The sequence below is a fragment of the Sporosarcina sp. Y352 genome, from assembly GCF_056786535.1.
In genome coordinates this window covers 115,343-346,028 of sequence record NZ_JBXCJE010000003.1, presented here as the reverse complement: position 1 = coordinate 346,028, position 230,686 = coordinate 115,343, and the positions used below count along the sequence as shown (strand labels likewise).

Genomic DNA, 230,686 nt, shown 5'->3' with positions numbered 1-230,686 from the left:
ACAACGATAACGCCATTCGTCATTGAAAAGTTCAATGCTTCAGAAAGTAAAGCTGGACTTACTTCGAGTATTTTTGTTCTGGGTATACTTATATCCCGTCTGTTTATTGGGAAATATCTTGAAATTATTGGTCGAAAAAAACTTTTTTATTTTGGTATATTAATGACCTTTTTTGCAACACTGCTTTACTTCCCAGTAGATAACTTAAATGTCTTAATTGTAATCCGTTTTGTTCATGGTGCATTCATGGGGATAGCGCTTGCAGTTATGCAAACAACTGTTATGGACCTTATACCAGACGAACGACGGGGAGAAGGGATTAGTTTTTATTCATTAAATTTTATCCTAGGAACAGCAAGCGGTCCCTTTCTTGGTGTGTACCTTAGTCAAATAGCGAATATACAGACGATTTTTATCGTTAGTATAATAATGACTGGCATTAGTGTTGTATTATCCAGTTTTACTACACTCCCAAAAGCAAGTATCACGAACGTACAGCTCGAAGAAATGAAAGGTTTTCATTTTAAGGATTTCGTTGAAGTAAAAGCTCTTCCAATTGCGGTCTTAATGGGTATCTTGGCTTTAACTTACTCTGGTATTCTCTCATTTTTAGCGTTATATTCCATGGAAATCAATTTAATGACTTCAGCAAGCTTCTTTTTCATTGTTTATTCTGTTATCGTTCTTATTACTCGACCCATCACTGGCAGTATACTAGATAAAAGAGGAGACAATGTTGTCATGTACCCAGCTATTATTCTCTATTCAGCTGGTTTATTTGTTTTGAGTCAAGCGGAACACGGCTTTACATTACTAATTGGAGGAGTATTAATAGGGCTCGGATTTGGGAATTTGCAATCCTCTTTACAAGCGGTCGCAATAAAAAAGACCCCTCGTTATCGAGTAGGACTTGCGGTTTCAACCTTCTTTATCGGTCATGATATTGGGGTAGGTATTGGGCCCTTTCTTCTTGGATATCTCCTTCCGATCATCGGTTATCGAAATTTATATTTAACTTTAGCAGTTATTGTTTTTGCTTGTGTGTTTTTATACTATGTGATGCATGGGAATAAGAGTGCATTCAATAAACAAATATCCTCGCAAGTATAATTGGTTAGGCTATGGGCTGGAAGAGAATGAGAAAAAGCGCACTATTTTTCGTTCCCTCGACAAGTGTTAGATGTGTTATAAAACAAAGGTTCTAAATATTATAAAAATGGTTTGCGCACGCTTCGGCTATATGTTAATATATTAATAAGATACCGAGGTATGGTTAATAGAACCGATATACGATAACTATTAATAAAAATAGAGAAATATTATTCTATTATTATTAATATGTATATTTATGGTGGGAAAGGGGATTTATTTCTATAATATTAACCAATTAATTACAGTGAAACAGCCTTGCAATATTTGCAATATCTTATTCGATTATACAGTTTAGAAGGGAGCGAGTGAAAATGGTAGTTAAAATTGAGATGCCAAAATTAAGTCTTACTATGTCAGAGGGAACTGTTTTACATTGGATGAAGAAGGTCGGCGATCACGTAAAAAAGGGAGATGCAATTGTTGAGGTAAGCTCAGACAAGGAAGTTTGTGAATTAGATTCGCCAGAAGACGGGATATTACTCGATGTTACTGCCATTGAAGGGGAGTCTGTGGCATGCCATGAGGCGCTAGCATACATCGGTCAACCAGGTGAAAAAATCCTGGCTATAAATAACTCCTCAGAAGTAGGAGCTAATGAACCTAACAATGTAGAAACCTCAAGGGATACAAATCAGTCTTCAACAAATCAAGCATCTTCGACTTCGGAAAAAGTTAAGATAAGTCCAGTTGCACGTAAAATGGCAGCTGAAGCAGGTTTAGATATTCAATTAATTGTGGGAACAGGACCGAATGGAAGAATCTCTAAAGAAGATGTAGAAAAAGCGATAAACGAAAGAAGCAGCGAATCAGATAAGGCGGCAACATTAGAGCCGGTTTCAAGTACAACAGTAAAGGAAAAGGATCTTGTAACAAATACGGAAATAATTCCAGTTAACGGAATTCGGAAAGTGATCGCAAATCGAATGCAGGAAAGTCTTCAAAATAGTGCACAATTAACTCACCATCTGAAGGTAGATATTACTGAACTGTTATCTTTGAAAAAGAAAATGGCAAAGCAGGTAGAAAAGAAGCATAATAGCAAGTTTACATTGACTGATTTTATCGCTCGAGCGGTTATTCTCTCTTTGCAGGAGCATAAACAAATGAATAGTGCTCTCATTGATAATCAAATTCACATTCACAATAATGTCCATTTAGGTATTGCAGTGGATGTGGAAAACGGGCTGGTAGTTTCGGTTGTTAATCATGCAGACTCAAAATCGCTAGTAGAACTCTCTCATTCTATAAAGGAATATTCGCAGTTAGCAAAAACAAAACAATTAAAGTCTGATCAAATGAAGGGCTCTACCTTTACAATTAGTAATCTTGGAAGTTATGGAATAGAATATTTCACGCCAATTCTAAATTCACCTGAAACTGGAATTTTGGGTATAGGGACTGCACAAGAAACCCCTGTATTTATCGGTGAACAAGTACAAAAACGAATTCTTTTACCTTTAAGTCTTACATTTAATCACCAAGTAGTGGATGGGGCTCCAGCCGCCCAATTCCTACAAACCCTTAAGAGTTATTTAGAAGAGCCTATTAATTTATGTTTATAGGGAGGAAAGAAATGAATACAGTTGTAGTGATTGGTGGGGGACCTGCGGGGTATGTAGCTGCAATTACGGCAGCACAACAAGGCAGTAAAGTGATTCTTATTGAAAGCCAGGAACTTGGAGGTACTTGCTTAAATGAGGGGTGTATGCCAACCAAAGCACTACTCGAAAGTGCTACTAGGTTTGAACAAATCAAGAATGCTCATTTGTTTGGAATTAATATAAAAGCAGATGCAGCCGAAATAAATTGGCCTGTCGTTCAACACTATAAAAATAGTGTTACAGAAAAGCTGGTACAAGGAATTAGTTACTTAATGAAAAAGAATAAGATTGAGGTTATTAATGGTGAGGCTTCATTTCTGGATAGCCGAGCAATTTCAGTGCGAAATAAAAATGGATTACAGAAAATCCTCTTTGATAAAGTTATCATTGCTACAGGATCTGAAACCGTTACTCTTCCTTTTGCTACATTTGATGAATGGGTGATTGATAGCCGCCAAGCTTTGACTCTTCCTGAAATACCGTCCTCACTTTTAATCGTTGGGGGTGGTGTAATAGGCTGTGAATTTGCCAGTATTTACGCTCGTCTAGGAACAAAAGTAACAATAGTAGAAATGGAAAATCAACTTCTTCCAGGTGAAGACCGCGATATTGTTTCTATTTTAGAAAGCAGCTTGAAAAAGTCAGGTGTTTCTATTTATTGTTCTTCAAAATTGAAGCAATTGGATAAGAGCAACAACCAGGCTATCATTGAGACTAATAATGGTTTGATTGAACTAGAGCCTTCTCAAGTTTTAATAGCCGTTGGTCGAAAACCAAGGGTGACTGGTTTGAATCTAAATAATATTGGGTTAGATTTGGATGAACAACAAGGGATCAAAGTAAATGAATTTATGCAAACCAACATTCCATGGATTTACGCGTGTGGGGATGTAATTGGGGGAGTGCAATTAGCACATGTAGGGTTTCATGAGGGGAAGATTGCAGCGTTGCATGCTTGTGGGGATAATGAAAGCGTTAACTATCGCGCAGTTCCTCGTTGCGTCTATACTTCTCCTGAGATTGCTAGTGTGGGTTTAAATGAAAAGCAGGCAAGAGATAAATATGGTGATATTAGAATTGGTCAATTCTCATTTTCGGCAAATGGGAAAGCTTTAATAATTGGAGAACAAATAGGGAAAGTGAAAGTGTTAGTAGAACCCCAATTTAATGAAATTATTGGGGTCACTATCATAGGTCCACACGCAACGGAACTAATAGGGCAGGGAACTATTATGATGCAGGCAGAGATGACTATTGAATCCATGGAAAGCTTTATAGCAGCTCATCCAACATTATCAGAAGCAATTCATGAGGCCTTGCTGAGTGCACTGGGACAGCCTGTACATTCATAACTAATTTTCTCATGGTTAAGATATCACACAAATTGCAGGAGAAGTCCAAGAGTTCTTGGACTATGAAATTGTAGCTAAGTCATCTATTTTTTAATCACCATTCAATTTTCTTTATGTAGGGAAGTAGTTACCTCCTATTTATTAACTTATAAAAATAAAGTTGAAATCAACTCAAAACAATTGAAGCTGTGATTGGAAATAGTAAAAGTATAGTGTACTTACAAGAGAGTCGGTGGTAGGTGTAAACCGATAGACACGTATTTTGAACTCGTCCATGAGCTACTCCCTGAACCTTTTAGTAGGGGATGTCGGAATCCACCGTTATAGGGATAGACAGTTTTTTCTGTCATTAAGTGGAACAATGGATAATCATCTGTTCAATTAGAGTGGTACCGCGAGAACAATCTCGTCTCTATGAAGTAATTCATTAGAGGCGGGATTTTTTACGTCCAAATCGAGCTTTCACAATGATGAAAAGGGGTTTTGAAAATGGAACGGAAAATTTGGGTATTTGACACAACCTTAAGAGATGGGGAACAAGTGCCAGGCGCTAAGTTAAATCTATATGAAAAAGTAGAAATTGCTCAACAACTCAAGAAACTTGGTGTGGACATTATTGAAGCGGGGTTCCCAGCCTCTTCACAAGGGGATTTTGAAGCAGTAAAAGCAGTTGCACAAAAAGTGGGTAACACAAGTGATATTATGATTACAGCGCTTGCACGTGCCGTTAAAGAAGATATTGATTCAGTATACAACTCAGTAAAATATGCAGAAAACCCTATGATTCACATGGTACTTGGAACGTCTGACATTCATGTTGAGAAAAAATTCAGCAAATCAAAACAACAAATTCTACAAACTGGTGTGGATGCAGTGAAATATGCAAAAACTTTAATGCCACAAGTGCAATATTCAACTGAAGATGCATCTCGTTCAGACTTTGAATATTTATGGGAAACGATTGAAGCCGTCATGAAAGCTGGTGCAACAATGATCAACGTACCGGACACTGTAGGTTTTGCGGAACCCGAAGAATTCGGTCAGATGATTTACAAACTAAATGACCGCATGAAAAACTTTAATCCAGACGTGCTACTAAGCATACACTGCCATAATGACCTTGGCATGGCCACAGCAAACACACTAGCTGCAATTAAAAACGGTGCAGACAAAATGGAATGTACAATTAACGGTATTGGTGAGCGTGCGGGTAACGCAGCACTTGAAGAAGTTGTTATGGCATTGAAAACTCGTGCATCTGTTTATAACGCGATTACAAATATTAATACAAAAGAAATTATGAACACTTCACGCCTTGTATCAAGCTTCATGGGGCTGGACGTGCAAGTGAATAAAGCAATCACAGGGGACAATGCATTTGCCCATTCTTCAGGAATTCACCAAGATGGTCTATTAAAATCTCGTGATGCATACGAAATAGTTCATCCTGAAGATGTCGGCCTAGATGATATGGAGCTAGTATTAACGGCGCGATCTGGTCGTCATGCGGTGAAAAATGCTTTGCAAACTCTAGGCTTCCACGACTTTGCTGAGGAAGAATTTGAAGCGATTTTCGAAAGTTTCTTAGCATTAGCTGACTCGAAAAAAGAAGTATACAATCACGATTTATATGTAATTGTGGAAGCATGTTATGAGCACTCAGAGAAAAATCATCCAAATGCGCAAAACTACTCAGCACAGTTTTATGATTTAGATGATTTGCAAGTTGTTAGCAACGCTACATTCCCATCTGCAAGTGTGAAAGTACACAAAGGAGAAGAAACGTTTAAATCAAGTGCAGTTGGATCTGGTCCAATTGATGCGCTATATTCAGCAATCGCAAATATTACAGATATTCCTGTGAAATTAGTAGAATATAATATTAATTCAGTTTCTCGTGGTCAAGAAGCCTTAGGGAAAGTCAAAATCGTAGTGGAGCATAAAGGGGAAAAATACACTGCTAAAGCTGTAGATACAGATATTTTAAAAGCAAGTGCATATGCATATATTAATGTCATCAATAGCATAATCGTAACACAAATTACTGCAGAACAAGATATTGAAAAATATACATTACAAGAAAATAATTACTAAAGTTTGTGAGTACTTTTTACGGGTACTAATTGACGCTAAACCGTGGGGCTGTCCCAAAAGTCATCAAGAATGACTTTTGGTCAGCCCTTTTTCTTTATATAAAACCTATAAGTTACTAATTGAAGCAGACATTAGTGGAATGAAAGTTTTTTCTACCAGCATTAAAATAGAACAAGTCGAATGACTGGCTTCAGATAGCTTTTTGCCGGAAATGAGAGTAGAATTCAAGCATTTTCCCTCTCACTCTTTTCTTAATGAATAATTCCTTTTCTAATTAATTCAGCGACCGCATGTACACGATTTTGCACTCCTAGTTTTTTGACAGCAGATTGGACGTATTGTTGGATTGTAAGTTCACTTATTCCCAATACACTCGCCATTTCTTTTGTCGTTTCTCCCCAAGAAATTCTTCTCATTACTTCCAATTCCCGTCTGCTTAAAAGTTGCGACGGCTGACGATTAGCTGTGTGCATAAATACTTTTCCAATTGATTTTCCAAAAAGCGTGAAATTGGATAGCATTTCTTTATCTATATTCGCCATTTGTTTAAACTCAGTTGTACAAATATATCCGAGGACAACGGAATCGACACATATTGGAGTAATAGCAATCGAATCATTTTTTGCAGTGACCATGTATTTACTATTTGTTTGCTTGAAAAAATCAATTCCGAAAGAGTACTTGGCCTTTCGTTCATGAATGGCCGAGTGAATAATTGGCAACGACCTGACATCATCTCTCATATCACGAATGTGTATTAATCCATTAGGAGTAATCGCAAGTATTCCCTCTGCTAAATACCCCAAAGGAGAATAGCGAAATAAATAGGAATTCAATACGGGAAAGAGTTCCATATACGACTTAAGAATAGTATACAATTGTTCTTCATGACTAGTAAGATCATCTAGTATTTGAATTTGATGTTTAAGAGTTTGAGAAAAAGTCATCCAGTCACTCCTTTTTAGGGATATGCTACTCATAAAATTGGGAATATTATAATTATACAGAATAACGTACTATAAAGATAGGAGGGAAAAGCTATAAAATTGGAAACTTTCGCAGTAATTAATATTATTTGACCAAACATTATTCTAATTTTAAGGGGATGAATCAAATGGAAAAAGTATTAGATCCAGTACAAGAAAGAATGATGAAAATTTTATCTGAACCAAAAAAAATGCTCATTAATGGTGAATGGGTAGCTTCCGCATCAGGTAAGACATTTGAATCCATTAATCCTGCAAATGGTCAAGTAATCGCAACAGTATACGAAGCTGGTGAAGAAGATGTGGATAAGGCCGTAGCCGCAGCAAAGGCAGCTTTTAAAGGTCCATGGTCACAGGTCTCTCCTGCTGAACGTTCCCGGTTAATTAATAAGCTTGCGGATTTAATCGAAGAACATCAAGATGAATTAACTTATCTTGAGACAATCGATTTTGGAAGTGTTGAAAGTCTCTCTCGTTATGGCTGGGTATTAGGAGCTGCGGACCATTTCCGCTATTATGCGGGCTGGGCAACCAAAATAAATGGTGAAACGATGACGTTAACAACAGGTGGGAATAAACACGCATACAGCATCAGACAGCCAATTGGCGTTTGTGGTCAAATAACCTCGTGGAATTTCCCAATACTGGGAGCATCTTGGAAATTAGCTCCTGCGTTAGCAGCTGGGAATACGTCGGTCTTAAAACCATCCCAATTCACCTCATTAAGTACATTGTATTTAGGTGAACTAATTAAAGAAGCCGGCTTCCCTGACGGAGTTGTCAATATTGTTACTGGCCCTGGAAGTGTAACGGGTGAAGCAATTACCAGCCACCCTGATGTCGAAAAAGTTGCCTTTACTGGTTCAACTTCTGTCGGTAAAGGGATTTTGCGCAAATCAGCTGATACCTTGAAGAAAGTTACATTAGAATTGGGAGGCAAATCACCACATATCATTTTTGCAGATGCAAATATTGAAAAAGCGGTTCAAAGTGCGTTTCTAGGTTTTACGATGAATCAAGGCCAGGTCTGCGCTGCTGGTTCTCGCGTTTATGTGGAAAGGTCTGTATACCAAGAAGTAACCGATAAATTAGTGGAAATGGCGAAGAACTTAAAAGTTGGCGATCCGTTTGATCCATCTTCAGAAATGGGGCCACTCGTTTCCAAAGAACAATACGAGCGGGTAACGAGTTATATTGAAATCGCAAAACAAGAAGGCGGAAAAATTTTGGTTGGCGGTAAAGCTCCAGCTGATAGCAGTCTCGCTAATGGTTATTACCTAGAGCCAACCATTATTGCAGAGTTGGATGAAAACTGCCGAGCTGTGAAAGAGGAAATCTTTGGTCCGGTTCTATGTATTCTTTCATTTGACGACGTCGATGAAGTCATCGAGCGTGGCAATTTAACAGAGTACGGACTGGTTGCAGGCGTCCATACTAGAGATATCAATAAAGCTCATAAAGTGATCAATGCACTTGATGCTGGTACAGTTTGGGTAAACGGCTACTATAATAGTAACTCGGCGATTCCTCTAGCTGGCTTTAAGCAAAGCGGAATTGGTGCTGAAATGGGTTACCCAGGAATTGAAATCTATACGAAGGCAAAGAGTGTCGTCATTGATTTAGATTGATATTTGTGGATGAGTAGAACAAGTAGAGAAGCAATTTTCTCTACTTGTTTTTATTTTGCGCTTGTAGTGAGGTGGAGTCTGGAGAGGGCCGGCGGCATAATCCCGAACTGACGGACAGAAAGGGGGTATAATCCTCTATTGAAATGGATGAGTTTGCGAGACATAACAAATTCGAATCAACATTACCAATATTTACAGCAGCTCGCTGTCCCTGTCGAACTTTTTTGAAAACATGTTCGGCTTTAAGCCAGGGCGTCGCTTTTGGGTCGTGGTGGCTGCGGTTGCTGCAATGTTCCTGATGCTCGGCGGCATTGTCGACCATCTCGGTATGGCAATGACTTTCCAAGGCGTCGCTTTAATGAGTTGGGCGTCGATTCTAGTAACAGATGCACTGATTCTTAAGAAATGGCTTAAAATCGGGCCAGGCTATTACGAATCAAGACAGAAAAATTTGTATAAATGGAATCCGGTCGGTGTTGTAGCGTTGACCGTGCCTACTGTGCTGGGGACGATTGCGGCGCTCGGCTATATGGGCACATTCCTCCAAATTACGGCAGCGTTTTTCGCAGCATTTTTGGCGGCTATTCTGACCGTCATCCTGGGGATAGCGACAAAAGGCCGTTATTATATGAAGAGAGAAGCGCATGATATTCCGAAAGAGGGTTGGATTGCCTGAGAAAACATAATGAGTTCCATCAATGAATTGCCGCACCTGTTAGCTTAGCGCTCCGCGGTGCGGTTTTTTGTTTATGACCATTTTCTTAAATATTGGTTTTTTTACTATTTATTCAAGTTTTTCGGTAAAACCATATAAGGTATATGCAAAAGGGACAAGTGAGCATGGAAATCGGTATAATTCTATTTCCCGCGTGATTTTATAATACAAAATTCTTTTTGTGTGCTGTTATCGATTTCAACTTTTCCATTCTCTTGATTTAGGAAGTGCTGAATACCATGTAAAAGTTAAAGTTTTTGATGGATATGCATCCCGTAGGCCAAGTGCATTGGCTACATAACAAGCCTCTATTCAATCACACCCCAAAATCAACTCCGTAAATGTTTGAAATACCGTTCATCATACCCAAGTCGTTCCGATGCTTCATTTCCTGCCTCCATGACTTTTTTTGCAATTTGATTGATTTTATGGTCTGTCATTCGTTGGATGGGACCGACTACAGCAACGGCACTCACAATCTGGCCAGTATAGTCACGGATTGGGGCTGCAACTGATCTCGTTCCCTCGGTTAGCTCCTCTGTACTGACTGCAAATCCCTGCTGGCGAATCGTTTCAAGCTCATTTCGTAATTGAGCGGGATTCGTAAGTGTATTATTCATATGGGCAACCAGTCCTTCTTCAATCACTTTTTCTACAATGTTGGATTCACTAAAAGCAAGTAGGACCTTACCTGAACTTGTACAATAGGACGGATTTCTTCTGCCAAGATGAGTCAAGATGCGAACAGGATGATTGCACTCTTCCTTATGAATATAAATCGTTTCAAGTTCATCTAATATGGCTAAATGCGCTGTTTCACCCGTATCATTAACTAATTTGGACAGAACAGGTGTGGCCTCCTTATGAATCTCTAAATCATTTGTGATAATTCCACCTAAGGTGAGAACGGATAACCCTAAACGGTAAACATTGGTCTTCTCGTCTTTTGTTACGAAACCTTCACTTGCTAGCGTTGAAAGTAGTCTACTTACGGTACTTTTACCTAAACCTAAGGATTTGGAAAGCTCGTTAACTCTCTTCGTAGGTTCAAAGGTTGAAAAACTTTTGAGTATACGTAGTGCATTTCTGACGGAAGTTAGAATTTGTGGACTTCCTTTATTTTCTGGCATGACTTTTTTACCCTCCAATATTTTTGTTCCGTATAAAGGAACAGTATAATTCATAATTATATCAGCGAAAGATGCTTGATGTATACATATACTCTAAGTAAATTATATCATCGATCGGTTATATTTTTTTGTTGTATTCGTTCCGCATAGAGGAACGACGATGTTTATATATTTTGATATTACCTCTATAGTTAGGTCAAGTTGATAAATAGTTCTGATTTTGAACGTTTATTAACTATACATTTATGGAAAAATAAAGATGGATTTATCATGCAAACAACAGAAACAAAGGTGATAGTAAGTCCAATCGATTGTTTCCGCTATATTAATGGAAAGTATTTGCAATCAGTCAATGGTAAAACATTTGAAAATATTAACCCGGCAACTGAAGAGGTGTTAGGAATTGTTGCAGAAGGCGGAAAAGAAGAAGTAGATCATGCAGTCGGTATCGCAAGAAGGGCACTTAAAGGCGATTGGGGAAACATGCCATTAAGTCAGCGCTCCGCTATCATTCGTAAAATAGGCGATTTGATCTTAGAAAGAAAAGAGGAATTAGCAATACTCGAGTCCTTGGATACAGGAAAGCCATTATGGCTTTCGAAAAAAGTGGATATTGAACGTGCAGCGTACAATTTCCATTTCTTTGCTAACTATATGACAACAGTAGGAACGGAGGCATACCAACAAGATAATATAGCCTTGCATTTCGCGATACGTCGACCAGTTGGTGTCGTTGGATTAATTAACCCATGGAATCTTCCGCTGCTACTAATGACGTGGAAGCTTGCTCCAGCTCTTGCGGCAGGTATAATACAGTTGTTATGAAACCATCGGAAATAACGCCGATGACAGCAACGGTATTAGCACAAATTTGTACGGATGCTGGTGTACCAGATGGCGTCGTAAATATGGTACATGGTAAAGGTGAAACTGGGGCAGCTATCACATCACATGAAGATGTTGATGCTATCGCGTTTACTGGTGAAACAACTACGGGTACTGCCATTATGGAAGCCGTAGCGCCAACCATCAAGAAATTATCTTTCGAACTAGGTGGGAAAAACCCAAATATTATTTTTGCAGATGCAGATCTAGATGATGTAATCGATACAACGTTGCGATCTAGTATTATTAATCAAGGAGAGGTTTGCTTATGCGGTTCAAGAATTTATATTGAGCGACCTATTTACGATGAATTCATAGAGGAATTTGTAGCAAGAACCAAGGAATTAAAAGTAGGCGATCCATTTGATCCAGATACAAAAGTTGGGGCATTGGTTAGTGAAGAACATTTTGAAAAAGTAGTAAGCTATTTAGAAATTGCCAAGGAAGAGGGGGGCACATTCTTAACTGGTGGGAAAACTCCTGAAGGATTGGAAAAAGGGTTTTTCGTAGAGCCAACAATCATTTCAGGGTTAGGAAAAAATTCACGATGTGTCCGTGAGGAAATTTTTGGCCCAGTCGTAACGGTAATCCCATTTGATACCGAAGAAGAAGTATTGGAGCAAGTGAATGATACACCCTATGGACTAAGTGCTAGTGTTTGGACCTCTGATATTAAACGTGCTACCCGAGTATCGACACAAATTGAAGTTGGTATGGTCTGGATTAACACTTGGTTCTTACGTGATCTACGTACACCATTCGGTGGTATGAAACAGAGCGGTTTAGGGCGTGAGGGTGGCGCGCATAGCTTTGACTTCTACTCTGAATTAACAAATATTACAATCAAACAGTAAGAGTAAGCGTTAATGAAGACAGAATATCTACCCAATACAAAAAGCATTGTGGAACATGGAGCTGCATACAATTTTTGAAAAAATGAGAAAACATTTAATTATACGACCAGTTGACGGAATTGTACCGGAGACTGGTCGTTTAGTTTCAATTTTTAGACCTTTGCCAAAGATATAATGTTTACCAACAGGTAGTTTTAGACGGTGTAGCTCACGTTTTGATACTATGGCATCTAACTTGTACACTTAAAGGAACTAGAGAAAAATAATCTACTAGTAAAAGCTTTATAGTTAACAAAAAGCAATAGGAAAAGGTGCGATAACTTCAAGGCCTCACCAATTCCTTTGCCGAGGGGAAAAATAAAAATGACTATCCAATTGTATCTAGATTGGATAGTCATTTTTTGTTTAAATGAAACCATTTACAAGTGTTTCATGTCAAAAATGTATCGTTAGCATTCCAATGGGTCAGTCGCCCGATGTAAGCCATTTTTCTTTGAAATCGATTGCAGGGAGTGGGGGGCTGAAGTAATAGCCTTGAGCGTAATCACAGCCAATCTCATTTAAGAATTGATATTCTTCTTGTCCTTCTACACCTTCAGCTATGACTTTCAAATCGAGTTCTTTTGCTACGGCTATAATCGTTTTTACAATGGCTTTGCTCTCATCGTCTCGATTCATTCCAATAACAAATGATTTATCGATTTTCAATGAATCCAGTGGATATTTATTCAAATAGCCGAGTGATGAGTATCCTGTTCCAAAGTCATCCATTGATAGACTTATACCAAGTTCTTTTAAGGCACCTAACTTTTCACTCATCGCCTCTGCATACATCGCAATACTTTCAGTAATCTCTAACACGATATAGGTCGCATCAAGTGCATTGTTCTCAATTGTGGTTTTCACCTTCTCTAGAAAATTTGGATCGATTAATTGTCTGACAGATACATTAATACCTACTCTTAATGGCTTATATGCTTCCTCTTGCCAACGAGCACTTTGTTCAATTGCTGTATTCAGTACCCAGTGGCCTATTGGAATAATCATTCCTGTTTCTTCCGCAATTGAAATAAATTCATCCGGTGTAACTTGTCCAAGTGTTTTGTTATTCCAGCGTATAAGAGATTCCATTCCCATGATTTCATTTGTTTTCAGATTCATAATAGGCTGGTAATAAAGTTCGAATTCTTCATTTTCTAAAGCGGTTCTTAATTGTTTTTCAATCATCATTTTTCTGTAAAAATCATGATGCATTTCCGATGTAAACAATTGATAGTTATTTTTCCCTCTATCTTTCACATAGTACATTGCGGTATCTGCATGTTTTATTAATGTATTAGCGTCATCCCCATCATTTGGAAAGAGGCTAATTCCAATGCTTGGAGTAATATGGTAATTGCTACCGTCGATTAAAAAGCTGTTTCTGAATTCTCCCAATAATTCCTTGGCAAAGTCTTCACTATCTTTCGCCTTATAATGAGGAAGTAAAATGGTGAATTCATCGCCACCAATACGATAAAACCCTGCAGAATTATGTTTTTTCTTGATTAAGTTTTCAATACGTCTTGATACTTCTATTAATAAGAGATCACCGACGTCATGTCCAAGTGTGTCATTGATGTATTTAAATCGATCTAAATCGAGAAACATTATTGCATTCTGACTTGTCTCGGTTTTAGCTTTTTCTAAAAGGTTAGTTAAGTTCTCATTAAACATTCTTCGATTCGGTAATCCTGTTAAAGCATCATGATTTGCTTGGAGCTTGATCGTATCCTCATATTTTATTCGTTCCGTAATGTCTGTAGATACAGCAAGTAGCACTGAACTATCATTGGTATCTATTGGTATTTTAACAGTTTGTAACCAGATGGTATCTCCTGAATTGGCAGTTACGGCTTCTTCTCTAATGAAGAGTTTTTCCGAATGTTTGTGCATATTCTTTTCTTGATTGACGTTTTGTTTCACTACACGTGTATCATGATGTATGTCATAGTCTGTTTTCCCAATCATATCTTGAATTCTCATGCCCATTAACTGTGCATATGATTGATTCACAAGTGTATATCGATCACTTTCGTCGAGAGCATAAATATAGTTTGGGTTTAAATCTATGACTTGGAATAGAAACTTCTTTTGATCAGATAGCTTCTTATTCATATTGTTTACTAATTCAAGATACATTCGGCTCGTAAGAATTAATAAGGAAATAGCAAAGACCAAGATCGCAATCGAACTTGGGTACAATCTTGTCGAAGGGAACATATTTAAAATGCCTATTGCGTATGCAATTGACGTAAAGATATTAAAATAAACTAAAAATGAACGCACGCTCTTATCTTGAACATGTAAACTAATCAAAAAACAGGTAATCATACTAACTATAAAAAGAAGAACATTTGCATTGTAAAACCATGACAGCTCTCCGTAAACAGGGAAGTAAAATATATTAGAACCAAATTTTAAAAGCTCTAATTCACTAATCCCTTTAACACTCCATCCGCTTATGTAAACTAGAAAGGATAAGCCATAGAATAATAAGACGGTAATACGATTTACAAAAAAACGCCACTTTTTTTTCAAGTCATCTGATAGCATCTCTTGAACAATTGTATACCCAACATAGAAAAGCGTAGGCGTTATCATGATAGAGCCAAATCGAAAGAGTTTGAAAAAGAATTCAATAGTCTCTTTTTTGAACAAATCATACGAATATAAGAATGCAACATCTAATTGCCAGAATGAGGCTAAGAGGAGAAATATAAAAATGATTTTTGATAGATTATTATTTTTGAATAAAACAAGTATCGTAATTCCAATACATAAGGGGATACAAGTTAACAAAATTAAAAAAAGAAAAAACATATAATGAGCCTCCTATGCATGTGTCAATAATAGACAAGCATTATTCCCGCTACTCCCATGGGTAGTTATACATACGGACTCTACAGCTTGATATCTAGTTTGATAAACAATCGGTACGTCTTCAAATCCATTCCCAGTTGTTTTAATTGTAGGGGGGATAAATCCATATTCCATTGAAAGCAGCGATGAAATGATTTGCATTGCTCCCATTGCACCAAATGTATGTCCAATCATACCTTTTATTGAAGTGATTGGAACGTCCGTACCAAAGGTTTCCTTAAGGATAAATCGTTCTATCTGATCATTGGTTTTTATACCAAGTGCCTGACTGTTCACATAACTTGGTTTAGTATTTCCAACGGCTTCTTGAAAAACTTCTAGCATATGTCTACCAGTTACATCTGAGCTTAATAGTTTTTGTCCTTCATTTCTTGAAATGACACGTTCAATTTTACCGTATATTTTTTGTCCGCGCGCTTGTGCAGATTGTCTCCGCTCTAGAACGATGACACCTGCCCCTTCGGCTAAAACAAAACCGCGATGTTTCGTTGAAAATGGGACTCCAGCTTGATCAATAGTCGGCTCAGTCGAGAGGGATCTTATCTTTTTAAAGCCATTGATCGTCCATTGGCCTAAAGGTGCATCTGTTCCTCCTACTATACAAGCATCTACAGTCCCGTTCTCAAGTAGGAGTTTTCCCATCAAAACTGCGTCAATACTGGCAGTACATCCTGTTGTTAATGTGAAGGTAGGTCCGCGCGTTCCTAACGCTTCAGCAACAGAAACAGAAAGAGTATGTGTATCAACAATTGAAACCCCATGAATAGGGAAGGTTTTCAAATCAAAACCCGCAGTAGCGTATTGTTCAATTTCAAGAATTGCGCCAGCAGCTGTACCTAAAATTACTGCAACACGCTGTGGCTTAAAATAATCTGAATTCGCCATTTTAGAAGCATCCATTGCAGCAGCAATTGCCATTCTTACAGAACGCGGATATCGTTTATGGTTTTTCCCATTTATCTCTAGAAAACTGTCCTCTATTAAACCCGCAACGATAATAGTATGAGGCTGATTATCATTTTTTAAAATGCTCTGTGTACAGATACCTTTATCTAATACCTTTAAAAAGCTGTTTTTATCATAAACACCAGGAGCTTTAATGCCATACCCTGTTATTACGATATCGTCCAAGTAAATCACCTACAAATTTCGACTTTATTTCATTATATACGACAAAATAAGGTGAAGTCTATTTTCTCGGGTCTAGAGACCTGTTATAATAATTCGAATATTTCTTCATTAAATTGTAACATGCACATTGGATATTTACGTATTATTTGCGTGATATATATTTTAAGAGTCGATTGTTCCCACTAAGAATGATGTGGGCTTTTTTTGTTTAATAAAACCTGAAGGAGTGCTGAAATAAAATGAAATAGAAACAAAAAAGTTTTCGTTTTCTGTTTCAGTGGGTTGCATAAAATACGATTGATGATGGGAAATATTGAATGCTTTTTTTATAATACGAGTAGGTCTGTTTTGAGGATATATTCAAAATATTCATTCTGGTTTTGGGTAGGTTTTTACAAGAATCGAAAGTGCTATTCTACTAAAGGGTCAAGTAAGTTAAATAAGACCCTTTCCATCTGTTTAATTGTGAGCCAGCTCATGTTATAATGAGGAACTTAGGATAATTATAACTTTTACTCATAATTGAACGGATGCCAAAAAAGCCTCCGCTAAGCAATAAAATATGGAGGTATTAGAGAATGATTAAACGATGGACGATCGGCAAAATAAATGAGTTTGTTGAGAAAAATTCGGATAGTAAGTTGTTAACGACAGAATATCATGGTTTTTCTCAAAAGTTACTATTTAAATGTGCATGTGGTAGCAACTTTGAAAAAACATTTACGAAATTTAATAATAATAACCAACGTAAATGTGACGTATGCCAACCGCCAAAAGCGTCACGCGACGAATAGCGAATAAACGAAGTGCTGATTTCTATTATAGAGAAATCAGCACTTCGTTTATTTTATAGTAGCAAGGGTTAGTAAATGAAATATCATAGAATGTTGGATGTAGTTAAATTAGAATGCCATTCACAATCAGGATATAAAAATCTGTTAACCAACGAAGCGAATTATTTAATAAAAAAGTTCTAGGCTATAAACACTTACATTTAATAAGGCACCCTGAATTTAAGTACAATGCTTTAACAAGTTGCATAGGATACATTGATAAACTGTGAAGGGATTGAAAAAATGTACTATGTACCTTGTGTTTATCAATATCCTTATTATGTTAATGTGCCCATGTATAGTTATGGAAGACAGGTCTATGGTGATGGACGTATTTCGTTAACAGATTATGGACCAGAACAGTTTGTCGTAAATATCAATGAAGCAACGAAGCAAAACAATACGTATCGTACTGCTTTGTGGACAGGAACACATTTACAGGTGACTTTAATGAGCCTCAATGTTGGCGAAGATATCGGTTTGGAGATGCATCCTGACGTTGATCAATTCCTACGTATTGAACAGGGCCAGGGGATTGTTCAAATGGGCAAGAGTAGAGATAATTTAAACTTTGAAAGAAATGTCTATGATGATTCTGCAATAATGTTACCTGCTGGAACATGGCATAATCTAACCAATACAGGTAATATTCCGCTTAAATTATACTCGATATATGCCCCTCCTAACCATCCATCTGGCACTGTCCATGTTACCAAAGCAGATGCATTAGCTTCGGAAGAAGGCAACGGTCATGGTGAGGGAAATACAGTGATTTCTGGGAGAACCCCAGATGAATGGATACAGCACACAAAGTTTTTGGTAAATGAAGGATTAGAGGATGTTAAAAGAGGAATAAATGCTACACACATTCTTCAAGAATTTATTCTGATGGGGGTTCTTGTAGGTAAAGGATATTCTCCTGAAAAAGCTTATGAGACAGTGGAAGACTGGGAGCGGACAGGGGTATCTAAACTTCTTCAACAAAGCAAAAATATGTAGAAATAGACTGAATGCATATAAATAGATGGAAGTGTTTCTGAATTTTTAATAAATACAATAGTCATGCATAATTCAAGTTACGATGCATATAATAAAGTTGAACCATTTCCTTTGAATAAGATTTATTCAGAGGAAGAGCTATAGGTTATCAGTGGGTTCTTATGACAATCTATAGTTAGAAAAAGGGTGACGATTAGGCGCCGTGAAAAATTGAATCACTATCCGGACTTAGGGTGCCGGAAGTTCGCTAGCAACTTAAAACCTAATCATTATATTCAAGAAAAAGGGAGGAAGTATTTATACTTTCCTCTCTTTTTTGATTGAAAATGATTAATTGACATGGTTAATGATACATACCTTCCATATTTAGCGGGATAGTTTATTGGAGAGAGCGGAAACTGGGGAAGTCTTATTTACTTATTTATCCCAATTTGTTGAACGAGCTGTTCGACAGTGGTATGACTTTACCTAAAAGAATATTGGATGCAAAGACATCTAGGATAAAAATAGGTTACTCGGATGATTAAAATGATTGTGTATCCATCAAACTGTAATGTAAAGAAGGAATCTTTCAGAGAGAAATGGGACAAGTGTTATTAAAGCGTAACATTGTGCGTTAGAAGCCGAATTCATTTTTTTACATTCCAAAGTTAGGAGTTATATAAAATGACAATAACTAATTTGAAGAAGTTAGAGGAAATCAGACAGGCACTCAATTCAAAGTTTTTCGAACGAGAGAAAGAAGTTGAGGGGATTCTTGTCGCTCTGCTCTCTAGACAGCATATGCTTATGATTGGACCTGCCGGGACTGCGAAATCCGCATTGTCGTTTGAGTTAGCAAAAATCGTTAAAGGAACAGAATACTTCCAGTGGTTGCTGACGAGATTCAGTACACCGGAAGAATTGTTTGGTCCTTTGTCGTTAAAAGACCTTGAACAAGGCGTTTACAAGAGGAATACAGCAACTAAAATGCCGGAAGCCAATTTAGTTTTTCTTGACGAACTATTCAAAGCAAACTCGGCAATCTTGAATAGTTTGCTGACGCTTATCAACGAACGCCTCTTCTATAATAATGGAACGCCAGTAAAGGTTCCTTTAATGTCAGTTATTGGAGCTTCAAATGAATATCCTGAAGAGGGAGAAGGGCTGGAAGCTCTTTTCGACAGGTTTCTACTTCGATTCGAGCTAGATTACATTGCCAATGAAACGAATTTTGTTTCTATGATGAAGGGGAACGGGCAAAATCAGGTCATGCCCTCCTTGACGATGGAAGAATTGATTCAACTTCAGTTTCTTACGGATATGGTTACGATACCGGATGAAGTGTATGAAACACTTTCGGAAATTCGAAATAATTTGCGTGACGAGGGGATACGCCCTTCTGACAGGCGGTTTAAGCAATCGCTATCGGTTCTTCAAGCGAAGGCGTTGATAAACCAAAGGCAAATAGTAAGGATAGATGATATTGTGATCCTTGAAAATGCCCTTTGGGAAACGGTGGATCAAAAAGATACCGTGTCTACCATTATTCGCAACCATTCACAAGATATACTTACTCAGGCCCTCCATTCCATACAAAATGAAGCAAATGAAGTATTCTGCGCCATACTGCAGGATCATTCAGCGGAAGCTGGAATGGAAGCAACTCAAAAAATGAAAGCTTTAGTGGCTGATTTGAAGAACCTACAAAGTCACAATCAAAGTCGGAAAGCTGATATCGACCTCTTACTTGATAAAGTGACCTCGATGGAACATGAAATCCTAGATAGTGTTTTAGAGCCGTGGTATTTCGATCCTCAAAATGATAAGAGAGGGCCTACTGGCACCTTTTTTAATATGTGATAAGGAGTGTTCTCTGTGAAGGGGCGTAAAAGTCACAATGATAATCGTTCAGTCTTGAATACAGACGCATTCGATAAAAGACGCTTCAAAGAAATTTTTGACTTGTCTCTGGGTCTTCAAAAGGTAAGAAATGAAGGTGCGTTGCCAATGTTCGAACCGCTACTTGCTGATATTTGGGCTTCCTTATATAAGATGAAACCTGAAATTTTGGCAGGGGACGTAGATGGTGTTCTCAAGGTGAATAAAACAATCATGGAAAGAATTATGGTGGATGAATCCTTTGTACACTACCGAAGTTTCACCCGATTGGATGATTTGTTGTCAGCTATCGGTACGGTGAAATTCGGAGAGCAGACGAATCAGTGGCTGGCTGTCCAAAAAGAGGAAGATGAGGATTTTCAAAAACTGATGCAGGAAGCTCACGTAATGCAGAGGCAACTTCAAAAACAGAATTGGCAAGCAGATATAAAAAGTGGAAGTCGGGAATCAGAAGAGAGTTTTTCAGAAGTGATGACTAATCTTAATGAAAAACTTCAGCAGATGCTTAAAAAAAACAATCATAGCTTTTCACATGCATTGGCTCAAGCCATGCAAGAAACAAGACAAGTGAAAGACAGTCTGAAATCGTTGCTTGGCGGCTGCAGTGCAGGGAGTGGTGATGCAGAATTAAAAAAGGTTCCTTTGCGCGACCAACTAGCATTAGCTGAAAAAATGACTTCTGATAAAAAGATGAAAGAAATAGCGCAGTGGGCAGGTAGATTCAAACAGATAGCTCGTAAAAAGCAGAAAAGCATACATAGGGAGTCTGTGGGAAGAAGGGGAGTTACGTTAGGTAATGAAATCGAGAAGTTACTCCCGATGGAATTTTGCTTATACATGCATCCAATATCGAAGAACGATTTTCTCCGTCGCTTAGTGGAAGGTGAGACCATGCAATATGAACAGAAAGGGCGTGAGGTATTGGAGAAGGGCCCAATCGTACTTTGTCTAGATCAGTCAGGCAGTATGTACAAACTGGATGCACAATCCAAAGGTTTTATATTAACCCTCATGTCCATTGCGAGAAAGCAGCGAAGGGATTTTTGCTTGATATTATTCTCTACTCGTACAGAAATCCATAAATATGAAAAAGGAAAAATTAAAGGGTCTGATTTGGTTGGTTTGGCTCGAATCTTTTTGGGTGGAGGAACGAATTTTGCACTTCCGCTTGATCTAGCAATGAATGTAATCAACGAAAGTCGGTTTAAACAAGCCGATATCGTTTTTGTTACGGATGGTGAAGACACTTTAAGTGATTCATATCTACTAGCATTCAACAAAAAGAAAAAAGAAAAGAATTTCAACGTGCTTTCGCTAGTGCTAGGAAGCAGTATAAAAATAGTGGAACAATTTTCAGACAAGGTTGTTCGAGTTGATGATTTTGATGAAGCAGGTAGTTTTACTGCCTTTGAAATATGAACTAGTAGAGTTCATGTATGTCGACATCTACCCGTCTAAACGAAGCAGAATATCTACAAATCGATGTAAATGCAGAAATTCATCAGTACATTGGTAAAGAGTTGCAAGGTAAATCGTAGAATATATTGGACAATCAAGGGTTCCGTCATAATGACGTGATCCTTTTTTGGCGTTTTAAACCGAATGTCCAGAATTAAATTCATGTTAAGAGATTGTAAATTATCTAGATTATACCTGGAATATACTATTTGGAATGCTATATTTATGTTGTTGGAAACCGTTATTTAGTAACAGCTTGGAGGATAAGTTATTACTCAACAACTGATAAAGGAAACTTGTCCTAATAGAAGCTAGAAAGAAAGCATATGACCTCTACATAGAAATAAAAGACTAACAATAAGGAGCTAACGATGAAAAAAACTAACCCAAACAGGGGATTCAAATCACTTTTGGAAATATTCTTAGTTTCAACACGACTTGGTTTGACCTCTTTCGGTGGACCAACCGCTCATTTAGGGTATTTTCATGAAGAATACGTACGAAGAAGAAAATGGATGGATGAAAAGAGTTATGCGGATTTAGTTGCTTTAGCTCAGTTCTTACCTGGTCCGGCCAGTAGCCAAGTAGGAATCGGGATAGGCGTGATGCGAGCAGGAATACTTGGTGGAATTATATCTTTTATTGGATTTACACTCCCTTCAGTTATAGTACTTATACTTTTTGCTTTACTGCTCACTGGATTTGATGTAGGAAATGCCGGATGGATTCATGGGTTAAAAATTGTGGCAGTAGCGGTAGTTGCACATGCCATTATAGGTATGGCGAAAAATTTGACGCCTGATTTAAAAAGAAAAGCCATTGCTCTATTTGCACTAATCGGTACACTTCTTTGGCAAACAGCTTTTACTCAAGTAGGTGTGATTTTACTAGCTGCACTCTTTGGATTCATTTTGTTTAAACAACATGATGAAATTGAAGAAGGTAGTTCGAAATTTCCAATCGCTAAAAGTATTTCGGTGATTTGTCTACTGTTGTTTTTCGCATTGTTATTTCTTTTACCAGTTATCAGAGAAGTAACTGGATCATTCTGGGTGGCTATGTTCGATAGTTTTTATCGATCGGGTGCTTTAGTTTTCGGTGGCGGTCATGTCGTTTTGCCTTTATTGGAACAAGAACTTGTTCCAACTGGCTGGATAAGCGAAGAAGCATTTTTAGCAGGCTATGGTGCAACACAAGCGGTACCCGGTCCGCTATTTACATTTGCAGCTTATTTAGGAACCGTTATGAAAGGTTGGCAGGGTGGTTTGGTTGCGACGTTTGCAGTATTCCTACCTGCTTTCCTTCTGATTTTAGGTGCATTACCATTTTGGGATAGCTTAAGAAGTAATCCTAAAATTAAAGGCGCAATAATGGGCGTAAATGCTGCAGTTATAGGGATACTAATCTCTGCTTTTTATTTCCCGATATGGACAAGTTCAATCTTAGCACCAATCGATTTTGCTTTAGCTGCAATTTTGTTCAGTATGCTTGCCTTTTGGAAGCTTCCACCTTGGATCATTGTAGTTACTGGAGCAATCGGAGGTTCATTATTAGCTTTAATATAATATGCGGGTTCATAAACAAAAAAAGCAAAATAAAGTTCCAGTTTCTAAATTAAAAAATAACAATAAAGAGAATCGTCTGTTAACTAATTGCTTAGTTAAACGGACGATTTTTTTGCTGTTTGATTATGTGCATCTCCGATAATGCTCCAAAATAGCAATCGATATAACTTGTCATATAGGACAAACGTCCATGCATATCTTAAAAGGATGTTTATGAAGGGGAGAGTGGTTGTACCCGTGGTGAAGTATAAAAATAATTGGATTCCAACAAAAACACTTGAGGAAATGTCAGGGACAAATTATGATGTCCTCATTGTGGGGAGTGGCCCCGGTGGTGGAGCAACCTTACAAAGGCTTTGTGAACTGTGGAAAAATAAAGGGGCAAAAAAAATTGGGATTCTTGAAATGGGAGATAAGTTATTTCATTCCCATTCTTTAAACATTCCCACGCAAAACGTTAATACTGCCAGAGATGTACTTCTTCCTGATAATTCAACAGTTATAGGTGAGCGTTTGCCTCAATTTCCGGGAGCGAGAATGGTATATGCACTTGGGGGAAGGTCATTATTTTGGAACGCGGCGACTCCTCGGCCAATTCAAGAAGAGCTCAATAAATGGCCGATTAACACTAGGGAATTGAATGCATATTTAGGGATGGCCGAGAAATTAATGCATGTTACAACCGATTATGCGAAAGGTTCATCGATGCAAAATACGCTTTTAAAGAGGCTCCATGCGGGTGGAATACTTGAAGCCAATGATATGCCAGTTGCTTTTGACATGACACCTTCCAGGCAAGGAGAAGTCCATTCAAACCCTTGGTTCAGCTCTATCAATGCATTAGCTTCAGCCCTTTTTGATCGACCCTATGATCTCGCTGTAAATGCCTTTGTCTCTCAAGTAATTGTTGAAAATGGTAAAACAAGTGGAGTAGAAGTGTTTTCCCAGGATAAGAAAGCTCATATTATTCGGGCAAAGAATGTTGTCGTATCTGCAAGTACTTTAGAGACTCCACGTTTATTGCTTAATTCTGGAATTCAGGGACCTGCTATTGGTCGATATTTAACAGGGCATGTGTCCATCATCGCGATTGGAACAATAAGTCGGAGTAAGTTTTCTGATAAACTCGGAAATTTATCTATTTTGAAATTTGAAACAAGCGAGTCCCCATATCAAATTCAAATATTGGGTCCAGATCAATATTTTTCGTACCAGCAATTCGAAGACAAAGTGCTAAAAGATACTCTTGGGATCGCATACGCTGCCTTTGGAAAAGTTGAGCCTCGGGCTGAGAATAGAGTGTACATTGATCCGTCTGCAAAGGATGAATTTGGTGTACCATTACAACAAGTTCAATATTCATTAAGTAAAAAAGACCTTCAAGTAGCTGAACAAGTCAAACAAGGAATTATCCGATCTGCTGCTGCGATGGGCGTTACTTTAGATACTTCAACTCTAACTCTTCGTCCGCCAGGGAGTGACATGCACGAGGCTTCCACTTGCAGAATGGGTGAGGATCCAAATACTTCAGCTACAAATCGCCACGGTCAAATACATGGTGTGAAAGGTTTATTTGTAGCTGACAACAGTGTTCTTCCTTCACTGACCGCAGCTGGCCCTGTCCTCCCTAATGTAGCTTTAGCTATAAGGCTAGCGGATCATATTGTTCGTCAATCAAGTTAAATAAGTTATTAATCTTAAAAAGGGAGTATGTCTACAAGACAGCTCCCTTTAATTTTTGTTTCAAGACATTTGATTAAGATTAATCACTGATAACGAAATTATTTATTGTTGTTATTTTTAATATTAGCTAGTCTAATGAAGTTTACATCACGTTCATTAATTCTTCTCTGAACTTCATCGTTACCTGAATAAGTGAATAAGCCATTACCTGCTTTAGTTCCGAGATTCCCACTTTGAACTTTTTCTTCAACAAATAGTGGGACTTTCTCTTCTTTGGATAGAACTGGTGCCAGGTTCTCTACTACGCTCTTCCAAATATCTAGTCCACCAAAATCTGCAGTTTCTAATGGTCCAATGAATGCCCATCTGAATCCAGGCCCAGCGGTGATAGCTAAGTCAATATCTTCTGCGTCCGCAATACCGTTGTCTAAAAGAAAGAATGCTTCACGGACTAATGCAGCTTGTAGACGATTGGCAATTAGGCCGGGAATATCTTTTTTCAAGACAATCGGTTTCTTACCGATATTTTTCAAAACTTCTACTGTGCGATCAATGATATCTTGTGAAGTTTCTGGACCTTTTACGACTTCTACAAGTGGAACTAAATGTGCTGGATTGAAGAAGTGAGTAATGATTAGACGGTCTGTCTTTTGAACGCCTTCTGATAGTTGCTGAATGGAAAACGTAGATGTATTGGATGCAATAATCGTATCGTCTTCTATGACTTCCTCTAACTGCTTAAATAAGTCGAATTTAATGGTTAGATTTTCAGATACTGCTTCAGTGACAAATCGCGTTCCGCTAACCGCCTCTTTTAAATCAGTAGATGTAGATATTCGTTTTAATGTATTTTCTTTCACAGATGCTGTAATCGAATTTTCTTGGATTAACATGTCCAAGTTATCAGAGATTCGTGTCATTGCAGTTTCCAAAAACTCGTCGGAAATATCATACATATATACATTGTAGCCTGCTTGTGCGTATAACTGAGCAATTCCATGACCCATTGTACCTGCGCCTAACACAGTGACTTTCTCTGCCATAATAAAAACCTCCCTCGATTAATCATTCATTTCATTACTTCCGGAAGGCTCTTTGTAAAGTCAACAAAGCCGCCTTAATTAAGATGAAAACGCCTATTGTAAAAGTTCGTGTATCATTGAAGTTAGCAGACTAACTAATGAGAGGAAGTTTTAAAATGGCACACCAAAAGAATATCATACAAAAACGGAAGTTTAAATAGCTCTTGAATACAGAATGGTATTCGCATTGAGAAATCACTAGAAGCTTGGAGCATACTAATCAAGAATCAGGTCTGGTCACCTGGCGCTGTGGTTAGATATTAAAAGCAACAAAATGTTTGGGAAGACAAGCCTATGGTGTCCACTAATACCCTTTATAACTGGGATTATGATTGGTACTCAGTAGGCCATTGCAAGTAAACGGCTAATCTGCAGACGTAATAGTTTAAATGAAAACTGGAATTCGAATTAGTCGGCTGGCCTTTCTCCAACGGCATTTCCAGTGTTTTCTATTGTCATGATTGGTCGAACAGTAATATCTCCACTTACAAGAATTTGGCAAGATAAACGCAAACAATCATCAAATAAATGTTCATCAATTCCTTTATCCGCAAAGGCCTTCTTTTCCTTTTTGGTTATCTCTAAGTAATCACCTTCCAAAATCTCTACTCTGCAAGTCGTACATACAGCTTTGCCTCCGCACCGATGTAGGATATTTATTCCGTTATCTTCTAGCGCTAATACTAACTTTCTCCCTATTTCGACTTCAAAAGTTCTATGACCAAAAACAGTTACATTAGGCATTTTGTACCTCCTCAATTAAAAAGAAAATGATAAATTTAAAATGGTCTATACTATAGTTATTCTCTAACTACACCTTCTTAAGACATGAAATAAAAGATCTTATATCGAAACGATGAAACAAGTGTTAAAAGAGTTTAGGACTTTGATTACAAGAAGTACTTTTATAACCCCAAAAGCTAAATCCTGATAGAGGTCTTGTATGGTTGACGCTATTCACAGGGGAATGTTATGTTGTATAGAATAAATATCTTTATGTGAATATATTTGTTTGTTCATATGAAGGGAAAAAGATATCGATTATATGCCTGCAAAAATGGTAAACAGAGATGACGAAATAATTGAACAAACTATGCGAGATAAAGTAAGTGTTGTACAATAACAGGTATCATATGAATCGAATGGTTAATATAATGAGGTATGTTACTTACAGATCAATTCACACTAAAATCCAAATTTAAATAAAAGGAATGATTTTATGCTACATGCGAAACTGGAATCGAAAGTTATTGATGTCCTAAAAGAAAAAATTCAATTGATTGAAACAGATGAAGGTGCTATCTACTTAGTAGGACCTATTAAACTGCCTGTGAATATTTTTGGAGAAACGGTTGTTTTTCAATGGTATTGCTGGCTTAATCGATGCCAAGTTACGGAAAATTATCAAGAAATCATTGACCAACTGTCGTCTGCCAATTTGGCGGAGTTTCAGCAGTCAAGTGTGCTTGTATACGGGGATTTTGAAGAAGCGGATGATGCGCTGATTAGGATGCATTCAATTTGTCATACGGGAGATATATTTGGTAGTAAAAGATGCGATTGCGGTTATCAGTTGAAGCAGTCAATGAAGAATATTGTGGATCATGGGACAGGTGCATTGTTTTATTTGGCGAACCATGAAGGCCGTGGAATTGGTTTATTCAGCAAAGCGATGGCATATGTACTTCAGGAGAATGGTTACGATACAGTGGAAGCAAACGAAAGCCTTGGATTTGTCGATGATTCTAGAAATTACGAGGATGCAATTCGCGTTCTAAAGAAACTCCGATCAAAACCTGTAAAGCTTATGACGAATAATCCAAAGAAAATGGAAGCACTGCAAAATGCCGGTCTTCCTATATCTGGACGAGAACCATTATGGGGCGATAAATCAGAGTTCAATGAGAAGTATTTGCAGACAAAGATTCGACGTTCTGGGCATATGGAGGAAGAAGGGACATCTACACATGACTAACCATGAAATATACATGAATTTGGCCCTGGAGAATGCACGTGCGATGAAAGGGCAAACTGATCCGAATCCACTTGTCGGTTCGGTCATTATCAATGGAAATCGAATAGTTGGTATCGGTACACATTTGAAGGCTGGTGAACCGCATGCTGAAATCCATGCTATCCGTATGGCTGGCGAGAAGGCAAAAGGTGGAACGATTTATGTCACCCTTGAGCCGTGCTCGCATTACGGGCGGACAGGCCCTTGTGCAATAGCGATCGTTGAAGCGGGAATTAAGAAAGTAGTCATTGCCACGCTAGATCCGAATCCAGTTGTTGCCGGCAACGGTGTAAAGATTTTGGAAGATGCAGGAATTGAAGTGGTTGTGGGTGTATTGGAAGAGAAGTCTCGAAAGATGAATGAAGTATTTAACAAATTCATCGTCGAACAAAAGCCATTCATAACGATGAAAGCTGGAAGCACATTAGATGGAAAAATTGCTACGCATACAGCCGACAGCAAGTGGATTACATCACCTGAAGCGAGAAACGATGTACATGTATTGCGAAATGAAAATATGGCAATTTTAGTTGGTGTAAATACCGTAATCGAGGATGATCCCGAATTGACGACGAGGATTCCGAATGGAAGGAATCCGATTCGAATCATTTTAGACTCCTCGCTGCGTATTCCATTAGATTCAAAGGTTATTACAGATGGGCAGGCGGAAACTTGGATTTTCACTGCAAATAAGTATAATCAAGATGCCAAGAAAAGTCTGGAAGAACAAGGAGTTTCGATTTATCCCACTTCAGGAATCAAGCAGGTAGACCCGAATGATGTCGTTCGGATTCTTGGTGAAAAGCTTGTTTCTTCTGTACTAATCGAGGGGGGAGGTTCAATTCACGCTGCTTTCCTGGAAAACCAGCTCGTCGACAAAGTGGAGATATATATCGCACCCAAACTAGTTGGAGGTGCCAATGCACCTACATTCCTTGAAGGAACAGGAATTGAACTAATGCGTGATGCTGTCGATTTGGAAAACCTTCACATTACTCAAATTGGTAAAGACTTCAAGTTCACTGGCTATCCGAAATATACTAATAGACAAACTGAGGGAGTTTAATATGAAATTCGGTTTTGATATTGATGATACATTGATCAATCTTAGAGAACATGCTTTTCAAATATACAATAAAAAGTTAAATCGGAATGTGAATGTAGATCTCTTTCATGCACTGGAAAAGGTTGAAATTCACGAGCTTTTTGACATGACAGCTGAACAAGGCGGCGAGATGTGGAGCAGTTCGCTAGATGAAATCTATTATACATCGTGCCCGCCGTATCCTGATGCAGTGGAAACATTGCAAAGGCTGGCTAAAGAAGGACATGACATCTATTATATAACGGCGAGGCCGAAAGAACATGGCGAGCGTACAATGGAATGGATGATTGAAAATAAGTTTCCGGTTCAAAAAGATAGATTTTATTATGGAATGAATGATGAAGACAAGGTTCATATAATTAAAGATTTAGAACTTGACTATTATTTCGATGACAAGCCTGCAGTTCTAGAGACATTGAGAGATCGGCCCCTAAACGTATTCGCGAAGAGCCAACCCTACAATACGCATTTAGATATTCAGCGAATCGTGAACTGGTCTGAACTATTCGATTTACTAATTGAAGAATAAAAGCAGATGCACGACACTGTTGGTACAGCACACTACAATCCCATAGGATAATGCAAAAGCTCAGCCGTATTCACAAAAGGTTGAGCTTGTTTGTATTTCTAATGAAGTTGTTATTAGCCTATAGTACCTTTCATTATTAGGGATTAAATCTATAACCTGTAGAGTGGTCTCTTCGAATAAATTTAATCACAGTATATTCATCCTGAAACTTACAAATTGCTAGTATAATCGAAGAGATAGAGGGAAAAGGGATTAAATGCATGAAAAGTGAAATGAGTCAGTTGTTTGAGGAACAGAGAAATGTTCATGTACTCTATTCATATTATGATATGGAAAATTACCTGAAACAGCTTTTGAGCATTATTCAAGAATGAGGGATTTCGCAGTACTCGTGTGTGATTTATTAGAGAGTAACTTATTGGAATAAAAAAAAAGTGAAATTCTTTAAACCTAGTCTTGCTATTAGGAAGGAGTTATGACTGTTTTAAGAATAAAGATGGTCGCTCTAAAGCATGAATTCGGTTGTAGAGTAACTACAAAGAGTGTAGATTGAATGCTAATTGAAACAAAGTAATGATTTGAGATTTTGAGATTAATTGTTAAGCAACAAGGGAGGGGAATACCATGAAAGCATTGTCTGAACATTTACCTGAATCCGTTCTTACGCAAATACTAGAAACTGCATTTCAATGGTTTGTTGTGGTTGATAAAGACTCTAGGATTATGTATATCAACGAAGATTATTGTGAATTCTTAGAGGTTGAGCGAGAAGATGCAATCGGTAAACCTGTAGACGAAGTAATTGAAAATACTCAAATGCATGAAGTTATCAAAACAGGTATAGAGCATATCGCTTCGCCTCACTTCATTAAAGGAACCTATATGTTAGCAAACAGAGTGCCATTGACTGTAGACGGTGAAATTGTAGGAGCTTTCGGAAGTGTGATATTTAGGGACCTCAATGAATGGCGTAATCTAAGTTCTCGTGTGAAAAGTACAATTGAAAAAATTCATTTCGGAGCTATTGCTACTTCCGGTTCAGCTTATCGGTTAAATGAAATTCAAGGATCTTCTCAAGTAATCAGATCCATTAAGGAAACTATTCAAATGATTGCTCCTAGTAATCTTCCTATACTCATCCAAGGCGAAAGTGGAACGGGAAAGGAGTCTTTTGCTCATAGTATCCATCAGCTATCTGATCGGTCAGAAAAGCCATTAATAAAGATTAGTTGCGCGGCAATCCCCCCCGAGTTATTGGAAGTAGAACTATTCGGTAACTCTGATTTAAATGCTGAACAATCCACTCAACTTGAAAAGGGTGGGCGATTCCATTTAGCAGATGGGGGAACTTTATTTTTGGATGACATAGGAGACATGTCACTTCCGGTGCAGGCAAAATTATTAAGTGTTTTAAATGATGGCGAAATAGGTTCACATGAGTTACATAAAACGAGGAAAGTAAATGTTAGGATAATTGCAGCTACAAATAAGCCTTTGAAAGCTTTGATTGAGTCTGGAAAGTTTCGGGAAGATCTTTATTACCGAATACAGGCGATTACGCTTGAAGTTCCCCCGTTACGTGAAAGAATGGAGGACTTTCTTGATATAACAAATTACTTATTCCATGAAGCTCTACTTAAAGCAGGAAAAAGAAATCTATTGATTGCCACGAAAACAATGGATTATTTGCAAGCCTACCATTGGCCTGGAAATGTTCGTGAACTGCAAAATGTTATTCAAGCAGCAGTCTATTTGACGAATGGAGAGACGATTGAACCAAATGCATTGCCACAACAAGTAAAAATGGAACGAATTTTCAATGCAAATAATTTTGAGACATTAGCTGAATTAATAGAGAAAGTAGAGAGGGATATTTTATTTGAAACATTGCAACATCATCCAAATAAACGAGATGCAGCCAACGTTTTGGGATTAAGTAAAAGTACATTCTATGAAAAAGTTAAAAAATATAACTTATGACCTATATTCCGGTTAATCGGAATGTTGTCCGGATTTACGGACTTCGAAAAGAGCGAAGTGTATGTAGTGTACTGAATTATCTGAACGTATTCCGGATATCTGGAATACGTTTGTTGAATTGATTAGAATGCCCGTAATATAAGGGTTTGCAAGCGTATTTATTATCTGTTTAAATGAATGAAAGCGTTTTAATCTTCACCGTTCATACAAATTTGTGAGGAGGAAATTACATGAAACAAATTTATGCTTCTGCAGAAGAAGCTGTTCAGCAAATTCAAGATGGAGCAACGGTCATGGTGGGGGGGTTTGGTCTAGTTGGTATTCCAGAGAAATTAATTCTTGCTCTTGCTAAGAGTGGAGTTAAAGATTTGACGGTTATTTCGAATAACTGTGGAGTGGACGATTGGGGACTAGGGATTCTCTTGAAAAATAAACAAATTAAGAAAATGATAGGATCATACGTTGGTGAAAATAAGGAATTTGAACGCCAAGTTCTATCAGGGGAAATTGAGGTTGAATTGACGCCTCAAGGAACGCTAGCAGAAAAAATACGTGCAGGTGGAGCTGGGATTCCGGCGTTTTTCACACCTGCTGGCGTAGGTACTTCGGTTGCTGAGGGCAAAGAAATTCGTTTATATGACGGCAAAGAGTATGTATTAGAAGAAGCATTAAAAGCAGACTTCGCGTTGATTCGCGCTGCTAAAGCAGATACATTTGGAAACTTAATTTATAACAAGACTGCTCAAAACTTTAATCCGATGATGGCTGCTGCCGGAAATTTCACAATTGCAGAAGTAGAAGAAATTGTAGAAAGCGGTGATTTAGATCCGGATATGATTCATACACCTAGTATTTACGTGAAAGGATTACTTCAAGCAAACCAAGAAAAACGGATTGAACGTTTAACGATACGTTCTTACTAATGAAAGGGGACTGAAGTTCATGAGTCAAATCAATATGAGAGAGCGAATTGCAATGCGTGCTGAAAAAGAATTAAAAGACGGCGATTATGTGAACCTCGGTATAGGTATGCCAACACTTGTTGCGAACTTTATTTCAGAGAATAAAACTGTCGTCCTTCAATCTGAAAATGGACTTTTGGGGATTGGTCCATACCCCACGGAAGATCAAGTCGATGCAGATTTAATAAATGCTGGGAAAGAAACCGTAACAAGTATTCCGGGGGCGGCATTTTTTACAAGTGCTGAATCGTTTGCCATGATTCGCGGTGGTCACGTTGATGTTGCTATTTTAGGAGCTATGGAAGTATCTGAAAAAGGTGATCTCGCTAACTGGATGATTCCTGGAAAGATGATTAAAGGGATGGGCGGCGCAATGGATCTTGTACATGGCGCAAAAAAAATCATTGTGATTATGGATCATACTGCGAAAGACGGAACGGCAAAGATTAAAAAAATGTGTGAACTACCTCTTACAGGAAAAGGAGTAGTAAACCTAATCATTACCGAGCGTGCACTAATTGAAGTGACTTCAGGTGGATTGGAACTAAAAGAAGTTTTTGAAGGGTTTACTGTCCAAGACGTCATTGACACTACAGAAGTTAACCTAATTATGAAAAATGTAAAAGTAGACGTTCAAATAAATTAAAAAATCGTCTTAATACAAATTTTGGGGGGAAATGTTCATGGGAGTATTAGGTATGATTGGTCTTATCGGAGGATTGGGACTACTAATCTTATTAACGATGAAAGGGGTAAACATTTTAATTGCTGGACCCGTTTCAGCATTGTTTGTTGCGTTAATGAGTGGCATGTCGTTATTCCCACAGCTTGCTGGTGAAGGGGAGGCAAACTTCGTCACGAGCTATATGACAGGTTTTACTGGATTTATCATGTCATGGTATTTAATGTTCCTGTTAGGTGCTGTGTTTGGTAAAGTTATGGAAGACAGTGGGGCTGCAGATGCTGTCGCTAAATGGTTTGTAGAAAAGTTAGGTATGAAATTTGCAGTTTTAGCAATCGTAGCTGCGTGTGCAATCCTAACATACGGTGGTGTAAGTTTGTTCGTAGTTGCTTTCTCGGTATATCCAATGGCTATCTCATTGTTCAAACAAGCAAATTTACCTAGAAGATTCATCCCGGCAACACTTGCACTAGGATCTGTTACTTTCACAATGACGTCTGCTGGTTCTCCAGAAATTCAAAACTGGATTCCCATTGAGTTTTTAGGTACGACTCCTTATGCTGGATGGGAAGTTAGTATAATTGTTGCTGTTTTCATGGCTGTGTTTGGTTATTGGTGGTTAAAACGAATGATTACCAAAGCGGTGAATAAAGGCGAACTATTTGTAGATAGGGAATCTGATCCGACATTCGATACAACTCGCGCATTACCCAATCCGTTCATGTCAATGATTCCACTACTAATTGTATTGTTAATTTCCTATGTATTCCACAATTCTCTTGAGCAATCTGCACTAATAGTCGCTCTCCTCGGAGGAATAATAGCTACCTTCTTTGTAGGTAGAAAATTTTCAAGCAATTTCGGTGCGGCAGTTTCTGCAGGTACACTCGGGGCAATGGTCGCAATAGGTAATACTGCTGCTGTTGTTGGTTTCGGAGGAGTGGCAAGGAATGTGCCTGCTTTCCAAAACGCTGTAGATGCAATGACCAATATTCCAGGATCGCCTTTAATTGGCGCGGCAATCGCAGTATCTGTTATTGCAGGAATGACAGGTTCATCATCAGGTGGTCAAGCAATTGCGCTGCCGCTACTGGCTCCGCATTATCTGGATATGGGTGTAAATGCAGAAGCATTGCACAGAGTTGTCGCAATCTCATCCGGTGCTCTCGATTCACTTCCGCATAACGGTTACGTTGTAACGACTATCCAGTCAATTGCTGGTGAGACGCACAAAGCCGCGTACGGGGCAGTAGGTGCAGTAACTGTAATTGTTCCGGCAATCGGTGTTGTTATAGCCATTATATTATTTTCATTTGGATTTGGGATTTAATGGTTATTAGATGTTTACTAGAGACTATATTAATGAGGGGGAATTAATATGCAGAATGGAAAAGTGCTTTTAATAACCGGTGCCGCACAGGGAATTGGCTTTGAAATTGCGAAAGAGTTTTCAAAAGCTGGTGCCACGGTCGTTCTTACGGATATAAATGAAGATAAAGTTAAAGACGCAGCTTTATCACTTGGAAATGGAGTAGTTGGGTTAAAGTGTGATGTGACGATAGAAGAAGATTTAAAGCTAGCAATTGATCGTACAATCACCCAGTTTGGGCGCATAGATATATTAATCAATAATGCAGGTATGCAACACGTCGCGATGTTAGAGGATTTCCCAACAGAGAAATTTGAACAACTGATTAAGATAATGCTGACTGCGCCGTTTATGGCTATCAAACTAGTATTGCCGCATATGCGAAAACAAAAATTCGGAAGAATCTTCAACATGGCTTCCATCAATGGATTGGTTGGATTTGCAGGGAAAGCTGCTTATAATTCCGCGAAGCATGGTGTTATTGGCTTGACAAAAGTGGCGGCATTGGAAACAGCAGAAGATGGAATTACTGTTAATGCAATTTGTCCGGGATATGCAGATACCCCTTTAGTGCGCAATCAGCTTCAAGACTTAGCGAGTATGAGAAATGTTCCCTTTGAGTCTGTACTTGAAGAAGTAATTTATCCATTGGTTCCACAAAAACGTCTTCTCGATGTGAAAGAAATTGCAGAACTGGTTTTATTCTTATCAGGTGAAGGCGCGAAAGGAATAACTGGGCAAGCGGTAGTACTTGATGGAGGGTATACGGTTCAATGAATAAATGGGTTGTAAACTAAAATAAGCGTGTTTCTAACTATTCTATGATTAAAAGAAAGAACGGCTGCTATCTAACTTGATAACTTAATCAATATTGACATTTAAGTGGTTTATATTTATAGTGATACTACAAATTAAACTAGTCAATTTCCGTTAAGGGGAGTAGCTAATACAGTAAAGTCGTCAACACAGGACTGAATCCTCGGCTTTATTGGCAACAATCGTTGTTTGCGAGACCTTACCATTTATTTGGTGAGGTCTTTTATTTTTTAGAGGCGCTTTAACCAAGTATTGGTTATGGCGTTTCTTTTTATTTTCATGAGCACTATGAGCCTCCCACGACTGAGGTCACGGGTGTTCTTGGCTTAATCATAAAGTATCAGGCTAAGGATATCCTACAAATAGTGATATTACACTTTCGAACTCTAGAGCTTAGCCCTGGTCATTCTATGAACCTCCCACGACTGAAGTCACGGGTTTCAGGGTTAGTGCTATCGCACATTGACCACTTGAGGCTGGGAACACACAGCCGCTATACCGTTAGCGAATGCTTTCGGCACTACTTTTCTTAGGATGTTTGCTGCACCATTAACATCCGCATTTATTAAAAAATTATTTTTAGTACGGTAAATACCGCGTTTTAATCTTTTCCCACTGAATATTCGTTTGACATTATTCCCCGATTTGTAGGTCGGAATAATGTCTTCATCTACAAAACTTGCCTGAGATGTGTAGCTTTCTTCAATTACAATTACTGAAATGCCCTCAGCATTCGCTTTGTAACTGATTAATTCTATTAGCAGTGAGTGTGGCACTTGGACAAAGTTTTGATTATTTCTTTTTCCTAATTCTATTTTTTGTTTCCACCCCACATTCTTGCCAATAACAATTGCATCGATGTTTCTTTCCACGGCTATTTTCACGATATTGAAACTAACTTTATGGAAAAAGTCTTTGATTTGTCGATGTCTTGCGGAATCTAATTTTACTAACTTTTTGGAATGGAAGTTTCCTTCTCTTGGTTTTTGTCCGTTACGAAGAGCAGCGTAGTAATATGCACGCATTTTGTTGTACCACTGATTGATGGATTTTACTTTACCGCCTTTAAATAGGACTGGGACGTGCTCTGTATTAAACACTAGCGCTGCAATGTTATCAAGACCTAAATCGATACTCATGCATCGTTCCATTTTGACAGATAATTATTTTTTCATCTCGATTAAAAACACTAATTCAACAGTAAAACAATTGTGCTTGGGTATGATTCTCACTTGTTGAAACTTACCGTTGAAATTTGCTAACTTACCAATATTTATTTTTCTTTTAGTTTTTGGGAAGCTTAGATATTTACCGTCTTTAATTTTGCAAATTTGATTCGATAAAGTTGATTCTTTTCTGCTTCCTCTTGGGAGGTAACCAGGAATAGAAGGTCTTCCTTGATATTTCCCTGTATTCTTTTTGAAGTCTTTCAAACTTGCGAAAAAACTAGTCCAATTTTGCACGACATTTCTAAGAACCTGTTGATTTATCTGACCTGGTAATGAATAATAGTCTTTTTGTTTAATTGTTTTAAATAAACAATCCAGAAAATTGTAACCTAAGAAGGACTTTTCTTTTGAAGGCAGCTCAAATAGATTTACCTTTATTTCTTTTTGTTCGTCTCTTGGTTTCATTTGTTCTTTTTCTAATCTTTTTAGATAAGCTTTTTGTTGATTGACATTCATTTTATTGATGTTATCAAGAATTACTTTTATTACTTCTTGTTGTAAAGGTTGTAATACACCTTCATTGTTTAAAGTAGTAAAAACTTGCCTGATAAAGAAGTTTGTCGTGTTATATAGGTTATTACTATTTAGACAAAGTTCATCGAAATAAGTATACATTTTATGGCCATTTTTAATGTTGATTTGAAAAGTTCGATATTCCTTGTTCGGCTCCATAGTTTGTCACCTGCCTTATTTAAGAATATTCTACCAAATAGAATGCATGTTCGTCTAGTGATGTCCCTTTAGAACAAAAAAAGAAAGCCAATTCATCCCACGACTGAAGTCACGGGTGTTCTTGGCTTAATCATAAAATTATTGGAGGTTAATATTTGACTACTTATCAAGAGCTTGTAAATACGGTCATCATTAACGAGAAAAATCAACTGGTTCGATACGATAAATCTTTAGAACACATCGGAACAGGAAGAAGTGCATTTGTATTCAGGATCAAATCATCAAATATATCAATTAAAGTGTTCTTTCCAATATTTATACACATCGCAAAAGAAGAAGCTGAAATTTATAAAGTGCTTCAAGATACTCCTTATTTCCCTTCGATTTATGAGACTGGATTAAATTATCTGGTCATGGACTATATTGATGGTTATACACTTTTTGAATGTTTAACACATGGAAAAGTTATAACAACCGCGCATATCGATGAAATTGATCACGCACTATCCTTGGCTTCGAATTTGGGCTTAAATCCATCTGACATTCACTTGCGCAATATTTTCATCACTTCAAATAACGAGATAAAGCTCATTGATGTGGCACGTTATAGGCAAAAGAAAGATTGTCAGCAGTGGAATAACCTGAAAAAAGCTTACCCTCAATTTTATCGCAAATGTTTCATTAGCAAGAAAATTCCTAGCTCGATCTTGAATGTCATTGCTTTCCTATATAAGAAACGATTCATCCCGTTTTTTCAACAATGAAGATCAATTCTTACCTAGCACTGGGATTAGGTGTTTGGTAGGGAAAATCGCATTACTTCACAGAGGTGCATAACACTATTTTCGTCCTGATTATCCGTGGGACAAATAACGTTTCTACAAAACACTTCGGAAATTAATGTTAAATTATAAAACGCTATGATATAGTGAGAAATGATGAAAGAAGGTGAGCGTATTGAGAAAGAAATACGGAAGACTCAGGAAAAAAGAAAACCTAATCGTCTTCCCGGGAACTTTTGAAAAGCTAGTTGAAAAAGGGCATGTTGCCGTTGAGACAGAGGACTACGAACAAGCGGTTGAAGCATTTGATCAGGCAATTGTTTATGAACCTGATAATCCGGAATTTCTAGGACCTTACGCTGTTGCCCTTTACGAAACAAAAGAATTTCGGCGAGCTAAGGAAATTGCGGCAAGGCTACTTCATAGTGGAACTGCAGATTACGTCGATGCTATGGAACTGTATTTGACAATCAGTATTCAGCTAGAGGAATATGATGAAGTCGAAATGACCATTGATGCGCTGCTTGATGAAGGAATTGTTCCGCCAAATATGCTCAACAAATTCAATTACCTAAGGGAATTGAATGCTCGTTTGTCAGAACGCTATGCACTTGATGAGCCGGGTTTTAAAATGGAATCCTTCGAATTCGACGAATTCATGAAGATGGATGCTATGACACAACAGTATGCACTTGCTTCACTTGAAGGTAGTGATTTATCAGACCTTGCTCCTTTACTGAAGGAAATAGCTGTACAGGACGACGTTGCACCACTAGCCATTACCTTCGCTTTGACACTGTTGCATCAAACAGGGGACGATGAAGAACTTGTAATCAGTAAATTTGGTTGGAAAAAGCAAGTTGTTCCTGCTAATATGACTTTGCCTGGACAAGATGCAATGACGAAAGAAGTCCTTGAAAAGATAGAACGGCAACTCTTTCAAGATCCATCCAGATTGGAAATGGCGCAGGGGCTCATCGAGAAATTCGCAATTACTGCATTCCCTTTTGGATGGGGGAATAATAATTCGGAAGACGTTGCGACAGCTTATGTAAACTACATAGAAAGCCTCTTTTCGGGTGAGCAGTTGCCTGAGACAGAACTGAACTTACTTATCCAGCAGATTGACAACGATTCGGACCTTTAGCAAAGTACGAAATCTGTTGAAAGATGAAGAGACTATGATATACTGAAATGGTTGTCAATGGAGTATATACGTATCAAAACATATTGGCCAAAACGATTCGGAGGTAATTAATTATGTCAGTTAAATGGGAAAAACAAGAAGGAAACAAAGGGACTCTTACAGTAGAAGTACCTGCAGAGGTAGTAACAGCAGGTCTTGATAAAGCATTTAAAAAAGTTGTGAAAACAGTACAAGCACCAGGATTCCGTAAAGGGAAAATGCCACGTCAAATGTTTGAAAAAATGTATGGTGTAGAATCACTTTACAATGAAGCACTTGATTTCATTCTTCCAGAAGCATATTCTAATGCACTTGACGAAGCGGGCGTTGAACCAATCGACCGTCCTGAAATCGATATCGAACAAATGGAAAAAGGGAAAGAGCTTATTTTCAAAGCAGTTATTGCATTGAAGCCTGAAGTTAAACTTGGCGACTACAAGGGTCTTGAAGTAACACGTCAGGATACTGAAGTTACTGATGAGGAAATCGAAGAACAACTAAAAGAACGTCAACAAGCTTTCGCAGAACTAGCTTTGAAAGAAGATGGCACTGTTGAAAACGGTGATACAGTGAAAATTGACTTTGAAGGTTCAGTTGATGGAGAACTTTTCGATGGTGGTAAAGGCGAGCAATACGATCTTGAAATCGGTTCAGGTTCATTTATCCCTGGATTTGAAGAGCAATTGATTGGCATGAAAACAGACGAAGAAAAAGATGTTGAAGTAGATTTCCCTGAAGAATATCATGCGGCAGAACTTGCGGGTAAAGCAGCTATTTTCAAAGTGAAACTTCATGAAATCAAATCTAAAGAAATTCCTGCATTAGATGACGAACTTGCAAAAGAAATAGACGAAGAAGTTGAAAGTCTTGACGCATTGCGTGCGAAGTTGAAAGAAACAACTTTGGCAGAGAAAAAAACTGCTTCCGAAACAGCACTTCGTGATGATCTTGTAGAAGCAGCAGCACGAAATATGGAAGTTGACATCCCAGAAGTGATGGTTGAATCTGAAGTTGAACGTATGATGGAAGAATTTGGACAACGTCTACAATCACAAGGAATGAATCTTGAGCTTTACTTCCAGTTCTCTGGACAAGATGAAGAAGCGCTTCGTACTCAAATGCAAGAAGACGCACAAAATCGTGTCCGTGTTTCTTTAGTACTTGAAGCAATTGGTAAAGCTGAAAGCATTGAAGTTGCAGAAGAAGATATTAATGCTGAACTCGAAAAAATGTCTGAGCAGTTCGGCATGGATATCGAGCAAATTAAAACAACGCTTGGTGGAACTAAAGTTCTTGAAAACGATCTTCGTTTCAACAAAACAGTTGAATTCTTGGTAGAAAACGCAAAGATTACTGAATAATAAAGTGAATTAAGGACAAGGTACGGAAGACCGTACCTTGTTTTTCATAGAAAGACATAATAAAATGTGTAAAGCGATGAATTCTAATTAGTTGATAAAAACCTGGGAATCTTGTAAGATTGTCACTTAAATAGGGGTGAGATTAGTGTTCAAATTTAACGATGAAAAAGATAACTTAAACTGTTCTTTTTGCGGGAAATCCCAGGAGCAGGTTCGTAAGCTAGTCGCAGGTCAAGGCGTCTATATTTGTGATGAATGTGTTGAACTTTGTGCTGAAATTGTAGAAGAGGAAGTCGGTCTTGAAGAAGGATTTGAACTTAAAGACGTTCCGAAACCAAAAGAAATACAAAGTATCCTCGATGAATACCTGATTGGACAGGATCGCGCGAAAAAATCACTTTCGGTAGCTGTCTATAACCACTATAAACGTGTTAACTCGAACAGTAAGATTGATGATGTCGAGTTATCGAAATCTAATATTGTACTCATCGGACCAACGGGTAGTGGTAAAACATTACTCGCTCAAACCCTTGCAAGAATCCTTGACGTACCTTTTGCTATTGCAGATGCTACATCATTGACTGAAGCAGGATATGTCGGGGAAGATGTAGAAAATATTTTGCTGAAGTTAATTCAGGCAGCAGATTATGATGTTGATCGTGCGGAAAAAGGAATCATCTATATTGATGAAATCGATAAAGTCGCTCGTAAATCTGAAAATGCATCTATAACACGTGATGTTTCAGGTGAAGGTGTTCAACAAGCACTACTTAAAATTCTTGAAGGAACTGTAGCGAGTGTTCCGCCACAAGGTGGACGTAAACATCCTCATCAAGAATTCATTCAAATCGATACAACGAATATCCTCTTTATTGTCGGTGGAGCATTCGATGGAATCGAAGAAATCATCAAACGTCGTATCGGTCAAAAAGTAATTGGATTCGGTGCTGAACCCAACACAATTATTGAAGAGGAATCGTATCTTGCTAAACTGATACCTGAAGATCTTCAGCGTTTCGGTCTAATTCCAGAATTTGTTGGTCGTTTGCCTGTTCTTGCAAGTCTTGAACAGTTGAGTGAAGATACGCTTTATCAGATATTGACTCTTCCGAAAAATGCAATCGTAAAACAATATCAAAAAATGTTCGAACTGGATGATGTTGCACTTCGTTTCGAGGATGATGCCTTGCTTGAAATTGCAAAAGAGGCCATTACACGAAAAACAGGTGCCCGTGGTCTGCGTTCAATCATTGAAAATATCATGCTCGATGTAATGTATGAACTGCCTTCACTTGAAGAAGTGAAAGAGTGCATCATTACTAAAGAATCCGTGTTGGGACAATCAAATCCGATTCTCTTAACGGAAGATGGTACCCGGGTTATTCTGGATAATGAGAAAGACTCGGCGTAACGCCTGAAGGATGCAGCTGACTCCGACGAAGCGCGTGAATATGCGCTTATCGGATGTCAGCTTTTTTTCAATGTTTTACTGAACATAAAGTAGGATATACATAATTATCGGAGGTGACTACCCTATGTCGACAGATAAATTAAATAACATACCGCTTTTACCGCTTCGAGGGTTGCTTGTTTACCCTACGATGATTTTACATATTGATGTTGGAAGAGAACGCTCCGTATTCGCAATTGAACATGCAATTGCCAAAGACAATCTAATCTTCCTTGCGACACAAAAAGATATTAGCATTGAAAATCCAGAGCCCGAAGATTTATATAAGATAGGTACATTGGCGTCGGTAAAATCGCTGACTCAGTTACCAAATGGAACATATCGCATACTGATTGAGGGTATTGAACGTGCAGAATGGTCTAACTATGAAGAAGCAGACCTTTATCCTGTTGTTGAAGTAATCGGGTTCCCGGATGATGAGACAATAGATGCGGAATCAGAAGCATTAATGAGAACCCTGCTTACATATTTTGAGAAGTATTCGAAAATTTCGAAAAAAGTAACGGAAGAAACATATGATTCTGTAGCATCAATTATTGAACCGGGAAGACTTGCAGATACGGTTGCCTCTCATTTGCCACTCAAGCTTGCGGCAAAACAGGAAGTTCTAGAAACGACAAATATCAATAAACGTCTAGAATGGCTTACGAGCAGGCTATATAACGAGCAGGAAGTGCTCAATCTTGAAAAGAAAATAAATGAACGTGTAAGGGAAGCAATGGAACGGACGCAAAAAGAATTCTATCTACGCGAACAGATGAAGGCTATCCAGACTGAACTTGGCGATAAAGATGGAAAAGGGCTGGAAGTTGCAGACTTAACAAGTCGTATTGAAAAAGCCGGTATGACAGAAGTGGTCAAAGAAGCGGCATTGCGTGAACTGGATAGATACGAAAAGATTCCTTCTGCTGCAGCTGAAAGTGGTATTATACGGAATTATATTGAGTGGCTTGTAACATTGCCTTGGACTGATGCTTCAAAAGATCAGCTTGATATTAACCGATCTGAAGAAATCCTTAATCGTGATCATGATGGTCTTGAAAATGTAAAAGAACGTATACTGGAATATTTGGCGGTACGTCAGTTGACCAATTCATTAAGAGGTCCAATTCTTTGTCTTGAAGGTCCACCAGGAGTTGGGAAAACATCTCTTGCCAGATCCATAGCTGAATCTCTTGGTAGAAAATTTGTTCGTATTTCACTTGGTGGAGTACGTGACGAATCAGAAATAAGAGGACATAGGCGGACATATGTAGGTGCTATGCCGGGACGGATTATCCAGGCAATGAAAAAGTCCGGAAAGATTAATCCGGTGTTCCTGCTAGATGAAATCGATAAAATGTCGAATGATTTCCGTGGTGATCCATCTTCTGCTATGTTGGAAGTACTTGATCCGGAACAGAATGACAAATTCAGTGATCATTATATTGAAGAACCTTATAACTTATCAAATGTGCTATTCATTGCGACAGCGAACGATTTAAGTGCGATTCCAGGACCACTCCGAGACCGTATGGAAATTATCTCAATTGCAGGTTATACTGAAATTGAGAAACGTTCGATTGCTAAAAATCATCTAATTCCAAAGCAGTTAAAAGAACACGGATTGACCAAATCCCAAGTTCGCATCAGTGATCCGGCAATCCAGGACATTGTGAGATACTATACGCGTGAAGCGGGTGTGCGTGGACTAGAGCGTCAAATTGCAGGCATTTGCCGTAAAGCAGCGAAATTGATAGTTACAGGTGAGAAAAAAAGCATCACGGTTAGCCCAAAAACGCTTGAATCACTCATAGGTAAAAAGAAACACAGGTATGGTCAGGCGGAAACGGTCAATCAAATCGGCGTTGCGACAGGGCTTGCTTATACCCAAGTTGGAGGAGATACTTTGCAGATTGAGGTTTCTTTATCCCCCGGAGCAGGGAAGTTAATCTTGACGGGTAAACTTGGGGACGTAATGAAAGAATCTGCACAAACTGCACTGTCTTATGTACGTTCAAAAACAGTGGAGTTCGGAATTGATCCGGAATTTCACAAAAAATGTGATATTCATATCCATGTTCCTGAAGGGGCCATTCCAAAAGACGGTCCATCTGCTGGTGTGACCATTGCAACAGCGTTAGTTTCCGCATTGACAAAACGTCCAGTTCGCCGTGAAGTTGGCATGACTGGTGAAATAACATTACGAGGCAGAGTGTTGCCAATTGGTGGATTAAAAGAAAAAACATTAAGTGCCCATCGAGCTGGCTTGACAACAATTATCTTGCCAATTGAAAATGAGCGCGACATCGAAGATATTCCGGAAAGCGTCCGGAAGGAAATGACATTCAAGCTCGTTTCTGACGCAGAAGAGGTCCTCGAAATTGCATTGGAGGAGACTTCCAAATGAAAGTCCATAACGTAGAAATGATTATGAGTGCCGTACGACCAGATCAATACCCGTCAGAAGGATATCCAGAATTTGCGCTAGCAGGACGTTCCAATGTCGGGAAATCTTCTTTTATCAACAAGATGATTGGAAGAAAGAGTCTTGCTCGAACTTCTTCGAAACCGGGTAAGACACAAACATTAAACTTTTATAAAATTGAAGAGCAACTATTTTTTGTCGATGTCCCGGGATATGGCTATGCAAAAGTATCAAAGTCATCTCGTGAAACATGGGGGAAATTTATTCAACAATATATGACAGAACGGGAACCTCTCCGTGCTGTTGTCCTAATTGTTGATTTGCGTCACGCGCCAAGTGCCGAAGATTGTAATATGTATGATTTCCTCGTGGATAACAATATGCCAGCAATCATCATTGCGACGAAGGCGGACAAGATACCAAAAGGGAAATGGGAAAAACATAAAAAAGTAGTTCGTGAAACACTTGCTATGCGTCCATATGATGCTTTGATTGTCTTTTCATCTGAAAAGGGAATTGGCATGGAAGAAGCATGGAAAGAAATTGAGAGTAGAATGTAATTATATAAATAGTAATCTGGAGACGAGTTGAAATCGTTTTCCGGATTATTTATTTTGTACGAATAGGTATGCTTCGGATTATGAGTGGCATTGTACAAAGGATATGTATATTGCACATTGATTGCTTGTCATTTCAAAGGCTGTTAGTATTAGTTTGTAATCATTATAAATAGGTTCATTAAACCGCTGGTATTCATACGTTGTTCACAATTTTAAACAGAAAAAGGGACAACCGTATGGTATAATAGAAAGCGTGAAATAGAACGTGAAAGGTGTGAACACCTGATGCATACAATCATAATTGGTGTCAATCACCGGACAGCACCTGTTGAAATAAGGGAAAAGCTATCTTTTATTGAAGCAGAACTGCCACAGGCGATGCAAACACTGCAACAGCAAAAGAGTATATTAGAAAATATAATTATATCCACATGTAACCGTACTGAAATATACGCAGTTGTCGATCAGTTACATACAGGTCGTTATTATGTGAAGAATTTCCTGGCTGAATGGTTCGATATTCCACTTGAAACATTCTCGTCGCACCTGGTCATCATGGAAAATGACGGGGCAGTTGAGCATTTAATGCGTGTTTCGGCAGGCATAGATTCCATGGTTCTTGGCGAGACACAAATATTAGGCCAAGTACGGGATAGTTTCCTCATGGGCCAAACAACGGGAACGACGGGTACTGTTTTCAATGAACTATTTAAGCAAGCAGTTACACTTGCTAAAAAAGCGCATACTGACACCGCAATTGGTGATAATGCAGTGTCGGTATCCTATGCAGCTGTAGAACTTGGTAAGAAAATTTTTGGCACATTGGATCAGAAGCATGTAGCCATTCTTGGTGCAGGTGAGATGGGCGAACTCGCTTTAAAGAACTTGCATGGTAGTGGTGCAAGCAAAGTGACAGTTGTCAATAGAACACTTTCAAAAGCAGAACTACTTGCCGATAAATTCGGTGGAGTTGCAAAATCGATGGCAGAGCTTCAATGCACCTTACTTGAAGCGGATGTACTGATTAGTTCAACTGGCGCAAGTGACTTCGTAATCGACTTGGAACTCATGCAATTAGTAGTACGGTTGCGTAAAGGAAGACCGATATTTATGGTTGATATTGCTGTTCCGCGCGATTTAGATCCGCGTATCGGTGATCTACCGAATGTCTTTCTTTATGATATCGATGATTTACAAGGTATTGTCGAGGCGAATCTTGCAGAAAGAAAGCATGCAGCTGAGGAAATCGGTTTAATGATTGAACGAGAAATTGTCGTTTTCAAAGAATGGGTTGCTACACTTGGAGTTGTCCCTGTCATTTCGGCACTTCGTCAAAAAGCACATATTATTCAAACAGAAACGATGGCGAGCATTGAAAACAAGATGCCCAATTTGACGGAACGCGAAAAGAAAGTGTTGAACAAACATACGAAATCGATTGTCAATCAGTTATTGAAAGATCCAATTTTACAGGTGAAAGAATTATCTATGGATCCGAAATCGAACGAAAAGTTAGAGCTATTCCAGCAAATTTTCGGTATCGGTGAGGATGTAGTGAAGGAGAAAGAAATGCTTGCAAGACAAGCAGTAGAACGGTTAAAAGTCAGAGCGGAAAGAAATGCGATGGCACAACCGAATTTGACATTTTGAGCATTTGTCAAAGGGGCGTTTCCGCATCAGTGTGATACACTATAGATGCGGAAACGCCCTTATTGGTTCGGAAAGGCAGAGAAGTGATCATGGCAGATATGATGATGACGAGGCTGCATGAAGTAATGGTTGTCCTTTACGCGGTTAGCCTCGTTTTTTATTTTATAGATTATTTAAATAAGGATACCTTTGCACATCGATGCGCTTTTTGGATTTTATCCGTTGTCTATTTTCTGCAAAGTTTTTTCCTAGTGATGTATATTATCGAAATGAAAAGATTTCCGGTACTGACTCTCTTTGAAGGCATCTTTTTTTACGCATGGCTTTTGATTACATTATCGATTGTCCTGCACCTATTTTACAAAGTGAGTCACGCTGTGTTTTTCTTGAATGTCATCGGTTTTATATTCATGACGATTCATACGTTTGCACCTGTACAAATTGAACAATCAGCGATAGGGGAAGCACTCATTTCTGAACTTCTTATTATCCATATAACCTTTGCAATTTTATCGTATGCCGCATTTGCAATGTCTTTTGTTTTTTCGATTCTCTATCTCCTTGTCTATAAGGTTTTAAAAGAAAAGAAATGGACGAAACAATTTGGCAGGCTACCGTCCCTTCATCAAGCAGAGATAGGAATGAAAGCCGCTCTTTACACGGGAATACCAATTCTTTTTGTTAGCCTAGTTCTAGGCATGCAGTGGGCGACTGTTGCCCTAGACACGTGGTCCGTATTCGATATAAAAATATTGGGTTCATTTTTCTTGCTTGCCATTTATGGTTCTGTATTATTCTTGAAGCGGAGTGGCAAGCTTACAGGAAATGACTTCGCGTGGGCAAATGTATTTGCGTTTCTCTTTGTTATTATTAATTTTTTCCTAGCGAGCAAATTATCTGAATTCCATTCCTGGATTTAAATATTGATCCCTTAATGGATTTTAATAGTGAATTATTCATTTGAAAGGTTGGTTTTATGAAAATGAGAAAAATAATTGTAGGTTCAAGAAGAAGTAAACTTGCTTTAACACAGACAAACTGGTTCATTGAACAAATGAGAGCAGCTGGTGCACCATTTGAGTTTGAAGTGAAAGAAATCGTTACGAAAGGCGATCAAATCCTTGACGTCATGTTGTCTAAAGTCGGTGGGAAAGGTCTTTTCGTCAAAGAAATTGAGCAAGCATTGTATGATAAAGAAATCGATTTTGCAGTACATAGTATGAAAGACATGCCGGCAGTTTTACCGGAAGGACTTGTTATCGGCTGTATCCCTCCGCGAGAAGATGCACGTGATGCCTTCATTTCAAAAAATCATGTGAAATTCATGGACTTGCCGGTAGGAGCGATTGTTGGAACATCTAGTTTACGTAGAAGTTCACAGTTGCTTTTACTACGTCCCGACCTGGATATTCAATGGATTCGTGGCAATATCGACACACGTTTGAAAAAAATGGTTGACGGCGAATACGACGCGATTCTTCTAGCAGCCGCTGGAATGAAACGGATGGGGTGGAGTGAAGATATCACCACGGAATATATGTCTGTTGAGGATTGTATTCCTGCAGTAGGGCAGGGAGCACTTGCAATTGAATGCCGTATTGATGATGAAGAACTACTAGCCGAACTTGCCAAACTAACTGATGAGAAAACGTGGAAAGAAGTAGAAGCAGAGCGTACTTTCCTTACTGAAATGGATGGCTCATGCCAAGTTCCGATTGCAGGTTTTGCGCAATACAATGGCAGTGAGGTTGAACTGACTGGTTATATTGCTTCTCCCGACGCTATACAAGTATTCAAAAGTACATTTACGAGTAAAGATCCTATTGAAGCTGGCAAGGAAGTTGCAAAAACTTTACGTGCTGAAGGAGCTTCTGAGGTGATTGAGAAAGTGAAGGCGGATATGGATGCGTAACGGTAAACCACTGTTAGCTGAAACAGTCGTCTTCACAGGAACGCCGAAATCAGAAGATGTATTCGAACTGGTGAAGCTCTATGGAGGTACGCCAGTTTCATTGCCGCTCATTCAAGTGGCAGAGTTGGTGGAACAGACAGATGAGCTCCGTTTGAATGCATGTCCGACTTACGACTGGTTGATATTCACCAGTCAAAGTGCGGTTACGGCTTTTGGAGCCAAGCTCATTCGACACAATTTTTCACCAGAAGCAATTCCAGCTAAAATAGCGGCTGTCGGTATCCGTACTGCTGATGCACTCAGGAAAATTGGCTTTACGGTCGATTTCATCCCAACGGTTTTCAGTGCGGATACATTCGTTAAGGAATTTAATCCTGTTGAAACAGATATTCGACGCATCTTATTTCTCCGTGGATCGATTGCTGGAGTGACCATCAAAGAAGAATTGCCTTTTGAAGTGGATGAATGGACTGTTTATACAACAGAGCGTGCAAATGATTCCATTGATTCACTTGTTGCTTTGTTGCAGAAAAAACAGCAATTGAACGTGTTGTTCGCAAGTCCTTCGGCAGTGGCAGTTTTTGCGGAAGAAGTTGTGCCGCGTACAGGCTGGAATGGCTATACAATCGGCGCTATCGGTCATGTGACGGAGAGTGCGCTAGTAGAAGTTGGCGCACCTGTCCATGTTAGGCCAGATACATACACACTTAAAGATCTCGTTGAGAAATTGGCGGGGCGAAAGGAAGGGTAATTATGGATACATTACAATTCAGACGCAACAGACGTCTTCGTGCATCGAGCACATTACGGTCAATGGTAAAGGAAACTGTTCTGAAGAAAGAGGATTTCATTTATCCGATTTTTGTTATCGACGGTGAGGATATCAATAATCCGATTGCTTCAATGCCGGGTGTTTTCCAGAAATCACTTGACCACTTTGCAATTGAACTCGATGAAGTCGTCTCACTAGGTATTCCTTCAATTATTTTGTTCGGTATCCCAGCAACGAAAGACGATGTGGGCTCAGAAGCTTATTCCGCTGAAGGAATTGTTCAAAAAGCAATCCGTCTTGCGAAAGAACGTTATCCTGACCTTGTCGTTATCGCAGATACGTGTCTTTGCGAGTTTACTGACCATGGTCACTGTGGTGTGGTTGAAGGAGAGAAAGTATTGAACGATCCTTCTCTAGATTTATTGGCGCGGACAGCTGTAAGCCAAGCAGAAGCTGGTGCTGATATTATCGCCCCCTCAAATATGATGGACGGTTTTGTTGTGGCAATACGCCGAGGGCTTGACGCAGCTGGTTTTTCAGAAATACCGATCATGTCCTATGCGGTGAAATATTCTTCCGCTTATTACGGTCCGTTCCGTGATGCAGCAGATTCTACACCGCAGTTTGGTGACCGTAAAACGTATCAAATGGATCCCGCAAATCGAATGGAAGCATTACGTGAAGCGGAATCAGATGTATTGGAAGGTGCCGATTTCCTCATTGTCAAACCGGCATTGTCTTATCTTGATATCGTACGCGACGTAAAAAACACCTTTTTATTGCCAATTGTGGCTTACAATGTAAGTGGCGAGTACGCAATGGTAAAGGCTGCTGCTCAAAATGGCTGGATTGACGAAAAACAGATTGTTTTAGAAACGTTAACGAGTATGAAGCGTGCAGGTGCGGATATTATTATGACGTACCATGCGAAAGATGCTGCGCGCTGGCTGGAGGAGAAATAAATGGGTAGAAATTATGAGAAGTCAAAACAAGCATTTGAAGAAGCAGTAAATCTAATGCCGGGCGGAGTTAACTCACCTGTCCGTGCTTTCAAATCCGTCAATATGGATCCTATTTTCATGGAAAGTGGAAAAGGCGCAATCATTACGGATATCGATGGCAATGACTACATTGACTATGTCTTGTCTTGGGGTCCTCTTATTCATGGTCACTCTGACAGTGACGTCGTCGATGGTATCAAGCGTGTAGCGGAAACTGGAGCTAGCTTCGGTGCCCCAACATTAGCCGAGAATGAGCTTGCGAAACTAGTTATCGAGCGCGTTCCATCTATCGAGATGATTCGTATGGTTTCATCAGGTACAGAGGCCACAATGAGTGCATTGCGTTTAGCGCGTGGCTACACAGGACGTAATAAAATTTTGAAATTCGAAGGTTGCTACCATGGCCACGCCGATTCACTGCTCATTAAAGCGGGTTCAGGTGTTGCGACACTGGGTCTTCCAGATAGCCCAGGCGTTCCAGAGTCGGTTGCTAAAAACACGATTACTGTGCCATATAATGATCTTGAAAGCATTAAAGTCGCGATTGCAGAATTCGGCGACGATCTAGCTGCAATCATTGTGGAACCCGTCGCAGGTAATATGGGCGTTGTTCCTCCTGAACCAGGCTTCCTTGAAGGATTGCGTGAACTGACTGAACAAAACGGCACACTTCTTATATTCGATGAAGTCATGACAGGCTTCCGTGTCGGTTACAATTGTGCACAAGGGTATTTCGGTGTTACACCTGATATCACATGTCTTGGAAAAGTAATTGGCGGTGGGTTACCTGTAGGTGCGTATGGTGGAAAACGTGAAATTCTAGAAAATATGGCTCCCGCGGGGACGATTTACCAAGCAGGCACTTTATCAGGAAATCCGCTTGCAATGACTGCCGGTATTGAAACGTTGAAAAAACTGACACCCGAATCATATGATCATTTCATGAAACTAGGCGATCAGCTGGAGGCCGGTTTCCGTGCCGCAGCAGAAAAATACAATATTCCACACACAGTGAACCGTGCTGGATCAATGATTGGCTTTTTCTTCACAAATGAAAAAGTGTCTGACTATGACAAAGCGAAAACATCCGATCTTGCATTATTCGCTGATTATTATCGCTTAATGGCGGAAGAAGGCATCTTCCTACCGCCATCCCAGTTTGAAGGCATGTTCCTATCGACTGCCCATACCGAAGAGCATATCGCGAAAACGGTTGAAGCATTCCATACTGTATTTGCCAAACTGAAGCAATAAGAAGTATTTTATTTTACTACGTCTGATGATTAACTAAAATAACCAGTAAATAACTTGATCAAACACTAGGTACTACTTGTATCTGTACTTTTGGTTCGCTTTGAATTGAACTAGTTCTATACGCTTATCGAGAGGTCTAAGTAAGTAGGGGATGCGACAAAGTCGCATCCCCTACTTACTTTTTCGGTAATCATATGGAGTTTGTTCATCCGTCGCTCTCCAAAGATACAGAAACAAGAAGTGCCGAAGCTTTTTGGGACGAAAGAATAGCTTGCTTCTCACATGGAGAGAAGCGGCCAAAGATACAATTTTGGCCGCTCATGCCCTCTACTATCAAGTGTCACTTTTTATAGTGCAAAGTAGAGAATACAATGTACAAGGTGCTAGAGTGCCCGAAATTGCATCTTCGGGCACTTACAAACTCTATAGAATGCCATCTATTCTTTTTTTTAGAGCAACTGCATTTTTCGCTTGAATATTGTAGGGACGCGACAGGCGTTTAATCACAACAAGATAACCGAAAAGGGTATGGCTAGAAGTGACGGAGTCACTTCTAGCCATACTTGCCCCTCGGTAAAAGTGTCGTGATTAATTCGCCGAAAGCGGGCCGGAAATAGTCCGGTGAAAATGGTGGTTTTCAAGCCCTTCTTTCCAGTGTTTTATAAATTAAATAAAAATCCCCTGACTTGTTAAATGGTCAGGGGATTTTTCGTTCACTCAATATATTCTTCTATCAAGACGCTGTCGCGCATACAATTGTTTGTGAAGGAATAGAAGGAGGGAACGTATATGGAGATAAAACAGTGGCCAATGCAGGAAGACTTTTACTTCCCTGAACATGCGGGCATACCTACAGGGGGTCAATCTGTCACAGTAACTCCAAGATATACCGAAGAAAGAACGGAAGATGCAGTCCGGTTGACAGGCATTTACCACATTGCGGCGAATGTTGAATTTGATGATGGGGTCCTGCGTTCAGCAGAACTCGATGATTCGTATATTCTCATTGATGATGTTGAGTTGGATGGCAAAGAGGGTTACTTTGAATACGCAGTCCCACTCAATATTGATTTACCTCCCGAAACAGAGAGCACGTTGAACGTAGTAACGACCCAAGCGACGGGCAAATCTGACGGACAAGGTACTTACGGTATTGTCTGGCATGTGGAGTGTTCGTACACAAAAGCGGTCGCGCAAGTGGAGGAGCCTGAAGTGGAAGTAAATGTAGTAGTGGCAACTCCGATCGCAACAATAGAAAGCACTTCATTCACAGAGGCGGACGAAGTGCTCTCATTCATTATGGAACTAACAGATGGGATATCGACGACTGTATTCCGTTCAAATGATGTTTTTGTAAAGAGCGAAAGCTAATCCACAGAGAAGACACAACAGTAGAAAATCACCGGTTGTTGGAACGAGTAATAATCGTATCAATTGAAAAACACAAAGTGGGATAATAATTCCTTTGCAGTAAAATCGGGTTTTCCGAAGCCAAGGCGGTAGAAGATAAGGGTTATATGACCTTCGCATAACACAATCCTTTCGTAATTTACTTGACGTTTCATAAGCAGTTCCGTTACAATTATGATAATTGTATAGAGATGCGATGATTGGGATAGTACGTGAATTGATTGGACTAAAGAGAGGGTTCCGGTGGTGAAAGGGCCTGTCGATTATTTGCTGAATGTAACCCGTGAGCAGTTTCCGTGAATTAGCTGTTTTCAGCATGAAAATCAGCAACATTAGGTTTTTAGCATGAAAACAGCTAACAGTAGCGGAAGCCGGTTTGAAGCCGTTATCGAAGTTTGAGGTGCACTGTACTTTTGTGTGCACGAATAAAGGTGGTACCGCGAACAGCTCCTTCGTCCTTTAAGGCGATAGGAGTTTTTTTGTGTCCAGTTTTATGCACCAACTACTTTTCTTTTTAAAAATAAGGAGGAACCAACATGACAAATGAAAACACGTCGATGCCGACGAAATACGATCCGAAGACCATTGAAGCAGGTCGCCATGACTGGTGGCTAAAAGGTAAATATTTTGAAGCACAACCTAAGAGCGATAAAAAACCTTACACAATCGTTATTCCACCGCCGAATGTTACAGGTAAGCTACACCTTGGCCACGCATGGGATACAACGCTACAAGACATATTGACACGCATGAAGCGGATGCAAGGTTATGATGCTCTATGGCTTCCGGGAATGGACCATGCTGGCATTGCAACACAAGCACGCGTTGAAGCAAAACTTCGTGAAGAGGGAACGACACGCTATGATTTAGGGCGTGAGAAATTTCTTGAAGAAACATGGAAATGGAAAGACGAATATGCAGGACATATCCGTGAACAATGGGCAAAACTTGGTTTGGGGCTTGATTATACACGTGAACGATTTACCTTGGATGAAGGACTTTCGAAAGCGGTACAGGAAGTTTTCGTTAAACTCTACAACAAAGGGTTAATTTACCGCGGTGAATATATTATAAACTGGGATCCCGCTACGAAAACGGCTATATCTGATATCGAAGTCATCCACAAAGACATTCAGGGTGCTTTCTATCATATGCGTTACCCATTGGCAGACGGAACGGGCAGTATAGAAATTGCAACAACTCGACCTGAAACAATGCTTGGAGATACTGCGGTTGCAGTTCATCCTGAAGATGAGCGTTATAAACATTTAATCGGTAAAACGGTTAAACTGCCGATTGTCGGTCGCGAAATTCCAATTATTGCAGATGATTACGTGGATATGGAATTCGGAAGTGGCGCGGTTAAAATTACACCTGCACATGACCCGAATGACTTTGAAATCGGTAACCGACACAATCTCCCACGTGTTCTTGTGATGCATGAAGATGGTTCGATGAATAAGCTTGCCGGCAAATATGAAGGAATGGATCGCTTCGAATGTCGTAAAGAAATCGTCAAAGACTTGCAGGAGATGGGTGTTCTATTTAACATTGAAGAACATAATCATTCTGTCGGTCATTCCGAGCGTAGTGGTGCAGTCGTTGAACCGTATTTATCGACACAATGGTTCGTTAAAATGCAGCCACTTTCTGATGAAGCGATCAAGCTACAAGATACGGAAGGCAAAGTAAACTTTGTACCGGACCGTTTCGAAAAAACGTATTTAACATGGATGGAAAATGTCCATGACTGGTGTATTTCCCGTCAATTATGGTGGGGTCACCGCATTCCAGCTTGGTACCACAACGAAACTGGCGAAATATATGTCGGTCAAGAAGCGCCGGCTGACAGTGAAAACTGGAGTCAGGACAATGATGTACTCGATACATGGTTCTCATCTGCGCTTTGGCCGTTCTCAACAATGGGCTGGCCGGATCTCGACAACGAAGAATTTAAACGTTATTACCCAACAGATGCACTTGTAACAGGCTACGACATCATTTTCTTCTGGGTATCACGGATGATTTTCCAAGGAATCGAGTTCACAGAACAGCGACCATTTAAAGATGTCTTAATTCACGGGCTCGTTCGGGCTGAAGATGGCCGTAAAATGTCTAAATCTCTTGGCAACGGCGTTGACCCGATGGATGTTATCGACAAATACGGTGCGGATGCACTGCGCTACTTCTTATCAACAGGTTCTTCACCAGGACAGGATCTACGCTACTCAACTGAAAAAGTTGAATCCGTCTGGAACTTTGCCAATAAAATTTGGAATGCATCCCGTTTCGCACTCATGAATATGGATGGCATGACATACGATGAAATTGATTTAACGGGTGAAAAATCTGTAGCGGACGCATGGATTTTAACACGGTTGAATGAAACAATCGACCAAGTGACGAAGTTAGCAGACCGCTATGAGTTCGGTGAAGTCGGCCGCGCACTCTATAACTTCATCTGGGATGATTTCTGTGACTGGTACATCGAAATGGCGAAACTGCCATTATACGGTGAAGACGAAACAGCGAAGAAAATGACGCGCTCGATTCTTGCCTATGTGCTCGATAACACGATGCGTTTGTTACATCCGTTCATGCCTTTCATCACAGAAGAAATTTGGCAGAACCTACCCCATGAAGGTGAATCAATTACAATCGCCGCATGGCCGGTTGCGGATGAAGCTCTAACTGATAAAGTGCGTGCAACGGATATGAAACTGTTGATGGACATTATCCGTGCTGTACGTAATATCCGTGCAGAAGTAAACACGCCACTCAGCAAAAAGGTTCCACTCTATATTTCAGCTAAAGACGATGCAACTGTAGCCGTGTTAGAAGCAAACCGTAGCTACATCGAACGCTTCTGTAACCCTGAGACATTGACAATCGGAAACGGCATCACAGCGCCAGGTAAATCGATGTCAGCGGTAGTAACAGGAGCAGAACTGTTCTTGCCACTTGAAGGGTTGCTCAACATCGACGAAGAACTTGCGCGTCTAACAAAAGAGCTTGCGAAATGGCAAAGCGAAGTAAAACGCGTCCAAGGCAAACTCTCCAACGAACGTTTCATGTCCAAAGCGCCTGAAGCGGTTGTTGAGGAAGAGAGAGCTAAAGAAAGTGACTATCTAGAAAAATACGCGGCAGTTGAACGTCGTATGCAGGAATTGAAGGAAATCTGATTAAATAAAAAACACCACGTTGTGATTTTGCAATGAGGTGTTTTTGGGCTGTGAGTAGATTGTTAACTCATTTTTAGTAGATTAAAGAATTCTTCAATTCACAATTAATTAAAGTACAACTTTTCCAATTGAATATGAATATGGTAATATAGAATCAAGAATATATTGAATAGTAGTAGTTTTGTATAGAGTGTAGGAGGAATGAACCTATATTATCATTCTTTTAAAAATGGAGGCAGCCATGAAAAAATATATGCATAATGAAAAAGGGCTGACACTGGTGGAAATACTTGCGGCGCTTGTTATTCTTGGTATTGTGTTCATTGGATTTATGAGTGTCTTTCCCCAAATGACATTGTTTAATGAGAAAACGGAGAAGAAACTTGAAACAATGAATTTGGCGAAAAAGGAACTTGTTGAATTACAGATGACTACCAATAAGTTATTGGATATATCACCCTCCCTTCAGAATGGTCTATACAAGAGATATATTTATTATCAAGATGACTACCAATTTGAGGTTGACTATTTTGAGACTCCGGATTTGTTAAAGGATACAAGAGTTAATGATTCAAAAGCATTATATAAAATCCATATAAAAGTGAAGGATAAGAATGAAATCAAGGGCGGTCCTGTCATTAGTGAGATATACGGTTATCTGAAAAAATAATTGGTTACAATGAATCGAGGGATTCGAATTGAAGAAAATTGGTGAGAGAGGAATCACACTCGTTGAATTATTAGCAACAATAGTTCTGGCCTTTATAGTAATGATTTTGATTTGGAATACAATCTTAATTAGTTTGAAATATAATTTAGCGGAAACCAAAAAACTGCGTTTGCAGCAAGAGGCAAATTATATTATTACCGAAATTCAACGGATACATAGACAATGTGATAGGTATGAATTAACAATTTCGGAAAATGAAGTATCCATGAAAAACTGTGTAGGTGAAAATGCAATCCCAAACGAAATTGTAAGTAATATTTATCATTACATAGCGTTGCCTGAATATAAAGGAGATGTGGTTGAGGCGAAGCTATATGATTCTAGCATTGACTTAAAACTTACTGTCCAAGACATTCAAAAACAGAAACTAAAAGTTGAGGTACAAACAACGATTTCCCGTTATGTGAACACTAAATGAAAAAAGGGGAATATATATGAAAACCCATAAAAATGAACAAGGTTACGCACTGGTAATTGTTCTGCTTTTAGTTGTAATCATCATGATCATGAGTACCGTCTTTATGCGGGGGACAATTAGTAATATGAAACAAGAGCAGATAGTAGATAAAGGTAATCTTGCTATTGTCGTTGCTGAGATGGGGATGGATTACTACCTTCAAAAAATCTGGAATGCTGAAAGAGTAGTTTTTGAAAAGATAAAGAAAGAGACAGAACCTAAATTGAATTCATATATTGTGTGTTCAAAAACACCAGAGTGTAAACAACTAAAGTCGATTAGTGAGATAAATAGTGAGGCGAAATTAAAGTATATAATCGATGTAGGTAATGAAATTTCAAGTATTAAAAATAATGCTACCAAAAGAGACGATATTGATATAAATGATAAATCAATCACTTATGAGCTTATGGAATTGAAAATCAAAAATGAAGTCGAAAACAAAAATAACAAAACAAAAGTTGATATTAATTTGCAAATTAGAGGGACATCCTCCTCAGAAATAAAAAAATATTTGATAGCAAATGCCATTTTAACTCTTGATGACTTTATTCTACAAGACCAATCTACTCCTAAAGGGCAGATAAAAAATTCGAAAGAAATATATGACTATTTTTTGAACGAAAAAGATTTTACAAAGAATATTATTCCTTGTAATCCAAAGGGTAAATGTATAACTGGTAATTATTATACTAATGGGTTAATTAATACAAAAAATCCTAATCAGCTTATCGGTCTAATTTGGATTCATGATGGAATGTTGAATGCCGGAATCAATATGAACAATATGGATTCTATACTAATTGTGAAATCTTTGGAAGTAGAAAATAATATGAATAATTTAGATGGAAAATTAATTTTAATAGGGGGAAATGACAAGTCTGGTAATATTGTCAGTACAATTGAGATAGGATTTAAATCAAGGGGCAAGGTATGTATAAATATTGATGGTTATCCAAGGGGCGATATCGAAAAAATTAAATTTAATGACATTAATAGAGATAAAGTTTTATTTTATTCAAGTGCAACCAACCCAGTTTGGCCTACAAATGCAACGGTTAGTCAAAGGCGTTCAGGTTCCCTTGCGAATTTTGTGAATACATGCAGCGGACTGAATATTAAGGAGAGTTCTCCTGCAAATGATCCTTATATTACCCCATACTTTTTCGGGAGTTCGGCTGATGTGAATTACTAATTGAACTAAATAAATGTGCCTGTATAGCACACTATTCAGTAAAAAGTAGCCAATCGAAAAAACTCGAAGTCGGTCCAAATCTCATTTATGCATGAATAAATTAAAGGTACCAGGTTATGAAGCGATTTTGAATTGTTTCATAATCTGTGGTACCTTTTTACTACCTGTACCTCTTCGCTAGCTATACACTAGAAATCGACTCCCCGATATATTTCATCAATTCCCTAGCCACCGAAAAATCATGCGTCACATACAACGACCTCGCCCCGACAGGATCCTCAATCTCATTCAACATCCATCTACCATCTGGCAACAACAAAAAATCAATCCCTACATAATCACTTTTTATGGCGGTTGCAATCGTTACCGCATCTTTTTCCTGCCAACTGGATAGTGTATATTTTTCAACTGAACCACCAAGCGTATAGTTCGATTTAAATGATTCGTTTCCAGTCCGCTTTACAGCACCGACCACTTCTTTGCCAATCATAAATACCCGTACATCTCGCGCTCCGGATTCGATAAATGGTTGTACAATTAGTTTACGGTAAGGGAACTGACGGAAAAACGATTCGGCATCAGCTTCTGACGTACAAAGAAATACTTCATTACCTCCATGTCCATCAACCGTTTTCAACACACATGGATACGTACCGATTTCATTAATATATCGAATCCTTAACGTTGGGACTGAAGGTATTCCGAGCAGAGTAGCTAGTTCAAATGTCTGTAATTTATCGTTCGCAATTCGGTTCACTGCTGCGCGGTTGAACAACCGGAAACCTGCTGCTTCGAACTTTGTGGCCAGCTCGGTATTACGATCTCGAAAAAGGATGAATTTTGCATCGGCATCAGGTTGTTCATCTCCGATTAGTAAGAGAAGTTCGATTCCGATTTTTTTCGACTCATTCATTAAATCATCAATGAACGCATGGTTCCTAACCGATTCGGCCTCTGTGTAATACACATAGCCCTTCATGCAAGCTTCCTCAATATGTACGCAATCATCGCATCTGCAACATTAATACCTGTGACGTTGTAGATATTACGTATGTGGGCGGCCGCATTCACTTCACAGACCAGCGGCTCTTCGTTGTCACCGAACAATAGGTCAACACCTGCAAACTCCGCTCCGACTGCGTGGGCAGCTTGTAACGCTAACGTTTTTTGTTGGTCTGTTAGCTCGATGACTGTTGCAACACCGCCGTTTGTAATATTCGCCCGGAAATCAGTTTCGGAATGGCGGTACATGGCTGCGACAATCTCACCGCCAACAATATTCACGCGAATATCTCGTCCTCTGCTGTTTGCGATGAACTGCTGAAATATATAGTCGATGCCACGCAATTCATCTGTCTTGTCATAAAACTGCTCCTCCGTTTCAATCAAATACACCTTCATGCCAAATGAACCATGGCCTTCTTTAATAATCATCGGTAAGCCAAGCGTTTTCAACACTTGTTCATAGTAACCTGAATCTATGATTGTGAAATTTGGATATACTTTTGGTGCAATAATCGTCACTGGCATTGGAACACCTTGTTTCGATAGTTTAAGGTATTGTTTCGCTTTGTTATCGCACGTTTCAATAACGTCCGGATCATTAAAAACAGGAATCCCAGCGTATTTGAGAAACGTTGCGAGCAGAATATCTTTATCCAAAAAAACAACAAAATCCGGCCGATTGGCCAGATTTGTATCTAAATTCATCATCACTTCATAATTCTTCTTAATTTCAGTACTTACACCCGCGCGTTTAGCCGCTTCTTTCAGCAGTTCGGCCTGATCTATAAATTTTTCACTTGTCAAACTACCATTATAAATTACCCAACAACTTAACATTATGTACCTCCGGAAATGATATACTTTTTCTATCTAGATTCTAACATACGGAGGGATAGTTTTGATTCCAAAGATGAATGTATATAAAAATCGATGGGCAATTGACAGCGAAGATTCTATTAAACCTGGATTAATGGCGATGCAAGATGCGCTTGCAAAAATGGGGAATCCAGAAAAACAATTACAAATCATTCATGTAGCGGGTACGAATGGCAAGGGTTCGACGATTGCTTTTATGGAAGCAATTTTAAGGGAACATGGTTTGTCGGTGGGTGTGTTTTCATCGCCTGCGATTATCGATCTACATGATCAAATACGAATGAATGGTAAATCGATTTCTGAAGAAGAACTGGATATATCATTTCGCGCAATGAAAAAAGCGGGATTAAGCGGACTTTTGACTGACTTTGAATTACTTACTGTCGCTGCATTTGTCACATTTAGTCGATTATCACCTGATTATATTCTGCTAGAAACGGGGATGGGGGGCTTACTAGACAGTACGAATGTTGTGACGCCACGTGTTTCTGTCATTACATCTATTGCGCTCGATCATACTGCATTTCTAGGGGTGACTCTTGCGGAAGTAGCAAGCCATAAAGGCGGCATTATTAAAGAAGGTGTTCCAGTTGTACTAGGGCCTTTGCCTGATGAAGCGTTAAACGTAGTACAAGATATCTCGAAAAAGGTAGGAAGTCCTTCATTCTATTATGGAAAACAGTTTGCGATGGATCAAGATAAATTTAGTGGGATCAATAGATTTCAATTGGCTGGGCGGAAGATGAAAGGAGCACATCAAGGCGTCAATGCGGCAGTTGCGATTGAATCACTGTTAGTTGCGGGTATTTCACTTACGGAGAAATTGGTGGCTAAAGCGGTTGCTACAGCTCAACTTGCATACAGGTTTCAAGAAGTGGCGCCTGGTGTATTCATGGATGGTGCGCATAACCCAGCTGCCGCAAAAGTTCTAGCGGATACGATTCGCTCTGAATTTCCGGGAGAAAAAGTAGATTTTGTCATCGGAATGCTAAAAGGCAAAGATATCGAGAAAACGCTTGATGAGCTAATTCCTGTGGCGGCCTCTTTCACATTCCTGACTTACCCCCATCCGCAGGCGGCAACCGGTGAAGAGTTAATGGAATATTGCCATCACAAAGTTAAAAAGGTGACAAATAGCTATAGTGATACTATAATACCATTATCGAGAAACAGTGAGAAGCTAATAGTCACAGGGTCGCTTTATTTGATAACAAGCCTAATGAACTAGTTTTTGAATTTGACATTGCATTCAACTTGGACGGTAGTGACGAATGTGAAAAAATGTTAATAATTTAATTTGATTCTTTCTTTTCTAACTAATTGACTGTAGGGGTGTGTACTGTAATGAAGGTTATTAATAGTTCCACCATACGTTATTTCATTCTTTGGTTAGTTATCGTTCCACCGGGCTTGGTCTATATTTTATGGAATTACCCGCTAAACCAGGTAGATTGGTCAATTGTAGCAACGTTCACTGTCCTGGGATTTTTCACGGTATATTATCCGGTTTTGAGAAATGGTACCCCTGTATTCCTAGTTATGTGGGTGACGGTGCCTGCGTTCTTAATGTATGGACTCTTTGTCGAAATAATCCTTATGCAAATTTCAATCATAGCAATTATCCTTACATTACCTAGTAAATTGCCTTTGATGCAGCGTTTTTATTTTAATTCGGTTCTCTTTTTTATTTTATCGATCATTGCGTCCTCGGTGTTTCACTTCTTTGGTGGGAAGATAGGTTCTGTTGAGTTTTGGCCAATTATTTTGGCTGTCTTCGTCTATCAATTAGTACACACAATCGTTAACGATATCTTGCTTAAAATATTTGCGACATACAAAAGAATTAATTCACCGTTCTTTTCAAAAGATATATGGTTCAATTACGCTTTAATTCTGGTCATACTTCCATTGTCGCTTACGTTATATTATTTATTGCAGTTGGTCGGAATGGGTGCATTCGTCCTACTGGCAGTACCCTTTTTCTTTATAACGCTCGTGATTCGTCTTTATAGTAATTCCGAAAAAGTCAACAGTAATTTACAACAAGTGGGAGATATCGGTCACGGATTATCGGACTTAGTAACGGAAAAAGACGTCATTGACCAGTTCGTTAGGAAAGTTTCTGACATGTTTGATGCGGATCAGGTGTATCTTTTTGATAATAAAGAAGGTTGGCTTGAACTGATCCGTTCCTACGAAAATAATAAGTTTGTTTCGATTGATTTTGAACTATTATCCTCGGGACAAGGGATTGCTGGGTCGGTTCTCCAGCGTAACAAGGCTGTTATCTATTCGCAGCGGAAGGAATGGGAAACAATTTCGAAAGACTATGTTCCTGATGATATGCAAAGTGTTCTCTGTGTCCCTATTTCACGGAATCAGGTAATTGAAGCTGTATTACTATTATCTTCAGAGAAAAAATCTTCATTTAATGAATATCAACTAAATATTCTCGACTTACTCTGTTCTTATTTTACTGTTTCAGTGGAGAAAGTACGGTATTTGCAAGAAGCGCTCTCAAAGAGTGAACGTTGTGCGCTCACCAAGCTTTATAATTACAGATATTTAGAAGATAGGTTAGGCTATGAAATGGACAGGTTAAATGGACAGGAAATAGATGACCTTTCAGTAGTTATGCTCGATATCGATCACTTTAAAAAAGTGAATGATACGTATGGACATCAGAGCGGTAATGACATTCTAACGATGTTGGCCAGAAAACTAGAGGACTCGCTACCCGCAGGTGGGACTGTAGGACGCTACGGGGGAGAGGAATTCGTTTTCATTTTACCTGGCATGAAGAAAGCGGAAGCGGTCGAATTCGCAGAAAATCTGCGTACTGCAATTGGTGGCTATGAATTTACGATTATCCAGGACTTAGCCGAAGATAAGAAGCCAATGAACGTCAATATCACATCCAGTATCGGTGTTTCCTCTGCCCCAGTAGATACAGACGACGCAATGACGCTGTTACGAAATGCTGACCGCGCACTTTATTTGGGGGCGAAGCATGCAGGTCGTAATCGAGTTGCGGAATATGTGAAATGAGTAGATTGAGGAGGATTAAGCAGAATGACGATAACAAAAAAGCATTATTCTATAATATTTATTCTTTGGTTAATCGTTGTTCCATTAGGCTTTTTCCTTGCACGCAATTTTTTTGATTCAAATGAAGTCAACTGGTTGAATCTGTTGATATTATTCGTACTATTAGTAATAACAATGATGGTACCTTTGAAGTTGAATAAAATGTCAGTTTCATTGGAGCGGTGGATTACATTCACTGTTTTTTTCCAATACGGTGTATTTGCGGAATTATTATTTACGCAAATCGCGATGATTCTACTACTTTTCACTAGAAAGTCAGATTTACCTCCTATTTATCGATTTCTCGTGAATTCGTTGATCTTTACACCTGTTTCATTATTAAGCGCAACGATTTTTCATTATGCGGGAGGCATAATTGGTTCGCTGGATTTCATGATTATTTGTTTCTTGGGGCTTTTATATGCTGTGAGTTATTCAGTTTTGAATAGCATAATTATGCAAGTGTATTTAGCTTTTGAAACCGGAACGTTTTCAATTATAGAAAAGTATATTGCATGGGATTTTGTTTCAACAATGCTGGTACTCCCTTTTAGTATTGGACTATACTTTTTAAGTGACCATTTTGGAAATAAAGCTGTTCTCCTGATTGGCGTCCCTTTTATTCTCGTTTTATTTATAGCAAAAAAGTACAATCAATCCGATAACTTGAATGATAAACTTTCTTCAGCAAGTATCATCGGTCACGAACTAGCCGACCAGCTTATTTTCGAAGATGTTATCAGGACGTTCATCAGCAAACTGAAAGATATTGTTCCGTATGAAAGTGCATATGTCATTGATTTTAGAGCAGGCAAACAGCTAATAACACTGATGGGATCTGAAAATGGCCTTATTTCAAAAAATGTTTATGAGCTTGAATTTAAACCTGAAAAGTCGGATGATGATGGGTTGGAACTGGATAACCCAAAAATTTACTCCACTAAAAAGGAAGCAATGGTACTTAAACACTTCAAGTTTTCAAAAAATGTAGAAAGTGTTATGACTGCTCCAATCAAACGGCAAATGAAGACGGAAGGATTTCTGATCTTAACGTCAAAAAAGAAAAATATGTTCCAAGCACTTGAAATGAAAATTATTGATGTGTTAACGGGCTATTTTGCAATCTCGTTAGTCAAAGCACGTTATTATGAGAAAACAATCGAGCAAAGCGAACGTTGCGGATTAACCAAATTGTATAACTACCGCTACCTGGAAGAAAAGTTGGACGAAGAGATGATACGTTTCCACATTGGGGAAAGTAGTACATTGTCCTTGATCATGTTGGATATCGATCATTTCAAATCTATCAATGATACATATGGTCATCAGTGTGGGAATGACCTGCTTATTGCGCTTGCGGATTTGCTTAAATCCTATGTAACTGAAGGGGTTACCCTAGCGCGTTTCGGCGGTGAAGAATTCGTTTTTGCACTTCCGAATTTCAACAAAAATGAGACAATTGAGCTTGCGGAAAGGATTCGAAATGAAGTGGAGCTGTCCGTGTTTCGGATCATTCCTGATTTGTTGGAAAAACGTGAACCAATTGATGTACAAATGACAGTTAGCCTCGGCGTTGCCTCTGTACCGGAAGATTCGGGGGATGCAAAAGAACTTCTGCGTCATGCGGATCGAGCACTTTATATTGGAGGCAAGCAGGCTGGTAGGAATAAGGTTGGGGTTTACGGTAGGGTAAAGATTTAAATCATAGAATACTAAATGTGATAATTAATAGAGAGAAGAAGCAGAAATGCTTCTTCTTTTATTTTTACGGTCTTTTTTCCTGTCTGGATGATTTTTTCGTGACAAATCATGTCGAGTCTATGATAATAGTAGTATAGTAATCATTAAATGAGAGAATAGTCGGTTTTTTTAATCAATTGAATCGATTTCATAATTGCTTATTTAAAGGAAGACCCTAACATTAACGGAATTTCTTAATCTATCATTCGTTTGTTCCGTTGATTGTAACGGAAGGCGGTGACTCCAGAGGAAACGGCCAGGAAGAGAAAGAAGTTGACTCTTTCCAGGCGGAAAGCGTCCGCCTGAAGTGTACATCAACCTTCTTCAAATTTAAAAAGAGACATGAATTAGTAATGAGTTAGGAGAGAACTAATGGTAAAGTATATCATTCTACTTATAGGTGCACTAATTGTCTTTCCTGTATTAATTTATATCGTTCGGCGGAAAAGTCTAGGCAATTGGATCATTCCTAGCACTTTTGCTGGATTATTAATATCAATAATTGGCCTCATCATGCAAGAGACATTCAATCCGCTTTATGTGTTGCTTGTAATGTTTGGACTTGCGTTTGCACTATCCGTTTTGTTGGACAAGCGATCTAAGCAGGATGGAGTAGTTAAATTAAAGCGACTATCAGTAAAAGATAAATTACCCGTACCTGTGGAATCGTACAGAGGCGGTGGGGATAATGAAACGGCTGCCTCATTGGACGAGGAAGATGTATTTACCATTCAACCAATTGAGGATGATTTAAGCCGTTGGGTGACAATGAACCGGGCAGAGAGTGAGACTCGGAATAGTGAAATTCACGATAGAAAGGAGGGTTCTGGTGGGGAATAAAGGGTTTTTAAATACGTTTATCGTAGTCATAGCAGCGACGCTCATTTTTTATGGATTTTCTTCTATTGGTGCGCTCGCAATTACCAATACCTCTTCAAAAAACTTTGGTGATCAAACCTATATTGGACCTTTCGATGTTTCGAGACAAAAAGAAAAGTCTGTCAGAGAAGAGCTGTTAGCCGATTATGCTGCACTTCAAGAAGAATTTGCGGTCAATTTGACTTATCAGGATGTCACTATAGAACTGCCACAAGAAGTGGTAGTATTTGATATAGAAAAAACGATTCAACAATCGAGTTCTGGTAAAGAGAACCCGATTATTGCGACCGTATCGGTTGAAGGATTAGAGACGGTGCTTAGACAACAATTTACAGCTATTAACTTTACGAATGATACTATCCAGTCAATCGCAACAGGTATTGAACGAGAACTTGGGACAGGCATTATGCCGCTGACTGTTCATATTACGGATTACTCCGATTTTACGGAAACTGAAGTAGCAACAGCTTCTATGTCTGCTTTAGAGCAATCGACTTCTTTCAGAAATCTAATGGCTGCACTGAACGGCATAGAAATCGCACCTTTTTCTACCTTTTCTTTACTCGATTTTATTCAAACGAATGAAACAGGACCCGTTTCGGATGAGGAATTATCTACACTAGCAACTGCACTTTATATGACGATTTTACAAACGAATTTTGTAGTAGATGAACGGAATATCAGTACAATATTTCCGTCATCTACAGACCCGGGTTTCGAAGCAGCCATTAACAAGCAACTTGGTTTGAATTTTATATTCACGAATCCAAATAAAACAACTTTTACCCTTGCGATTACATCCGCTAGCGACACGATTCATTCATCCATTACAGGCATGCCTTTCAGTTATTCTTATCAGCCGTATATTGGAAATAGTGAATCGTATGAGCCGAAAACAGTTAAGCAGTACAGTGCTTTTGTACCGAGCGGGGCAATCCGAATAGCGGATGAAGGTCAAAAAGGGATGGAAGTGAACGTCCATCGAACCATTTCATATGAAGGAGTAGTACTCGTGGATGAGGAAATTACATCTGACTTTTATGCGCCGCTGCCTAAAATTGAAATCCATCCATTAATAAAAGAGACAACACAGTCTTCGGGAACTGGCAACCAAGATTCAGAGGATGGAACTACTAATGGTGGAACAGTTGATTCGCAAGGGAATCTTGTCCCATCTACTCCTTCTACTACGCAAGATTCCGAGGAACAATCAAAATCTCCGTCCCATCTAGAATCGAAGCAAGAACAGGACGAGAGTGATAGTCAAACGGATACTGACGTTCAGTATGATAAAGGTGGAAATATCATTAAATAAGCGTTCGTACGAATGGGGGGGACAGCATGACAACTGCGCGCAAAAGACTTGGTGACTTGCTTGTCGAGTCTGGTCTAATTACAGATCAACAACTGCAAACGACATTGGATGAAAAACCCGGCGATCAGAAACTGGGGGATGCGTTGCTGCAACATGGTTTTATTACCGAGCAGCAACTGATTGAAGTATTGGAGTTTCAGCTTGGAATTCCGCACGTTAATCTATATAGGTATCCGTTTGATCCAAAACTATTTAATGTCGTTCCGAAAGATTTTGCGAAACGAAATTTAATTGTCCCATTGAAAGCGGAAGAAGATAAGCTTTTTGTGGCGATGTCTGATCCAATGGATTACATTACGTTAGATGATTTGCGATTGTCCACGGGTTTTTATATTGAAACGGCGATTGCTTCAAAAGATGATATTATGCGTACAATTTCCAAGTATTATGATGAAGAGTCTTTTGATGAGCTTTTCATGGAACAGACGCCCGAGCAAAGAGAACAGCAAGATGAATTGACGGATTTGGATTCGCCGATTGTTAGGCTTGTAAATCAGCTAATGTCGTCAGCTATTACTCAAAAGGCAAGTGATATCCATTTCGACCCACAGGAACATCAGGTTGCAATCCGTTTCCGAGTAGATGGCATGTTGAAATCAGAACGTTTTTTACCGAAGCATATGCAGGCAATGGTTAGTGCGCGTATTAAAATCATGGCGAATCTCGATATAACGGAGCATCGGATACCACAAGATGGCCGCATTAAGACGAATGTGGATTTCCGTCCGATCGATCTTCGGGTTTCGACGTTACCGACGATTTATGGTGAGAAAATCGTTATGCGTATCCTCGATCTCAGCAGTTCGTTAAACGATTTGACGAAACTTGGCTTCAATCGACTGAATCTAGAACGCTTTCTGAAACAAATTGAAAAACCGAGTGGCATCGTTCTTATATCAGGACCAACCGGATCGGGTAAATCATCGACACTCTATGCGGCGCTCAATAAATTGAACACAGAAGAAGTGAATATCATTACGGTTGAAGATCCAGTCGAGTATCAGCTTGAAGGGGTAAACCAGATACAAGTAAACCCGAACGTCGGATTAACATTCGCCGCTGGACTTAGATCGATATTAAGGCAAGATCCAGATATCGTTATGGTTGGGGAAATTCGTGACCGAGAAACGGTTGAAATAGCGATTCGTGCTTCGTTAACTGGACACTTAGTGCTCAGTACCATTCATACGAATGATTCAATTGCTACAATTACAAGAATGCTAGATATGGGCGTTGAACCGTTTCTTGTGACTTCATCGCTGAATGCGGTGATTGCCCAACGACTGATTCGCCGTGTGTGCCGAGACTGCGGAAAAGAAATGGAAGCGACAAGTCGTGAAGTAGAAATTTTTGCGAAGCGTGGACTTGGAATAGAAAAAGTGATGAGGGGTGCGGGCTGCGGAGTCTGTAATATGACTGGGTATCGTGGGCGAATTGCGATTCATGAAGTACTTGTATTGGACGATCAGATGCGGGATATAATCAATAATGGCGGTTCTTCGGCGAGACTGCGAGAAATTGCAACCCGGAATAAGACAGTGTTTTTATTGGATGATGGTTTGTTGAAGGTAAAACAAGGGATTACGACGACAGAAGAAGTGTTGCGCGTCGCTTTGATTGAATAGGGGGCACTGATATGAAGGAAAAGATAGATGAGTTGTTGAAGATAGCGTTTGAATTTAATGCATCTGACGTCCATCTTACAGTAGGCGTGCCACCGGTATTCAGGGTTCATGGTGATTTAAAGCGGTATGGCGAATTAATGATTGATAATCATTTTACTGAAACGGTTGCACAATTGACGATTCCACATAAGATGTATGCAGATTTTTTGGAACAAGGTCAAATCGATTACTCGTACGATGTGCCGGGAGTTGCTCGGTTTCGTGTCAATGCATTTCAGCAGCGCGGTTCCGTATCGCTCGCTTTCCGAACAATTCCTACGAAAATACCTTCAATTGAAGACCTTCAACTTCCCGATACATTGAAGAAGTTGGCAGAGACTCATCAGGGATTAATTCTAGTGACAGGGCCTACGGGATCAGGTAAATCAACGACACTCGCGGCAATGATTAAATATATGAATGAAACGATGCGAAAACACATCATTACACTGGAAGATCCAATTGAGTATATGCATTCGCACGGGTTGTCTATCATTGATCAGAGAGAGGTCGGCTTCGATACGCAATCATTTACTTCAGGTGTCAGAGCCGCATTGCGACAAGATCCGGATGTCATTCTTGTTGGAGAGATGCGTGACCTGGAAACCATCTCTGCAGCAATAACCGCTGCTGAAACGGGTCATTTAGTACTTGCGACTCTGCATACATGGAGTGCGGCATCTACAATTGACAGGATTATTGACGTATTTCCACACGGGCAACAGTCTCAAATACGCGTGCAACTTGCTGGGGTGCTTACAGCTGTCATTTCGCAGCGCTTACTTCAGACAGCTGACCGAAAAGGGAGAAGGGCAGCAACGGAAGTGATGATCAATAATCCGGCGATCGCCAACCTAATACGTACTGAGAAGGTCCATCAGATTCCATCCATCATTCAAACGAACCGCGCGGCGGGTATGCATATGATGGCATCTTCTGTTCGTACGTTTCTTGACAAAGAGATCATTTCCTATGATACCGCCGTGCCATACCTGGAAGGTGATGAGTAACAATGGCCCGTTTTAAGTATGAAGGCCGCGATGCCAAATCAATTCGTTCGGGTGTAATTGTTGCTGCCGATAAACGTGAAGCGGCTATAAAGCTGAAAAGCCAGGGGATTCGAGTAACGAACATGACTGTCCAGGCTGAAACAGCACTGACAAAAGACATTGTCATTGGGAAACCGGTTAAACGGGAGCATTTGATCATGTTCCTCCGCCAATTTTCAACGCTTCTTCGGGCAGGAGTAACAATCATAGACGCAATTAGAATCCTTGCATTACAAGTAGACTCAAAACCATTCCAAAAGATTCTTATATCGGTGAGTGATGATTTACGGGGAGGCGGTTCCTTATCGGGGGCGTTTCTAAAACATCCAAAAGCATTCGAGCCAATCGTCGTTAATATGGTGCGGGCTGGAGAAATATCGGGGACAATCGATGATTCGCTAGACCGTCTTGCTGACCATTATGAGAAATCACATCAGTTGAGGCAAAAAGTTGTCTCCGCCATGTCTTATCCACTCATCGTAGCGATACTTGCGATCGGAGTTGTTATCTTTTTACTGACGACAATCGTTCCTATGTTTGTGGACATGTTTGCTAGTTTCGGAGGCGAATTACCGTGGCTAACACGTTTCGTTATGAATGCAAGCACATTTGTGACCTCGTTCTGGTACTTGCTCGTTTTATTTGCGGTGATTGTTGTGGGTGGCATTTGGATGATGAAGAACAATAAAGAAGGAAAATTAATACTGGACACATTTCTATTAAGGCTACCGATTTTCGGGGACATCATGAAAAAATCCGTCCTTGCAACAATGACACGGACGTTGAGTTCGTTGTTTGCAAGCTCCGTTCCGATCTTACAGGCGATGTCCATGACAGAAAAGATTGTTGAAAATGAAGTCATTTCGAGAGTGATTGCGAAATCTCGGGAGTCGCTAGAGCGGGGCGGGTCGTTAACAGAACCGATGAACGGTCACTGGGCATTTCCACCTTTAATTCCTCATATGATTGCGATTGGGGAGCAAACAGGGTCGTTGGATGCGATGTTGTCAAAGGTTGCGGATTTCTATGAGAAAGAAGTGGAAGCTGCGACGGATCGATTGAAAGCGTTGATTGAACCATTGATGATTGTTTTATTAGCTGGATTAGTCGGGACTATAGTCCTTGCGATTATGATGCCGATGTTTGAGATGTTTAATAATGTAGATGGAATGTAGGGGTTAATTTGGTGAATTGGTAAAAAAGACATAGTGTTATTGTGATTTACTAGTTTCATATTGTGTTAAATAAGGTATAATTAAGGCGAAGTGAACGAGATGATGCAAAGGGAGGAATTACACATGAAGAAGTTTTTGCAGAAACGATTGAATAATGAAAAAGGGTTGACGCTCGTCGAGTTATTGGCGGTTATTGTTATTTTGGGGATTATTGCGGCGATTGCGATACCGGCGATTGGCGGGGTAATTGACAATTCTAGAGTAAAAGCAATAAAAGCCGATGCTCAAAATATTCTTTCTGCAGGTAATCTGTATTTTGTCGAAAATTCAGATGAAACCAGCGTAACTCTAGAACAATTAGAAACTGGAAAATTCATTGATGATGCAGGTTCATTCGAGGGTGTATCAGGTGTTAAAGTTGATAAGGTAGCAGGAGGAAACACGTTTACGGGGACAGGTATAAACGGTAAAAAACAGTTAGTGATAACTGGTGCGACCATAACGGGCATTACTGCAATTGCTAATAGTGCAGCTACAGATGTTGTTGTACCTTAATTATTAATAATTATATTGCTTAGGAGCTGTTCCAATGCCCATGTCCATATTCAAACGCCGCAAGCGTATCGAATCCATGATAATTGAAGAAGATGCAGTTCGGTTTGTCCGGCTGAAATCCATTGAACCGCTCGTCATTGACATTGCGGAGGAAGTTCTGCTTCCTCCGAATGTTGTTGTCGAGGGGAAAATTGTCGATTCGGAAACACTTGCGACGATTTTGGACGGGGCTGTCGGACAGTGGGGAATCTCCAAACGATCCGTCCAATTCCTCGCCCCGGATCAATTTGTTATTATCCGCAAAGTTTCCTACCCCATGGAAGTCATGACTGACGAACTGAAGGGCTATTTTTTTATTGAAATTGGTTCAACGCTTTATCTGCCGTTCGATGACCCTGTCTTTGATATAGTTCCATACATACCGAACACCGAAACGAACGAAGCGATACTCATTGCGTCAAAAGAAGCCGTTTTAGAACGCTATGAAGCTGTCTTAAAAGAAGTGAAACTCGATCCCGTGAAAGCTGATATTACACCTCTTGCCTTGTATCGGCTTGCCTACAGACAGCACGCGTTCACGGGAAAAGAGCATATTTTGATGGCTGATTTAAAAAATGGTAAATTGACCGTTTCTATTTTCCATGAGCATTACCCACTTTTCATGCGACCTGTCGATTTGGAAAACTCAACGGATTTGTCTGTTGAAAGAGAACTTACTGTTGATACGAGCATCATCACACCGACAACCATCGTGATGGAACTTGAAAAACTCATCAATTTTTACCGCTATAATATGTGGAACGGTACAGCTTCCATCACACAACTTCTTGTAAACGGTGAGTACAGCCGGATGGAAGAGTTACTCTCCACGATCAGAGAACGACTTGCCATCAAAGCAGATTTATTGGTTAAGCAACCTTTGCGGCTGGCGAACGGTGAAGAAATCGCAGTGCGTTTCAACCGGGTCATTGGGTTGGCATTGAAAGAGGTGTAGACATGTTGGTCGATATAAATCTGTTACCTGAAAAAGAGACGGAGCGGTCGCAGCTTCTAGTCGGAGCCCTGGCAATCCTTGGTACAGCTGTTTTAGTGTGGCTCATCGTACTGATGGTGTCGAATAGTCTCGATAAAGAGAGCGCTATGCTTGAAAATCAGCTTGTTGCGCTTCAAGCGAGTCAAGAAGAAATTCGTGCTGAACTTCAACAATCCGAATCGGGCGATGCGAAAAAAGTACTTGCAACTACTGTGGGCTGGGCGGAGGAATATCAGTTTGATACCGTTCCACTGCTCCATGAGCTTATCGATTTATTGCCGAAACGCGGTTTTTTTCAAACGTTTGACTTTACAGGTCCCAATTTGGCGATGGTTACTGTCCAGTTTGACACCAAACCGGATAGTGCTTATTATTACACCCGCTTGAAATCGTCACCGACTGTTTCAGAAATCAATCTGGATTCAGTGATCATTGATGAGGTATCTGATGAAGAAACTGCTGACACTACAGAAGTCCTACCACGTTACCTAGCGACTTATTCCGTTCAGTTCGTTGATAATCGCATTGTGGCTGAAGGGACAGCTGAAACAACTGAAGGGCTTGAGGAAGAGCCGATTACGGATGAGGGGGATGAATCAAATGACTAATTTGACCAAACGTCAAAAAGAGATGGCATTGGTCGTCCTATCCGTAATCCTCTTCCTTTCACTAAGTGCTTATTCCTATTTCATAGTCTATGCACCTGCAAAAGAAACCAATGATCAAGTAAAGTTGACGACATCCAATGAACGGGATGTGTTATTTGCACTTCAAAAGCAGTCTGCCTCGAAAGGTCAGACGGATACCGCCAGTTCTCAGCCATTGCAACGTAAAGTGCCTACGAAGCCATTGGAAGATGCTGTCGTCCTTCAAATCGGCAAAGCAGAAACAAAGTCAGGTACTTCAGTACAAGGAATAACGTTTACGCAAGGAGAATTCGTTATTGAGAATCCACCTGAACTGGTTGAAAATGTTAGCCAACTGTTAACTGAAGTTGTTCTTCAATCGGACTCATACATAGGAATCGAAAAGTTTGTCGATGAAATTGAGAAAATGGATCGTATTTTCATCATAGATATAATTAACTTCAATGTACCAGAGGAGATTCGCAATGAAGTAATAGAAAAAGAGTTTATTGAAATGACGGTGTCGTTTTCCGCTTTTTATCGTCCCGATTTGATAGATTTACAAATCGAGGCACCAAAAACGAATGCGCCGCCACCAAGTGAAAAAATAGATCCGACACCTTTTAATGATGGAACGGAAGCAGCGGAACCTGAATGAGTATCCTATATACAATCCTGTTCTTTGTCTAGGGCATCGTCTAAAGCTCATTTTTTAACGTAATGGGTCTAAGAGCTCCTAGAAAACAATCAATTGTGTCATCGACTTCCTATAGCACTACGTGTAACCGCGAACTGGGGTTTCTTGACCTTTTACCGGTTTTTTCTCTTCTAGGATAGAAGCATAATTTTAAGTAGTTGGTGTGGGCACTGCGAAGTAGCACAACAGTCTGGGGGAAATCGAAACGATTTCTCCTTTTAGGTTTTCTAAGCTGAAAGAGGTGGAGCAATTGCCTACTCAACAACTCGTTATCTATCTATTAGTGTATATGGTTCCTGCCTTTATCATTTTTGGAATAGGCTGTATGGTGTTAGCACAAAGCCCTCGACGATTGGAACATAAGTTAATGGTGGCATTTAGTTTTACTTATTGTCTGCTGTATCTTGAAGAATTTATTCGTCATTTATTACCATTGTCTTCTAGTGTTTGGATGGTTGGTATGTTTTTTTACCAAATTAGGTTATTGACTACCACTATTTTATTCCACTTTTTTATACATACGACGAAAATGTACGAGCGTTATCGCATTCCATTCTACCCATATCTTTTTTACGTTCCTGTCGCAATCATCGTTATTTTAACGTTGATGAATGTCGATGTCGCGGGTACTACTGAATTTATCCAAACTGGCATTTGGTACTCACCGATTTTTAGTGAAACCTATTATATGAAACTGATCCTTTCAATTGTAATAATTGTTCTTATGATAGTCACTTTATGGAATGGGATGAACCACGCGACTTCGTTCAGAAAACGTAAATCCATTCAGTTTTTACTGGTTGGAATGATAAGTATGCTCATTTTGACAGTGATTTTGGGTTATCCGAATTATGGTAGATTCTTACCCCCGCATACTTATCTACTATCTGGTATTGTGTTTTCCGTTTTCCTATCTATTTCCGTTTTACGTTTTCAGTTACTACCTTCCGTCTCGAGAAGATATAAAGAATTGTTCAACATAAGTCCGGTATCCATCATCATTACGAATCATCAGTGGGAAGTATTGGAGTTCAATGACAATGCGGCTATTGAGCTTGGTTCTCAAATTAAAGAAGGTTTCATTTTAATCGATTATTTTAGAGCGACAGCGAATAAACAGCAACTTCTTCGACTCAGCGAGCAGTTGGAAAAAGAAGTGACAGTCAGAGATTACTCAATTAAAATTATGAACAAAGCCGAGGATAAATACCTCTATTTTTCGCTTGATGCATCGATTGTGAGAGTGGATGAGGATGTCTTTTATTATTTAATTTGGCGTAATGTGACCGAGGAATTGGAAAGTAAGCAGCTGGTTCAGCACTTAGCCTATCATGATGCACTAACTAATATTTCCAACCGAGCGTATTTTGTTACTGAAGTAAAGGAAAGATTAAAATCCTTGCCCGTTCAGTCAACGAATGGGACGGCGGTTGTGCTCATTGATTTAAATCGATTCAAAGTGATCAATGATACATATGGACATGTCATCGGCGATCAAGTGTTAAAGCATACAGCATTCATTTTGATGAAAACAACACGGGAAAGTGACATTGTCGCACGTTTTGGTGGTGATGAGTTCGTCATTTTCCTGGAGGAATACCCTACGAGTCAAGCGGTGGATGATTGGGTAGAAGTTTTACGGGAGGAATTCGCAGCCAATCCGTTTGTTGGAAATGATTTGGTGTTGGAAATCGAGCCAAGTATCGGAGTTGCTTTTTATTCAATTGAGGCTAGTCAATTCGATGAACTATTTCAATTGGCTGATGTAAGAATGTATGAAGATAAGGAAAAATCTAGAAGGGCGCGAAGGATGTCCCGAATAGACCCAGTAGATAAACGGTAGAAGGAGAATTGCATGGGAATTGTAATTGGTATTTTCTTTTTCCTATACGGTATTGTATTAGGATCATTTTTCAATGTTGTTGGATTACGTGTGCCAAAAAAGGAGTCGATTGTTTCGCCTCCTTCACATTGCACCGTCTGTAATCGGAAATTAGGTGTTCTGGATCTTATTCCAGTCTTTTCTTATCTATTTCTAAAAGGGAAATGTAGCGGATGCGGTACGAAAATCAGCCCGATTTATCCAATCATAGAGCTGGTGACTGGGATTTTATTTGTGTTAAGTTACGCAATGCTCGGATTTAGTGGTGAATTAATCATCGCCATTTTGTTCATGTCGCTTCTTGTCATTATTACGGTATCGGACATCGCCTATATGCTCATCCCCGATAAGGTGGTGTTGCCATTCGCTGTCGTATTCTTTGGGGCTCGGCTGTTCATTCCTTTAGAGCCGTGGTGGGATAGCTTGTTAGGAGCGCTAGTGGGCTTCGGAGTCCTCTATCTTATCGCGGTTGTGTCGAAAGGGGGTATGGGTGGTGGAGATATCAAGTTATTCTTCGTTCTTGGTCTCGTTCTCGGTACGGTAAATACACTTGTGACGCTATTTCTCGCTGCCCTTATTGGTTCTATCGTTGGAATTATACTTTTAAAGATAACTGGAAAAGGACGAAAGACACCTATTCCATTTGGACCTTCGATTGCGATCGCGGCAATCATCTCCTATTTCTGGGGAGCCGATTTTGTCAATTGGTATGGAAGTCTGTTTAGTTAAGTCGATAAGTTTATTGGAGCAAGGCGACAAGCGTCTTGTTCTTTTTCACGTCCATTCTGATACCGTTGTATTAAAAGGGTAAGCGCCAAGTCGTTTACGCTAGATGGAAACGGGGTGGTCAGCAATGAAATTCGGTAAACGCTATTCGAAAGTGACAATTTTTATGGCGATGATTCACGGCGTTCTCATAGGTGTTGTAGCTGTTGCGGTAATTGGTTTACTTCTAATGGGGACTAAAGGAAAGGATGTCAGCAACGCGCTAGAAAAAGAAGTACCTGCATCCGGTCCTGCGCCTGTTGAAAATTCCGCGTCACCTTCCGAAAAGCCGTTGCAATTATTCGCAAAGCAGCATGGCGCTTTCTCTTCAGCAGAGTCCGCGAACCTCTTTATGGCAGAAGACCCGGCACTCTCTAAAGCAGTGGTTATCAAAGGGAGCGATACTTTTTTCGTCTGGACGGCGGTCGGATTGACGGAAGATGAAATCGATTCAAATGCAGCTGAAGGCACGTTCAAGAAAGCTTTTACGGCGGAGACATCAGCTTGCGGTGCCATTGGAGCGGGTAAATTACGCGAAGTTCTTACACAAACAGAAATGGCCAAAATTAAAAGTTTGGAGGAAGGGCAAGGCGATGGAAATCAGGACACAAAAACAAAAGACTTTTATAAGAAAATAACCGCTATTACAACGTTTACGAATGATTTACGCATTATGAGACTCCACCTTCTTTCTGAATATACGCAGGCAAACAAGTGTGTCAAAATTACATTTTAATGGCCGAAATGAACCCGAATTTAAGTTATGAGGATTATAAGAAAATTTTCAGATCTCTATAATTCCCGTATGATTGACAAAAGGGGGAAAAAAGATGAGATTTGAATCTGTTAAGCCAGTCATTCTAGCTTCAGCATCACCGCGCAGGAAGGAAATCCTTGAATTGCTTGGCTTTCCTTTCACAATAATACCTAGCAATGTTTCTGAAGATCTGGAACTGGAAAACAGTGACTTTCAGGAATATGCACAAAAGCTTGCGTCAAAGAAAGCATGGGCTATTGCTGATCATGAACCCGATTCCATTGTTATCGGGGCGGATACAATTGTTGTGCATGAAGGAAAGGTCTATCCGAAGCCTGAGAGTAAAGAGCAGGCGAAAGCATTTTTAGAAGCGTTTTCCGGTAATACGCATACAGTTATCACGGGTGTCGGTTTATGTATGGATGGTGCTATCCGGACGTTCGCTGTTGAGACGAAAGTTACTTTTCGGGAACTCGATAATCCATTGATTGATGCTTATGTAGAATCAGGTGATCCAATGGACAAGGCTGGTGGATACGGCATCCAAACCGCTGGAGCTTTGCTCGTCGAAAAAATTGAAGGCGATTACTATAATGTGATGGGTTTACCCATTTCAAAATTGACGGAAACGATGCGGAAGTTTGCTTTAATCGCTTTAAAGGATGGTGACCTATCCAGTGACAATTGATCTGGAACCAAAAATGATGATTCGAGATGTACACATTGCGGACAGGCCACGTGAACGTCTAATCAGACAAGGTGCTGAAAGTTTATCCAACCAAGAGCTGATTGCAATTCTACTCCGTACGGGAACTAAGGAAGAATCTGTCTTGGTTCTTGCAAATAGAATCCTCTCCTCATTCGATAAAATCCAAGACTTGAAATACGCAACAATTGAAGAAATGATGCAAGTGAAAGGGGTCGGCCAAGCAAAGGCCGTCCAGCTTCTTGCTGCAGCGGAAATTGGTAAGCGTCTATACCGCAAGCATTCAGAGGGACGCTACACAATAACTTCACCAGAAGACGCAGCTGCTTATTTAATGACAGATATGTCTTCGCTCAACCAAGAGCATTTCGTAGTGCTTTTTTTAAATGTCAAAAATGAAGTCCTTCATAAGCAAACTATATTCATAGGAAGCTTGAATTCTTCGATAGTACATCCACGCGAAATATTTCGTGAAGCCGTAAAACGTTCTGCTGCCTCGATAATTGTGGCACATAATCATCCAAGTGGTAACCCTTCGCCCTCTCCAGAAGACATCGAAGTGACCAAGAGATTAATAGAGGCAGGCTCCATTATGGGCATAGAAATGCTCGATCACGTCATCATCGGAGACCACCAGTTTTTAAGTTTAAAAGAGAAGGGGTATATGTGAATATATTCTGAAATTATCGGTCGAATGGCACGATATTCAAATGAGGATACATGTTACGCTGTGAATTTGTTCTTCTATCCGTTATACTATGGTGTATGATTTCATGAATGCCGTAATACACGGTTTAGCAGAAAGGAAGAACACAATTGTTTGGATTTGGATCAAGAGATGTCGGGATTGACCTCGGCACAGCAAATACATTAGTTTTCATTAAAGGAAAAGGTATTGTCCTTAGAGAGCCTTCAGTAGTAGCGAAAAATACACATACAGGTGAAATTGTCGCAGTCGGTAGCGCCGCAAGAAACATGATCGGTCGTACGCCTGGATCTATCGTGGCAACGCGTCCTATGAAAGACGGCGTCATCGCTGATTTTGAAATAACGACAGCGATGATTGAACATTATATGAAAGAAGCAACGAAGACAGCAGGCGGAGCATGGAAGAAGCCTAATGTCCTAATTTGTGTGCCTTACGGGATTACTTCCGTTGAACAACGCGCAGTTATAGATGCTTCACGTCAAGCTGGTGCAAAAGAAGCATTCACAATTGAAGAACCATTTGCAGCTGCAATCGGTGCAAATCTTCCGGTTTGGGAACCTACTGGTAGTATGGTCGTCGATATAGGTGGCGGAACAACTGAAGTCGCTGTAATTTCTCTTGGCGGCATCGTAACGAGCGAATCAATTCGTGTCGGTGGCGACACTATGGATGGCGCGATCATTAGCTATATTCGCAAAACATATAATCTTACAATCGGTGAACGTACTGCGGAAGCCATTAAAATTGAAATCGGCTCTGCAAAAGTAACAGAAGAAACACAAAAGATGGAAATACGCGGACGTGACCTACTGACGGGTCTTCCGAAAACGATTGATATCTCTTCAGATGAAATCGCAGAAGCACTGCGTGAATCAATTTCACAAATCATTGATGGTGTGAAGAAAACGCTTGAAACGACGCCTCCAGAATTATCTTCCGATGTTATGGAACGTGGAATTGTCTTAACAGGTGGTGGTGCGTTGCTTCAGAATCTGGATAAAGTCATTTCTGATGAAACACAAATGCCTGTATTCATAGCTGAAGATCCACTTGATTGTGTTGCTATTGGTACTGGCAAAGCACTCGATAATTTTGAACTGATCAAAAAAATGCAAGGAAGATAAGTGAGGGAGGACATCGGCAATGCCGCGATTTTTTTCAAATAAACGATTGATTTTATTGCTCGTGGGCATTATCGTCCTAGTTGCATTAATTTCATTCTCCCTCAAAGACCGGCAGAACGCCTCCCTTCCAGAACAAGTTGTGAAAGACGTCGTCGGTTTTGGGCAATCTTTATTCTCCAAACCGGCGCACTACATAACGAACGTAATTGGGAATATTGATGGGATTTTGAATACATATGAAGAAAACAAGCATTTAAAAGTTAGATTGAGTGAATACGCTTCTGAACAAGCAGGTCTTATGGATATTAAGACTGAAAACAAACGCCTGCTCGATATTATTGATCAAAAAGATGATTTGCATGACTTTGAATCGATACATGCAACAGTCATTTCCCGGAATCCTGATCAGTGGGAAGAAAAAATTATCATTGATAAAGGCGAAAGAAACGGCATTGAAAAGAATATGGCTGTCATTACAGCTGACGGTCTAATCGGCAAAGTTATTCTAGTAACAGATTTCACTTCAACGGTGGAACTATTGTCGACAGAAAATCGCAATTTTCGTGTTGCTGCTGTCATTTCAGGCGAAAGTATTTTTGGACTTATCGAAGGGTATGACCGGGAACGAAGTGAACTTATCATGAAACGAATTGACTCGAGTATTGAAGTTAAAATCGGACAAAAAGTCATCTCCTCAGGACTTGGCGGTATTTTTCCGAAAGGTCTTTTAATTGGGGAAGTTACGGAAGTATCGACAGATGATTATGGATTAACGAAGTTGGCATATATCCGACCTGCGGCAGACTTTTCAATGTTGGATCACGTAATCATTGCGAAGCGTTCTTCAATTACGGTTGAGGGAACGGATGGCGATGGCACTGCAGATATTGAGGGGGAGGAAGGATCATGATCCGGTCCGTCATCCCTCTAATTGCCGTGCTGTTGTTTTTTCTTGAGCCTGTATTTACGCTGTTTTCCCCAGTTGAAATTGGAGGCGAAACATACACGCTTGTCCCGCGATTTGTCATCGTTTATCTAGTCTTTATAGCAGTCTATTACGGCCGTAAGCGTGGGCTGATTTACGGATTTGTACTTGGACTCTTGTATGATATGTACCATATTGATATTATTGGACTATACGCATTTTTATATCCATTAATTTGTTACATCGCAAGCTTGATTATTCGTCAAATCCACCGTCATATTGTTACGGTGATGTTCCTCTCTTTATTCCTAATTATGATTCTCGAACTATTATCATACTTTTATGCCAGTCTACTTTCACTAACAACTATTGGACTGGATGAATTCATATCAGGCAGGCTTATACCGACAATTATCGCTAATTCATTTTTCGTTGGTATGTTTGGTTGGTTATTCAAAAACCTTATTTACAAAAGGGTAGTTTAGCTACGTGGCGAAACTTTGTAAAAGAAAATGCGGGGTGACGCAATTGACGAAACAGCAATATGTAACGATAAAAGGGACAAAAGACGGTCTTGTTCTTCGGCTAGACGACAAATGTGCTTATTCGGACATGATTGCCGAGCTCCGTAGAAAAGTAGATGAAGACGGATTGGAAGGGCTTGCTGAAGTTCAGGTCCATACAGGCAGGCGCTATTGCGATGAAGAAGAATTGAAAGAAATCATGAACACCATTCATGGCTCACCGAATTTACGTGTATCGAAAATCCAAAGTGATGTTATTACGATGGATGAATGTAACAGAAAAGTGCTTGAAAACCAATCCGAAACCTATGTCGGCATTGTACGGTCAGGTCAGGTCGTTACAGCTGAAGGGGATTTAGTTGTCATTGGTGATGTGAATCCCAATGGTCGAGTTGTTGCTGCTGGCAGTATTTATATTCTAGGCAGGTTGAAAGGAATCGCTCACGCAGGTTCAACTGGCAATTCAAATGCTGTCATCGCGGCATCATGGCTCGAGGCGACGCATCTCATGATTGCGGACAAAATGGAAACGATGACTGATGAATTGACGATATTGTCGGAACAGCCCGAAATGGAATGTGCTTATTTGCATCCGAACGGCTTCATCGCCATTGATCGTCTGCAGGAACTCCGAATTCTTCGGCCTGGTCTGTCATCATTCAAAGGAGGAAGCTAGTGTGGGAGAAGCAATCGTAATAACATCTGGTAAAGGCGGCGTCGGTAAAACGACCACATCGGCAAACCTTGGAACCGCATTGGCCCTTCAAGGAAAAAAAGTATGTCTCATTGACACCGACATCGGTCTCCGAAACCTTGACGTCATTCTTGGCCTTGAAAATCGTATAATCTATGATCTTGTGGATGTCATCGAAGGCCGTTGTAAAGTACAACAGGCACTTGTGAAAGACAAACGCTTTGAAAACGGACTCTTTTTATTACCGGCTGCACAGACTGTTGATAAAAACGCGGTCAACCCCGAACAGATGAAAACATTAATCACCGAACTAAAACGAGATTATGATTATATATTAATAGATTGCCCGGCTGGGATTGAACAAGGGTTCAAAAATGCCATCGCCGGTGCAGACCGTGCTATCGTCGTAACAACCCCTGAAATCTCAGCTGTACGGGACGCTGATCGTATCATCGGCCTGCTTGAGCAGGAGGACATCGAACCCCCGAAACTAATCATCAATCGTATCAAAAGACATCTTATGAACAACGGAGATGCGCTTGACGTCAATGATATTACGACACACTTGTCGATTGATTTGCTCGGTATTATCTTAGATGACGAAAGTGTTATCTCCTCTTCGAACAAAGGAGAACCTGTCGTGATGGATCCATCGAACCCGGCCTCCGTCGGCTATCGCAACATTGCACGCCGTATTCTCGGAGAATCTGTTCCGCTCATGTCAATCGACACCGGAAAACCTGGATTCTTTGGAAAACTGAAAGCTCTATTTTCAAAATAACACATGAAACCCCCAACACGCTTTGAGTGTCGGGGGTTTCATGTGTTATTAAGGTTAATTATGAGGGGTGCTGTGGTCACATATATTTACCTGAAATCATGGAATTCTTACCACACCCAAAATATTCACAGCGCAGGCGTCATATACTAAAAAAAACGGGTGGTGTGACCTTTTGAAATGGAAAACGAAATGGATGGTAGCAATTGTCCTGACGCTAGGCGTTTTGGGTGTGGCGAAGCTTGAAGATACTGGTGTTATCAAACAACCTGTAACGCAATTTGTCACGTCAGGGAAAGATTTTGTGGCGATGAAGAAATGGGTGGCAACGATCATTAAAGATTCGGGGCCAGACAAAATTGCAGTTATGGGAGATCCGCAACAGCTAGACCCTTTATCTGCTTACGAATCAATGCAGCCCTATAAAGATGGAGTGATTGTGTCCTATACACAACCAATGGCGATTGACGCAATTGATAATGGACTTGTCATATTCACTGGCTTCACCCGCGAATCAGGTAAGACCGTCACAGTGCTGTATGAAGGCGGAGATGAAGTGACGTATGGGTTCGTCGGGGAATTTTATAAACTGCCGTATACTGCCGTGAAAAAAGGGGACACGCTGGCTCTGATGGATGAGGGTGCAATTTACCTTAAGGTGAAGCAAGATGGTGTGAGAATCGAAGCTTCCCTCTTACCTGCATATCTTTCGGGCGGGAAAAAATGAAACTCAGGCTTCATCCAGTTCTCCTGCCTTTTTTCTTGTTTTTAATAATAACAGGTAATATTTCCGTATATGCAATTATCTTTATATCACTGCTTATTCATGAGGCGGGGCATCTGGTCGCGGCGTATTTTACAGGCATGCGAATTCGATCTTGTACGATCATGCCTTATGGCGGTGAGATCGTTTTCTTGAACCGTCATGAAGCTTCTAAAAATGATCGTATTATCGTCGCGCTCAGTGGTCCACTCGCAACTCTGGTAGTTTTTTTAGTGGCTATATGGATTCCGTTTCCCGGTGACGACCTGGTCATACAGGTTCAGGTAGCACTTCTTTTACTCAATTTACTTCCTGTTCTTCCTCTTGACGGTGGACAGGCAATCTGCGCACTGCTTGAGACTGAAGGATCAATTTATCGTACTAGGTCAATCTTTCTTCTACATTCCATTCTATTCATTTCCGCGGGAATCATCCTGTTAACTTCAGGATTACCTAAAACGTTACCTTACATTCTTCTCGCGCTATTTCTTCTAATTCAGAACATCTCCGTTTTTCGTTTCCGAAAATATGAAAAAGCATTTGCAGAAATTAAATTAAATAGATTGACATAAAAAAATATACGTGGTAATATTCAAATGTTAATGTTTGTAGCACCCGTGCTACAACCGCACTGATAAGGTACAAGTATCCGTAGGATCACCTTTGAAGGCGAGTCTGTATTTATAAGAGGAGGTGCAAGTATGTACGCAATTATTGAAACTGGTGGAAAACAAATTAAAGTTGAAAAAGGCCAGGAAATCTACATTGAAAAAGTAGCTGGTGAAGCTGACGAAGTCGTCACTTTCGACAAAGTTCTTTTCGTAGGTGGAGAAGACGTGAAAGTAGGCATTCCATTCGTGGAAGGTGCTACAGTTACAGGAACTGTTGTTAAACAGGGCCGTGCTAAAAAAATCACTGTTTTCAAATACAAGAAAAGAAAGAACTACCACAGAAAACAAGGTCATCGTCAGCCATACACGAAAATCGTCATTGACGGTATCAACCTGTAAGCCGGCATGATCAAAATCATCATAAACAAGAACCAATCTACTGGTCGTATAAACTCTTTTGAGATGACGGGCCACGCTGATTTCGCGGAACATGGAAAAGACCTTGTCTGTGCGGGAGCATCTGCAGTATCGTTTGGTGCTGTTAATGCCATCATTGCACTAACAGGCAATACCCCTGAGATTCTACAAGGATCGGACGGCGGTTATTTGAAAGTCATTTTTCCGGAAAGTGAAAAAAACGATCACGATACACAGTTGATTGTAAAGGCGATGATTGTTTCATTGCAGACGATTGAGAATGACTATGGGCAACATATAAAAATTATCCTTAAATAGTAGGAGGTGGCATACATGCTACGTTTAGATCTCCAGTTTTTCGCATCGAAAAAAGGGGTAGGTTCTACACGGAACGGTCGTGACTCTCACTCGAAACGTCTTGGCGCAAAACGCGCGGACGGACAGTTTGTTTCTGGCGGCTCAATCCTTTATCGTCAGCGCGGAACGAAAATTCATCCAGGTGAAAACGTCGGTCGCGGTGGTGACGATACTCTTTTCGCAAAAGTTGACGGCGTCGTTCGTTTCGAACGTTATGGTCGTGACAAAAAGAAAGTTAGCGTATACCCTGAAGTTCAGGAAGCATAATATACGTACGACAGAAAGGACTGCATACAAATGTGCAGTCCTTTTTCTCTTTTCAAACGCTAAAAAAGTGTTCATCTCTAATGCCTGTTGCGTATAAGCGAACGCCTAGCGCATTTCTAGGTAACAGATGCTATACTATATACATGAAAATTGTTGGCGGTGAATGAAAATGGGGAACAAAGAGCTAACCACGGCGCAAGCGCTAAAATTTGCAAGACATGATTTTTTAAATGAACTCCAATTAATCTTGCTCTATATCGACCTCGATAAACTACCCGAAGCAAGACAGAAAATTATGGATACAACAGAACAGATGCGTCAGATAGCGATGTTGGAAAGGCTTGGAATGCCTGCTGTTGAAAGGTGGCTAGCTGAATTCAATTGGCTCTACGTTTCCTATTCCACTACATTGACGTCCACCATTATTTCTGGCAAACGTGAAGCAGAGGATGAATCAGTTGTAGCCTATTTGGAAAACGTATTCAGTGTAGGAGAGAAAACACTGGACCCGACCTCCGAGTATAAGACGGAAATTAATGTCCAAGCCAATTTAACAAGCTGGTCAATTACAATCAATGTCCAGGGGAATATGGAACACAAAGTTCCAGCACCAAAAGCGACTGGAAACTTTACTGTTCACGAAACACTTTTACACAATCAATGGACGTTCACAATCAGTGGACAATAGGAGGAAAATACATGTTTGTCGATCACGTTAAGATTTATGTTAAAGGCGGTGACGGTGGTGATGGAATGGTTGCCTTTCGTCGCGAGAAATACATCGCCTATGGTGGACCCGCAGGTGGTGATGGAGGAAAAGGGGCTAACGTCGTTTTCATCGTAGATGAAGGATTGCGTACACTGATGGATTTCCGTTACCAACGTCATTTCAAGGCGCCACGCGGTGAGCATGGTGGTAGTAAAAACATGCATGGCAAAAATGCAGAAGACATAGTTGTCAAAGTTCCGCCTGGCACGATTGTGACGGATGCTGAAGACGGTACAATTATCGCTGACCTTGTTGAACATGGCCAGACAGCAGTCATTGCTAAAGGTGGTCGTGGAGGACGCGGTAACAGCCGATTTGCTACATCTTCAAATCCTGCACCAGAACTGTCTGAAAAAGGAGAACCTGGTGTCAATCGCGAGATTAATCTAGAGCTGAAAGTTCTTGCGGACGCGGGTCTTGTTGGGTTCCCGAGTGTAGGGAAATCGACGTTATTGTCTGTCGTTTCAGCGGCGAAACCTAAAATTGCGGATTATCATTTTACTACACTTGTTCCGAATTTAGGAATGGTTGAAACAGATGATCACCGTGGATTCGTATTGGCTGATCTTCCGGGCTTAATTGAGGGGGCACACCAAGGTGTTGGTCTAGGTCATCAGTTCCTTCGTCATATTGAACGGACACGAGTTATTATCCATGTTATCGATATGTCCGGGCTTGAAGGACGCGACCCATATGAGGACTTCTTAACAATCAATGAAGAACTAGAGCAGTATAACTTGCGATTAACAGAACGCCCACAAATTATTGTTGCAAATAAAATGGACATGCCTGAATCGGAAGATAATCTCAAAGCATTCAAGCAAAAATTGAACGATGAAGATGCAATGATTTTCCCGATTTCTGCACTCACTCGAAGCGGTCTTGACGAACTTCTTCATGCTGTTGTCGATTTACTTGAAGTTACTTCAGAATTCCCGATGCATGAAATTGAAGATGAAGATAAAGAAACTTCTGTTCTTTATAAACATGAAGCGGAAGCACCTGAGTTTGAAATTTCACGTGATGACGATGGAGCATTCATCTTGTCTGGTTATACAATTGAACGTCTGTTTGTAATGACGGACTTTAACTTTGACCAATCGGTCCGTAAATTCTCAAGACAATTGCGTGGAATGGGTGTAGATGATGCACTTCGTGAACGCGGTGCGAAAGACGGAGATACCGTACGACTTCTTGATTTTGAATTTGAATTCATGGATTAACTACTTGGTTTATGATTCGATGCAATTACAAAATGTGTGGTGCACACGGAGGGGGACATCCTATGAAGCGGTTGGGGGAAGGTCAGTTTTACCTTGTACGGGAAGACGTACTGACAGAATCGATGCTGAAAATGCTTGAAGCGAAAAGGCTTTTGGCAAGCGGAGAGGAATCAACGATACAAGATGCTACAAAAAAGGTAGGCCTGTCCCGAAGTGCATTTTACAAATACCGTGATACTGTGTACCCGTTTGAATCAATTGCACGCGAGCGTATCCTGACGATTTTCATTCAGCTCGAAGATCGGAAGGGGTCGCTTTCGACATTATTGCAAATTGTCTCGGAGGCGAAATGTAACGTCTTGACAATTCACCAGACAATACCGGTCCAGGCTCGGGCTAATATTACCTTGTCGCTGGACGTGACAGAAATGACTATAAAAATGGAAGAGTTCCTGCAACGGTTGAAATCACCTGACTTTGTTGATTCAGTTATTTTAATCAGTTCAGGTGCACTCTGATGGGGGAATCATAGGATGGAAAATGGAAAATATACACCAAGTGTTGCCTATTTAGGGCCAGAAGCATCATTCACACATGTTGCAGCAAACAATCTATTTGGATCGTCGGGACTGATTCCGTTTCCGACGATACCGGATTGCATTGAAGCAGTGGTGGAAGGGCGTGTTGCCTATGCGCTTGTCCCGCTTGAAAACGCATTGGAAGGGTCCGTACCGATGACGATTGACTATTTGTTTCATGGCAAAGATCTCTTCATCAATGCCGAAACATCAATTGCAGTTAAACAGCATCTCATGGTTAATAAAGCTCAAATTCCATTTATTAATGAACTGGAATCCATTAATTCTCATCCTCATGCTCTTGCTCAATGTCATAAGTACTTACAATATCATTACCGCCGTGTCCCGTTGATCCAGACAACGTCAACAGCAGCTGCCGCCAAATATATTTCCGAGAACCCGGGAGAAAAAATCGCTGCAATCGGAAACGAGTTATCAGCCGAAAAATACGGTCTACATATCGCAGAAGAAAATATACATGATTTTCATTTTAATCATACACGGTTTGTCATAGTATCATTGCGAAAAGGTTTATTGGAAATGGAAGGCCATTCCGAAAAAATTAAAACAACATTAATGGTGAAACTGCCTGAAGATGATCGTTCAGGGGTACTACATCAGGTACTATCCGTTTTTGCATGGCGCAGGCTCAATTTGAGTAAAATTGAATCAAGGCCGATGAAGACAGGGCTTGGAAACTATTTCTTTATCATTGATGTAATGGAATCTGATGAACATCCAATGATGAAGGGCGCGTTGGAAGAACTTGCTGCACTAAACTGTTCTGTCAATTCGTTCGGATCTTATTATACATACGACCAACTGCCGACACGTCATTTAAAATGACAGTGCCGGTTTTTTGTTTTCAAGCCTTATGCCTGTCGCATCTACCCAGGACGTTTCCGCTTTTCATGATGTCTAGCTTCAACGTCCAGATGCCCGGGTCATAAGTCGGTCTGACTTTGCGGAAAAGACACCGCTCCGCCATTCCGCCTTATGCCTGTCGCATCTACCGGGACGTTTCAGCTTTTCATTTGAATAAACAACCCATTCCAGCATATACATGGTTAGAGAGGACATCTCGTCTAAAATGAGCGTCACACAGACGGGCGTCCGTTCATACGATGAGTTGATGGAAGGGGGAATTTTTTAAGTGGAAGTCCATATTGTGGTAAAAGGGGATACGCTGTGGAAGATAGCGCGTCAATACAGTATCCCGTTCGAAGATTTAAAGCGGGTGAATGCGCATCTCGCCAATCCGGATTATATTGTGCCTGGGATGAAAATATTCCTACCCAAAAAACACCATAATGCAGGACAGCAAGGAACTAAAGGTGATAAAACAGAACATGTTAAGCAACCTGAAAAAGGGAAGGGGCAAGTGCCTCCGCCACCAAAAAAAGAAGTAAAGCCGGCGCCGCCAGCACCCGTACCGTTGCCGAAAGCACCAACTCCGGTACCCATACCGATAACATTACCTCCAACGCAAATGGAATCGCCGTTAATAGCGCCACCAGCGCCACCAGTTCAAATGCCGGCACCTACTCCAGTACCGATGCCAATGCCGACGCAAACGCAAACGCAGACGCAGACGCAAATGCAAATGCAGATGCCAATGCCAATGCCAATGCCAATGCCAATGCCAATGCCGGAGCAAATGCCAATGCCGATGCCGACGCAAATGCCGGCACAAATGCCAACGCAAATGCAGACACAGACACAAATGCAGATACAGATGCCGATGCCTGTACAGTCGTATCCGATGACTCCATGTATGCAGCCAATTATAGGAATTCCATGTGGCTGGATGCCAATCTATGATGCGGATTGTTATCCATTCATGCATTCGGGTCAAATTCAAGCAATGCAAAGTCCGGAGGTACCCATGCACCACGCTACTCCGCCAATGCAAATGCCACTACAATCTACACAGTTTCTGATGCCTGAACTGGAATCACCAATACTCCCTGTTCAGCAGCCTATAATGGACTTAGAAGAAAGTCCTCTTATTGAGGGATGGAAATTAATGGAATCGCCAGAGTTTATGACTACAGAATCACCCGGTTTTGTCATGCCGCACGTTTCTATGTACCCGGATGAACAGCCAGTTGCACCCGCATTAATGTTTGACGAATCACCAGAATTTGACCTACAGCCACCTGTTCCGTGTCCTCCTGAGCAAAGCTATATACCGCAGTTAATTTCACCAGCGGCTGAAACACAATGGAATCCTGCACAATTCGGTTATCCCATGCAACAGCCGAGTCCACCGCCTGGATGCGGATGTGGGTGCCCAGGATGTAATGAACAGCAACAGCACCATCATCACCACCAACAACAACAACCATGTCACCAGCCAATGATGCTTCCGTTATATTACGGGCAGCCATGTGGATGCCCTACATGCATGCAACAAGCACCGCATAGCGGAATGGCTCAGCCTTATAACGGACCGAACTGGTATGGAGCGTATTGAAAGGCCTATGGGGCCGGACGGGAAATTAGAAAAAATAAAAGATAATGTGTGGAAGTTGGAGAAAGACGGAAATCGATTTTCGGTGAAACGTTACCATTCCAGCTCCACTGCCATGAAAGTACATCGTATACATCAGGCACTCCGATCTGTATCGTTTCCACATGTTGTAGATGTTATTAAGCAAGAAAATCAGCTGACGTTTGTTCAACCTTGGTTGGATGGCGCTAAAGCAGTTAATTTTAAAAAAAGAGCAGATCGTACAGATTCGCTTGCTGCTCTTCATGCTCTTCATGAAACGAATGCACAACTCGACTGGCATGCCTCACCTTATTTACATCCGTACCCACTCATCGCGAAGTGGGAAGATCGGATAAGTCGATTCCGCGAAATTGGCGGAGCATGTGAGGCGTATATTGGAAAAGGCTATGTCGATGAAATCTTGTTTTATGCATTAAACGCGATTAGCTCAGTAAAGAAAACCTATAAAGACAACTTGGATGGAACGTTGCTACATGGGGATGTCGTCCATCATAATATTCTTCGCGATAGAAAAGGGAGTATTCGTTTTATCGATTTCGATTTGGCAAGCACTGGTCCAGCGGGTACTGAAATTGCCCTTTGGATACATCGTGTGCTTCCCCAAATCGGATATGATATTGATTTTTTATTTGATGAACAGCCTTCACTGCAAAAGCTCGATCATGCATCAAAGACGTTGCTTCTTTTTCCAAATGAACTGCTCCGCGAATGGCTACACTTCTTTTCCCTGACAGCGTCAGCTAGGGAGAGGCAAGCGAAACAGCTAATCCCTTTTACAAAATCCGCACTCTCTCATTGGCCGAAATTATGGTATGATATAGAGCGGATAAACATATAGGGGGTAATGTCAGGTGGCAGGGCATTCGAAGTGGAAAAACATACAAAATCGTAAAGGTGCACAAGATGCAAAACGCGGTAAGGTGTTTCAAAAGATGTCGAAAGAGATTTTTGTGGCGGCAAAAACAGGTGGTCCGGATGTGGATTCGAACGCAGCTCTTCGCCTGGCTATTGAAAAAGCAAAAAGCGTCAATGTTCCGAATGATGTCATTAAACGTGCGGTCGATAAAGCAAGTGGGTCAGGTGCAGACGAAAACTATGAAGAAGTCATCTATGAGGGATACGGCCCCGGTGGAGTGGCTGTTCTCGTTTACTGTTTAACAGAAAATCGTAATCGGACTGCTCCGAATGTTCGGGTAGGTTTCAGTAAAAATGGCGGTAATCTTGGTGAAGCGGGTTCAGTTGGTTACCTTTTTGTTCGCAAGGGACGTCTTTTCATTGAACGGACGAACAGCACTGATGAAGATGCCGTCATGATGGCTGCGCTTGAAGCTGGGGCTGATGATATCGATTCAACGGAAGATGGCTTTGAGATCATCACACAACCATCAGATTTTTTAACAGTAAAAGAAACACTTGAATCGGAAGGAATCAATTTTATTTCTGCAGAAATTGAGATGATACCTTCTATGTATACCGCTTTAAGCGGAGAAGATGAAGAACAGTTTGAAAAAATGCTAGAAGTCCTCGAAGATAACGACGACGTTCAAGACGTTTACCATAATGCAGAATTGAAAGATTAATTTTGATTCATAGTAATATCCATCCACTAAGCAAGATTGGTGGATGGATATTTTTTTTAGAGTGATTGAATTATATACACTAGCGTCGTTCCATAGTGTACAATTTCAATGAAGAATGTAAATTGATGAAAGTCAGGAAGGAAGTTTGGCTTGATAGAAACAATATTGTTAAATTTCTTGTTTTTACTATTTCCGGTTTTAACGGCCTTAATTTTCTTTGAAGATAAGTTAACGAATTCCAATAAATACATACTCGTTTCGCTATCGGCTGTTTCCCTTATATTATGCATGGCATTCCCTATTAAATTAGATCAAGGATACATCATAGATTTGAGATATATTCCGTTTATAATTGTAGCTCTTTACGGTGGGTATAAGATGGTTTTTCCACTATACCTCGTTTTAAATGCTTACCGGTTTATCATCGGCGGAGAGGGAATTTATCAATCACTCATTTTCTCCACTCTCATTTTTCTAGTGATTCCTTTATTGCATAGTTATTTCATACGTCAGTCCTCACATAAAAGAGTTTGTTGTGCAACAGTTACCGGTGTATCAGTATTTTCTTTTTATTTTTTTACATTAAGTTTTGTTTTCCCAAAGCTAACCGTTGAGTATTGGACATTAGTGCTCTTTTATATAACCACTCACCTCGTTGTGGTATTCATTATCGTGTCTATCGTCGAAAAAATTATTACTAATATTAAAAAGCGGGAATTGTATTTGCGTTCAGAAAGACTGAATGACATAAGTGATTTATCGGCTAGCATAGCCCACGAAATTAGAAATCCTTTAACTGTTACGAATGGCTTCTTGCAGCTGTTAAACGAATCGAAAACAATTACATCCAATGAAAGAGCGTATATAGACTTTTCTATAAAAGAATTGAATCGGGCAGAACAGATAGTTAGTGATTTTCTAATGTTTTCGAAACCACAAGGAGAAAGTATGGTTTTATCTGATTTTAGAAAAGAAGTTGAATACGTGGAAAACATTATGCATCCTTACGCCAAGATGAACCAAGTAGATATCCAAGTACATTTTACCAATACATTAAAAAGGAATTATGATTCAAATCAAATTCAACAATGCCTCATTAATTTATTCAAAAATGGGATTGAGTCGATGCAACAAAATGGGGGAACGCTTCAAGTCGATATATCGGAATACAAAAAGAATATACTGATCACTGTTAAAGACAGCGGAATTGGTATGTCGAAACAAGGAATTTCTCAATTGGGAATACCCTATTATTCTACAAAAGAAAAGGGGACAGGCCTAGGAATGCTAATGGTTTATAGTACAATTAGGCATTTGAATGGGGAAATCAAGGTGGAAAGCAGTGTCGGAAAAGGAACCACTTTTCTGATTACCATACCCGTATAACTTCATTGATTAAAAACGAGGTACTTGCTATGATATATGTAATCTGCTAAAAACGACTGTACAACCGGTGGCCGCCGAAAAAGCGGCCATCTTTTCTTTTGCAAAACGACTCCTGTTAAAGGTAGAAGGTGCGTTCGTATGGTATAATTGGTTAATATATATAGGGGGAGAGAAGTTTGTACGACTACATAAAAGGGCAGGTCACACGTGTGACTCCTGAACATATCACACTTGAACAAGGTGGAATTGGTTGGCTTATTGCAACGCCGAATCCATACGCTTTTCATAAAATTGAAGATATTCAGCAAGTGTTCACTTATTTGCATGTTCGTGAAGACATCCAACTGCTCCTTGGCTTCAAAACTCTTGAACAGCGGGAGTTATTTAAAAAGCTAATTACCGTTTCAGGTATCGGACCTAAAGGGGCCCTTGCAATACTCGCAAGCGGTATTCCATCACAAGTTATTGGTGCCATCGAACGTGAAGACGAGACTTTCCTAATTCAATTTCCCGGAGTGGGGAAAAAGACTGCTCGACAGATGATTCTAGATCTGAAAGGTAAATTGTATGATTTATTTAATGCAATGGACATGCCCGAGGATGATGTCACACTACTGACGATGGCGGAGAATGGAGCACTTGATGAAGCGTTACTCGCATTGGAAGCACTCGGTTACTCACAGCGCGAACTGACAAAAATAAAATCAAAATTAGAACAAGAAGAGCATGATACTGAGGGTTATATGAAGTTGGCACTTCGGTTACTTCTGAAACAGACTTAAATTTTTATCAATGAGAGAAAGGAGGGTGGACAATGGAGGAACGTGTTATTTCGGGAGAAGTATCGGATTTCGATGAGCGCTTTGAACAATCGCTCAGACCACAATTTCTAAGTCAGTATATCGGACAGGAAAAAGTGAAGGAAAATCTCAGTATTTTCATTGAAGCGGCAAGAGGCCGAAGCGAAAGTTTAGACCATGTCTTATTATATGGACCGCCTGGTTTAGGGAAAACGACGCTCGCAACCGTTATTGCCAATGAAATGGGCGTCAATATTCGAATGACTAGCGGACCTGCTATTGAACGCCCTGGTGATCTAGCGGCAGTCGTTTCATCCCTTGAGCCAGGGGATGTGCTATTCATCGATGAAATACATAGGTTGAATCGCGCGATTGAAGAGGTGCTATATCCCGCAATGGAAGACTTTTGTCTAGATATCGTTGTTGGGAAAGGGCCATCTGCACGGTCAATTAGGCTTGATTTGCCGCCATTCACTCTGATTGGTGCAACAACACGTGCCGGAGCATTGTCTGCGCCTTTGCGCGACAGATTTGGTGTTCCGCTCCGACTTGAGTATTATGATGTTGAACCACTTAAAGAAATCGTCATTCGTAGTGCAGGTCTATTTGAAGTTTCAATAGACGGTCTGGCAGCTGTTGAAATCGCCCGCAGGTCTCGCGGCACCCCGAGAATTGCGAACCGACTGTTGCGTCGTGTACGTGATTACGCACAAGTCAGGGGTAACGGTAGCATTACTTTAGATATGGCGAATGAAGCACTCGAAATGCTTCAGGTCGATTCCAGGGGGCTTGACCACATCGATCATAAGTTACTGGCAGGAATGATTGAGCGCTTCAGAGGGGGACCCGTAGGCATCGACACGATATCAGCAAGTATTGGTGAAGAATCCGTGACGATAGAGGATGTCTATGAACCGTATCTGCTGCAAATAGGTTTTATTCAGCGTACACCACGCGGACGTGTTGCAACTCGTCTTGCTTATGAACATTTCGGATATTCGATTCCGGAGCATCATGAATTTTAACTTACTTATAAAGGGAGAATATATGTAGATGGATGTAAATGAATTCGATTTCGAACTACCAGATAACTTGATAGCGCAAACACCGCTACTAGACCGTACAGCAAGCCGTCTGATGGTTCTCGACAGTGAAACTGGGGAAGTGGAGCATCGTCATTTCCGGGACCTTCTTGATGAACTCGAGGCTGGAGACATGCTCGTTCTGAATGACACGCGCGTACTGCCTGCAAGGCTAATGGGTGTTAAAGAAGAAACTGGAGCCATGATTGAAGTTTTACTCCTGAAACAAACAGGAGATGATGAGTGGGAAACACTTGTAAAACCCGCGAAACGTGTGAAGCTTGGAACAATTGTCACATTTGGTGACGGACGTTTAACTGCAACCTGCACTGGCGTTATGGAAACGGGCGGACGGGCATTTAAATTCCGTTACGAAGGGATTTTTTATGAAATTCTAGATGCCCTTGGCGAAATGCCTTTACCGCCTTATATTACCGAGAAGCTTGATGATCAGGCACGCTATCAAACGGTGTTTGCGAAAGAACGGGGATCCGCCGCGGCACCGACAGCAGGACTTCATTTCACGGATGAAATTCTGGATAGCATTAGGAATAAAGGAGTGAACATTGCATTCATCACACTGCATGTTGGTTTAGGCACATTCCGTCCTGTCAGTGCAGATACGATTGAGGAACATACAATGCATTCCGAATATTATCATGTGACCGAACAAGCAGCGGATGCCATTAACCAGGTAAAAGAGTCCGGAGGACGTGTCATAGCGGTCGGTACGACATCTGCTAGAACTTTGGAGACCATTGCATCAGCTAATCATGGTAAAATCGTATCTTCAAGTGGATGGACATCCATTTTTATTTTCCCGGGTTATCAATTCAGTATTCTAGATGGTCTTGTAACTAATTTCCATTTACCTAAGTCTACATTAATCATGCTAATTTCAGCTTTATCAACGAAGGACCATATACTTGCAGCATACAAACGAGCGGTTGCGGAGAAATATCGCTTCTTTAGCTTTGGAGATGCAATGTTCATCAAACCGTCACAAAGGAAGGAACTATAAAATGCCAGCAGTCACATATGAACATATAAAAACATGTAAACAGACCGGGGCTCGTCTTGGAATCGTCCATACACCGCACGGATCATTTGAAACACCAGCATTCATGCCCGTTGGTACGCAGGCAACCGTTAAGACCATGTCTCCTGAAGAACTGAAGGAAGTCGGAGCGGGTATTATTTTGAGTAACACATACCATCTATGGTTGCGTCCAGGGCAGGATATCGTGGAAGAAGCAGGGGGTCTACATAAGTTCATGAATTGGGATAGACCGATTCTAACTGATTCAGGCGGCTACCAAGTGTTTTCATTGAGCGAATTCCGCAAGATTAAAGAAGAAGGCGTCCATTTTAGACACCATTTAAATGGCAGCAAACTCTTCCTAAGTCCCGAAAAAGCAATGGAAATCCAAAATTCACTAGGCGCAGATATCATGATGGCATTCGATGAATGTCCGCCATTCCCTGCTACGCGTGAATATATGAAAGCAAGCGTTGAACGAACGTCCAGATGGGCTGAAAGGTGTCTAGGGGCACATGCACGTCCAAATGATCAGGCACTGTTCGGAATTGTGCAAGGAGGCGAATTTGAGGATCTGCGCGCGCAAAGTGCAAAGGACCTTGTGTCACTTGATTTTCCAGGTTATGCGATCGGCGGACTTTCCGTTGGCGAGCCGAAGGATATCATGAACCGTATTCTGGAACACACGACACCTCTTCTGCCATCGGACAAGCCACGTTACCTGATGGGTGTAGGTTCTCCTGATTCACTCATTGACGGCGCAATCCGCGGTATTGATATGTTCGACTGTGTTCTACCAACACGCATAGCGCGAAATGGTACGCTCATGACGAGTGAAGGGCGTTTGAACATCCGCAATGCGAAATTTGAAAGGGATTTCCGTCCACTTGATGAAAATTGCAGCTGTCATGTATGTAAAACCTACAGTCGGGCTTATATTAGGCATCTGATCAGAGCAGATGAAACATTCGGTATCAGGCTGACTTCTTATCATAACCTTCATTTTCTTCTTAATTTAATGGAGCAAGTAAGGGAAGCAATTCGCCAAGATCGTCTCGGAGATTTCCGTGAAGAGTTTTTTGAAAGCTACGGATTTAATAAACCGAATGCAAAAAACTTTTAAATCTTGTATAATTAATCTTGATTGAAAGGGGGCTATTTATATGAGTGGAGGATTAGTACAATTATTACCATTCGTTGCGATGTTCGCAGTGATGTGGTTTTTGTTAATCAGACCAGCACAGAAGAAACAAAAAGCGACGAAACAAATGCAATCGGATTTGAAACGTGGAGATAAAGTCATCACAATTGGTGGAATTCACGGTACAATTGACGCTGTAGATGATTCATCGGTTTTCCTTAAAGTATCTGAAGGTACTACGTTGCAGTTCGACAGACAAGCAGTAGGTCGAGTAACGACTTCAATTTAATCACACTGAAGCTTAAGTGGTTTTTAAAAAAACAAAGAAGCGATTATTTGACGGGCATTTTCCCGTTCAGATAATCGCTTCTTTTTACATAGTTTTCATGTATATTTGTACGAGCATAAAGGGCAAACTGTCTTAAAAAGGGAGGATCTTTATGTCTGAATTTATGACCATCGTTTTTCGAACGGTGTTCCTTTATATACTCATTTTGATCATCTTGCGTATCATGGGAAAAAGGGAAGTCGGCGAGTTAGGCGTTATCGACGTAGTTGTCTTCATAATAATGGCTGAAGTTGCAGCAGTTGCGCTAGAATCCCCCGATGCAAAACTGAGTCACTCCATTCTACCCATGATTGTACTTTTAATTATTCAACTTGTATCTTCTTATTTTTCATTGAAAAGTAAGAGATTCAGAGACATTGTTGATGGTGAACCGACACTTATTATTAGACATGGGCAAATATTGGAACAGGAAATGAGGAAACAACGTTACAATCTTGATGATTTGTTTCAGCAACTTCGCGAGCAGCAAATTGGTTCTATTCATGAGGTTTCGTTTGCTTATTTAGAGCCGTCGGGGAATCTGTCTGTGTTTGTACATGACGATATCCAACCAGTACTTTCCCTCATTTCTGATGGTGTTATTCAGTCAAGACATTTAGAGCTTATCGGAAAAACAGATGAATGGCTTTTAAAGGGACTTAAGCAGCTCGGTGTGAATGAAGTAAATAAAATCTTTTACTGTTCATATGAACAAGAGCAACTGAAGTTTCAACTAAAAGATAAGTATCAATAACTTTTCAATAGTCTCTTGAATAAGAACAAATCGCTCTTCTTAACTTGGCCCGTTAAAATTAGAATTACTAATAAAAAGAGGGTGGTAATTGCGCATTCCATTATTAAACCAAAGTCCCCAATCGGAATAAAGATTGGACGCATAATGCAAGTCATGATGAATGAAGCATACGGCAGAGCAAACATAGTGAAACCGGTAGCAGTTGATTTGTTTTTACGTAGCGTCGCGATATGTAGAAATGAAGTGATTAGTACACCGAATCCTATGGCAAGGACAGCTCCTGTTACCTGTAACCCGGGCTGGGAAGCAAGAATGAACATGACTCCCAGTTTCGCAATGCCGCCGTATACGGAGTTCATCATTCCTGCTTTGGCATCCCCGGTCGCTTGTAAAATAGAGTAAAGAGGCCCTTGAATATAATAAAAGAAAAAAACTGGAGCTAGAAGAGCCATATAGGATGCCCCTTGGGTAACATGGAACAGCTTTACGGCCATCTCCTCTCCATGTATGAAAAATACTGCGGCTGCAACAGTACCTGTCAAGGCGGATAAGCGGAGTGACAGATGAATCCGTTCTTTCAACTTGCTCGTATTACCCGATGCAACTGCTCCGCTGACAGCAGGTACCAGAACGACCGATAATGCATACGGAATGAAGGCGGGGAAAAGGAGTAACGGAACAAGAACGCCTGATACTATTCCATATAGTGAAGTTGCGGCTATGACGGTAACTCCTGAAAAAGAAAGAGCACGAAGAAAAATAATAGGCTCAAGAAACCAAGTGAACGTCCCAAATAACCGGCTGCCAGATGAAGGCAGGGCAATGGCTAGAAGGGGTTCCATTGGATAGCGTTTTACTTTCCCAGTCTGTTTTGGACCCCGTTTTTGTTGTTGTCTGTATTTAAACAGTAAATACAAGACAGAAAGGACTTCCGCCAATAACGTAATTCCCATTGCATAGGCAGCATTCATCGCCGTATTATCAGATGAAAGCAGCTGCGGCAATAGTCCTGTAATTAGGACGATACGGCATAATTGTTCGATAATTTGCGACCAGGCTGTTTCCTCAATCCGTGCGATTCCTTGGAAATAGCCGCGGATTAAGCCGCCAATTGCTGCAATGGGAACAATGGCAATTCCAACATATAATGTCATTGAAGAAGCAGAATTACCGAGAAGTGTCTCCGATAGATAAGGTACAAATAAGATGGAAGCTGGAATGAAAACAGTCCCCGTCAAAATTGTGATGAGGGAAGCGGTTTTCATTACGGAAGCGATTTTTATGGATTGCCCTTTCGCTTCAAGCTCGGCGATTACTTTTGCTATGGCAATCGGCACACCTAACTGGACGAGCGATAGAAAGAAGATGAAAGCGGGGTAAGCTGTCATGTAAACACCCACGGCCTCTTCACCGGCAATCCGCATAAATTGGATCCGGAAAACAAATCCTAAAAGCTTAGTTAGAAATACGGCAACCATCAGAACGACAGTTCCACGGATGAATGAAGACAATGTAAGCAACTCCTTCTTAATTCCAGTCATTTCGTATACCTCAAACATATGTAGAAATCCATCCATTAAATACTGTCATATCAATGTTTTTATGCTGTAAAATAATATACATATTAGATTAAAGATTCAGCAAGCTACCATCCCTGTCGCTAACCTACTTATATGCGTAAACTGAAGGACATATTTTCATTGACTCGTTGCAAAGTGAACCGATTGAAATATTGATCGAACGAAAAAAGATTATTGACGTTGTATGAATACTTTTCTAGAAGCAGGAAATAGTAACAAAAGTAGATACAGATTGGAGGGATTAAGATGAAGCAAAAACAAAATTTTGCACTAATGTCAGTTATTTTATCAGCAGGGCTTTTGTTCGGCTGCAACGGTGTGGATGAAGATGAGCCGGACCCATCTGAAGAACCTACAGAGCAACAAGAAGACAATAGTCAATAATTATCGTTTTCTAAAAGAGAATTCATGTAAAAACATCGTTCAAAACAGGACGGTGTTTTTATTTTATTTTTTAAATCTAACTTACTAACGAAAACGCGTGTATATATAGGTACAATGAGTTAGAATATAGAAGATAAAACCCCTAAAGAAGGCGTTCAAAAATCGTTAAAACGGTATATCATACACTAAACGTATGCGGAAATATACATCCTTACGACTACCCAGGAGAGGAATGGGGAATATGACCACACAATTCAGACAACTATTTGATCACATGCTACCTGCAATAGATAGTAAAAAGACTGAGTTTCATCTCTATGGGTACACGACAGTAACCGCTGCGGATATTTGGACGTTTTGTGTCAAAAAAAAATGGCGTAAGAATGATATAGAGAAAATGGGACTGCATGAAATTGCGAATGGGATCCTAAAAATCTCACCTGCTGAGTTTATGACGTATACTCAGATTGAAGAACAACGCGGTTCAAACTGGTTTTCAGATTTGAACAGTGACGAACTACAAATACTTCTTACACCACACAAATCGAAAAAGAAGTTATAATACTACTATTCGACCATTTGACACATGATTGGCCGTGTTTCATAATAGATATATTATATATTTAATTGGTTAGTCTACGGCGCCTAGTTGTTGCATAGGCGCTGTAGCTATTCTCGGAGTATGTACATAGGTAGAATGAGTACAGCTGCACTCCATATTTAGAGGGGGAAATGGGATTATGAAAAGAAGAGGACGGATCGTAGCCTTTCTATTATTAGTCGTCTTTTTTGGCTTGACGATTGGAACGACTACTAGTCCGATAGTGAAAGATGTAAAATTGGGCCTTGATTTACAGGGTGGTTTTGAAGTTCTTTATCAAGTTGAACCATTGAAGGAAGATGGGAAGCCAATAACTGAAGAAATGGTTAAAGATACTGCGAATGCGCTTTCGAACAGGATAGACGTACTCGGAGTTAGTGAACCAAGTATTCAAATTGAATCGAATAATCGTATTCGTGTTCAGCTTGCAGGGGTTGAAGATCAGGAATCTGCACGGGAACTCCTGTCAACGCAGGCGAATCTAACTTTCAGGGATGCGGATGACAATCTTCTTCTTGACGGTAACGACTTGAAGGAAGGAAAAGCCAAAGCGAACTTTGGGGAAACCAACAATCCAGTTGTTACGCTTGAAATGAAATCCCCGACTAAATTCGGTGAAGTCACGACGAAGATTGCACAGAAAAAGCCGGAAAATGTAATGGTAATTTGGCTCGATTTCGTAGAAGGTGAAGATTCTTTTAAAGAGGAAGTCACAAAAGAGAAACCTAAATTCGTATCTGCACCTTATGTAGCGAATCCAATAAATTCTTCAGACGTTGAAATATCTGGATCATTCACCGTGGAAGAAACGAAAAACCTTGCGGGAATTTTAAACGCAGGAGCATTGCCCGTACATCTAGAAGAGGTATATTCTACTTCGGTCGGTGCACAGTTCGGTGAACAGGCACTTAACAAGACGATTTACGCTGGAATTATTGGTATCTCACTTATCTTTATTTTCATGCTCGTCTATTACCGTTTGCCTGGTTTAGTGGCAGTTATTACATTAACGATTTATATTTTCATCATATTGCTTGTATTCACACTCATTAATGGTGTACTGACTTTGCCAGGAATTGCGGCACTTATGCTCGGGGTCGGAATGGCCGTAGATGCAAATATCTTAATGTATGAAAGAATACGTGAGGAATTGCGTGTTGGCAAATCCATCAAGACCTCGTTCATGGCGGGTGCAAAATCATCATTCTCAGCCATTCTTGATGCAAATATTACGACCATTATTGCAGCATTAGTCCTATTCTATCTTGGGACAAGCTCTGTAAAAGGTTTCGCGCTAATCCTTATCATCAGTATACTAACCAGCTTCTTAACAGCAGTATGGGGATCACGCATATTCTTAGGGCTATTAGTCAATAGTGGCGTATTTGATGGCAAACCAGCATTGTTCGGTATTTCGAAAAATAAGGTTCATGCACCTGAAGAACAAATTGAAACATTGGATCTTACGACGAAATTTGACCGATTCGATTTTGTCCAAACACGTAAAAAGTTTTATGCTATTTCTGCCGTATTGTTAATTAGCGGTGCAGTTGTGCTAGGTATTTTCAAGTTGAATCTTGGAATTGATTTCTCAAGTGGTACGCGCGTTGAAGTACTTGCTGACCACCCCTTGAAGACCGAAGAAATATCTTCGTATTTGGATGAAATCGGACACCCAACAGATGATATCGTCATTTCCGGTGATACAGGAAATATGGGTGTTATGCGTTACAAAGATGAGTTTAATCAAGAAGAAGTCAACAAGCTAAAAGTGGATCTTGCCGCCGAATTTGGTTCTGAACCGAATATCTCGACGGTTTCAGACACAGTCGGTAAGGAACTCGTGAAAAATGCAATAACATCGTTGCTTATTGCTATGCTTGGTATCGTCATTTACGTTGCATTTCGTTTCGAATGGCGTATGGGGGTCGCGACCATTATCGGTCTTTTCCATGATGTTTTCTTCATGGTAGCTGTGATCAGTATTTTGCGCCTAGAAGTCGACATCACCTTCATCGCCGCAGTGTTGACCATTGTCGGTTACTCCATCAATGACACGATTGTGACATTTGACAGGATCCGAGAAAATATCAACCACCGCGGACGCATCGATGATGTAGCAGAACTTGCGGATATCGTAAACAGATCATTGCGCCAGACGCTTGGACGTTCTGTTAATACGGTACTCACAGTCGTCTTTGTTGTAGTAGCACTTATGCTATTCGGTGCAGAATCGATTCGGACTTTCTCAATCGCACTTCTGATTGGATTGTTTGCAGGAACTTATTCTTCGATTTTCATCTCCGCTCAAATCTGGTTTGACCTGAAAAAGCGTGAAATGAGAAAAAAAGGCGCCATTAAAGTTGAGGATACAAAGAAAAAATGGGGCTCAGACGAACCTGTCGTATAAATAATACAAGGTAAAGTTTCAGATAATCATGAAACAGGGTATACACTCAACTGTATACCCTGTTTTTATATTTTTTTATGAAAGGAGAACTGTCCTATGAAGTTTCAATGGAACTTGCTTCTAGGTCTTTTATTTGCCATTATTATTGCCGTTTTTGCTGTTTTCAACGTAGATGCAGTTCCGGTTAATTATGTTTTTGGGGTCGCACAATGGCCACTCGTCCTTGTCATTCTTTGTTCAGCTCTCCTAGGTGCTGCGGTCAGCGGACTATTTGCGATGTTTCTCTCGTTTCAATCAACTCGACGCATTAAAGTCCTTCAGAAAGAAATGACTTTGAAAGAATTAACAATTGCAACACAACAGAACGAAATAGCAGAACTGCAAAAGTATACTGCACTGCCATCCAACAAGGAAATGGAGAATGGATAAAAAATCTGAAATTGGAGCATCATCCTGGTATCCTTACCTCGATAGATGCTCTTCTTTCTGTTTAAAATAGTCTTTTCTTTTAGAGTAGAAGCGCATCCGCTATAATGAAACTGAGGATGTGAGAGATTTTGATTGAATCAATGAAAAGGTGGAAAGTGGAACGGCCGGACGAAAAACAGGTAACTTCGTTGATGAATGATCTTGGTTTATCATCTGTCCAGGCAAAAATATTAGCTTCACGAGGATTAGGAAATTCAGAAGAAGCGAAAGCCTTTTTACATATGGATGCATCCAGTATGCACGATCCTTTCTTACTACACGATATGGACAAAGCAGTCTCGCTGATAAAAACAGCTATTGCTGCAAACAAAAAAATAGCAGTGTACGGGGATTATGACGCCGATGGTGTGACAAGTGTTACTGTTTTAACAACTGCATTGGAGCGGCTGAAGGCAGATGTGTTCTTTGCAATACCTGATCGCTTTGAACATGGTTACGGGCCAAATAAAGATTTATTCCTCGAGCTTTATGAAATAGGAGCTTCTCTAATTATTACGGTTGATAACGGGATTTCTGGAGTGGAAGAGATTGCCTATGCAAAATCGCTAGGCATAGACATTATTATTACGGATCACCACGAAATAGGTGAGGTGATGCCTGCAGCAGATGTAATCATTCATCCACGGCATCCCGATGGCGCATACCCGTTTGGCGAACTTGCAGGTGTTGGAGTAGCGTTTAAATTGGCATGTGCTTTACTCGGAGAAGTACCACAGGATTTAATTGAACTAGTCGCAATTGGTACAGTTGCAGACTTGGTTCCGCTTCACGGAGAAAACAGGTATTTTGTTAAAGAGGGTATCAGACAAATGCGTGTGTCAAAGCGTCCCGCAATCCAGGCGCTCACACGAGTTGCAGGCACTGAACAAGCAACACTTTCAGAGGAGTCAATTGGATTTATGATTGGACCCCGCCTGAATGCAGCAGGGCGTCTAGGAGATGCTTCTCCAGCAGTGGAACTATTGAAAACAGAAGATGCTGCAGTCGCTTCAGCATTAGCAAATGAACTCGATTCGCTCAACAAAGAACGACAAGCGATTGTTTCAGAAATAGCTGTTGAAGCAGAGGAAATGATTGTGAAGATGTACGGCGAGACAATGCCGCACGTATTCGTCATTTGCGGAGAAGGATGGAATTCAGGTGTTGTCGGGATTGTAGCTTCACGCTTGACGGAAAAGTATTATCGCCCTTCTATCGTCTTGTCTCTTGACACGGATTCAGGAATTGCGAAAGGATCTGCGAGAAGTATCGCGGGGTTTGACATGTTTGTAGAGCTCTCGAAAAATGCCCACCTTCTTCCTCATTTTGGAGGTCATCAAATGGCGGCCGGCATGTCTTTAGCTAGCAAAGATGTTGATACGCTACGCGAAAATCTCAACAAGCAAGCTGAGCTTGTGCTAACAGGAGAAATGCTTATTCCAGGAGTGCGAATCGATGTACCGCTTTCGCTAAGTGAAATCGATGTTAGTGTTCTAGAATCCTTGGAACTGCTTCGTCCATTTGGCATGGGATTTGAAAAACCTGTCTATATGCTTGAAGATTTAACTGCCAAAACGGTAAGGAAAATCGGAGCGGCAAAAAACCATATGAAACTTGAATTGGCCGAAAGTAATCTTTCACTGGATGCCATCGGATTTGGGCTCGGTCATATTGCCGATCAGCTGACGCCAGGCGTTAAACTATCGGTTACGGGTGATTTGCAGGTGAATGAATGGAATGGAAATAAAAAGCCACAACTATTAATCGGGGATATCAAATCTGATGAATGGCAATTATTCGACTTGCGCGGCGTGCGCGAAGCGGCTAGGTGGCTTCCTACTATTCCTCTCAAGGATACATTTTTTGCTGCATTCCATAAACAAACAGTGATTCATTTTCAGTCGTCGATGAAAGGGATACCAATTACTCTCCTCGGGCATGAAACGATTGAAAAGGCAGAGAATCTGGTATTACTTGATATTCCAGACGAAGCAATTCAGCTAGAAAACCTTATTGTTTCGGTCGATCCGGATCGAATCTATGCACATTTTCACGCGCCTGAATCTAGGTATTTTGATGGTTTACCAAGCCGTGAGCAATTTGGGTGGTATTACAGTTTTTTGAAAAAACGCGAGAAATTCGATATCGTAAATAATGGTGAACAGCTTACAAAACACAAAGCGTGGAAAAAAGATTCGGTTTATTTTATGTCAAAGGTGTTTTCTGAGCTAGGATTTGTTAAGATTGAGGATGGTTTTGCTTCCGTCATGGAGACGGTTGGCAAACGGGATTTGACCGATGCGCCATCTTACAAAGAGCGTGAGCGTCAGATTGAGCTAGAAAAAAGACTGCTGTTCGCGCCTTATTCGGAATTGAAAAAATGGTTCGATACTGTGCGAAATGGAACTGTCGACAGGGAGGAACAATAATGGATTTGAAAGAATATGTAACGATTGTACCGGACTATCCTAAAAAGGGAATTAGCTTTAAGGATATTTCAACAATCATGGATAATGGTCAGGCTTATAAATTCGCAACGGATGAAATCGTCAAATTTGCGAAAGAAGTCGAAACAGACATTATTGTCGGTCCTGAAGCACGGGGATTCATCATCGGTTGTCCAGTGGCTTATGCATTAGAAGTAGGCTTTGCGCCAGTTCGTAAACCTGGAAAGTTGCCTAGGGAAACGATTGAAGTCGAATATGATCTCGAATATGGAAAAGATATCTTAACGATACATAAAGACGCCATCAAACCTGGCCAACGTGTATTGATAGTTGACGATCTTCTTGCAACAGGCGGCACAGTTGGTGCAACTGTTGAGCTTGTTGAAAAGCTTGGAGGCGTCGTTGCAGGTTGTGCCTTTATCATAGAGTTATCTTATCTAGACGGCCGTGAAAGGCTACAAGGATATAATATGCGTTCTTTGATCACCTATTAAAAACAATCCTCCGCACGACTGGCGGGGGATTTTTTTATATCTTTATATCACAACCCTTTACATATGCATAGGTTTATACATACAATAGGAATACTATCATTTTTGCGGATAAGGTCGGAAGGGGTAATAATATGGCGAAAAATCGTGACATGACGGCGGAAGAAATATTCTCCCTCGTCGCCTCCTATATGAATGAAGAACACGTTTCGTTCGTCAAAAAGGCATATGAGGCAGCAAAGACTTCGCACGAGGGCCAGCATAGGAGTTCAGGTGAAGCGTATATTATTCATCCTGTTCAAGTTGCAGGTATTCTTGCCGAATTGCAAATGGACCCTTCGACAGTTGCAGCCGGATTTCTTCATGATGTTGTAGAAGATACAAATGTAAGCAGGGAAGATATTATTCGTGATTTTGGCGAAGAAGTAGCAATGCTTGTCGACGGTGTAACGAAACTCGAAAAATTACAATATAAATCTAAAGAAGAAAAACAAGCGGAAAACCACCGGAAGATGTTTGTAGCGATGGCACAAGATATTCGTGTCATTCTCATTAAGTTGGCGGACCGTCTTCATAATATGAGAACACTGAAACATGTACCTGAAGAAAAGCAGCGTCGGGTTGCGGCTGAAACTTTGGAAATATTTGCACCACTTGCGCATCGCCTTGGAATCTCAGCCATTAAGTGGGAATTGGAAGATACAGCATTGCGCTACTTAAATCCACAACAATATTATCGAATCGTCAATATGATGAAACGCAAACGCGTAGAACGAGAAAACTATTTAGCAAACGTAATGGAACAGGTTAAGTTGGAAATCGGAGAAATGGAAATTGATGCAGATTTATCGGGCCGTCCCAAGCATCTCTATTCCATCTACCGGAAGATGGTCGTTCAGAAGAAAGAATTTAACGAAATTTATGATCTGTTGGCAGTGAGAATTCTAGTTTCAAGTATTAAAGATTGTTACGCTGTGCTTGGTATTATCCATACGCTATGGAAACCCATGCCTGGGAGGTTCAAAGACTACATTGCGATGCCTAAGCAAAATTTATATCAGTCACTGCATACGACTGTTGTAGGTCCTGCAGGCGACCCGCTCGAAGTACAAATCCGGACCGAAGAGATGCATAAAATTGCCGAATTCGGTGTCGCTGCTCACTGGGCATATAAAGAAGGAAAATCGCTGACTGATCATCCAAGTGATATTGATTCGAAATTGACTTGGTTTAGAGAAATACTTGAATTTCAAAACGAATCTTCTAACGCCGAGGAATTCATGGAGTCGTTAAAATTCGATTTGTTCTCGGATATGGTTTATGTATTTACGCCTGATGGGGATGTAATAGAACTACCTGCAGGGTCAGTCCCGATTGATTTTGCTTATCGCGTCCATTCTGAAATTGGGAATCGGACAATTGGTGCGAAAGTTAACGGCAAAATGGTGCCTCTGGATGCTGAATTGTTTACGGGTGATATCATCGAGATTTTAACTTCGAAACAATCATTTGGACCAAGTCGTGATTGGTTAAAAATCGCAAATACCTCTCAAGCGAAAAATAAAATACGACAGTTTTTCAAAAAACAACTTCGGGAAGAAAATATCCTAAAAGGTCGGGAAATGATTGAAAAGGAAATTAAATCGCAAGAGTACGATTTAAAAGAAGTGCTTTCGATAGAAAATATAAAACGTACAATTGAGAAATTTAGTTTTACTTCTGAAGAGGACATGTATGGGGCCGTGGGATTCAACGGTATTACTGCTCAGCAAGTTGTCAATCGGCTAGCAGAAAAATTACGAAAAGTACGAGAACAACAAGACACAATAGATAAAATCGTTTCAGATATGAAAACACCACAACCTGAAAAAATGACTGAGTCAGGTGTTATTGTTAAAGGTATAGATAATTTACTGATCAGGCTTTCAAAGTGTTGTAACCCAGTACCGGGCGATGGAATTGTAGGCTTTATCACAAAAGGCCGAGGCGTTTCTGTTCACCGTGGTGACTGCCCAAATATCATTGTTGATGATAATGATAATGACCGAATTATCGATGTTGAATGGGCAGTTGGACCTTCTAACACAAGGAAAGAGTTTTTGGTTGATATCGAAGTGTCGGCATTTGATCGGCAAGGTCTGTTAAATGAGGTCATGATGGTTGTTGCTGATACGAAAACACCCATGGTAGCTGTGAGTGGCAAAGCAGACCGTGACAAGATCGCTCGAATTCATATGACGATTAAAATTACTGATATCACACATTTGCAAAGAATCGTAGATCGGATCAAACAAATTCGTGATATCTATTCCGTGCAACGTGTCATTAATTGATTGGAAGGTGTAATACATGAGAATCACGCTGCAGAGATCGGGTCCAGCCACTGTCCGTGTCAACGGTGAGACGACGGGTTCAATCGAAAAGGGTTATGTCCTCCTAGTAGGCGTAACCCATTCGGACACTGAACAGGACGCCGATTATCTGGCGAAGAAAATCGCAGAACTGCGTTTATGGGAAGACGGCGAAGGTAAGATGAATCATTCTATACTTGAAGTGGGCGGAGATATTCTATCGATATCCCAATTTACTTTGTTTGCGAATGTGAAAAAAGGACGCCGTCCAAGTTTTACTGATGCAGCAAGACCGGACCAGGCAAAACCGCTATGGGAATACTTTAATCGCAAAATAGCAGAAGAGGGTCTAGTCGTTCAGACAGGTGTATTTGGAGAAATGATGGATGTCGAACTTGTTAACAATGGTCCAGTAACGCTTATTATTGATTCGAAATAACATAGAAAAAGGACTTTCCTGGTTGAGGAAAGTCCTTTTTCTATGTTTAGTATTCTAATACATTTATAACATGTTGCATTTTACCATGCAGGTTTTTCATCAGTGTACCGGCTATTACCGTTTTTTACTTAATTTCCATTAAAGTAGTCCAGTAGTCCTTTGTAGATCCCGTGCGTTGCCTGTTCACGGAACATATCACTCGTAACTGTCCGTTCCTCTGCTGAATTTGATAGAAAACCAAGTTCTATCAAAATAGCATTTTGCCTATTTTCACGGAGAACTAGGAAATCTCCTGGTTGTGATCCCCGGTCTCGCAGGTTTACTGAAGAGGCAAGTCCTTCATTGACCGCGTGAGCAAGTGCTTGCTGATGTGAATGTGTGTAGTACGTTGTGAAACCTGCAATACTGGGGTCGGGATTCGCGTCATAATGCAGACTAATAAAAGCGTCTGCATTATACTGACTGCTCACGGCGACACGTTTTCGTAATGATACATACGTGTCCGTCTCACGTGTGGTTACAACTTTCGCGCCAGCCGCTTTTAACTTGGCTGCAAGGAGATCGGACGTGAGTATTGTAATATCCTTTTCGTCTGTCCCACGTGTACCTGTAGTCCCCCGGTCGTTACCGCCATGGCCTGGATCAATGACAATCGTTACACCCTTTAACGTACCTGGAACACGTGCCTTCGTTTCTTTCATTACGGGTTCTATTGAGGATGATTCAACGTCTGTTGAAACAACCCATTTTGCTACAAAAGCAGATTCTCCAGTCGGTAGAGAAATCTCATACCAGTCTCCCTCTACTTTTCGAATTGAAAACTTTTCTCCTGCATCTGCTCGTGTGGCAATTTGTGATGATGTCGTCGCATCTTGACGGATATTGGTCCCATTAGAAAGAATGGTCACTTTTCCTAAGTCATTCTCATCGGATATTTGTTTGGCATTAGAAGATAATGTACCGTGGAATGAATACACCCAGCCTTGTTGATCATCTTTAAGTAAAATTCGTACCCAATTTCCATTGACCTCTTTAATTGCAAATGACTCACCTTCATGAATAAGGCCAACACGTTTAGAAGATAGATCCGCATTCTTTCTTACATTGAGCGCACCAACCGAAACGGTAAACAATTCAGGTGATGAAGTCTGTTCTACAGGTGCAGCTGTTGTCGTTTGGTCAATCACTTCTGTAATGTAGTCCGTATGTACCCAACCGCTAATTCCGTTAAATGTAATAGAAGCCCACTCGCCATCGCTACCAGTCATAATCGCTTCATCTCCTGCAGCAAGACGTTCTAGTACTGCAGACCCAATGGATGGACTAGACCTCATATTTAACTGGTCGACACGTGAAACGACTACAGTACTTGTCCCGCTAGATTGATTTGCTGAGACTGTCAGCCAAGAAGCTATCCACCCTGTACTTGTGCCATGTTGAATTTCATACCAATCTCCCGATGTGGATAAAACATCAACTGGCTCACCCTTGTTCAATGAACCCGTCACAGAATATGTAAGTCCGGGCCCTGAGCGGATGTGAAGCGATTTTGCATCGACTACTACAGATTCAGTTTCGGCATAAGTCGTTGGAATGTCTTGAAATACGCTGAATAAAAGTATGAATGCTATCAAACATTTGCTTGCTTTAGACAAATTATCATCCTCCCTATATTCTATTGTAGAAGTTTACACTCGAAAAAACTACAATTAAACGAAAAAGGTTGACTATATGGTGCAGAAACTTTAAGATGATGTTTAATTCACAATTTAAATCACATGATACTACTAAGAATAATTTTACCGAAGACATGGAAAGTATTTGTATAATTGACTGACTAGAGAGGGGCGGACGTGGCTGAAATCCACCCTACAGGAATTTACAATGAATAACACCATCGAGGCTCTGTGCTGAACGAACTCGTTTTCAGTAGGTACAGACGGAACCGGCCGTTATCCGGATTTAAAGTGGGCGCAACTTTGCGTCAATTTGGGTGGAACCGCGGAAGCTATAAAGGCTCTCGTCCCTTGCGTATGCAAGGGATGGGGGTCTTTTTTTTGTTTCTCAAATCCATATCCAATCTTCGGTGCCAGAAGCTCGGGGTAGTCCGACGCATCTGAAAGGCACCCTACGTTTTTCATTAGAAGGGGGAAATTGTATGAATTTCAAAGTGCCAAGAGGAACCCAAGATATTTTACCGTCTGAAACATGGAAATGGCAGCAAGCGGAAAAAATCATCAACGAAGTTTGTGATGTCTATCGTTACAAAGAAATCCGGACACCGATATTTGAACAAACGGAACTTTTTCAACGTCTTGTAGGTGAAACGACAGATGTAGTTCAAAAAGAGATGTACACATTTATGGATAAAGGCAATCGCTCAATGACGTTACGGCCGGAAGGGACAGCAGCAGTCGTCCGCTCCTTTGTTGAGCATAAAATGTTCGGTTACCCTGACCAACCTGTGAAACTTTTCTATACGGGTCCGATGTTCCGTTACGAACGTCAGCAAGCGGGACGTTATCGTCAGTTCGTCCAGTTTGGTGCGGAAGCCATAGGCAGTGCAGATCCAGCAATTGATGCGGAGGTAATTGGTTTAGCTATGGACGTTTATAGACGTGTTGGGCTGACTAAATTGAAACTCGTCATTAACTCGCTCGGTGATACAGAATGCAGAACTTCACACCGTGAAGCCCTCATAGCGCATTTTAATCCGCATATCGGTGAGTTCTGCTCTGATTGCCAATCGCGATTAGAAAAGAATCCATTACGCATTTTAGATTGTAAAGTCGATAGCAATCATCCATTAATTGCTACGGCACCTTCTTTAGCCGACTATTTAAATGAAACATCAAAACATTACTTCGATGAAGTGAAAACGTATCTGGACAATGCAGGAATTGCTTATGAAGTCGATGCAAATCTTGTACGTGGTCTTGATTATTATAACCATACGGCTTTTGAAATAATGAGCACATCTGAAGGTTTTGGAGCAATTACGACGCTCTGCGGTGGCGGACGCTACAATGGACTTGCAGAAGAAATTGGTGGCCCATCTGCTCCCGGTATTGGGTTTGCAATGAGTATCGAACGATTGCTTCTTGCGATGGCTGCGGAAGGCAAAGTGTTTAATGAGGAACCGGTGCTTGACGTTTACATCGTTACACTCGGTGAAACAGCTCGTCATCCCGCCTTTAAATTGTTAGGTGAACTAAGAGCGGCAGGCATACGGTCTGATATGGATTATATGGATCGTAAAATGAAAGCGCAAATGAAATCAGCCGATCGGCTTAGTGCAAGAATGGTTGTACTCATAGGTGAAGATGAAGTGACAGAAGGTGTTGCTATATTGAAGAAGATGGAAGACGGTGCACAACTAAAAGTACCATTTGCAGAATTGGTTCAAAAAATTAAAGAAACATTGAATGTATAAAGAGAGGCGGATGAATGCAATGCAACGGTCACATTATTGCAATGATTTAACAGAAGAGGTAATTGGAAAAGAGGTAACATTACAAGGATGGGTTCAAAAGAGAAGAGACCTTGGAGGGTTGATTTTTGTTGATGTACGAGATCGCTCAGGGATCGTTCAGGCGGTTTTTAACCCTGAATTTTCAAAAGATGCAATCATAATGGCAGACAAATTGCGTAATGAATTTGTAATTGAACTTACTGGGTTAGTAATTGAGCGCCAAGAAAGTCAAAAAAACCCCAACATAATAACAGGGTCTATTGAAATTCAAGTCTCTGAATTAAAGATTGTGAATGAAGCAAAAAACCCACCATTCATGATTGAAGATGATACGGATGTTAGCGAAGAACTTAGATTAAAGTACAGGTACCTTGATTTACGTCGTCCGAAACTTGCGAAGACATTCAAAATGCGCTCAGATATTACTAAAACGGTTCGAAACTTCCTAGACGATGAAGGGTTTTTGGAAGTGGAGACACCAATTTTGACGAAGTCCACTCCAGAAGGTGCACGGGATTATCTTGTGCCAAGCCGGGTGCATGAAGGGGAATTTTACGCACTTCCTCAATCACCACAGCTGTTCAAACAGATGCTGATGGTATCAGGGTTCGACCGCTATTACCAGATTGCCCGTTGTTTCCGTGATGAAGACCTCCGTGCCGACCGCCAGCCGGAATTTACTCAAATTGATATGGAAATGAGTTTCATGTCAATAGAAGAAATTATTGAATTGAATGAGCGGTTAATGCAAAAAATCATGAAAAAAGTTAAAGGCATTGATGTCCAGATTCCATTCAAGCGTCTCCCTTATGACGAAGCGATGGCACGTTTTGGTTCAGATAAACCGGATACGAGATTTGCTTTGGAATTGACAGATGTGTCAGACGTAGTGAAAGATACATCTTTCAAGGTCTTTGCTAGCGCAATCGAGTCGGGCGGACAAGTCAAACTCATTAACGTAAAAGGGGCAGCTGAAGATTACTCACGAAAAGACATCGATGCACTTGGAGAATATGCAGCGGTTTACGGTGCAAAAGGTCTTGCTTGGTTAAAAGTTGATGAAGAAGGATTTAAAGGCCCTATTGCGAAGTTTTTTGAAGGAGATGCGATTGATTCACTTAAATTTGCAGCAGACGCTGAAGCAGGCGATTTATTGTTATTCGTTGCAGATAGAAAAAAAGTTGTTGCTGAGGCGCTTGGTGCTTTAAGATCCAAACTTGGCAAAGACCGCGGCTTAATCGACGAATCAAAGTTTAATTTCCTTTGGGTAACAGAATGGCCATTGTTTGAATATAATGAGGAAGATGGCCGCTATTATGCAGCTCACCATCCGTTCACGATGCCAGCAGATGTGGAAGAATTGGTATCCAGTCCTGAAACGGTTAAAGCACAAGCCTATGATCTCGTTTTGAATGGCTACGAACTTGGCGGCGGATCGCTAAGAATTTACAAAAGAGATGTACAGGAAAAAATGTTTAAAGCACTTGGATTCACTGAAGAGCGGGCAAATGAACAGTTTGGATTCTTATTGGATGCATTTGATTATGGAACACCTCCACATGGCGGTATTGCATTCGGCCTCGACCGAATTGTTATGTTACTATCAGGTTCTACAAACTTACGGGATACAATTGCATTTCCGAAAACAGCGAGTGCAAGTTGCTTGTTAACCTCTGCACCTGATAGCGTTGACGATGCACAGCTCACAGAACTCGGTATTCAGATATTAACGAAAAAGAAGTAATAATCAGAAATGTTGAAAAATTATTAAATCTAGTATTAAAAAAGATTGAAATGATATAAAATCTATGATATTATACATGTAATACGAATCCTGAAGTGTTCGTTATTTGCCAATCAGTTTTGACCGAACATTTTTTCGTCGGGAGTCCGTATTTCGATTAGAATGACATGCCCTTCAACGGGACGTCAAAGGAATCGGATAGGACACCCACCTGCTGAGTGCGGGTTCAAAGCGATACTACAAAGACGGCACAATCGGGATTCGTTCCTTACATGATCATAAACCCCTCTGACGTATGTGCTGAGGGGTTTTTTATTGGGAAAATTGTAAATTTAGTAGATAGAAGGGCGGAATTTTTCTTGTTGCATCAATTTTCACGAAACGAATTGGCAATTGGTACTGAGGGTGTAGATCGAATGCGTAATATGACAGTCGCTGTGCTTGGGATTGGGGGAGTCGGTTCTTTTGCCGCGGAAGCATGTGCCAGGAGCGGAATTGGGCGAATTATTCTAGTCGACAAGGACGATATTGACGTAACGAATATTAATAGGCAACTGGTTGCTTATTTATCAACAGTCGGTCGTTCAAAATCAGAAGTGATGAAAGAACGTATTGCTGATATTAACAAAGATTGTGAAGTTATTTCATTACATATGTTTTATACGGAGGAAACAGCTGAAGAATTTTTCAGCTACAAACCCGATTATGTAATCGATGCATCTGACACAATCAGCTTTAAAATTCATTTAATAAAAGAATGTATTGCGCGTGATGTGAAAATTATTTCATGCATGGGGGTCGCGAATAAGACTGACCCGACCCGCTTGCAAATTACGGACATATCAAAAACAAATACGGATCCAGTTGCCAAGGTAATTCGTCTCAGACTAAGGAAAGAGGGCATCCATAAAGGAGTGCCGGTTGTGTTTTCTGATGAAAGTCCAATTGTCGTGAGAGAAGACGTGGTCGATACAGTTGGCAAGCCGGAAGCTTCGATTCGAAAAGCGAAAATGCCGCCCTCATCAAATGCATTTGTTCCTTCAGTTGCTGGGTTGATCAGCGCAAGTTGGGTCATTAACGATATTGTTTCAGACATTCCTATTCAAAGAGTAAAAGATAAAGTATAATAGGACAACCGCGTGAGAGTATTCATTTTCATGCGGTTCCTTTTTGGTTGTAACGAAAATAGTACAAGGGTTATAATGTGTTATGGTAAAATTACTTAAGTAAACAATGAACTAGGTTTTGCAGAAAGGATGTTACTGTGTGGATAAAGTGTTTAAGTTACTAGTTTTTGGATTAGTTGCACTCATATTGACTGGATGCAGCAGTGTAGAAGCGGAAAAAAATATGAACGCACAAGATGTTTTTGAAAAGGCGAAAGAAACTTCCACTAAATTGCAAAATGTACGTACGCATATCTCATATGATGATTACTGGAAAACGACTGCACCATTAGAGAGGCAAAGTATAAAATATGATATGATTTCGGAAGCATCATTACATCCCGAAACATTTAAACAAACCGTAACAGTCCAACCAGCCGGAGGAACTGCTTGGGTTGCAGATATCTATCAACTGGAAGATCGTGTTTTCATGAAAAAAGATCATGGTGAAATGTGGGAGGAGTTACCTTCCGGTTCAATTGCAGAACTTTTTGGTTCAATGATTGGAAATGTTCACCCGACATTAAATTTAGAATTTTTCAATGCATTTAAAGATGATTTTGTTCTTGAATCTATTGATTATGGGTACAATTTGAAATTGTCATTAACACGTGACCAATACAAAGAGTTCAAAAAATCCTATTCCTATCTAATAATGGAAGTGAAACAGAAATGGATGTCTTAAATAGCGAGTTTCCACTTATCAATAGGTTCGAGATTGTTATTGGGATTGACATCAATACATTTTATATTACCGATTTTCAAATGATGTTGGATACAACAACTTATTCCACAACAAAAATAGACGGTAATTCACACCATGTAAAACAGACAATCAATGCAATATATAGTCATTTTGACAATGTGGATACTGTGAAAATTCCGACCGCAGTTCAGGATGCTGTAGCACAATAATGTTCAATTATTCAAAACCCTCCTAAAGAGACAGCTAGGAGGGTTTTGAATTGTTAAATTACTTTTTCTTTTGAAACTCTTTTAACTTCTTGTAAATTGCAGCCAACTTCTTCTCTTCCCCCGCTAGAACAGGTTTGTAAAATTCAGTACTTTTTAATTTCTCTGGTAAGTATTGCTGATTTGTCCAGCCACCGAAAGAACCGAGAGGCGTGTCATGTGGATATTTATAACCTGTATGTCCGAGTTTTTCCGCGCCAGCATAATGGGTATCTCGTAAATGTAATGGAATATCCCCAGTTTTGCCTTCGTTGATGGCCTTGACAGCTGCATCAAATGCTTTATAAGCTGAATTCGATTTCGAAGACAAACACATTTCGATGACAGCATTCGCTAAAGGAATGCGAGCTTCTGGCATACCTAGCCTCATGGCTGCATCTGTTGCCGCAAGGACGTGCGGACCAACGGATGGTGAGGCGAGTCCGATATCTTCATAGGCCATAACGAGCAAACGTCTAGAGACGGCTGTCAAATCTCCGGTCTCTAGCAGATTAGCAAGATAATAGATGGCGGCATCGACATCGCTGCCTCGAACTGCCTTTTGAAGTGCCGATAATAGATTATAAAAATGAGAACCTTTTTTATCACCGAACAAACCGATTCGACCAAGTAAATTTTCAAGTAGCCAGTCTTCAATAATTGTTTTTCCGTCTACACTATCACTAGCCGAAACAGCCGATTCGAGAACGGTTAACGCTTTTCGCGCATCACCGTTAACACCTTCAGATATTAAAATCAGTTGGTCTTCCGATATATCGATTGCCATTTTTCCGAGTCCGCGCTCTTCATCTGTTAGCGCTCTACGAAGAACTACTAATAAATCAGTCGGTTCCAACCGCGCCAATTGACGAATTTCACCACACCTGGATCGAATTGCTGGATTGACGTCATGATATGGATTTTCAGTCGTTGCTCCTATTAAAACAATTGCCCCGTTTTCAACATGAGGCAGTAATGTATCTTGTTGTAATTTGTTAAAACGATGTATTTCATCAAGGAATAACAACACTTTCCCGGTGATGCGCGATTCTGCAACAACTTCTTCTACATCTTTCTTGCCTGAAACGGTCGCATTCATGGCGATGAAAGGAAGGTTGCTTGTACCTGCAATTGCATGGGCGAGTGATGTCTTACCGATTCCGGGTTCACCGTACAATAGCATCGAAGGAACGTGACCGTTTTTAATCATACGGTATAATGCTGTTTTTTCACCTATAATTTCTTTCTGTCCTGCAATCTCATCTATATTGTTCGGTCGCATGCGAAACGCCAATGGCTCGTTGTTCAAAATAACCACTCCTCAGTACATCTGTTCCTCTATTATACACGTTAGACAAACGTAAATCATTTTAAGGAAGCCGACAGGCCACATATGCTATAATATTTTGAAGCAATCGTAAAAAAGGACGGGATATATATGAAGATTTCTACAAAAGGGCGATATGGACTGACAATCGTTGTTGAATTGGGGGCTAAGTACGGGGAAGGTCCTGTACCGCTTCGGAAAATTGCCGAAGAACAGAAGTTGTCTGAAGCCTATCTTGAACAGCTGATTCCACCGCTACGCAATAGTGGAATAGTTAAAAGTGTACGCGGTGCATATGGCGGCTATATGCTTGCTAGACCACCTGCCGAAATTACGGCTGGAGATGTTATCCGTATTTTGGAAGGGCCCATTCAGCTAGTAGAAGGTTTAGAGGGTTCGGACATTCCTCAGCAAGAACTGTGGAAAAGAATCGGTGAAGCAGTGCGCAGTGTACTTGACACAACGACTATTGAAGATTTAATGAAATCCGGTGAAGCAAATGAACAAGACAGTTATATGTTTTACATTTAAAGGGGTCTTATAATGACGACAATATATCTCGACCATGCAGCGACGACACCGGTTCATCCGGAAGTAAGCGCGACTCATATAAAAATGCTTGAATCTGTATTTGGAAACCCTTCGAGTATCCACAGTTACGGCAGAGAATCTCGGAAATGGCTTGATGATGCAAGAAAATTACTTGCACAGTCCATCAATGCAGAACCGTCGGAAATCATTTTTACATCAGGCGGAACTGAAGCGGATAACTTTGCGGTTTTCGGAACTGTAATGGCTATGAAGGAAAAAGGAAATCATATCATCACGACGAATATTGAACACCATGCCGTTTTAAATCCATGTAAACAACTTGAGTTGCTGGGTTTCGAGGTAACATATTTGGAAGTTGATGAAAATGGGAGAATTAGTACGGAACAAGTTATAAATGCAATTACTGATAGAACAATTCTAGTCACGGTTATGTATGGAAATAATGAGGTAGGTACAATTCAGCCGATTCGTGAAATTGGTGAGATTTTGAAAGATCATCAAGCTGTATTCCATACGGATGCTGTACAGGCGTACGGCCTCATTCCACTTAATGTTGACGAACTTGGAGTTGATTTATTATCAGTTACTGCTCATAAATTAAATGGACCAAAAGGGATAGGTTTTCTCTATCAGCGTAAAGGACTTGAAACTTCTCCGCTCATATTTGGGGGAGAGCAAGAACGGAAACGCCGTGCTGGTACTGAAAATATTCCTGCAATTGTTGCCTTTTCGAAAGCGGTGTCGATCGCACAACGTGAGATGGTACGAAATAATTTAAATTACACTAACTATACAACTATAATGACGGACATTTTTGACGAACAAGCTATTGTATATGAAGTATCTGGAAAAAATATAGACAAACTTCCACATATTTTGAATATAAGCTTCCCAGGAACGGATATTGAATCACTTCTCGTCAATTTAGACATGGCGGGGATTGCTGTGTCCAGCGGATCTGCATGTACTGCAGGCTCAATTGATCCATCGCACGTTCTTACTGCAATGCATGGTGAAAATTCCGCTAAACTACGAAATTCAGTCCGGTTCAGTTTCGGTCTTGGTCTTAACGAGGAATCCATTAAGGAAGCCGCACACAAAACCGCTGGTATTGTGAAAAAGTCTGTGAAATGAAAAGCAAAGGATGTTTATAGAATGATAACAACTAAATCAGCAGCAGAAACACGTGTCGTTGTCGGTATGTCTGGCGGTGTCGATTCATCTGTTGCGGCACTACTATTAAAAGAACAGGGTTATGAAGTAATCGGGATCTTTATGAAAAACTGGGATGACACGGACGAATTTGGTGTCTGTACCGCAACCGAGGACTACGAAGACGTCATCAGTGTTTGCAATCAAATTGGAATCCCTTATTACGCTGTAAATTTCGAAAAACAATATTGGGATAAAGTCTTTACGTATTTCCTTGAAGAATATAAAGCGGGACGAACACCAAATCCCGACGTAATGTGTAACAAAGAAATTAAATTCAAGGCTTTTCTCGAACATGCAATGAGTCTTGGAGCAGATTATTTAGCAACAGGGCACTATGCACAAGTTGTTGAAGTAGATGGCGGTGTTTCGATGCTACGAGGAAAAGATGAAAATAAAGACCAAACCTATTTCTTGAATCAACTTACTCAGGACCAACTGCAAAAAGTCATGTTTCCTATTGGCGCTATGGACAAAAGTTTGGTGCGTGAAAAAGCTGTAGAAGCAGGCCTATCAACGGCAACGAAAAAAGATTCAACTGGTATTTGTTTTATCGGTGAACGGAATTTCAAAGAATTCCTAGGACAATATCTACCTGCGCAACCAGGTGATATGAAAACTATGGATGGTGTATCTATGGGGCGTCATGATGGGCTAATGTATTATACAATCGGACAGCGACATGGTCTTGGTATTGGCGGGGCAGGGGAACCTTGGTTTGTTATCGGGAAAGACTTGAAAACGAACGTTCTTCTGGTCGGTCAAAACTTTCACAATGATGCTCTTTATTCCGATAGTTTGACAGCAATCGACATTAGTTTTTCCACAGTGCGAAAAATGTCGGAAACGTTCAGCTGTACAGCAAAATTTCGTTATCGTCAGCCGGATACAAAAGTAACCGTTGAATTGACTGAAGACGGTAACGCAATCGTCCGATTTGCAGAACAGGTTCGTGCAATAACTCCAGGACAGGCTGTTGTTTTTTATGACGGCGAAGAGTGTCTTGGCGGGGGAACAATAGATACTGTTTTCAAAAATGGAAAACAACTTGAATACGTTGGATAAGGAGAATTTAATTATGGAATACAATGAGATTGGAATTGCTGCACTACAAAAAGGTGAATATGAAAAAGCGGTCGAATCATTTATGCAAGGGGTTGAAAAGGACCCTGAAAATGCGGTCGGTTATATTAATCTTGGGAATGTATTCGCCTCACTAGGGGATGCCGAAAGAGCGGAACCTTTTTTTCAGAAGGCGATTACACTAGATGCGGAGGCTGGCACAGCATATTACGGTCTGGCCAATCTTTATTATAATAAAGAGCGTTTTGAAGAAGCGGCAAAACTATATGAAAAAGCAATTCGTCAAGGTATCGAAGAGGCAGATGTTTATTTCATGCTAGGAAAAAGTCTCGAACGATCGAGTAAAGAAAAATTGGCATTGCCATACCTTCAACGAGCGGCCGAACTGGCACCGAATGATCTTGAAATCAGACTATCCTACGGTATTGTCCTTGCAAATTTGGAGTTGTTTAAAGAATCGGAAAGCGAATTTCTATTTATTCTCGAACAGGATGAGGATAATGCCGATGCCCATTATAATCTAGGCTTTTTGTATGCAGTTTCAACAGAAAACAAAGATGATGCCCTTAAGCATCTTGAGAAAGCTTTTACAATCGAACCAGAACATCTACAGGCACGTTATATATTTGACATGATTCAACTGGGTGGAAATAGCAAATAAGAAGGGGTGGCGGTTATGGAAGGGAACAACGCAATGGAATACATGGAAGAAATCTTTCTAATCGGGCGACCGGTCGTAACGATCTTCCATAACCCTGATAGCCTTTTTACGATTGCGAAGTTAAAAGTTCGTGAAACGAATAGTGGGTATGAAGATAAAGAAATTATCGTTAAAGGTAGTTTTCCCCAGTTGAATGCTGAAGATGATTACAAATTCACTGGGAAACTTGTTAATCACCCGACTTACGGTGCTCAATTTGACGTGCATACGTTTACGAAAGAGATGCCCGCAACAGAAACAGGACTTGTCCATTATTTATCGGGCGACTTATTTCCGGGCATTGGGATGAAAACGGCCCAAACAATTGTGAAACAGCTGGGAACAGATGCGATAAAAAAGATTCTTGATAATCCGTCTGTTCTCTCAACTGTTCCAAGGCTATCCGATGAAAAAAAAGAGACACTTGTTTCCGTACTTGAACAAAATATGGGACTCGAACGGACGATTATCCAGTTAAACGAATGGGGATTCGGTCCGCAAATAGCAATGCGGATTTATCAGAAGTATCGGGAAGAAGCGATTTCACAACTTACTGAAAACCCTTATCGACTTATTGAAGAGATTGAAGGCGTAGGTTTCCAACGAGCCGATGAACTTGGGAAAAATCTTGGAATTACGGGAAATCATCCATCGAGGATCAAAGCAGCTATTCTTCACACGATGAATCAGGCAGTGCAATCAGCAGGTCATGTGTTTGTTGAAGCAGAGACAATCTTGCCTGAAGCGAAACGACTATTAGAAATGAGTCAAAGAATAGATATTCAATATTCAGATATTTCCCAGGCAATTATTCAACTTGTTGAAGAAGGTAAGCTGTCTGCAGAGGGAAAAAGACTATACATACCATCCCTTTACTTCTCAGAAATTGGAATTGCAGCTAAACTAGAACGAATTATGGAAAATGATACCGCCGATCAATTCCCTGTGTCTGAAATTAGGAAAGCTGTAGGGGAAGTAGAGGAAAGACTCTCTGTCAATTATGCGGAAACACAAGTGTCTGCGATTGAAACTGCACTCCATTCACCATTAATGATATTGACGGGTGGTCCTGGAACAGGGAAGACGACAGTGATACGCGGTTTTGTGGAAGTGTATGCTGAATTACATGGGTTGTCACTAGATCCAACAGAATATGCGAAGAAGAAAGAAACATTTCCCATTGTTCTAGCAGCGCCAACCGGACGTGCTGCTAAACGTATGTCCGAATCGACAGGTTTACCCGCTATGACTATTCACCGACTACTTGGGTTTAATGGGTTGGAAAAGGAAGAAGAGACTGAGCGAGAAATTGAAGGACGTCTTATTATCATCGATGAAATGTCGATGGTAGACACATGGCTTGCACATCAGCTATTAAAGGCGCTTGCGAACGATGTTCAACTGTTGTTCGTCGGAGACCAAGATCAGCTACCACCCGTCGGACCCGGACAAGTGCTGCGTGATATGCTGGATTCTGGGAAAGTTCCCGTCGTTGAACTGACTGAAATATTTCGACAAAGTGAAGGTTCATCAATAATTGAAATGGCACATATGATTAAGCGGTCAGAATGGACAGATGATATTACTAAGAAGACGTCGGATCGTTCTTTTATTAAAGCAAGTAGTGATCGAATTCTTGAAGTTGTAGAACAGGTTGTAAAAAGTGCAATCGTCAAAGGTCATCCTATCAAGGATATTCAAGTACTTGCACCCATGTATCGCGGACCTGCGGGTATTGATGGGTTGAACAAGATGATCCAGGAAATGGTTAATCCGCCTGGGCCAAAACGAAAAGAAGTTGTTTTTGGGGAAGCGGTTTACCGGATTGGAGATAAGGTACTACAGCTTGTCAACCAACCTGAGAGTAATGTTTTTAACGGTGATATGGGTGAGGTCATTTCGATTATAAAAGCGAAAGAAACAATTGATAAAAAAGAACTGCTCATCGTATCGTACGATGGAATTGAAGTTACCTATGAACGGAACGACCTTAACCAACTTACACTTGCTTACTGCTGTTCAATCCATAAATCTCAAGGTAGTGAATTTCCAATTGTTATCATGCCAATCGTTCGTGGACATCGTAAAATGTTGCGTCGCAATTTGTTATACACTGGCATCACCCGTGCAAAAAACTTCCTTATTCTCTGTGGAGAACCTGAAGAGTTCAGGACAGGTATAGCACGGACTGATGAAATGGAGCGTCAGACTACACTGAAAGAGCGTCTTAATGGAAGCATGATCGAGTCGGAAGTTGAAGAGGATAAGGCTACAGGAATTTCCGATGAGTCCATCGTCAGTCCGACCGATTCTCTGCCGATAACCTACGAACTAACGATGGAAACTTTCATGGCAATTGACCCGCTGATAGGTATGAGGGGTGTAACTCCTTATGAGTTTCTTGAAGCTTCCGATTGACAATTAGAAAGAACTTTTCTATAATCCAATTAGAAATGCAGAAGCAGTCGATTCGATTTAATGGAAATAAGACGAACCGGATAAGTGGTGTTTTCCAAGCACACTTGGACAGTCTTATGACTAAGCTTTAAATGGTAATAATATTTGATATGAAACACGTTGACGGAGAAAGTAAACATGTCTGCTTGATCAGAAAAGTGCCCCTTGGCTGAAAGGGTGCTCAAGTAAGAATGTCGAAAAGCTACTCTTGAGTGCAGCTCATCCCTGCCGTCCGCCGCGTTAAGGCAACCAGAGATGCCGGATATATTTGTTTCGGTAATTAGGGTGGTACCGCGAGACTAACATCTTCGTCCCTTTGTTTAGGGGCGGGGATTTTTTTGTGCTCAAAGAATGTCGGTGTGCAGCGGGGAGAGATTGAACTTTGTCCCTCTTCTTTGCAGCAGGATGTCGCGCAATATGGCTACTTTCCTATAGCATTTTGCAGTAAGGTTCTCAAAGTTACAGCAAGAGGCTTACACTACATAACTACACATATTTAATTAACTAGGAGGAAACAATTATGAAAAAGATGTCTTCATCCGAAATACGCAACTTGTTTTTAGAGTATTTTAAGGAGAATGGCCACAGTGTAGAACCGTCCGCTCCACTTGTCCCAATCGATGATGCTTCGTTGCTGTGGATAAACAGCGGTGTGGCAACATTAAAAAAATACTTTGATGGGCGGGTTGTTCCGACGAATCCGCGCATCGTCAATGCACAGAAATCAATTCGAACAAACGATATTGAAAACGTAGGAAAAACAGCTCGCCATCATACATTTTTCGAAATGCTTGGGAACTTCTCGATAGGCGATTACTTTAAAGAAGAGGCAATTGTACGCGCTTGGGAGTTTTTGACGGATGATAAATGGATTGGTTTTGATCCTGAGTTACTGTCTATTACAATTCACCCGGAAGATGAAGAAGCTTATGCGATTTGGCGTGATAAAATTGGTCTTCCTGAAGATCGTATTATTCGTCTTGAAGGGAACTTCTGGGATATCGGAGAAGGCCCAAGTGGACCGAACTCGGAAATATTCTACGATCGTGGGGCGTCTTACGGAGATGACTTCTCAGATCCTGAATTGTATCCAGGAGGGGAAAATGAACGCTACTTAGAAATCTGGAACCTGGTTTTCTCAGAATTTAATCATAATCCGGATAATTCGTATACGCCGCTTCCGAAAAAAAATATTGATACAGGAATGGGACTCGAGCGTCTGGTATCCGTTATCCAAGAAGTTCCGACAAACTTTGACACGGATCTCTTTATGCCGATAATGAATGCGATTGAAAAGGTTTCTGGAGAGACATACCGTGAAGATCAACAAAAAGATATCGCATTCAAAGTGATTGCGGACCATATACGTACAGTCGCTTTCGCAATCGGCGATGGAGCACTCCCGTCCAATGAAGGACGTGGTTACGTACTTAGAAGGCTGCTGCGCAGGGCGGTTCGTTTTGGGAAACAGCTAGGTGTAAACAAGTCATTCATGTTTGAATTAGTTCCAGTCGTAGGTGAAATCATGGAAGACTTCTATCCTGAAGTTACCTTTAAGAAAGATTTCATTATGAAAGTTATTAAAAACGAAGAAGAACGTTTCCATGAAACTTTATCGGATGGAATGGCTATTCTTTCTGGCGTAATTGAAAACGTGAAATTAGCAGGTTCGACGATCGCAGGTACAGATGCATTCCGTCTTTATGACACATATGGCTTCCCGTTCGAATTGACAGAAGAACTTGCTGAAGAGGCGGGTGTCACGGTTGATCGAGCTGGATTCGATTTGGAGATGGATAGTCAGCGTAAGCGTGCTCGAGCAGCGCGTCAAGACGTTGACTCGATGAGTGTCCAGTCGAGTGTGCTTGGTGAAATTAATGTGCCTAGTGAATTTGTTGGGTACGATCAACTGCAAAGTGAATCGACAGTTGTCACTCTTTTACAAGAGGGTGTACAAGTAGACAGCGCATCCGAAGGTGACGAAGTTCAGTTCATCTTAGATTCTACGCCGTTCTATGCGGAAAGCGGAGGACAAATTGCGGACAAAGGAATTATTAGTAGCGAATCCTTCATTGCAGATATTAAAAATGTACAAAAAGCACCGAACGGTCAAAACTTGCATACTGCTATTATGCGTTCCGGTGAATTAAGTGATAATACAAAGGTCGTAGCTGAAGTAAATCAAGCAGCAAGAAAACTTACTGTCAAAAATCATACAGCAACACATCTTCTCCACAAAGCATTGAAAGAAGTACTAGGTATGCACGTTAATCAGGCAGGTTCATACGTTGGACCTGATCGTCTGCGTTTCGATTTTTCACATTTTGGCCAAGTTTCGAAAGAAGAACTTGAGAAGATTGAACTGATTGTCAATGAGAAAATTTGGGAAGACATTGCTGTTGAAATCGCCGAAAGACCAATTGACGAGGCGAAAAAACTTGGTGCAATGGCACTTTTCGGAGAGAAATACGGAAATGTTGTTCGCGTCGTTTCTGTGGGTGATTACTCATTAGAACTCTGCGGGGGTTGTCATGTTGCCTCAACTTCTGTCATTGGGTTGTTTAAAATTGTTTCCGAGAGCGGTATCGGAGCGGGTACACGTCGAATTGAAGCAGTTACTGGTCAAGAGGCTTATCGGTCATTCAAAGAAGAAGAGGAATTGCTCGTCAATGCAGCAAGCCTTTTAAAATCAAATACGAGAGATATTGTGACAAAGGTAGGTTCGTTACAATCCGACATGAAAGAACTTCAGCGTGAAAATGACTCGTTATCCGCAAAACTTGGCAATAGTCAATTGGCGGACGTCATGACATCGGCACAGCAAATTGATGATGTTACGGTAATCTCTGCACGTGTGGATGTGAAAGACAACAACGGTCTTCGTCAGATGATGGATGAATTGAAACAGAAGCTATCAAAAGGGGTAATTGTTCTTGGTGCCGCAGTAGACGGAAAAGTGATGCTTGTGTCAGGTGTGACTGAAGATTTAAAAACCGGGAACTATCATGCGGGTAAAATCGTCAATCACGTAGCGAACCAATGCGGCGGAAAAGGTGGCGGTCGCCCAGATATGGCTATGGCGGGGGCAAAAGATGTGTCAAAACTTGATGATGCCCTTCAATCCGTGTATGATTATGTCAAATCTGTTTAACTGGAGCGGTAATTCGGTTATAATAAGAAACGGAATGATATCCGATTCGTAAAACGGATGATCTGAAAGCGGGGTGTCTATTATGGAATCATACGACAAGACGATGAAATTCAACTTCCCTGAAGAGTCGATGGAGCAGGAAGTGAAACAGGTCATGCTTCATGTGCACAAGGCACTTGACGAAAAAGGGTACAATCCCATAAACCAGATTGTCGGTTATCTTCTATCGGGCGATCCTGCCTATATACCTCGTCATGAAGATGCTCGTAATCTGATTCGAAAGTTGGAACGTGACGAAATACTGGAAGAACTTGTGAAGTTTTACGTTCGTGAAAACGGGGGCAAAGCGGAGTGAGAACAATGGGATTGGATGTTGGATCCAAAACGGTTGGCATCGCGATCAGTGATGCACTTGGGTGGACAGCCCAAGGCATTGAAACAGTAAAGGTCGATGAAGGTGCTGGCCAGTTTGGCATGGATAGAATCCAACAACTAGTAAATGAGTACGAAGTCAGCGGGTTTGTAGTAGGTTTTCCAAAAAACATGAACAATACAGTTGGACCGAGAGGGAAAGCATCTCAAGACTACGCGGAACTACTGAAAGAAACATTCGGCTTTCCTGTAACACTATGGGATGAAAGGCTTACAACGATGGCCGCGGAAAGAGTGCTGATTGATGCGGATGTCAGTCGTAAAAAAAGAAAGTCTGTTATTGATAAGATGGCAGCGATCATGATACTTCAAGGGTATCTTGATTTAAAAAATAGATGAGGTGATCGTAATGGAACACGGACAAGAAACAATGACGATTGTAGATGAAAATGGCGTAGAACACGTATGTGAGGTTATTTTCACATTTGATTCAGAGGAATTTGGTAAATCATATGTACTTTATCATGTACTTGGTGAAGAGCCAGAAGATGAAGACGAAGAAATCGAAATTCATGCATCCGCATTTGTACCTTCAGAGGATAACGAAGATGGCGAATTAATGCCAATTGAAGACGATGCTGAGTGGGAAATGATCGAAGAAATGTTGAACACATTCCTTGCAGAAGAGGAAGAAAACGAAGAAGAAGAGTAAATCAGATAGGCACGGACGGGACGGTGCGGTGCAGGCCGTGCCGTTTTTTCATTGAAAACATTAGAGGTTTTCGAACGAAAGAGGTGGATTCCGCATGGATAATGGATCTAAAAAAGATGTCATGTTCGAGCGAATGCGTGAAAAGAAAAAAGAAGTGAAAATAGTTAGAAGGATTGTACTGATAATTGTACTGGTTTTATTGCTAATCGGCCTTATAGGTGGTCGCTTTGCATATAAATACATAACAGAAGGTCTTCAACCTGTCGACCCGGACTCTGAAGAAGTGATTGAAGTTGAAATTCCAATCGGATCTGGTGTCGATTTCATTGCAACTAAGCTACAAACTTCAGGAATTGTTAAGGATGCGCGTCTGTTTAAATACTACGTTAAGTTTAATAACAACACTCAGTTTCAGGCGGGTACTTATGGCTTAACTAAAGCTATGACACTAGACGAAATAATTGAAAGTCTCAAAACAGGAAAAGTATATCGAGAACCTATTTTTACAATTACGGTTCCGGAAGGTTTGACTTTGAAACAAATTGCGAAAATTGTCGATAAGCAAACTGGTATTTCTGAAAAAGAATTTATGGATTATGTAAGCGATGAAGCAACGATTGATATGTTGATAGGGAAGTATTCGAACATTCTAACAGAGGAGATTCTAGCGGAAAATATTAAATACCCGCTAGAAGGTTATTTGTTCCCAGCGACTTATCCTTTTTATGAAGAAAACCCATCTGTTGCAAAAATTGTCGATACAATGGTACAGGCGACTGCTTTGAATGTAACACCCTATCTGGATTACCTTCAAACTGAAGATAAGTCTGTACACTGGCTTTTAACATTTGCTTCCTTACTGGAAAGAGAAGCAACTGCGAAATCAGACAGGGAGATTATTGCAAGTGTGTTTTACAATCGCTTGGACGATGATATGCTCTTGCAAACGGATCCTACTGTACTTTACGCGCTTGGAGAACACAAGGACCGAGTTCTATACGTCGACTTGGAAAAAGACGATCCTTATAATACCTATGTGTACAAAGGATTGCCGCCAGGTCCGATAGCAGGAGCGGGTACATCCTCTATCGTAGCGGTCATTGAACCAGCGGAAACAGACTACATCTATTTCTTGGCTGATAAAAAAGGTGTTAACCACTTTACGGATTCCTACGACCAGCACTTGAAAAACCGAGATGAATATTTATCAGATAAATGATGGTCTTGAACAGGAGATGAGTGGAATGGATATTTATAAATCTTATATCGCGAGTTTCGCGAAGGAAAAAGAGTCTTTCATCTCTGAAATTGAACAATTCGCTGACGAAAATTATGTGCCAATTATGGATAGTGACGGTATTGACATGTTCATCAGTCTGTTGAGAATTCAAAAACCGGATCGAATCCTTGAAATCGGAAGTGCTATCGGTTATTCTGCAATTCGTATTGCAGCTGCATTACCTAAAGTGTCCATTGTTACCATCGAACGAGACAACGTACGCTTTATGCAAGCAGTTGATTATATTTCCAGGAGCGGTTATTCGGAGCGGATTGCTATTATTGAAGCAGACGCTCTCCTGACAGAAAGTACGGATATCTTCCATCAAGAATACGATGCACTTTTCATCGATGCAGCTAAAGGTCAATATAAACGATTCTTTGAAAAATATGCACCCGTAGTAGCACAAGGTGGAGTTATTTATTGCGATAATATGTTCATGCATGGTATGGTGCTGCACGACGATAAAGATATACCTAAGCGAAATCGAACGATGATACGCAACTTAAAAGAATTTACAAAATGGATTATGGGTAATCCGGAATTCGAAACGTCTTTGCTTCCTGTTGGAGACGGACTTTTGATTGCGGTAAAAAAGTAATAGAAAATTAGTCTAGGTCTATCCATATTTTCAGGATATTCTAATGTGCAAAGGGAGTTTGAAATGAAATCAAGAAAACCTGTCGTCATTGGCATTGCAGGTGGCTCGGGATCGGGAAAAACGAGCGTCACCAATTCAATTTACGAAGTCTTTAAGGAGAACTCTGTCGTCGTCATAGAGCAGGACTATTATTATAAAGATCAGTCCCATCTGCAATTTGAAGAACGGCTAGAAACAAATTATGATCATCCGTTGGCATTTGACACGGATCTATTGATCGACCATGTGAAAACACTATTGGATCGAAAATTCGTTGAGAAACCTGTGTATGATTATTCACTACATACTAGGTCAAAAGAAACCATCCTAATCGAACCAAAAGACGTTATCATTCTTGAAGGGATTTTGGTCCTTGAGGACGAGAGGCTTCGTGACTTGATGGATATAAAGCTATTTGTCGACACAGATGCAGATTTGCGTATAATAAGGCGAATTATGCGGGACATCAATGACCGAGGGCGAACGATTGAATCCGTAATTGAACAGTATTTGTCCGTGGTTCGTCCAATGCATAACCAATTCATTGAACCAACGAAGAGATATGCGGATATAATTATTCCAGAAGGCGGTCATAATGAGGTCGCAATTGATTTAATGGTTACAAAAATAAAAACAATTCTTGAATCTGGCAAGGAATTGTAATATGATGATGACAGAATTCTATATAGATTAGGACTATGTCACATATAACTCGATGGAGTGGCATAGTATTTTTATGAACAGGAATATAGGGAGTGGTGTGTTTATGGTTACAGAAAAGAAATTTCCAATGACAGTATCAGGTAAACAAAAGCTTGAAGAAGAACTTGACTTTTTAAAATCGGTTAAACGAAAAGAAGTTGTCGAGCGCATAAAAATCGCGCGCAGTCACGGCGATCTCTCAGAGAACTCTGAGTATGATTCGGCAAAAGAGGATCAGGGCTTCCTAGAAGGGAAAATTTCATCTTTGGAGTCGATGATTCGCAATGCTGTAATCATCACAGCAGACGAATTGAATACTGATGAAGTACGCCTTGGCACAACAGTTTCTTTTAAAGAACTGCCAGACGGAGACGAAGAGACTTATACGATTGTCGGTTCTGCTGAAGCAAATCCGATTGAAGGTCTTATTTCAAACGATTCGCCGATTGCAAAAGGACTTATTGGACGTTCTAAAGGCGATGAAGTTAGAATTAATACACCAGGTGGAGAAATGACAGTTACAATATTAGACATAAAATGATTTGCCGATAGCCGCCTTCTACATGAGGGCGGTTTTCGTGCTTAAGGAACATGTTTTCCGGAAAATCGTCTAATACATAATTGGAATAACTAAAAATTTAATGGGAGTTGATTTGCGTATGACTGAACGGGAGCCTGACTTTTCCAGGATTGAACGTAAAAAAGGACGCAAACGTACAAATAGGACGTTAAATATTTTGATTGCGGTTGTTGTTTTGTTAATTGGTATTACTGCCTCCACCATTTTCCTTGGCAATAATAACGAGAAGCAAGCTGATGAAAAAGACGTCACTAATACAGAAACCACTGACAATCTCTCTGAAGGTGATAATAAAGCTGAAGACAAGGACAAAACGGATGAAACAAATAAAACTGATTCATCAACTGACACAGAGTCTGAGGACTCGGAAGAATCTACTGTGAGTGATGATGTAGAAAATAGTGAAGATAGCAGCGAAGAGTCGGGGACGGTTACTTATGGTCCGTCTGACGATAAAATCATTGCTGAGACCGTTGTTAATACTGCTTGGAAACCAATCGGTACAACACAAAAGGGTGTTCATACATCAATGTATGATGGGAAATCGGTAGATTGGAATGAAAAAAAACAAGCCCTTGCATATGCAACTGGTTTATCTGAAAACGAAATGATTTTCAAAAAGATTAAGAACGGTGGAGGTCCTCAGAAGTCTATAGGAATCGTTTCTTCTAAAGATGGTTCAGAGAAATACCGTGTCTATCTCGAATGGGTAGATGAACAAGGATGGAAACCAGTGCAAATGGATAAATTAACGACATTGGATTTTGATTATTAATTTAAATTATCGTTTTTAGTGGAGGGATTATATGAAAATAGCAGTGATTGGTGCAATGGAAGAAGAAGTGGAACTATTACGTGGAGAAATTACCTCGGTGATCGAAACAACGATTGCAGGATGTGAATTCAGCGAGGGTGAAATCGGTAATCATCAGGTTGTTCTAGTGAAAAGTGGGATTGGAAAAGTAAATGCCGCAATTGCAACAACTATTTTACTAAATAAATTTAAACCGGATGTCGTACTTAACACGGGCTCAGCTGGCGGATTCCACGAGTCACTTGAAGTAGGAACCGTAGTGATTTCAAATGAAGTCCGTCACCACGATGTCGATGTGACCGCATTCGGCTATGAACTTGGACAAGTTCCGGGTCAGCCTGCTGCATACAGTGCAGACTTGAAACTAGTTGAAGTTGCTAGGGCTGCCGTTGAGGAGTTAGGGCAGCATGCACACGCAACCGGACTTATCGCGTCTGGAGACACGTTTATGAGTGATGCAGAGCATGTTAGAAAAGTGAAGGAACAGTTTCCTCTAATGATTGCCGCTGAAATGGAGGCTTCTGCTGTGGCACAAGTTTGCCATCAGTTCGATACTCCTTTTGTGGTCATTCGTGCGCTATCAGATATTGCAGGAAAAGAATCATCAGTCACTTTCGATGAGTTCCTCCCTGTTGCAGCACGTCATTCAACGGATATTGTTTTAAAAGTCCTATCGAAACTTTAGGCATTACGTGGTAAGATAGGTACATGAAAAGATTTTGTATAAGTTTCTTTCAAGGAGGGATTCAACAATGTTGATTTTAATGGCAGGCGTTTTTATCGTATCAACAATCATTGCAGTCATCATCTCCCGTGAGGTTAGCGCGGATTGATCTGTAATCGAAGAGGCGTTTCCAATGCTGGGATCACTCCCGCATGGAAACGCCTCTTCTTTATTGATGAGGAAATTCTTGTGCTATTCGGGTCGGCCAGCTCCAGGCGCAAGCCCCTCGAGTCGCTTTAGTTTTGCTGAGAAGGCAAAGGGCGCCTTATCATCAAGCCCTCAGCGCTTTTCGGGGCTGTGCTGCGCCTTCCGCTTTTCATGTTGTCTAGCTCCAGGCGCCAGCTCCTCGGAGGCTCACAGGATGTGAGTCACGCAGCCTTTGCCGCAGGAAGCGGCGTACTTAGGCTGTGATCCTTGAAAATCGGTTCGGCTATGCGGCAAAGAACGCCGCTTCGCCGACCTGTCTTATGCCTGTCGGAGGCCTACAGGATGTAGGTCATGCAGTGGGGAAGGATTGAACTGCATCCTTCCTTATTGCCGCAGGACGCGGCGATCTTTGACTGCCTTCTTTTTTTCAGGCGCCTTCCGATTTTCATTCGTTGTATTCGTGTTTGAATAACTGGTACAATTTTACGATTGCGCGTTTTTCTATTCGGGAGACGTAACTCCTTGAAATGTCGAGTTGTTCTGCGATCTCTTTTTGCGTCATTGGCTTATCATCGAGTAGACCGTACCGTCTTTGAATGATTTCAAGTTCACGGCCATCCAGTTTACCAAGGTGTCTATACAGCCTTTCTTTTCGTTCTTTCTGCTCGACTGCGTCAATCGGGGATTCATCATCCGTTTGCAGCAAATCAGCAATTTGTAATGATTGACCATCTTTATCCATGCCGATCGGATCGAAAAGTGAAACGTCTTTTTGCACTTTTTTCTGCGTTCGTAAATACATGAGTATTTCATTTTCAATACAGCGTGCGGCGTAGGTTGCCAGTTTCGTTTTTCGGTCCGGTGTGAAACTGTTCACCGCTTTCATAAGTCCAATTGTTCCGATTGAGATATAATCATCCAGCAATTCGTGTTTCGGATGAAACTTTTTTACTATGTGGGCAACGAGCCGCATGTTGCGTTCAATTAATTCGTCGCGTGCATCCTCGTCGCCTTCTGCAAGACGTTGCAGACAAGCTGCTTCTTCCTCTTTCGATAAGGGCCGCTGGAATGCCTGCCCTCGAATATAACCGATCACCGCAGGAACTTCGAGCCACAGCTGGACAATCGCCATGACAAACCCGCTCATCGGGCCACCTCCTGTGTCGTTGTATGACAGCATATGCGGTCGGGTCTTGCCGTATCACCGTTTTTTTAGTCGGACAGGCGATAATGTATGTCCTGATTTAACTTCCGATCTCGTGTCCAGATTCTATCGGAGATTCACGCAGATTTTAAGTAGACCGTTTTCGTTTTTCTTATCAATGTATGCCTTACGCGTTGTTATGTTATAATCGTTTCAGATAAAGTACCAAATCGGAGTGGATATCGTGTACAAGTATTTTTTGCCAGATGAATTTGTTAAAGACATTTTTCAGATTCTGCCCGAAGCACTGAAGGCTAGAGGAATCAAAGGGATCATAACGGACCTGGATAATACGCTTGTTGCGTGGGACAGACCGGATGCAACACCCGAAATTATTTTGTGGATGAAAACGATGCAAGAAACCGGAATAAATGTGACAATTGTCTCGAATAATAATGAAATGCGTGTAAAAGCTTTTTGTGAACCCTTAGGCATTGCATTCATAAATGATGCACGAAAACCGATTCGAAAACCATTTCAGAAAGCTCTTTCCACTATGAAACTCAGGAAAGAAGAAGTGGTCGTCATTGGTGACCAGTTGTTGACAGATATACTTGGCGGCAATAGAAGTGGTTTGCATACGATACTTGTAGTCCCGGTTGCATCATCAGACGCAGCTATCACGAAGTTCAACAGGAAGATTGAAAGAAAGATCATGGCCGGGCTGAAACGCCGTGGCTTGATTAAGTGGGAGGAATAAGCTTGGAAGAAATTAAATGTATCGGTTGTGGAATTACAATCCAAACGGAAGACCCGAAATTGGAAGGCTTTACACCACCAGCTTCTTTAGAAAAAGAAGACGTTATCTGTAAGCGTTGTTTCAGGCTGCGCAATTATAATGAATTGCAACCTGTATCTTTATCAGGGGATGATTTCCTAGCCATTTTAAATGGCATTGGACAAAAAAATGGATTAGTCGTAAAAATCGTTGACATATTCGATTTCAATGGCAGTTGGATTAATGGATTGCACCGCTTCGTAGGTGACAAAGATATTTTATTAATCGGTAATAAAGCTGACATCTTACCGAAATCAATAAATCCGAACCGACTTATCAATTGGATGAAAGCTGAAGCGTCAAAGCTTGGGCTAAAACCTGTTGACGTATTGCTTGTCTCGGCTCATAAAGGACAAGGGATGGAAGAAGCACTCGAGGCAATTGATAAATATCGTCGTGGTAAGGATGTCTACGTTGTCGGCTGTACAAACGTTGGAAAATCAACGTTTATCAATCGAATCATCAAAGGTGCTACTGGTATTGGGGAAGTTATTACGACATCCCATTTCCCAGGAACTACTTTAGACCTTGTAGAAATCCCGTTTGAAGATGGTAAAGCAATCTACGATACACCCGGTATCATAAATAACCATCAGATTGCGCATCACTTGGATGCAAATGATTTGAAAGCAATTACACCTAAAAAAGAACTAAAACCGAAAGTATTTCAGCTTAACGCCGAACAGACATTGTACATAGGTGGTCTGTCTCGATTCGACTTTATTTCCGGTGCTCGCTCTTCGTTCACAATTCATGTTTCAAATGAATTAACAATTCACCGGACGAAGCTATCAAATGCAGATGCTTTGTACAAAGAGCACCTCGGCGGGATGCTATCACCGCCATCCGGGGAATCACTTGAGACGCTGCCGCCATTTGTCCGTCATGAATTCTCGATTAAAAAAGCGAAAACGGATATTGTTATTTCTGGCCTAGGCTGGATTACAATACAACATCCAGATGTTGTGGTCGCTGTTCATGCGCCGCGTGGGGTAGATGTCGTGCTACGCCCTTCATTAATCTAAGGAGGAGCTTGCTGTGAAAAAGTGGTATGCAGTTATTGGAGATCCAATCGCTCAATCAATGTCACCGAATATGCATGAAACATGGTTTAATGATCAAGGTATTAATGCAACCTATATTCCTATCCACGTGACTACAGAAAGACTTCGTGAAGCGGTGGAGGGTTTGAAAAACTTAGGGTGCTCGGGTTGGAACGTTACAGTTCCCCATAAAAGCGCTATTATTCCATTCCTAAATCAGTTGGATTCATCCGCCGAGCAGATGAATGCAGTGAATACAGTTCACGTTCTTGGAGATGGCACTCTAGTGGGCTCCAATACGGACGGTAAGGGATTTGTCCGTTCGTTGGAAGAAGCTTATGGCATGCAGTGCAAGGACAAAAAAGTTCTCGTAATTGGAGCGGGTGGCGCTGCACGCGGTATCGCCTTTGCCCTAGACTCTGCGGGATACGGTCCTATCTTTTTTGTGAATCGAACGCTTGAAAAGGCCGAGAAATTAGCAACAGAACTTTCCGATTCGACTGTATTATCGTTTGAAGAGGCAGAATTGTCTCTTTCCGAATTCGGTTTGATTATACAAACAACTTCCGTGGGGATGAACTTTGCTCAAAAAGGTATGCCTCTAAGTATGGACAATGTTTCTGAAGGAACTGTTGTTGCAGATATTATATACAACCCACTTGAAACGGATTTTCTTTTAGAAGCCCGTAAAAGAGGAGCACATACGCTAAATGGGGTAGGTATGTTTGTCCATCAAGGAGCGCTCGCGTTTGAGACTTGGACAGAAATACGACCCGATACAGGATTAATGATTGAAAAAATAACGACAACTCTTGGAGGATAATCATGTTAACTAACAAACAAAAAAGCTTTCTTCGCAGCGAATCGAATCGTTTACAACCACATGTCCATATTGGCAAAAGTGGTTTGACAGCATCGGTTATTACACAAATTGAAGAAGCGCTTGAAGCAAAAGAATTAATCAAAGTAACGATTTTACAAAACTGCGAACAAGACAAAAAAGAAATAGCTGCAAAACTTGAAGAACAAGCAGGAATTGAAGTTGTTCAAGAAATCGGAAAAATTATCGTTTTATATAAAGAATCTGTAGAGAAAAAACGGATCGAACTTCCATAAGGAGGTAAGAGACAAATGAAAAAGGTTGGCGTACTTGGCGGCACATTCAATCCGCCTCACATCGGCCATCTAATCGTTGCAAATGAAGTGAAACATGCACTGGGGCTAGATGAAGTTCGGCTAATGCCAACAGCAATTCCACCTCATAAAAAGGCTCCAGGTGATGCAACTGCTGACCAACGATTACGAATGGTGAACCTTGCAGTAAAGGATTTACAAGGATTAACCGCATCTGCTTTTGAAGTGGACCGGGGCGGAATTTCCTATACGTTTGATACCATGGAACAATTGACAAAAAAAGAACCGAATGTTGAGTTTTATTTTATCATTGGCGGGGATAATATTGATATATTGTCGAAATGGTACCGGATTGAAGAATTCGTCACGATTGTCAATTTAGTGGGTATTGGTCGACCAGGTTCTATCGGGGAAACTGATTTTCCAATCATCATGGTGGATACTCCACAAATTGAATTATCTTCAACTTTGATAAGGCAGCGCTTCACCGTAAACGGGACCGTACAATTTCTAATTCCACCTATAGTTGAATTGTTTATTCGAGAGGAGGGATTGTATGGAAGTTGCCCAGCTGAAGAAAGAAATCTCTAACCGTATGCCGAAAGAACGTTTTGAACATGTACTACGCGTAACAGAGACAGCGAAAAGACTGGCTGAAAAATATCAAATTTCAGTGCAAAAAGCGGAGCAGGCAGCACTATTTCATGACATCGCCAAATTCATGGACAAATCGGCTCTTCTGGGCAAACTTGAAATGGACAACGGGGATCCTCGGCTGTATTCATTTCATCATGAATTGTGGCATGCTCCAGTCGGTGCAATCATAGCCCGGGATGAATTTGGAATTACAGACCTGGACATTTTGAACGCAATTCGTTATCATACAACCGGTCGGGCAAATATGTCCCTGCTTGAGAAACTCATCTATATTTCAGATATGATTGAACCTGGACGCAGTTTTTCTGGGGTAGACGATTTAAGAGATATGGCTGAAAAGGATCTTGATCTAACAATGGAGGCTTGCATCTATCAGTCGGTGCAATTTCTAGTGAATAAAAGAGTTCCCGTTTATCCGGACTCGTTAGACTGTTACAATGAGTTAATAAGAAGGGAACAGTGAAGTTATGACTACATTATTAGAAACAGCTTATAGAGCGATTGACGATAAAAAAGGTGAAGACATCGTAGTACTGAATATGGAAGGGGTATCGCTAATCGCGGACCAATTCATTATCTGTCACGCGAATTCAGGGCGCCAAGTACAAGCAATTGCGAAAGAAGTTGCTGACAAAGCTGCTGAAGCAGGATTCGCATCTAGAAGAATTGAAGGTATGGATATGGCAAGATGGGTTCTCGTCGATCTTGGCGATGTAGTTGTCCATGTATTCCATAAAGATGAACGAGGCTATTACAACCTTGAAAAGCTGTGGGGAGACGCTCCTACGCTCGATATGGCTACAGAAAAATGAACCGTTCTTATTCCGAATTCGCTTCTGTCTACGATGAACTGATGACCGAAATACCTTATGACGCCTACATCGAGTTAATCGATGTAGCGGCAGGGGGAATTGCCGGCAAACGTGTATTGGATATCGGATGTGGAACAGGTCTTTTATCTGTGAAGCTTGCAAAGCAAGGAGCACAAGTGACTGGAATCGATCTTTCCGCTGACATGTTAAATGTAGCGGAAGAACGAGCTCGGTCTCTTTCTTTATCTCTGCAATTTTTCGAACAGCCAATGCAACAACTAAAAGGTTTTACAGATTTTGATATTGCCGTTATCGCAATTGATTCGTTAAATTATTTGCAAAACCGTGAAGATGTGGTATCTACATTCAAGCATATCCATTCGGCTCTTGCAGTTGGCGGAAAACTAATTTTTGATGTGCATTCCACCTTTAAAACAGACGTAATTTTTATGGAAGGCCCATTTACATTTGATAATGGTCGAATTGCATACATATGGGAAGCAGAAGAAGGGGAAGACATCCACTCCGTTTATTCGGAACTGGCCTTCTTCGTCAAGGGTGATAATGAATTATTTAGACGTTTCGATGAGGTCCATATGCAACGTACATTTCCGGTTGCTGAATACGCAAATATGTTGATGGACACGGGCTTTCAAATAGAGCGGATTTTTGCTGATTGGGAAGATGAGGCTCCGCATGAAGAAAGTGAACGAATATTTTTCCAAGTGCGAAAATAACCCTTTTCAAATGGAGTTCTTTCAACTATAGTTGAAGGAACTCCATTTGGATGCCGCCGAGGAAAGGGTGAACGTTCTGTTTCTTTCGTTTGTATCCGGTAAATGGCGTAAGATTATCACCCCCATCGCAGCAATCGCTGTACTAGCCGCTTTTCTGTTCTATCCCAAAGGACAGGCTGACAACACTGAGTTTGTCATGAGCGATCAAAACCCATACCCTGAATTGACTAAAGAACATAATGAAAAAGTAGAAGTAGAGGAAACGACTATTCCAATCACTCCTGTTGTCGTCGTTGTCGACGTAAAAGGGGCAGTCCAGAACCCGGGTGTTTACGCAATGCAAGATGGTGATCGTCTGATTGACGCTATCAATGCGGCAGGTGGTTATTTGCCAAAAGCCGATTCCCGCATGTTAAATCATGCCATGAAACTAGCGGACGAGTATGTTATCTATGTACCGATTGAAGGAGAAGACCTAATTGAGATGCCCGTTGTAGCAACTAACGAGATAAGTGCTCAACAAAGTGACGGGAAAATCAATATTAATACAGCAGACGAAAAAGAATTGATGACTATCCCTGGAATAGGTCCGTCGAAAGCTGCAGCAATTATCCAGTACCGAACGGATAATGGACTTTTTCAATCTCCTGAAGCATTAATGGATATATCTGGAATTGGTCAGAAAACATTTGAAAAACTAGAATCACAAATTACAGTGAATTGATCGGGAGGTCATTTCTTCTTGACTGTACCGAACGAAAAAAGTATTGGAGGCATTCAAATGGAGCGAATAACATGGGACCAGTTCTTCATGGCCCAGTGCCATCTATTAGCGTTACGGAGTACTTGTACCAGACTTTCTGTCGGTGCATCAATTGTTAGGGATAACCGCATCATAGCAGGCGGCTATAACGGTTCCATTTCGGGTGGCGATCATTGTATCGACCACGGTTGCTATGTAGTTGGCAATCACTGTGTAAGAACAATCCATGCGGAAATGAACGCGTTATTGCAATGTTCGAAGTACGGTATACCTGTTGCCGGTTCAACGCTGTATGTTACTCACTTTCCGTGTCTGCAGTGTTCCAAAGCAATTATACAGGCAGGTATCAAACAAGTAGTTTATGCAACTGACTATAAAAATGACGAATATGCATTAAAGTTGTTTGAACAATCAGGAGTTACTGTTGAGCATGTTTCATTCGATGAAAAGAAAGTCGACTTTTCCAGCGATAATAAATTAGATCTTTTTAACGAAATACTTCAGAAGATGCAATTGCTTGGAATTGAAAATGAGGAACTTACCCCTTACAGGCAAAGGGTTGATGACTTATTCGGCAAATGATTTCCCGTGTTCGTTTTATGTATATAGCCATTCCGGTAGCCGTATCAGTTTTTGCTGCATACGGTCCGGCTTATCTGTTACTTTGTAATCTTTTTCTACTTCCTATCTTCTTGAGCAGAAAAGAAGATTTCCTCACTCCTATCCTCGCGGTTGCGGCCGCTATCTCTTCTTTTTTTTACATCTCAGCAACAATCCCTATCATTCAAGAAACCGGTGATGCAACCCTTTCCTTCAATTGGACCGAGAATGTAAAAGTTGACGGTGCTAAAATAAAAGGTTTTGCCAAGACTTCTTCAGGGGCAACGATTTACGCCATCTATTCGATTGAAAGTGAACAGGAAAAAAACCAATTCCTTAAAATGAATATTCCATCAGTGACATTTACGATGTCGGGTTCATATCGCGAACCTGATATTCCATCGCATGACTATTCTTTTAATATGTTGAAATATATGAAAATGTATGGTGCATCAGCAATATTTGAATCAGAGACAATGATTCAAGCAGTCAAGAAGTCGGATTTCAGGACCAGTCTATCCAATCATAGATGGAAAGTGAAAAATCATATCGAGGCTACATTTCCGAAAACACTCATAGTAGAGGCAGAGGCGTTGTTGATTGGAGATCGCAGTGGGATGGATGAAGACCTAGCTGCAAATTATAGGACACTTGGTATTACTCATTTATTTGCAATTTCAGGGCTTCATGTAGGGTTATTGACGTTTATGCTACGGGAATTATTAATCAGGGCATCGGTAAGAAGAGAAACGATAGACACACTGATAATGGTCTTGCTGCCTCTTTACGCAGTTATGGCGGGTGGGGCACCTTCTGTGTGGCGGGCAGTATCAGTGACCATTATCGTCCTACTGGCTTCTTCAGGGAGGGTAAGGATGAGGCTTGATGATGCTCTTGCGATAAGTGCAGTTTGTTTTCTTATATATCAACCATTCGTTCTGTTCCAGCCGGGTTTTCAACTGTCCTATTTAGCGGCTTGTTCACTTGTCTATTCTTCGGGTATCCTATCTAAAGCAAAGACTGCTTTAGGTGTATCATTCCTCGTCACTTCAATTAGTCAACTGTCATTGTATCCCGTACTGCTTATACACTTTTATGAGCTATCTATTTCATCATTCGTCGTCAATCTTGCATACGTTCCCTTGTATTCAATCATTATTTTACCGGCAAATATTATTCTTCTCTTCATGACATTTCTCTTGCCAAAAGTAGCTGATGTGTTATTCATGTTATATGTGCCTTTCAGAGAAACAGTAGGCGTGATAACAAGTTGGATTGCATCCTTACCGTATCAATTATGGACACCTGGAAAACCAAATGAATTATGTGCCTTTATAGCTTTTGTGGGCGTGTTATTGTTTTTTATCCGTTGTGAAGAGGGTTCAAAGGCTATTCGCTCTTTGCCTTTGGTAATCGTACCTGCATTATTCATCCATGTTGTTCCATATATGGATGGTTCTTTGAAAGTAACCTTTTTGGATGTGGGTCAAGGGGATAGTATCGTTATCGAAATGCCTTATCGGAGGGCCGTGTATGTTATTGATGCAGGTGGAACTATCACATTTGGAGAACCAAATTGGAAAATACCTGTAAAAAAATTTGAAGTTGGTAGAAAAATCGTCGTCCCTTTTTTGAAAGGGAGCGGTATTACAACGATTAATAAAATGATAATTACTCATGCCGATTCAGATCATGTGGAAGGGGCGGATGAAGTTTTAAAAGAGGTAAGCGTTAAGGAAATTCATATTTCACCAGGAAGTGAAATGGAAATAGCTATGAAAGATGTAAAGTGGATTGCAAAAGAGAAGAGGATTCCAATTCTATCAATGAAGGAAGGCGTTTCGTGGAATGAAGGACAATCATCATTTCATTATATAGCACCAAAAGAGGGAAAGTATGAGGGGAATTCAAGTTCACTTGTATTATTCCTAAAGACAGCTGGACTTTCTTTTTTATTTACAGGAGATCTGGAACTAGAGGGGGAAAAACAAATTCTTCGCAAGTACGGTAATTCCAATTTTGGAACTATCATTTTGAAAGCGGGTCACCACGGCAGCAAGACATCAAGTTCGGAACCGTTTGTCCATGCGCTGCAACCTGAGTTAACGATTTTTTCTGCAGGTAGGAACAGTAGATATGGACACCCCCATCCAGAAGTCGTTGAGACATTTAGAAAACATGGGTTGCGGACGATGTCAACAGCTGAATCTGGGTCTATTACTGTCATTCAAAAAAAAGACCGTTTTGAAATCACAGATATGACAGAATGAAAAAGGACACTGCATCCTGGATAGGATGTGGTGTCCTTTTTCATACAAACCTATTAACTAGCGATGAAGTCGATTATTGTAGCAACAACAAAAATTGCTGAAAATGCTACGAAAGCGACTATGAAGCCGATTCCTGAATCGATTAGATCATTACGTTTGGACTGTACATCATGCTCAAACTCATTCATTGCTACACCTCCTGATTCCATTATAGTATAGATGATTTCATGGTTAAAATCCATAGCTATCAACTTTTTATATGTGAATGAGTGTATATGACACAATTTGTTCACCAATGATTTGCTATACTGTATAATTGTAAAGCATTTAAAGGGAAGAGGTGAATAATGTGGCGACTGCAATTTGGAAGAAAATAGCCGCAGGAGAAATCGAACCTGTCTATCTATTGACCGGGCTCGAACAGCATTTATTCGACTCAACAATTAGCCGACTAAAAAAAGCATTACCTGATATTGATGAAGGCTCCGTCATACGTTTTGATTTAGACGAGACACCAGTTGAAGTGGTTATCGAGGAAGCTGATACACTGCCATTCCTGGAAGATCGCAAGTTAATCATTGCAGGTAATGCCTCTTTTCTAAAAGCGCAAGATAAAACACGGGAAAAAGTGACGCATAATTTAACGCTGCTGGAGACGTGGCTTGCAAACCCTTCTCCGACAGCGACAGTTGTATTTATAGCACCGTATGAAAAACTTGACGCTAGAAAAAGAATTACGAAAATAATGAAAGAACATGCCACTGTTATCGAATCAAAAAGACTGCAGGGAAAAGATCTTTTTACCTGGATTCAACAGGAGGTAAGTACAAATGGTTCCAGAATCAGCCCGGACGACTCAGAATTCCTTGTGAAAATGGCAGGGGATGACTTGTTGACCTTGTCATCCGAAATCATTAAAATGACTACATATTTGAACGGGGAAGGTGCTATCACAGCAGATGTGATTGAGTCACTTGTACCGCGAACGCCAGAAATAGATGTCTTCCGTTTAACAGATGCTTACGTCACTGGAAAAGTATCGAATACTGTTGCAATCTATCGTGATTTACTACGCAATGGTGAGGAACCAATTATGTTGACATCTCTTATTGCTAGTCAAGTAAGGCTCATGGTACATGTTGGCTTGCTACAAAAAAAGGGCTATCAGCAGCATCAAATTGCAAAAACGTTAAGTGTTCATCCATACAGGGTAAAACTAATGATGGAAAACAGGGGGCTGCCAAGTTCGGAACGATTGCTCGTCATTTTGAATAAACTTGCAGGTATCGACTACAAACTGAAAACCTCAAGTGGAAAAAGGGAACGGATATTGGAATTGTTCTTTATGGAACCTCTAAGGAAATGACGTAAGAATAGTGCAGGTGTCTGTGGAGTGGTAGGAAGTCTAAGGGAGCCGCGTCGCATGCCCGAGCAGAATGCAGTTCAATCCTTCCTAACAGGACTGTTTTCTGAACTATGCTTATGCATAGTATCCAATTTGGAAGATATATAATGCAAAAAAAAAGGTCGTCCAAAAATCGGGCGGCCTTTTTTAGTATGAAAATTAAAGTGCTTTTTTAGTAAGACGTGCTTTTTGACGTGATGCAGTATTTTTATGGATAAGGCCTTTACGTGCAGCTGTATCCATTTTTTTGATTGCATCTCTTAGTAAGCCAGTAGCGTTTTCGTCTTTAGCGTCAAGAGCTGTTTCAGCTTTACGTACAGCTGTACGCATTGCGTGTTTTACATTCGAGTTTTGCTCGTTTGCAGCATTGCTTTGTTTTACGCGTTTGATTGCAGATTTAATGTTTGGCATTTCATTCACCTCCAGTTTCAGGTAAGGCAAGAGTGTTTCCACGAAGTTTCGGATATCTCTTTCACAACAAGCATTATTTTATCAAATTTAGCGCGAGATTGCAAGAACAAAAGTGCTGTGTACTTGTTCAGCCATGATAAGTACGGAAATGCTTTTAGCCTAGGTGTTCTTTGCTTTTGCCTTATGGACTGAAGCGACTCGAGGGATTAGGTAGAAGAGTTTAGCCTAGACAAGTTTACAAGTCGCTCGCAAAAAGTCGAGCCACCAGGTAAATGTAAATAATATGAGAATAAAGAATACTTTCATGGAACATCGCACAAACTTGAAAGTGAGGTGATTATATGGAGAAGTTCGATTTTTATAGAACGGATCTTGTGGATGAAAGTGAGGAAATGGTTCGCCACCGAACAGCAAGTGAAAAAAACCGGTTGAAGGAATCGGAGGGTGTACTATTCGGTGAATCAAGATTAGGACGGGTCATCTTGACATCTGTAACCGTTGATGCACAAGGAGAAAAAAAGATTGGAAAGAAAAAAGGAACATATATTACACTGACAGTTCCGGCACTTACAGCTGATGATCAGGAAGGACTTGCTGACATGTCCAGGGTGCTGATTCAAAAACTGGATGAAATGCTTGCGGATGTAGTGTCGCTTAAAACAGGAAAGATACTCTTAATAGGACTAGGTAATCGCGATATCACACCTGATGCGGTCGGGCCACTGACAATGGATCGGCTACGGGGAATTGTACCTGACTATTATTCTGATGAAGGCAGTGAGGTATTTGTATATGCGCCCGGAGTGACAATTCAAACGGGTCTGGAAACAGCAGACTTTGTAAAAGCCGTCACCAATGAAATAAAACCCGACTTACTAATTGTAATAGATGCACTTGCTGCAAGGGATAGCTCGAGATTGTGCCGTACGATTCAATTGACGGATACGGGTATACATCCGGGTTCAGGGGTTGGTAATAGTCGAAAAGAAATATCACAGGATATGCTAGGTATTCCCGTCATAGCTATTGGCATCCCAACAGTAGTTGATGGTCCAGTTCTAATAGCGGATGCTATAAATACAATGTTTGGTTATATTGCATCCAAAATCGAAGAAAAAAACAGTCCATCATCACGCCTTTCTGTATCACCGTGGTTGCATAGTGAAAATAAGGATGCTGACAGGGCAAATTTACTTCCGATTTTCGGTGATTGGGCAACATGGCCACATGAAGATCGTATTCAGTTATTTGAAGAAGTGTTGACGAATCATGAGCTTCGTACGTTCGTTTCGCCTAAGGAAATTGACGCTTGGGTTTCTTTATATGCAGAAACTCTTGCAGATTCATTATCGACCTGGATTGCCAATATAAAAAACAGTCATTGACCTCTGTTCCAAAGCATATAGTTGGAACACGGAGGGATGCCATTTGAAAAAGACACTGCAAATATGGGGCACACTTATTTTATTTCTCTTTCTGTTCCCTGTGTTTATCACAACACTGCCTGAGGGACAGACAGTGAAATCTTCCAACCTCGTGAAAGAATCTCCATACATGGTATACGCCGCAAATATTATGGAAGAGGAAACGATTCAAGTGACGGAAGAAAAAGCAAAAGCGCTGCTGTATTTTACACATTCGCACGAGGCGTATAAGCCTGTTACACATGCGAAAAATGGTAAAATTGCCGTCTCACATCAAACGGAGAATATTACAAAGTTTGGAGAGAAACTTCAAACGCAATTACTGTTTAATGGTATTGATACGGATATGTTAGCTGTTGAAGTGCCTCATAGCGGTGCCTATAAAAAAATTAGACCACACGTGAAAAAACAATTACAAGAAAAAAAGTATGATTTGATAATTGACCTCCATAGGGATTCCGTTGGTCCAGAGAAAACTACAATTTCTCATAATGACCAAAAATACGCAAAAGTAGCGTTTGTTATAGGAATGGAACACCCGAACTATAAACAGAATCGTGCAAATGCAGTTCTACTAAAAAACGAAATGGAACTTCTTGTTCCTGGAATTACCCGTAACTTAGTAATGAAACACGGAGCAGGCGTAGATGGGAAATACAATCAGGATCTCGATTCATTTCTCCTCGTTGTTGAACTTGGAGGAATCGGGAACGCTGAAGATGAATTAAACAGGACAATTGCGGTACTAGGGAAGGCGGCAGCAACAGTCATTGCAAATTCAGAGCATATTGAATAATGAAGTATGCGCTGTTCTACGCTTTAATTCATAGAAGTAAAATTGAATTGAAACCTTGTGGTATCAATGGTTTTGTGGGATGTTTTTTTATTCTGATGCCGTGACAGAATTTGGATGTGAGTACCAGCATATGTGACCAATCAGTTACTCATGTCCTGATTGGTTTTTTGCTTCCTCATAAGATAACCAAATTTCGAGGATGCTTCACGTTTCCGTTCTTTAGTGACATGCAAATATATACCCGTCGTTGTCCTATCGCTTTAGTGACCGAGTCTAGCCATGATTTCAGGTAAACACACCGGCCACCTCAAGTAGGGAAGTATGGGTGTGTCTTAGGCTATGTGGAGATAATCGTTTGTTTATCCCACTTTGATTTAGAGTAGTCTTCGTTCGGTAGGTTACCTGTCAAGGTCAACTGCCGAGATCAGATACTAAGGATAATGAAATTGTAGGATATTATATAGTGTGGAATCAGTAACAGATAGTGTAATGGAAAAACTAATCTTTATTCTGCGGAAATAACTTATCAGAAAAGGTCTTTCATCAGTTTATTGAACTGATGAAAGACCTTTTCTGATAAATTGTTACTTGGGTTCACTAGTATTTGTTAGTAAATCTATTATTAAATAATCAATTCACCTTTTACTTTAGTACTAGATTCAGTACTAAGGAATAAATTCCTGATTATTCGACTTTTACGAAAACTTAACATTTAACGAACAAATTTTTAACAATACTCCATTAATGTTACAGGCGTACGTTCCGACTAATCTCGGACCGGAAAAATAATAGAATGGAGTGTTGGAAGCATGGTATCTGTAATGAAGGAAAACAAATCATTGCCTCGTTTTTTTTCAGTTGTCCTCGTATTATTAATGGTACTTTCAAACTTAAGTCCATTTGTAGGAACAGCCGCAGCAGAAGAAGCTGAAGCACAGTCAAACCAGCTTTTACTAGAAAGAGCAAGCGCCTGGAAATATCTTGATGATGGAACGGATCAAGGTACGGCATGGAAGGAAAAGGATTTAGATGATGGCGAATGGAAAAGCGGAGTTGCACCATTAGGCTATCCCGCAAGTGAGGATCACGGTACATTTGGTAATATTGCTACAATTATTGAATATGGTAGCGATTCAGGTAACAAGCATGCAACATCCTATTTCAGAACGACATTTGAAGTGGAAGATTTATCTGAAATCAGTACTTCAGGTTTAATCACAGCAGGTATAGATGATGGTGCTATTATTTATCTAAATGGAAATGAGATTGCCAGATTTAATCTTCCTGAAGATCAAGAGATTAAATTTGACGATTACGTTCAGGATTTTGGATTTAACGATGCAGATGAAAACAACGATAAAACATTTAATATAACTGCAGATCAAATGTCCTACATCGTAGAGGGTACGAATGTACTTGCTGTTGAAGTACATCAGGACAGACCATCTAGCTCGGATGTATTTTTCGACATGGAATTTAAATCAATCTATGTGGACCCAGCTGTCTATGATGCATCTTATATTTCTTTTGCTCCAGGGGCAGATGAAACAGCACGCAATTTCTCTTGGTATTCTCCAAAAACGGATGTACCGGGTGTGATTGAATATGCGAAGGTAGTAGATGGCAATCTCGAAAACACAAAATTAGTAGAAGCGACTCTAGCAGAAGCATCTTCAGGATACCAAGCGAATGAAGAAACGATTACAGATATTGAAGGTTCATCAGAATACGTCTATCGTTTAGGCGATGGCAATGGAAAATGGTCAGAAACGTATAGCTTTAATACTCAGGAAACAGATTCATATAATTTCCTATTCACTGGGGACCCACAAATAGGTTCATCAGGTAATATTCCTAGTGACACAGCTGGATGGGTAAACACGTTAAATAAAGCAATTGAAAAATTTCCGAATACGAGCTTTATACAATCAGCAGGGGATCAAGTAAATAAAGCAGACTCTGAAGAAGAGTACACAGGATATTTTGCACCAGAAGAACTGAAACAATATCCTACTGCAACAACAATTGGTAACCATGATACCTCTAAAACCTATGAATATCATTTTAATACGCCTAATCAAAATCCAGAACTAGGCAATTCAAATAGTGCTGGTGGAGATTATTATTTCACAAATGGCGATACGCTTATCATGAACTTGAATTCAAATAACAAAAACGCAACAGAACATGCTCAATTTATGAAAGAAACAGTTGCGGCAAATCCAGATGTAAAATGGAAGATTGTTGTATTTCATCATTCCATGTATAGTGCAGCAAACCATTCTCTATCATCAAGCATTATTAAATTTAGAGAAGACCTTGTACCAACGATTGATGAATTAGATATAGACGCCGTATTATCGGGACATGATCATTCTTACGTAAGAACCTATCAAATGAAGAATCTTCAACCGCTTAAAAGTCAAATGATTGACGAAGATGAAAGTGTCATTAATCCTGACGGTACTTTATTTTTAACTGCAAACTCTTCAAGTGGTAGTAAATATTATACTTTAAAAGACCCTGAATTTTATTCAGCTGAAAGAGCGCAATTAAGAACGCCTACATTTACGAATATCGAAGTAACTCCAACTAGTTTAGAATTTACGACTTATCGCGTAGATACAATGGAAGTAACAGATACGTATAAAATTGTAAAAGATCCTTCAATTGAAATTGTACTTCCGGCACTTGAGTCCGTTTCTCTTGAAGCATCGGGTAATGTAGTTCCAACAAAACCATCCACATTCTATCCAGAAGTTTCACTCAACGTAACAGGTGAAAATGTTAATGGTGGCGTGTACGATGTTACTCACGATGATATTACGTATAAAACAAATCCAGAAGGTCAACTTTCTATTTCTCAAGATGGAAAAGTAACCGTTGAAGCAGATGTTAAGCCTGGTGAGGTGCAGGTGTGGGCAGAAGTAGAAAATGAAGGGAAAACATTTACAACAAAGAAGCTAACTCTTGAAATCGTTGAGCATGCAGAACAAACTATTTTTGAAAAATGGAGTACCTGGAAATATCTTGATGATGGATCGAATCAAGGCACAGCATGGAGAGCGCCAGATTTCGATGATAGTAACTGGAAGGGTGGATTAGCACCACTTGGATACTCAGCATCAGAAAATCGTCCAATGTTCGGTAGTGTGAATACAGTGATTGGCTATGGTCCAGACTCAAGTAATAAAATTCCAACTTACTATTTCAGAACAACATTTGAAGTAGAGGATTTATCTAAGATTGGTGATATGGCTAACATTAATTTCGGAATTGACGATAGTGTTATTCTTTACTTGAATGGTCAAGAAATTGGCAGACATAACTTACCTGAAGGCGAAATTGGTTATGACAAATATTTATCAGATTTAAGAGGATCAAATGTTGCGGATGAAAGTAGATATGAAACATTTACATTAGATGCAGAAGATTTAGCTCACCTAGTTGAGGGTACAAACGTTTTAGCTGCAGAAGTTCACCAGGACCGTCCGACAAGTTCCGACATTTACTGGGATATGGAATTCGTTACTACGGTAAATAACGAAACGGAAGAAGAAGCAGATGAAGAAACGATTACTCCTGAAAAAGTATATGATTATCAGGATTACTTTACTGGAAAACTAATGATCCATGATCCAAGTGTATCAGTTTCACTCGATGCAGCATCAAACATTAAAAATGGTGTTGTGTTCACAGGTGAATATGCAGAATTCCATGGGGAAGGGTTTGAAAATACAACAGTAGAAATTAAGCCGAAAAAAGACGCTGCTACAATCATCGACTTTAAAGGTACGAAAGTTAAAGAAGTGATTATTGAAGGAAGCAATGTTGAAATTCGGGGCGACGAGAATGTACAAGTAACTACTTATGGTAAAAAAAACAAGAATAAATAATCATGAAAAATGCAGTTCCAATACCAGGAACTGCATTTTTTTCGAGGTAAATTATACCTTTACAATCTAGACATACCTGTATGCTTGCCTCAAAATAAATATTTAACCTTTTTTTTAGTTCTCACTATTCTCTGTAAAGTGTTATCGATTTAAAATCATGCCTCCGTAGGATTAATCTCCCATGAATGCTTCCTGTAAGGGAGCGACGCACCGTGGTCGCTGGAGTCAGACTAACGGGTGTGTTTCTGAAAGAAGGAATAGAAATATTAGAAACGAAAATTAGATGGGAAATACAATCAGGATCTCGATTCTTCTCTCCTCGTTGTTGAACTTGGAGGAATCGGGAATTTTGAGGATGAACTAAACAGGACAATTGCGGTAATAAGGAAGGCTGCAGCAACAGTCAGTGCAAATTCAAAGCATGTCGAATATTAAAGTATGCACTGTTCATTTTGAAAACAAAAGAGTTACACAAGTTGTTATCATGTGTAACCCTAAAATTATTAATCTATAACATCGAACCATAATGGTGATTTATCTTCAGAATCTTCATTGTAATCGACAGTGATTTCCTGGCCACCATCAATATCAGAAATTGCATAGAAGTCGATAGACAGATTGTCTATATTATTAGTAAACATTGCGTTTGGAGTATAAGAGTGGTTATAAAGCGATCCATATCCAAGAGCAATTGCTGTATGTTCGTAATTGTCACCCCAAGAGAAGCAGTAATCATCCAGTACTGTCTTCTTTAGATACTTCCAGTCATCTTTACTTGATGTTAAAACAGGTGATACCTCAATGAGTTCACCAGTTTTAATATCGCGTGTAGCAAATACCCCTCTACCGTACTTTTCAGTATCTTTTATACATATTGGTAACACCAAACTATCTCCTTTCTGCGGTTTTCGATCAATATATTTATCGAATAAAGGACGATAAAGAGAGTGCTCGTTTATTTGAAATTCACTAGTTGTTTTTTCAAATAGCTGTTGCGATCACGAATGAATTGATAGATGAAATCGGGTTCGCTGTTGAATATATCTATAGCCTTCTTTTTGTAAGGGTCAAGAAGGATGTGTGGTCGTAAGGCCTCATGTAGTGCAACTGTTTTACTTTCCATATAGTCAACTGTAAATTTAGTATCCAAAACTTCTTCCAAGATATTTCTATAAAGTTTACGAAATGCTGGGACGCGCATAAGAAGGTAGAGGAGATGATTGTTCTTCTTACCTTCAATTGGAACGTAATTGGCCGACATGATTCCTCCGTTGATTCTTCTACCCCAAGTTGCATCATAGTCCCAAGGAATGATTTCAAACAAACCTGTCTCACTATTATGGTATAACGCAAAGTTGTGGGTGAATCCATCATTATTCATTGTGCATACAGCTCCTACGAGCCAGCGTGAAAAAGTATCAATATTAATATACTGGGAAATTTCATTAGAGAAATCAGAAAGTGGTATGGTGTTTATTTTAACAATAAGTTCTTGGAGGATGTCATTGTCCGATTGTTTTCCAAACGCTTGTTGATAACCTGAAAGAAGCGACGCTTTCATCTTTTCATCCCTCATCAAGGAAAAGTTGGCATTATTGTTCACTGCATAAAAAATAGGACCCATTGGAAGACCTCTCTTTTTCAAGAAAAATTCATCAACGGATTCCAATTGTAGATAGACACCTTTATGAGTGCCGTTGCGGGATAAATTAATATGTTGACTTTGTGGTGCTAAAACACCGAGGTCATGGAAGAAGTCGAAAGAAAGCTTATTTCGGATGAAAGAGGGATCTTTGTACTCAGCGTTTAGATGAATTTCACGGGCCCCGGAAAATGTTTTTGGATCTATGAACTCAATCCGATAAGATCTTTTACGAAATTTTCGTGTATAAGAGCCCCGATAGGCAATGTCGATATCATAGGTGACACCCTCCACTATCAAATCAGCAGGAACAGGTTCATTGTTCCATAAATCTCCCCGTAATTCTTCTAAATTTTCTTCCTCGATTTTTAAAGAATAAGATGGAATTAGATAGGGCATAAACCTCTTTCCTTTCTATTATTCAATCCGCTTATCAAGTGATTTGCCAACTATTGTTTGATGATGATAAATGCTTTCGCTTGATCAATGAGTGATTGATCAAGCGAAAGTATTTTATTTCTGATAGTTAACGACGACTTTTACGACGTGATGACGACGAGCCTGACGATGAAGAACGTGACGACGACGATCTTGACGATGAAGAACGTGGTGACGACGATCTTGACGATGAAGAACGTGATGACGACGATCTTGACGATGAAGAATGTGATGACGACGAGCCTGACGATGAAGAACGACTAGCTCTACCTTTCTTTTTCTTTGCCATTTATATCCCACCTTTTTTTAAGTCTAGTATCAGTGTATTCAATAATACTTTTACTGTGTCGGCAATCTACCTAATACAAAATAGAGTCTACTATGTTGCCTATCCACCACCTAATTATGATTAGCCCAATATAAAAGAAACTAAGCGAACCCACTTGATAACCAAGAGTGTTCGCTTAGTTTGAATCTACCACCTCAATTTTCGAGAGCTAAGTATGATTTACCGAATGATTCTGCGGCAACTTAGGGGTCCTTTTGTGCTTTCTTCTATATAATGGCTTACCCAAATTTGAAATTAAAGACTTTTGTACTTGACCCATTATTCTAAACTGGGCTTTTGACCATCACTAGACTAACCCACGATACATATAGATAGCAGGAGACTATAAAAGGGGGGTTGGAGATTTATGAATACGGAAATGATACACTCGCTAGTTGATAGAGTGATTAAAGTCGATAGAGGAGGACCTGAATCACGTGTCGGTAAGTTGCTGGCAGTTGAAGAGGATTACATTACTTTGCTAAACGCCGACGAAGGAATTATTTATTACAATACACAGCACATCAAAAGCCTAACTTATAATGCAAAAGATCAAGTGCAACTCGACGTTGAAATTCCAGAAAACTTTACGTACATTCAAGCTAAAGACTTTAAGGGTGTATTGGGGAAATTAACACTTCGATGGGTAAAAATTAACCGCGGGGGACCAGAAACACTAGAGGGAATAATGGACATTGTTGCTGATGATTTTATAACAATTGTCGCTAATGAAGAAATAATTCGTGTTTCCCTGTTTCACATCCGTAACATAAGCTACGGAGTCAAGCTTGAAAAAGCGAAAGCAGAAGAGGGTAGTAATCAAGGAAAAGATAATAATAAATCAAAAGACTCGAAGTAAAAGAATAAATTAATTTTTAATACATTCGTCGCTTCTGTAAGTTAGAAGCGGCGCTATTCTATAAAGGAGGGCCATGAAATTGAATGAGCAAAAGTTTCAAAAAGCATTAGGCGGCCTTATCAATAAGGAGATTAGTATTTTACAAATTGACAATCAGTTTATAAAAGGGATTTTGCTAGATGTTAAACAAGACCACATTGTTGTTGAGGTGAACCAAAACGTTTTTTATTTCGCACTCCAACACATTCAGGCTCTTTCAAAAAATGCTAAGGATTTATATATTTCTTCTAAAATTATTCATTATGTCGACAAAAATTATTTAGCAGATGTATTGAAGGCATTAAGATATAACTGGGTATCCATTAATAATTTGAGCGACCGGGCACTTTTCGGGGTGTTAAGCAGAATATCCGATGATTATGTTACTTTAATAAATAACTCGGAAATCCTAAATATCCCTAAATCCTATATATCCAATATATCCGAAGAACAGATTTTCTTAATTAAAAAACAGGAAGAATTGGAAATGAAAGATTGTCAAATTGAAGAACAGATTACCAGTGATCATACACAAAAAACAAAAGAAATTGAGCGCATAATAGCTGTAGAAGTTCCTATTTTGAAGATGTCTACTGAAGAGGTAACGGAAGAAAAAAATGTTATTAGTGAACAGCCAGAAGTTGATCCTAAAAATAGAGTGGAAATCTACGCTTCATTATTAAAAATGCTTAAACAAAAATTATTGAATAGGGAAACAGAAATTGAGCGACGTGAAGGCATCATTCAAGAAACAGCTATTCAGGGCTTCACTGTTCATATAGATGATGAATCATTGGAACAGAGTGACTCCTCAGTTGTAGAAATACAAGTATGTCAGGTTGAGGAGCAAGTGGTCATCGAACAAACTCAAACAATAAACGAAACTAAACCAACAAAAGGTCTGGATGACCCTCTTATTGAAGAACAGATTACCAGTGATCATACACAAAAAACAAAAGAAATTGAGCGCATAATAGCTGTAGAAGCTCCTATTTTGAAGATGTCTACTGAAGGGGTAACGGAAGAAAAAAATGTTATTAGTGAACAGCCAGAAGTTGATCCGAAAACTAGAGTGGAAATCTACGCTTTATTATTAAAAACGCTTAAACAAAAAATATTGAATAGTGATTCAGAAATTGAGCGACGTGAAGGCATCATTCAAGAAACAGCTATTCAGGGCTTCATTGTTCATACAGATGATGAACCAATGGAACAGAGTGACTCCTCAGTTGTAGAAATGCAAGTATGTCAGGTTGAGGAGCAAGTGGTCATCGAACAAACTCAAACAATAAACGAAACTAAACCAACAAAAGGTCTGGATGACCCTCTTATAGAAGATTCAGCTGATAAGGGAACTGAATTTGAAAATGTTACTAAAGAAAATCCCAAAGCTTCATCGCGGTTGGTTAAACATGATCTATTGAAAAAAAATAATGAATTTTTGCCTGAAGAGGATCATACAGGTGTATTGGAATCAAGTAATCAAGTTAGTTGGGAAAAGCAATTAGTTTCCACACAATCAAGGGTAAAATGTATTAAAAAAAGATTACTGCTATCCGCATGGAGTATCGTAAGTAATGATCAACATACCATTGCAAATCATAAAACTTTCGATAAGGAATATGAATCACCAGTTTGCGGGGAAGTTACCGTAAATAGGGAACATCTTTCTGAGCCTATTAATTCATCAATCCAACCGTTAAATGATCAGTATCCAAACTGGGATTGCGTGAATTTAGAAGAAGAACCTGTCCCCGCTGGAACATCTGCCCACCGACTACCCACAACTCATATTAACCCCAAAAAAGAAAAAGAAATGTTAGAAAAACAATATTTTGCCCTAATGAAGCATGCTGAAACAAATTGCTTTCATATAACTGAGAAACAAATAAATCCAACAGACGAAAAGCAGTACCTTGCTTTAATGAAGTACGCAGGAAAGATGTATCATGAATTTAAAGACTGACGGCTCTATAAGTGAATTGGATGCCTTTTGAAAATAATTGCTAGGCATAAAAATCACCATAGTTTGTTCAGTCAATTTTTAATGGGATTTCAATAGTAATTTAAGAAGGAGGAATGGACTTGAATAAGATTATTCAAAGCCTTATCAAGCAAGTTTTGCAAATCGAAGTTTCTGGGAAAAAAATAATTCATGGTACTGTTATTGATTTAGGAAGCGATATGATTGTGCTTTTTAACGGGACAGATTTTGTCTACATTCCATTAAATCATATCCAAAACTTCAAGGTTGATCATGATATTGAAAATGAAATAGAGGAACCTAAAGGGTTTCCTAGTATCACTACGGGAGAAAATAAAGAAAATTTAACTTTTGGAGAGGTTCTTACACAAGCGAAAGGTAAGAATATTGAAATCTATATAACGGGAGATCAGCCCCTGCATGGTTATATTACGGGTATCATGAATAATTATTTCGTATTCCAATCTCCCGTATATAAAACGATGTATATTTCAATAAATCATCTGAAGTGGCTAATTCCTTATGCTCAAAATGAAAGACCTTACGAAGTGGATAACCAAACCATTACCTTACAATCGAATAATGATTCTTTAGCAAGCAATTTTGAGGCCCAAGTTGAAAAGTTCAAAAATAAAATTGTTGTAATTAATGCTGATGGGAATAAAAGTTTCTTAGGGAAAGTAAATAATGTCGAAGATCAAATCGTTGAGATTCAAACAGCTAGGGAGAATGTTGTTTTTCTAAACATTCACCATGTTAAGACAATACGTGGGGTGTAAATCCGTGGTACATTCTGTTAATGCTAACGGCGGTTAATTTGAATTTCGTTTTTATAATGAAATAGTAAGAAGGGTAACCCTTTTCAGGCTGACGAGAAACTATCGACAGTCTATTTTTTTTTGGACAAGATTTCTAAGTTGTTAGCCTTCTTCTTATAGATATGTTTTGTGAGCATGAAATCGACGCTCCGAACAGTTGTCCATTTTAATGGGGAAATTCTGCAGATTAAAAAATATATATTTCAATGGGTTTGGACATACATCCTGTTTCTATTCGATTGAAGTGAATATACATACAAGGAAACGGACAAACAAAAAAAAAGAAAGGAAATGTATATGTATGAGTTTTCAAATTGGTATCACCAGTTTGGTTTTCTTAACGACTATGCTAGTCATATTTTGGAGGCCTAGAGGAATGAATGAGGCGTGGCCGGCATCGATTGGTGCAGCCATAATTCTACTAACAGGAATAGTATCGCAAGCAGACGTTGTGGATATCATCGATAAAATTGGTGGGGCATCCATAACCATCATGGCTACGATTGTCATGGCTGTCATACTAGAGAGTTTCGGTTTTTTCCACTGGGCAGCTGCAAGACTTGCTAGTTTATCGAAGGGTTCAGGTCACCGTCTATATTGGTATATCCAGTTGTTATGTTTTTTGATGACACTCTTGTTTAATAATGATGGGAGTATCTTAATTACAACGCCTATCTTAATTCTATTACTCAAAAATCTTCAATTAAAACCCCATCAACAAATACCCTATCTGCTAAGCGGAGCACTTATTGCGACTGCGTCCAGTGCGCCAATCGGCGTAAGTAATATCGTCAACTTGATCGCTTTGGAAATTGTTCAAATGTCACTATGGATGCATACGGCTATGATGTTTGTCCCAGCAACAATAGGATTGTTGTTTATGTCGGGTTTGATGTATATGGTAGTAAGGAGTAAACTACCGAAAAAACTGCCTAATTCTGCCGTGGAAATAGAAGAAGCCTTTTTCACTAAAAATTTCCACCCTTTGAAAACAAAAATTTCTGTTGAAACAAAACAAAAACGTACAAAATTTATGATGAAGATATTGATGTTTGTCTTTGTAATGCGTTGCCTTCTTTTTGTCGCCTCTTTTGTCAATATACCCATTGAAATTGTCGCGGTGCTTGGATCGGCCAGCCTGCTTTTGTGGAGATGGTATCATTTACGGACTAACCCAGTGGATATCTTGAAAAAAACTCCTTGGCACATTTTAATTTTTGCTTTCTCAATGTATGTGATTATTTATGGTCTGCATAATGTGGGACTTACAGCATTGTTAGTGCAATGGTGTGAACCAATTGTAAATCAAGGATTACTTCAAGCGAGTTTTATCATGGGAGGTCTAGTTTCAATCCTTTCGAATATCTTTAATAATCACCCGGCATTAATGATTGGGACAATCACCTTAACTGAAATGGGGCTGGATCCAATCACATTAAAGACTATCTATCTTGCAAATATTATAGGTAGCGATATGGGATCATTACTGTTACCTATTGGTACACTTGCTTCCCTAATCTGGATGAGTATCTTAAGAAGAAATAAGATTAAAGTTACTTGGAAAGATTATTTAAGCGTATCGCTGATTGTCATACCCATAACAACAATCGTAACGTTGACATTGTTATACTTTTGGGTACAATTGGTTTTTGCAAATTAAGATTACTATATAAAAGTCTATATGAAGTGGGGCAGGGAATATTCAGATGAAAATATTTCCTGCTACTATAGATTAAAGGAGTTAAATGTCAACAAAAACCAATTAGATACAAGTAAGAAGCCCCAATTGAAATCTAGGAAAAACTCCAAAAATGAATAAAGAACCCATCGTTAATAACGTCTTATTCCCTACCATAAAGAATAGTTAAAGTAGCTAGGGGTTTTCAGATGTGATTAATAAGGATCCTTTTGTTAACAAGCATTGCGTGTGGTGGGTTGATAAAAGTTTCAGAACTTCTGCATATCATAGAGTATCAGCAATAATTGAGAATTTATTTGAACGTCAACTGATTATATTAACGACGCGGCTCACAGAATTAGAATATACAGGTTCAGATTTGAACTAACTTTTCATTCTAATGAGGAGTCGCTCTTTGTATGTATATGTTGTCATCGGAAGAAAAGTAACCAATAATCTACTGTAATTAAAATTAAACGATTATTGACGATAATTCTTGATTAGTTCTAGAATAAAATAATTCCATTTAACTTTGTATAGAGAAACTTAATGATGCAATGATGCCATTTTTGATGCCTTGAGTTATATAAAACCATATAAAACAGTACAAAACTAATCAAGTCGAGTCATTCTTAAGCCTGTTCCATAAAGGTTTTAACACAAATATAGAAAGGTGAACGGATATCTACTATAATTCATATAAAAGTGAAATTGAATTGAAACCTTATGGTATCAATGATTTTGAGGGATTTCTTTTAATCTGGTACCAATTTGATGCCGTTCTATAATTTGGATGTTAATACAAGCATATGTAACCAATCAGTTATCTATATCCTGATTGGTTTTTTGCGTCCTCATACGAGAACCAAATTTCTAGGATGCTTCACGTCTTCATTCTTTAATAACGTGCAAATATATTTCTGTCGTTGTCCTATCGCTCTTGTGACCGAGTCTAGCCATAATTTCAGGTAAACAATCCACACTGGCCTCCGCAAGTAGGGAAGTATGCGTGTGTCGTAGACTGTGACTATCTATTTCATCGGCAATCGAATTCAACAGTGGGAAAATAAGAGACTGGCTAGGTTAATGTGGTTCACAATGCCCCTATTCGTAGCCCTGTTACTATCAAGCATGGAATATGGAAAAGTTCCTTTCTCGGTTAACGATGATGAAGATGACTTTGGTGTTGCTCGTGATAGTGGCTATTTATTTGAACGTTGTCATCGTCTGAGCAGAAATATCCTATAAGAAAAAGCGTGGCAACCAACGAATCGAGAACACTTACGCAAAAATTAAGTTCCTTATGAGGGTACAAGAGATTTTGCTTTGATTCTAATACTTTTTCTCATCGGATAACAATGTAGAGCGGTCATCCAAATAACGATATAAAGTAGACTTACTAATTCCAGTCGCTTCTTTTATGTCATATAGCGTATAAGTCTTACTGTCATACATTGCAAAAGCCAGCTGTAAATTGTCATCTGATTTTCGTGGACGACCAATCGATTTGCCCTGATGTTTAGCAGCTTGTAGCGTAAAAGTAGAAGAATGGCTTAGAAATTTAGATTGTAAATTCGAAAAAAAAGTAGCACTTTCAAGTAGTGAAGCTTTTTGTATCGTTTGATTGGTTAATTGTTCATCGACGAAGTGAATGGTGATTTGATCTCGTTCTGCTAATCGTAAAATATCTAAAAGCTGCTGCAGGGAATCAGCTAATACTACAATATTTTGGATGAACAGTTCGTCATGTTTTTGGACAGTCATTAATAGGTGTTCAAGTTCTGTTCTTTTCCTTGCAAGTCCATGTGTCTCTTTAAATAATGTATCGATGAAAAGTTCATTTAATTGATGGGTGCATTGTTGATCCATAACAATTGGTCGGATATATCCGTATTTCATTTCTCCGCTCCTAACTTCCCAAAACTATTCACTTATGGGACTAAAAATGATAAGATATTAATATTCTAACATTGGTATAAGCTTTTTTGTAATTTTAGACATCATGAGAGGGGAACAGTATGAATACTTTAAAACAACAGTGGTTTGGGAATGTGCGTGCCGATATTTTAGCAGGTATTGTTGTAGGGCTGGCACTCATTCCTGAAGCCTTGGCTTTTGCGTTCATTGTGGGTGTAGATCCACGAGTCGCGTTATATGCTTCGTTTACAATTGCGGTCATTATTTCGTTTGTAGGTGGCAGACCTGGTTTAATTTCAGCTGCGACAGGTGCGATGGCTTTAGTGCTTGTCAGCTTAATGGCGGATCATGGTCTACAATATGTCCTTGCAGCCACAATTTTAACAGGAATTATCCAATTAATACTTGGAGGACTTGGTGTTGCGAATTTAATGCGCTTCATCCCAAACTCCGTCATGCTTGGATTTGTGAATGCACTAGGGATTATGATTTTTATTACGCAAATGCCATATTTACTTGGGGCAAACAGTATGACCTATATATTTGCGGTTGTTACATTAATTTTAGTGTACGCGATTCCACGATTTTTCACGGCCATTCCTGCACCTCTTATTGCGATTGTCGTTATGACTTGTATTGCGCTTATCAGTGGTGTGAAGTTACAGACAATAGGTGATTTGGGGACAATGCCAAATTCATTACCGGTTTTTTTCTTTCCAGATATTCCACTTAACCTTGAAACGTTGAAAATTATTCTACCTTATTCTTTGGCTTTATCTATTGTCGGCTTATTGGAATCCTTACTGACATCCCAAGTATTGGATGATATGACTGATACGTCGAGTAATAAAAATAAAGAAGCACGTGGACAAGGGATCGCCAACTTTATCACTGGTTTTTTTGGTGGGATGGCAGGTTGTGCTTTGATTGGTCAATCAATCATAAATATTAAATCAGGTGGACGAGGCCGCTTATCGACATTTACAGCGGGTGTATTTCTAATGTTTTTAATTATCGTTTTAGGAGATGTAGTTATCAAAATTCCGATGCCCGTTCTTGTCGGGGTGATGATTATGATTAGTATTACAACATTTAATTGGGGTTCGTTTAAGTTTTTGAAACAAGCGCCTAAATCGGAATCACTTGTAATGCTCATTACAGTTGCGATTATTTTATATACACATAATTTAGCGATTGGTGTTGTTATTGGTGTTATATTAAGTGCGCTATTCTTTGTCGCAAAGGTTTCTCGTGTAACAGTAACGCATGATTTGGATGAATATAAGGTGAAAGGTCCTTTATTTTTTGCGTCAACTACAAAATTTATTCAGTCATTCGACAACGTTTCAGAAAATGAAATCGTCATTAATTTTGAAAATAGTCAGCTGTGGGATGAATCGGCAGTAGGTGCAATATATAAAGTGAAACAAAAGCTTGAGCAAAAAGGTGTGAAGGTACAGATTGAAGGATTAAATTCTTCAAGTGAACAATTGTATAAACGGCTAACATAGGGGAGGAAACTACATGAAGATTGCTGTAGCAATTGATGGGTCAGAAAATGCTTTACGTGCAGCAAAATATGCCATTACGCTCGTCCAATACTTACCTGGGGCGCATTTAGAAGTTATTTATGTAGCGGATTTTAATAAGGCGAGAGATGAGAGGCTATTATCCCAAAGTCCAGAGAGCTTAACATTAAAACGAGAGCAAAAAGTGCTTCCTATTATAGAATTAGCAAAAGACGTCGGAGTAAGGACGAAGATTACCATGTTAAAAGGGAATCCAAGTCAAGAAATAATAAAGTATGTGAATTCAAAAGAAATTGACCAACTTGTCATCGGGAGTCGTGGCTTAAATACTATTCAAGAAATGGTACTCGGTAGCGTTAGTCACAAAGTAATGAAACATGTGAATTGCCCGATTACAATTGTTAAATAAAGAGCTTTCATTCCCAATGCTATACGAAGTGATGACTGGTGGGAAAGTGAGTAAAGAGTGTCTGTGCAGATTTAACTGTAGTGCAGCCCAAAAGATATTATTAGACCGTTTTTAGCAATCAAAATAAGGGAATGCCATCTTTTTCTACATTCCGAAATATAGGAATTCAATGGGGGAGCTCAGTAATTAGTTACGCAACAGCAGTGATATAGTAAATATAGAAATGAATCTTAAAAAACAGGAGGAGGGGCTTAAATTGACACACGAAAAAAATATCTTATATTATTCTATATCTAGTAAGGGAAATTCACTAGAACTATAGCGAATCGTCCGCAGAGGGTAAAACCATTGCGAAGCAAAATCCTGATTTCCGTGAAAGTAGACCGAAGAAAATCACTAAAAAGCAAGTAGTACACGTTTACAGCTGTTGATAGTGAATTCCTGTACGCAAGTAGGAGAAATCACAGGGGTTTTTAAAAGCACACTAATTCGTGCCAAAAGAGAAGTAGCTAAAGGGGGGAGATAATGATGGCTAAGAAATCACTTTTAGATTATCAAAGGGAGTATGAAAGAATCATTCATGCAGATCAACCAAGAAAAGATATTCTACTGGCTGGTTTAATGACTGAATTGGAGAAATAATTCAAAATCCCAGTTTTGAGGAATTAGATGTGGAAACGAGAGAATATAAAGGTAATAGCGATGTATAGCAAGTTAAGTATTACAAGAACATTGTGAAGGTCGGCGAAATCTGATCTTCTTTTTTTGCAGATTGTGAATTTAGGAGTTCCGTACTTTTAATAGTATGGTTGGTCTTTGATTTGAAGAAAAATACTTCTCAAAATCGATGTTATGATAACCTACCGTGCATGCAGCCTACAAGACTCTTTAAATCCATCCGTGAAGATAGAATAAGTTAACATAGCCATATTGAACTAACGTGTGCTGTTTAGTTATAAAAAAAGCTGCCTTTACATTAAAAGAACTGAACCCCAAATGGTAGACACTTTTAAAAAAGTGTCTACCATTTGGGGTTTTTTCTGTCTAAAAGCTTAGGTATACTGAAGTCAAATATCCTGACAGGAGTGTTTTCAATAAGTGAAATTCTTTTCAATAAACACCAAAGTAGATTATTAGAAACGAATCCTAATGTAAACTCAGTTTCAGATTGCGCTGTCCAATATAAACCTGAATTTAAAGTATCAGCTGTCAAAGAAAATCAGAGCGGTAAAGGTCCTTCTCAAGTATTTATTAAAAATGGATTTGACTTAGAAATGATTGGTACGAAGAAAGCTAAGGAATCACTCAGTTGTTGGAGAAAACCATGGATATGCCGGATGGCAGAAAAAATAAATAGCGTGAGAGCTTTTTGTGAAAAAGAACAGACGAACTTCTGAATATACGGGTCTCTGTTATTCTTTTTCTTGATCGGCTACCTTTTCATGAATATCTACCTCGATTGCTTGGACGTGTTCATTTTTAAGCTCTTGTTGAGGATGAGGATGGAACCACTGTATTTCCCCTTCATGGACAAAGCCTTTATATTCTTCCCCTTGAATTTGGATTGTAAATTGTAGACGTTCGTGCAATTTTCCCTCAAATGCTAGGGTAAGTTCGACGTCTTTTCCTTCGCTAGCCGTACGATGTTCGTTCATCAGCTTATAGATGCTTTTTTCTAAAGTATCGGTTTTATCGTCACCTAGCATTTGTCTCGGGTGTGGTTGAAACCATTGAATTTCCTCATTGTGAAAATGCCCCTTAAATTCATCACCTCGAACTGTGACCGTAAATTCGTATCGTTCATAAAGCCGTTCCTCAAATACAGGTTCTAATTCGAATTTTTCTAGTTCGTTTTCGAAAGACATTATATTCCTCCTTTTAGAAATATTCCTCTTGAGTAATTCCCTGGATTAATAATTATTATTCAGCTTTTTCAATAACCGGACGTAATTAATTTGAATTGCATGCCATTCATTTTATCAATGGTAATAATACTATGTTGAAGGTTCGTTGTACTCGCGACTTCCTACCGAACAGACACGAAGGGCTATAAGCTATTCGCTGATACTTATAATCTCGCCTGACAAAACCAGTTTCTTTCGACATTTTTTCTAGGACGGTCGGTGATAAAAAATGTTGTAGTTCTTGTATAAAAAGTTTGATTTCTTCCGAAATGACATCTTTCGTCTAACAACATCACCCTACCTCGTAAAATTCATATGATAAGCATAGTGTTATACGTTTTGGGGATATGATTTTAACTTAGGTTGATGGGCATGCGAAGTTGCCCCAGGACCCTAGAATATAGGACTTTGGGGCAACTTCAATGTTTAAAGTTTAGGCATTAGTTTTCGGGCAAATAAAAACAGCCATGTGCTTAAGACGAACGGCATAGTGAGGGGCGGCAGACCATAGGGCAGTAAAAAGCTATCCAGACTTGCAGTGATTAGCACAGATATTACCGCTGCAAGCAAACCAGAAATAGGAACTAATTTCTTGTTGTTATGAAAAACGTCCGAAACGGCAAAAATAGTTAATATGGCATTATATCCGTATAATCCAGAATTCATTAAAGAGTGTTCGCTTCCTAAGTAATAAGCAGCCAGCAAGGAAATAATGGTTGCATATATAGCGAGCATACCGAGTCTTTTGCTAGCAAAAAAAATGCCGGCTAGAATGAGAAGACCGCTCCAAATATTATCAAGGAAATATATTTGTCCAAAACTTTTCGTAAAGCCGCTTATCAAATCAACGGGACCAGAGATATCCAAATGCCAATAAGCCAGACCTTGCGGAACGAGAGAATTAATCACTTCGAAAAACTGTAAACGATGTGAAGCAGTCAGTAAAAACCAGGTAAAAATGATGTAAGGAAAGGTAAGAGAAGGGACATCAAATGGTTTTGTTAAATGCATCATCCCTGCTGTGAATATGGCAGCTATCACGGCACTGAACAATGCGATGATCCAAAGATGATTTCCTTCTAAAAAAATCACCGTTGCTAAACCGGAGAGAGCTGAGTTGAAGCTGAATAAACCTTGAGAAATCAGTTTTTCGTTGGCCCCGCCTATTTTTGCGGTAACTGTACCGATAAACGAGGAGATGAAGGTCATGATGCTTAAGGGGACGGAATAGAGAGAAATGGCTACAAGCACAATAAGACCGGTGATGGCATTTTCAATTAATAGAACTTGCGAGATCCCTTTTAATGAAGCGGAAAACATGGTAAGCACATTGCTTGCAGTTAGATGTTTTTGCATAAAAAAGCTCCCTTAATAAATTTCCTAAAATGCAATATTAAATGCAACAATATGATGAAACCCTATTAAAACCGTAATATGACGATGGATATACATTTTGCTTGAGAATAAATCGAAGAATCAACCCATTATGATGCTCATTCGTGCCTGTTCACTAGAAGTATATGGATGAGTGAAGTAGTCTTCAATCTTCTCTCTTTTGAGTGAAAGGCTTAATTCCGCAAACTCAGACCCATTGTCGGAGGTGATGGTTTTGAAAACGGAAGAAAAAAGAGAACCATAGTGTTTTTGGATTTTTGTCATCGCTTTCGTCACTGCCTCACTCGCTTTCGCATCGATTTTCACGATGATTTCTTTACGTGTTTTTCGTTCTGTCAGTGTTAGTAACGCCTCATATTTTCTTTTACAACAGCCCATTTGATTTCACTTGAATATACATTTTTGCCCACGCAAAAATACCTTCGATTTAAATACTTTTTTGAAGTATACCCATATCGAAGGTGTTTTATATTGTTTCGTTATTTAGGTTAGTCCATTAGTCGACTTAATCATCTACGGTTTATCTGTGACCTTTCATCTTTTAAGTTGTTGCATTTGATTATACAACTAGCCCTTTAATAAATTAAATAAAGAATTAAAAGTTCATGCATAAAAATTGATGTATATGGAAATTGATGGATGAGCTAATCATATATTATTTAGCTGGAAAAAATCAAAGTAATTTATTGTGAAGAAATGGATAAATTTGTATGCGTTTGTTGCCTAGAGAACAAGAAAAATTATTAATTGTTGTGGCAGCTGATTTGGCAAGGCGTCGAAAAGAACGAGGACTGAAGCTGAATCACCCGGAAGCAGTTTCCTTGATTACGCATGAAATTTTAGAAGGGGCCCGTGACGGTAAAACCGTTGCAGAGTTAATGGAATATGGTGCAACGATTTTAACGGTCGAAGATGTCATGGAAGGCGTGGCCGATATGATTCACGATGTGCAAGTAGAAGCGACGTTTCCAGATGGTGTAAAACTCGTGACTGTCCACCTGCCGGATTCAAAGATACTCGGATCTATTCCAGCGAACGCAACCAGTTTCTTTGGATGATTAAACCGATCAATCTCACCGATTTCGGAAATAATCGTTGCCGCGATCTTTTCTCCGATGCCCGGAATTAATTGGATAATCTTATATTCTGCAATATCTTTTGCCGAAGCATCTATCTCTTTTTCCAAGCTGGATAGGTGCTTCTGGTATTCCAACAACACTTTTATATACATTTCCATGGTGAGAATATGACTCTGATAAAGGGTGTTCTGGAACGGATTACGTTTAGCTACATCAATTAATCCTTCATAATAGTATCTTAACATTAATATCCAAAGAAAAATTATATGAACACAATGTATACAAAAGGAAAGAATACAAATGATGGTATATGTAGAATTAAATGACACCAATGTTGTTTTCAAAAAGGAGAAAAAAAGCTATGGATTTTAATTTAATTTGGCAAACAACCCCGTCGGACAACCTCTGGATGTCGTATAAAGCATTTATACATCCGTTGAGTTGACAGCGTGGAAACCATAATGCGGTCCTAAGTTGAAAAAAACCATAACCCGATATAATAGTTTAATCAACGACATTCTTCGACAAATTCCGCAAGCCCGATCTACTGGACGGTTGTCCAAAATGGCATATTCATGCAAATTAAATTAAAAGAAGTAATGAGAACGTTAGTTGCGTCAATTTTCTGAATCCTAAAAGGTTTGGTTTTTTTATTAATTAAAAAAAGAGGTGCTTTGAATTGAAATTATCACCGGTTGAACAGGAAAAATTGCTATTGCACGTTGCAGGAGAACTTGCAATTAAGCGTAAGGAACGCGGAGTTAAGTTAAATTACCCAGAGTCAATTGCACTAATTTGCCACTACATTATGGAAGGGGCGCGTGATGGCAAGACTGTTGCGCAACTGATGAGCGAAGGAAAACAGGTGCTTACGGTTGAGGATGTAATGGAAGGCGTCGGCGATATGATCAGTGACGTGCAGATAGAATGTACATTCCCAGATGGAACAAAACTTGTGACGGTGCACCGTCCAATTCAATAATAGGAGGCTTTAACAATGATTCCAGGAGAAATTAGAACAGCTGAAGGCATGATTGAAATAAATGCTGGACGCCCGGTGAAAACAGTACGCGTTGCAAATACTGGTGACCGTCCGATACAGGTCGGATCTCATTTCCATTTCATCGAGGTTAATAAATATCTTGAATTCGACCGTGAACAGGCGGTTGGTATGCATTTGAATATCCCATCTGGTACTGCCGTGCGTTTTGAACCAGGCGAAGAGAAAGAAGTTGAATTAGTTGAGTTCGGCGGAAAACGCCACGTGTTCGGACTGAATAATTTGACGGAAGGCTCTACGCATAATAAGGACGAAATTTTAGATAGAGCAGCAGAAGCAGGATTTAAAGGAGCCGAGGATAAATGAAAGTAACACACGAACAATATGCCAAAATGTTCGGTCCGACAGTAGGCGATAAAGTGCGTCTTGCTGATACGGATCTTTGGATTGAAATTGAAAAAGATTATACATCATACGGTGATGAAGGTGTTTTCGGTGGAGGAAAATCACTTCGCGTATCGATGGGGCAAAACGGTAAAAATGTTCGCGCTGAAGGTGTTCTCGATACAGTCATTACGAACGTTATGATTATTGACCATACAGGTATTGTAAAAGCAGATATTGGTATTAAAGATGGCCGTATCATCGGTGTGGGAAAAGCAGGAAATCCGCTTTCGATGGATGGTGTAGATCAGGATATGATCATCGGTGTGGGAACAGAAGTATATGCGGGTGAAGGACTCATCGCAACAGCAGGTGCTGTCGACACGCATATTCATTTCATTAGCCCTCAGCAAGTCGAAACTGGACTTAACGCTGGTACGACTACGTTCATCGGTGGTGGGACAGGCCCAGCCGCAGGTTCGAAAGCAACGAGTTTGACGGCGGGCGAGTGGCATCTTCACAGAATGTTACAAGCGGTTGAAGATTTACCAATCAACGTTGGCTTACTTGGAAAAGGGAGCGCATCCACGACGGAACCGATTATTGAACAAGTCCGTGCGGGTGCAATCGGTATGAAAATTCATGAAGACTGGGGTGCGACTCCAGATGCTCTTAATCAGAGTCTTATCGTTGCAGATGAATACGATATTCAAGTCGCACTTCACTCCGATACGCTCAATGAAGCAGGTTTTGTTGAAAATACGATTGAGGCAATTGACGGTCGTGTCATCCATATTTTCCATACAGAAGGAGCAGGCGGCGGGCACGCGCCAGACCAACTGAAATTGGCTGCATACCCAAATATCTTGCCGGCATCGACGAATCCGACAAAACCATTTACGACAAATACAATTGATGAACATTTAGACATGCTTATGGTCTGTCACCATTTGAAACACGATGTACCCGAAGATGTAGCATTCGCAGATTCACGTATTCGTCCTGAAACAATCGCAGCAGAAGACATTATGCAGGATCTAGGTATTCTTAGTATTATGTCATCCGATTCACAAGCGATGGGGCGTGTGGGTGAAGTAACAATGCGTACGTTCCAAACAGCAAACAAAATGAAAATGCAACGCGGCCCCCTTCCACAAGATGAAGGAAAAGACAACGACAACTTCCGCGTAAAACGTTATATTTCAAAATTAAATATTAACCCGGCGATTGCACATGGAATTAGCCATGAAGTCGGTTCAATCGAAGAAGGGAAACTGGCGGATATTATCCTTTGGGAGCCTGCATTTTTCGGCGTGAAAGCAGAAGTCGTCATTAAAGGCGGAATTGCTGTTTACGCAATGACGGGAGATCCAAACGCATCGATTCCAACACCAAACCCGGTGATGGGTCGTCAAATGTACGGTTTCCACGGACAAGCACCGCAACACTCGGCAATGACGTTCCTTCCGAAAATTGCAGTAGAAGAAGGCCTTCCTGAAAAACTAGGCCTTAAGAAAATGATTGGTACTGTTAAAAACTGCCGGAACATTGGTAAAGCAGACATGAAACATAACAGTGAAACGCCAGAAATTGACGTTAATCCTGAAACGTATGAAGTGAAAATTGACGGCGTACTTGCTACATGTGAACCGGTAAGCGTTCTCCCGATGGCACAACGTTACTTCTTGTTTTAATTTTTGAAAATTACCGAATGTGATCAATAGGAAAGGTCGAAATGGCTGGCCGGAAATTGCACAGCTATTTCGACCTCGCCCTATTTGAACATGCTGAAGAGGAGAATGCTGAATGCTTATAACTAAAGTCATTGGTAACATCGGAACGGAAGAAGAAATTGCCGGTAAAAAGACAGAGTGGATTGAGCTTGACTGGGAAGAGTTGAGTAAACGCATTCTGCGAAAAGAAACAGATCAAGGTACAGATATAGCGTTATCACTTGAACAACAGGAACACCATGATGACCACGAGCATCATGACCACGACGATCATCATCACCACGAACATCAGCCGTTACAATATGGCGATATCTTATTCGAGGATGACGTACGTCGTATTGCCGTTCGTACAAAAATGGAGCCAGTTATCGTGATTAGCCCAAAAAACATGACGGAAATGGGTAAAACGGCTTTCGAACTTGGTAACCGCCACACACCGGCATTAATCGAGGAAAACAAAGTCATTGTGCGTGCAGATCATACGTTGAATAAATTGCTAGATGAAGTGGGTGTCGGATATGAAACAACTGAAAGACGATTCAAACAACCATTCAAATACCGCGGACACTCTCACTGATCTTGTCTTATTACGGTTAATACAGATTCATGATTCCGCGTTTCCAATAGGGTCTTTTACGCAGACATATGGCATGGAGACGTATATTCAGGAAGATGAAATCCGGACGAAAGAGGACTTGGTAGCTTATTGTACATCGTTTCTTTTCCAAAATTTGGTGTTCGGAGATGCGATTTTGATCAAAGAAGCATATGCTGCGGCTCAGGAACAGAACATCGAGCGACTTCTCTATTTGGAGCAATTATGCGGGGCAATCAAGCTTGCGAAGGAGTCACGTGAAGCAAGTGTGAAACTTGGTAGACAGTTCATTAAAACGGTGTCCCCACTTGGGACGGATGATTTCCTTGTTGACTGGAAAGCCCGTATTGATTCGAAGGAGATTAAAGGACATTACGCCATACTCTATGGTATTTACAGTGCAACAACAGGCGTCAGTGCACATCATGCGGTCATGACGTATTTGTTCGCATCGCTTAACGGCCTCGTCCAAAATGCGGTCCGTGCGGTGCCGTTCGGACAAACTACCGGTGTGCAGGCGACTTATGAACTGATAGAACAGGTGTCGGAAGCAGCAGAATTAGTTTCCACATTGACGGAAGAAGACATTAGTAATAATGCGTTAGGTATAGAACTTGCTTCTATGAAGCATGAGTATTTGTTCTCAAGATTGTTTATTTCGTGATTGAATGGAAGGAGTTTAACTAAATGAAACCAGTACGTATCGGCATCGGTGGACCAGTTGGATCGGGCAAAACTTCGCTCGTCGATCAACTTACACGTGCGATGCATCAAGAATATAATGTAGCGGTCATTACGAATGATATTTACACACGTGAAGACGCTCAGTTTTTAATAAATAGCGGTGTACTTGAAGAGGATCGCATTGTAGGCGTTGAAACGGGAGGTTGCCCACATACGGCAATCCGCGAAGATGCTTCGATGAACTTTGCAGCAATCGATGAGCTGAAAAATCGCTTTGCAGACCTTGATATTATTTTCGTGGAAAGCGGCGGCGACAACTTGTCCGCTACATTTAGCCCAGAGCTAGTTGACGGCTATATTTACGTCATTGACGTAGCAGAAGGCCAGGATATTCCGAGAAAAGGCGGACCAGCTTTGACGCGTTCCGATCTATTATTGATCAATAAAACAGACCTTGCACCATACGTTGGCGTTGATCTCGATCTTATGGACAGCGATGCAAAAAAAATGCGTAACGGACGTCCGTACATTTTCACTGATGTAAGAACACAGAAAAACGTCGACCAAGTTGTCACTTGGATCCAGCACAATATGCTACTAGAGGGTGCGGGATCCGCTGGTTCAAATGCTTAATCCGTCTCGTGCTATCCACCACGGAAAACTAGATTTAAAATTTGAACCTAGAAGAGGCTACACGCGAATGCCTCATGTTTTCCAACAACCCCCATTGAAGGCGAGTCGTGAACTGTACGTAGGAAAAGACCCGAAAGCGACCGTTTATATAATGGAGTCGTCTGGCGGGATGGTTGCCGGGGATCGGAATGACATTACAGTGAAACTTGCACCGGATAGCAGTGTAAGATTGGTTCAGCAGTCCGCTTTAAAGATCTATCCTTCGTATACGGGAGATACTTGCGTGCAGAACATTAACGTCGAACTAGAAGCCCGGGCGCGCCTCGAATGGATGCCAGAAGTAATTATTCCATTTGTAAATGCGAAATTCCGAGGCGACACGACGCTTCGAATCGCACGCGATGCAACTGTATTATGGGGTGAAATCGTTGCCCCAGGGCGCGAAAAGCGCGGCGAGATATTTGATTATCAAACGTTCCATACGAATTTCAAGATTTTTGTCGAGGACGAATTAATTGCTTTTGACTCCCTGCATTTCTCACCGAAAGAAGCGGCACTTGGCGACATCGGAGTACTGGAAGATGCAATGTATATCGGTTCAATCTGGCTCGTATCACCGAAAGCCGCAGTTGTCGACGTCCATGCATTACAGGAAACACTTCGGGTCGAAGAAGGCTTGAAGGCCGGAATGACAAGGCTTGAAGGAAATGCCATCCATTGCAGATGGCTCGCGGTCGATCAGTGGACGATGCAGGAAGAGATGAAGCGCATATATGAGCTGCTGTTGGCAGAAATAGTTTAAGAGGACACTCCGATAGAGGGGTATCCTTTTCGGGTTGTGGGGTATTGAGTGAGCGTTGTTTAGCATGTTGTAAACTTTGTTTGTAATGTTGCTTTGCGATTGCGTTGTCTAGTTTGGTTGAAGCGTCGTTTACTCACGATTTTCGTCCAAGAAAGAAAAAAATACCGGTCATCGTCCTTGGAATGGGTATACTTACTATATAGTTTTACATGTACAAGGGGATAATCGTAATTAAAAAATTTATCTAAAAGGGGAATACTTTCATGAGCGGTTATAACGCAGTATCAGCAAAAGATACGGAGAATGCTCCGAACGGTAACGGTCTATATTCACAAAGCGTAGCTTTCTCTCATTACAATAATCTTTCAGCTCAATTGCCTGTCGATCCAATAACAGGTAAATTGGTAGCTGGTGGTATAAAAGAGCAAGCTGAACAGTGCTTTAACAATATCAAGGCAATTGTAGACAGCATCGATCATGTTATGAGCGATATTGTTCGAATCACGGTATTCGTTAAGGATATAAAAGATGTTGACGCTGTAGATGAAGTTTATAAATCATTCTTCCCAACTTATGTTCCTGCACGTACAACAGTTGAAGTTGCAGCTTTGCCGATGGATGCTATGGTGCAAATTGAAGCACTTCTTTCTCACGGTGAAGGTTCAATTCCAAACGCTCCACAAGCAGGCGACCTCATAAAGCTTACAAACAACACGGCAAATGCACCTACAAGTCCTCTATCTACACAAACCGTGGCTTTCTCTCACTACAATTATCTCTCAGCTCAATTGCCTATCGATCCAAAAACAGGCAGATTGGTTACAGGTGGTGTAAAAGAGCAGGCTGGACAGTGCTTAAAAAATATCAAAGCAATTTTAGAAAGTATCGACGTTCCTTTTGACGATATTGTTAAAATTACTATCTTCCTTAAAAACCTCTCGGATATTGAAGTCGTAAACAAAGTTTATACAACATTTTTCCCAGACACGGCTATCGCCAGGACCGCAGCCTATGTACCTGCACGGACAACAGTTGCAGCTTCAGCTTTACCAATGGATGCTTTGGTACAAATTGAAGCAGTGGTGTCACACGGAGATGGTACACCCCCACAAGCTATTGAAGACAGGCATGGAATCATCATAAAGGCAAACAACACTGAAAATGCACCAAAGAGTTCTCTATCTACACAAACTGTAGCGTTTTCTCATTACAATCACATTTCAGCTCAATTACCTTTGGACCCGAAAACTGGTGAAATGATAGCTGGCGGTGTAAAAGAGCAGGCTGGACAGTGCTTAAAAAATATCAAGGCAATTTTAGAAAGTATAGACCACGTTATGGACGATGTGGTTAAAGTAAATATCTTCCTTAAAAATATCACAGATATTGATGCTGTAGACGAAGTTTACACAACGTTCTTCCCAGGCGGTGTTCCTGCACGAAGAACACTTGGCGTATCAGCTTTACCTAAAGATGCTTTAGTCCAAATCGAAGCAGTTGTATCAAACGCTGAAGGAACACCTCCAAAAGCATAACAGGCATTTGTTTGTAAATACAGGAACTATCAAAGTTACTGGTTAATGCCGATGGTGAATGGGAAATCGTATATCCTATTCATAAAAAGGGGCTGTCTCAAATGAAAATTGAGACAGCCCCTTTTTTAGTTGATTGTGAAATTTCGCCTAATTGCTCTGAGTATCGTTGCCATCGAACTCCGCAATCCCTACTGCTTTTTCCCCGATGTCACTATTCAATCCTTCTAGTTCGGATTCTGTAATAACTACAAATCGGTCAGCAGCGTATTCATAGCCCTTTACAAGTGTCTTGGAATCCACATAGCAGTCGGTGGAAAAGTCAGATGTATGATTCGGCAAAATCGTGGAACTATTAACAAAATGTCCAACAGGTAGCGAAACCATTCATGCCGGTTAATCCAATTACGGAACATCGAAATGAGAGTGACGGTTTACCGGAAATGCTGAAATCTAAATAAGGTCGTGTTTTCATTGGTTTCACCCTTTCACGCTGAGTATTTCGATAAATACAAATTGTTCTTCTGATAACGTTTCTTTGCTATCAATGTGACAACTTAACTGTTATCTATGTACGCAATGCCGTTCAGCCATCCATAAACGTTGCAAGATCGTACGCATTTGGTTTGCTAATATGTACCAGAACCCGTCAATCGCTGGTGCCATTAGATTTCCGGAGAATTGACTGGATGAAAGCAGAGTATCAACTGTTTAGATGGATTTACAGCTCGTTGAACAAGCGCTTGGTAGTTGCTAGGCAACGACTACGATTAGCAATTACGAGTTACGAGTTACACTTTGATTAATTCATAGATACTTCACTCGTTTCTATGCTGTGAGTAGAAGTATTGGGGGAATGTACTATATAAGGGGGAAATCGAGCAGTTAAACGAATGGATTGTAGGCAAGATTTTGATTGTGTGATTAAGAATAGAGAAAGTCGATTTTATAGTTAATAAAAATGAAATAGTCCGACATAGAAAAGACTTCATAAAAATGGGCTATTTCATTTCTGGATGATAAGTAATTTTGATGCCATGATTTATATAAAACCATATAAAACAGTACAAAAATTATCAAGTTGAATCATTCTCAAGCCTGTTCCCTAAAGGTTTTAACACAAATATATGTAAAGGTGAACGGATATCTGCTATAATTCATATAGTTAAAATAGGAGTGAACTTACATGAATCATGAACAGAGAGCGGCACGTCAAAAAAACATCCGGAATTTTTCTATTATCGCCCATATCGATCACGGGAAATCAACATTGGCGGATCGTATTCTGGAACAGACTCAAACGTTAACATCTAGGGAAATGAAGACCCAAACGTTGGATTCGATGGATCTTGAAAGAGAACGCGGAATCACGATTAAATTAAATGCAGTGCAGTTGACGTACTTGGCGAAAGACGGGCAGGAATATACATTCCATCTGATTGATACGCCTGGACACGTCGACTTTACATATGAAGTGTCGCGAAGTCTTGCGGCATGTGAAGGTGCAATCCTCGTTGTCGATGCGGCACAAGGGATTGAAGCGCAAACACTTGCAAACGTTTATTTGGCACTTGATAATGAACTTGAAATATTACCCGTCATCAATAAAATTGATTTACCAGCAGCAGATCCGGAACGTGTTAGAAAAGAAATTGAAGATGTAATCGGACTGGATGCATCAGAAGCGGTTCTTGCTTCTGCAAAAGCAGGTATTGGAATCGTGGATATTTTGGAACAAATCGTTGAAAAAGTCCCTGCCCCACAAGGCGATCCGGACGCTCCATTACAAGCGTTAATCTTCGACTCTCATTATGATCCTTATAAAGGGGTTATTGTAAATATTCGTATCATGGCAGGATCCGTTAAGCCAGGCGATAAGATTCACATGATGGCGACTGGCAAGGATTTCGAAGTTCTTGAAACAGGAGTCTTTACTCCAAAAATATCACCTAGGGATGAATTGACTGTCGGAGATGTCGGTTATTTATCAGCATCCATAAAAAATGTCGGGGATACACGCGTAGGTGATACGATTACAAGTGTGAAAAACCCGGCAAGCGAACCTTTGGCTGGTTATCGACGCATGAATCCAATGGTGTTCTGCGGACTGTATCCAATTGATACATCGAAATACAATGAACTACGTGACGCACTTGAGAAGTTAGAGTTGAATGACTCTGCACTTGAATACGAGGCGGAGACGTCTCAAGCACTTGGATTTGGATACCGTTGTGGATTCCTAGGCCTTTTGCATATGGAAATTATTCAAGAGCGTATTGAACGAGAATTCAATATCGATTTGATCACAACTGCGCCAAGTGTTATATACAATGTTGTCTTGACAGACGGTTCTGAAATGAAAGTGGACAACCCTGCAATGATGCCAGACGCACAAAAAATCGACTATGTCGAAGAGCCATATGTAAAAGCATCAATCATGGTGCCAAATGAGTATGTAGGTTCTGTTATGGAACTGTGTCAACATAAACGTGGTAACTTCATGACGTTGGATTATTTGGATTCGACTCGTGTCAATATCATCTACGAATTGCCACTCGCGGAAATTGTTTACGATTTCTTCGATCAGTTGAAGTCTGGTACAAAAGGGTACGCATCACTCGACTATGAACTGATTGGTTATAAACAATCGAAACTTGTAAAAATGGACATCCTCTTAAACGGAGAACATGTCGATGCATTCAGTTTCATTGTGCATAGAGACTTCTCATATGACCGCGGAAAAGCGATTGTTGAAAAATTGCGGAAACTAATTCCTAGACAACAATTTGAAGTACCTGTGCAGGCAGCAATCGGTCAAAAAATTGTTGCAAGGTCTACAATCAAATCAATGGGGAAAAACGTTTTGGCTAAATGTTACGGAGGGGACATCTCTCGAAAACGTAAACTTCTTGATAAACAAAAAGAAGGTAAAAAACGTATGAAACAAGTAGGTTCAGTTGAAGTTCCCCAAGAAGCATTTATGGCAGTATTGAAAATGGATGAAGATTAATTAATAAATGGAATAGAGGGCGTATAGCCCTCTTTTTTCCGTGTCTAAACGATAAAGCTGAGATCTTTGAGTCGATACTACCTCGGTTTGTCGCTGAGAGACACAGCATATTGTATTATGTATGACTGGATTCCTTGAACAATGTTTTGAGTTTTTCTTACTAAAGAAAGGAAGTGACGGTATGAGGGGTATGTATATCCACATTCCGTTTTGCCATCAAATTTGTCATTACTGTGATTTCAATAAAGTATTTTTCAAGAACCAGCCTGTAGATGAATATATCGAATCGATAGGACAGGAACTATCTATCATGCATAATGAGGGGATTTCATTTAAAGAAGTCGAAACTGTTTTCTTAGGAGGCGGAACACCGACTTCACTATCTGAAAAACAACTCGAACGATTGCTTGAAATCATTCATGAATATGTTGATGTTAGTTCTTTAAAAGAATTTTCTACTGAAGCAAATCCTGATGAACTGACATTCGGGAAGTTAGCTGTTCTGAAAAATGGCGGCGTAAATAGATTGAGTATCGGTGTACAATCATTTGACGCGGAATTGTTGACGAAGATCGGGAGGACGCATAGTCCAGGTGATGCTGAACGAGTTGTTGGAGAAGCTAGAAAAGCAGGATTCGACAATATTAGTATTGATTTAATATACGGGTTACCGGGACAAACTATCGCTCAATGGCAAGATACGCTTATACAGGCGACTGCGCTTGACCTCCCTCATTATTCAGGATACTCCCTTATTGTCGAGCCGAAAACAGTGTTTTATAACTTGATGAATAAAGGAAAATTGCCGCTGCCGGGGGAAGATATCGAAACAGAAATGTTCACGATGCTAATTGAACATATGGAAAGCCATGGACGAAATCGTTATGAAATTAGTAATTTTGCAATACCTGGTCAAGAATCAATTCATAATCTCATCTACTGGGAGAACGCAACGTATGCAGGAATCGGTGCCGGTGCACATGGTTATATAAATGGAACCAGGTATTCAAACGTTGGACCGATTGCAAAATATATTGAAAAGACAGCTGCGGGTAATAGGCCGTTACAACAAACACATCTAGTTACAGAAACAGAAGCAATGGAAGAAGAGATGTTTCTTGGATTACGCAAATCATATGGCGTTTCTCGTTCATTATTTCAAAAGAAATTTGGAAAATCGCTTGAAAATGTATACGGTGAAACGCTGCAATCTCTGATTGAAGACGGACTTGTCATGCAATTGGATGATACCGTCAAGTTAACAGAGCACGGTGTTTACAGGGGAAATGATGTGTTTCAACAATTTCTTAAATAATCGTGAGTCAATTCGTTGACACGACGATCTGTATTTGTTAAATTATCAGTAGCATTAGCACTCGTGGTTATAGAGTGCTAACAGGAGTGATGGCTATGTTGACGAACAGACAATTGCTTATATTGCAACTGACGGTTGACGATTTCATCGAATCCGCACAACCTGTCGGATCAAGGCAGCTATCCAAAAAGCCGGAAGCTCCTTTCAGTCCTGCGACAATTAGGAATGAAATGGCTAATCTTGAAGAGATGGGTTATCTTGAAAAAACCCACACTTCATCCGGTAGAATACCATCTGAAAAAGGGTACCGATTTTATGTCGATCATTTGATGACTACAGAAAAGCTTAACATGGAAGACAGTATCCATTTGAGATCTGTTTTTCGAGAGAAAATTGTCGAAACTGAAGAGTTGATACGTAAATCTGCAACAATTCTTTCCGATTTGACCAATTACACTTCGATTCTTCTTGGACCAGACACTTCACTGCATGCAGTGAAACGTTTTTCAATCGTTCCTTTAGATCGGAAGACGGCTGTCGCTATTATCGTTACAGACAATGGCCGTGTTGAGAATAAGCTTTTCAATGTACCGGAAGGATTCACCGCGTCTGATATTGAAAAAATGGTGAACATCCTAAACGAACGACTGATTGGTACACCGCTTGTTAATATTCAAAAAATGCTAGTCGAGGAAACGAAAACGGTATTGGAACGTCATATCCATCACGCTGGCGACTTATTCGCCTCATTCCAACGGGCGATATCAATCGCACCGGAAGAACGGCTGTTTTTTGGCGGTAAAATGAATATGATGAAACAACCTGAATTCAATGATATCCATAAGATGAAAACATTTTTCGAACTGATGGATAATGCTGCACCGGCAATGACGTTTTTCCAAGAAGGTATGACAGGTATCCATGTCCGCATCGGCTCTGAAAATAATCACAATGCCATGGAAGATTACAGTGTGATTACAGCTACGTATTCAGCGGGCGACAATATGACGGGTTCCATCGCGATTATCGGACCAAAACGTATGGATTATGCAAGAGTCATTACTATGCTCGATTTAATGAGCAGTGATTTGTCCAGTGAATTGGCAAGGTTGACAATAGGCGGCGGAACGGCAGGGAGGAACGACCAATGACAAATGTAAATGATGAAATTGAAGTTAAAGAAGAATCAGTAAATGAAACGCTTGAAGATGGAATTGAAACAATCAATTCAGATGAAAATGTGGATTCGATTGAAATCATAGAAAACGGGAATGACACTACTGTGCAAGAACTGACAGAAAAACTACATGAAGAAGAGAACAAACGGTTGAGATTACTGGCAGACTATGAAAACTTCAAACGAAGGGTCTCCCTTGATAAAGAAGCAGCTCAAAAATACCGTGCTCAGAATGTAGTAACTAATCTTATTCCTGTTCTAGATAATTTTTCACGGGCATTGACTGTTGAAGCAAAAACAGAAGAAGTCCAAACGATGATGACGGGATTAGATATGATATACCGTACATTTGTCCAAGCTCTTGAAGAAGAGGGGCTCGTTGAGATCAAAGCACTCGATCAGGAGTTCGATCCTAATTTCCATCAAGCAATTATGACTGGAAAAGATGAAGATAAACCTGCAGGTATCGTACTTGAAGAATTGCAAGCAGGATATATGTTGAAAGACAGAGTACTGCGACCAGCAATGGTTAAAGTTAACGATTAAGTAGAATTACAATAAAAGAAGCACTATTTAATAGGAGGAATTTGATTATGAGCAAAATTATTGGTATTGACTTAGGGACAACAAACTCAGTAGTTGCAATTTATGAAGGCGGAGAGCCGAAAGTAATTCCAAATCCAGAAGGTAACCGTACAACACCATCCGTCGTAGCGTTTAAAAACGGCGAACGTCAAGTTGGAGAAGTTGCTAAACGCCAATCAATCACTAACCCGAACACAATCATGTCTGTTAAAAGGCATATGGGTACTGATTTCAAAGTTAAAGCAGAAGACAAAGAATATACACCTCAAGAAGTATCAGCGATGATTCTTCAATATTTGAAGGGGTATGCAGAAGAATACTTAGGTGAAAAAGTAACAAAAGCAGTTATTACTGTTCCAGCTTACTTCAGCGATGCACAACGTCAAGCAACACAAGATGCAGGTAGAATTGCTGGACTTGAAGTCGAACGAATTATTAATGAGCCAACTGCAGCGGCGCTTGCTTATGGTCTCGATAAAACGGATGAAGACGAAACAATTCTTGTATATGACCTTGGTGGCGGTACGTTCGACGTGTCGATCCTAGAACTAGGCGATGGCGTATTCCAAGTTAAATCTACTGCTGGAGACAACAAACTTGGAGGAGATGATTTTGACGATGTAGTCATTGACTTCCTCGTTCAGGAATTCAAAAAAGACAACGGTATTGATTTGTCAAAAGACAAAATGGCAATGCAACGTTTGAAAGATGCTGCTGAGAAAGCGAAAAAAGACCTTTCAGGCGTAACATCATCACAAGTATCACTACCTTTCATTACAGCAGGAGATGCAGGTCCACTTCACCTAGAAGTCACACTTTCTCGTGCGAAATTCGATGAATTGACTGCTCACCTTGTTGAACGCTCTATGGTTCCAACACGCCAAGCGTTAAAAGACGCTGGACTTGCTGCATCTGAAATTGATAAAGTAATTCTCGTTGGTGGATCAACTCGTATTCCATCGGTTCAAGAAGCTATTAAAAAAGAAACAGGTAAAGAGCCATATAAAGGCGTCAACCCGGATGAAGTAGTTGCACTTGGTGCGGCTGTACAAGGATCTATCTTAAGTGGAGATGTTACAGATGTTGTTCTATTAGACGTAACACCTTTATCACTAGGTATTGAAACAATGGGTAATGTCTTTACAAAACTAATCGAACGTAACACAACGATTCCAACTAGCAAATCACAAGTGTTTTCAACAGCAGCGGATAGCCAGCCAGCTGTGGATATTCATGTTTTGCAAGGCGAACGTCCAATGTCTGCGGACAACAAAACGCTAGGTCGTTTCCAATTGACGGATATTCCACCGGCTCCACGTGGAGTTCCTCAAATTGAAGTTACTTTTGATATCGATAAAAACGGGATTGTTACAGTTAAAGCGAAAGATCTTGGAACTCAAAAAGAGCAAAATATTACAATCCAAGCAAGTTCTGGTCTAACTGATGATGAAATCGAACGTATGGTGAAAGATGCTGAAGCGAATGCTGAGGTTGACCAAAAACGTAAAGAAGAAGCAGATTTGAAAAACGAAGCAGACCAACTCGTATTCATGGCTGAAAAGACATTAAAAGATCTTGAAGGAAAAGTTTCCGAAGAAGATGTGAAGAGTGTGGAAGAAGCTAAGGAAGAGTTGAAAGCTGCACTAGAAGCTGCTGATTATGATGAAATTCGTACGAAAAAAGAAAAATTGGATGAACTTGTCCAACAAATGTCAATGAAATTATATGAGCAAGCTGCAGCTGAATCCGCTGAAGGTGCTGAAGGCACTTCTGAGCCTAAGGACGACGACGTAGTTGACGCTGATTTTGAAGAAGTAGACGACAAAGAAACTAAATAAAAGTATTTGTTGACGGAAAAGTCAAAGTCCGATATTCCGGCTTTGGCTTTTTCGGTTTTTATTGCCGAGTCCAAGCAGCAGCGGCTAGCCCTTTAAGCTAATATAGCGGAAGGGGAATGAACTGCATCTATCCTGCATTTCGGAGCTCACTGAACGCTTACGCTTTTAAGTTCGTAGTGATACAATAGTAAACATGCCAAAGTATTTCGGGAGAGTGAAATAATGAGTAAAAGAGATTATTATGACGTATTGGGCTTGTCAAAGTCCGCTTCAAAAGACGAAATTAGGAAAGCCTATCGATCACTTTCAAAGAAATACCATCCTGACTTGAACAAAGCAGATGATGCAGTAGAGAAATTCAAAGAAGTGACTGAAGCATATGAAGTGCTGAGTGATGATTCGAAGAAAGCAAATTATGATCAATTCGGCCATACAAATCCAAATCAAGGATTTGGTGGCGGAGGTGGTGCTGACGGATTCGGTTTTGATGATATTTTCAGTAGTTTTTTCGGTGGGAATACCCGTCGGCGTGATCCGAACGCTCCTCGTAAAGGGGATGACCTTCAATACTCGATGAATATTGACTTTATGGAGGCAGTTTTCGGTAAGGAGACTGAAGTTGAAATACCGAAAGAAGAAACATGCGATACATGTGATGGTTCAGGTGCTAAAAAAGGAACGTCAGCTAAAACGTGTACACATTGTAGTGGTTCAGGGCAAATCAGCGTTACACAAAACACGCCGCTCGGTCAGATGGTAAACCGTAGAGCATGTCACCATTGTCAAGGAACTGGTAAAATTATTCCTGAAAAATGTTCGACTTGCCATGGCGCAGGTAGAGTAACGAAAAAGAAAAAAATTAAAGTGACAATCCCTGAAGGTGTTGATGATGGTCAACAGTTACGCGTATCCGGACAGGGTGAACCAGGTCATAATGGAGGACCTTCAGGAGATTTGTATATCGTATTCCGTGTGAGGCCACATGAGAAATTCATCAGAGAAGACGATGATATTTATCTGGAACTCAATCTATCGTTCCCGCAAGCATCTCTTGGTGATGAAATCGAAGTTCCAACTGTACAAGGAAAAGTGAATTTGAAAATACCTGCTGGTACTCAAACAGGAACACGATTCCGTTTGAAAGGCAAAGGTGTTAAAAACGTCCATGGTCGTGGAATTGGAGATCAGCACGTTATTGTAAAAGTGACGACGCCTAAGAAAATGACGGAAAAACAGAAAGAACTTATGCGTGAGTTTGCGGCGATTAGTGGGGATTCTCTTGATGAGTATTCAAGTTCTCTTTTCGATAAAATCAAACGATCAATCAAAGGCGACTGAAAGGGATGAATTCATATGAAGTGGTCAGAGGTATCTATTCATACGACACATGAAGCAACTGAAGCAGTAGCAAATATTTTACATGAAGCTGGTGCAAGTGGGGTCGTTATAGAGGATTCAGCGGAACCAGATCGAATCCACGAAGACCAGTACGGTGAAATATGGGCACTGGACAAAAATGATTTTCCTTTAGAGGGAGTCATTTTAAAGGCATATTTACCTGTTAATAGTTTTCTGATAGAAACAGTTAAAGATATTGAACTGTCAATCGAAGGTTTGTCAAAATTCGGATTGGATGTCGGTAAAAATGCTATTCAGATGAATGAAGTCGATGAAGAAGATTGGGCAACTGCATGGAAGAAGTACTATCATCCTGTTAAAATTTCTGGCCGCTTTACAATTGTACCAACATGGGAAGAATACGTTCCGGTTGAGTCTGATGAATTGATTATTGAGCTTGATCCGGGAATGGCTTTTGGGACAGGTACACATCCAACAACAGTACTGTGTCTGCAAGCGCTTGAGAAATACGTTAAACCTGGCTACACAGTTGTGGATGTAGGAACTGGTTCAGGAGTACTCGCCATCGGTGCGGCACTCTTAGGTGCATCACGGGTTCATGCGCTAGACTTGGACCAAGTCGCAGTAGTAGCCGCAAAAGATAACATCAAGTTGAATCACGTTGAAGGAACGGTCGAAGTGGTACACGGTAATTTACTAGAGTCTGTAAAAGAACCGACTGATATTATCATTGCTAATATTTTGGCCGAAGTTATCATTTCCTTTTCACAAGATGCTTATACCATTTTACCGGAGGATGGCCTATTTATTGTTTCGGGAATTATCGGCCAGAAACGGGACCTGGTAAAGGATGACCTAGTGAGTAAAGGATTTGAGATTATAGAGTCTGTCCTTATGGAAGACTGGGTTGCTATTATTGCGAGAAAAAGGAGCGTGTAACAATTTGCAACGCTATTTTCTGCAATCCCCTTTTGATGATGAAGGGATCGCGACAATAAAGGGCGATGATGGAAAACATATCATTCGTGTCATGCGGATGAATGTCGATGATAATGTCATTGCTGTTACGAACGGGGAGGCTTTTATTTCTTTAATTACTGAATTGCTACCGGATGGTGTAGTTATTTTGCGTACCGGCAATGCATTAAAGTCTAATGAAATGCCTGTTCAAGTAACAATTGCCTGTGGTCTGCCAAAAGGCGATAAACTCGATTTAATTGTTCAAAAAGGAACTGAGCTTGGTATGTCGGGGATTCTACCATTTCAAGCTGAGAGATCCATTGTTAAGTGGGATGAAAAAAAAGGTGATAAAAAAGTTGAACGGCTTCGCAAAATTTCCAAAGAGGCCGCAGAACAATGTCATCGAACCGTTATTCCTGAAGTGGGAAACCCATTATCATTTCAGCAATTGATTGTGGAATCAAGGCAATTTGACGTCTTACTTTTTGCAGATGAAGAGGATGCGAAATGTGGAGAGCCTCATAAAATTGCTGATCGTCTAAAAAATGTATATCATGAACAAACGGTGCTAGTTGTATTCGGACCAGAAGGCGGGTTATCGAGAACAGAAGCTGAAAATCTCCGTTCTGAAGGGTTTCTGCCGATTGCATTAGGTCCGCGCATCTTGCGGACTGAAACGGCACCATTGTATTTATTGTCCGCAATGTCATACGAATTTGAATGAAAGAGGTGAGCAGCTGTGTCTTCGGTGGCATTTCATACGTTGGGCTGCAAAGTGAATCATTACGAAACCGAGGCAATCTGGCAACTTTTCAAGGAAGCCGGTTATGACCGCGGTGATTTCGAAAAGAACTCTGATGTTTATGTCATTAATACATGTACAGTGACGAATACCGGTGATAAGAAAAGCCGACAAGTCATTCGTCGGGCAGTCCGAAAAAATTCGGATGCTGTCATTTGTGTAACGGGTTGTTACGCACAAACTTCTCCTGCTGAAATCATGGCGATTCCTGGGGTTGATATTGTTGTTGGAACACAGGATCGGACCAAACTTCTTGGGCTCATTGATGAGTACCGTTCAGAACGTAAGCCGATCAATGCTGTCCGCAACATTATGAAAAACAGAGTTTATGAAGAACTAGATGTACCTGCATTTACTGATCGCACACGTGCGTCCCTCAAAATCCAGGAGGGATGTAATAACTTCTGTACATTTTGCATCATTCCGTGGGCTCGTGGACTTATGCGTTCGCGTGATCCACAGGAAGTCATCCGTCAGGCGCAACAGCTTGTCGATGCGGGATATCTTGAAATTGTTTTAACAGGTATTCATACAGGTGGTTACGGAGAAGATTTGAAAGATTACAATCTGGCTCGGCTGCTACGTGATCTTGAAACCCAGGTGATAGGACTGAAACGTCTTCGTATCAGTTCGATTGAAGCGAGCCAACTTACAGATGAGGTCATCGATGTCCTTCGTAATTCATCTACAATCGTTCGTCATCTGCATATTCCGATTCAATCCGGTTCCAACTCCGTTTTGAAACGTATGCGCCGGAAATATACGATGGAATTTTTTGCAGAACGTCTGGACAGATTGCGTGATGCACTGCCACAATTGGCAATCACTTCAGATGTTATCGTCGGTTTTCCTGGTGAGACTGAAGAAGAGTTCTTGGAAACATACAACTTTATCCGTGATTATAAATTCTCTGAACTTCATGTTTTCCCTTATTCAAAACGGACTGGGACTCCCGCCGCAAGAATGGAAGACCAGGTTCCCGAAGCTGTAAAAAACGAACGTGTTCATCGCCTGATCGAATTGAACGATCAGCTGGCGAAGCAATATGCATCGACATTCGAAAATGTGGTACTCGAGGTCATCCCGGAAGAAAAGTATAAGCTTGATCCGGACAGCGGGTTATATGAAGGCTACTCGGATAATTATTTGAAACTCGTTTTTCCCGCTGATGAGTCCATGGTCGGTAAAATCATTCGTGTAAAAGTCGTGAAAGCAGGCTATCCCTATAACGAAGGACAGTTTGTCCGTGTTATTGAGGAAGAGACACAACTCGTCTAAATCAGCTATCTAAAAAAGCTGTTCTTATCCATTTTGGAAGGAACAGCTTTTTTCGTGCAGAAACGAATGGTTCTTGATATGATATCAGAAGTACGGACAACTCAAGGAGGTATTCATTTGAATACAAATTATGCTACTTATATCGATCATACATTATTAAAAGCAGATGCTTTAAAAACAGAAATAACGACATTATGTGAAGAAGCCCGTAAATATTCGTTTGCTTCTGTCTGTGTAAACCCGGCATGGGTAAAAACAGCTTCAGCTGCACTTGAAGGTTCACCAGTTAAGGTTTGTACAGTCATTGGTTTTCCTTTGGGAGCGTCAACGTCTGAGGTAAAGGCATTTGAAACTGCTGATGCGATTGCAAACGGAGCAACTGAAATCGATATGGTCATTAATATAGGAGCCCTTCGCAGTGGTGATGATGCGGCTGTGGAAAAAGACATTAAAGCAGTTGTTAATGCAGCAAAAGGAAAAGCGATTGTAAAGGTTATTATTGAAACAGCTTTACTAACTGATAAAGATAAAAGAAAAGCATGTGAACTATCGGTTCTAGCAGGTGCTGATTTCGTGAAAACATCAACCGGTTTTTCAACTGGGGGAGCGACAGAGGAAGACGTCAAGTTGATGAGAGCCGTCGTTGGACCTGAAATGGGTGTCAAGGCTTCGGGTGGAGTTCGAAGCTTGGAAGACATGAAGAAAATGATAGATGCAGGGGCTACAAGAATAGGTGCAAGTTCAGGCGTTCAAATCATGCAAGGGTTGGAATCTAAATCTGATTATTAATTTGAAAGTTTTATATTGACCTATGCTTAATTACGAGGTATAATTTATGAGTACAAGGCACTTGGTCTTGTACAAGAAGTGTGTTTGGAGGGAGGGACAAGAGATATGTCGAAAACTGTTGTTCGTAAAAACGAATCGCTTGAAGATGCTCTTCGCCGCTTCAAACGTACTGTATCCAAAAGTGGAACAATACAAGAGGTAAGAAAGCGTGAGTTTTATGATAAGCCGAGTGAGAAACGTAAAAAGAAATCTGAAGCTGCAAGGAAACGTAAATTCTGATTTCCTGCGATGATGAGTTCGATCTTGTTTTCAATTTAAAATTTGGTAAACCGGAAAATCCTTTATGGGTTTTCCGGTTTATTTGTATATGCTTGAGATAATTTACTACCTGTGCCAATCATGCGTATTAATATGCAAATCGGCTATGTAACACCGTGCACTTTTCGAGATGAAGAAAAATAAACATATTTACAATGAAAATGAAACTTCCGCGCATTTAGAACGTATATAGAGATATAATAGATTCTATAAAGAGAGGTGAACAATACTATGCATAAAATGATAGGAAAAATTCTCCTGTTCATTTTATTCGTATCGGCATTCACGTTTCCGTTCTTAGAAACCGGTGCGGCAACAACTAAAGTTTATAAAGTTCCCATTGAAGACGTTGTTGAAAAAGGATTATACGCATTTTTGCAAAGGTCATTCGCAGAAGCTGAAGATGCGGATGCAAAAGCAATCATCTTGGACATCAATACACCAGGTGGCTTTACTGATGCAGCGGGAAAAATTGCTAAGCTCATGGATGAAACAGATTTAAAGATAATCGCTTACATCAATGATGATGCTTTATCTGCGGGCGCATACTTGGCACTTCATGCAGATCGAATCTACATGTCTCCAAATGGACGAATGGGTGCTGCACAGGTGATTGACTCTTCTGGCAATGCGGCGGATGTCAAAGCACATAGTGCCTGGGTCGCAAGCATGATAAATGCAGCGAAGTCTTCAAAACGTAACCCATTATATGCTGAAGCTATGGCAAATCCTAAAATCGATCTTCCCGACTACCGAGCAGGTGTTGGTGAATTACTGACACTTACTGCGGATGAGGCAATGAAAGTCGAATATAGTGAAGGAACGGTGACATCCCTCAAAGAGTTGCTAAAAGAAACAGGACTTGAAAACGCAGAGATTATTTCGACGAATGAAACATTTACGGAGAGTATTGCACGTTTCGTCACGCATCCTGTCGTTGTTCCGATTCTTTTGTCAATTGCTGGACTGGGATTTGTACTGGAGCTATACTCTCCGGGGTTTGGAGTAGCAGGAACTATGGCTGCCAGTTCATTAGTATTATTTTTCTACGGGCACCTGATTGCTGGACTCGCAGGCTACGAAACAATTATCTTATTTCTAATTGGAGTGGGTCTGGTAGTAGCGGAAATCTTCCTTCCGCATGGCGTTGCAGGTGTTGTTGGATCGCTCGCAATTATTGGAAGTATTATTATGGCGGGCGGCAATCCGATGTATATGGCGATATCTGTCTTAATCGCGGTTGCTATCGCTGTAACAGGGATGGTGATTATTATGAAATTTTTCGGTAAAAAATTGCACTTGCTTAACAAGATGGTATTGATGGATTCAACTGATACTGAAAGTGGCTATGTTTCTAATGTGAATAGAAAAGAACTACTGGGCCGCACCGCGCAGACATCTACAGCACTTAGACCATCCGGTGCAATAGAACTGGACGGCGAACGAATTGATGTTGTTTCCGATGGAAGCTACATTGATAAAGGAAAGAATGTTATTATTGTAAAGGTTGAAGGTTCTCGAATTGTAGTCAGGGAATCAGTAGAAAAGGGGGAAATTGAATAATGCAAGCACTTTTAGGTACAGGTAGTTTAGTTACAATCGTTATAATTGCTTTTATCGCAATTATTGTTTTGTCAGTGTTTTTCACACTCGTTCCTGTGACACTGTGGATATCCGCAATGGCAGCAGGCGTTAGAGTCAGTATTTTCACATTAATAGGTATGCGTCTTCGCCGGGTTATCCCAAGTCGAATCGTTAATCCGCTCATTAAGGCACACAAAGCGGGGCTTGAGGTTTCAATTAATCAGCTTGAAAGTCACTATCTTGCAGGAGGGAACGTTGACCGTGTTGTCAATGCTCTGATTGCTGCACACCGTGCAAATATCGAACTTACATTTGAACGTGCGGCTGCGATCGATCTAGCGGGTCGTGACGTTTTAGAGGCAGTTCAAATGTCCGTTAACCCTAAAGTTATTGAAACACCATTCATTGCCGGTGTGGCAATGAACGGGATTGAAGTAAAAGCAAAAGCTCGTATAACAGTTCGTGCAAACATTGACCGACTTGTCGGTGGTGCTGGTGAAGAGACAATCGTAGCACGTGTTGGTGAAGGTATCATATCGACAATCGGTTCTTCAATTGACCACGCAAAAGTATTAGAAAATCCAGATATGATTTCACAAACTGTGCTAGCAAAAGGTCTTGACTCAGGTACAGCATTTGAAATCCTATCGATTGATATCGCAGACGTTGATATCGGTAAAAACATCGGTGCAGAACTTCAAACTGAACAAGCTATGGCTGATAAAAATATTGCACAGGCAAAAGCAGAAGAACGCCGTGCTATGGCAGTGGCAAATGAGCAAGAGATGAGAGCAAAAGTTGAAGAAATGAGAGCGAAAGTTGTTGAAGCCGAAGCAGAAGTTCCACTTGCAATGGCGGAATCACTACGTTCAGGTAACATGGGAGTTATGGATTACATGAACTTTAAAAATGTCCAGGCAGATACGGGAATGCGCGATTCCATCAGTAAATATGGAAAAACCGATAAAACCGACCCAGCCAAAGACTAATCCGGAAGAAACAGATTCCCGGAAAGGGGATGCACTTAATGGATAGTGGACTTATCATATTGATCATCTCTCTAGCTGTCGGAGCTTTTCTAAACGGTAAAGGAAAGAAAAGCCCACCCGAAAAAGGACCGCAACCAAAGCCATTCACGGCAACAGGTCAGGCTCCAAATAGTCCGACACGTAAATTAAAAGAGATGTCAAAAGACTTGTATCGCGAATTGCAAAAAGAGATGCAGACTCAGGATGCGGAACCGCCAAGTCGCAAACTCCAAACACAACAGGAACAAACGCAACAGCGACAACTGCATCAAGAAATGGTTCTTACTACTTCCGAAACAGCACAACCTGCAAGACCTACTTCTAGTAGAAAAGAACGTGCTGATTCAACAGTTAGTCGTCATATTGAGCGTCCTGATTCTTCTGTAAGTCGTCATAGTGGAAGATTGTCGGCACATGGCGGCGTACGCCAATCTGTAGAAATTGTGGAAAAGCTTGATCTAATACCAAAAAGTCAAGATGACCTGTTTAAAGGTATTGTCTTCTCTGAAATCTTCGGTCCACCGAAATCAAAAAGATAAGCATCGACCCCCTATCCAAATCATACAATGTGGATAGGGGGTTTTATATTTTGAGAAAACTATTTAATACCGGTTCATCAATTACAATTGAGGATTTTTCATCATTACGAATCACTGGTCCTTACTCTTTGCTGAAACTTGGCCCCGATTTTGCGATTATTAGCAGCGGAGAATACAAGATTGAAGTGTCAGGGACTGACTTAACAGTTGAAACACTTACGGAGGAAGTGGCCCTTTTTACATTTACCTCCATTAGTGCTATGAACATTAAAACTGGTGAAAAACAGGAAGCTGTGTATGATGCGTAAACGGTATGCTGTTAAAGTTTCAGGCGACGGTGACCTTCCTGGATTTCTCACAAAATTGGTGACAATAGGAACAAAAATAACATCGTTATCGGTTGTTGATGGTGTTGCTCGTTTTCGGACGGATCGTAGTGGGCTTCGTACTATCCGGCGCAATAGAAGGAATTATCGTTTAAAAGTGGCAATCTCAATTGCAAATCTTCAGTCGGGTTCAATAGTTTTTTTTTCTACAGGTCGTTTTCTTATAGCCTGTCTTATTCCGTTAGCGGCATCCTATTTCCTCTGGTCAGTAGAAATTGAATCCGATATCCCTGAAGTCGTGGATAGAATTGAGAAGAAACTTGAAAAAGGTTCAATTGTTCCGTTAAGACCTTTAGCTCTAATCCCAGATGAAGGTGAAATTCGCCGAAACCTTATGCTAGATGATCCGAATTTATCTTGGGTTAGATTTAGACGGGTCGGTACATCGCTCACGGTTATACCGATGATTTCGCCTCCCTCAAATAACATAGTCGAAGCTGAAGAGGCTCCATCTAACCTCGTAGCGCGTACCGGGGGTGTAATTACACGTTTTGAATTGAAAAGAGGTGAACGGGTCAGTCGAGTTCATCAGACTGTAAAAGAAGGGGACGTGCTTGCTACGGGAATCCTTGAACAAGGCGATAAAACAACAATTGTAGCTGCGGACGGAGCCGTTTATGCAGATTACTGGGTTGAATATTCATTCAGCTTGCCAAAAGAAATGAAATTCCAGTTGCAAGGTGAAGAAATTGTTAAATATTCATTTAACCCTCCGTGGAAGCAGCAAGGAGAAAAGAAGTGGACTCTGCAATCTTTTATTAAAATGGAAAGACATGTGGAAGAGACTGCAGGACAGTTTGAATTGGTTAAAGGGATGGAGGAAACAGTACTAATTCCCTTACTAAAAAACAAGCTATTATCGGAATCTTTTTCAAAAGCAATAATTAAAGATGAAAATATTTTACACGTGACATTCGGTAATGATAAAGTTAGTGGGACTATATTGTTTCTGATCAATGACAATATAGCTGTTAAAAGACTGATTCCCAAGGAGACTGAGCCTATTGGATGAGCAAATGATTCAACTTCATGTTGAAGACCCTAATGAAACAGTGATGCTTCTTGGCATTTCTGACCAGAATATGAAGCTGATTGAGGAAGAACTGAACATTTCAGTATTGACCAGAGGTGACACGATTTCAATCAGTGGTGATGAAGAGAATAGGAATTCAGCAAAAGTGCTTTTGGAGCAGTTATTGAAAGTAATACGTAAAGGTACTAATATTAATCAACGAGATGTCTCGACAGCCCTCGAGATGGTGAAAAGTGGCACAATCGAATACTTTGCTGAACTGTACGATGAAGAAATTTCTAGGAATATGAAAGGAAAGGCGATTCGCGCGAAAACGATTGGTCAGCGTGAATACGTTAGTGCAGTTCGTTCGAGAGATCTTGTATTTTGTATTGGTCCAGCGGGAACAGGAAAGACATACTTAGCAGTCGTACTAGCAGTACTGGCGATGAAAACAGGATCTGCCAAAAAGATAATACTTACACGACCAGCAGTCGAGGCTGGAGAGAGTCTTGGGTTCCTCCCAGGCGACTTGAAAGAAAAAGTCGACCCATACCTGCGTCCGCTATACGACGCCCTCCATGACGTGCTGGGAGCAGAACAGACGGATAGACTTATGGAGCGGGGAGTTATTGAAATTGCGCCCCTTGCTTATATGAGGGGACGAACACTCGACGACGCCTTTATTATTTTGGATGAAGCGCAAAATACGACAAAAGCACAGATGAAAATGTTCTTGACACGACTCGGTTTTGGTTCGAAAATGGTAATCAATGGGGACAAAACCCAAATTGACTTGCCACGAGGCACTGAATCAGGCTTAATTGTCGCAGAAAAAATTCTAAGTAACGTAAGTGATATTCATTTCCAATATCTAGAACAAGGGGATGTCGTACGCCACCCACTCGTAGCCAAAATAATTGAAGCGTATGAACAGGAGCAGTCATAGAAAGTGACTGCTTTTTCTTTAGAATCATCGCTGCTCTAATTGTAGTCATAGAGAAGCAGGGGGAGAGATTCCAATTTTTAAGCCAATGGGGAAACTTTTTAAAACACTTAAGTTCAATTACTTGTCGCTATTTTTATTAGCGATATCAATGATACTCCTTTTTACTTTCATGTATGGCAGCGTTAAAAAAGAAACCTATGAGGTAAAACTATTTCAAATTTCATTGGATACCATACGTTCATTAAAAACGGTAGAAGATACTGTGAAAACAGAGCAGGAAAGAGAACGCGCGGCTAATGAAGTTAATCCATACTATCAATTTTCCGAAGATGTTGTGAAAAATAGGCAAGCGATTGCAACGTCTATATTTGATTTGCTTATTGAAGTGAAAACCTCGAGTGAACCTGGGAAAACTGAAACAGAAGCGCCAACTAAGTCCGCCAAAGAACAACTTCCGACTATGCGGGCTAAACTTGCGAGCCTGGAAAAGGAAGAACCTGGACTGCGCTTGAGTGATGATGCCCTTACCAGTCTTTTAGCACAAAACACAGAGACATTGCTTAATATGCAGAAAATACTTGTCAATGTTATTGGGGAGGAATTATCGAAACCTGTCAGGACTTCAGATTTGTCGACTGTACGCGACGAAGTCGAACGGGAAATTCGACTTACGGAAGCGGTTCCGTCTACTGCCTTACAAACATTAATTGCGATTAGCAAATCCCTTATTGTTGAGACAGAATTGATTAACGAAGATATGACGAAGGCACGGATCGTACAAGCTAAGGAATCTGTTGAGCCTACACGTATTTTACAAGGGCAAGTAATTGTACGCGAAGGCCAAGTTATCGATAAAGAAGTATACAGGCAATTGGAGCTTGCAGGTGTGTTGTCAAACCAGTCATCCATGAAGCCGTTGGTTGGCCTGATTATCTTTGTTGTAATTATCGGTGCAATCATTTATATGCACTTTGGATCTTGGAACGAAAATAGAGTAACAAAAAGAAAAGCATTACTTATTGCGCTATCAGTCTTTTTTCTATTAGTAGTCATTATGAAGTTACTATCGCTTATTGGAAAGGATTTTGATGTCCTTCTCGCATTTCTATTCCCAACAGCCCTTGCACCAATGTTAATGAAGCTGTTAACCAATGAACGTCTTGCGATATTGTCAACAATCATCACGGCTGCAACTGCGGGAATAATTCTTCAGGAAGGTTATGCAGCAATCATTCAAATGGAAGTTGCATTATACATACTTTTCGGCGGTATTGTGAGCTTATATTTGCTTGGTAATGGTGGAAGACGTTCGAATATTTTACGGACAAGTCTTGGGGTATCCGTTTCAAATATGATGTTTATCGCATTTTACCTCTTGATGACACAGTCTTCTTATGATTTGACGGAGCTAGTCTATTATGTGATAGCGGCAATTGCTTCTGGTATTTTATCTGGAGCACTTACAATCGGTCTCATGCCATTCTTTGAGTCGGCCTTTCGATTGTTGTCCGACATGCGTCTAATCGAATTATCGAATCCAAATCATCCATTGTTGAAAAAGGTTTTGACCGAAACACCAGGTACTTATCATCATAGTGTTATGGTTGCCAATCTGGCTGATGCAGCGTGCGAATCGATTGGAGCGAATGGACTTCTTGCAAGAGTCGGGAGCTATTATCACGACATTGGCAAGACCATCAGACCGGGCTTTTTTATAGAAAATCAGCTTGCTGGACAAAATCCTCATGATGCTCTACCACCGGAGAAGAGTAGGGACATTATTATCGCCCATGCGGAAGATGGTGCAAAGCTGCTTGAAAAGCACAAGATGCCAGCTGAAATTATCGATATCGCGCGTCAACATCATGGTACGAGTACATTAAAGTATTTTTACTTTAAAGCGAAAGAATCTGGTATGGATGTTACGGAGGAGGAATTTCGGTATTCGGGTCCTAGACCGCAAACAAAAGAAATCGCAATAATATCAGTAGCTGACAGTGTTGAAGCAGCAGTACGTTCGATGAAAGAACCCACCCCACAAAAAATAGCAGCACTTGTAAAATCGATTGTAAATGATAAATTAAATGATGGCCAATTCGATGAATGTGATCTTTCAATGAAAGAATTAAAGACAGCTGAAAGAGTTATTTGCGAAACATTGAATGGGATATTCCACAACCGTATTGAATATCCAAAGTGAGTTTGAAAGGAGTGTCAGAGAATGCTGGAAATTTATTTTGAAGATGAAACTAAAAAAGTAGATAAAGAAACAGAAGACTTGATAAGAGAATTGCTAAGCCATGCTTCAGTAGAAGAAGGTTTGACTGGAGAAATAGAATTGGCTGTAACATTCATGACAGATGAGGAAATACAAGAAGTGAATTCTGAATATCGTGGTAAAAATGTTCCGACAGATGTTATTTCATTTGCTCTTGAAGAGATGACGGAAGGCGAAATTGCAATAATTCCGATAGAAGGCATGCCGACCGTATTAGGTGATATACTTATATCAGTGGAAACAGCTGGTAGGCAAGCAGAAGAGTATGGGCACGATTTTCATCGTGAAATCGGTTTTCTAGCACTGCATGGTTTTTTGCATCTGCTAGGGTACGATCATATGACAGAAGTTGACGAAGCTAAAATGGTCGGCAGGCAGAAAGAGATTCTCGCATCATTCGGACTTGAGAGGTGAATACTCGATGCGGAAGTTTTTGCTATCATTCGTCTACGCGTGGAATGGAATCCGTCACGGTATACTAGTAGAACGAAATGCTAAATTGCATTTATTTTCCGCTATTATTGTCGTGTCTGCAGGAGTACTGACTGGATTGTCACGATACGAATGGTTTATCATTCTCATTTTGATTGGCGGGATGCTCGCACTTGAAATGTTGAATTCGGCGGTGGAACGTGTTGTTGATCTTGTAACAGATACGCGCCATCCGCTTGCAAAACAGGCGAAAGATCTTGCTGCGGGTGCTGTGCTAATATACGCAATGATTAGTGCATTAATCGGGTTGATTATTTTTTTACCGAGATGGTTTAACTAAATTGAAGAGGTGTTTTTATGGATGTAGAACAATTATTAAATGAGTCGAAAAAAGCACGTGAAAAAGCGTATGTACCATACTCGAAGTTTCCGGTCGGGGCTGCACTTTTGGCTGACGATGGAACTATTTATCACGGTTGTAATATTGAAAACTCTGCATACAGTATGACGAATTGTGCGGAAAGAACGGCATTTTTTAAAGCGGTTTCCGATGGTGTACGGACGTTCAAAGCACTTGCAGTAGTTGGAGATACGCAAGGTCCAATCTCCCCGTGCGGAGCATGCAGACAAGTCATAGCTGAATTTTGTGATGGCGCAATGCCTGTATATCTGACAAACTTAAATGGGGACGTAGAAGAAACAACGGTAGCAAAATTGCTTCCGGGCGCATTTTCCAAGGAGGATCTTTCATATGCAGCAAAACAATAATAAGTTTAAATCAGGGTTCATATCGATTATTGGCCGCCCTAATGTTGGTAAATCAACATTTCTAAACCATGTAGTCGGTCAGAAAATTGCCATCATGAGCGACAAACCCCAGACAACACGCAATAAAGTGCAAGGGGTTGTTACAACAGATGAATCACAAATAATATTCATTGACACTCCAGGAATTCATAAGCCAAAGCATAAGCTTGGTGATTTCATGGTGAAAAGTGCTCGTAACACGTTAAAAGAAGTAGATATAATCATGTTCATGGTTAATGCTGACGAAGCGATTGGCCGCGGTGATCGATTCATCATCGACTTACTTGAAAACTCGGAGACACCCGTGTTTTTAATCATCAATAAAATTGACCTAGTACACCCAGACGAGTTGTTTAAAATTATCACATCTTATACTTCCGAATTCGATTTCGCTGAAATTGTTCCAATTTCAGCTTTAAACGGTAATAATGTGGAGCGTTTGCTAGAAACGATGACGAAGTACTTACCTGAAGGGCCCAAATATTACCCTGATGATCAAGTAACGGATCATCCTGAGCGATTCATTATTTCTGAATTAATTCGCGAAAAAGTATTACATCTAACGAGAGAAGAAATTCCACATTCCATAGCAGTTGTTATTGAAAAGATTGAACGCGAGGAATCACGTGAAATGGTTAACGTAATGGCAACGATTGTCGTTGACCGCGATTCTCAGAAAGGCATTGTTATCGGTAAAAAAGGTGCATTGCTTAAAGAAATCGGCACGAAAGCAAGATATGATATTGAAATGTTACTTGGTTCAAAAGTATTTCTTGAGTTGTGGGTTAAAGTGCAAAAAGATTGGCGTAATAAGCCAGGTCAACTGAAAGAATTCGGTTTCAGGGACGATGAGTATTAAGAAATGAGTTGCATAAGTTGACAAAGAGGTGATTGCTTCGCTGAACAAATGGGAAGGAATCATTTTAAGAGGCATTCCGTATGGCGAGTCCAACAAAATTGTTACGCTGTTCACACGTGAAGGCGGTAAAATGACGGCAATGGCGCGTGGTGCGAAGAAACCGGCTAGCAGGCTAGCAGCAGTCACACAACCCTTCACACACGGTTCATTTCTGATTCGAACTGGCAGAGGAATGGGGACGCTTGAACAGGGTGAACCACTCGACTCAATGCGGCATATTCGAGAAGACTTGGAAGCAACGGCCTATGCCAGTTATATTGTCGAATTGATTGATAAGCTTACTGAAGATAATGAACGTATCGTGGGGATATATGGATTGTTATATGATGCGCTTCACGCAATTAACGAACAATATGACCCCGAAGCGATTGCATTATTCGTTGAGTGGAAAATGTTGCCAATAGCTGGCATTCATCCAGTTCTTCATCAATGTGCAAACTGCGGAGCGACAGAGGGAGAGTTTGCATTTTCCTTTATGCAAACCGGTTTTATCTGCCACAGATGCTTCCAGGTAGACAAATTTGCAACCCGAATTACACCAAGTCAATTAAAACTGATACGGACATTTTATACAGTCCCCATCAATCGAGTTGGTAATTTGACATTGAAAAAGACAACGAAAGAATTCATGAAAAAACTTGTTCGTACAATTTACGATGAGCAAGTGGGAATTCGTTTGAAGTCGAGATCATTCCTCGATCAGCTAGATTCGACACCCGAACTATTGCCCAGAAAAGAAAAACCTAAAGAAGAAAGCGAATAACTTTCTGAAATAGAAACCCCGAATTCTGGACTCTTTTAACTAGAGCCTGAATTCGGGGTTTATTATCTGGAAAAAGATTTACTCACTAATCACTCGTACTGTTCCATAATAACGTTGGCATTGAGAAATTTAAATTTCAAAATTGCCCTCAGCAAGCATACTGAATTCGGGACCCTTTAGTGCGAATTCTATAGGGTCACCACTTTCAAAGTGAAACGTGACATACTACTTTATACTAGCAGATAAATAGGTGAATATAGCTGCAAAATGCCCCAATGTATTTAGGATAATAGACTTGCCATTATTGGTCTTGGCGTAAAAGTAGTTTCAGAAATCTATCGTAAAACGTTGAAAATTCATTGCGACCTTTGATATTTACATAGTAAATCTCTATACTGATACGAATAGAGCATCAAGTTAATGTGAAGGAAAGTAATAAAAGGGGGCAGCGTATTTTTGAAATACATAAAAATAATTTCGCAAATCGTAATTTTATATGGTTTTGTCCTAATCGGTAACTGGTTAAGAGACTTCCTGCACTTACCACTTTCAGGAAGTATAATCGGTCTTTTATTGCTACTGGCAGCTCTTTCATTAAAAATATATAAGCTTGAATGGATAGAATCGGGAGCTTACTTTCTTTTAGCTTATTTGCCACTATATTTTATCCCTGCAACTGTCGGTGTGATGAATTATTGGCATGTTTTTGCAGGAATTGGTTTTTTGTTAATACCAATTACCATAGTTAGCACGCTATTGGCGATGTGGGTTTCCGGCACTACAAGTCAATCCCTGGCTCGTAAATCTGCAAAAAGTAAGGAGCAGGTTTCATGCGAATAATAATGCTTTCCATTCTGTTTTTAGTACTAACCCTCGCTATATATCTTGTGATGAATTTCGTATTTGTTAAATTTCGCAGAGTGTTCCTAATCCCAATCCTGACAACAACAATTGGAATCATATTGGTACTAGTGCTTTTCAAAGTTCCTTATGAAACATATATGCTTGGTGGAAAGTGGGTGGATTTGCTTTTGGGACCCGCGATTGTAGCATTGGCAATACCTTTATATAAACAAAGGGAATTGATAAAAAAATACATGCTTGCGATCCTTGGTGGTATTTCGGTCGGTGCTGTTGTTGGCATGTTAAGTGGAGTAATATTTGTTAAACTAGCTGGTTTCTCAAAGGAAATCGTCATGTCATTATTACCAAAATCGATTACAACACCTATCGCTATTCAAATTTCTTCAACACTTGGCGGTGTTCCTTCGTTAACCATCGCTTTTGTAATGATTGCAGGTTTCACTGGAATCATAATTGGACCGGCGTTGATGAAATGGATGCACATTGATACAACAATTGGCCGAGGAATTGCATTAGGGACGGCTGCTCACGCACTGGGAACTTCGAAAGCAATCGACTACGGTGAGGAGGAAGCATCCTACAGCTCCCTTGCTATGACACTTTCGGCAATTATCGGTTCTGTCATAGGTCCGATTGTGGCTTGGATGTTTTATTGAAGGATAATAAGAATCAAAAGAGTGTATGTTAGGGAAAGGAATTCTTTTTTAAAGTCCATTTCCCATCAATCACAGTATTGTAGTATCTAGTAAATAGGAAATGTTGAATAAATGGTCTAGTTCACAGAAAAACTCACAAACCGGAGGTACCTATGTTTTTTATGGAAGCAAAACGTATTATTGTTGTTATTTTTGGTTCGTTATTAGTTGCAATATCACTTAACTTCTTTTTAATTAATGCAAATGTTTACGCGAGTGGATTTGCTGGGGCTGCGCAGCTAGCTTCTAGTTTGTTTGAAGATTATACCGATTTTAGCATTAGTACGGGAATCTTGCTGTTATTATTTAATATTCCTGTCTTTATTTTAGGATGGTACAAAGTAGGAAAAGGATTTACCATTTATAGCATTATTTCCGTTATATTTGCTACTATCTTTATGGAAATATTACCTGTAATCTCAGTGTCCGATGATATTATTTTAAATGCAGTAATTGGTGGGGTAATTGCTGGCGTAGGTGTCGGATTATCCTTAAAGTTAGGTGCATCTACTGGCGGTATGGATATTGTTGCAATGTTTTTATCACGATTACAAGACAAGCCAATCGGTACTTATTTTTTAATTCTTAATGGGGTTATTATTGTTATGGCTGGTATTTTATATGAGCCTGAAAATGCCTTATATACAATGTTAGCGTTGTATACTACGACAGCCGTTATTGACATGATCCATACACGTCATGAAAAAGTAACAGCAATGATTGTTACAGTTAAAGCAGATGAGCTACAGCATGCTATTCATCAAAAAATGGTGCGAGGAATTACGATTATTCCTGTAAAAGGGGCATATACAAAAGAAGATAAAAATATGATGTATTTAGTCATTACGCGTTATGAATTATATGATTTGGAAACAATTATTAAAGAGGTAGATCCAAAAGCATTTACAAACATTGTACAGACTGTTGGCGTTTTTGGGTTCTTTAGACGAGAAGGCGAAGTAATTAATAAGTAAAGCGGGTATTACGTCAATCGAAGAGATAACTTTCATACAAAATGGATGGCTAAGATTACCTTAGCTGTCCTTTTTAATATTTGAAACTGATAGTCATTAAGAGCAAAATATATACAGGAAAGATTTCTTGCTATTTTTATTTAGCTGATATATAATTAAATTAACGATTTGTTAATTGTTAATTGAAATGAAAGTTTTTGATTTTAAGAATTGATAAATAGATAGTTATCTGTTAAACAGCAATGGGCGTCTCTAAGGAAAAAATGAAGTCTAATCGACAGTTGGTTTATAAGCAAAGGAGATGAAATTGGATGTCAAAATTTAAAACAGAAGAAGAAGCACTACAACATTATGATTCGAGTCAGTACAGAACGCCGGATGGGTATACAAGTGATATTGCGATATTTACATTACTCCGAAATGAGGAATCGACTGTTGGAAGTGATTCGACTTCTATTCACTCATTAGCTTTGATGTTGATTAAACGGGCAGAGTTCGATGCTGAAGGTGAACCTAACATCGAAGGCGGAAAATGGGCTTTACCAGGAGGGTTTATCCATCCAGAAGAAACAGCATACGAAGCGGCTAAGCGGGAACTGAAAGAAGAAACAGGTGTAGATGGTATTCACATCGAACACTATGGTGTGTATGACAAATTAGGTAGAGATAAACGCGGATGGATAATATCTAATGCACATTACGCAATTGTTCCTGAAGAAAACGTTGAAAATATGGAAGCTTCTGATGATGCTGAAGATGTTCAATTATTTACGATAGATGAAGTCTTTACGTTAGATTTGGCTTTTGATCATTACCAAGTGATTAAAGATGCTTTGGAAGCCGTTCGAAAAGATGTGTTTCAAACAACGGTGGTTAAAAACTTTTTAACAGAGGAATTCAAGTTGGAAGATTTACGCCAAGTGTTGCTTGCGATTATTAATGACCCTGTTGTGAATAGTAAGCCTGGGTTCTTTAGAAAAGCACCAAGTCTGCCTTTTATCGTAGCTGCGTTAGATAAAAATCATGTACCTAAAACAGCAGAACCAACGAGCACTACCAAACGACCAACAAAATTATACCGATTTGTAGATGTAGACATTATCCCTTCGATTTGGCGCTAAATTTGTGAATGGGGTATGTACCTGAACTTGTGAATCAATAAAATATGGATGCCTACTGTTGCAGGCAGTAAGGTGTCCAAAATCTCTAGTTTTTTATTTTTCAGTATAACAATTAACAAATGTGTAATTGTTAATTTAGATTAAAACTAAAGGAGTGTGTTGAAAATGATGAAAACTAAATTTGAGGAAATCGTTGATGTTTCAAGGGTTGGAAGTGAGAATACGAAGGGATTAAATGAATTAATGGTCCTTGCGAATGCGGAGAAAATGGCACCTTCAAGAGAAGATGTTGAAAGAGTATTGTTCATAGGGATTGATATTCAAAATGACTTTATGGAAAACGGAGAACTAGGTGTCCCAAATTCCCATAAGGATGTTGAACGTGTAACTAAGTTCCTTTATCAAAACCTAGATAAGGTGACGACGATTGCCTTGTCGTTAGATACACATCAAATGCATCAAATATTCCATCCGAGTTGGTGGGTAGATGCAGAGGGAAATCATCCTGTTCCATTTACAGTCATCACAACAGAAGATGTTGAAAAAGGAAAGTGGATGGCTGTAGAAAAACAACAAGAAAGCTTGGCGTACATTATTCATTTAGAGCGTTTAGGGAAAAAACAATTGTTGATATGGTCTTATCATTGCATTGAAGGGACCCATGGCGCCGCCTTAGAAGGTCAGTTTTCGAATATGGTTCACTTTCATTCTGTGATACGGCAGTCCAGCATACAAAAAATTGTGAAAGGGCAAGACTCATTAAGCGAAATGTATGGAATCATTCAGCCGGAGTATGCCAAAACAGACGGAACAAATTATGCGTTTCTTCAATCCCTACTCGCTTACGATAAAATTGTTATCGCTGGGGAAGCAAAATCTCACTGTGTATTGGAATCCGTTCGGCAGATAGTTGAGTACTACGGAGACAAGCATGAATTGCCATCAAAGATTTATTTGTTAGATGACTGCATGAGTCCCATCCCTGGATTCGAAGTATCAACAGAGCATGCATTTAAAGAACTTCAAAAGAATTATGGCATTCATATTGTGAAATCAACCGAATTTAAGTTGTGAAAACGAACAAAACACTGCTGTTTGGACAATAAAAGAAGTAGCACTGTTAAAGAGACGGTGCGATTTAGAAGTAATCAATGAACCCATATAGAGGAGGAGAATTCAATGACTAAAAAGTACTCAGATGATGGGTTAGCACTACACACGGATCTGTATCAAATTAACATGACGGAAACGTATTGGGAAGATGGCATGCATAACAAACGGGCGGTGTTTGAACTCTATTTTCGCAAGTTGCCTTTTGAAACGGGTTACGGTATTTTTGCAGGATTGGAACGAATCATTGAATTCATTAAAGAATACCGTTTCACCGATAGTGATATTGCTTATTTACGTGAAGAATTGGGTTATGCAGAAGACTTCCTGACCTATTTGCAATCGGTGCGCTTTAATGGAACGATTCGAGCAATGAAAGAGGGAGAATTGGTTTTCGCGAATGAGCCGATTCTACAAGTCGAAGCAAGTTTGGCAGAGGCTCAGTTGATAGAGACAGCTCTCTTAAATATTGTAAATTACCAAACACTCATTGCGACAAAAGCAGCACGTATCAAACAGGTGGTAGGAGAACAAACTGTAATGGAATTTGGAACAAGACGTGCACATGAATTAGATGCGGCGGTGTGGGGAACAAGAGCGGCTTATATTGCTGGGTTTTCTGCAACGAGTAATGTAAGAGCCGGTAAGATGTTTGGCATCCCTGTATCTGGAACACACGCACATTCAATGGTTCAGGCGTATAAAGATGAATACAAAGCATTTCATAAATACGCTCGTCGCCATAAAGAGTGTACGTTTTTAGTGGATACCTTTGATACATTGCGGTCTGGCGTTCCGATAGCGATTCAAGTTGCGCAAGAACTGGGAGACAGCATTAATTTTAATGCGATTCGATTAGATAGCGGTGATTTGGCTTATTTATCAAAGGAAGCTAGAAAAATGTTAGACAAAGCAGGATTCAGTAAAACAAAAATCGTTGCTTCAAACGACTTAGATGAAAAAACCATTATGAACTTGAAGGCACAAGGAGCGAAAATTGATATGTGGGGTGTCGGAACAAAAGTGATTACCGCATTTGACCAACCTGCTCTCGGTGCTGTTTATAAATTGGTGGCGATTGAGGATGAAAATGGTAATATGGTTGACACAATAAAAATATCTGGAAATCCTGAGAAAGTAACAACTCCAGGATTGAAGAAAGTGTATCGTATTGTGAACTTGATGAATAATCGTGCCGAGGGTGATTACATTGCTATGATGGATGAGAATCCGCAAGTGGAAGAAAAATTAAAAATGTTTCACCCGACTCATACGTTTATCTCAAAGTTTGTGACAAACTTTGAAGCGATCGAATTACACCAAGACATTTTTGTAGAGGGAGAGCTTGTGTATGCATCTCCATCTATACAGGAAATTCAAGCGTACGCCAAAAACAATTTATACCTCCTGTGGGATGAATATAAGCGCACCTTGAATCCAGAACAGTATCCCGTAGATTTAAGTCAAAAATGTTGGGATAATAAAATGAGAAATATTCGTGAGGAACTAGAAAAAGTACAGGAGCTGAATAGCTAAAAGGTTTGAGACACAAGGTAAATAGTAATGGATAGGGTTGAGGGCAAGGGCAATCCCGTGCCCCTTATGCATGTTAATAGGTTTCATAAGGATACCTATCAACAATACAATTTAACAGAAATTCTAATAGAGTGATGAACACCTTTCAAGGCTGCTCGGTACATTTATCTAGAATAGAAAAAACGAAAATACACCGTCTTGTGAAAGATGATGTGGGTTCGATAAACCTTGTTGTATAGAGGTTTTAAGTATATGAAATTTTCTTCGATATTACATTCCGTCAATCGACGAGGATATCCGCTTTTCGTAATGCTTCTTCGGCATTTTTGATTTGGTCTTCATTGTCCGCAACGATTGTGTGTAAGTGAATCCCATCTTCAGATAACTTGGATAAGTAATTGGCTTCAGACTCTCTTATACGATTGATGAACTCTATCACTTCATTCCGATTTGAAACCATGATAGAAGCACTCAAATCACCATAGACGGGATGCTCAATTTTGACGTCTTTCACAGTTATGCCATTATCGACAAGAATATTAAGTTCTTCCATCGTTTGATCAGAAGTATGCTTGCAGACTATCGTTTTTTCGATTCTCCCAAGGTTTTCCTGAGCCTGTATATAAATATATCCTCGACTTGTAGCAACAATAGGTTCATTTTTTGCTTTTAACAAAGTTATATCTCCGACGATTACTTGTCTACTGACATTAGTCATTTCTCCAAGTGTTCTCCCTGTAATGGGTTTAGCAGCTGACCTCAATGTATCAATGATTTGCTGCCGACGTTCTTCTCCTAATACTTTTTCATTATCTTTCATCATAAAACCTCCTCGCAATGCCATTTTAACATATTGTAAGTCTGAATCACTCTCGCTAGAATTGTTCCATAACTCTGAGAAGTGAGCTAGTTAAAGAGGATACTGTTTCGTCGGTTGTGCTGGCCCCAAATGAAATTCGGATAAATCCTTTTGCTGTTTGTGCATCAATTCTTAAGGCCATCATTGCTTTTGATGATTGCTGTTGACCTATTTGGCATGCGCTTCCAGTTGATATCGCAAAACCGAGCCGATTTAGCTCCAACATCATAAGTTGTCCTTCTAAATTTTTTACACCCAATCCAATAATTTGAGGGAGTTGAAAAGTCATATCTTTTGATTCGTAGATTGTAAATAGCTCTGGATATTTTTTTATTTCATCCAGCAAAAGAGCTCGGAAATGGGCGTGTTTTTCAACTTCATAGGCATTTTTTGAGCAAATTTTGGCGGAAGTAACAAATGCAGCTATTCCCGGTACATTAACGGTTCCGCCCCTGAATCCCGATTCGTGAACAAACCCTGGAAAGACAGGAATAATTCGGTGCCGCGGATTGATGTAAACTGCACCGACACCTTTTGGACCATATACTTTATGACTAGAAACAGTTAAGCTGTCAACAATTTTCGCGATTGGTGTAATATCCATCTTACCAAATGACTGAACGCAGTCACTATGGAGCAGGGCAGTGCGTCCGGAAATTAATTGGGCAATCTGTTCAAGAGGTTGAATTGTACCTAGTTCAGGGTTGATATGCTGGATGCTGACCAATATCGTATCATTTTGAAGCGCTTTTTCGAATAAATCAAGATCAACACGACCGTTTTCATCAAAAGGAACAACTGTTACCGTGAATCCGTCCGCTTTCAAATATTCCAGTGCGGAATCTACAGATGGATGCTCGCCTGCTGATGTAATGATATGACTACCTTGATGCCGATTTGCCTTAGCAAGAGAGATGATTGAAAGGACATTACTTTCCGTACCACCTGAAGTGAAATAGATTCCGGCCGCATTCACCCCTAACAATTCAGCGAATTCTTTGCGGCATAGTGCCAGCATGTTTTGCGCTTCACCACCAACCTCATGCAAGCTACTTGTATTTCCATAACACTCCTGTGAAAGTTTCAAGTAAACGTATGCTGCATCTGGGTGTAACGGTGTAGTAGCCGCGTAATCGAAATAATGCATAATAGATTCCTCCAAGTTAACTAATAAATTCATCTTGTCATAGTTTGCAAAATGTGTAAAGATAGGTGTCAAGACACTAGTGGTTTAAGGAGGATAAAGGTGAACTCATACAGTTGCATTATTGTCGGAAGTGGAATATCCGCATTACAGTTGGCAAATGAATTGACTGGCGATGCGCGAGTACTAATCATCACTAAATCTATGAAACGCTCGAGCAATTCTTATCGTGCTCAAGGCGGCATTGCCGCAGCGCTAAGTAGTGAAGATACATCAGCTTCGCATTATCAAGATACAATCGCAGCCGGCTGTCAATTCCAAAACAGTGATGAAGTACAAGAACTTGTCAAAAATGGACCTTCACTTATTCAGGCTTTGATGAGAAAAGGACTTCAGTTCGATACGGATTCGTCTGGACAATTGGAACTTGGATTAGAAGGCGCACATAGCATAAATCGGATTGTTCATTGCGGAGGAGATGCGACTGGTAAACATGTAGTGGACTATTTAATCAGCTCACTCGGAAGCAATGTTGAAATAGTGGAAAACCGTTTCGTTTATGAATTAATTGTTCATCCTCTAACAAAGTCATGTATTGGTGTTAAAGCGAAAGACCAGTTTGGACATAATGAAACGTATTACGCTGATCACATCGTACTGGCAACAGGCGGAATAGGTGGATTATATTCATATACTTCGAATGATTCATCTGTCACTGGGGATGGACTTGCAGTTGCCTATCGTGCGGGGGCAGAAGTAAAGGATATGGAATTCATTCAATTTCATCCGACGCTGCTGTATATCAACGGAAAAACAGAAGGATTGATATCGGAAGCGGTTCGTGGGGAAGGGGCAAAACTCATAAATGCAAACGGGACTTTGATAATGAAAGGAAAGCATCCTCAGGAAGATCTTGCACCGCGGCATTTAGTAGCGAAGGAAATATATCAGCGGCAAGTTGCAGGTCAAGATGTCTATCTGGACATCCGAATGATTTCTCAATTCAAAGAGAAATTCCCTACAATCACAGGAATGTGTCAGGAAAACGGGATTTCTTTGGCTAGAGGGAAACTGCCTATCGCACCAGGTTGTCATTTCCTCATGGGAGGAATTGTCGTGGATTCGGTCGGGAAAACGTCAATTGAAGGATTGTATGCCATAGGAGAAACAGCTTGTACTGGTGTTCACGGTGCGAATCGTCTCGCTAGCAACTCTTTGTTAGAAGCGCTTCATTATGGAGTTAAATTGGCCAAGCATTTGAATGAAATGCCAGATAAGAACTGGCAACAACCGATCTACATGGAGGCGACCGCCATGCAATCTTCAATTTATATACCCTTGCCAGAAAAAGATGAACTGCGTGAGGAAATGATGGCTAAAGCAGGCATTGTTAGAACAAAAGTGGAACTTCAGCAGTTAGCTAATTGGCTGGATAGCTTTGAGCAGCCGAATTTAGCTAACTTACAAGTTGATGGGTGGAGCACTGAACAAATCCAGCGGCTATTTATGATGCAAATTGCGAAATTGATTACAACTGGCGCATTGCAACGGGAAGAGAGCAGAGGCGCACATAACCGAGAAGATTATCCGCAAGAGGATGAACGATGGGCTAAGCTCCATATTGTCCAATCGAAAAATGGAATTGAAATGAGGGAGCGACAACATGAATATCATCAAGTTGAAATCCATGCTTGAACAGTTTTACATAGAAGACATCGGTGACGGCGATCTCTCCAGTGATTATCTATTCCCAAAATCATTGAGGGGTGAATTGTCATTTATCGCAAAAATGGATGGCATCTTTTGTGGCAATGATGTCATTGAATATGGATTACAGGTTGTAGATGACACTCTTTCAGTCGTTTGTCATGTGGAAGATGGAGATCCGATTGAGCGGGGGACTGTTATTGCGACTGCTGCGGGAAGAATTGGTAGTTTGTTAAAAAGTGAGAGAGTTATTTTGAACTTGATTCAGCGGATGAGCGCTATTGCTACTGAGACAAACAGGGTAGTGCAAAAAATTAGCGGGACAGGTACAAAGGTAGTCGATACACGTAAAACTGTACCTGGTTTACGCATGCTTGATAAGTACGCAATCCGCATCGGTGGTGGATTCAATCACCGTAATGGGCTTTATGATGCTGTTATGTTGAAAGATAATCATCTAGCATTCGCTGGGTCCATCTCAAAAGCAGTTAAAACAGTAAGGGCGGCAATCGGCCATACCGTGAAAATCGAAGTTGAAATTGAGTCATTCGAGCAATTGCAAGAAGCCGTGGAAGCAAAAGTTGATATTATTATGTTTGATAATTGTTCTCCTGAAATGATAAAAGAATGGAAGAAATCAGTTCCAGGATCAATCATTACAGAAGCATCTGGCATGATTACGAATGAAACAATCCGTACTTATGCAGAATCTGGAGTGGACTATATTTCATTAGGCTATTTAACACACTCAGTTAAAGCGTTAGATATTAGCGCAAATGTCCTAATAGAAACTCATTAAGGGGGAATCGATTTGTCTATATTACAATACTTTGAAAAAGAAAAGAGCGGTACATTACCAGAAACTTACCGAGAAATGACACGTGAACAAATGGAAACGCGTATTGTTGAAATTAAACAGCATCTTGGCGATAAACTACTTATCCCAGGACACCATTACCAAAAAGATGAAGTCATTCAGTTTGCTGATATATCCGGTGATTCACTTCAACTTGCACAGCTTTGCGCTGACAATACAAAAGCGGAGCATATCGTATTTTGCGGTGTCCATTTCATGGCAGAAACGGCCGATATTTTAACAAGTGAACATCAGAAAGTATACTTACCCGACATGCGAGCAGGTTGTTCAATGGCTGATATGGCCGATATATTTCAGACAGACCGTGCGTGGACAGCGCTAGAAAAGATGTTTGGAGAATCAATTGTACCATTGACATATGTCAACTCGACAGCAGCTATTAAAGCTTTCGTTGGTAAAAATGGTGGTGCAACGGTAACGTCATCCAACGCACATAAAATGGTGAAATGGGCGTTTACACAAAAGGAGCGCATTTTGTTTTTACCAGATCAGCATTTGGGTAGGAACACAGCCTTTGATATCGGGGTTTCACTTGAGCAGATGGCTGTATGGGATCCCATTCATGACAAACTCGAGTATGATGGAGATTTTGAAGACGTTAAAGTGATTTTATGGAAAGGGCATTGTTCCGTCCATGAAAACTTCACAGTCAAAAATATCGAGGATGTCCGTGCAAATGATCCTGCTATAAAAATTATTGTCCATCCGGAATGTTCACGTGAAATTGTCGCTCTTGCAGATGATAATGGTTCAACAAAGTATATTATCGACGCAATCGAAAACGCGTCCCCGGGAAGTAAATGGGCGATTGGGACAGAAATGAATCTAGTCAATCGACTAATCCGCAATCATCCAGATAAGCCCATCATTTCGCTCAATCCACAAATGTGTCCATGTTTGACAATGAATCGTATCGATCTCCCGCATCTGCTGTGGAGTTTGGAGAGCATTGTCAATGGAGAAGAAGTAAACGTGATTGAAGTCGATGCTGAAACGTCACTGTATGCTATTAATGCACTGGACAGGATGTTGGAAAGAGCATAATGAATAACGAAGAGACACCTTATGTATTTGGGTGTCTTTTTTTCGATTGCTGGAGAAATGAGACGATTCATGGGTGAGACCCAAGAATAGTAGAATGAAACAAATCATAATATCGAAAGAGTCGGAAAACACATTGAACTCCGTAAGCATGTATGTGAAAATAGTAAATAACCAATCAGTCAATAACTTTTCCCGATTTATTCACCAAATAAATCGACACTTGACGCAACAGCGACTTTGTTTTCATTCGTGAATGCGATTGTTGCGGGATTATCCGTAAAAGAAAAGGATAGTTTTGAAATTAGGCAGAAGACCAATAAGCGCTAACAAGTGATTTTTTATTTATAGAGGGAGCGGATAGAAAGTGAAAAACGCATTACTTGAAGTAGAACCAATCATTGTAGACGTGTTCCAACATTTACATACACATCCTGAAATCAGTTGGAAGGAAGTAGAGACGACAAAGTATTTACAGCAACTGCTTGAAAAAGAGGGCTTTCAGGTGGAGACGTTCGAGGATTCAACGGGACTCGTCGTTACTGAAGGGTCAGGGGAGTATTGTGTAGGGCTTCGCACGGATATTGATGCTTTATGGCAAGAAGTGAATGGCATTTATCAGGCGAATCATTCATGCGGACACGACGCGCATATGTCGATAGCAGTCGGTGCGATGCTAGTTTTGAAAAAGCTAGGATATCCGAAAACAGGTCGACTAAAAGGGGTTTTTCAACCGGCTGAGGAAAAGGGGACAGGGGCTTTAGCATTCGTGGAAAGAGGCGTTGTAGATGATGTCGATTATTTATACGGTGTCCATCTTCGCCCTATTCAAGAAATCGGTCATGGCTACTCGGCGCCGGCTATTATTCATGGTTCTGCAAAAATGATCAAAGGATCTATCATCGGAACGGATGCACATGGGGCTAGACCGCATCTTGGGCAAAATGCCATTGAAGTGATGGCGTTACTCGTGCAATCAATACATGCTATCCATGTCGATCCCATGGTTCCACATTCGGCTAAAATGACAATGTTCCAGGCAGGCGGAGAGTCGGCGAATATCATTCCAGGAAATGCAGTGTTCAGCTTGGATTTACGAGCACAATCGAACCCAGTCATGGACAAACTGATGGAACAAGTAAAGAAAGCGATTCACTCGGTTGCAGAGCTTTCCGGTGTTACTATCAATTTTGAAGTTATCGCTGAAATAGCGGCTGCAGAAGTGGATGAAAATGCGGTCGATATGATGGCTAAAGCAATTACGGAAACAGTCGGCGAAGACTATCTCGCGGCACCCATTGTTACACCTGGGGGAGAAGATTTCCACTACTACACGTTAAAACGTCCAAACGTTAAAGCAACAATGCTAGGTCTTGGCTGTGACTTATCACCGGGTCTCCATCATCCAGACATGACCTTTAATCATGATAGTATACTCACTGGAATAGAAATTCTCGTTCGAACGGTTATCCATTCGTTTGAAGAATTAGAAAGAAGGAACCCAAAATGACCGTTGTTATCCGGGAACTGACTACAATTGAAGATATAAGGCTTGTGCAACCTCTAGAACAATTAGTTTGGGGTGCATATGCAATTCCTGTTCACCAAACATTTACTGCCGCAAAAAACGGAGGGTCAGTCATTGGGGCTTTTTCGGGGAATGAAATCGTAGGATTTTCATACAGCTTCCCGGGATTTGCAAATGGAAAAACGTATCTCTGTTCACATATGCTCGGAATTCATCCAGACTATCAGCTGATGGGTATCGGAAAGCAGTTAAAAGATGAACAACTAAAATTAGCTGTTAAGATGGGATACGACTTAATCACGTGGACATTTGACCCGCTTGAGAGTCGTAACGCCTACCTGAATACAACAAAACTATATGGTATTTGCAGTACTTATTTGGAAAATTGGTATGGAGAAATGGATGATGGACTCAATAAAGGTATACCAACCGACCGTTTTAAAATTGAGTGGTGGATTTCGAGCGAGCGCGTCGTAGGAAAGTGGAACCCACAAATTTCAAGCTACGATCGACCGTTTACAGTCGGGCAGTCAGCAAAAGGAAACCCGACTCTGTTATTTGATGAAAAAGATATCCCAGCAAACAGTGAAGGTATCGAAATCCCTGTTCCAGAGCGTTATCAGTTAATCAAAAAAAACGAACCTGAACTGGCACTTGATTGGCGAATGAAAATCAGAATGATTTTTCAACAGTTATTCGCTTCTGGATACGCTTTAATAGGTGTCAACAAATCCACAGAAGGCGTTCACTATTACCAAGTCGTAAAAAGAGAAACAATCCCACTACCTACGACAAATGGAGGAGATTATAAATGATTATTAAAGAAATTAATATACGCAAAATGAAAATGAGAATGAAACATCCGTTCACAACAAGTTTTGGAACGTTTCAAGATAAAAACTTTTTATTGCTTGAAGTGAAAGATGAACTTGGAAATACAGGATGGGGAGAGTCGGTCGCATTCCACTCGCCCTGGTACAGCGAAGAAACACTTGAAACAAATCTGCATATGATTCGGGATTTCCTTATTCCGCTTGTGCTTGGCAAGAAAATGGAACATCCGGACGAAGTGAGTGAATTGTTTGCAGCAATCCGTAAAAATAACATGGCAAAATCTACTTTGGAAGGTGCAGTTTGGGATCTTTATGCGAAACGAAACAAAATGACATTAGCACATGCATTAGGCGGAGAGCTCGACAAAATTGAAGTAGGTATCAGTATCGGTATTCACGACAACGTTGCTGACTTGGTTGAAACGGTCGGCGGTTTTATAGAAGAAGGGTACAAGCGGATTAAAGTCAAAATCAAACCTGGCTATGATATTGATGTGATTCGTGAGTTGCGCAAGAGTTTCCCTGACGTGCCATTAATGGCAGATGCAAACTCGGCTTACACATTGGACGATATTGAACTTCTAAAACAGCTGGACGAATTCAACTTGATGATGATTGAACAACCCCTTGCTTCCGATGATATTATTGACCATGCCAAATTACAAAAACAATTGAAAACGCCTGTCTGTTTGGACGAAAGCATTCATTCGCTTGAAGATACACGGAAAGCTATCGAACTAGGTAGTACGCAAATCATCAACATTAAAATAGGGCGCGTTGGCGGTTTGACAGAAGCTAAGAAAATTCATGATTATTGCATGGAGAAAAATATTCCTGTTTGGTGTGGTGGCATGCTGGAATCAGGAATTGGACGTGCGCATAATATAGCGCTTACGACACTTCCAAACTTCATTCTCCCGGGGGATACAGCTGGTTCATCCCGTTACTGGGAAGAGGACGTTATTACGCCTGAAGTGGTTGCAATAGATGGCTATATTACGGTCCCGAAAGCTTATGGCATCGGGTACGAACCAAATCTGGAAGTGATGGATAAATTCACTGTTGAAGAATTGCATTATAAAGCTGAATAACTATATATGCTCAACACATTAATCCAGGCTCATGGCGAGAGGCATCCCCAAAGCGCCAAGCGATCTATAATCCACACTCCGAATTCCATGGAAGTCTATATTTCAATATAAATAGATCCTTAACAGCTAAAAATCTGAGGGGAAGAGTTGCTATCTTTACATGGATAAGGAACAAAGAACAGCCGGATAAATAGATTCTGAAATCTGATAAATGCTTGACAATTTAGTTTTATAGTGTATGATTGTTTAAAATCTACAATAACTGAACGGTGATGAAGGATTAGTATGCGGATACATGTTGTGATAGAGAGTGGGATTTATCAGCTGGAAGATCCCTCCACAACAAACCGCTGAACCTGCCTTCGTAGTCCTATGCCAAAACATAGGCGCAAACTTCGGCGTTATGAGGATAAGCGGGATGTGTTCACACACATCCAATTATGGTGGTACCGCGGAAACTAAGCCCTTTCGTCCTTAATAACAGGACAAAAGGGCTTTTTTGTTATTCGAAAAGGGAGAAAGGTGAGAGATTTGATGAAAAAACAACGGATAGTCGTAAAAATAGGCAGCAGTTCGTTAACAAATCACAAAGGTGAAATTGATCAATTGAAATTTATAGATCATATTCAGGCACTAGCTCAACTTCATCAAGCAGGACATGAAGTACTTGTCGTTTCTTCGGGTGCGATAGCGGCTGGGTTCGCGGGGTTAGGTTATCCATCAAGACCTTTAACCACTAAAGGGAAACAGGCCGCCGCAGCAGTGGGGCAAGGCTTATTAATGCAATCTTATATAGAAAAATTCAGTGTACATAACATTATTCCAGCTCAAATTTTATTGACACGAACTGATTTTTCTAATCGTGAAAGCTACAAAAATGCGCTTGCGACCTTGACAGAGTTAATAGAGCGAGGAATTTTACCGATTATCAATGAAAACGATACTGTCTCTGTAGAAGAATTGACGTTTGGCGATAATGATATGCTATCTGCTTTGGTCAGTGGTCTTCTCCATGCGGATCAGTTGATTATATTAACGGACATAAATGGTCTTTATGACTCGAATCCTCGTACAAATTCGTCAGCTAAGCGCTTGGATTTTGTGAATGAAATTTCGGATGCTCACCTGGAAATTGCTGAAGACACAGGGTCGAAAGTCGGTACAGGGGGTATGAAGTCTAAACTAATGGCTGCTAAAACAGCTACTTCGCTAGGTGTTTCTGTCTTTATTGGAACAGGTGAAGGTTCGGACAAATTACTGGAAATTTTGCAGGGTGATGGGGATGGAACTTATGTCTCCAATGCTGGTTACACAAAAATCAATACAAGGAAGCAATGGATAATCCTACATTCTGAATCGACAGGTAAGCTCTATGTAGATCAAGGTGCTGAAGAAGCCATATTGAATAATGGGAAAAGTTTATTGCCGGCAGGTATTTTTAAAGTGAATGGAACTTTTGGAAAAGGGGATGTAGTTGAAGTCTTTGGTTTGAATGGCATGTTGGGGAAAGGAGAAGTAAGTTATTCTTCCGATGAGTTGTTAAACAGAATTGAAAGTAGACAAAAGGATAGCGCGAATGAATCATTCCCTGTATCGGTGGAAGTGATTCATCGTAATCGTTGGGTTAAAGTTTAGAAATGAGGAGTGTGTAACATGGGAGAAGTAAGAAGAAAAGGTCAAATTGCGAAAGAAACAAGCTATTCACTAGTGAACATTACAACTGAAGAAAGAAACCACGCACTGGGATTGATTGCCGAACAACTACTGGTGGATCAAGAAATGATTTTGGTTGAGAATAAGAAGGATTTGAATGAAGGGAAAGAAAATGGGCTAAGTGAAGCGGTTTTGGATCGTATACTACTCACCAACGATAGGATTCAAAGCATGTCCAATGCTATTCGTTTGCTAATCGACTTAAAAGATCCAATCGGAGAAACGGTGGAGACCATAGAGAAGGATAACGGATTGCATATTAAAGTGAAAAGAGTGCCAATCGGTGTTATTGGCATGATTTATGAAGCTAGGCCAAATGTTACGATTGATGCTGCGACTCTGTCACTTAAAACTGGTAATGCTGTCATTCTTCGTGGAAGTTCTTCCGCTAAACATTCGAATAAAGTACTTATAAAATCAATACACACAGCACTTGAACACAGCAAAGTCCCGAAAGAATCTATTCAGCTGATTGAAGATACAAGCAGGGAAACTGCAAAAGAACTTTTCAGGCTAAACGAATACTTGGATGTGCTTATTCCAAGGGGTGGCAAGAAGTTAATAGAGACAGTTATTCGAGAGGCGACGGTCCCTGTCATTCAAACAGGAGCAGGAAATTGTCATATATATATTGATGAAACAGCGGACCAAATAATGGCCGAAGAAATTGTGATAAATGCAAAAGTTCAACGTCCATCTGTTTGTAATGCAATTGAAACGATTTTAGTGCATGAAAAATGGTTTGAAAGATATGGAAAAGAGTTAATTAATAAACTTCAGATTAGTAATGTGGAAATACATGGAGATGAAACAGTTGTCAGAGATTGTGAAAATGTTCAGCTGGCATCCGAACAAAATTGGTCAACAGAATACTTGGATTTAATGATCAATGTAAAGTTGGTAAGGGGGCTTGAAGAAGCCATATCTCATATCACTCAATATGGAACAAAGCATTCCGAAGCGATTATTACTAATGACGAACAAAACGCTACAAAATTCTTGAATTATGTGGATGCTGCTGCGGTTTATCATAATGCATCTACCCGATTTACGGATGGTTTTGAATTCGGTTATGGCGCAGAAATCGGTATTAGTACACAGAAATTGCACGCTAGAGGACCGATGGGATTAAAGGCGCTGACGACAACAAAATTCGTCATTTACGGAAACGGGCAAGTAAGGGCCTAATTGAACCCTTATTTTAGGGAATTAGGAAAAGCCACGGAGTGATCTCCGTGGCTTATTTCAATTCCAAATGTTGTTTTAGGATGCTTGACACTTCTTGCAATTCTATGTCATCCATCATGTAATACCAAATTCCACCATTCCTTCGCTGACCTCCACCTTTTTCAAAGTGCAGCTGTTCTACTTTGGCTGCGGCATCTCGATAATTCTTCTGGACGTCAACCATTTCATCGAATGTCATATTCGTCTTAATATTTTTCCCCAATGAGTTGAAAACAGTTCTGTAATTCAACAGGCTTGTCATAGAGGTCCCTTCACGTAATATACCTTCAATTACTTGTTTCTGACGATCTTGACGCCCGAAATCACCATTAGGATCATCTTTTCGCATCCGTACATATGATAAAGCCTCTTCACCGCTTAACGTGATTTCACCAGCTGCATAATGAAATGAGTCTTGTGTGAAGTCAAATGGGTTAGACACTTGAACTCCACCAACGGCATCCACAATGGTTTGGAAACCTTCCATATTAACTTCTGTTACATAGTCAATCGGAATATCCAACAAATTTTCAACCGAGTCCATCGACATCTGAATACCGCCAAACGCATAGGCATGATTAAGCTTATCTGAAGTTCCATGACCGACAATTTCCGTATACGTATCACGTGGTATACTAATTATTTTAGTTGTCTTCAATTTGGGATTCACTGCGAGCACAATTATCGTATCTGAACGTCCTTTATCGCCTTCTCGTTCATCTACACCTAAAACGAGAACCGAAAATGGATCCTGTTCATCTAAAACAACAACTTCTTCACGTTTTTCAGATACCTCTCGGTCAATTGGTTTATGCATATCTTTAAGTGTTGATGTCAAGTCTAAAAAGACACTTAACGCAAATCCGCCAATAATAAGAACAACTATACCGGTTATCCATGGCCATTTTTTTCGTTTCTTTATCTTCTGATATTTGAACGAGTCAACTATTTACCTCCAATAACAGACGTGTTTCTCTAGTATCAAGTTACATAATCAAACTTCACAGTAGTATGTCTCTTTTCAATCAATCAATACATTTTGGGTGTGTATTACATACTTTTGGGTGCTAGAGAATATAATCTGCATCAGAATGCTTGAAAAGAAACTACACAGCTTATTAGGAATTTCATAAAGGATATGTGATATCTTATGACTCACATAAAGGTAATAGAATTTGAAATCACCTAAATTTCATGCCGGGCGGCTATGTCCATATCTACTCCATTAATATTGAGGAACTGCCATTTTTTAATTGACTGAATTATCTAACCGACTTGGTCTTTGTTCACCCTTTGTACAAAAATATTCATTATTTAACCTTTTGTATAAGCAAGTTAGGGCTTATAATAGACTTATATTAGAGAAGGAGTTGTAGGGCTTGAAACTTATTTCGAAATTTGCAACAAAGATTGTCGTCCTTGTCCTCTTAGTCGTGGGAACAGCAGCAAGTGTGGGGTGGTATGTCTTTGATGCAGATAAAGGAATTGAAATCACATTTTCAGAACTTGAAAAGATTATCCAAGCCGAAAAAGACAATTCCGTCTCCCTTAAAGAATCGTCTGATGGTACTTTGTACGTAAAGACAGATGACAAGCAATACATCGCCCAAGTTCGTCCTCAAAGTCAATTAGTCGAACAACTTGTAGAAAAATATCCTATTTCATATAAATATTCCACTCCAAATTCCTTTGGCAGTTTGATTTTGTGGGCTTTGTTCATATCATTTTTAATTACTATATTCATTCTTCATAAAAAAGGGAAGATTGGTGTCGGTGCGTCTTCCATGAAAAATAGCGCGGCTAAAGCTACTCCACTACCCGATATTACAATGCAAGATATTGGTGGACTTTCAGAAGAAATGAAGGAAGAGATTTTACAGACATTATCCATTGTGAAAGATCCAAAACGATCTTCACAAGTAGGTATTGAACCACCTAAAGGAATTCTGTTATATGGACCTCCTGGAACCGGAAAAACGTTGCTTGCACAAGCAATTGCAAAAGAAATTGGTGCGACATTTTATTCATCCAGTGGTTCGGCTTTTACGGAATTATTTGTTGGAGTTGGTGCATCACGCATACGCTCACTATTTGAGAATGCAAGAAAGCAAAAGCCAGCAGTCATTTTTATAGATGAAGTCGATGCGCTTGCCGGTAAACGGAAAACGCATGGCGGCGAAGAATCCGAAAAAACATTAACGGAATTACTTGTGCAGTTAGATGGTGGAAATAATAATGATGGTGTGCTGTTTATAGCGGCAACGAATAGAAAAGACATGTTGGATGAAGCATTTCTTCGTCCAGGTCGTATTGATTATTCTTTCCAAGTACCTTTGCCTGATATGACGGGTAGAAGAGAAATTATTGATATTCATACGAGAGGTAAGCTCTTAACAGATGAAGTCTTTGCTTCATTGGACGTTCTAGCTGAAAGTACATCAGGATTTTCCGGTGCTGAGCTAAGTTCGCTTTTCAAAACAGCCAGTAGAAAAGCAATCCGTGATGGGCGAGAACAAATTGATAAGACAGACCTTGATTTTGCGATTGACCGCACCATTCTAGGCAGTGCCTCTCGATCTATGAATGATCCAAAAACAAAAAGAAGAGTAGCCATTCATGAGTCAGGGCATGCATTAATAGCAGAACTAACAAAACCTGGTTCTATACGAAAAGCGACAATTATACCGCGAGGACAAGCTCTTGGATATGTCGCGCCGATTCAGAAAGAGCTTCACTTGTCTACGTATAGTGAACTACTGGACCAAGTCAGCATGATTCTAGCGGGTGGCGTTGCTGAACGGGTATATCTTGGTGAGCACAGTATCGGTGTAGGCGGAGATGTCCAACAAGCGAAAGAAATTATTGAGCAAATGGTAGATACAGGATTACTACAAGACGGTTTCACGTTAACCTTTAATAAAGTTGAAAAAGAAGCAAAAATGCAACTTCTTTTTGAGGATGCGCTTCGCAAAACGGAAAGCCTCATTGCCGAACACGCAACAGAATTTAATGAATTAGTTGAGGCATTGATGCAGAAAGAAACACTCGACGGTTCAGAAATCCAAGTGATCGTCGGAAAAGAAAAATCTGTACTTGTTACGAGTTGATAACGTAAAAGGAGGAGACATTTGTCTCTTTTTTTTTACGTGAAAATGAACAATTTTAACTAAAAAGGTTTCGATGTTTTGTAAAATGGAGGCTGGCGATTGTTCTTTACTTATCCCTAATATCTTCTTTACATCTAAAATTTCGTTCTAATTTCCTCTGGTTCCTCCTAAAGTGTAATACGGTACTAAAATGGGGGAGATTATGTATGGTAATAGATGGGGTTTTTTCTGGAGGGGGTTTGAAAGGCTTTGCGTTAGTTGGAGCGTATCAAGTACTTGAAGAAAAAGGCTATCAGTTTAAAAGAGTCGCCGGAACGAGTGCCGGTGCAATTATAGCCTGTTTTATAGCGGCAGGTTTTTCAGGGAAGGAAATTGAAGAAATGTTGGAAAATCAAGACTTCCAATCACTCTTGGATCCGCGTAAAACAATCATTCCTATGCCTATAATGAAATGGTTTTTCCTTTATTGGCGCCTTGGCTTATATCAGGGCAACGCGCTAGAAAATTGGTTTTTGGAAAAATTAGCGGAAAAAGGGGTGTATACATTTTCGGATTTACCCGTGGGATCTTTGAGGCTCCTTGCTTCCGATTTAACGAACGGCAGGATGCTTGTTATTCCTGACGATTTAGAGAAGTATGGACTTTCAGCTGATACTTTTCCAATTGCGCGCGCTTTACGAATGAGTTGCGGAATCCCATTCTTCTTCGAACCAGTAAAATTAGAAGTAGGATCAAGAGAAACAATCGTCGTTGACGGTGGGGTCTTAAGCAACTTTCCGATGTGGCTATACGATGACACAAATGGTAAAAAAGAACGTCCTGTTCTGGGCATAAAGTTAAGTCACAACCAAGAAGAAATGCCGGGCCATAAAATTGACAATGCCTTGGATTTGTTCGAAGCACTGTTTTCTACAATGAAAAATGCTCATGATGAAAAATATATATCCAGAAAACATGAAAAGAATATACTATTCATTCCAGTTGATGGTTATAGCGCAACTCAGTTTGATATGGATGAAAATGCAAAAGAGGAACTTATTAAGAAGGGGCGTAGCAGTACGATTGAATTTCTAAAAACATGGAATCCTAGTACCTCGTTTAGTTAACATTTAGCATAAATTAAACCAAGAGCATACGTAACCAAGTGTTTGCTAACGTTCGAAACGCTATCGTCTAATTTTTTCTTCGACTGATACTATGCGGGTCAAACCATTTCATAAAATACTGAACAAGGAAAAATAATTTTTTCAGCTCTACTTTTATAATATAAAAAAGCCAGCAACTCGGCGGATATTGTTGTGCACCCCAAAAGTTAGAGTCAAAATCTAACTTTTGGGGTGTTTTATTATGGCTAAATATAGCGATGAGTTTAAGTTGATGGTAGTGAGAGAGTATCTAGATGGTCCACTTGGTTTAACGTTGCTTGTGCGTAAATACGATATAAAATCACATTCGCAACTTAGATATTGGGTTAATATATACAAGAAATACGGTGCAGTGGGACTTTCTAGAAAGAAAAACAAGGAAGTTTATTCTGTTCAATTCAAGCTGGATGTACTAAGCTTTATGAAAAGGACAGGCGCTTCTCAAACTGAAACAGCTCTTCATTTTGGGTTAACGAACCCACCAATGATCTCTTCTTGGAATAAAAAGTTTCTTGGAGGCGGTGTTGAAGCCCTGGACAACCCGAAAGGACGGCCAGCCATGTCGGACAAAGCGAAGAGCTTCAAGAATAGTAAGCATCCTGTACAACAGGATGAGATGACGCGTGAACAGAAACTAGAACGTGAAAATGAACTACTCCGTTTGGAAGTAGCGTATTTAAAAAAGTTGAAAGCTTTTCAGATGGATCCGGAGGGTTATCTCGAAAAGCACAAACAGCGTTATCATTCGAACTCAAAGAAAACTTCCGACTAAAGGACGTCCTTCAGGTCGTAGGCATCCCCGAATCTTCTTATCATTATCATCTGAAAGGAATGAAGACGGAGAACCCTAATCAGGAGCTGGAAGAAAAAATTCAAACTATTTTTGAAGAGAATGATGAAAACTATGGTTACCGTCGAATTCAGCTGGCGTTGAAAAACAAAGGTATTACAGTGAACCACAAGAAAGTTCAGCGTATCATGAGGAAGCTCGGACTCAAAGTAGAGAAATTCACTCGGAAATCTCGTCGCTATAGTTCCTATCAAGGCACCGTAGGTGCTGTTGCGAAGAACCTTATTCATCGCCGTTTCTACACAAATACGGCTTATCAAAAGCTGACAACAGACATTACAGAATTCAAGTGTTCAGATGGCTTGAAACTTTATCTTAGTCCTATTATGGACATGTATAACGGAGAGGTTCTTTCATACGGTATTCATATGCATCCAACACTGGACTTTGTAATGAAACCGTTAGAAGATGCTCTTCAAATCGTAAAAAATTCAAAATATCGGACCACTATACACTCTGATCAAGGCTGGCATTACCAGCACAGTAAATGGGTGAAGACACTTAAAGGTCACCATGTATTCCAAAGCATGTCCCGTAAAGGAAACTGTCTTGATAATTCACCAATGGAGAACTTCTTTGGTCTTTTGAAGCAGGAGATGTATTATGGAGCAGCTCTTCGCACATATAAGGAATTAAAACGAGATATCGAGTCTTATATCAATTATTACAATACAAAACGTATCAAGCAAAAATTGGCTGGCATGAGTCCGGTTCAATACCGTCTTCAAACCAGCCAATTAGCTGCTTAATAATAAACTCTAACTTTTAGGGGTCACCTCATATACCCGAACGAGTTGCTGACTTTTTAGATGCCGTTCATTAATTATGACAAACGATTTCTAAAATCATCATATCCAAATTGTTTAATCACTTTAATACCATCGTTAACCGTATTTAAAATAATGGAAGGTAAGTTAACTCCATTGAATGTATTGTTTTTCACCATCGAGTAATGACCCATATCACAAAAGACCAGTTTGTCGCCAGGCTTTAAAGGCTCATCAAAAGAGTAATCACCAATGACGTCACCTGCAAGGCAAGTTGGCCCACCAAATCGATAGGTGTAAGCTTTTTCGTTCGGAAGTCCTGCGCCAATGATTTCAGGGCGATAAGGCATTTCAAGTACATCAGGCATATGGCAAGCTGCTGAAGTATCTAAAATGGCAATCGGCATTCCGTTGTGAAGGGTGTCTAAAACAGTAGCAACCAAATAACCTGTATTTAGTGCTACAGCTTCACCGGGCTCCAAATACACCTGGACGCCATATTTCTCCTTCATAAACAGGATTGAACGAATGAGTGTTTCAATATCATAATCCGGTCTTGTGATATGATGACCGCCTCCGAAGTTGATCCACTTCATATTTTGAATATACTTTCCAAACTTTTCATCTACTACTTGTAACGTTCGTTCAAGCGTATCAGAGTTTTGTTCGCACATTGTATGGAAGTGTAATCCATCGATGCCTTCAAGCTGGTCTTCCTCAAAGTTTTCAAGCGTTATACCAAATCTTGAATGTGAAAAACATGGGTTGTACATATCGACTTCGATTTCAGAGTACTCGGGGTTAATGCGCAGCCCGATTTCGATTTGCTTCGAATGATTCTGTACTTTGCCCTTGAACTGATTATATTGTTGGAATGAATTAAAGACGATATGATCTGAGTAAGTAAGAATTTCCTCAAACTCCGATTCAGAAAAAGCGGGTGCGTAGGTATGTACCTCTTTACCCATTTCTTCATAGCCTAATCTTGCTTCATGGACGGAACTAGACGTTACGCCATTCAAGTATTCTCCTATCAACGGATACACGGAGAACATCGAAAACCCTTTTTGAGCGAGTAGAATCTTACACCCGGTCCGATCGATAACTGATTTCAATTTCTCCAAGTTTTTAATGAGCAAACCTTCGTCTACTACATAGCTGGGGGAGGGGAGTGTGTTCAAGTCAATGTTCAATGTTAGTCCCCCTCAGTCAATCAGTTCAGGATTGAAGCTTTCCTGCCATGGCAAACCGTATTTGTTGAGTGCTTCCATGAATGGATCAGGATTGAACTCTTCGATATTGTGTACGCCAGGATTCTTCCATTTACCAGTCATAACAAGCATAGCACCGATCATTGCAGGTACTCCCGTTGTATAAGAAATCGCTTGTGAACCGACTTCTGCATAACATTCTTGATGGTCACAGACATTATAGACATAATATGTTTTCTCTTCGCCATCTTTGATACCTGTGAAGATACAGCCGATATTCGTTTTGCCTATTGTTCTAGGACCTAGGGAAGAAGGATCCGGTAAGATTGCTTTTAAGAATTGTAATGGAACAATTTCCTTACCTTCGAAAATAATAGGTTCGATAGAAGTCATGCCGACGTTTTCAAGTACTTTTAAATGGTTCAAATAATTCTCTGAGAACGTCATCCAGAAACGAATCTTTTTGATACCAGTAATATTGAGTGCAAGAGATTCCAATTCCTCATGATGTAACAAGTAAACATCTTTTGGACCAATTTCAGGAAGATCATAAACGCGTTTAATTGACAAAGGTTCAGTTTCAATAAACTCACCATTCTCAAAGTAGCTACCATTTGCTGTGATTTCACGGATGTTAATTTCTGGATTAAAGTTTGTGGCGAATGGATATCCATGATCACCAGCGTTTGCATCTACAATGTCAATTGTATGAATTTCATCGAAATGATGCTTTAACGCATGTGCAGAGAAGACACCTGTAACACCAGGGTCAAAACCACTACCAAGTAGGGCAGTGATACCCGCCTTTTCAAAACGTTCTCTGTACGCCCATTGCCAGCTGTATTCAAACTTGGCTTCGTCAAGTGGTTCATAATTTGCTGTATCGACATAGTCAACGCCAGTAGCAAGGCATGCATCCATAATCGTTAAGTCCTGGTAAGGCAATGCAACGTTAATGACGATATCTGGTTGGAAACGATTGATAAGTTCAACCAATTCTTCTACATTGTCCGCATCTACTTGCGCTGTTTGAATTTTAGTACGACCGCCGTCTAGTTTATCTTTCAATGCGTCACATTTAGAAACTGTACGGCTTGCGATACAGATTTCTTCGAAGACGTCTGGAACCTGACAACATTTATGAGCAACGACCCCTGCAACTCCACCAGCACCAATAATTAAAGCTTTTCCCATTAATATACACCGCCATTTTATTATTTTTAGTTATCTGAATCAATTTCATTATATAGAGGATATTGTATTAAAATCTGAACAAGGTTGATTTACACTCCAGGCAGACGCTTTCCGTTACAATCAACGGAGCTCATCCATACAAGTGAGTAATCGATAACGAAATTTAGTTAATGTTAAGTTTTTTGATTATAATAAGAAATTATGAAATTAATTTACATATAAGAATTAAGGTAAAGAATTCTTTTTAGTCCGTATTAATTGCTAATAACAATTCTCTTAACACTTTGCATGCGACAGCTGTGGAAACGCCGCTTTGATCGTAAATAGGGGATAGCTCATTTACGTCACATGCGACAATATTAAGACCGCTCGCTGTTAATATGGCATTCAGTAAATCCATAAAGCTGACACCACCGGCTTCAGGTGTACCTGTTCCGGGAAAAACAGAAGGATCCAAGACATCCAAATCAATGGTTAAATAAATGGGTTTTCCTTTAAGCTTATCAACAACTTCTTCTAAACCGTTAAAGTTGAACTTGTTAGTAAAGACGTGGTCTTGCCCCCATTGGAATTCGCTACGGTCGCCAGAGCGGATACCGAATTGGAAGATTTTATCATCTCCAAGCAAGTCCCATACCCTGTGAATGACAGTAGCATGAGAAAGAGTCTCTTCGAGATAATCCTCACGTAAATCTGCATGTGCATCAAACTGAATTACATGTAAGTCGGGATATTTTTTAGCAACAGCTCTTACAGCACCGAGTGTCACTAGATGTTCTCCGCCAATCATACATGGGATCTTGCTGTCATTCAAAATTTGAGTTGTGAAATCCTCAATTTGTCCTAGCGCTCTAGAAGTATTTCCGAAACTTAATTCTAAATCACCACCGTCAAATACAGTGATATCTTCCAAATCTCTATCCTGATAGGGGCTATACGTCTCAATACCAAACGATTCGCCGCGCATGGCTTTACTAGCAAAGCGAGTACCTGGGCGGAAAGAAGTCGTTGAGTCGAAGGGGGCGCCGAAAATGACGATTTTTGATTCGTCATACTCATTGTCACAGCCAATAAACGTTTCAATATTTCTATTCAACATCTTTTAATTGCTCCTTTACATAGTTTGGAAGAGCGAATGAACCGACATGTATGCCCGTATTGTAATACTTCGTTTTCAAGCCAAGTTCGTTCCATGCCGCTACATCCAAATCTTGAATAGGGTCAAACTTTTTGGACGCGAATCCAAATAACCAATGTCCGGATGGATAAGTGGGCATATGAAATTGATACACTTTACAAACAGGGAAGAACCCTACAATTTTTTGATGTGCTTTCCTCATCCCGAGTGCGTCTTCAGCGTAAAATGGACTTTCGTGCTGATTTACAAGAATTCCATCATCAGTTAGAGCTTTGTAACAGTTGCCGTAAAATTCTTTAGTGAATAATCCTTCGCCTGGACCAAATGGGTCTGTTGAATCCACGATAATTAAATCATATTCATTTTCTATCCTGCGAACAAATTTTAACCCGTCTTCAAAGTGTAATTTGACTCTAGGGTCATCCAGTTTTGAGGCCGTCTGTGGCAAGTATTCCTTGCATACATCTACAACCAATTTATCAATTTCCACCATATCGATTTCCTCAATCGTTGGATAGGCAGTTAACTCGCGGATTGTTCCACCATCACCAGCTCCGATAACTAGCACTTTTTTGATAGCTGGATTAGTCGCAAGTGCAACATGTGTAATCATTTCGTGATAAATGAATTCATCCTTTTCTGTCAACATGACCAGTCCATCCAGTGTTAGAACTCTTCCGAACTCTGCCGTTTGTAAAATATCGATTTTTTGAAAATCACTTTTTCCGGTGTAGAGGTGCTCTTCCACTTTCAAGGAAAAACGGACATTGGGCGAATGATTTTCTGTGTACCATAAATTCATTCCACCAACTCCTTCAATACATTAATATTTTCAATATTGCTGTCCTCAGTACCGGTTAGGAAACAACCTTTTACTTTTGAGTAATCAATGAAATCTAAAATCTCTTTTGTAATTCGTTCACCTGGAGCAAGAATAGGGATGCCAGGTGGGTAGCACATCACGAATTCGCTGGAAATATAACCCGCGCTTTCTGAGATAGGTAACTTTTGCTTTGGTGCATAAAAGGCCTCTTGCGGGGTTAAAACCACCAACGGACTGATATATTCATGAATGTAAATCCTGTTTTTATCTTTAGAGTAGCGACGTTTGATCTCTGCTAAGGCAGCTACTAAACGTTCCAAATCCAAATGCCTATCGCCAACAGAAATATAGGCCAAAATATTACCGATATCGCCAAACTCGATTTGAATATCATACTCATCTCGCAGAATATCATATACTTCAATTCCAGCCAATCCGATTTCACGCGTATCTACCGAGAGTTTCGTTACGTCAAAGTCGTAAATTGTATCTCCATTAATAAGCTCTCTTGAATAGGCGTAATAGCCATCAATTTTGTTGATTTCATCCCTGGTGTATTGCGCCATTTCTGCTACTTTTTTAAAAATCTCTATCCCATTAAGAGCTAAACTTCGTCTTGAGATATCTAAAGAGGATAGCAATAAGTAAGAACCGCTTGTTGTTTGCGTCAAATTAATAATTTGTCGTGTATAACCTTCACTTACGTCATTATTAATCAATAAAAATGAACTTTGTGTCAATGAACCTCCAGATTTGTGCATACTAACGGATGCCATATCAGCACCAACTGACATTGCAGAAGCAGGGAGGTTATTACCGAAGTAGAAATGCGTGCCATGTGCTTCATCTACAAGGACGAGCATGCCATGCTTATGGGCTAGATCGGTTAGTGCCTTCAAGTTAGAACAAATCCCATAATAAGTAGGGTTATTGATAAGGATGGCTTTAGCATCTGTATTCTCTAAAATAGCTTGTTCCACATCTTTTACGGACATCCCTAGGGGAATACCGAGTTCACTGTGGACGCCGGGATTTACATAAATGGGTACAGCACCGCTTAAAATGAGTGCATTAATGGCGCTACGATGAACGTTGCGAGGCATAATGATCTTATCTCCAGCTTTGCATGCCGTCATGATCATTGCCTGTACAGCAGATGTTGTCCCATTCACCATGAAAAAGGCATTCTTTGCATTAAAGGCTTGAGCGGCTAATTCTTCAGCCTCTTTGATGACTGAAACCGGATGACATAGATTATCAAGCGGCTTCATGGAATTGACATCCATGGTCAGGCATTGCTCACCTAAGAATGCAGCTAATTCAGGATTACCTCTTCCGCGTTTATGACCAGGGACATCGAAAGGGACGACACGCATAGATTTATATTGATTGAGGGCCTCCATGATGGGGGCTCTATGTTGCAAATGATTTGTCACGTTATCACCCCTTATTCATCTATATTAGAACCGTTAAAAATCTCTGTCATTTCTCTACGTAACATCGTTGTAATCTCGAGTCTTTCACTAATAGGAAGCTCAGAGACATTCGTATTAAACAAATAATTTTGTAAGTTTATGTCTTTTATCAATAGTTTCGTGTGGAAAATATTTGATTGATGGACATTAATATCTTTCCAATCGTATTTCAGCAAGGTTTCACTGTCAATATAATCCCGGATGGATTCCATAGCATGATCTATATATACTTTCTTCCCTTCAATGCTACGAGTAAACCCACGCACGCGGTAATCAGTAGTTATAATATCCGAATCAAAACTGCCAATCAGATAATCCAGTGCATTCAAAGGTGAAATTTTACCACACGTCGAGACATCGATATCTACCCGGAAAGTAGCAATCGAGTTATCTGGGTGATATTCAGGATATGTATGCACAGTCACATGACTTTTGTCCAAATGACCTACAACTGTATTACGGGTTTTAAGAATTGACAGTTCCTCTTGACTGTAAGGGCCGTCAATCAGTGGTCCAGGAAAGGAACCTTCAGAGATAAGAATTGTTACGCTCGCACCCTGGGGATCATAATCCTGCTTACTAACATTCAAAACTTGAGCACCAATAATTTCGGTCACTTCATGGAGAATTGCCGTTAATCTCTCAGAATTATATTGTTCATCAATATACTCGATATATTCACTTTGCTCCCGCTCACTTTTCGCATAGCAAACATCATAGATGTTGAAGCTAAGTGTCTTGGTGAGGTTGTTAAAGCCATATAGCTTCAGCTTATTTTCCAACCCTAACATCACGCCTCTCATGTGAAAACAATACTAATTATAGCACGTCTAATTCTTAGTCAATATAGTTATTTTTAGAAAAAGTAAAATAAATTTATCATTATTAGGCGTACGATATCATAACTACGTAGAGGCCAATGTCATTGAAATATAATAGATACGACTCGCACTATCCGCGTTAGTTACATAATCCTATTTCCAAGTGAATTATTGTTTTCGTTATTATAGTCTGTGGATTAGACTTCAACTTTATGCGTTAAAACAAAAAGCCAGTTACTCGGCTTAAATAGTTTGCTGAGTAACTGGTAGTGGTAATTATATAATTATTTAATTTACAAAATCTTCTCTAAAAAGTCTTGTGCTCGTTTACTCTTTGGTGAAGAGAAGAACTCGGCAGGGGGGGCATCTTCTACTAATTGACCATCGTCTAAAAATAACACGCGATCTGCCACTTCTCTTGCAAATCCCATTTCATGTGTCACGATTGCCATTGTCATTCCCGTTACTGCTAACGATTTTATAACTTCGAGTACTTCCTTAACCATTTCGGGATCAAGGGCGGAAGTCGGCTCATCAAACAGCATCATTTCAGGTGACATTGCCA

The 230,686-nt window shown here is 40.1% G+C and carries 207 protein-coding genes, 1 other RNA gene, 9 pseudogenes and 4 other annotated features (2 of these 221 cut by a window edge); of the genes and pseudogenes, 182 read left to right on the top strand and 35 right to left on the bottom strand.

Going from position 1 to position 230,686, the window contains the following annotated elements; translation table 11 throughout:
• From AC1TO6_RS07150 to AC1TO6_RS07135, 4 genes are all read left to right on the top strand, one after another.
• A protein-coding gene (locus AC1TO6_RS07150) for an MFS transporter (RefSeq protein WP_482100915.1) crosses the window boundary here: on the top strand, positions 1–1,110 show its 3' portion. The gene continues 93 nt to the left of window position 1, outside the view; 1,110 of the gene's 1,203 nt are visible here — the last part of the coding sequence; its start codon lies beyond the left edge, outside the window; the stop codon is at positions 1,108–1,110.
• A 353-nt stretch (positions 1,111–1,463) separates the two neighbouring features.
• On the top strand, positions 1,464–2,714 hold the full coding sequence (locus AC1TO6_RS07145) for a dihydrolipoamide acetyltransferase family protein (RefSeq protein ID WP_482100914.1): 1,251 nt from the start codon (positions 1,464–1,466) through the stop codon (positions 2,712–2,714).
• An 11-nt stretch (positions 2,715–2,725) separates the two neighbouring features.
• Positions 2,726–4,105 carry a dihydrolipoyl dehydrogenase gene (gene lpdA / locus AC1TO6_RS07140; RefSeq protein ID WP_482100913.1) on the top strand — a complete coding sequence of 460 codons (1,380 nt, stop codon included), beginning with the start codon at positions 2,726–2,728 and terminating at the stop codon, positions 4,103–4,105.
• Between the two features lie 179 nt (positions 4,106–4,284).
• Positions 4,285–4,522 (top strand) — a binding site (T-box leader).
• Positions 4,523–4,594: 72 nt separating this feature from the next.
• Positions 4,595–6,199, top strand: coding sequence for a 2-isopropylmalate synthase (locus AC1TO6_RS07135; RefSeq protein WP_482100912.1), 1,605 nt, complete (start codon positions 4,595–4,597; stop codon positions 6,197–6,199).
• Positions 6,200–6,450: 251 nt separating this feature from the next.
• Here AC1TO6_RS07135 and AC1TO6_RS07130 read toward each other — a convergent pair whose 3' ends face one another.
• Positions 6,451–7,146 carry a response regulator transcription factor gene (locus AC1TO6_RS07130; protein ID WP_482100911.1) on the bottom strand — a complete coding sequence of 232 codons (696 nt, stop codon included), beginning with the start codon at positions 7,144–7,146 and terminating at the stop codon, positions 6,451–6,453.
• 167 nt (positions 7,147–7,313) lie between these two features.
• Here AC1TO6_RS07130 and AC1TO6_RS07125 point away from each other — a divergent pair, with 167 nt between their 5' ends.
• Positions 7,314–8,813 carry an aldehyde dehydrogenase family protein gene (locus AC1TO6_RS07125; protein ID WP_482100910.1) on the top strand — a complete coding sequence of 500 codons (1,500 nt, stop codon included), beginning with the start codon at positions 7,314–7,316 and terminating at the stop codon, positions 8,811–8,813.
• 166 nt (positions 8,814–8,979) lie between these two features.
• A pseudogene (locus tag AC1TO6_RS07120) lies at positions 8,980–9,489 on the top strand (purine-cytosine permease family protein); the annotation flags it as partial.
• Positions 9,490–9,857: 368 nt separating this feature from the next.
• Here the strand turns inward: AC1TO6_RS07120 and AC1TO6_RS07115 are convergent.
• Complete coding sequence (locus tag AC1TO6_RS07115) at positions 9,858–10,658, bottom strand: IclR family transcriptional regulator (protein ID WP_482100909.1); 801 nt, start codon at positions 10,656–10,658, stop codon at positions 9,858–9,860.
• 270 nt (positions 10,659–10,928) lie between these two features.
• Between AC1TO6_RS07115 and AC1TO6_RS07110 the strand changes: the two are divergent.
• A pseudogene (locus AC1TO6_RS07110) lies at positions 10,929–12,397 on the top strand (aldehyde dehydrogenase).
• 465 nt (positions 12,398–12,862) lie between these two features.
• On the opposite strand, the gene AC1TO6_RS07105 reads toward AC1TO6_RS07110, so the two are convergent.
• Together AC1TO6_RS07105 and AC1TO6_RS07100 are read right to left on the bottom strand one after the other, a co-directional pair.
• Complete coding sequence (locus AC1TO6_RS07105; RefSeq protein ID WP_482100908.1) at positions 12,863–15,259, bottom strand: sensor domain-containing protein; 2,397 nt, start codon at positions 15,257–15,259, stop codon at positions 12,863–12,865.
• 12 nt (positions 15,260–15,271) lie between these two features.
• On the bottom strand, positions 15,272–16,450 hold the full coding sequence (locus tag AC1TO6_RS07100) for a beta-ketoacyl synthase N-terminal-like domain-containing protein (RefSeq protein WP_482100907.1): 1,179 nt from the start codon (positions 16,448–16,450) through the stop codon (positions 15,272–15,274).
• Between the two features lie 578 nt (positions 16,451–17,028).
• Between AC1TO6_RS07100 and AC1TO6_RS07095 the strand changes: the two genes are divergently transcribed.
• The 6 genes from AC1TO6_RS07095 to AC1TO6_RS07070 all read left to right on the top strand — a co-directional run bounded on the left by AC1TO6_RS07095 (position 17,029) and on the right by AC1TO6_RS07070 (position 24,869).
• On the top strand, positions 17,029–17,244 hold the full coding sequence (locus tag AC1TO6_RS07095; RefSeq protein WP_482100906.1) for a hypothetical protein: 216 nt from the start codon (positions 17,029–17,031) through the stop codon (positions 17,242–17,244).
• A gap of 282 nt (positions 17,245–17,526) precedes the next feature.
• Positions 17,527–18,282 (top strand): cupin domain-containing protein, encoded by a 756-nt coding sequence (locus AC1TO6_RS07090; protein ID WP_482100905.1) that lies wholly within the window; start codon positions 17,527–17,529, stop codon positions 18,280–18,282.
• Between the two features lie 666 nt (positions 18,283–18,948).
• Entirely contained in the window at positions 18,949–20,124 is a 1,176-nt protein-coding gene (locus AC1TO6_RS07085) for an AAA family ATPase (RefSeq protein ID WP_482100904.1), read from the top strand.
• Between the two features lie 15 nt (positions 20,125–20,139).
• A complete protein-coding gene (locus AC1TO6_RS07080; RefSeq protein WP_482100903.1) occupies positions 20,140–21,582 on the top strand; it encodes a vWA domain-containing protein in 1,443 nt (480 codons plus the stop codon).
• Positions 21,583–21,992: 410 nt separating this feature from the next.
• Positions 21,993–23,186 (top strand): chromate transporter, encoded by a 1,194-nt coding sequence (locus AC1TO6_RS07075; protein WP_482100902.1) that lies wholly within the window; start codon positions 21,993–21,995, stop codon positions 23,184–23,186.
• Positions 23,187–23,423: 237 nt separating this feature from the next.
• Positions 23,424–24,869: a GMC oxidoreductase gene (locus AC1TO6_RS07070; RefSeq protein WP_482100901.1), complete on the top strand. Its 1,446-nt coding sequence runs from the start codon at positions 23,424–23,426 to the stop codon at positions 24,867–24,869.
• 98 nt (positions 24,870–24,967) lie between these two features.
• Here AC1TO6_RS07070 and AC1TO6_RS07065 read toward each other — a convergent pair whose 3' ends face one another.
• Both AC1TO6_RS07065 and AC1TO6_RS07060 read right to left on the bottom strand, forming a co-directional pair.
• Positions 24,968–25,912, bottom strand: a complete 945-nt coding sequence (locus AC1TO6_RS07065) for a 3-hydroxyacyl-CoA dehydrogenase family protein (RefSeq protein ID WP_482100900.1) — start codon at positions 25,910–25,912, stop codon at positions 24,968–24,970.
• 447 nt (positions 25,913–26,359) lie between these two features.
• Positions 26,360–26,695 carry a 2Fe-2S iron-sulfur cluster-binding protein gene (locus AC1TO6_RS07060; protein WP_482100899.1) on the bottom strand — a complete coding sequence of 112 codons (336 nt, stop codon included), beginning with the start codon at positions 26,693–26,695 and terminating at the stop codon, positions 26,360–26,362.
• A 475-nt stretch (positions 26,696–27,170) separates the two neighbouring features.
• Here AC1TO6_RS07060 and AC1TO6_RS07055 point away from each other — a divergent pair, with 475 nt between their 5' ends.
• The 8 genes from AC1TO6_RS07055 (at position 27,171) to AC1TO6_RS07020 (ending at position 35,369) form a co-directional block, all read left to right on the top strand.
• The gene (locus tag AC1TO6_RS07055; RefSeq protein ID WP_482100898.1) at positions 27,171–27,926 is read left to right on the top strand and encodes a GTP cyclohydrolase II; all 756 of its coding nucleotides are present in this window, start codon (positions 27,171–27,173) and stop codon (positions 27,924–27,926) included.
• Positions 27,919–29,031 (top strand): bifunctional diaminohydroxyphosphoribosylaminopyrimidine deaminase/5-amino-6-(5-phosphoribosylamino)uracil reductase RibD, encoded by a 1,113-nt coding sequence (gene ribD, locus AC1TO6_RS07050; protein WP_482100897.1) that lies wholly within the window; start codon positions 27,919–27,921, stop codon positions 29,029–29,031. Before AC1TO6_RS07055 ends, ribD begins: the two co-directional genes overlap by 8 nt.
• 1 nt (position 29,032) lies before the next feature.
• Positions 29,033–29,599: a 5' nucleotidase, NT5C type gene (locus AC1TO6_RS07045; RefSeq protein ID WP_482100896.1), complete on the top strand. Its 567-nt coding sequence runs from the start codon at positions 29,033–29,035 to the stop codon at positions 29,597–29,599.
• A 624-nt stretch (positions 29,600–30,223) separates the two neighbouring features.
• A complete protein-coding gene (locus tag AC1TO6_RS07040) occupies positions 30,224–31,579 on the top strand; it encodes a sigma-54 interaction domain-containing protein (RefSeq protein WP_482100895.1) in 1,356 nt (451 codons plus the stop codon).
• A 230-nt stretch (positions 31,580–31,809) separates the two neighbouring features.
• Positions 31,810–32,502, top strand: a complete 693-nt coding sequence (locus AC1TO6_RS07035; protein WP_482100894.1) for a CoA transferase subunit A — start codon at positions 31,810–31,812, stop codon at positions 32,500–32,502.
• Positions 32,503–32,521: 19 nt separating this feature from the next.
• Positions 32,522–33,187, top strand: coding sequence for a 3-oxoacid CoA-transferase subunit B (locus AC1TO6_RS07030; protein ID WP_482100893.1), 666 nt, complete (start codon positions 32,522–32,524; stop codon positions 33,185–33,187).
• A 37-nt stretch (positions 33,188–33,224) separates the two neighbouring features.
• Positions 33,225–34,553 (top strand): GntP family permease, encoded by a 1,329-nt coding sequence (locus AC1TO6_RS07025; RefSeq protein WP_482100892.1) that lies wholly within the window; start codon positions 33,225–33,227, stop codon positions 34,551–34,553.
• 48 nt (positions 34,554–34,601) lie between these two features.
• On the top strand, positions 34,602–35,369 hold the full coding sequence (locus tag AC1TO6_RS07020; protein WP_482100891.1) for a 3-hydroxybutyrate dehydrogenase: 768 nt from the start codon (positions 34,602–34,604) through the stop codon (positions 35,367–35,369).
• 491 nt (positions 35,370–35,860) lie between these two features.
• On the opposite strand, the pseudogene AC1TO6_RS07015 reads toward AC1TO6_RS07020, so the two are convergent.
• Positions 35,861–37,309: pseudogene (locus AC1TO6_RS07015) on the bottom strand (RNA-guided endonuclease InsQ/TnpB family protein).
• Positions 37,310–37,464: 155 nt separating this feature from the next.
• Here AC1TO6_RS07015 and AC1TO6_RS07010 point away from each other — a divergent pair.
• From AC1TO6_RS07010 to AC1TO6_RS06930, 17 genes are all read left to right on the top strand, one after another.
• On the top strand, positions 37,465–38,073 hold the full coding sequence (locus AC1TO6_RS07010; RefSeq protein ID WP_482100890.1) for a protein kinase family protein: 609 nt from the start codon (positions 37,465–37,467) through the stop codon (positions 38,071–38,073).
• 193 nt (positions 38,074–38,266) lie between these two features.
• Entirely contained in the window at positions 38,267–39,238 is a 972-nt protein-coding gene (locus AC1TO6_RS07005; protein WP_482100889.1) for a tetratricopeptide repeat protein, read from the top strand.
• Positions 39,239–39,351: 113 nt separating this feature from the next.
• A complete protein-coding gene (gene tig / locus AC1TO6_RS07000) occupies positions 39,352–40,638 on the top strand; it encodes a trigger factor (protein WP_482100888.1) in 1,287 nt (428 codons plus the stop codon).
• A gap of 145 nt (positions 40,639–40,783) precedes the next feature.
• Positions 40,784–42,049: an ATP-dependent protease ATP-binding subunit ClpX gene (clpX, locus tag AC1TO6_RS06995; RefSeq protein ID WP_482100887.1), complete on the top strand. Its 1,266-nt coding sequence runs from the start codon at positions 40,784–40,786 to the stop codon at positions 42,047–42,049.
• A 124-nt stretch (positions 42,050–42,173) separates the two neighbouring features.
• Entirely contained in the window at positions 42,174–44,498 is a 2,325-nt protein-coding gene (gene lon / locus AC1TO6_RS06990; protein ID WP_482100886.1) for an endopeptidase La, read from the top strand.
• The gene (gene yihA / locus AC1TO6_RS06985; RefSeq protein WP_482100885.1) at positions 44,495–45,076 is read left to right on the top strand and encodes a ribosome biogenesis GTP-binding protein YihA/YsxC; all 582 of its coding nucleotides are present in this window, start codon (positions 44,495–44,497) and stop codon (positions 45,074–45,076) included. Before lon ends, yihA begins: the two co-directional genes overlap by 4 nt.
• 285 nt (positions 45,077–45,361) lie before the next feature.
• Positions 45,362–46,726, top strand: coding sequence for a glutamyl-tRNA reductase (gene hemA, locus AC1TO6_RS06980; protein ID WP_482100884.1), 1,365 nt, complete (start codon positions 45,362–45,364; stop codon positions 46,724–46,726).
• 89 nt (positions 46,727–46,815) lie between these two features.
• Positions 46,816–47,646 carry a cytochrome c biogenesis protein gene (locus AC1TO6_RS06975; RefSeq protein WP_482101011.1) on the top strand — a complete coding sequence of 277 codons (831 nt, stop codon included), beginning with the start codon at positions 46,816–46,818 and terminating at the stop codon, positions 47,644–47,646.
• Positions 47,647–47,708: 62 nt separating this feature from the next.
• Positions 47,709–48,638: a hydroxymethylbilane synthase gene (gene hemC, locus AC1TO6_RS06970; protein ID WP_482100883.1), complete on the top strand. Its 930-nt coding sequence runs from the start codon at positions 47,709–47,711 to the stop codon at positions 48,636–48,638.
• Positions 48,631–49,389: a uroporphyrinogen-III synthase gene (locus tag AC1TO6_RS06965; protein WP_482100882.1), complete on the top strand. Its 759-nt coding sequence runs from the start codon at positions 48,631–48,633 to the stop codon at positions 49,387–49,389. The genes hemC and AC1TO6_RS06965 overlap by 8 nt, the downstream gene beginning before the upstream one ends.
• A gap of 2 nt (positions 49,390–49,391) precedes the next feature.
• On the top strand, positions 49,392–50,372 hold the full coding sequence (hemB, locus tag AC1TO6_RS06960) for a porphobilinogen synthase (RefSeq protein ID WP_482100881.1): 981 nt from the start codon (positions 49,392–49,394) through the stop codon (positions 50,370–50,372).
• A complete protein-coding gene (gene hemL / locus AC1TO6_RS06955) occupies positions 50,373–51,665 on the top strand; it encodes a glutamate-1-semialdehyde 2,1-aminomutase (protein WP_482100880.1) in 1,293 nt (430 codons plus the stop codon).
• A gap of 789 nt (positions 51,666–52,454) precedes the next feature.
• Positions 52,455–53,036, top strand: a complete 582-nt coding sequence (locus AC1TO6_RS06950; protein WP_482100879.1) for a hypothetical protein — start codon at positions 52,455–52,457, stop codon at positions 53,034–53,036.
• A gap of 226 nt (positions 53,037–53,262) precedes the next feature.
• Positions 53,263–53,538, top strand: a binding site (T-box leader).
• Positions 53,539–53,611: 73 nt separating this feature from the next.
• A complete protein-coding gene (locus AC1TO6_RS06945; RefSeq protein ID WP_482100878.1) occupies positions 53,612–56,257 on the top strand; it encodes a valine--tRNA ligase in 2,646 nt (881 codons plus the stop codon).
• 241 nt (positions 56,258–56,498) lie between these two features.
• Positions 56,499–56,927 carry a PulJ/GspJ family protein gene (locus AC1TO6_RS06940; RefSeq protein WP_482100877.1) on the top strand — a complete coding sequence of 143 codons (429 nt, stop codon included), beginning with the start codon at positions 56,499–56,501 and terminating at the stop codon, positions 56,925–56,927.
• A gap of 28 nt (positions 56,928–56,955) precedes the next feature.
• Entirely contained in the window at positions 56,956–57,405 is a 450-nt protein-coding gene (locus AC1TO6_RS06935; RefSeq protein WP_482100876.1) for a PilW family protein, read from the top strand.
• A gap of 16 nt (positions 57,406–57,421) precedes the next feature.
• Entirely contained in the window at positions 57,422–58,639 is a 1,218-nt protein-coding gene (locus AC1TO6_RS06930) for a hypothetical protein (RefSeq protein WP_482100875.1), read from the top strand.
• A 181-nt stretch (positions 58,640–58,820) separates the two neighbouring features.
• Here AC1TO6_RS06930 and AC1TO6_RS06925 read toward each other — a convergent pair whose 3' ends face one another.
• Both AC1TO6_RS06925 and AC1TO6_RS06920 read right to left on the bottom strand, forming a co-directional pair.
• A complete protein-coding gene (locus AC1TO6_RS06925) occupies positions 58,821–59,618 on the bottom strand; it encodes an ATP-grasp domain-containing protein (protein WP_482100874.1) in 798 nt (265 codons plus the stop codon).
• Positions 59,615–60,481, bottom strand: a complete 867-nt coding sequence (locus AC1TO6_RS06920; protein ID WP_482100873.1) for an ATP-grasp domain-containing protein — start codon at positions 60,479–60,481, stop codon at positions 59,615–59,617. The genes AC1TO6_RS06925 and AC1TO6_RS06920 overlap by 4 nt, the downstream gene beginning before the upstream one ends.
• A gap of 61 nt (positions 60,482–60,542) precedes the next feature.
• Between AC1TO6_RS06920 and AC1TO6_RS06915 the strand changes: the two genes are divergently transcribed.
• The 42 genes and pseudogenes from AC1TO6_RS06915 to AC1TO6_RS06710 all read left to right on the top strand — a co-directional run bounded on the left by AC1TO6_RS06915 (position 60,543) and on the right by AC1TO6_RS06710 (position 98,874).
• Positions 60,543–61,748, top strand: coding sequence for a bifunctional folylpolyglutamate synthase/dihydrofolate synthase (locus AC1TO6_RS06915; RefSeq protein WP_482100872.1), 1,206 nt, complete (start codon positions 60,543–60,545; stop codon positions 61,746–61,748).
• 116 nt (positions 61,749–61,864) lie between these two features.
• The gene (locus tag AC1TO6_RS06910) at positions 61,865–63,568 is read left to right on the top strand and encodes a sensor domain-containing diguanylate cyclase (protein WP_482100871.1); all 1,704 of its coding nucleotides are present in this window, start codon (positions 61,865–61,867) and stop codon (positions 63,566–63,568) included.
• Between the two features lie 24 nt (positions 63,569–63,592).
• Positions 63,593–65,308: a sensor domain-containing diguanylate cyclase gene (locus tag AC1TO6_RS06905; RefSeq protein WP_482100870.1), complete on the top strand. Its 1,716-nt coding sequence runs from the start codon at positions 63,593–63,595 to the stop codon at positions 65,306–65,308.
• A 411-nt stretch (positions 65,309–65,719) separates the two neighbouring features.
• Positions 65,720–66,187, top strand: coding sequence for a hypothetical protein (locus AC1TO6_RS06900; protein WP_482100869.1), 468 nt, complete (start codon positions 65,720–65,722; stop codon positions 66,185–66,187).
• Entirely contained in the window at positions 66,177–67,541 is a 1,365-nt protein-coding gene (locus AC1TO6_RS06895) for a VanW family protein (RefSeq protein ID WP_482100868.1), read from the top strand. The genes AC1TO6_RS06900 and AC1TO6_RS06895 overlap by 11 nt, the downstream gene beginning before the upstream one ends.
• A gap of 26 nt (positions 67,542–67,567) precedes the next feature.
• On the top strand, positions 67,568–69,226 hold the full coding sequence (locus AC1TO6_RS06890) for a GspE/PulE family protein (protein WP_482100867.1): 1,659 nt from the start codon (positions 67,568–67,570) through the stop codon (positions 69,224–69,226).
• Positions 69,227–69,237: 11 nt separating this feature from the next.
• Positions 69,238–70,275 (top strand): type IV pilus twitching motility protein PilT, encoded by a 1,038-nt coding sequence (locus tag AC1TO6_RS06885; RefSeq protein WP_482100866.1) that lies wholly within the window; start codon positions 69,238–69,240, stop codon positions 70,273–70,275.
• A 2-nt stretch (positions 70,276–70,277) separates the two neighbouring features.
• Positions 70,278–71,489: a type II secretion system F family protein gene (locus tag AC1TO6_RS06880; protein WP_482100865.1), complete on the top strand. Its 1,212-nt coding sequence runs from the start codon at positions 70,278–70,280 to the stop codon at positions 71,487–71,489.
• Between the two features lie 123 nt (positions 71,490–71,612).
• A complete protein-coding gene (locus tag AC1TO6_RS06875; RefSeq protein ID WP_482100864.1) occupies positions 71,613–72,044 on the top strand; it encodes a prepilin-type N-terminal cleavage/methylation domain-containing protein in 432 nt (143 codons plus the stop codon).
• 34 nt (positions 72,045–72,078) lie between these two features.
• Entirely contained in the window at positions 72,079–73,038 is a 960-nt protein-coding gene (pilM, locus tag AC1TO6_RS06870; RefSeq protein ID WP_482100863.1) for a type IV pilus biogenesis protein PilM, read from the top strand.
• Positions 73,039–73,040: 2 nt separating this feature from the next.
• Positions 73,041–73,685 (top strand): PilN domain-containing protein, encoded by a 645-nt coding sequence (locus AC1TO6_RS06865; RefSeq protein WP_482100862.1) that lies wholly within the window; start codon positions 73,041–73,043, stop codon positions 73,683–73,685.
• Positions 73,678–74,361 (top strand): pilus assembly protein PilO, encoded by a 684-nt coding sequence (locus AC1TO6_RS06860; RefSeq protein ID WP_482100861.1) that lies wholly within the window; start codon positions 73,678–73,680, stop codon positions 74,359–74,361. The genes AC1TO6_RS06865 and AC1TO6_RS06860 overlap by 8 nt, the downstream gene beginning before the upstream one ends.
• Before the next feature lie 59 nt (positions 74,362–74,420).
• Positions 74,421–74,540: pseudogene (locus AC1TO6_RS06855) on the top strand (prepilin peptidase); the annotation flags it as partial.
• Between the two features lie 110 nt (positions 74,541–74,650).
• Entirely contained in the window at positions 74,651–76,243 is a 1,593-nt protein-coding gene (locus AC1TO6_RS06850; protein ID WP_482100860.1) for a histidine kinase N-terminal 7TM domain-containing diguanylate cyclase, read from the top strand.
• A 12-nt stretch (positions 76,244–76,255) separates the two neighbouring features.
• The gene (locus AC1TO6_RS06845) at positions 76,256–77,011 is read left to right on the top strand and encodes a prepilin peptidase (protein ID WP_482100859.1); all 756 of its coding nucleotides are present in this window, start codon (positions 76,256–76,258) and stop codon (positions 77,009–77,011) included.
• A 124-nt stretch (positions 77,012–77,135) separates the two neighbouring features.
• Positions 77,136–77,783: a hypothetical protein gene (locus tag AC1TO6_RS06840; RefSeq protein WP_482100858.1), complete on the top strand. Its 648-nt coding sequence runs from the start codon at positions 77,136–77,138 to the stop codon at positions 77,781–77,783.
• A gap of 94 nt (positions 77,784–77,877) precedes the next feature.
• Positions 77,878–78,492, top strand: coding sequence for a Maf family protein (locus AC1TO6_RS06835; protein ID WP_482100857.1), 615 nt, complete (start codon positions 77,878–77,880; stop codon positions 78,490–78,492).
• 16 nt (positions 78,493–78,508) lie between these two features.
• A complete protein-coding gene (radC, locus tag AC1TO6_RS06830) occupies positions 78,509–79,180 on the top strand; it encodes a RadC family protein (protein WP_482101010.1) in 672 nt (223 codons plus the stop codon).
• A gap of 146 nt (positions 79,181–79,326) precedes the next feature.
• Positions 79,327–80,343, top strand: a complete 1,017-nt coding sequence (locus AC1TO6_RS06825; RefSeq protein ID WP_482100856.1) for a rod shape-determining protein — start codon at positions 79,327–79,329, stop codon at positions 80,341–80,343.
• Positions 80,344–80,362: 19 nt separating this feature from the next.
• The gene (mreC, locus tag AC1TO6_RS06820; RefSeq protein ID WP_482100855.1) at positions 80,363–81,253 is read left to right on the top strand and encodes a rod shape-determining protein MreC; all 891 of its coding nucleotides are present in this window, start codon (positions 80,363–80,365) and stop codon (positions 81,251–81,253) included.
• Complete coding sequence (gene mreD / locus AC1TO6_RS06815) at positions 81,250–81,753, top strand: rod shape-determining protein MreD (RefSeq protein ID WP_482100854.1); 504 nt, start codon at positions 81,250–81,252, stop codon at positions 81,751–81,753. Before mreC ends, mreD begins: the two co-directional genes overlap by 4 nt.
• A 43-nt stretch (positions 81,754–81,796) precedes the next feature.
• Complete coding sequence (gene minC / locus AC1TO6_RS06810) at positions 81,797–82,468, top strand: septum site-determining protein MinC (protein ID WP_482100853.1); 672 nt, start codon at positions 81,797–81,799, stop codon at positions 82,466–82,468.
• 1 nt (position 82,469) lies between these two features.
• On the top strand, positions 82,470–83,267 hold the full coding sequence (gene minD, locus AC1TO6_RS06805) for a septum site-determining protein MinD (protein WP_482100852.1): 798 nt from the start codon (positions 82,470–82,472) through the stop codon (positions 83,265–83,267).
• Between the two features lie 172 nt (positions 83,268–83,439).
• Positions 83,440–83,991: a hypothetical protein gene (locus tag AC1TO6_RS06800; protein ID WP_482100851.1), complete on the top strand. Its 552-nt coding sequence runs from the start codon at positions 83,440–83,442 to the stop codon at positions 83,989–83,991.
• On the top strand, positions 83,988–84,599 hold the full coding sequence (locus AC1TO6_RS06795) for a site-2 protease family protein (RefSeq protein WP_482100850.1): 612 nt from the start codon (positions 83,988–83,990) through the stop codon (positions 84,597–84,599). The genes AC1TO6_RS06800 and AC1TO6_RS06795 overlap by 4 nt, the downstream gene beginning before the upstream one ends.
• Positions 84,600–84,641: 42 nt before the next feature.
• Positions 84,642–84,714: a sequence feature (ribosomal protein L21 leader region), on the top strand.
• A gap of 14 nt (positions 84,715–84,728) precedes the next feature.
• Entirely contained in the window at positions 84,729–85,037 is a 309-nt protein-coding gene (rplU, locus tag AC1TO6_RS06790) for a 50S ribosomal protein L21 (protein ID WP_482100849.1), read from the top strand.
• A gap of 6 nt (positions 85,038–85,043) precedes the next feature.
• Positions 85,044–85,373: a ribosomal-processing cysteine protease Prp gene (locus tag AC1TO6_RS06785; protein WP_482100848.1), complete on the top strand. Its 330-nt coding sequence runs from the start codon at positions 85,044–85,046 to the stop codon at positions 85,371–85,373.
• Between the two features lie 15 nt (positions 85,374–85,388).
• Entirely contained in the window at positions 85,389–85,679 is a 291-nt protein-coding gene (rpmA, locus tag AC1TO6_RS06780) for a 50S ribosomal protein L27 (RefSeq protein ID WP_482100847.1), read from the top strand.
• 169 nt (positions 85,680–85,848) lie between these two features.
• Complete coding sequence (locus AC1TO6_RS06775; protein ID WP_482100846.1) at positions 85,849–86,367, top strand: Spo0B domain-containing protein; 519 nt, start codon at positions 85,849–85,851, stop codon at positions 86,365–86,367.
• A gap of 11 nt (positions 86,368–86,378) precedes the next feature.
• The gene (gene obgE / locus AC1TO6_RS06770; protein ID WP_482100845.1) at positions 86,379–87,671 is read left to right on the top strand and encodes a GTPase ObgE; all 1,293 of its coding nucleotides are present in this window, start codon (positions 86,379–86,381) and stop codon (positions 87,669–87,671) included.
• Positions 87,672–87,733: 62 nt separating this feature from the next.
• Complete coding sequence (locus AC1TO6_RS06765) at positions 87,734–88,189, top strand: ACT domain-containing protein (protein ID WP_482100844.1); 456 nt, start codon at positions 87,734–87,736, stop codon at positions 88,187–88,189.
• A 15-nt stretch (positions 88,190–88,204) separates the two neighbouring features.
• Positions 88,205–89,095, top strand: coding sequence for a prephenate dehydratase (pheA, locus tag AC1TO6_RS06760; protein WP_482100843.1), 891 nt, complete (start codon positions 88,205–88,207; stop codon positions 89,093–89,095).
• Between the two features lie 307 nt (positions 89,096–89,402).
• Entirely contained in the window at positions 89,403–90,725 is a 1,323-nt protein-coding gene (locus AC1TO6_RS06755) for a LysM peptidoglycan-binding domain-containing protein (protein WP_482100842.1), read from the top strand.
• Positions 90,712–91,602, top strand: coding sequence for a phosphotransferase (locus AC1TO6_RS06750; protein WP_482100841.1), 891 nt, complete (start codon positions 90,712–90,714; stop codon positions 91,600–91,602). Before AC1TO6_RS06755 ends, AC1TO6_RS06750 begins: the two co-directional genes overlap by 14 nt.
• Before the next feature lie 13 nt (positions 91,603–91,615).
• Positions 91,616–92,344: a YebC/PmpR family DNA-binding transcriptional regulator gene (locus AC1TO6_RS06745; protein ID WP_482100840.1), complete on the top strand. Its 729-nt coding sequence runs from the start codon at positions 91,616–91,618 to the stop codon at positions 92,342–92,344.
• Positions 92,345–92,494: 150 nt separating this feature from the next.
• Positions 92,495–93,730: an ATP-binding protein gene (locus AC1TO6_RS06740; RefSeq protein ID WP_482100839.1), complete on the top strand. Its 1,236-nt coding sequence runs from the start codon at positions 92,495–92,497 to the stop codon at positions 93,728–93,730.
• 176 nt (positions 93,731–93,906) lie between these two features.
• Complete coding sequence (gene ruvA / locus AC1TO6_RS06735) at positions 93,907–94,512, top strand: Holliday junction branch migration protein RuvA (protein WP_482100838.1); 606 nt, start codon at positions 93,907–93,909, stop codon at positions 94,510–94,512.
• 32 nt (positions 94,513–94,544) lie between these two features.
• Positions 94,545–95,555, top strand: a complete 1,011-nt coding sequence (ruvB, locus tag AC1TO6_RS06730; RefSeq protein WP_482100837.1) for a Holliday junction branch migration DNA helicase RuvB — start codon at positions 94,545–94,547, stop codon at positions 95,553–95,555.
• 28 nt (positions 95,556–95,583) lie between these two features.
• Positions 95,584–96,633: a tRNA preQ1(34) S-adenosylmethionine ribosyltransferase-isomerase QueA gene (gene queA, locus AC1TO6_RS06725; protein WP_482100836.1), complete on the top strand. Its 1,050-nt coding sequence runs from the start codon at positions 95,584–95,586 to the stop codon at positions 96,631–96,633.
• A 1-nt stretch (position 96,634) separates the two neighbouring features.
• A complete protein-coding gene (gene tgt, locus AC1TO6_RS06720) occupies positions 96,635–97,774 on the top strand; it encodes a tRNA guanosine(34) transglycosylase Tgt (RefSeq protein WP_482100835.1) in 1,140 nt (379 codons plus the stop codon).
• Between the two features lie 40 nt (positions 97,775–97,814).
• Positions 97,815–98,081 carry a preprotein translocase subunit YajC gene (yajC, locus tag AC1TO6_RS06715; RefSeq protein WP_482100834.1) on the top strand — a complete coding sequence of 89 codons (267 nt, stop codon included), beginning with the start codon at positions 97,815–97,817 and terminating at the stop codon, positions 98,079–98,081.
• A gap of 151 nt (positions 98,082–98,232) precedes the next feature.
• Positions 98,233–98,874, top strand: coding sequence for a DUF421 domain-containing protein (locus tag AC1TO6_RS06710; RefSeq protein WP_482100833.1), 642 nt, complete (start codon positions 98,233–98,235; stop codon positions 98,872–98,874).
• On the opposite strand, the gene AC1TO6_RS06705 is transcribed toward AC1TO6_RS06710, so the two are convergent.
• On the bottom strand, positions 98,868–100,415 hold the full coding sequence (locus AC1TO6_RS06705; protein WP_482100832.1) for a putative polysaccharide biosynthesis protein: 1,548 nt from the start codon (positions 100,413–100,415) through the stop codon (positions 98,868–98,870). The two genes, AC1TO6_RS06710 and AC1TO6_RS06705, sit on opposite strands and share 7 nt — an antisense overlap.
• Before the next feature lie 285 nt (positions 100,416–100,700).
• Here AC1TO6_RS06705 and AC1TO6_RS06700 point away from each other — a divergent pair, with 285 nt between their 5' ends.
• The 8 genes from AC1TO6_RS06700 (at position 100,701) to dtd (ending at position 110,045) form a co-directional block, all read left to right on the top strand.
• Complete coding sequence (locus AC1TO6_RS06700) at positions 100,701–100,838, top strand: hypothetical protein (protein WP_482100831.1); 138 nt, start codon at positions 100,701–100,703, stop codon at positions 100,836–100,838.
• Between the two features lie 241 nt (positions 100,839–101,079).
• Positions 101,080–101,400, top strand: coding sequence for a post-transcriptional regulator (locus AC1TO6_RS06695; protein ID WP_482100830.1), 321 nt, complete (start codon positions 101,080–101,082; stop codon positions 101,398–101,400).
• Positions 101,401–101,578: 178 nt separating this feature from the next.
• Positions 101,579–103,849: a protein translocase subunit SecDF gene (secDF, locus tag AC1TO6_RS06690; RefSeq protein ID WP_482100829.1), complete on the top strand. Its 2,271-nt coding sequence runs from the start codon at positions 101,579–101,581 to the stop codon at positions 103,847–103,849.
• A gap of 96 nt (positions 103,850–103,945) precedes the next feature.
• Complete coding sequence (locus AC1TO6_RS06685; RefSeq protein WP_482100828.1) at positions 103,946–104,278, top strand: LapA family protein; 333 nt, start codon at positions 103,946–103,948, stop codon at positions 104,276–104,278.
• 128 nt (positions 104,279–104,406) lie between these two features.
• Positions 104,407–106,746, top strand: a complete 2,340-nt coding sequence (gene recJ, locus AC1TO6_RS06680) for a single-stranded-DNA-specific exonuclease RecJ (protein ID WP_482100827.1) — start codon at positions 104,407–104,409, stop codon at positions 106,744–106,746.
• Complete coding sequence (locus tag AC1TO6_RS06675; protein WP_482100826.1) at positions 106,746–107,258, top strand: adenine phosphoribosyltransferase; 513 nt, start codon at positions 106,746–106,748, stop codon at positions 107,256–107,258. Before recJ ends, AC1TO6_RS06675 begins: the two co-directional genes overlap by 1 nt.
• A 131-nt stretch (positions 107,259–107,389) precedes the next feature.
• A complete protein-coding gene (locus AC1TO6_RS06670; protein ID WP_482100825.1) occupies positions 107,390–109,588 on the top strand; it encodes a RelA/SpoT family protein in 2,199 nt (732 codons plus the stop codon).
• Between the two features lie 16 nt (positions 109,589–109,604).
• Positions 109,605–110,045 (top strand): D-aminoacyl-tRNA deacylase, encoded by a 441-nt coding sequence (dtd, locus tag AC1TO6_RS06665; protein ID WP_482100824.1) that lies wholly within the window; start codon positions 109,605–109,607, stop codon positions 110,043–110,045.
• A 128-nt stretch (positions 110,046–110,173) separates the two neighbouring features.
• Here the strand turns inward: dtd and AC1TO6_RS06660 are convergent, their stop codons facing one another.
• Positions 110,174–111,700 carry an N-acetylmuramoyl-L-alanine amidase family protein gene (locus AC1TO6_RS06660; protein WP_482100823.1) on the bottom strand — a complete coding sequence of 509 codons (1,527 nt, stop codon included), beginning with the start codon at positions 111,698–111,700 and terminating at the stop codon, positions 110,174–110,176.
• 141 nt (positions 111,701–111,841) lie between these two features.
• Positions 111,842–112,076 (top strand) — a binding site (T-box leader).
• Positions 112,077–112,203: 127 nt separating this feature from the next.
• Between AC1TO6_RS06660 and hisS the strand changes: the two genes are divergently transcribed.
• The 6 genes from hisS to AC1TO6_RS06630 all read left to right on the top strand — a co-directional run bounded on the left by hisS (position 112,204) and on the right by AC1TO6_RS06630 (position 117,342).
• The gene (gene hisS, locus AC1TO6_RS06655) at positions 112,204–113,478 is read left to right on the top strand and encodes a histidine--tRNA ligase (RefSeq protein WP_482100822.1); all 1,275 of its coding nucleotides are present in this window, start codon (positions 112,204–112,206) and stop codon (positions 113,476–113,478) included.
• 19 nt (positions 113,479–113,497) lie between these two features.
• A complete protein-coding gene (aspS, locus tag AC1TO6_RS06650) occupies positions 113,498–115,261 on the top strand; it encodes an aspartate--tRNA ligase (protein ID WP_482100821.1) in 1,764 nt (587 codons plus the stop codon).
• A gap of 84 nt (positions 115,262–115,345) precedes the next feature.
• A non-coding RNA gene (gene ssrS / locus AC1TO6_RS06645) (6S RNA) lies at positions 115,346–115,526 on the top strand.
• A gap of 94 nt (positions 115,527–115,620) precedes the next feature.
• Positions 115,621–116,388 (top strand): tRNA threonylcarbamoyladenosine dehydratase, encoded by a 768-nt coding sequence (locus AC1TO6_RS06640; protein ID WP_482100820.1) that lies wholly within the window; start codon positions 115,621–115,623, stop codon positions 116,386–116,388.
• Positions 116,389–116,527: 139 nt separating this feature from the next.
• A complete protein-coding gene (locus AC1TO6_RS06635; protein ID WP_482100819.1) occupies positions 116,528–117,112 on the top strand; it encodes a DUF6612 family protein in 585 nt (194 codons plus the stop codon).
• On the top strand, positions 117,100–117,342 hold the full coding sequence (locus AC1TO6_RS06630) for a DUF6612 family protein (RefSeq protein WP_482100818.1): 243 nt from the start codon (positions 117,100–117,102) through the stop codon (positions 117,340–117,342). The genes AC1TO6_RS06635 and AC1TO6_RS06630 overlap by 13 nt, the downstream gene beginning before the upstream one ends.
• A 58-nt stretch (positions 117,343–117,400) precedes the next feature.
• Here AC1TO6_RS06630 and AC1TO6_RS06625 read toward each other — a convergent pair whose 3' ends face one another.
• On the bottom strand, positions 117,401–118,687 hold the full coding sequence (locus tag AC1TO6_RS06625) for a replication-associated recombination protein A (protein WP_482100817.1): 1,287 nt from the start codon (positions 118,685–118,687) through the stop codon (positions 117,401–117,403).
• A gap of 129 nt (positions 118,688–118,816) precedes the next feature.
• Between AC1TO6_RS06625 and cymR the strand changes: the two genes are divergently transcribed.
• The 15 genes from cymR to mtnN all read left to right on the top strand — a co-directional run bounded on the left by cymR (position 118,817) and on the right by mtnN (position 133,644).
• Entirely contained in the window at positions 118,817–119,236 is a 420-nt protein-coding gene (gene cymR / locus AC1TO6_RS06620; RefSeq protein ID WP_482100816.1) for a cysteine metabolism transcriptional regulator CymR, read from the top strand.
• Positions 119,237–119,248: 12 nt separating this feature from the next.
• Positions 119,249–120,391 (top strand): cysteine desulfurase family protein, encoded by a 1,143-nt coding sequence (locus tag AC1TO6_RS06615; protein ID WP_482100815.1) that lies wholly within the window; start codon positions 119,249–119,251, stop codon positions 120,389–120,391.
• Positions 120,392–120,412: 21 nt separating this feature from the next.
• Positions 120,413–121,534, top strand: a complete 1,122-nt coding sequence (mnmA, locus tag AC1TO6_RS06610; RefSeq protein WP_482100814.1) for a tRNA 2-thiouridine(34) synthase MnmA — start codon at positions 120,413–120,415, stop codon at positions 121,532–121,534.
• Between the two features lie 13 nt (positions 121,535–121,547).
• Complete coding sequence (locus AC1TO6_RS06605) at positions 121,548–122,213, top strand: tetratricopeptide repeat protein (protein WP_482100813.1); 666 nt, start codon at positions 121,548–121,550, stop codon at positions 122,211–122,213.
• Between the two features lie 15 nt (positions 122,214–122,228).
• Entirely contained in the window at positions 122,229–124,670 is a 2,442-nt protein-coding gene (gene recD2 / locus AC1TO6_RS06600) for an SF1B family DNA helicase RecD2 (RefSeq protein ID WP_482100812.1), read from the top strand.
• Positions 124,671–125,229: 559 nt separating this feature from the next.
• Positions 125,230–127,860, top strand: coding sequence for an alanine--tRNA ligase (gene alaS / locus AC1TO6_RS06595; protein ID WP_482100811.1), 2,631 nt, complete (start codon positions 125,230–125,232; stop codon positions 127,858–127,860).
• Between the two features lie 82 nt (positions 127,861–127,942).
• Complete coding sequence (locus AC1TO6_RS06590; protein ID WP_482100810.1) at positions 127,943–128,215, top strand: IreB family regulatory phosphoprotein; 273 nt, start codon at positions 127,943–127,945, stop codon at positions 128,213–128,215.
• Entirely contained in the window at positions 128,212–128,631 is a 420-nt protein-coding gene (gene ruvX, locus AC1TO6_RS06585; RefSeq protein ID WP_482100809.1) for a Holliday junction resolvase RuvX, read from the top strand. Before AC1TO6_RS06590 ends, ruvX begins: the two co-directional genes overlap by 4 nt.
• Before the next feature lie 10 nt (positions 128,632–128,641).
• Positions 128,642–128,944 (top strand): DUF1292 domain-containing protein, encoded by a 303-nt coding sequence (locus AC1TO6_RS06580; protein WP_482100808.1) that lies wholly within the window; start codon positions 128,642–128,644, stop codon positions 128,942–128,944.
• A gap of 94 nt (positions 128,945–129,038) precedes the next feature.
• Positions 129,039–130,163, top strand: coding sequence for an endolytic transglycosylase MltG (gene mltG / locus AC1TO6_RS06575; RefSeq protein WP_482100807.1), 1,125 nt, complete (start codon positions 129,039–129,041; stop codon positions 130,161–130,163).
• A 25-nt stretch (positions 130,164–130,188) separates the two neighbouring features.
• Positions 130,189–130,824 (top strand): O-methyltransferase, encoded by a 636-nt coding sequence (locus tag AC1TO6_RS06570; protein ID WP_482100806.1) that lies wholly within the window; start codon positions 130,189–130,191, stop codon positions 130,822–130,824.
• Positions 130,825–130,887: 63 nt separating this feature from the next.
• Positions 130,888–131,526, top strand: coding sequence for a uridine kinase (gene udk / locus AC1TO6_RS06565; RefSeq protein WP_482100805.1), 639 nt, complete (start codon positions 130,888–130,890; stop codon positions 131,524–131,526).
• 103 nt (positions 131,527–131,629) lie between these two features.
• Positions 131,630–132,106, top strand: a complete 477-nt coding sequence (gene greA / locus AC1TO6_RS06560) for a transcription elongation factor GreA (RefSeq protein ID WP_482100804.1) — start codon at positions 131,630–131,632, stop codon at positions 132,104–132,106.
• A gap of 118 nt (positions 132,107–132,224) precedes the next feature.
• Positions 132,225–132,920 (top strand): YrrS family protein, encoded by a 696-nt coding sequence (locus tag AC1TO6_RS06555; RefSeq protein WP_482100803.1) that lies wholly within the window; start codon positions 132,225–132,227, stop codon positions 132,918–132,920.
• 31 nt (positions 132,921–132,951) lie between these two features.
• Complete coding sequence (mtnN, locus tag AC1TO6_RS06550; RefSeq protein WP_482100802.1) at positions 132,952–133,644, top strand: 5'-methylthioadenosine/S-adenosylhomocysteine nucleosidase; 693 nt, start codon at positions 132,952–132,954, stop codon at positions 133,642–133,644.
• A gap of 631 nt (positions 133,645–134,275) precedes the next feature.
• On the opposite strand, the gene sigK is transcribed toward mtnN, so the two are convergent.
• The gene (gene sigK / locus AC1TO6_RS06545) at positions 134,276–134,977 is read right to left on the bottom strand and encodes an RNA polymerase sporulation sigma factor SigK (RefSeq protein ID WP_482100801.1); all 702 of its coding nucleotides are present in this window, start codon (positions 134,975–134,977) and stop codon (positions 134,276–134,278) included.
• Between the two features lie 238 nt (positions 134,978–135,215).
• Between sigK and AC1TO6_RS06540 the strand changes: the two genes are divergently transcribed.
• Genes AC1TO6_RS06540 through AC1TO6_RS06490 form a run of 11 tightly spaced genes read left to right on the top strand, consistent with a single transcriptional unit; the run spans position 135,216 to position 143,828 of the window.
• Entirely contained in the window at positions 135,216–135,734 is a 519-nt protein-coding gene (locus AC1TO6_RS06540; RefSeq protein WP_482101009.1) for a YqeG family HAD IIIA-type phosphatase, read from the top strand.
• Between the two features lie 2 nt (positions 135,735–135,736).
• The gene (yqeH, locus tag AC1TO6_RS06535) at positions 135,737–136,837 is read left to right on the top strand and encodes a ribosome biogenesis GTPase YqeH (protein ID WP_482100800.1); all 1,101 of its coding nucleotides are present in this window, start codon (positions 135,737–135,739) and stop codon (positions 136,835–136,837) included.
• Positions 136,838–136,850: 13 nt separating this feature from the next.
• Positions 136,851–137,678, top strand: a complete 828-nt coding sequence (aroE, locus tag AC1TO6_RS06530; protein ID WP_482100799.1) for a shikimate dehydrogenase — start codon at positions 136,851–136,853, stop codon at positions 137,676–137,678.
• 2 nt (positions 137,679–137,680) lie between these two features.
• Entirely contained in the window at positions 137,681–137,971 is a 291-nt protein-coding gene (gene yhbY / locus AC1TO6_RS06525; RefSeq protein WP_482100798.1) for a ribosome assembly RNA-binding protein YhbY, read from the top strand.
• 15 nt (positions 137,972–137,986) lie between these two features.
• On the top strand, positions 137,987–138,580 hold the full coding sequence (locus AC1TO6_RS06520; protein ID WP_482100797.1) for a nicotinate-nucleotide adenylyltransferase: 594 nt from the start codon (positions 137,987–137,989) through the stop codon (positions 138,578–138,580).
• The gene (gene yqeK / locus AC1TO6_RS06515) at positions 138,546–139,109 is read left to right on the top strand and encodes a bis(5'-nucleosyl)-tetraphosphatase (symmetrical) YqeK (RefSeq protein ID WP_482100796.1); all 564 of its coding nucleotides are present in this window, start codon (positions 138,546–138,548) and stop codon (positions 139,107–139,109) included. Before AC1TO6_RS06520 ends, yqeK begins: the two co-directional genes overlap by 35 nt.
• A 4-nt stretch (positions 139,110–139,113) precedes the next feature.
• Complete coding sequence (rsfS, locus tag AC1TO6_RS06510) at positions 139,114–139,458, top strand: ribosome silencing factor (protein WP_482100795.1); 345 nt, start codon at positions 139,114–139,116, stop codon at positions 139,456–139,458.
• Positions 139,455–140,195 (top strand): class I SAM-dependent DNA methyltransferase, encoded by a 741-nt coding sequence (locus tag AC1TO6_RS06505; protein WP_482100794.1) that lies wholly within the window; start codon positions 139,455–139,457, stop codon positions 140,193–140,195. Before rsfS ends, AC1TO6_RS06505 begins: the two co-directional genes overlap by 4 nt.
• A gap of 46 nt (positions 140,196–140,241) precedes the next feature.
• Positions 140,242–140,919 (top strand): helix-hairpin-helix domain-containing protein, encoded by a 678-nt coding sequence (locus tag AC1TO6_RS06500; protein ID WP_482100793.1) that lies wholly within the window; start codon positions 140,242–140,244, stop codon positions 140,917–140,919.
• A 57-nt stretch (positions 140,920–140,976) separates the two neighbouring features.
• Entirely contained in the window at positions 140,977–141,540 is a 564-nt protein-coding gene (locus AC1TO6_RS06495) for a ComE operon protein 2 (protein ID WP_482101008.1), read from the top strand.
• Positions 141,537–143,828 (top strand): DNA internalization-related competence protein ComEC/Rec2, encoded by a 2,292-nt coding sequence (locus AC1TO6_RS06490; RefSeq protein ID WP_482100792.1) that lies wholly within the window; start codon positions 141,537–141,539, stop codon positions 143,826–143,828. Before AC1TO6_RS06495 ends, AC1TO6_RS06490 begins: the two co-directional genes overlap by 4 nt.
• Positions 143,829–143,881: 53 nt before the next feature.
• Here the strand turns inward: AC1TO6_RS06490 and AC1TO6_RS06485 are convergent, their stop codons facing one another.
• Positions 143,882–144,016 (bottom strand): YqzM family protein, encoded by a 135-nt coding sequence (locus AC1TO6_RS06485; RefSeq protein ID WP_482100791.1) that lies wholly within the window; start codon positions 144,014–144,016, stop codon positions 143,882–143,884.
• 161 nt (positions 144,017–144,177) lie between these two features.
• Between AC1TO6_RS06485 and holA the strand changes: the two genes are divergently transcribed.
• A complete protein-coding gene (gene holA, locus AC1TO6_RS06480) occupies positions 144,178–145,194 on the top strand; it encodes a DNA polymerase III subunit delta (RefSeq protein WP_482100790.1) in 1,017 nt (338 codons plus the stop codon).
• A 198-nt stretch (positions 145,195–145,392) separates the two neighbouring features.
• Here the strand turns inward: holA and rpsT are convergent, their stop codons facing one another.
• Positions 145,393–145,644, bottom strand: coding sequence for a 30S ribosomal protein S20 (gene rpsT, locus AC1TO6_RS06475; RefSeq protein ID WP_482100789.1), 252 nt, complete (start codon positions 145,642–145,644; stop codon positions 145,393–145,395).
• 341 nt (positions 145,645–145,985) lie between these two features.
• Here rpsT and gpr point away from each other — a divergent pair, with 341 nt between their 5' ends.
• A complete protein-coding gene (gpr, locus tag AC1TO6_RS06470; RefSeq protein ID WP_482100788.1) occupies positions 145,986–147,029 on the top strand; it encodes a GPR endopeptidase in 1,044 nt (347 codons plus the stop codon).
• A 43-nt stretch (positions 147,030–147,072) separates the two neighbouring features.
• On the top strand, positions 147,073–147,864 hold the full coding sequence (spoIIP, locus tag AC1TO6_RS06465; protein WP_482100787.1) for a stage II sporulation protein P: 792 nt from the start codon (positions 147,073–147,075) through the stop codon (positions 147,862–147,864).
• A gap of 140 nt (positions 147,865–148,004) precedes the next feature.
• Here spoIIP and AC1TO6_RS06460 read toward each other — a convergent pair.
• A pseudogene (locus tag AC1TO6_RS06460) lies at positions 148,005–148,224 on the bottom strand (tyrosine-type recombinase/integrase); the annotation flags it as partial.
• A gap of 449 nt (positions 148,225–148,673) precedes the next feature.
• Here AC1TO6_RS06460 and AC1TO6_RS06455 point away from each other — a divergent pair.
• Complete coding sequence (locus tag AC1TO6_RS06455) at positions 148,674–151,760, top strand: purple acid phosphatase family protein (RefSeq protein WP_482100786.1); 3,087 nt, start codon at positions 148,674–148,676, stop codon at positions 151,758–151,760.
• A 503-nt stretch (positions 151,761–152,263) separates the two neighbouring features.
• Here AC1TO6_RS06455 and AC1TO6_RS06450 read toward each other — a convergent pair.
• Together AC1TO6_RS06450 and AC1TO6_RS06445 are read right to left on the bottom strand one after the other, a co-directional pair.
• Complete coding sequence (locus AC1TO6_RS06450) at positions 152,264–152,644, bottom strand: SET domain-containing protein (RefSeq protein WP_482100785.1); 381 nt, start codon at positions 152,642–152,644, stop codon at positions 152,264–152,266.
• 71 nt (positions 152,645–152,715) lie between these two features.
• Entirely contained in the window at positions 152,716–153,801 is a 1,086-nt protein-coding gene (locus AC1TO6_RS06445) for a CotH kinase family protein (RefSeq protein ID WP_482100784.1), read from the bottom strand.
• Between the two features lie 734 nt (positions 153,802–154,535).
• Between AC1TO6_RS06445 and AC1TO6_RS06440 the strand changes: the two genes are divergently transcribed.
• The 4 genes from AC1TO6_RS06440 to AC1TO6_RS06425 all read left to right on the top strand — a co-directional run bounded on the left by AC1TO6_RS06440 (position 154,536) and on the right by AC1TO6_RS06425 (position 159,528).
• Positions 154,536–155,027, top strand: a complete 492-nt coding sequence (locus tag AC1TO6_RS06440) for a hypothetical protein (protein ID WP_482100783.1) — start codon at positions 154,536–154,538, stop codon at positions 155,025–155,027.
• A 79-nt stretch (positions 155,028–155,106) separates the two neighbouring features.
• The gene (locus AC1TO6_RS06435; protein ID WP_482100782.1) at positions 155,107–157,032 is read left to right on the top strand and encodes a DUF2642 domain-containing protein; all 1,926 of its coding nucleotides are present in this window, start codon (positions 155,107–155,109) and stop codon (positions 157,030–157,032) included.
• Positions 157,033–157,151: 119 nt separating this feature from the next.
• Complete coding sequence (locus AC1TO6_RS06430) at positions 157,152–157,829, top strand: DUF2642 domain-containing protein (RefSeq protein WP_482100781.1); 678 nt, start codon at positions 157,152–157,154, stop codon at positions 157,827–157,829.
• Between the two features lie 340 nt (positions 157,830–158,169).
• Positions 158,170–159,528, top strand: coding sequence for an arsenic transporter (locus AC1TO6_RS06425; RefSeq protein WP_482100780.1), 1,359 nt, complete (start codon positions 158,170–158,172; stop codon positions 159,526–159,528).
• Positions 159,529–160,437: 909 nt separating this feature from the next.
• Here AC1TO6_RS06425 and AC1TO6_RS06420 read toward each other — a convergent pair.
• A pseudogene (locus AC1TO6_RS06420) lies at positions 160,438–160,575 on the bottom strand (tyrosine-type recombinase/integrase); the annotation flags it as partial.
• Here AC1TO6_RS06420 and AC1TO6_RS06415 point away from each other — a divergent pair.
• Positions 160,570–160,794: a hypothetical protein gene (locus AC1TO6_RS06415; RefSeq protein ID WP_482101020.1), complete on the top strand. Its 225-nt coding sequence runs from the start codon at positions 160,570–160,572 to the stop codon at positions 160,792–160,794. The pseudogene AC1TO6_RS06420 and the gene AC1TO6_RS06415 sit on opposite strands and share 6 nt — an antisense overlap.
• An 84-nt stretch (positions 160,795–160,878) precedes the next feature.
• On the opposite strand, the gene AC1TO6_RS06410 is transcribed toward AC1TO6_RS06415, so the two are convergent.
• Positions 160,879–161,445 carry a recombinase family protein gene (locus AC1TO6_RS06410; protein WP_482100779.1) on the bottom strand — a complete coding sequence of 189 codons (567 nt, stop codon included), beginning with the start codon at positions 161,443–161,445 and terminating at the stop codon, positions 160,879–160,881.
• Between the two features lie 119 nt (positions 161,446–161,564).
• Between AC1TO6_RS06410 and AC1TO6_RS06405 the strand changes: the two genes are divergently transcribed.
• From AC1TO6_RS06405 to AC1TO6_RS06395, 3 genes are all read left to right on the top strand, one after another.
• Positions 161,565–162,974, top strand: coding sequence for a SulP family inorganic anion transporter (locus AC1TO6_RS06405; RefSeq protein WP_482100778.1), 1,410 nt, complete (start codon positions 161,565–161,567; stop codon positions 162,972–162,974).
• Positions 162,975–162,987: 13 nt separating this feature from the next.
• Positions 162,988–163,401, top strand: a complete 414-nt coding sequence (locus AC1TO6_RS06400; protein ID WP_482100777.1) for a universal stress protein — start codon at positions 162,988–162,990, stop codon at positions 163,399–163,401.
• A gap of 1,028 nt (positions 163,402–164,429) precedes the next feature.
• Entirely contained in the window at positions 164,430–164,798 is a 369-nt protein-coding gene (locus AC1TO6_RS06395) for a hypothetical protein (protein ID WP_482100776.1), read from the top strand.
• Positions 164,799–164,813: 15 nt separating this feature from the next.
• On the opposite strand, the gene AC1TO6_RS06390 is transcribed toward AC1TO6_RS06395, so the two are convergent.
• The 3 genes and pseudogenes from AC1TO6_RS06390 to AC1TO6_RS06380 all read right to left on the bottom strand — a co-directional run.
• Positions 164,814–165,266, bottom strand: a complete 453-nt coding sequence (locus AC1TO6_RS06390; RefSeq protein WP_482100775.1) for a hypothetical protein — start codon at positions 165,264–165,266, stop codon at positions 164,814–164,816.
• A 465-nt stretch (positions 165,267–165,731) separates the two neighbouring features.
• Positions 165,732–166,661, bottom strand: a complete 930-nt coding sequence (locus AC1TO6_RS06385) for an urea transporter (RefSeq protein WP_482100774.1) — start codon at positions 166,659–166,661, stop codon at positions 165,732–165,734.
• Between the two features lie 100 nt (positions 166,662–166,761).
• A pseudogene (locus AC1TO6_RS06380) lies at positions 166,762–167,066 on the bottom strand (IS30 family transposase); the annotation flags it as partial.
• Positions 167,067–167,410: 344 nt separating this feature from the next.
• Here AC1TO6_RS06380 and AC1TO6_RS06375 point away from each other — a divergent pair.
• On the top strand, positions 167,411–167,758 hold the full coding sequence (locus AC1TO6_RS06375; RefSeq protein WP_482100773.1) for an urease subunit gamma: 348 nt from the start codon (positions 167,411–167,413) through the stop codon (positions 167,756–167,758).
• On the opposite strand, the pseudogene AC1TO6_RS06370 reads toward AC1TO6_RS06375, so the two are convergent.
• Positions 167,686–167,988 (bottom strand): annotated as a pseudogene (locus AC1TO6_RS06370) (transposase); the annotation flags it as partial. The gene AC1TO6_RS06375 and the pseudogene AC1TO6_RS06370 sit on opposite strands and share 73 nt — an antisense overlap.
• A 470-nt stretch (positions 167,989–168,458) precedes the next feature.
• Between AC1TO6_RS06370 and ureA the strand changes: the two are divergent.
• From ureA to AC1TO6_RS06330, 8 genes are all read left to right on the top strand, one after another.
• Entirely contained in the window at positions 168,459–168,761 is a 303-nt protein-coding gene (ureA, locus tag AC1TO6_RS06365) for an urease subunit gamma (RefSeq protein WP_207151922.1), read from the top strand.
• Positions 168,762–168,776: 15 nt separating this feature from the next.
• A complete protein-coding gene (locus tag AC1TO6_RS06360; RefSeq protein ID WP_482100772.1) occupies positions 168,777–169,145 on the top strand; it encodes an urease subunit beta in 369 nt (122 codons plus the stop codon).
• The gene (ureC, locus tag AC1TO6_RS06355; protein WP_482100771.1) at positions 169,142–170,857 is read left to right on the top strand and encodes an urease subunit alpha; all 1,716 of its coding nucleotides are present in this window, start codon (positions 169,142–169,144) and stop codon (positions 170,855–170,857) included. The genes AC1TO6_RS06360 and ureC overlap by 4 nt, the downstream gene beginning before the upstream one ends.
• 112 nt (positions 170,858–170,969) lie before the next feature.
• Positions 170,970–171,473 (top strand): urease accessory protein UreE, encoded by a 504-nt coding sequence (locus AC1TO6_RS06350; RefSeq protein ID WP_482100770.1) that lies wholly within the window; start codon positions 170,970–170,972, stop codon positions 171,471–171,473.
• The gene (locus AC1TO6_RS06345) at positions 171,415–172,155 is read left to right on the top strand and encodes an urease accessory protein UreF (RefSeq protein WP_482100769.1); all 741 of its coding nucleotides are present in this window, start codon (positions 171,415–171,417) and stop codon (positions 172,153–172,155) included. The genes AC1TO6_RS06350 and AC1TO6_RS06345 overlap by 59 nt, the downstream gene beginning before the upstream one ends.
• A gap of 23 nt (positions 172,156–172,178) precedes the next feature.
• The gene (ureG, locus tag AC1TO6_RS06340) at positions 172,179–172,808 is read left to right on the top strand and encodes an urease accessory protein UreG (RefSeq protein WP_482100768.1); all 630 of its coding nucleotides are present in this window, start codon (positions 172,179–172,181) and stop codon (positions 172,806–172,808) included.
• Positions 172,809–172,875: 67 nt separating this feature from the next.
• Positions 172,876–173,610, top strand: a complete 735-nt coding sequence (locus AC1TO6_RS06335) for an urease accessory protein UreD (protein ID WP_482100767.1) — start codon at positions 172,876–172,878, stop codon at positions 173,608–173,610.
• 263 nt (positions 173,611–173,873) lie between these two features.
• The gene (locus AC1TO6_RS06330) at positions 173,874–175,145 is read left to right on the top strand and encodes a RidA family protein (RefSeq protein WP_482100766.1); all 1,272 of its coding nucleotides are present in this window, start codon (positions 173,874–173,876) and stop codon (positions 175,143–175,145) included.
• A gap of 147 nt (positions 175,146–175,292) precedes the next feature.
• On the opposite strand, the gene AC1TO6_RS06325 is transcribed toward AC1TO6_RS06330, so the two are convergent.
• Entirely contained in the window at positions 175,293–175,529 is a 237-nt protein-coding gene (locus tag AC1TO6_RS06325) for a hypothetical protein (RefSeq protein ID WP_482100765.1), read from the bottom strand.
• A gap of 799 nt (positions 175,530–176,328) precedes the next feature.
• Here AC1TO6_RS06325 and lepA point away from each other — a divergent pair.
• The 29 genes from lepA (at position 176,329) to AC1TO6_RS06180 (ending at position 205,570) form a co-directional block, all read left to right on the top strand.
• Positions 176,329–178,152 carry a translation elongation factor 4 gene (gene lepA / locus AC1TO6_RS06320; protein ID WP_482100764.1) on the top strand — a complete coding sequence of 608 codons (1,824 nt, stop codon included), beginning with the start codon at positions 176,329–176,331 and terminating at the stop codon, positions 178,150–178,152.
• 181 nt (positions 178,153–178,333) lie between these two features.
• Positions 178,334–179,467: a radical SAM family heme chaperone HemW gene (gene hemW / locus AC1TO6_RS06315; protein ID WP_482100763.1), complete on the top strand. Its 1,134-nt coding sequence runs from the start codon at positions 178,334–178,336 to the stop codon at positions 179,465–179,467.
• Positions 179,468–179,562: 95 nt separating this feature from the next.
• Complete coding sequence (hrcA, locus tag AC1TO6_RS06310; protein ID WP_482100762.1) at positions 179,563–180,618, top strand: heat-inducible transcriptional repressor HrcA; 1,056 nt, start codon at positions 179,563–179,565, stop codon at positions 180,616–180,618.
• A complete protein-coding gene (grpE, locus tag AC1TO6_RS06305; RefSeq protein WP_482100761.1) occupies positions 180,615–181,190 on the top strand; it encodes a nucleotide exchange factor GrpE in 576 nt (191 codons plus the stop codon). Before hrcA ends, grpE begins: the two co-directional genes overlap by 4 nt.
• 47 nt (positions 181,191–181,237) lie before the next feature.
• Positions 181,238–183,067 (top strand): molecular chaperone DnaK, encoded by a 1,830-nt coding sequence (dnaK, locus tag AC1TO6_RS06300; RefSeq protein ID WP_482100760.1) that lies wholly within the window; start codon positions 181,238–181,240, stop codon positions 183,065–183,067.
• A 222-nt stretch (positions 183,068–183,289) separates the two neighbouring features.
• On the top strand, positions 183,290–184,405 hold the full coding sequence (gene dnaJ / locus AC1TO6_RS06295) for a molecular chaperone DnaJ (RefSeq protein WP_482100759.1): 1,116 nt from the start codon (positions 183,290–183,292) through the stop codon (positions 184,403–184,405).
• 15 nt (positions 184,406–184,420) lie between these two features.
• Positions 184,421–185,365 carry a 50S ribosomal protein L11 methyltransferase gene (gene prmA, locus AC1TO6_RS06290; protein WP_482100758.1) on the top strand — a complete coding sequence of 315 codons (945 nt, stop codon included), beginning with the start codon at positions 184,421–184,423 and terminating at the stop codon, positions 185,363–185,365.
• On the top strand, positions 185,334–186,110 hold the full coding sequence (locus AC1TO6_RS06285; protein ID WP_482100757.1) for a 16S rRNA (uracil(1498)-N(3))-methyltransferase: 777 nt from the start codon (positions 185,334–185,336) through the stop codon (positions 186,108–186,110). The genes prmA and AC1TO6_RS06285 overlap by 32 nt, the downstream gene beginning before the upstream one ends.
• A 15-nt stretch (positions 186,111–186,125) precedes the next feature.
• Positions 186,126–187,466, top strand: a complete 1,341-nt coding sequence (gene mtaB, locus AC1TO6_RS06280) for a tRNA (N(6)-L-threonylcarbamoyladenosine(37)-C(2))-methylthiotransferase MtaB (protein WP_482100756.1) — start codon at positions 186,126–186,128, stop codon at positions 187,464–187,466.
• Positions 187,467–187,583: 117 nt separating this feature from the next.
• Entirely contained in the window at positions 187,584–188,255 is a 672-nt protein-coding gene (deoC, locus tag AC1TO6_RS06275; protein WP_482100755.1) for a deoxyribose-phosphate aldolase, read from the top strand.
• 105 nt (positions 188,256–188,360) lie between these two features.
• Complete coding sequence (gene rpsU, locus AC1TO6_RS06270) at positions 188,361–188,534, top strand: 30S ribosomal protein S21 (protein ID WP_067208368.1); 174 nt, start codon at positions 188,361–188,363, stop codon at positions 188,532–188,534.
• Between the two features lie 270 nt (positions 188,535–188,804).
• Complete coding sequence (locus tag AC1TO6_RS06265; protein ID WP_482100754.1) at positions 188,805–190,136, top strand: NfeD family protein; 1,332 nt, start codon at positions 188,805–188,807, stop codon at positions 190,134–190,136.
• Positions 190,136–191,146, top strand: a complete 1,011-nt coding sequence (gene floA, locus AC1TO6_RS06260; protein WP_482100753.1) for a flotillin-like protein FloA — start codon at positions 190,136–190,138, stop codon at positions 191,144–191,146. Before AC1TO6_RS06265 ends, floA begins: the two co-directional genes overlap by 1 nt.
• Before the next feature lie 38 nt (positions 191,147–191,184).
• Complete coding sequence (locus AC1TO6_RS06255; protein ID WP_482100752.1) at positions 191,185–191,724, top strand: hypothetical protein; 540 nt, start codon at positions 191,185–191,187, stop codon at positions 191,722–191,724.
• A gap of 50 nt (positions 191,725–191,774) precedes the next feature.
• Entirely contained in the window at positions 191,775–192,032 is a 258-nt protein-coding gene (locus AC1TO6_RS06250; protein ID WP_482100751.1) for a hypothetical protein, read from the top strand.
• Positions 192,025–193,122 (top strand): sporulation protein YqfD, encoded by a 1,098-nt coding sequence (locus AC1TO6_RS06245; protein WP_482100750.1) that lies wholly within the window; start codon positions 192,025–192,027, stop codon positions 193,120–193,122. The genes AC1TO6_RS06250 and AC1TO6_RS06245 overlap by 8 nt, the downstream gene beginning before the upstream one ends.
• A 4-nt stretch (positions 193,123–193,126) precedes the next feature.
• Complete coding sequence (locus tag AC1TO6_RS06240) at positions 193,127–194,071, top strand: PhoH family protein (protein WP_482101007.1); 945 nt, start codon at positions 193,127–193,129, stop codon at positions 194,069–194,071.
• 85 nt (positions 194,072–194,156) lie between these two features.
• The gene (locus AC1TO6_RS06235) at positions 194,157–196,271 is read left to right on the top strand and encodes an HD family phosphohydrolase (RefSeq protein ID WP_482100749.1); all 2,115 of its coding nucleotides are present in this window, start codon (positions 194,157–194,159) and stop codon (positions 196,269–196,271) included.
• A 21-nt stretch (positions 196,272–196,292) separates the two neighbouring features.
• Positions 196,293–196,763 (top strand): rRNA maturation RNase YbeY, encoded by a 471-nt coding sequence (ybeY, locus tag AC1TO6_RS06230; protein ID WP_482100748.1) that lies wholly within the window; start codon positions 196,293–196,295, stop codon positions 196,761–196,763.
• A gap of 7 nt (positions 196,764–196,770) precedes the next feature.
• Positions 196,771–197,121, top strand: a complete 351-nt coding sequence (locus AC1TO6_RS06225; protein WP_482100747.1) for a diacylglycerol kinase family protein — start codon at positions 196,771–196,773, stop codon at positions 197,119–197,121.
• A gap of 17 nt (positions 197,122–197,138) precedes the next feature.
• Entirely contained in the window at positions 197,139–197,549 is a 411-nt protein-coding gene (locus AC1TO6_RS06220; protein ID WP_482100746.1) for a cytidine deaminase, read from the top strand.
• Complete coding sequence (era, locus tag AC1TO6_RS06215) at positions 197,533–198,447, top strand: GTPase Era (protein ID WP_482100745.1); 915 nt, start codon at positions 197,533–197,535, stop codon at positions 198,445–198,447. Before AC1TO6_RS06220 ends, era begins: the two co-directional genes overlap by 17 nt.
• 28 nt (positions 198,448–198,475) lie before the next feature.
• Positions 198,476–199,270 (top strand): DNA repair protein RecO, encoded by a 795-nt coding sequence (gene recO, locus AC1TO6_RS06210; RefSeq protein ID WP_482100744.1) that lies wholly within the window; start codon positions 198,476–198,478, stop codon positions 199,268–199,270.
• A 456-nt stretch (positions 199,271–199,726) separates the two neighbouring features.
• Positions 199,727–200,110, top strand: a complete 384-nt coding sequence (locus tag AC1TO6_RS06205; RefSeq protein WP_482100743.1) for a CidA/LrgA family protein — start codon at positions 199,727–199,729, stop codon at positions 200,108–200,110.
• Complete coding sequence (locus AC1TO6_RS06200) at positions 200,101–200,790, top strand: LrgB family protein (RefSeq protein ID WP_482100742.1); 690 nt, start codon at positions 200,101–200,103, stop codon at positions 200,788–200,790. Before AC1TO6_RS06205 ends, AC1TO6_RS06200 begins: the two co-directional genes overlap by 10 nt.
• Positions 200,791–200,942: 152 nt before the next feature.
• Positions 200,943–201,803: a YitT family protein gene (locus AC1TO6_RS06195; RefSeq protein WP_482100741.1), complete on the top strand. Its 861-nt coding sequence runs from the start codon at positions 200,943–200,945 to the stop codon at positions 201,801–201,803.
• Between the two features lie 311 nt (positions 201,804–202,114).
• Positions 202,115–202,924: an NUDIX domain-containing protein gene (locus AC1TO6_RS06190; RefSeq protein WP_482100740.1), complete on the top strand. Its 810-nt coding sequence runs from the start codon at positions 202,115–202,117 to the stop codon at positions 202,922–202,924.
• 165 nt (positions 202,925–203,089) lie between these two features.
• Positions 203,090–203,998 carry a cysteine hydrolase family protein gene (locus AC1TO6_RS06185; RefSeq protein WP_482100739.1) on the top strand — a complete coding sequence of 303 codons (909 nt, stop codon included), beginning with the start codon at positions 203,090–203,092 and terminating at the stop codon, positions 203,996–203,998.
• A gap of 105 nt (positions 203,999–204,103) precedes the next feature.
• Complete coding sequence (locus tag AC1TO6_RS06180; RefSeq protein WP_482100738.1) at positions 204,104–205,570, top strand: nicotinate phosphoribosyltransferase; 1,467 nt, start codon at positions 204,104–204,106, stop codon at positions 205,568–205,570.
• A gap of 280 nt (positions 205,571–205,850) precedes the next feature.
• Here the strand turns inward: AC1TO6_RS06180 and AC1TO6_RS06175 are convergent, their stop codons facing one another.
• Positions 205,851–206,390, bottom strand: a complete 540-nt coding sequence (locus AC1TO6_RS06175) for a 3H domain-containing protein (RefSeq protein ID WP_482100737.1) — start codon at positions 206,388–206,390, stop codon at positions 205,851–205,853.
• 55 nt (positions 206,391–206,445) lie between these two features.
• On the bottom strand, positions 206,446–207,576 hold the full coding sequence (locus tag AC1TO6_RS06170) for an IscS subfamily cysteine desulfurase (RefSeq protein ID WP_482100736.1): 1,131 nt from the start codon (positions 207,574–207,576) through the stop codon (positions 206,446–206,448).
• A 99-nt stretch (positions 207,577–207,675) separates the two neighbouring features.
• Between AC1TO6_RS06170 and nadB the strand changes: the two genes are divergently transcribed.
• The 8 genes from nadB (at position 207,676) to AC1TO6_RS06130 (ending at position 217,551) form a co-directional block, all read left to right on the top strand.
• Positions 207,676–209,268: an L-aspartate oxidase gene (nadB, locus tag AC1TO6_RS06165; RefSeq protein ID WP_482100735.1), complete on the top strand. Its 1,593-nt coding sequence runs from the start codon at positions 207,676–207,678 to the stop codon at positions 209,266–209,268.
• Positions 209,237–210,079 (top strand): carboxylating nicotinate-nucleotide diphosphorylase, encoded by an 843-nt coding sequence (gene nadC / locus AC1TO6_RS06160; RefSeq protein WP_482100734.1) that lies wholly within the window; start codon positions 209,237–209,239, stop codon positions 210,077–210,079. The genes nadB and nadC overlap by 32 nt, the downstream gene beginning before the upstream one ends.
• Positions 210,080–210,091: 12 nt before the next feature.
• Positions 210,092–211,201 (top strand): quinolinate synthase NadA, encoded by a 1,110-nt coding sequence (nadA, locus tag AC1TO6_RS06155; RefSeq protein ID WP_482100733.1) that lies wholly within the window; start codon positions 210,092–210,094, stop codon positions 211,199–211,201.
• Between the two features lie 364 nt (positions 211,202–211,565).
• The gene (locus AC1TO6_RS06150; protein WP_482100732.1) at positions 211,566–212,708 is read left to right on the top strand and encodes a M20 peptidase aminoacylase family protein; all 1,143 of its coding nucleotides are present in this window, start codon (positions 211,566–211,568) and stop codon (positions 212,706–212,708) included.
• Entirely contained in the window at positions 212,705–213,541 is an 837-nt protein-coding gene (locus AC1TO6_RS06145) for a GNAT family N-acetyltransferase (protein WP_482100731.1), read from the top strand. The genes AC1TO6_RS06150 and AC1TO6_RS06145 overlap by 4 nt, the downstream gene beginning before the upstream one ends.
• Positions 213,538–214,650 (top strand): o-succinylbenzoate synthase, encoded by a 1,113-nt coding sequence (gene menC, locus AC1TO6_RS06140; protein WP_482100730.1) that lies wholly within the window; start codon positions 213,538–213,540, stop codon positions 214,648–214,650. The genes AC1TO6_RS06145 and menC overlap by 4 nt, the downstream gene beginning before the upstream one ends.
• Positions 214,651–215,184: 534 nt before the next feature.
• Positions 215,185–216,285, top strand: coding sequence for a glutamate 5-kinase (gene proB / locus AC1TO6_RS06135; RefSeq protein WP_482100729.1), 1,101 nt, complete (start codon positions 215,185–215,187; stop codon positions 216,283–216,285).
• Positions 216,286–216,303: 18 nt separating this feature from the next.
• The gene (locus tag AC1TO6_RS06130; RefSeq protein ID WP_482100728.1) at positions 216,304–217,551 is read left to right on the top strand and encodes a glutamate-5-semialdehyde dehydrogenase; all 1,248 of its coding nucleotides are present in this window, start codon (positions 216,304–216,306) and stop codon (positions 217,549–217,551) included.
• Positions 217,552–217,603: 52 nt separating this feature from the next.
• Here the strand turns inward: AC1TO6_RS06130 and AC1TO6_RS06125 are convergent, their stop codons facing one another.
• Complete coding sequence (locus AC1TO6_RS06125; protein WP_482100727.1) at positions 217,604–218,428, bottom strand: LCP family glycopolymer transferase; 825 nt, start codon at positions 218,426–218,428, stop codon at positions 217,604–217,606.
• A gap of 541 nt (positions 218,429–218,969) precedes the next feature.
• Between AC1TO6_RS06125 and AC1TO6_RS06120 the strand changes: the two genes are divergently transcribed.
• From AC1TO6_RS06120 to AC1TO6_RS06105, 4 genes and pseudogenes are all read left to right on the top strand, one after another.
• A complete protein-coding gene (locus AC1TO6_RS06120) occupies positions 218,970–220,697 on the top strand; it encodes an AAA family ATPase (protein ID WP_482100726.1) in 1,728 nt (575 codons plus the stop codon).
• Between the two features lie 206 nt (positions 220,698–220,903).
• On the top strand, positions 220,904–221,803 hold the full coding sequence (locus tag AC1TO6_RS06115) for a patatin-like phospholipase family protein (RefSeq protein WP_482100725.1): 900 nt from the start codon (positions 220,904–220,906) through the stop codon (positions 221,801–221,803).
• 241 nt (positions 221,804–222,044) lie between these two features.
• Complete coding sequence (locus tag AC1TO6_RS06110) at positions 222,045–222,614, top strand: transposase (RefSeq protein ID WP_482100724.1); 570 nt, start codon at positions 222,045–222,047, stop codon at positions 222,612–222,614.
• A pseudogene (locus AC1TO6_RS06105) lies at positions 222,578–223,441 on the top strand (IS3 family transposase); the annotation flags it as partial. The gene AC1TO6_RS06110 and the pseudogene AC1TO6_RS06105, both read left to right, overlap by 37 nt.
• 74 nt (positions 223,442–223,515) lie before the next feature.
• On the opposite strand, the gene nspC reads toward AC1TO6_RS06105, so the two are convergent.
• The 7 genes from nspC to AC1TO6_RS06070 form a co-directional block, all read right to left on the bottom strand.
• Entirely contained in the window at positions 223,516–224,652 is a 1,137-nt protein-coding gene (gene nspC / locus AC1TO6_RS06100; RefSeq protein ID WP_482100723.1) for a carboxynorspermidine decarboxylase, read from the bottom strand.
• A 12-nt stretch (positions 224,653–224,664) separates the two neighbouring features.
• On the bottom strand, positions 224,665–225,864 hold the full coding sequence (locus AC1TO6_RS06095; protein ID WP_482100722.1) for a saccharopine dehydrogenase family protein: 1,200 nt from the start codon (positions 225,862–225,864) through the stop codon (positions 224,665–224,667).
• A gap of 244 nt (positions 225,865–226,108) precedes the next feature.
• Positions 226,109–226,963, bottom strand: a complete 855-nt coding sequence (speB, locus tag AC1TO6_RS06090) for an agmatinase (RefSeq protein WP_482100721.1) — start codon at positions 226,961–226,963, stop codon at positions 226,109–226,111.
• Positions 226,953–227,804 carry a polyamine aminopropyltransferase gene (speE, locus tag AC1TO6_RS06085; RefSeq protein ID WP_482100720.1) on the bottom strand — a complete coding sequence of 284 codons (852 nt, stop codon included), beginning with the start codon at positions 227,802–227,804 and terminating at the stop codon, positions 226,953–226,955. The genes speB and speE overlap by 11 nt, the downstream gene beginning before the upstream one ends.
• Positions 227,801–229,228, bottom strand: coding sequence for an aminotransferase class I/II-fold pyridoxal phosphate-dependent enzyme (locus AC1TO6_RS06080; protein WP_482101006.1), 1,428 nt, complete (start codon positions 229,226–229,228; stop codon positions 227,801–227,803). The genes speE and AC1TO6_RS06080 overlap by 4 nt, the downstream gene beginning before the upstream one ends.
• Positions 229,229–229,272: 44 nt before the next feature.
• Positions 229,273–230,091, bottom strand: coding sequence for an adenosylmethionine decarboxylase (speD, locus tag AC1TO6_RS06075; protein WP_482100719.1), 819 nt, complete (start codon positions 230,089–230,091; stop codon positions 229,273–229,275).
• A gap of 323 nt (positions 230,092–230,414) precedes the next feature.
• Positions 230,415–230,686 carry the 3' portion of an amino acid ABC transporter ATP-binding protein gene (locus tag AC1TO6_RS06070; RefSeq protein WP_482100718.1) on the bottom strand. Its footprint extends 451 nt past the window's final position, so 272 of the gene's 723 nt are visible here — the last part of the coding sequence; its start codon lies beyond the right edge, outside the window; it ends in the stop codon at positions 230,415–230,417.

What these genes read in the sequence shown, in the direction of transcription:
- AC1TO6_RS07145 (WP_482100914.1), top strand. Translation starts at nt 1,464, where the DNA reads ATGGTAGTTAAAATTGAGATGCCAAAATTAAGTCTTACTATGTCAGAG.
- lpdA (WP_482100913.1), top strand. Translation starts at nt 2,726, where the DNA reads ATGAATACAGTTGTAGTGATTGGTGGGGGACCTGCGGGGTATGTAGCT.
- AC1TO6_RS07135 (WP_482100912.1), top strand. Translation starts at nt 4,595, where the DNA reads ATGGAACGGAAAATTTGGGTATTTGACACAACCTTAAGAGATGGGGAA.
- AC1TO6_RS07130 (WP_482100911.1), bottom strand. Translation starts at nt 7,146, where the DNA reads ATGACTTTTTCTCAAACTCTTAAACATCAAATTCAAATACTAGATGAT.
- AC1TO6_RS07125 (WP_482100910.1), top strand. Translation starts at nt 7,314, where the DNA reads ATGGAAAAAGTATTAGATCCAGTACAAGAAAGAATGATGAAAATTTTA.
- AC1TO6_RS07115 (WP_482100909.1), bottom strand. Translation starts at nt 10,658, where the DNA reads ATGCCAGAAAATAAAGGAAGTCCACAAATTCTAACTTCCGTCAGAAAT.
- AC1TO6_RS07105 (WP_482100908.1), bottom strand. Translation starts at nt 15,259, where the DNA reads ATGTTTTTTCTTTTTTTAATTTTGTTAACTTGTATCCCCTTATGTATT.
- AC1TO6_RS07095 (WP_482100906.1), top strand. Translation starts at nt 17,029, where the DNA reads ATGATTAAACGATGGACGATCGGCAAAATAAATGAGTTTGTTGAGAAA.
- AC1TO6_RS07090 (WP_482100905.1), top strand. Translation starts at nt 17,527, where the DNA reads ATGTACTATGTACCTTGTGTTTATCAATATCCTTATTATGTTAATGTG.
- AC1TO6_RS07085 (WP_482100904.1), top strand. Translation starts at nt 18,949, where the DNA reads ATGACAATAACTAATTTGAAGAAGTTAGAGGAAATCAGACAGGCACTC.
- AC1TO6_RS07075 (WP_482100902.1), top strand. Translation starts at nt 21,993, where the DNA reads ATGAAAAAAACTAACCCAAACAGGGGATTCAAATCACTTTTGGAAATA.
- AC1TO6_RS07065 (WP_482100900.1), bottom strand. Translation starts at nt 25,912, where the DNA reads ATGGCAGAGAAAGTCACTGTGTTAGGCGCAGGTACAATGGGTCATGGA.
- AC1TO6_RS07060 (WP_482100899.1), bottom strand. Translation starts at nt 26,695, where the DNA reads ATGCCTAATGTAACTGTTTTTGGTCATAGAACTTTTGAAGTCGAAATA.
- AC1TO6_RS07055 (WP_482100898.1), top strand. Translation starts at nt 27,171, where the DNA reads ATGCTACATGCGAAACTGGAATCGAAAGTTATTGATGTCCTAAAAGAA.
- ribD (WP_482100897.1), top strand. Translation starts at nt 27,919, where the DNA reads ATGACTAACCATGAAATATACATGAATTTGGCCCTGGAGAATGCACGT.
- AC1TO6_RS07045 (WP_482100896.1), top strand. Translation starts at nt 29,033, where the DNA reads ATGAAATTCGGTTTTGATATTGATGATACATTGATCAATCTTAGAGAA.
- AC1TO6_RS07040 (WP_482100895.1), top strand. Translation starts at nt 30,224, where the DNA reads ATGAAAGCATTGTCTGAACATTTACCTGAATCCGTTCTTACGCAAATA.
- AC1TO6_RS07035 (WP_482100894.1), top strand. Translation starts at nt 31,810, where the DNA reads ATGAAACAAATTTATGCTTCTGCAGAAGAAGCTGTTCAGCAAATTCAA.
- AC1TO6_RS07030 (WP_482100893.1), top strand. Translation starts at nt 32,522, where the DNA reads ATGAGTCAAATCAATATGAGAGAGCGAATTGCAATGCGTGCTGAAAAA.
- AC1TO6_RS07025 (WP_482100892.1), top strand. Translation starts at nt 33,225, where the DNA reads ATGGGAGTATTAGGTATGATTGGTCTTATCGGAGGATTGGGACTACTA.
- AC1TO6_RS07020 (WP_482100891.1), top strand. Translation starts at nt 34,602, where the DNA reads ATGCAGAATGGAAAAGTGCTTTTAATAACCGGTGCCGCACAGGGAATT.
- tig (WP_482100888.1), top strand. Translation starts at nt 39,352, where the DNA reads ATGTCAGTTAAATGGGAAAAACAAGAAGGAAACAAAGGGACTCTTACA.
- lon (WP_482100886.1), top strand. Translation starts at nt 42,174, where the DNA reads ATGTCGACAGATAAATTAAATAACATACCGCTTTTACCGCTTCGAGGG.
- yihA (WP_482100885.1), top strand. Translation starts at nt 44,495, where the DNA reads ATGAAAGTCCATAACGTAGAAATGATTATGAGTGCCGTACGACCAGAT.
- hemA (WP_482100884.1), top strand. Translation starts at nt 45,362, where the DNA reads ATGCATACAATCATAATTGGTGTCAATCACCGGACAGCACCTGTTGAA.
- AC1TO6_RS06975 (WP_482101011.1), top strand. Translation starts at nt 46,816, where the DNA reads ATGGCAGATATGATGATGACGAGGCTGCATGAAGTAATGGTTGTCCTT.
- hemC (WP_482100883.1), top strand. Translation starts at nt 47,709, where the DNA reads ATGAGAAAAATAATTGTAGGTTCAAGAAGAAGTAAACTTGCTTTAACA.
- AC1TO6_RS06965 (WP_482100882.1), top strand. Translation starts at nt 48,631, where the DNA reads ATGCGTAACGGTAAACCACTGTTAGCTGAAACAGTCGTCTTCACAGGA.
- hemB (WP_482100881.1), top strand. Translation starts at nt 49,392, where the DNA reads ATGGATACATTACAATTCAGACGCAACAGACGTCTTCGTGCATCGAGC.
- hemL (WP_482100880.1), top strand. Translation starts at nt 50,373, where the DNA reads ATGGGTAGAAATTATGAGAAGTCAAAACAAGCATTTGAAGAAGCAGTA.
- AC1TO6_RS06950 (WP_482100879.1), top strand. Translation starts at nt 52,455, where the DNA reads ATGGAGATAAAACAGTGGCCAATGCAGGAAGACTTTTACTTCCCTGAA.
- AC1TO6_RS06945 (WP_482100878.1), top strand. Translation starts at nt 53,612, where the DNA reads ATGACAAATGAAAACACGTCGATGCCGACGAAATACGATCCGAAGACC.
- AC1TO6_RS06940 (WP_482100877.1), top strand. Translation starts at nt 56,499, where the DNA reads ATGAAAAAATATATGCATAATGAAAAAGGGCTGACACTGGTGGAAATA.
- AC1TO6_RS06930 (WP_482100875.1), top strand. Translation starts at nt 57,422, where the DNA reads ATGAAAACCCATAAAAATGAACAAGGTTACGCACTGGTAATTGTTCTG.
- AC1TO6_RS06925 (WP_482100874.1), bottom strand. Translation starts at nt 59,618, where the DNA reads ATGAAGGGCTATGTGTATTACACAGAGGCCGAATCGGTTAGGAACCAT.
- AC1TO6_RS06920 (WP_482100873.1), bottom strand. Translation starts at nt 60,481, where the DNA reads ATGTTAAGTTGTTGGGTAATTTATAATGGTAGTTTGACAAGTGAAAAA.
- AC1TO6_RS06910 (WP_482100871.1), top strand. Translation starts at nt 61,865, where the DNA reads ATGAAGGTTATTAATAGTTCCACCATACGTTATTTCATTCTTTGGTTA.
- AC1TO6_RS06905 (WP_482100870.1), top strand. Translation starts at nt 63,593, where the DNA reads ATGACGATAACAAAAAAGCATTATTCTATAATATTTATTCTTTGGTTA.
- AC1TO6_RS06900 (WP_482100869.1), top strand. Translation starts at nt 65,720, where the DNA reads ATGGTAAAGTATATCATTCTACTTATAGGTGCACTAATTGTCTTTCCT.
- AC1TO6_RS06890 (WP_482100867.1), top strand. Translation starts at nt 67,568, where the DNA reads ATGACAACTGCGCGCAAAAGACTTGGTGACTTGCTTGTCGAGTCTGGT.
- AC1TO6_RS06885 (WP_482100866.1), top strand. Translation starts at nt 69,238, where the DNA reads ATGAAGGAAAAGATAGATGAGTTGTTGAAGATAGCGTTTGAATTTAAT.
- AC1TO6_RS06880 (WP_482100865.1), top strand. Translation starts at nt 70,278, where the DNA reads ATGGCCCGTTTTAAGTATGAAGGCCGCGATGCCAAATCAATTCGTTCG.
- AC1TO6_RS06875 (WP_482100864.1), top strand. Translation starts at nt 71,613, where the DNA reads ATGAAGAAGTTTTTGCAGAAACGATTGAATAATGAAAAAGGGTTGACG.
- pilM (WP_482100863.1), top strand. Translation starts at nt 72,079, where the DNA reads ATGCCCATGTCCATATTCAAACGCCGCAAGCGTATCGAATCCATGATA.
- AC1TO6_RS06865 (WP_482100862.1), top strand. Translation starts at nt 73,041, where the DNA reads ATGTTGGTCGATATAAATCTGTTACCTGAAAAAGAGACGGAGCGGTCG.
- AC1TO6_RS06860 (WP_482100861.1), top strand. Translation starts at nt 73,678, where the DNA reads ATGACTAATTTGACCAAACGTCAAAAAGAGATGGCATTGGTCGTCCTA.
- AC1TO6_RS06845 (WP_482100859.1), top strand. Translation starts at nt 76,256, where the DNA reads ATGGGAATTGTAATTGGTATTTTCTTTTTCCTATACGGTATTGTATTA.
- AC1TO6_RS06840 (WP_482100858.1), top strand. Translation starts at nt 77,136, where the DNA reads ATGAAATTCGGTAAACGCTATTCGAAAGTGACAATTTTTATGGCGATG.
- AC1TO6_RS06835 (WP_482100857.1), top strand. Translation starts at nt 77,878, where the DNA reads ATGAGATTTGAATCTGTTAAGCCAGTCATTCTAGCTTCAGCATCACCG.
- radC (WP_482101010.1), top strand. Translation starts at nt 78,509, where the DNA reads ATGATTCGAGATGTACACATTGCGGACAGGCCACGTGAACGTCTAATC.
- mreC (WP_482100855.1), top strand. Translation starts at nt 80,363, where the DNA reads ATGCCGCGATTTTTTTCAAATAAACGATTGATTTTATTGCTCGTGGGC.
- mreD (WP_482100854.1), top strand. Translation starts at nt 81,250, where the DNA reads ATGATCCGGTCCGTCATCCCTCTAATTGCCGTGCTGTTGTTTTTTCTT.
- AC1TO6_RS06795 (WP_482100850.1), top strand. Translation starts at nt 83,988, where the DNA reads ATGAAACTCAGGCTTCATCCAGTTCTCCTGCCTTTTTTCTTGTTTTTA.
- rplU (WP_482100849.1), top strand. Translation starts at nt 84,729, where the DNA reads ATGTACGCAATTATTGAAACTGGTGGAAAACAAATTAAAGTTGAAAAA.
- AC1TO6_RS06785 (WP_482100848.1), top strand. Translation starts at nt 85,044, where the DNA reads ATGATCAAAATCATCATAAACAAGAACCAATCTACTGGTCGTATAAAC.
- rpmA (WP_482100847.1), top strand. Translation starts at nt 85,389, where the DNA reads ATGCTACGTTTAGATCTCCAGTTTTTCGCATCGAAAAAAGGGGTAGGT.
- AC1TO6_RS06775 (WP_482100846.1), top strand. Translation starts at nt 85,849, where the DNA reads ATGGGGAACAAAGAGCTAACCACGGCGCAAGCGCTAAAATTTGCAAGA.
- obgE (WP_482100845.1), top strand. Translation starts at nt 86,379, where the DNA reads ATGTTTGTCGATCACGTTAAGATTTATGTTAAAGGCGGTGACGGTGGT.
- AC1TO6_RS06765 (WP_482100844.1), top strand. Translation starts at nt 87,734, where the DNA reads ATGAAGCGGTTGGGGGAAGGTCAGTTTTACCTTGTACGGGAAGACGTA.
- pheA (WP_482100843.1), top strand. Translation starts at nt 88,205, where the DNA reads ATGGAAAATGGAAAATATACACCAAGTGTTGCCTATTTAGGGCCAGAA.
- AC1TO6_RS06750 (WP_482100841.1), top strand. Translation starts at nt 90,712, where the DNA reads ATGGAGCGTATTGAAAGGCCTATGGGGCCGGACGGGAAATTAGAAAAA.
- ruvB (WP_482100837.1), top strand. Translation starts at nt 94,545, where the DNA reads ATGGAGGAACGTGTTATTTCGGGAGAAGTATCGGATTTCGATGAGCGC.
- queA (WP_482100836.1), top strand. Translation starts at nt 95,584, where the DNA reads ATGGATGTAAATGAATTCGATTTCGAACTACCAGATAACTTGATAGCG.
- tgt (WP_482100835.1), top strand. Translation starts at nt 96,635, where the DNA reads ATGCCAGCAGTCACATATGAACATATAAAAACATGTAAACAGACCGGG.
- yajC (WP_482100834.1), top strand. Translation starts at nt 97,815, where the DNA reads ATGAGTGGAGGATTAGTACAATTATTACCATTCGTTGCGATGTTCGCA.
- AC1TO6_RS06710 (WP_482100833.1), top strand. Translation starts at nt 98,233, where the DNA reads ATGTCTGAATTTATGACCATCGTTTTTCGAACGGTGTTCCTTTATATA.
- AC1TO6_RS06705 (WP_482100832.1), bottom strand. Translation starts at nt 100,415, where the DNA reads ATGACTGGAATTAAGAAGGAGTTGCTTACATTGTCTTCATTCATCCGT.
- AC1TO6_RS06700 (WP_482100831.1), top strand. Translation starts at nt 100,701, where the DNA reads ATGAAGCAAAAACAAAATTTTGCACTAATGTCAGTTATTTTATCAGCA.
- AC1TO6_RS06695 (WP_482100830.1), top strand. Translation starts at nt 101,080, where the DNA reads ATGACCACACAATTCAGACAACTATTTGATCACATGCTACCTGCAATA.
- secDF (WP_482100829.1), top strand. Translation starts at nt 101,579, where the DNA reads ATGAAAAGAAGAGGACGGATCGTAGCCTTTCTATTATTAGTCGTCTTT.
- AC1TO6_RS06685 (WP_482100828.1), top strand. Translation starts at nt 103,946, where the DNA reads ATGAAGTTTCAATGGAACTTGCTTCTAGGTCTTTTATTTGCCATTATT.
- AC1TO6_RS06675 (WP_482100826.1), top strand. Translation starts at nt 106,746, where the DNA reads ATGGATTTGAAAGAATATGTAACGATTGTACCGGACTATCCTAAAAAG.
- AC1TO6_RS06670 (WP_482100825.1), top strand. Translation starts at nt 107,390, where the DNA reads ATGGCGAAAAATCGTGACATGACGGCGGAAGAAATATTCTCCCTCGTC.
- dtd (WP_482100824.1), top strand. Translation starts at nt 109,605, where the DNA reads ATGAGAATCACGCTGCAGAGATCGGGTCCAGCCACTGTCCGTGTCAAC.
- hisS (WP_482100822.1), top strand. Translation starts at nt 112,204, where the DNA reads ATGAATTTCAAAGTGCCAAGAGGAACCCAAGATATTTTACCGTCTGAA.
- aspS (WP_482100821.1), top strand. Translation starts at nt 113,498, where the DNA reads ATGCAACGGTCACATTATTGCAATGATTTAACAGAAGAGGTAATTGGA.
- AC1TO6_RS06630 (WP_482100818.1), top strand. Translation starts at nt 117,100, where the DNA reads ATGGATGTCTTAAATAGCGAGTTTCCACTTATCAATAGGTTCGAGATT.
- cymR (WP_482100816.1), top strand. Translation starts at nt 118,817, where the DNA reads ATGAAGATTTCTACAAAAGGGCGATATGGACTGACAATCGTTGTTGAA.
- AC1TO6_RS06615 (WP_482100815.1), top strand. Translation starts at nt 119,249, where the DNA reads ATGACGACAATATATCTCGACCATGCAGCGACGACACCGGTTCATCCG.
- mnmA (WP_482100814.1), top strand. Translation starts at nt 120,413, where the DNA reads ATGATAACAACTAAATCAGCAGCAGAAACACGTGTCGTTGTCGGTATG.
- AC1TO6_RS06605 (WP_482100813.1), top strand. Translation starts at nt 121,548, where the DNA reads ATGGAATACAATGAGATTGGAATTGCTGCACTACAAAAAGGTGAATAT.
- recD2 (WP_482100812.1), top strand. Translation starts at nt 122,229, where the DNA reads ATGGAAGGGAACAACGCAATGGAATACATGGAAGAAATCTTTCTAATC.
- alaS (WP_482100811.1), top strand. Translation starts at nt 125,230, where the DNA reads ATGAAAAAGATGTCTTCATCCGAAATACGCAACTTGTTTTTAGAGTAT.
- AC1TO6_RS06590 (WP_482100810.1), top strand. Translation starts at nt 127,943, where the DNA reads ATGGAATCATACGACAAGACGATGAAATTCAACTTCCCTGAAGAGTCG.
- AC1TO6_RS06580 (WP_482100808.1), top strand. Translation starts at nt 128,642, where the DNA reads ATGGAACACGGACAAGAAACAATGACGATTGTAGATGAAAATGGCGTA.
- mltG (WP_482100807.1), top strand. Translation starts at nt 129,039, where the DNA reads ATGGATAATGGATCTAAAAAAGATGTCATGTTCGAGCGAATGCGTGAA.
- AC1TO6_RS06570 (WP_482100806.1), top strand. Translation starts at nt 130,189, where the DNA reads ATGGATATTTATAAATCTTATATCGCGAGTTTCGCGAAGGAAAAAGAG.
- udk (WP_482100805.1), top strand. Translation starts at nt 130,888, where the DNA reads ATGAAATCAAGAAAACCTGTCGTCATTGGCATTGCAGGTGGCTCGGGA.
- greA (WP_482100804.1), top strand. Translation starts at nt 131,630, where the DNA reads ATGGTTACAGAAAAGAAATTTCCAATGACAGTATCAGGTAAACAAAAG.
- AC1TO6_RS06555 (WP_482100803.1), top strand. Translation starts at nt 132,225, where the DNA reads ATGACTGAACGGGAGCCTGACTTTTCCAGGATTGAACGTAAAAAAGGA.
- mtnN (WP_482100802.1), top strand. Translation starts at nt 132,952, where the DNA reads ATGAAAATAGCAGTGATTGGTGCAATGGAAGAAGAAGTGGAACTATTA.
- sigK (WP_482100801.1), bottom strand. Translation starts at nt 134,977, where the DNA reads ATGAGCGGGTTTGTCATGGCGATTGTCCAGCTGTGGCTCGAAGTTCCT.
- yhbY (WP_482100798.1), top strand. Translation starts at nt 137,681, where the DNA reads ATGTTAACTAACAAACAAAAAAGCTTTCTTCGCAGCGAATCGAATCGT.
- AC1TO6_RS06520 (WP_482100797.1), top strand. Translation starts at nt 137,987, where the DNA reads ATGAAAAAGGTTGGCGTACTTGGCGGCACATTCAATCCGCCTCACATC.
- yqeK (WP_482100796.1), top strand. Translation starts at nt 138,546, where the DNA reads ATGGAAGTTGCCCAGCTGAAGAAAGAAATCTCTAACCGTATGCCGAAA.
- rsfS (WP_482100795.1), top strand. Translation starts at nt 139,114, where the DNA reads ATGACTACATTATTAGAAACAGCTTATAGAGCGATTGACGATAAAAAA.
- AC1TO6_RS06505 (WP_482100794.1), top strand. Translation starts at nt 139,455, where the DNA reads ATGAACCGTTCTTATTCCGAATTCGCTTCTGTCTACGATGAACTGATG.
- AC1TO6_RS06495 (WP_482101008.1), top strand. Translation starts at nt 140,977, where the DNA reads ATGGAGCGAATAACATGGGACCAGTTCTTCATGGCCCAGTGCCATCTA.
- AC1TO6_RS06490 (WP_482100792.1), top strand. Translation starts at nt 141,537, where the DNA reads ATGATTTCCCGTGTTCGTTTTATGTATATAGCCATTCCGGTAGCCGTA.
- AC1TO6_RS06485 (WP_482100791.1), bottom strand. Translation starts at nt 144,016, where the DNA reads ATGAATGAGTTTGAGCATGATGTACAGTCCAAACGTAATGATCTAATC.
- rpsT (WP_482100789.1), bottom strand. Translation starts at nt 145,644, where the DNA reads ATGCCAAACATTAAATCTGCAATCAAACGCGTAAAACAAAGCAATGCT.
- gpr (WP_482100788.1), top strand. Translation starts at nt 145,986, where the DNA reads ATGGAGAAGTTCGATTTTTATAGAACGGATCTTGTGGATGAAAGTGAG.
- AC1TO6_RS06455 (WP_482100786.1), top strand. Translation starts at nt 148,674, where the DNA reads ATGGTATCTGTAATGAAGGAAAACAAATCATTGCCTCGTTTTTTTTCA.
- AC1TO6_RS06445 (WP_482100784.1), bottom strand. Translation starts at nt 153,801, where the DNA reads ATGCCCTATCTAATTCCATCTTATTCTTTAAAAATCGAGGAAGAAAAT.
- AC1TO6_RS06440 (WP_482100783.1), top strand. Translation starts at nt 154,536, where the DNA reads ATGAATACGGAAATGATACACTCGCTAGTTGATAGAGTGATTAAAGTC.
- AC1TO6_RS06425 (WP_482100780.1), top strand. Translation starts at nt 158,170, where the DNA reads ATGAGTTTTCAAATTGGTATCACCAGTTTGGTTTTCTTAACGACTATG.
- AC1TO6_RS06410 (WP_482100779.1), bottom strand. Translation starts at nt 161,445, where the DNA reads ATGAAATACGGATATATCCGACCAATTGTTATGGATCAACAATGCACC.
- AC1TO6_RS06405 (WP_482100778.1), top strand. Translation starts at nt 161,565, where the DNA reads ATGAATACTTTAAAACAACAGTGGTTTGGGAATGTGCGTGCCGATATT.
- AC1TO6_RS06400 (WP_482100777.1), top strand. Translation starts at nt 162,988, where the DNA reads ATGAAGATTGCTGTAGCAATTGATGGGTCAGAAAATGCTTTACGTGCA.
- AC1TO6_RS06390 (WP_482100775.1), bottom strand. Translation starts at nt 165,266, where the DNA reads ATGTCTTTCGAAAACGAACTAGAAAAATTCGAATTAGAACCTGTATTT.
- AC1TO6_RS06385 (WP_482100774.1), bottom strand. Translation starts at nt 166,661, where the DNA reads ATGCAAAAACATCTAACTGCAAGCAATGTGCTTACCATGTTTTCCGCT.
- AC1TO6_RS06375 (WP_482100773.1), top strand. Translation starts at nt 167,411, where the DNA reads ATGCGTTTGTTGCCTAGAGAACAAGAAAAATTATTAATTGTTGTGGCA.
- AC1TO6_RS06360 (WP_482100772.1), top strand. Translation starts at nt 168,777, where the DNA reads ATGATTCCAGGAGAAATTAGAACAGCTGAAGGCATGATTGAAATAAAT.
- ureC (WP_482100771.1), top strand. Translation starts at nt 169,142, where the DNA reads ATGAAAGTAACACACGAACAATATGCCAAAATGTTCGGTCCGACAGTA.
- AC1TO6_RS06350 (WP_482100770.1), top strand. Translation starts at nt 170,970, where the DNA reads ATGCTTATAACTAAAGTCATTGGTAACATCGGAACGGAAGAAGAAATT.
- AC1TO6_RS06345 (WP_482100769.1), top strand. Translation starts at nt 171,415, where the DNA reads ATGAAACAACTGAAAGACGATTCAAACAACCATTCAAATACCGCGGAC.
- ureG (WP_482100768.1), top strand. Translation starts at nt 172,179, where the DNA reads ATGAAACCAGTACGTATCGGCATCGGTGGACCAGTTGGATCGGGCAAA.
- AC1TO6_RS06335 (WP_482100767.1), top strand. Translation starts at nt 172,876, where the DNA reads ATGCCTCATGTTTTCCAACAACCCCCATTGAAGGCGAGTCGTGAACTG.
- AC1TO6_RS06330 (WP_482100766.1), top strand. Translation starts at nt 173,874, where the DNA reads ATGAGCGGTTATAACGCAGTATCAGCAAAAGATACGGAGAATGCTCCG.
- AC1TO6_RS06325 (WP_482100765.1), bottom strand. Translation starts at nt 175,529, where the DNA reads ATGGTTTCGCTACCTGTTGGACATTTTGTTAATAGTTCCACGATTTTG.
- lepA (WP_482100764.1), top strand. Translation starts at nt 176,329, where the DNA reads ATGAATCATGAACAGAGAGCGGCACGTCAAAAAAACATCCGGAATTTT.
- hemW (WP_482100763.1), top strand. Translation starts at nt 178,334, where the DNA reads ATGAGGGGTATGTATATCCACATTCCGTTTTGCCATCAAATTTGTCAT.
- hrcA (WP_482100762.1), top strand. Translation starts at nt 179,563, where the DNA reads ATGTTGACGAACAGACAATTGCTTATATTGCAACTGACGGTTGACGAT.
- grpE (WP_482100761.1), top strand. Translation starts at nt 180,615, where the DNA reads ATGACAAATGTAAATGATGAAATTGAAGTTAAAGAAGAATCAGTAAAT.
- dnaK (WP_482100760.1), top strand. Translation starts at nt 181,238, where the DNA reads ATGAGCAAAATTATTGGTATTGACTTAGGGACAACAAACTCAGTAGTT.
- dnaJ (WP_482100759.1), top strand. Translation starts at nt 183,290, where the DNA reads ATGAGTAAAAGAGATTATTATGACGTATTGGGCTTGTCAAAGTCCGCT.
- prmA (WP_482100758.1), top strand. Translation starts at nt 184,421, where the DNA reads ATGAAGTGGTCAGAGGTATCTATTCATACGACACATGAAGCAACTGAA.
- rpsU (WP_067208368.1), top strand. Translation starts at nt 188,361, where the DNA reads ATGTCGAAAACTGTTGTTCGTAAAAACGAATCGCTTGAAGATGCTCTT.
- AC1TO6_RS06265 (WP_482100754.1), top strand. Translation starts at nt 188,805, where the DNA reads ATGCATAAAATGATAGGAAAAATTCTCCTGTTCATTTTATTCGTATCG.
- floA (WP_482100753.1), top strand. Translation starts at nt 190,136, where the DNA reads ATGCAAGCACTTTTAGGTACAGGTAGTTTAGTTACAATCGTTATAATT.
- AC1TO6_RS06255 (WP_482100752.1), top strand. Translation starts at nt 191,185, where the DNA reads ATGGATAGTGGACTTATCATATTGATCATCTCTCTAGCTGTCGGAGCT.
- AC1TO6_RS06245 (WP_482100750.1), top strand. Translation starts at nt 192,025, where the DNA reads ATGCGTAAACGGTATGCTGTTAAAGTTTCAGGCGACGGTGACCTTCCT.
- AC1TO6_RS06240 (WP_482101007.1), top strand. Translation starts at nt 193,127, where the DNA reads ATGATTCAACTTCATGTTGAAGACCCTAATGAAACAGTGATGCTTCTT.
- AC1TO6_RS06235 (WP_482100749.1), top strand. Translation starts at nt 194,157, where the DNA reads ATGGGGAAACTTTTTAAAACACTTAAGTTCAATTACTTGTCGCTATTT.
- ybeY (WP_482100748.1), top strand. Translation starts at nt 196,293, where the DNA reads ATGCTGGAAATTTATTTTGAAGATGAAACTAAAAAAGTAGATAAAGAA.
- AC1TO6_RS06225 (WP_482100747.1), top strand. Translation starts at nt 196,771, where the DNA reads ATGCGGAAGTTTTTGCTATCATTCGTCTACGCGTGGAATGGAATCCGT.
- AC1TO6_RS06220 (WP_482100746.1), top strand. Translation starts at nt 197,139, where the DNA reads ATGGATGTAGAACAATTATTAAATGAGTCGAAAAAAGCACGTGAAAAA.
- era (WP_482100745.1), top strand. Translation starts at nt 197,533, where the DNA reads ATGCAGCAAAACAATAATAAGTTTAAATCAGGGTTCATATCGATTATT.
- AC1TO6_RS06200 (WP_482100742.1), top strand. Translation starts at nt 200,101, where the DNA reads ATGCGAATAATAATGCTTTCCATTCTGTTTTTAGTACTAACCCTCGCT.
- AC1TO6_RS06195 (WP_482100741.1), top strand. Translation starts at nt 200,943, where the DNA reads ATGTTTTTTATGGAAGCAAAACGTATTATTGTTGTTATTTTTGGTTCG.
- AC1TO6_RS06190 (WP_482100740.1), top strand. Translation starts at nt 202,115, where the DNA reads ATGTCAAAATTTAAAACAGAAGAAGAAGCACTACAACATTATGATTCG.
- AC1TO6_RS06185 (WP_482100739.1), top strand. Translation starts at nt 203,090, where the DNA reads ATGATGAAAACTAAATTTGAGGAAATCGTTGATGTTTCAAGGGTTGGA.
- AC1TO6_RS06180 (WP_482100738.1), top strand. Translation starts at nt 204,104, where the DNA reads ATGACTAAAAAGTACTCAGATGATGGGTTAGCACTACACACGGATCTG.
- AC1TO6_RS06175 (WP_482100737.1), bottom strand. Translation starts at nt 206,390, where the DNA reads ATGAAAGATAATGAAAAAGTATTAGGAGAAGAACGTCGGCAGCAAATC.
- AC1TO6_RS06170 (WP_482100736.1), bottom strand. Translation starts at nt 207,576, where the DNA reads ATGCATTATTTCGATTACGCGGCTACTACACCGTTACACCCAGATGCA.
- nadC (WP_482100734.1), top strand. Translation starts at nt 209,237, where the DNA reads ATGAATATCATCAAGTTGAAATCCATGCTTGAACAGTTTTACATAGAA.
- AC1TO6_RS06145 (WP_482100731.1), top strand. Translation starts at nt 212,705, where the DNA reads ATGACCGTTGTTATCCGGGAACTGACTACAATTGAAGATATAAGGCTT.
- menC (WP_482100730.1), top strand. Translation starts at nt 213,538, where the DNA reads ATGATTATTAAAGAAATTAATATACGCAAAATGAAAATGAGAATGAAA.
- proB (WP_482100729.1), top strand. Translation starts at nt 215,185, where the DNA reads ATGAAAAAACAACGGATAGTCGTAAAAATAGGCAGCAGTTCGTTAACA.
- AC1TO6_RS06130 (WP_482100728.1), top strand. Translation starts at nt 216,304, where the DNA reads ATGGGAGAAGTAAGAAGAAAAGGTCAAATTGCGAAAGAAACAAGCTAT.
- AC1TO6_RS06115 (WP_482100725.1), top strand. Translation starts at nt 220,904, where the DNA reads ATGGTAATAGATGGGGTTTTTTCTGGAGGGGGTTTGAAAGGCTTTGCG.
- AC1TO6_RS06110 (WP_482100724.1), top strand. Translation starts at nt 222,045, where the DNA reads ATGGCTAAATATAGCGATGAGTTTAAGTTGATGGTAGTGAGAGAGTAT.
- AC1TO6_RS06095 (WP_482100722.1), bottom strand. Translation starts at nt 225,864, where the DNA reads ATGGGAAAAGCTTTAATTATTGGTGCTGGTGGAGTTGCAGGGGTCGTT.
- speB (WP_482100721.1), bottom strand. Translation starts at nt 226,963, where the DNA reads ATGTTGAATAGAAATATTGAAACGTTTATTGGCTGTGACAATGAGTAT.
- speE (WP_482100720.1), bottom strand. Translation starts at nt 227,804, where the DNA reads ATGAATTTATGGTACACAGAAAATCATTCGCCCAATGTCCGTTTTTCC.
- AC1TO6_RS06080 (WP_482101006.1), bottom strand. Translation starts at nt 229,228, where the DNA reads ATGGAGGCCCTCAATCAATATAAATCTATGCGTGTCGTCCCTTTCGAT.
- speD (WP_482100719.1), bottom strand. Translation starts at nt 230,091, where the DNA reads ATGTTAGGGTTGGAAAATAAGCTGAAGCTATATGGCTTTAACAACCTC.